The following is a 181,948-nucleotide window of genomic DNA, read 5'->3' as shown; positions in this document are numbered from 1 at the left end:
TTCGGGCTGTCCCAGCAGCAGGCCTCGGCCGACATCAACACCTATCTCGATGGTCGCAAGAGCAACCTGGTCTACGACCGCAAGGCCAAGTGCTATCGGCGGGGCAAGAATTTCCGCCCGCGCTTCTACCGGCCCGACGCGGGCGGGTTCCTGAACCAGCTACAGGCGGTGGAGACGGGGCTGCTGCCCCCGGCCGAGAGCTGGATCGCGCCCTTGCCCGCGGTGGCCGGCGCGCCCTTGCCGGCGCGCGGCGTCGTTCCGGAAATCCTGCGCGAGGTCTACGGGGCGATCACGGGTGGGCTGGCGCTGGAGGTCGTCTACCAATCGATGTCGCGTCCGGAGCCGGGGGCGCGGATCATCGAGCCCCATGCTCTGGCCTTCGACGGGTTCCGCTGGCATGCGCGGGCCTTCTGCTGGCGCGACGGGGTGTTCAAGGATTTCCTGCTTTCGCGGATCCTCGAGGCCCGGGAGTGCGGCCCTGCGGAAAGCACCCCCACCGAGGACCGGGCCTGGCAGGAGGAGATCGAGCTGGTGATCGCGCCGCATCCCGGCCTTTCCGAGGCGCAGACCCGGGTTTTCGAGATGGATTACGCGATGGAGGCGGGCGTGGCGCGGATTCCGGTGCGCCGGGCGCTGCTCTATTACGCGCTGAAGCGGCTTGGGCTGGACACGGATCCGGACGCGCGGGCGCCGCGGGACCAGCAGATCGTGTTGGTCAATCGCGACGAGGTGATGGCGGCGCTTGGGGCGTGAAGCCTTTCCTGAAGGAACGGACTGTCGTTGCCTTTTGGCACATCAAGACTATATTAATGCCAAAGGAGACCGGCCATGCAGTTCGCCACAATCCATCCGATCGCCGCGCGCCCCGACCTTCCCGTCATCACCGACGAGGAGGCGGCAGCGCTGGCACGCACCACCCTCAACCTGTTCCGCGCCTGGGGCCTTGCGGATAGCGAGGCGCGCGTGCTCTTGGGGGGCATGGCCCAGCGTACCTGGGCGCGCTGGAAGGCCGGCGATATCGGTCGCATCGATCGTGACCTCCGTGCGCGCATGGCGATCCTGATGGGCATTCACAAGGCCCTGCGGTACCTTTTCATCGACCCCGCACGCGGCTATGCGTGGATCCGCAAGCCCAACGAGGCCTTCGGCGGGCAGAGCGCGCTCGACATCATGATGCGCGGCGAGATCACCGACCTGATCGACCTGCGGGCCTATCTGGATGCCGAGCGGGGTGACTGGTGAATATCCCCGTCCGCCGCGTGACATGGCCCCGCACTGTCCGCATCATCCGCTCGATCCACCCGTCCATCGACCTGTTCGAAGACATTGCCGACCCCGCCGATTGGGAGGCGCTGGCCTCGGCCGAGGCCAAGTTCAATCCGCGCATCCGCGAGAGCATCGGTGATCTCTCCAAGGTGCCTGTCGCCCGCCGCGTGACCGGCCCCGGTGCGAGTTGGGTCATGGCGCCCTTCGTCCATTGCTCGCCCCTGCGGCCGGGGCGGTTCTCGGACGGCAGTTTCGGCCTCTACTACGCCGGCGATCGCACCGAGGTCGCCATTGCCGAAACCATCCACCACCACGCCCGCTTCATGCGCGCCACGAACGAGGCGCCTGGCTGGACGTCGCAGTTCCGCGAACTGATCGGGGCCGTCGATGCCGATCTGGATGACGTCGCCGGCCGCGCCGACCTGTTTGATCCGGACGATTACCGCGCCTCCCAGGTCTTCGGGGCCGAGCGGCGCGCGGCCGGGTCGAACGGCATCACCTGGCCCAGCATCCGCTATCCCGATGGCCGGTGCATCGCCGCCTTCTGGCCCGACGTGATCCCGATCCCGACCCAGGGGGCGCATTTCGCCTATCACTGGAACGGCGAGGCGGTGGATTACGTCAAGCAGTTGGACAGCGGGGAGGTCTGGCGCGTCTCATGACCCTGGAAGACGGATCGAGCATCGGAAATGGGGCCGTGACCGCACGGCTGCGGCATCTCTATCCACAGGTTTTTCGTGGAGGGGGATTCTTTCGTTCCCTTTCAACTACTAGGTTATCGAAAGCTGCCGGCAACAGGCATTACATTCAGGGAGACCGGCCTTGAGCCAGGAGACCATCAACACCAACGCCACCTTCATCTGGTCGATTGCGGAATTGCTGCGCGGAGATTTCAAGCAGTCCGAATACGGCAAGATCGTGCTGCCCTTCACGATCCTGCGCCGTCTCGATTGCCTGCTTGAGCCCACGAAGGAGGCGGTGCTGGCCACGGCGGAATCCCTGCCCGAGGAAACCGACGAGGCGGCCCGGATGATGATCCTTGGCGCGGCGGCCAATGCCGGCGGGCAGATCTACAACGAAAGCCGGTTCACCTTCGAGACGCTTCGCCAGCAGGATGCCGGCGAATTGCGGACCAACCTCGTCGATTACCTCGCGGGCTTCAGCCCGAATGTCCGGGACATCTTCCTCGAGAAGTTCGAGATGACCGAGGTCCTGAAGAAGCTCGACAACGCGGGGTCGCTCTGGATGGTCTTCGACCGGTTCTGCCAGATCGACCTGCACCCCGAACGGGTCTCCAACCTGGAAATGGGCTACCTGTTCGAGGAGCTGATCCGGCGCTTTTCGGAAATCTCTAACGAGACCGCGGGGGAGCATTTCACGCCGCGCGAGGTGGTCCGGCTCATGGTCGACCTGCTGCTGGCCAATGACGAGGATGCGCTTTCCGGGAAAGGGGTCATTCGGCGCGTCTATGACCCGGCCTGCGGAACGGGCGGCATGCTGTCGGTCGCGGAAGAGGCCATGAAGGCGCTGAACCCGGACCTCAATGTCGATCTCTTCGGGCAGGAGCTCAACGGCGAGTCCTTCGCGATCTGCAAGTCCGACATGATGATCAAGGGCCACGATGCCTCGCGCATCGCCTATGGCAACACGCTGACCGAGGACGCCCACCGGGGCGAGACCTTCCACTACATGCTCTCCAATCCGCCCTACGGGGTGGACTGGAAGAAATACGCCGCGCCCATCAAGGAAGAGGCGGAGGAGATGGGCTACGAGGGCCGGTTCGGCGCGGGGCTGCCACGGATCTCCGATGGCCAGCTGCTCTTCGTGCAGCACATGATCTCGAAGATGCGGGAGGACGGGAACGGCTCGCGCATCGGCATCGTGATGAATGGCTCGCCGCTTTTCACCGGCGGGGCCGGTTCCGGTGAGAGCGAGATCCGGCGCTGGATGATGGAAAACGACCTCGTCGAGGCGATCGTGGCCTTGCCCACGGACATCTTCTACAACACCGGCATCCAGACTTATATCTGGATCCTGTCGAACCGGAAGCCGGAAAAGCGCCGGGGCAAGGTCCAGTTGATCGATGCTTCGGGCGAGGCGTTCTGGACTTCGATGCGCAAGTCCCTGGGCTCGAAGCGGCGCTTCATCCCCGACGAGGCCCGGGCCGAGATCGTGCGGATCTACGGCGAGTTCCTGAACGGGGAGAGCGGCTATTCGGAGGTGTCGAAGATCTTCGACACGGCGGATTTCGGCTACCGGGAAATCCGGGTGGAGCGGCCGTTGAAGCTCGCCTTCGCCGCCACGCCCGAGGCGCTGGAGGCGTTGCGCGAAGCGAAACCGTTCCAGAAACTTGCCCCGGAGGACCAGGCCCGCGTGCTGGAGGCGGTGCAGGATGGCTTGCCCGCTGGTCAGCGATGGATGAACCGCGAGGATTTCGACAAGGCGCTCTCCGCAGCCCTCCGCGGCAAGGGCATCAAGATCGGCGCGCCGGTCAAGAAGGCGATCCTGTCTGCCCTGTCCGAACGCGACGAGGATGCCGAGGTCTGCACCGACAAGAACGGCAACCCCGAACCCGACACCGATCTGCGCGATCACGAACTGGTTCCGCTGAACGAGGACTGGCGCGCCTATGTGCAGCGCGAGGTTCTGTCCTTCGTCCCCGAGGCTTTCGTGGATGAGAGTTACACCGACGCCCAAGATGGCGGCGTCGGGCGGGTCGGGTACGAGATCAACTTCAACCGCTACTTCTACAAATACGTGCCGCCGAGACCGCTCGAAGAGATCGACGCCGAGTTGAAGGCGCTGGAAGCAGAAATTGCAGGTCTGCTGCAGGAGGTGGTTGAGTGACAGTTGCTTGGTTTCACTCATTGCCGCACGGTTGGGTATCAAGGCGCATCAAGACCATTTCGCCTGTCATGCGGGGCGCGAGTCCCAGACCAATCGACGATCCGATCTATTTCGACGATAATGGCGAATATGCATGGGTTCGGATCAGCGACGTCACCGCTTCCGATGGTCTTCTCACCTCTACAACGCAAAGACTGTCCACGCTTGGATCTTCCAAGAGCGTAAAACTTGACCGTGGCAAACTATTCCTGTCGATTGCTGGGTCGGTCGGCAAACCTTGCATTAACGACATAAAAGCATGCATTCACGATGGGTTTGTCTACTTCCCTTATCTACCCTTGGAATCGCAGAAGTTCCTTTATTGGATATTTGAGGCGCGGGAATGCTTCTCTGGTTTGGGCAAGTTGGGAACACAACTAAATCTGAACACAGAGACTGTCGGTAATATCGCCATCCCGTTCCCCGACCTCGCGACCCAACGCCAGATCGCCGACTTTCTGGACCGTGAGACCGCAAGAATAGACCTGCTGATCGAGAAAAAGCAGCGGTTGGTGGAGGTGCTGGAGGAGAAACGCGCCGCAAAGCAACAATCTACCATTGACGATCTACTCAACTTTTTTGGAGCAAGTCGTCTGAAAAACTTCACGCTCTCGATCACAACAGGACCTTTTGGATCTGCCATCAAACAGGACGAATATGTCGAAGGTGGGATACCAATCCTGAACCCCGCACATATCGGCAAGGGAAGGATAACCCCTGATGCGAGCGTAACACTATCGGACGAAAAGTTTCGAGAACTGCAATATTGGCGCCTCAAACCCGGCGATGTTCTGATGGGAAGGCGCGGCGATCTCGGTAGGTGCGCAGTTGTAGATGATGAACTCGGCGATAGCATTTGTGGAACTGGGTGCCTACGACTTCGTGTCCATCCAAGGCATAACCCATCCTATATTTACTTGATCGTTTCTAGTCGCAGGTCACGGGAATGGTTGGATCTGAACGCAGTTGGAACGACCATGAAGAACCTAAATGAAGCGATCGTTGGTAGATTACCTGTTCCCGCTGTAAGGCGCGAAGAACAGGACAAGTTCGTCTCCGACATTCAGAACGCGCATCAGAGGAATGCAAAGGTCAGCGCCAATATCATGGCATCCATCGACCGCCTCAAAGAATACCGCTCCGCCCTGATCACCGCCGCCGTCACCGGCCAGATCGACGTGGCCACCTACGGCAAGGCCGGCACAACCTCGGCCACACTCGACCGGATCGAAGAGGAGATGTCCAGTTGACCCAGTTTCCCTGCTTGAACTTCGACGTCGTCTCATCTTCGACGGGCGAGATTTATCATGTGCAGATCGCCAGGACGGAGAACAATCTGACCTGCACCTGCTCTTGTCCTGCCGGGCAGAACAACACAGCCTGCAAGCACCGCCTCGGGCTGCTTCTCGGCAAGCCTGAAGGTGTGGTTGGTGGCGATCTGGATCGCATCGAAACTATCCCGTCCATGCTCGAGGGGACTGACGTCGATGAAGCACTCGGCGAACTAGCCGCCCTGGAAGGTGAAAAGGCACGCATCGCGAAGTCGATCACCGCAGCAAAGAAGAAACTCGCCCGCGTCTTGAGCAACTGATCGACGCGGCATTTCTGCGAAAGGTATTATTCATGACCTTCCCCGCCCTGTCCCGCGACAAGCTCCACACCGAAGAAGCCGTCGAGGCGCATTTCGCAGGTCAGCTCGTGGCGCTCCAGGGCTGGCGGGAACGCCCGCACACGGCCTTCGACCGCAAGACCGCCCTCGACCCCGAGATGATCGAGGAATTCGTGCGCACCACCCAGCCCGACGCCTGGAAGAAGCTGGGGGAGCAATACCCGGGCAAGACCCGCGAGACCCTGGCGCGGCAGGTGGAGGCCCGCCTGAAGGCCGTGGGCACGCTGGAGGTGTTGCGCAAGGGGATCACCATCGTTCCGGGCATCAAGATCGCGCTCTGCGCCTTCAAACCCTCCTCGGGGCTGAACGCGAAGCTGGTGAAGGCCTACGAGGGCAATGTCCTGACGGTGATGCGCCAGGTGCGTTACTCGATGCGCAGCGAGAACGCGCTCGACACGGTGCTCTTCGTCAACGGCATTCCCATCGTGACGATGGAGTTCAAGAACACCCTGACCGGGTCGACCTACCAGACGGCCGAGACCCAGTATCGCCGGGACCGCGCGCCCAACGGGGAGCCGCTCCTGAGCTTCAAGCGCGGTGCCCTGGTCCATTTCGCCCTGGACCAGGACAACGTGTCGATGACGACGCATCTGAACAACGGCCAGACCCGGTTCCTGCCCTTCAACCGCGGCCGCGAAGGCGGCGCCGGCAACCCCGATGTCGAGGGCGAATTCCGCATCGCCTATCTCTACCGGGACCTCCCGCCCCGCAAGGCGGTCTTCTCCCGGGAGGTGCTCCTGGGGATCCTGCAGCGTTTCGTCCTGGTCGACGAGGTGGAGCAGCCCGATGGCCGGGTGAAGCGCATGACGATCTGGCCGCGCTATCACCAGCTCGATGCCGTGAGCGCCCTGGTTGCCGATGCCAGGCTCCAAGGCGCGGGGCAGAACTACCTGTTCCAGCATTCCGCCGGTTCCGGCAAGTCCAACACGATTGCCTGGGCGGCGCATCACCTCGCGACGCTGCATGACGAGGAGGATCGCCCGGTTTTCGACACGGTGATCATCGTGACAGATCGCGTGGTCCTGGACCGCCAGCTCCAGGCAACCGTGAAGAGCTTCAGCCAGACCGCCGGTTACGTGCGCGCCATCGACGGCACCTCGCGCCAGCTGCGCGAGGCGATCCAGGATGGTGCGAAGATCATCATCTCGACCATCCACAAGTTCTCGACCGACCAGCTGTCGATCATCCGCAACGAGGAAGGCAAGCGCTTCGCCATCATCATCGACGAGGCGCACAGCTCCCAGTCCGGCAAGCACGCCGACAGCATGGCGCGGGTCCTGGCCGAGGGCGGGCTTACGGAAGAGGAACAGGAAATCGACGAGACCGAGCGCGCGCTCCTGGAGATGCAGCGCCTGCGGGGTCCGAAGGCCAACCTCTCCTACCTTGCCTTCACGGCAACGCCGAAGAACGTGACGATGGAGCGCTTCGGCCGGCCGGGCCCGGACGGCCCTGCGCCATTCCATCTCTACGCCATGCGCCAGGCGATCGAGGAAGGCTTTATCCTGGACGTGCTGCGCAACTACCAGACCTACAAGTCCTATGCCCGGCTCGAGAGGGCGATCGAAGAGGACCCGCGGCTTCTGGAGCGGAAATCGGCCCGCAAGGTTGCGCGCTTCATCGATTTCCACGAGACCGCGATGGACCAGAAGGCCGCCGTCATCGTGGAGCATTTCCGCCGGCACGTCCTGCCGGAACTGAATGGCCAGGCCAAGGCGATGGTGGTGACCTCGAGCCGGGAACATGCGATCCGGACCCACCGGGCCATAGCCCGCTACATCGAGCAGCATGGATATGGCGACATGCGCGCGCTCGTGGCGTTTTCCGGAGAGGTCACTGTCGACGGGCAGGACTATACCGAGGTCGGGATCAACGGCATCGGCGAGAAGGAGCTGCCCCGGCATTTCGACGGCGACGTCTACAACGTCCTGGTGGTTGCCGAGAAATATCAGACCGGCTTCGACCAGCCCAAGCTGGTGGCGATGTATATCGACCGCAAGCTGAGCGGGGTCCAGGCGGTTCAGACCCTGGCCCGGCTCAACCGGACTTTTCCGGGAAAGGAGCGCACTTTCATCCTCGATTTCCGGAACGAGATTTCCGACATCCAGGAGGCGTTCAAGCCCTATTACAACGTCACCCATCTCGAGGACGTGTCGGATCCGAACCAGGTCTACAACCTGCACGCCCGGCTGATGGCCTTCGGCATTCTGCAGGAGGACGAGATCGACCGCTTCGTCGAGCGTTTCCTGCACGCCCGCCAGCGCGCCGACGAGCGCCCGGTCCTGGAAGGGATCGTCCGGCAGGCCGTGGAACGGTTCAACGACCTGCTGGGCGAGGATGATCAGGAAGAGTTCCGGCAGACCCTGAACTCCTTCCTGCGGTTCTACTCGTTCATCTGCCAGGTCGTGAACCTGCAGGACACCGAGCTCGAGAAGCTCCATGTCTACGGCTCCTGGCTGAAGCGCATCCTGCCCACACGCCAGGCGCCCCAGGGCGAGGACGTGACCGACGACATGCTGGCCTTGGCCGCCTTTCGGCTCGAGCGGCAAGGCGAGGCCCGGGATGCGTCCCTTCCGGCCGATGCGGATGCCGCGCTCGGGCCCATCGACCGGTTCGGCGCCAACCCCTACACGGAAGAGGAGCAGGCAACACTCTCGGAGATCATCGAGGCCTTCAACCAGCGGCACGGCACGAATTTCACCGAGGATGACTATGTCCGGTTCGAGGCGGTGAACACGGCAATCGTGGATGACGAGACCTGGGCGGAAATGCTGCGCAACAACCCGCCGAACGATGTCCGGCCCCGTTTCGATGCCGAATTCATGCGGCGCGCGATCCAGGCCTTCCAGCGCGACAACGCGATGCGCAACGCCTTCATGCAGGACCAGGAGGCGCGGGACATGCTGATGACCCTGATGTTCCAGCGCGCGGTTCGGGCGGCTGGGGAGGCCGCCTGAGCAAGATGTTGATGGTGGTAAACAATGGGGAATATTCAGGGGCCAGTTCGACGAGACCGGAACGATCCATGCGCGTCACCTCGTGACGGATACAGGCTGGAAGATCCTGCTTGACCGGGGGGGGGACGTGTTCCAGCGTGTCAATCTGAAGAACGGCTTCTCGCCGGTCAGCCGTCACCAGGAGGTGCGCCCCGTTCGGGCCTTCGAGGTGACCTATCTGAGAGCATGAGTTTGCCGCAGGCGACGCGATCCCTGCAGCCTACATAGAGGACCAGAAGGTGCGGGAAATGGTAATGACCCTGATGTTCCAGTGCGTGGTTCGGACGGCTGGCGACGCTCGCAATAACCTGCACCTTGCGCCCCATTGGGTTTGGCCGTGATCTTTCCTATGCCTTGAGCGTTGCCGCAAGGCGCCGACCGCCTGACGTTTTCGCGTAGATATTTGAAAGGAGAGCGACGATGGGGGATTTCAGCAACGATCGATACCGGCCAACGCCGCGGGGACTGCGCCCAGGCGCGGACCTGTCGGAATGGATCTGGTTCGTACCCGCCGGCGCCCTGGTCCTGGCGATCCTTCCACTGCCTTATGTCTATTACATGGGGCTGCGCTGGCTGGTTGCGGGTACATCGATCTTCCTGGCCTGGAAGGAGTACGACCTGCACGGTCGGAGCGCGAACTCGTATTGCTGGATCTTTGGGGCCATCACAGTATTGTTCAACCCGATCCTTCCGGTCTTTCTGCCCAAGCTGGCCTGGGTGGTGATCGACCTTGTGGTGGCCGCGACCTTCATCGGCCATTACAGGCTGCGCATCGCAAACAGCTGATTGAACGGATATTAACCGCCATGAATCAGAGACCGGTCTGCAAGCCGACTCCCGGGGGCTTCAGGCCGCCAAACCAGCCCTGATGAGCGGAAAACAGGGAAAAATCGAGGTGCGCATTGGCGGAGCTGCGGACCACCGCCGAGACGGCGGGGGATGAGGTTGAAATCGGAGAGAACCGGATCCGCCTGTCCCATAAAACGCTGAGCGCTCTCTCCTCGGAAACGGCGGATGCACTTGGCCTCCCCCCCTTGGTGGATCTCACCCTGCGCACGGACGTCGTGGGCCAGATCGGAAGCCCCGATTTCCGCCTCACCCATGACTGGGTACGGGCGGGCCGCAAGGAGATCGCGCACCGGACCGGCGCGATCCTCGAGACCTCGGGCGACGGGTCCGATGGGCTTCGGCGCCTCCCCCGATGGATGCTGGACGCGCTGGAGGTGGCGGACCGGTTCCAGGCCGGCACGGACCTGGACGCGCATTGGGAGGCGCTTGCCCGGTTCCGCCGCGCCCTCGAGCCAGGGGTCCGGATGGATCGGGCCGACGCGGAGGCGCGCCTTGGGAAGGCGCCGCCATTCTGAAACGTGGTTCGCCCGAAGCTCATACTTTGCGGCAACGGCATTCACCGCGGCCCCCGGCCGCAGCGTCTCCGCCACAACCCGCGCCTTCACCTCATCCGGCCAGCGCCGCCGACCGTCCTCGTAGATCACCACGCCAAGTGACCTGAGAAACTCCGTCATAGTCTCCATGGAGAAACTCCTCCCCTGTCTTCCAACGGGAACGGACTCGCAGAACCGGAAAATCACAGGAAGGTGGGGGATGAACACCGTTTACTTTACGACGCAGGATCGGGAGGCGCGGGACATGCTGATGACCCTGATGCTCCAACCGCCCGAGCCGGGCAAGCGTCTCCCGGCAGAAGGCGGCCAGCGCGTCAATCTGGGGTCGGAATTTCATCGTGAAGGACCGGCATAAGCCCTCCGAGGGTGGGGGCGATCCGTCTTGATAGGGCCGCCTCAGACCCAAGGTCCGGCTTGGTCGGAGTCCCATCCGGGCACAGGAACAGATGGCCGGCGCTTTCCGGAGGAAGAACCTCGAGAAGAGCTTCCGCTTCCCTGACCGCCTCCCGGAACCGCTTCGCGATATCAACCGGGTCCACGCCACCCTCGACGTTCAACACGGAAAGATCGCCCGGGGAGATTCGTGCATTCCGCCTGATCTCCTCCAGGATCAACCCGGGCGGCAAGCCGGCATTCTTTCCACTGGCCGCCCAGATCAGAATACCGAGGGGGAGGCGGGTTTCATGCCACTGAAGGACGTCGAAAACATCCCGCGACTCCCTGCGAGACGCGAAAGCGAGGATCTTGTTGGTCGCAGCGTCGGCCCAGTGAAGGCGGAATCCGAACTCCGGATCCATGACGGGAGCGAAAAAATGCCAGGCCGCCTCATGCGCCCAGTCAACCTTGACGGCATCTGTGCCCCGCGAAACCACAGCGCGTACAAAACCGGGCGTCTCCGTTATCGGCGTCACCACATACCCGTTCTCGGACAGGATAATGCAATCGATCTCATAGGTTTTCACGGTGATGGCGGCGCTGTCGTGAAAATAATCGATATCATCCGAAAAACGTCGTCCCTCCAAAGAGGAGATGGACCCCCCCGCCAGGTAAGCGGATCGGGTCTTGCTGGAAGCCAGCAGGCGCATGAGCTCGTACTGAAATGCGGTGAGAGGCATCGCCTTTACCTGGCCGGTGATGACAGGAACGGCCTCAATCGAGCCGCGTAATCCATCGCACCTCGCGGACCGGACAGAAGCTCCTTGTAGACAAGGTGGATGTTGCCCGGATCCGTCGCGGCACGCTTGTCGGCCCACCACAGGATGGCAGGATGAAATCGTTCCCAGATCTCGATCAGCAGCGGACGAAGAAGGTCCTTTTCCGGTTTGCTCGACATCACCCCATCCTCGGTCTGCGCTCTCTTTTCGAATATAGGGGAAAACCCGTCGGAAAGATAGTTTGCCCTCAGTCCAGAGACGGGCGTTGCCGAAGTCGGTGACGGCATCGCCACGCCGGGTAACGATGCGCACGAGGACCGGCACGCCGCCATCGGCGATGTAGACCGCGTCTCGGCCGATGTTCGGATCAGCGAAGAGCGCCGTAAGCGCGGCGGAGAGGGCATCCGGCATGTTTCCTCTTTCCTCAGAAAGGAAGTGATACTATGCTTTCCTCAGATAGGAGAAAGCCATGACCCTTTCCCATCAGATCGCCCGGAGTCCCGAGGCTGGTGCCGTGCTGACCAAGGCCACGCTGCGAGCGGCAGACCGACTTGGCCTTTCTGGCCGACAACTGGCCGACATCGTCGGCGTCTCCGAGGCAACCGTGTCGCGCTGGAAACGGGGCGAAAGCCTGCTTGAGCCGGGCTCGAAGCCCTTCGAGCTTGCGGCCCTGCTTGTGCGGACCTTCCGCTCGCTCGACGCGATCACCGGGGGGGACGAGGCGGTGGCTCGACGCTGGCTGGCCGCTCCCAACACGGCGCTCGCGGCACGGCCCGTGGAGCGGATGGCGCAGGTGCAGGGGCTTGTCGATGTCACGACCTATCTGGACGCAAGACGCGCTCCGCTCTGAGACGCGGCCCTACGCGGGCCCGGCATGGCGGTTCGTCGAGGCCCAGCACCGGGTCTCGACCTTGAAGCTTGTCGACAGCCTCGCCGAACAGGCGGCCCTCGAGGAGATCCTCGAGGCCACGAAGCCGCCCCTGCCGGAGGAATGCCGCGCGCTCGATTACCTGCTGGCCACGCCTTTCCGTTATCGCCCCTATCCGGCAGGATCGCGGTTTCGCCGGGCGGGACTGACGCCCGGCGTCTGGTACGGGGCCGAGGCGCCCGAGACGGCGGCAGCCGAAATGGTCTTCTACCGCTTTCTGTTCTACGCCGAGAGCCCGGAGACGCCCTTTCCCGACGATGCGGCCGAATACACCGCCTTCTCGGCGGCGGTCGCAACGATTGTGGCGGTCGACCTGACGGCCGGGGAACTGGCCACCGATCATGTTGTCTGGACCCACCTCACCGACTTCGCAGCCTGCCAGGATCTGGCCGAGGACGCCCGCGAGATCGGTGCCGAGGTGATCCGCTACGCCTCTGTCCGCGATCCTGCCCGGGGCGCGAACCTTGCCGTGCTGACCTGCCGTGCCTTTGCCGCACCGCAGCCGGTCGAACGACAGGCCTGGCGCATCCGGATCGGCCCTACCGGCGCGCAGGCGCTGCGCGAGCATCCGCGCCTCGGGCTCGAGTTCCCGAAGGACAGCTTCGCCCCGGACCCACGCCTTGCCGGCATGCTCTGGGACCGCCCCCGCGCCCGGTAGGCCTTCCAGCGCGACAACGCGATGCGCAACGCCTTCATGCAGGACCAGGAGGCGCGGGACATGCTGATGATCCTGATGTTCCAGCGCGCGGTTCGGGCGGCTGGGGACGCCGCCTGAGCAAGATGTTGATGGTGGCAAACAATGGGGAATATTCAGGGGCCAGTTCGACGGGACCGGAGCGATCCACGCGCGTCACCTCGTGACGGATACAGGCTGGAAAATCCTGCTTGACCGAGGCCTGGACGTGATCCAGCGCGTCGATCTGATGAACGGCTTCTCGCCGGCCAGCCGTCACCAGGAGGTGCGCCCCGTTCGGGCCTTCGAGGTGACCTATCTCAGGGAAGGGGCGAAAGCGGTCGATCAAGGGCCGCGCCCAGATCTTCATCAGAAATTCTGAAGGACGACATATGGCAGACCGTTCCCCCTCCTCGACAAGCGCGGCCCAGCTCCCGTCCGTCGAGATCCAGGCTGCGGCGGCCCGCGTCGTCGCGGAGAGCGGAAAGACGTCGCGCGAGGACGGCCCGGCTCCCGTGTTTCGCTTGGGTCGGCACGGATGTGCGCGGGGTAATCGATGCGGCGCTATCGTAAGCGACGACCAAGCGTCGCGCGCACGTTCGCCATCGGAATGAAGACGCGCTGCGGGTTCTCGGGGTCGCCGAGCGACCGGAAGCCAAGCTCTTCGTAGAAGTTCCAGCGACGGTCGAAGTGATCGTCCTTGAGCACATCGAGGACGATGGCCGCAGCGCCCATCTGATCGGCGATCCCGAGGCAGCGCCGCATGGCGTCCACGACGAGGGCGGTTCCGAGCCCTTTGCCCTGCATGTCTTCACGCGCCGCAACCGCTCGAATGTAGATGACAGGGATGTCTGGAATGCCAGCGCGTTGCCACTTCTTGGGGCCGAGATCCGCCCGGACGGCCATTGCGCCGAGAGTGTAAAAGTCCAGCACGGCAGGATCGTCGCCGGCTGTGGCAATCCACGCAGCGACCATTCCGGTCTTGATCTGCTCCGAGAGCGACGACTTCAGAAAGTTGTCGATGGGTCCAAAACCGCAAGAGAAGGCGTTGCGATCATGCAGCGCCTTGTCGAATTTTGCGATTGTCAGAGCGGGCGCGTCCGCCGCGGTCTCAGCCGGCATCCTTCAGGAGGCCCTTCGACGCTTCCGCGGCACGAGCCAACCCGGGCACGACCTGACCGGGCGCCTCGACGGCTGCCTTGAATGCATCGAATGCCTGAGCGGGCAAGACAGAGAGGGACACACGTTGCTCGACCTCCTGTGCGCGCAGAAGGGCCGCTTGGCGAATGAAGTCGGCTTCCTGCAGGCCGGTTGCAGCAGCAGCGGCCTTGATGCGCTCTTCATCCGCGCGGTGCATGCGCAATTCCTTGCGCGCTTCCATCTTGCCCGGGGTCGGGCTCACAGTCTCGATGGCGAACATGGCCAGCCTCCTTAGAGTTTTTTCATGTACGGCAAAACGCCGTACATGTCAACGATCATTATTGGTCGGGGCCATCGTCATCGTTCGAGCCTTTAACAACCACCGCCCCTTATCAAAGCATGTGGCGCCAAGCTTGAATAGCTTTCCATCGCTATTCCGCAAGGACGACCTGGCCTGATCGGGCAGGTCTCCGGAATGGCGCCGGAGCCCGGACCGAAGGGCAGATCAGGCCGCGGGTTCCTGCCCGGCGCAAAGCCTGATACCCGGGCGGCCATTCGCATTCAGCTCCTCGTTCATTTTCCGGACCATCGGCGCGACCGGATGCACGAAGCGATCAGAAGCCGGAAAACACCATATCGAGGGCGCCGCGGATCTCGTAATCGAACTCGGAAAGGTCTGCGAGTGGCTCCCCCTGGAGCAGCGCCGATGGAATTGCGGCCATCTCGGCCGTGTGCAGGACGTATGCCGAACCATCGATCTTGAAGGCCGGCTCAAGGCGCCCGATGGCCGTCGGGCCGGTCTCCGACGGCACGAGCGGTGCAACGACCCGTGTGCCGGTCTCGATCAGATCCGTCTGGAGATCGAGCACAAGCCTGCCGCCGGCAATGCGAAAAACCTGGAACTGCGCCATCAGTCGATCTTCAATACCTGAAGCTCAGCCAGGGGCGTCCCATTCGCCTCTATCCAGGCGCGCCGCTCTGCGATTGCGCCGGCATTTTCCTCGGCCCAGGCGTCTGCTTTCGCCTTGCGAACGGCCGCGGCAAGCGCGGCATCGCTGATGGCCGAGACATTCAGGCCCAATTCTCGCGCGGCAGCCAAGGTGGCCGCGGTGAGAGTGACGTTCGTGCGCTGCTTTTCAGACGTGGCTTGCGGCATGGAATCCTCGTGGAACACACGAATAATACACATCCGAAATGTTCACATCAAGAGACACTCGTCAAGGAATACTTGACAACTGCCGCCGGCGGGAAATCCTGCAGAACCCTGCGCGACAACCTCGACGCCACCCTGGCCGTGGGCTTCCGCGCCCCCGTCTTTGGGGCCCGGCATTCTGCAATCACGACGCTTCCTGTCGACCCAAAATATGGCAAGCCTTGCCAGGGATTTTGACATTCCTTGTCAGCGTATGATACGATTTTCGGTTGAAGGAGGATGACCCATGGCAACGATGAATGTGTCTCTGCCCGATCCGATGAAGGCCTGGGTTGAAGCGCGGCTGAAGGACGGCAGCTTCAGCAATACGAGCGATTATGTGCGCCACCTCATTCGTCGTGACCAGGAGCGCGCACAGGCGATCGAGGCTTTGCAGGGCGCGATTGACGAGGGTGTGAAGAGCGGCGCGCCCGAGCCCTTCGATTTCAAGGCGTTCAAGGCGCGGATGCGGGAGCAGCATGCCCGCAAGTAGTCTGACCGCCTACCGGCTGACACCGGCCGCCCGGAACGACCTGGAAGACATCTGGCTTTACACGGCGAAGCGGTGGTCGATGGTGCAGGCCGACCGCTATACCGACATTCTGGAAGATACCTTCGACCGGTTGCTCTTCATGCCGGAGATGGCACGCGAACGTCCGGAGTTCGATCCGCCTGTCCGCATCCATCCAAGCGCTGAGCATCTGATCATCTACCGGATCGAGGAAGGTCGCCTCGTCATCTTGCGTATCCTTGGTGCAGGGCAGGACTGGCAAGCGATCCTGAGGGCGGTGGACCAATGAAGATCCCCGCGCGGAAGGCTTGGCATCAGGGCTCCGGCAGGCCGTCCTCGGACGGGCTTTCTTCGCAATCGCTTGCATGCAGGATTCCGTAGGTCTGGTCCGGCGCCACCCGGGCGCGCACCCAGGCATCGATCGCCTCATGCCCCTCCGAGGAGGCCGCGGCCGCGATGATCATGTCGGCAATCTCCATGTCGCTGGCTTCCAGGCGGTAGCCATTGCCGGCCAGGGTCATCACCAGGGAGCCGTAGGCGGTTCGCTTATTGCCGTCGATGAAGGCATGGTTCTTGAGGATCGCATGGCACAGCATGGCGCCGGCCTCGATCGGGTCCATCTCCGTGTAACCGATCGCCGTCTGCGTGCGCCCGATCGCGCTGTCGAGCAGCCCCTCGTCGCGCAGGCCCGGCGCGCCGCCGAAGCGGCGGATCTGGGCATCGTGCAAGACGAGCAGCGTGGCCTTGTCGGGCAGGTTCATTCGGCCAGCTTTCGGTAAGTGTCGGGCCGCGCGTCCATGTCGGCCATGGCGGCCGCAAGCATGCGCGCCTGGGCCGAACTGGCCGCGGAAACCAGGATCCCATCCTGGACGGGCGTCAGGATGACCTCGTCGCCCTCTCCGAGGTTGGCCTTGGCCAGGGCCTCACGCGACATCGTCACGCCAAGCGAATTGCCGACTTTACGGATCTGGGGCATGGGGGTTCCTCCGAGTTGCGGTCATGGAGATGTATTACACTATGTATCACGCCCCGCAGCGCGCGCAAGGCCGGATGCGAATAACTGCCCCCTCTCTCAAGGTATTCCCGGCCCACCGGGCGACTGGTCGGACCGGGGCGGCGTCTCGGCCTTCCTGAAGCGGCCCTCCACGATCTTCTCCAGGACCTCCATCTCGGGGTTGAGGAAGGCGGGCTCATAAAGCCGTGCCTGGGCGCCGCTCACCTTTTGCTCTTCCAGTCTTCCGCGCCAGTTGTCCCGGATCACGGCGCCGATCCGTCCGGCAATGCGAATGCCATCGGCTTCGCCGAGATCGAAGAAGGACGCTGCCTCGATCAGGGCCTCGATGGAGGCGTCGTGGCCGCTCAGCTCGGAAATCGGCGTCTCCAGGCTGCGCTGGCGATCGGGCTGCGGGTTGATGTCGAAGGCGGGCGTAAGCCCCCAGCGGTTGTCCCCGAGGTAGAGGAAGCCGTGGTTTTTCAGGTGATCGTCCGTATTGGCCACCAGGATGGTGAACGCGATCCGGCCGAAAAGCTCCTCGAGGTCGGCACGCGGGTCTTTCGAGATCCGGCGGATGACCTCGGCCATCTCGTCGTAGGTCCCGCTTTCGACGCCGCCCAGGGCGGTCCGGGCCGACATGTAGGGAATCCGGCGATCGCCGCGGCGATCGAAGCGGCGGATCAGGGCCACCGGATGCCGGGTATTGCCGAGCGCCAGCTGCGCCGCCGACGCGCGCAGGCCGGCATCTCGCGCCAGGTTGAGGGTGGCGACCTCGACCTGCTCGATCGGCTTGCCGTCCCGTTCCGACGTGAATTTCGCAATGAAGAGGCCGTCCTCGGCAATCACGTTGGCCTTCGGTCGCGCGCCGCCCAGGGAGCCGACCGCCCCCGTCAGCTCCGCCGCCTCCGCTTCCGCCCGGGCCGGATCGCGATCATAGGCCAGCGCGAGCGCGCGCAGCCGCTCCAGGGGCAATGTCCTGCGGGCAAGCGGCCTGTCCGGATCCGCCATCTGGCGGCCGTCCTCGTCGAGGTAGCGCAAGGCGCCCTGACGGGTACGGTCATCGGACAGGGTCAGGTAGTCGAATTCCGTGAGACCATTGCCAAGCGCGGAGCGCATCAGACTGCGCCCCCAGCTGTCCGGAGTGGCATCAGAGATCACGCCGGGCAAGGCGGCGCGCGGGTTGTCGCGCGTTCCGGAGGAGAAGAAGGGGCCCGGCTGCCGCGGCAAGGATGGCGAGATATCGAAACCACCCTCGAACGACAGCCAGGCGGAGTCATACTCGAAGGCGCTCGATTGGCGCCGGCCGTCGGACTCGAAGCGAAGCGTGCCGACATTCATGTTCCGGGCGCCGATCGTCACGTTCACGATCCTGGATGTCTTGGCCATGGCTCAGAACCCCATCCCGTAACCGTCGTCGTCTTCCGGAATATCCTCGACCTGCTGTTCCTGCGTGATCGGATCGCGCCGGGATCTCACGCGGGAAGGAAGCCGTTCCTGATCGAGCAGCAGACCCGTTTCGTCCTTGCCGGGATCCAGGAGATCTGCCAGTCGCTTTTCTTCCCCCAGGATCAGCAGGACCCGCCCCAGAGCGCCGATCGAGACGCCTTCATCCCCCTTCTCGAGACGCATGAGGGTTTTCCGGTTCATGCCTGCGCGCTGCGCCAGGTCATCGACCGATATGCGCCGCCGGATCCGGGCCGTGCGCAGGTCCGATCCCAGGGAGTGGAGCGCTTTCTCTACGTTTAGGCTCTTCATAAGTCCCTCTTGATGGACTGAAAATACCTTTCGGTCCTCTATATCGGACTTTAGAGAAAATCACAATCCGCGGGGATCATCCCCGGCGAAGCGCCTCGAGCTTGCGGTAGATGTCCGGAAAATGGCCGCGCGTCGCGCGCATCATCTCGGGCAGATGTGGATCATCGGGCGCCAGCGCCTCGACCCAACCGGCCAGGGCCGCCTCGACCTCCGTGCGGGCGCGCCGGCCGGGATTTCCATGAAGCACACGCAGGCTCGCGATGAGCGAAGGCGGAATGGGCTGGCGGGAGGCGGCCCGGAACGCCTCGCCCGCCGTCCTGGCAAAGCGCACCTGGCGCACCCAGCCGTCAAGCGCGGCCTGGTGGCGCGCCAGCGCCTGGCGGATCATCAGGTTGGTCCCGGCCTGGTCCATGGGATCCTCCTTCGAAAACCTTCAATGGGATTTTCTGCCGAAAACGGGCCCTGGCAAGCTGTGCGCCCGTTTTCCGGACCGGGTGTCGCATGCCCGCATCACGGACAACGGCAACACAAGACAGGCACGCCGCGACGCGCGAGGCATCTCGGCATCACCTTTCAGGCCCTGATCTTCTCGATCAGGGTGACGCCGGGCAGCCCCTCGAAATGCGCGTCACAGGTTAGAAGCATCGCGGCCTGTGCGCGGGCGGTTGCGAAGATGATGGCGTCCGCGGTGGCAAGCTTGTGCGCGCGGCAGGCTTCTGCCGCCGCCAGCGCTATCTCGGTGTCGAGCGGCAGCACATGGCAGACCTGGGTAAAGGCAATCACCTGGTCCGCCTTTTCCTCGCCGACCTCGCGCGTCAGCCACTTGGAAAGCTCAAGCTGGACCATGGTCGGCACGAGCCACTCGGCTTGTTCCGGCAGATGCTCGGCAACCTTGGCTCCAGTTCTGGAGTCGATCAGCCATTCGACCCAGGCCGAGGTGTCGACAAGGATCATCAGGCGCGATTCGACCGATCCCGGAAATCTTCGGGGCTGGCGCCTTTCGCGAGCCCCCTGAGGCTCTGCTTCTCCGGGATCGGGACCAGCAACACGCCTGTGCCCTTCGGGATGAACGCGAAGGTGAGTCCGGCCTCCCAGTGATGGGCAGCCCGGATCGCCTTGGGAATCGAGATCTGGAAGTTTGAGGACAGGGTCGCGGTCTCAGCCATGATCATACTTTCCTCTTATCGATACCCCAAACGTAAGACGCCCGCCTGGCGGACGCAATGAGCCTGAGATATGGCGAAAAATCGGATGAACCTCGCCCACCAATCCAGTCGATTGGAGGGGGGGCAGGCGGCAGCCTGATCCCCGACCGTCCCGGCCGGAGTTGTCATTTCAACCACGTGCTGTTGCAATCGGCGCTCTTGCTCAAGCCCCCATTGCAACAGCATGCGCGCCGCGGCCAGGTCTCTTCCCAGGCTGCAGCCGCAATCACACTCATGGCGACGCTCCGACAGTTTTTTTCCGCAGCCGCCCGCAGGCCGGGCAGCGCTGCGACGGCTTCAACTATCGTCTCGGCGCCTTGAGGAACTCTGCACCAGCCACCACCGCTTTATACCGATCATGTTCAGGAATGCGGTCGGGGCCGCATCAAGGATCGATCGGTTCAGACCGGCCTTGGCGGCGACGTTCCGGCCCGGAGCATCGGCCGTGCCGCGCGCCGAGCCGGTCATGGCCCGTCCCTTCCGCTGGTCTGTGAGTTCCCTGAGCTCCGAATGCGGGGCTCACAGTTGCCAATAGGTGGATTCACTCTTTCACCATCTGTTCATGCTATGTCTGTATGAATGGATTGGAATAAGGTATTGTTTTTCAATATCCCCCAGCGGATTCAAAATCCGCCGGTAGCAATACCGTGCGAGTTCGAGTCTCGCCTCGGGCACCAGCTTGAAAAGACAAGGGGACTAGCCGCCAAGCCGGGCGCGCGCGGAATGCCGGTTTTGGGCTGTTCCCACACTGCGTTCCCAGATTCACCGTTCACCCCCTGTTCGTTCCCGATCCTGTAGGCGGCTTATCTTTTGCACAGGGTGAAATGAGGTGAGCGGCGTCGTCGGAGTTGACAGGTAACCGGAAAACGCCGGCGATGTCGGCGGGGCTGCCGCAAGGCCGTGCACAAAACGGCGGGTCAACAGGCCGAACCGCCTAGCGCAGCACTTCGACCAGCCACAGCGAAAGGGACGGGACGGCGGCGATGACGACAAGCCCCAGAACGCTTGCCGCCAGGAAGGGCAGGGCGCCGCGCGCGATGCGTTCGATGGACAGGCGGGTGACGTTGGCCGCCACGTACAGGTTGATGCCCACCGGCGGCGTGAACAGCCCGATGGCAAGGTTCACCATCACCACCACGCCGAACCAGACCGGATCCCAGCCCATTTCGCGCATTACCGGCAGGAAGATCGGCAGCGAGATGAACATGACCGTGATCGCATCCATGAACATGCCCGCGACCAGCAGCACCAGCATGATGACCAGCAGGATCACCCATTCACTATCGCTGAGCCCCAGAAGGGTTTCGGAATAGGTGCCCACCAGATCCTCGACCGTGACGACCCAGCCGAACAGCCCGGCATAGGCCACGACCAGCATCACCACAGCGGATGACGCCGCCGCATCGGCCAGCGCCTCGTAAAGCCCGCGCAGCGTCAGTGTGCGATAGGCGAACGCCCCCACGCCCAGGGCATAGACGGTGGCGACAAGGGCGGCCTCGGTCGGGGTGAAGATGCCCGAGTAGATCCCGCCGAGGATCACCAGCGGCGTGACAAGGCCCCAGAACGCCTGACGAAAGGCCAGCCATAGCCGCTGGCCGTAGGGCAGTGCAGCATGGGGCGTGGGGCTCAGCGCCTCCAGCGTGGGACTGCCGTGCGCCGCGCCATCGCGGCGTGCAAAGGGCAGCGTCGCCAGCATGGTCAGGCCCATGAACAGGCCCGGCAGGATCGCCGCGATGAACAGTTGCGAGATCGAGGTTTCGGCAATCACCCCATAGATCACCAGACCGATGGAGGGCGGAATGACGATGGACAGGGCCGCGCCCGTACAGACCAGCCCCGCGGCATAGGCGCGGGCGTAGCCGTCCTCCTCCATCCCCTTGACGATCATCGGGCCGATCGCCGCGACCGAGGCCGGGCCGGACCCGCTGACCGCGCCCCAGAACAGGCAGACCACCGTGCCGACAACCCCCATGCCGCCCGGCAGCGTCCCGATCAGAACGCGGAAGAACCGGATCATCCGTTCCGCGATCCCCAGCGTGCCCATCAGCGTGCCCGCAAGGATGAAAAAGGGGATGGCCATCAGCGAAAACTTGGTCACGCCCGCGGCGATCAGGTCACCGGCCAGATCAATGCCGAACCCCATCTGCCACATCGCATAGACCGCCGACAGGCCCAGCGAAAAGGCCACCGGAACACGGCAGGCCATCAGCAGGAAGAACAGGATCACCATTTCGGTGCCTGCGCCGAGGTTGGGAATGAGATCAGGCATCGGACATACCGCCGGACGCTTTGCCCGGGTCGCGCAGCGTGACCCAGGCGTGTTGCAGATAACGGATCAGGACCAGCGCAAACCCGAAGGGCACCGCCGCCTGATAGTACCAGGCTGGCACCCCCAACGCATAAGAGCGGATGCCGCTGGACAACTGGTTGGTCAGCGTGACCCAGGAAAACCACGCCGATAGCGCCAGGATCAGGGCCGACAGCGCCGCCGACAGCACGAACAGCGGCTTGCGCAGGGGGCGCGGCAGCAGGTCATGCACCAGCGTCACGGCCAGATGTTCGCCCCGCCGGGCGGCGATGGCCGCGCCGAACACGGTCAACAGAAGAAACCCGTTGGTCAGCAACTCCTCGGTTGCGGCCAGCGAATAGTTGGTGCCGTAGCGCACCACCACATTGGCAAAGCCGATCGCCGTCATGCCCAGGAACAGCACGGCGCAGATGATCTTTTCGGCCTCGTCCAGAAGGAAACGCATCGGCTTGCCTCGTTGTGGCGCGTGGGGGGACAGGCCCGCGCGGGGCGGGCCTGTCCTGTGGTTGGGGTCAGTCAGCCGCCGCGATGGCGGATTGGAACGCCGACACGATCTCGGGGCCGACCTTGGCCGCCCACTCGTCAAAGGCGGGCTTGGTCGCGTCGCGGAACGCCTGCAGTTCCTCGGGGCCAGGCTGGTAGATTTCCATGCCCTTTTCCGTCAGGAACGCGATGCCGTTCGCGGTGCCCTCACGCGTGATCTGGCGCTGATAGGCCATGGCCTCTTGCGCGGCGGTGCGCAGCTTTTCCTGCATCTCGGCGTCGTAGCTGTCCCACTTGGCCTTGGAGATCCCCAGGAAGATCGGGTCATAGGAATAGTGCCAGGTCGTCAGGTATTTCTGCATCTCGTAGACCTGCTGCGGGATGATCACCGCGCCGATCGGGTTTTCCTGCCCGTCGACCACGCCCTGTTGCAGCGCGGTCAGCGTTTCCGACCACTGCATCTGCTGCGGGTTGGCCCCAAGCGCGTTCATCACGTCGATATACATCGGCCCGGCGACGCGCATGTTCAGGCCCTTCATGTCCTCGGGCGCGGTGATCGGGCGAACGTTGTTGGTGACCTCGCGAAAGCCGTTTTCGCCCCAGGCCAGAACGACGATGCCCTTTTCCAGCAGGATGTCGGCCATCATCTGGCCCGGCGCGCCCTGGGTGGTGGCATCCACCTGGTCATAGGACGCGTAGAGATAGGGCAGCGAGAATACCGCCATTTCGGGCACCAGCGGCGTGACGTTGATCGCCGAGGTCAGCACCAAGTCCAGCGCGCCGCGGCCGATCATCTCGGCCTGTTTCATCTGGTCGCCGCCGGCCAGCTGGGCGTTGGGGAAGACGCGCACGCCGATTTCGCCGTCGGTGGCTTCGGCGATCAGTTCGTTGAACTTCTCGGCGCCCTGGTGCCAGGTGGTGGTGTCGCCGACATTGTGCGACAGCCGCAGCGTTTCCGCAGCCGCGGACCCGACCATCACCGCACCTGCGATCATTGCGGCGAGAGCGTTGCGCCCGAGTTTCGCTGTTTTCATCAGAATCCTCCGTTGTGTCGCCCGCGTTCGGGGCTGCTGCGTCGGCTGTCTGTGCCGAACCGCATGAGGCAGCAGAAACCACACGCGAGATTTGCTCACAAGACGCGATCCGCGCGCAACCTTTGCAACATGCTGTGGCAAACCGCGCAGCATTTGTTCCGGGCGGGGTGAAAAGCCGCTTTCTTCTGCGTCTGTCGATGACGGCTGACGCTGCCATTTCCCCCTGCGGTGCGGGCGCGCGCAGGCGCCCCGCACCGCAGGCGCCCCTCTCAGGCCGGTTCTATGGTGACGGACACATCCGCAGGCTTGGCGTAATATGGGGCCGAGGTAACCAGCACGTTCGCGCCGGTCTGGGCGTAGGCGGCGGCGTTGGTGGCGTTGATGCCGCCGGCCGCGGCCAGGCAGCCCGGCCAGTCGGTCAGCGCGGCGGCGGTGTCGGCAACGGCCTCCGGCGCAAACTTCTCCAACTGAATCACATCGGCCCCGGCCTGGGCGGCGCGGCGGGCCTCGTCCAGGGTTTCGACCTCGACCACGACGCGGCGTTCGGGGCAGCGGTCCCGCAACAGGGCGATCTGGGCATGCAGGGCGTCGGGGCCGCCAAAGGCGCGGTGCTCGGCAAACAGCAGCACGGTGTCGGACAGGCCCGTGCGGTGAACCTGCGCGCCCCCCGCCACAACCGCCCTGAGCGACAGCGCCCGCGTGGCCGGCGCGGGTTTGCGCGTGCAGGCCACGGCGATTGCAGGGGCAACCGCGCGGGCCGCATCGACGATCGCCGTGGCAGAGGTGGCGATGCCAGAGGCCCATTCGGTCAGGGTCTGCGCCACCTTCCAGCCGCTGTGCAGCGCCTCGGCCCGCCCCTCGACACGGGCCAGCGGGGCGCCGGCAGCAACCCTTGCGCCGGTCGGTGCCAAAACCTCGGCCTTTGCCCCCAGCAGGGCAAAGATGCGCGCGGCCTCTTCGCTGCCGCAGACGGTCATCGGGCCCCGTGCGCGCATGGTCAGCAGGCCCGGCATGGCCCCGATGCCCAAGCTGCGGGTGGTCAGGTCGCCATAGGGGATATCCTCTTTCAGCAGGCGAAGCAGGGTGTCGTCATCAAGGGGGAGCATGTCGTGTCGGTCCTTTCGGTCAGGATGCCACCGGCGATGCGGACCGAACGATCGGCAAGCGCGGCGGCCTCGGCAGGGTCATGGGTCACGATCAGCGCGGTCATGCCCAGGTCTCGGCGCAGGCTGTCGACCTCACGCCATAGGGTGGCCCGGGTGGCGTGGTCGAGATTGGCAAAGGGTTCATCCAGCAACAGCAGTCGTGGTCGGGCGACAAGCGCCCGAGCCAGTGCCGCGCGCTGGCGTTCGCCGCCCGACAGGCTGGCGGGGCGGCGGTCGGCGCGGTGGGCGATGGAGCACAGGCGCAGGGTTTCGGCCACCCGGGCGGTGCGGGCCGTGCGTGTGCCCCGGTGGAACAACAGCGGCAGGTGCAGGTTCTGTGCCACGGTAAGATGGGGAAACAGGTGCAGGTCCTGGCTCATGTAGCCGATCCCGCGGCGGTGGGGCGGCGTCCCGGTCAGGTCTTGCCCGCCAAGGACAACCCGGCCCCGGTGCGGCAACAGCCCCGCGATGATTTTGAGCAGCGTGCTTTTCCCCGCGCCCGAGGGGCCAAGGATCGCCACAGCCTCTCCGGCCCGCACGCGCAGCGCCAGCGGGGCCAGTACCGCGTTCGCCACGCCCTCAAGCTGCAAGCCGGGCATCGGCATCCCCCCGCAGGCTGTTGTCGCGCTCGGCCGTCAGCAGCCGGATCGCCAGAAGCAGGGCAAAGGCGAGGGCCAAGAGCGTCAGCGCGCAGGCGATGGCGATATCGGTCCGGCCGCTGGCGATGTTGAGGTAGACCGCCAACGGCAGGGTTTCGGTATGCATCCGTGTCGCACCGGCCACCATCAGTGTCGCCCCGAACTCGCCCAGGGCGCGGGCCCAGCCCAGCACCGCCGCAGCCAGCAGCGCCCGGCCTGCCATCGGCACCTCGACCAGCAGGAACGACCACAGGGGCGGCACCCCCAGCGTTGCGGCACTGGTGGCGAAACCGGGATCAACCGCGCCAAAGGCGGCGCGCGCGCTGCGCACGATGACCGAGGTTGCGATATAGGTCTGGGCCAGGACAACACCGGCAGGCGAAAACAGCAGGCCGAGCCCCAGCGTTTGTGCCGCCCCGCCCACGGGCGTCTGGTGGCCCAGCAGAAACATCAGGCCGATCCCCGCGACCAGCGGCGGGGTGACCATGGGCAGATCCAGGGTCGTCTCGATTACCGCCTTTCCGGCGAACCGGCGGCGGGCCAGCAGCCAGGCGGCCGGCAGGCCAAGGGCCAGCGCCAGTCCAAGCGCCAGCAGCGAGGTGCGCAATGACATGGCCACGGCAAAGCGCGTCTCTGGCGAGGATACGGCCTCTGCCAGGGCAGGCAGCGGCAGGTGGCTGACCAGCGCCCCGACCGCGCCCAGGATCGTGGTGACGATCAGCACGAGCGGCAGCCAGACAAGGGCCGAGAGCATCCGCACGCGCCCTATTCCCCTGCCGGGCCGAAGCCCACGGCGGCAAAGGCCGCGCGTCCCTCCTCCGAGGCGAGGAAGGCCACGAAATCGGCCGCGATGCCGGGGTGCCGGGCGGTAGAGAGCACACCGCCGGTGATCTGCTCGGCAGCATAGCAATCGGCCGGGATCGCCACGATTTCGATCTTGCCGCTATGGGGCAAGGCGGCCGAAACCGACAGGATCGCGGCATCAACATTGCCCTCGGCCACGTACAGGGCCAATTGTTGCAGGGTGGTGGCGCGGACCAGCGTGTTGGCGCGGATCGCCTGCGGATCGCCGCAAGTCTGCATGATCTCGTCGGCGGTACGGCCAAGCGCCATCGCCTGTGGATCGCCCAGGGCCAGCCGCAGACCGGGCCGGGCCAGATCGCCCACGCCGCGGATCGTGCCGACCTGCGCCCGGGACACCCCGATCGCGGCGCCGTGGGCGCCCAGAGCCGTAACGCCCTCGATCTGGTGCGCGGCCTCCAGCTTGTCGGAGAAGAAGCGGGTTCCGGCAAGGAACACATCGCCCCGCCCGGTGGTCTGGAACCGGGCCAGGATCTGGCCGGTGCCGCCATATTCCAGGACGACCTCGTGGCCGGTTGCGGCCTCGAACCGTTCGGCCAGGGGCTGGACGGCTGGCCGCAGCCCGGCACCGGAATAGACGAACAGCGTTTCGGCAAAGGCGGCGCCGGAAATGGCCGCTGCAAGGGAAAGGGCAAGACAGAAACGGGCGAGCATCGTTGACTCCTTCGCGGGCTTGGTTTTCCCCGTCACCGGACGGGTTCGGGCCAGGGCGGGGGCTGCCAGGTGGCCGGGGAAATGATCGTGGGCTGCCCCGAACAGCGGCCCGCTAACGTGGCTATTCGCCGGTGCCGTAGCCGTATCCGGCAATGATGGCGCGGGCCTCGGGGCCGTTTAGGAATTCGACAAAGGCGGCAGCAGCCTCGTTTCCGGCCCCTTTTTGCAGCAGGACCGCGTCCTGCCGGATCGGCGCGTACAGGTCTTGCGGGATCACCCAGCGGGAACCGCCCGCATCGGCCGCGACCTGGCTGAGGGCGACAAAACCCAGATCGGCATTGCCTGTCGCGGTGAACTGGTAGGTCTGGCTGATGCTTTTGCCCTGCACGATCTTGGGGGCGAGATCGTCGTAGACGCCCAGTGCGGTCATCACCTCGACCGCGGCCGCGCCATAGGGGGCGGTCTGGGGGTTGGCGATGGCAAGATGGGTAAAGTCGTCGCCCCTCAGCGCCGCGTCGGTCCCGTCGATCAGGTCGGTATCCGCACTCCACAAGACCAGCTGGCCCACCGCGTAGGTGAACCGCGATCCGGGCACCGCGTATCCTTCGGCCTCGGCCCGTTCGGGGCGGGCCTGGTCGGCGGCGAGGAACACCTCGAACGGGGCGTCCTGGGTGATCTGAGCATAAAGCTGGCCGGTCGGGCCAAAGCTATAGGTGACCTGATGCCCGGTTGCCTGGGTGAAGGCGGCGCCGATTTCCTTGGCGGCTTCGGTGAAATTGGCGGCCACCGCGGCGATGGTTTCCGCCGATTGTGCCGGGCCGGACAGGGCGCAGACGGCCAGCAGGGCCGCAGCGCCCCGGCGCAGGGTGTGTATTGCGTTGGTCATGACGGGTTCCTTTCCTTTGGAGGGTCGTGCGCGCCCTCAGGGCAGCGCGATGATGATGTGAGAGGCCTTGAACAGCGCGGTCGCTGTCGCCCCGACCTTCAGCCCCAGGCTGTCTGCGCTGCCGCGTGTGACGATCGCCGTGATGGCGTTGCCGTCGCCCAGATTCAGGGTGATCTCGCTGTTCACCGGGCCGTCCTTGCGGGCGGAAACCGTGCCGGGAAACTGGTTGCAGGCCGACACCCGGCCTGGCGCATCCCCAACCATCAGCATGACGAACGTGGCCTTGATCAGGGCAAAGACCTCGTTGCCTTCCTTCAGGCCCATATCCTCTGCACTGCGTTCGGTGATGACGGCGGCCAGCCGCCGGCCGTCGGAAAGCGCAAGGTCGATTTCCGCGTTCACCGCGCCCTGGGTGATCTTGCTGACCGTGCAGCGGAATGTGTTTCGGGTGCTTGTTTCCATCATTTTCGTCCTGGTCTTGTCGTTTCTTCGGTTTCACTGCCCGCAGTGTCGGCGTGATGGCGGGCGCTTGCCCCGATCCGCTTGCAGCGTGGAAGGGCTATATAGGTGAGCTGCATAACGGTCGGCAAAAACAGCCTGCAAGCCTTTCGTTATTCAGGTCAGCTTAATAACGCTTTTTTTCCCATCGAGCCGCGGCAAACAGCGGTGAAACGCCACACATGGCGGGTTTGGCTCGGTGCTAAACTGGGCGGTCCGCGAGAGGTCGCACAATGTGCGGGCAGAACGAAAACATGCTCATGCAGCCCACCCGGCCCAAGGGGGCGATTCACCGACCGCCGCTATGGTCCATTTGGCGAACCGACATCGGGCAATTGCCGCTCTGACGACCCCGGTCTGCGCTGCGGTGCTTTTGTTGCCAGTCAACTCATCCCGGTGCGCCCGGTTTTCGAGGGCGAAGCCCCAGGCTGGGCGTGCGGCATCCACGATTCGGGGAGGTGGCACTGACGATCCCGGTATATCTGCGGGCACCGGCGGCAGCGCGCAGGGCGAATCGGTCACGTCAGGGAAAGGGGCCTTGTTGCCGCATCGGCGATGATTCTGCCTCCTCAGGTGCATTGACCTATCTCTTGAAACGCTCACCGCATTTTGTGCATTGGTCAGATCTCTTCCTTTAATCGCCTGAAATTCGCCCCAAACGAGGGGTTAAATGGAAACGATCCGAGGTGTAGGGGCGGCGACCCCGCTTTGATTGTTGAGGTTTGGAAGGCCAATGACTCCTGTCAAAGGGTTTCTCCCGACAAGGGAAACAATAAGCTGGTCCAGGCCGAAACAATGTGGTGTTGCCCCGCTGCGGGTGCGGATCCCGCGAATGCCCGATTTGCCCGGGAGGGGCGCAATCTGGTCGTAATCTTGCCAGATTTCGCTTTGTGGGCAGCAGGCGCGGCGGTAACAATAGATGTGTCCTGCTGGGGGGCGCTCTCTGCTGGCCATGGGGGTGGCCGCACAAGTCTTGGGCTCGGTCTTTGTTCAGAGGACCGTCCAATGGCTGGGTGTAAGTGGAAGCTGTGCCTTCCGTCTGCTCATCCGTGTGCGCCCGCCACAGCCGGTTTTTGACGTCAGGGGCTGGAGAGATGAGCGTTAACCCGGACTTGGCCGGGCGGCTGTTCTGTGCGGATTTGCATGGGCGGCGGAGTTGATGGAGGTGCGACATGACCACTAGCGGCGACGGGTCCTCGACCGGTGCGGATTTCGATGCGACCTCCCTGCCGGGGCGGCTGATCGGACTTTGGGAATTTGACGATGGCGCATCCAAGGTGGCTGCCGATACGGGCCTTGACGACGGCGTTGCCCAGAACGGCAGCTACGACGAAGGTGCCAGCAATTACGGCGGCTGGCTGGTGCTGGACGGCTATAACGACCACGTGGATATCGATGGCGAAGACACGCCGTTCGATCTGACCGCGGGCACGATCGAAACCCGCTTCATCGCCGATGCAGAACATTGCGGGTCGGAATTGGAAGGGGGCACCCTTGTCAGCCGTGGCGAATATGACGACCGGGACGACGAAGGTTATTTCGGCCTGGCGACGACCGATAACGGTGCGGTCAAGGTGGTCCATTACACCGGCAGCGTTTCGACCAAGCTGACCACGTCCGACGGTTTCTTCTCGGCCGGGGACGTGGTGACGGTGCGCTACAGCTGGGATGCGATGACAGGGGCCGTGCTGACGGTCGAGAACGAGACCACCGGCCAGTCCGAAACCCTGACCGACGATACGGTCACCGGACTGACCATGGATATCGGCGACAACGACGACGAGAATTTCACCATCGGCGCGCGCGAAGAAGACGATGGTGACTATGACGACCCGTTCGATGGCAAGATTGCCTATGTCGCTGTCAGTGACGCGTCGGTGACAACCGGCGACGGCCTGGTCGAGGGGACCACGGGCGACGACGTGATCGACGCGGCCTATACTGGCGATCCCGAGGGCGACATGATCGATTCGGGCGATGCGATCCTGCCCGGCGAGGCGCCCGACGACGATATCGTTCTGGCTGGCGACGGCGCCGACACGGTGGAGTCCGGTGCGGGCGACGACGAGGTCTATGCCGGTGCGGGTAATGATGACGTGGACGCCGGAACCGGGGACGATCTTGTCTACGGCGGGGGCGGCGACGACACGGTCGAGGGCGGGACCGGCGACGACACGATCTATGGCGACGGCGGCAATGAACCGACGATTGCCACGATCACCTTTGAGGGCGAAGAGGCCGGGTATCTCAATACCATGGGGGTCTACACGATCGACCCCGACACCGGCGAGATCACGAATGTCGAGATCGCCTTTGAAAATACGTCCGAGCCGGGGTCTGGCGGCGATCTGGAGCCGGGCAGCAGCTATACCTATGTGACCGAACCCGGGGCGCAGGTCGGTGTCTTCCTGATCTCGCAAGGGGCCTCGCTGAACGATTACGATGCCCTGGGCGAGGGGACTTACGTCTTTCAGGATGCCAGCGGCAATCCCGCGACGGTGGATACGGTCAATCCGGTGCTTGTCTTCGTGGCCGAGGATGGCACCGAAACCGTTCTGGATGGCGATGTCTTCCACACCGCCGCCCACAGCGGGAACGAGGCGCTGAACCCCGATGGGTTGGTGCACACGGCCGGTTTCAGTGAAAACGCCGACGGCTCTGTCACGCTGGGCTTTGAGGATGTCGACGGGCTGGGCGATCAGGACTATGACGATCCGGTCTTTACCGTGGCGGTTGAGGGCGCCGGGGCGAGCTTTGACAATGCCCATTACACCGTTGAAAACGCGTCCGAAACAGTGGTCGAGGGCAACGATACCCTGACCGGCGGCGAAGGCGACGACACCATCTTTGGCGGCGGCGGCGATGACGTGATCGACGGCGGTGCCGGCACCGACAATGTGGATGGCGGCACGGGCGACGACACCATCTACGGCGGTGGTGACGACGATGTGCTGAGCGGCGGCGCCGATCAGGACACGTTCTACATCAACTCCACCGGCGAAGCGGGCGGGTCGGCTGACAGCACCGTCGACGGCGGCTCTGAAGGGGTGGATTGGGACACGCTGGACCTGCGGCCGCTGACCGATAACGGCTGGACCGTCGACAACCTGGCGAAAACCACCGACAGCGATGGCAATGGCTTTGACGGGCAGGTGACCCTGGTCAATTCGACCACCGGGGAAAGCTCGAACATCAACTTCACCAATATCGAGGAGATCATTCCCTGCTTTACCCCCGGCACGCTGATTGCGACGCCGAGGGGCGAACGCCCGGTGGAAGAGCTGCGCGAAGGCGACAAGGTCATCACCCGCGACAACGGCATCCAGGAAATCCGCTGGATCGGGTCGACGCCGGTGCCGACGGACCGTCTGGCCCGGGATACCCACCTGGCGCCGGTGCTGATCCGCGCGGGCGCGCTTGGCAACGGCCTGCCGGAACGCGACATGCTGGTCAGCCCGCAACACCGGGTGTTGATCGCCAGCGACCGTGCGGCGCTGTATTTCGAAGAGCGTGAAGTCCTGGTCGCGGCCAAGCACCTGACCGATGACGGTGGCATCCGCGTGGTCCGTCCCGAGGGTCTGACCTACCTTCACTTCATGTTCGACCAGCACGAGGTCGTGCTGTCCAACGGCGCCTGGACCGAAAGCTTCCAGCCCGGCGATTACACGCTGGGCGGGATGGGCGATGCACAGCGCAGCGAGATCTATGAACTGTTCCCCGAGCTGCGCACCGACGTTGGCCGCCGGGACTATGTCGCCGCGCGCAAGACCCTGAAAAAGCACGAGGCTTTGCTTCTCAACCAGAACTGATCGTGGTGCAGCCGGGCCGGGGGCCGCCCCCCCGACCCGCGTTGGCGGGGCCGCTGGGGGATGCGCGGCCCCGCCCAAAACGTCGCACCGGCTGGACAGCCGCGAAGCGAGCGGGCAAGTTGATCCCGTTCCCACTTTGGCGCGCGAAGGAATCGGCCATGTCCGACGATACCGAAACCTGGCATCTGATGCCGGTGGCGATCCTCGCCATCCTCTGGCACCTGGCTGGGGCGGTGGATTATCTGCTGACGCAATACAGCATCGCCCCCTATCTGGTGCTGTTCACGCAACCGCAGTCCAGCTTTTTCACCGCGCTGCCGCCGTTGGCTGATGGCGCCTGGGCCACGGCGGTCTGGGGCGGGTTGCTGGGGGCGGTGCTGTTGTTCCTGCGCTCTGGTATCGCACCGTGGGTGCTGGGGGTCGCGGCGCTGGCGATGATCGTTTTGGGGGTGTGGTTGATGGGCTTTGCCACGCCGCCGCTGGCCGACCTTGCCGGACCGGGGGGCGTTGCCCTGCTGGTGACGGCGACGGTGATTTCGATCAGCTTTTACCTTTATGCCCGGCGGATGCGGGTGGCCGGGGCTTTGGGCGAAGACGCCTAACCCTGCTGCTGCCGGGATTGCCACGCGGCCCAGTCTGCCGGTGTATCCAGGTCCGTGATCGCGGCGCGACCGGCCAGGGGGATCAGGCGGACGTTTTCCCGTTGCAACAGGGCGCGCGCCCCGGCGTCGCCCCTCAGCCCTGCGAGCGCGGGGAAAAGCCGCGCGGGCAGGATCGCCGGATGGCCTGGGATGCCTGCCATGTCGGTTGCGCGCAGGGGGCGTTCGGGCACCTCGGCAAAGGCCCGGGCGAGCCTGGCGACGTGCGATGCGCCAATCTCCGGCATGTCGGGCAGCATGACCATCAGGCCGGCCGCATGTGCCGCCTGCGCGGCCTTGGCCCCCGCGCGCAGCGAGGCGGCCATACCCTCTTCCGCGTCGATCTCGGCAATGGTGAGTGGCCCGGCCAGCCCGGCAAGCGCGGCCGCGCGCGCTGTCGCCCGGCCACGGGGCAATGTTGCCAGAACGCGCTGGCCGGTGGCCAGCGCCGCGCGGACCTGGCGGCGCAACAACGGTTCCCCGTCCACGGGCATCAGCAGCTTGTCCTGCCCGCCCATGCGGGCCGAGCGGCCAGCCGCAGGCAGGAGGATCAGCAGATCAACCATGTCGTTCCCTTCCGGCACAACACATCCTACATCCCGGCGAAATCCGCTGCGAAGGGGAAAGTGGAAAAACCACCGACGCTCCGTTAACCTTGGTTAACGTTCGGGGGTGTTTGCCATGTCAATTCGGGCTTTTCTGCTTGCGGTCACGGTTACATTTGCGGCGGGCGGCGCGGGGGCGCAAGCCGCCGCCACGGCGGGGACCGATCAGGCGACCGCGCTGCGCAGCCTCTACGGCAGCCATCTGATCAAGGCGGCCTGTTGCAAGGTCTGCAGGAAGGGCAAGGCCTGCGGCGATACATGCATCAGCCGCAGCTATACCTGCCGCAAACCCCCGGGCTGCGCCTGCGACGGCTGATCCCTACCGCTCGGGGATCAGACCGCGCGGGAAGAAGCGCAGAACCACCAACAGCACCACGCCCATGGTCAACAGCCGCATATGGGCCACGCTGTCCATCAGGTGTTCTTTCAGCGCGGATCCCTCGGCCATGCCGGACGTGACGAAGGTCATGAAGGCCGTGCCCGCCGGTTCCACCTGGACCCACAGGAACCAGATCAGGAACCCGCCCAGAACCGCGCCGAAATTGTTGCCCGACCCGCCAACGATCACCATCACCCAGATCAGGAAGGTAAAGCGCAGCGGCTGATAGGCCGAGGGCACAAGCTGGCTGTCATAGGTAACCATCATGGCCCCGGCCAGACCGCAGATCGCGCTGCCCAGGATAAAGACCTGCAAATGCCGCGCCTTCACGTCCTTGCCCATCGCTTCGGCCGCGATCTCGTTGTCGCGGATGGCGCGCATCATGCGTCCCCAGGGCGAGTTCAGCGCCGCCTGCGTCAGCCAGATCAGCAGCACCAGAACCACCGCGAACAGCCCCGCATAGGCCAGCTTGACCGCGATGGTCGAGGCGGTCACGACCTCCATTCCCATCCGGTCGGCCAGCGCGATGAAATCGGGGTTTTGTTGCAGGTCCACCTCATACGGCACGGGGCGCGGAACGCCGATCACGTTCTTGACGCCGCGGCTCAGCCAGTCCTCGTTCTTGAGGATGGCGATGGTGATTTCGGCAATGCCCAGCGTGGCAATCGCCAGGTAGTCGGACCGCAGCCCAAGCGCGGTCTTGCCGATGATCCAGGCCGCGCCGGCCGCCAGCAGGGCACCCACCGGCCAGCCGAGCAACACCGGCAGGCCCATCCCTCCCAGATAGCCCGTGGCGGCCGGATTGACGGATTCGATTGCATCGACCGCCGGGTCGAAAACCGCGCGATAGACAAAGAAACCGGCGATCAGCCAGCCGACCAGTGCCAGACCCCGAAGCCGTCCGCGCGGCAGCTTGCGCCACAGCCAGATCGCGCCCGCGATCACGCCCAGCCCGATGGCCAGCCCGCCGAGTACGCCCAAGCCGCCCGCGGCCCAGGCCTCGCGCACCGGGGGCATGGCGACCAGGATGGCCCCCAGCCCGCCCAATGCGGTAAAGCCCATGACACCTACGTTGAAGAGGCCCGCATAGCCCCATTGCATGTTCACCCCCAACGCCATGATCGCCGAGATCAGGCCGTAGTTCAGGATGAACAGGGCAGAGTTCCAGCTTTGCATCACACCGGTGCCCGCGATCAGCGCGGCCACGGCGAGGAAAAGAAGCGCGTCGCGTCCGGTCATACCGATTTCCCCCGGAAAAGACCCGTCGGGCGGAACAGCAGCACGATCACCAGGATCACGAAGCTGACCGCGAATTTGTAGTCTGTGGAGAGAAGCTGGACCAGGCCGCCCGGCTCCAGCCCCTCGGGCAGGGTGTAGCCCAGCACCTTTTTCCAGGCATAGGTGATCGTCACCTCGGAATAGGCCACGACGAAGCCGCCCGCGATCGCCCCCAGCGGGCTGCCCAGACCGCCGACGATCGCAGCGGCAAAGATCGGCAGCAGAAGCTGGAAATAGGTGAAGGGCTTGAAGCTCTTGTCCAGCCCGTAAAGCACGCCCGCGATGGTGGCCAGCGCGGCCACGATGATCCATGTGATCGCCACGACCCGGTCGGGATTGATGCCCGACAACAGCGCCAGATCCTCGTTATCGGAAAAGGCGCGCATCGACTTGCCCGTGCGGGTGCGGTTCAGAAACCAGAACAGCAGCGCGACCACGATCACCGCGGTAACGACGGTCAGGCCTTGGGTGGTGCGGATTGCCAGCCCCTCGTCCAGGCCGGTCATGGTCTTGAACTCGCGCGCGGTGATGATGAACCGCTCGCCATCTGCGAAACGCTGGTCGTCGGGGCCGATGATGAACCGGACCAACCCGTTGAGGATGAACATCACCCCCATCGACACGATCACCAGGATCACCGGCTTGACCCGCTGCTTGCGGTAGAAACGGTAGACGACACGATCGGTGCCCAGCAACAGCGCCGCCGTGACCGCGATCCCAAGGGGCAGGGCCAGCAGTGCCGTCGGCAGCGGACCCAGTCCGATGCCCAGATTTTGCAATCCCCATGTGCCCAGAACGGTTACCATCGTGCCAAAGGCCATAGTGTCGCCATGGGCAAAGTTGGAAAACCGCAGGATGCCATAGATCAGCGTGACCCCCAAGGCGCCCAGGGCCAGCTGCGCGCCATAGGCCGTGGCCGGGATCAGCACGAAATTGGCAAAGACAACCAAAGCGTTGAGCAATTCCATCAGCGGGTCTCCTCGCAGGTGCCGTGGATGGTCACGGCAATGGTCTGCACCTCGTCGTCCCCCAGGGCCACTTGATTATGACGCGTAACCACGAAATCGAGCGTGTCGAACACGCTCAGCGCGCCCGCGCCCTGGTCATCCTCCAGCGCGCCACCCGTGGCCTGCACGCGCAGGCCCTCGCGATCCTCCAGCCGGGTGAACTCATAGAACTTGTCCCCGTCATCGGTGGTGACGATCACCTTGCTACCTGCCTTGCGGCCGATGCTTAGGCGATGGGCGATCTCGGTCTCCTGGCACGCGGCCTTTCCTGCGTCCAGGTTGCTGACGCAGGCCAGCCGGGCCACGCAGTCCAGCTCCAGCGCCGCGGCGGGTGCGGCCCAAAGCAGGATCAAGAGGATCGGGACGGCTTTCATGTTCAACTCTCCTCGCAATGGCCCGTGTAGCGCGTGCCACGGTTGCCCAGATACAGGAACTGTCCGTCCTCCATCACGTCCAGGCGCAGGCCCACCGTTCAGCCCCCCAGGAAGGTGCGGCGCACCTCTGGATCGGCCAGCAGCGCCTTGCCGGTGTCGGTATAGGCGTTGCGCCCCTGCACCAGGACATAGCCCTTGTCGGCGATTTCCAGCGCCTGGCGCGCGTTCTGCTCGACCATCAGGATGGAAATGCCGGTGCGCGCCACCTCGATGATGCGGTCGAACAACTCATCCATCACGATGGGGCTGACGCCGGCGGTGGGTTCGTCCAGCATCAGGACGCTGGGCCGGGTCATCAGCGCGCGGCCCACGGCCACCTGCTGACGCTGCCCGCCGGACAGCTCGCCCGCGGCCTGGCGTCGTTTTTCGCGCAGGATGGGGAACAGGTGATAGACCTCTTCGATCGTGGCCGCGATGTCGTCGCGGCGCAGAAAGGCGCCCATCTCCAGGTTTTCCTCCACGGTCATGGAGGCAAAGATGTTGTTGGTCTGGGGAACGAAGGCCATGCCTTTGGCCACTCGCGCCTGCGGTGTCAACGCGGTGATGTCCTCGCCGTTCAGGCGCACCCCGCCGCCGCGCAGCGCCAGCATGCCGAACACGGCCTTCATCGCGGTGGACTTGCCCGCACCGTTGGGGCCGACGATCACGGCGATCTCGCCCTTTTCCACGGCCACGGTGCAGCCATGCAGGATGTCGGCCGCCCCATAGCCGCCGGTCATCTCGTCGCCGATCAGGAACGGGTCAGCCATGGTTGCGCATCCCCTGCTTCTTCTTGGTGGAAATACCCCCGCCGGAGGCGAAAAATTCTTCACAAAGAATTTTCCGAACCAAGAGTTTAGGGGAAAACGCTTCCCCGCGCCCGGTCCCCGTCATCCCTGCGCCCCTTCCTTGATCTTGTTCTTCAGCCCGGTGCCCAGATAGGCCTCGATCACCGCTTCGTTCTGCATGATCTCGTCGGCCTTGCCCTGGGCCAGAACCTTGCCCTCGGCCATCACGATCACCGGGTCGCAGAGCCGCGCGATGAAATCCATGTCGTGTTCAATCAGGCAGAAGGTGTAGCCGCGTTCCTTGTTCAGCCGCACGATCGCGTCGCCGATGGTGTTCAGCAGGGTCCGGTTCACCCCGGCGCCGACCTCGTCCAGGAACACGATCTTGGCGTCCACCATCATGGTGCGGCCCAGTTCCAGCAGCTTTTTCTGCCCGCCCGACAGGTTCCCGGCCTTTTCATCCGACAGGTGGTCGATGGTCAGGAAGTCCAGCACCTCGTCGGCCTTCTGGGCCAGGGCGCGTTCTTCGACAGCGACGCGGCCGCGTTTGAACCAGGCGTTCCACAGGGTTTCGCCCGATTGGCTGGCGGGGACCATCATCAGGTTCTCGCGCACCGTCATGGAGGAGAATTCATGCGCGATCTGGAAGGTGCGCAGCAGCCCCTTGTGGAACAGTTCGTGCGGGGGCAGGCCGGTGATGTCCTCGCCATCCATCGTCACACGGCCCGAGGTCGGCGGCAGCACGCCCGCGATGACGTTGAACAGGGTGGATTTGCCTGCGCCGTTCGGGCCGATCAACCCGGTGATCGAGCCGGTCTCGATACGGATCGAGGCCCCGTCCACCGCACGGAACCCGCCGAAATGCTTGTGAAGGCTGTCTACCTGGATCACGCTCGTGCCCCCTGAATCATGGCGCGGGTGCTTAACGTAAAGAAACGGCCCGGAAAACCCCCGGGCCGCCTGTTTTTTCGGTCACGCGACGGGGCGTCAGCGATAGCCGACCACCTTCAGTTCACCATCTTCGATGGTGATTTCGCGATAGGAGCCCGCGCTTTCACCGGGGCCGATCAGCTCGATCGAGGCGGCGCCGACGTAATCGACATCGCCGCCATTGGCCAGGATTTCCAGCGCCTTGGCCAGTTCGCCGGGCAGGATCGGCTCACCGGGGGCGTTGGCGACCTCCATCATCTTTTCCTTGTAGACCTGCGGATCGGTCGAACCGGCGGCCTGCATCGCCAGCACCATCAGGGCGCCCGCGTCATAGGCCTCGGCGGAGAAGGCGGAGGTGCCGTCGAACCCGGCTTCTTCGGCCATCGCGGTGAACAGGTCGCGACCCTCGCCGGCGCTGGCGGGGTTCTGCCCGAACGAGCCGTCGATATCCGAGCCGAAGCGTTCCGTCAGCGCGTCGCTGACCATGCCGTCGGGGAAGACGAAGGTGTCGAAGGCGCCGGTGTCCAGCGCCGCCTGCACGATGCCCGCGCCGCCCTGATCGACATAGCCGACCACCGCCAGCGCGTCGCCGCCCGCCGATGCCAGCGCGCCCACCTCGGCCGAGTAGTCGGCCTTGCCGTCCTCATGCGCTGCGACCAGCGTTACGGTGCCGCCCTTGGCCTCATAGGCCGAAACGAAAGAATCGCTCAGACCCTTGCCATAGTCGTTGTTGGTGTAGGTGACGGCGATTTCCTCGATCCCCTTTTCAAGGACGATATCGGCCATCACGTCGCCCTGGCGGGCATCCGAGGGCGCGGTGCGGAAGAACAGGCCGTTATCCTCGATCGACGACAGCGCCGGCGAGGTGGCCGAGGCCGAGATGGCGACCACGCCGTTGGGAACGGCGACATTGCTGACCACGGCGCCCGTCGCGCCCGAGCACATCGGCCCCAGAACGCCCGACACGCGGTCCGAGGTGACAAGCCGTTCCACCGCAGCGGTGGCGGCGGCGGCGTCCACGCAGGTCGAGTCCGCGCGCACCGGCAAGATCGTGCTGCCGCCCATGAACAGGCCGGACTCGCTGGCCTCTTTCAGGGCCAGTTCGTGACCGTCGGCAATCGGCGGGGACAGGGATTCGAGCGGGCCGGTAAAGGCCGCGACGACCCCGATCTTGACCTCTTCGGCAGTGGCGGCGCCTGCGAACAGGGCCAGCGCGGCAGTGGCCGTCAGAAGCTTTTTCATTGTTCAACTCCCGTGTTGGAATGCAATCCGCCGCGAAGACTAAGCGGGGTGATGGGAAAAGGAAAGGCCGCCGCGCATCCGGCGTGCTGGCAAAGCGGGTCTGGAACGCTAGCTCCCCCCGCATGAAGTTCCTTTCGTCTGCCGCCTTGCTGCTGATTCTCATCTCTGTTTCGGTTTTGCCCCGTCCCGTGGCCGGGCAAAGCCTTGCCAGCAGCGCCGGACCTCTGCGCGTCGAAACCGTCGCCGATGGGTTGGCAGAGCCGTGGTCCATCGGCTTCTTGCCCGGGGGTGGCGTGCTGGTCAGCGAACGCGCTGGCCGGGTGTGGCACATCGCCGATGGCATCAAGCGCGCCCTGCCGGGGCTGCCCGCGGTCGCCGCGGTGGGCCAGGGCGGGTTGCTGGACGTGCTGGTGCCGCGCGACTTCGCCAAGACCCGCGAGATCCTGTTCAGCTATGCGCGGACCCAAGCGGGCGGACAGGGCACCGCCATCGGCGTGGCGCGCCTGTCCGATGACGCCACGCGGCTGCAGGGGTTTCGCGAGCTTTTCGTCATGGCGCCGGGCAGCAGCGGTGGGCGGCATTTCGGCGGGCGTCTGGTCGAGGGGCTCGATGGCCACATCTTTCTGACCGTTGGCGATCGCGGCGACCGCCCAGCCGCGCAGGATCTGTCCCGGCACGAGGGCAGCGTCTTGCGCCTAAACCGCGATGGCAGCGTGCCCGCGGACAATCCGTTCGTGGGCAGGCCCGGTGTACGCCCTGAAATCTGGTCCTATGGGCACCGCAATCCGCAGGGGGCCACGCTGGACCTGTCTGGGGCGCTGTGGGTGAACGAACATGGCGCCCGCGGCGGGGACGAGGTGAACCGCGTGGCGCCCGGCGCTAATTACGGCTGGCCGGTGATTTCCTACGGGCGGCATTATTCCGGCCTGCCCATCGGCGAGGGCACGGCGAAACCCGGTATGCGGCAGCCAGCCCATTACTGGGATCCGTCCATCGCGCCATCGGGTCTTATGATCTACTCCGGCAGGCTGTGGCCGGAATGGCGGGGCGATGTCTTTTCGGGCAGCTTGAAATTCGGCCTGATCTCGCGTTTGGACCCTGATGGCGACTGGGCCGAGGAACGCATTCAGGGCCCGCAGACCGCACGGGTGCGCGACATCCGCGAAGGGCCGCAGGGCGCGATCTGGGTCCTGTCCGTGGGGCAGGGGGCGCTTTACCGGCTGACGCCGTGACTATCCTTGCGGCTTGCGGCCCTGGCTGCCGCGCTCGCGGTAGGGAGTGGTGTTGTAATGCGCCCGGTAGCACTTGGAAAAATGGCTGGGCGAGGAAAAGCCGCAGGCCAGGGCGACATTGATAACGCTCATGTCCGTCTGCATCAGCAGGTTGCGCGCCTTGGCCAGGCGCAGTTCCATGTAATAGCGTTTCGGGCTGCGGTTGACGTAGCGCCGGAACAGGCGTTCCAGCTGCCGCGTGGACAGGCCCACGTCGCGGGCCAGGATGGAGGGGCTGACCGGCTCTTCCAGGTTGTCCTCCATGACCTTGATGACCTGGCTCAGCTTGGGGTGGCGCACACCGATGCGCGTGGGGATCGACAGGCGCTGGGTGTCCTGGTCGGTCCGGATCGAGGAATAGATCAGCTGGTCTGCGACCTCGTTGGCCAGATCCTGGCCGTGGGTGTCGGCGATCAGGGTCAGGGCCAGATCGACCGAGGCGGTGCCCCCGGCCGCGGTCAGCCGGTTGCCATCGGCGACAAAAACCGACTTGGTCAGGTCGAGATCGGGAAATTCTTCGGCAAATCCGTCGTGATTTTCCCAGTGGATGGTGCAGCGCCGCCCGTCCAGCAGGCCGGCGCGGGCCAGCGCGTGGGCCGCGGTGCACAGCCCGCCGATGATCAGGCCCTTGCGGGCCTCGCGCCGCAGCCAGTTGATCAGCGGTTGCGTGGTCGCGGCCTGAACGCCGGTGCCGCCGCAGACCAGCACGATATCGTCGCGCTCCAGCGGCTCCAGCCCGCTGTCCAGCCGCAATTCCGTCCCGTTCGAACACACCGCATGGGTGCCGCTCTCTCCGGCCAGGTGCCAGCGGTACAGCTTGCGCCCTGACACCCGGTTGGCGATACGGAACGGTTCGATCGCGCCAGCAAAGCTGAGCAGGGTGAAATTTTCCAGAAGGACGAACACAACGGTTTGCGGCCGGTCCGGGGTGGCGGCCGTGTTCGGTATCGGTCGATCGGGCAGGCGCTGTGCCATGCTCCCCTCCGCGCGCGTATCGGGCTAGCGGATACAGGTTTGCCCGCCGGGATCAAGGCCCTTGAGCGTTGCGCGGGGGATTCATCGCTGGCACATGCCGCCGCCTATGCCTATAACGCGCGCCAACAACCGTCTTGCGGGAGTGACGACGATGAGCGAGTGGCAGAAAACCGACTGGCGCGAAAAGCCCCGGGTGCAGATGCCCGACTATACCGACCCGGCTGCGCTGGCGGCCGCCGAGGCCCAGCTTGCCCAGTATCCGCCGCTGGTCTTCGCCGGTGAGGCGCGCAACCTGACGGCCAAGCTGGGCCAGGCCGCCCGCGGCGAGGCGTTCCTGCTGCAAGGCGGCGATTGCGCCGAAAGCTTTTCCGAGTTTTCCGCCGACACGATCCGCGACACCTTCAAGGTGCTGCTGCAAATGGCCATCGTGCTGACCTATGGCGCCAAGCTGCCGGTTATCAAGGTGGGCCGGATGGCCGGCCAGTTCGCCAAGCCGCGCTCGGCCCCGACCGAGACCGTGAACGGCGTGGAGTTGCCCAGCTATCGCGGCGACATCATCAACGGGTTCGACTTTACCCCCGAGGCGCGCATTCCCGATCCGGCCCGGATGCTGCAGGCCTATACCCAGGCGGCGGCCTCGTTGAACCTGCTGCGGGCGTTTTCCAAGGGCGGGTTCGCCGATATCCACCGGGTGCACAGCTGGACGCTGGGCTTTACCGATCGCGACGAGGCCGAGAAATACCGCGACATGGCCAACCGGATCAGCGACACGCTGGGTTTCATGACTGCTGCGGGCGTCAATGGCGCCACGATGAACAGCCTGTCCATGGTCGATTTCTTCACCTCGCACGAGGCGTTGCTGCTGGAATACGAAGAGGCGCTGACGCGGGTGGATTCCACCTCTGGCGGTTGGGTCGCGGGGTCCGGGCACATGCTGTGGATCGGCGACCGCACCCGGCAGGTGGACGGGGCGCATGTCGCCTTCTGCCGGGGGGTGATGAATCCGATCGGCCTGAAATGCGGCCCGACCATTACCGATGACGATCTCAAGATCCTGATCGAGAAGCTGAACCCCGACAATATCCCCGGTCGCCTGACCCTGATCGCGCGCTTCGGGGCGGGCACGGTGGGCGATCACCTGCCGCGGTTGATCCGCGTCGTGCGCGAAATGGGGGCAGAGGTCGTCTGGTCCTGCGATCCGATGCACGGCAACACGATCAAGTCGGCCAGCGGTTTCAAGACGCGGCCCTTCGACAGCGTTCTGCGCGAGGTGCAAGAGTTCTTTGCCGTGCACCAGGCCGAGGGGTCGATCCCCGGCGGTGTGCATTTCGAGATGACCGGCAAGGACGTGACCGAGTGTACCGGCGGCGTGCGGGCCGTGACGGACGAGGATCTGTCCTCGCGCTATCACACGGCCTGCGACCCGCGCCTGAATGCCAGCCAGGCGCTGGAACTGGCCTTCCTCGTGGCCGAGGAATTGTCGAATCGGTGCAGCGAACAGCCGGCCACGGCCAGCATGCGCTGATCCGGCCCGGCCGGCGCCGTCAGGTGCCGGCCTTGCCCCCCTGAACGATCCGCAGCAGCGGTTGCGCCGGGCCGGGTGGTCCCTTTTCCATATCAATACGGAACCGGCAGGCCCGCCGCGATGGCGGCTGCGCTGCGCTGAGCGCGCCCAGAACCCGACGGCACGGCCCGTTTCCCAGCGGCAACAGCACCAGCCCGGCCCGCAGGCCGGGGCGAAACGGCCCCTGTGACGCGATCAGCCCCAGCCGCGCCGGTGTGCCTGCCAGCGTTCGGCGCACGGCCCGGGCCAGCGTCGGACGGGCCTCTGGCAGGAACAGCACCGACAGGGGCAGCCCGCGCAAGGGTGTGCCTGCGAGCGCCTCTAACCGCTGCCCGGCGATGCAGATCCTGATCTCGCTGGCCGTGATCGCCTCGGCGATGAAACTGTCGGACAGCGCCCCCGAAAACCCGCGCGGGTCAAGGCGGACATCGCCTGTCGGGGCGTGGGGTGTGGCGCGCAGGCCTTGCCAATACCGTTCGACCGCGGCCAGCGGGTCGGGGTCGTGCGGCGCCCCCTGTCCCGTCAGGGGAATGACGGATGCGGTATCGGCCTGTCCCATCCTCAGCTCCTTGCATGGCCCGGCCGTCGCGGTGGGCTTGGCCACGGTGCGCGGCCTGTGATAGGCCGGACGGAGCGTCGGCCGTGCCTGGATCTTGCCACGATTGGCGCGGCACGGGGGGAGTTTCCTAACAAATGGTTAATGCGTCCGATGATTAACTCGATGACCGCTTTCGCCAGCCGTGACGGGCAGGGGCAGGGCTTTGTCTGGAGCTGGGATCTGCGCGGGGTCAACGGCAAGGGGCTGGACCTGCGTCTGCGGCTGCCGGATTGGATCGCCGGGCTGGAGCAGGCCGCGCGCGGCGCTGTGCAGGGGCGGCTGGGGCGCGGGAACCTGACGCTGAACCTGCGGATCGCACGCCAGCCCGAGGCTCAGGCAGCGGCGCATCTGGACATGGCGGCGCTGGATGCCACGCTGGACCTGGTCGCGCAGGTCGAAGAGCGCGCCCGCGCCCGTGGCGTTACCCTGCGCCCGCCCACGGCGCTGGAGATTCTGGCCAGCCGTGGTGCCGGCGATGCCCCCGCGCCCGAACCCGACCTTGCCGCGTTGCGGGCGACGTTGATGGCCGATCTGGACGCGCTGCTGGGGGCGTTCTGCGCCATGCGGGCCGAAGAAGGGGCGGCGCTGGACGCGATCTTGCGCGGCCAACTGGACCAGATCGTCACCCTGCTGGACCAGGCAGAGGCCGCCGCCGAGGATCGCCGCGCCCAGATGGCCGAGGCGCTGCGCGCCAACCTGGCCCGTGTCCTGGACAATGCAGATGGCGCTGATCCCGACCGCGTGGCTCAGGAGTTGGCGCTGATCGCGGTCAAATCGGACGTGCGCGAGGAACTGGACCGCCTGGCCGCCCATGTCGAGGCCGCCCGCACCCTGCTGCAGGCCGAAGACCCCGTCGGCCGCAAGTTCGATTTCCTGATGCAGGAATTCAACCGCGAGGCCAACACCCTGTGTTCCAAGGCGCAATCGGGACCGCTGACCCGGATCGGGCTTGACCTCAAATCCGTGATCGACCAGATGCGCGAGCAGGTTCAGAACGTGGAGTAGGGCATGGACGACCGCCGGGGCCTTTTGATTATCCTGTCCTCGCCCTCGGGCGCAGGCAAATCCACCTTGGCGCGTCGTCTGCGCGACTGGGATCGGGATATCCTGTTTTCGGTTTCGGCCACCACCCGCGCCCCGCGTCCCGGCGAGGTCGAGGGGCAGGATTACCATTTCCTCAGCGAGGCTGCGTTCAAGGCAGAGGTCACAAAGGGCGCGATGCTGGAGCATGCCCATGTGTTCGGCAATTTCTACGGCTCGCCCGAGGGGCCCGTGCGCGACGCCATCGAGGACGGGCGCGACGTGCTGTTCGATATCGACTGGCAAGGCGCGCAGCAGATCCGCAATTCGGCCCTTGGGCAGCACACGCTGTCGATCTTTCTTTTGCCGCCCTCCATTGCCGAACTGCGGCGCCGGTTGGAAAGCCGCGGACAGGACGACGCGGAAACCATCGCCCGTCGCATGCAGAAAAGCTGGGACGAGATCAGCCATTGGGACGGTTACGATTTCGTCCTGGTCAACGACGATCTGGACGCGACCGAGGAAAAGCTGAAAACCATCCTGACCGCAACCCGCCTGCGGCGCAGCCAGCAGCCTGGCCTGACGGATCATGTCCGCGCGTTGCAGGCCGAATTCGAGGGGATTTGACATGCCGATCTACACGCTGGACGGGGTCGCCCCGACCCTGCCCGAGGGCGACGATTTCTGGGTGGCGCCGGACGCCAACCTGATCGGCAAGGTGATCCTTGAACCCGGTGCCTCTGTCTGGTTCGGCTGCACCCTGCGCGGCGACAACGAACCGATCACCGTGGGCGCGGGCAGCAACGTGCAGGAAAACACGGTTTGTCATACGGATATGGGCTATCCGCTGGTGATCGGTCCGGGCTGCACCATCGGGCACAAGGCGATGCTGCATGGCTGTATCATCGGGGAAAACACCCTGATCGGCATGGGCGCAACCGTGTTGAACGGGGCAAGGATCGGCCGCAATTGCCTGATCGGGGCGGGTGCCTTGGTGACAGAGGGTAAGGAAATCCCCGATGGCAGCCTGGTGATGGGCGCACCGGGGCGCGTGGTGCGCGAACTGGATGACGCCGTGATCGAAGGGTTGCGCAAATCCGCGCTGCACTATCAGGACAACATGCGCCGCTACCGCGACGGGCTGCAAAGGGCCTGAACTTCGATGACCGACACACCCTACGTTCCCGCCCGCCGTCGCCCCTGGCCCGACAGCGCCTCGCGCCCGGTGGCCACGCCGCTGCAACCCTCTGTGGTTTATGCCACCTCCGACCCCGACGCGCTGGATGCGCAGTATGAGGGGCAGACCCGGGGCTATTCCTATGCGCGCGAGGGGCACCCGAACGCGGACGTGCTGGCGCAGATGCTGGACCGGATGGAGGGCGCCTCGGGCGGCATCGTGACGGGTTCGGGCATGGCGGCGGTGGGCGCCGCGGTGCTGGGTGTGCTGAAGGCTGGCGATCACGTTCTGGGGGCCGATCAGCTGTATGGCCGCAGCTTGCGGATGCTGGCCGAAGATCTGCCGCGCATGGGGATCGCCACCAGCCTGGTCGATCCCACGGATGCGGGGCGCGTTGCCGCGGCTCTGCGGCCCGAAACGCGGATGATCCTGCTGGAAACCGTGTCGAACCCCACGCTGCGGGTGGCCGACCTGGCAGGCATCGCCGCGCTGGCGCGGGATCGGGGCATTCTGCTGGCGGTGGACAACACCTTTACCACCCCCCGCGCGATCCGCCCGTTCGAACATGGCGCCGATATCGTGATCCATTCGGTGACCAAGCTGCTGGCCGGGCATGCGGATGCCACCCTGGGCTATACGGTGGCGCGCGATCCGGCGCTGAACGACGCGATGCGCGTGGCCGCGACAACCTGGGGCGTGACGCCCAGCCCCTTCGATTGCTGGCTGGCCGAGCGGGGGATGCTGTCCTTTGATCTGCGCTATGACCGGGCCGAGGAAACGGCGGCGCGGCTGGCCGATCACCTGGCGGGCCTGCCCGGCGTTGCGCGGGTGCTGTATCCGGGGCGTGCCGACCATCCCGACCATGCCCGCGCCTGTGCGCTGTTCGGGGCGCGGTTCGGCAACATGCTGAGTTTCGAGCTGGAGGGCGGCCGCGCGGCGGCCAACGCCTTTACCCGCGCCTGTCCGGGGATCGCCTTTGCCCCGACGCTGGGCGATGTCGCCACCACGCTGTCGCATCCGCCCTCGTCCTCGCATCGGGCGCTGAGCGCCGAGGCCCGCGCCGCCCTGGGCATTGGCGAAGGCTTCTTCCGTGTCTCTGTCGGGGTAGAGCCGTTCGAGGTTCTGGCCGAGGAAATGACCCGGGGCGTGATCGCGGCGCGCGTGGCCTGATCAGTGCCGCGCGCGGCGGATCAGTTCGACCTGCAACCCGGGGCAAAGCTGGGCAATTTCGGACCGGATGATTTCGGGGCGGGGCAGGGCGGGCGTGACCACCATATAGCGCCCGCGATACCCCCCCAGCGACAGTTGATAGGCCAGGTCCATCGTGTCGAAGCCCGGCCCCACCAGCGGCGAAACGACCAGATCGGTCCAGGGCGCGCTGGCCAGACCGGCATGGAGCAGGGCGAATGGCATCCGCTCGCACCGCGCAACCGAAAAGGGCATGCCCAGCTCGACACGATCCTCCTGGTCGAAACCGATAAGCAGCGCGATGGCATGCGTCGTCAGGGTAGACGACTGGCGATCCTCGGATATCCAATGTGAAAACATGGGGTGCCTCGCGCGAATCGGGACTTGGTAGATGTCGAGTTTTTTCAACCTATCTTTTCCGGCAGGCATTCCGAGGCGACGATATGCCAATCCAGACAGTTTTCGCAATCGCTTTGGCTGTCTGCCCTTGCTTTCGTGCCCGCCCGGTCACGATACACCAGTTGTCCCACAGCGACAGGAATGCGCCGATGATCCCCGATCTTGTCCATTCGATCCTTGCCGGTATGCCGATGCCGGTTCTCATCGTCGACCGCACAGGTCGCGTCGCGGCGATGAATGCACCGGCCCGCGCCATGTTCGGCCCCGCCGGGCCCGGGCGGCATTACATCGCGGTGTTGCGCCAGCCCGCGCTGCTGGACTGCGTGGAGGAGGCGCTGCGCCTGGGGCAGGTGCGTCGGGCGCGCTATCTGACGACCGACATCGCGCGCGAAGCAACCTATGAGGTTCTGGCCAGCCCCTTGGGCGAAGGGGGCGCAGACGGTGTCACCGTCGCCTTTTCCGATATCACCGAGCGTGAGCAGGTGGGCCAGATCCGGCGGGATTTCGTGGCCAATGTCAGCCACGAACTGAAAACGCCCCTGACCGCCCTTTTGGGGTTCATCGAAACGTTGAAGGGGCCTGCCCGCGACGATGCCGCCGCGCGGGACAGGTTCCTGGACATCATGCTGCGCGAGGCGACCCGGATGAGCCGCCTTATCAGCGATCTGCTGTCGCTGAGCCGGGTCGAGGCCGAGGAGCGGATGCGCCCGGAGGCACAGATCGACCTGGCCGCGACCCTGCGCGGCACCGTGCAGGCCCTGGGAACGCTGGCGCAAGCGGCCGATGTGGCCCTGATCCTGGAGGGGGCCGAGCAGCCGATCCTTGTGCAGGGGGACTCGGATCAACTGACCCAGGTGATGGAGAACCTGATAGAGAACGGGATCAAGTATGGCGGCACCGGCGGCGAGGTGCGGGTCGTGGTCACCCAAAGCGCGCGGGAGCTGGCCTTTCGCGGGCCGGGCGTGCGGGTGGACGTGATCGACAAGGGCGAGGGCTTTGACCCGGTGCATATCCCGCGTCTGACGGAACGCTTCTACCGGGTGGACAACCACCGCTCGCGCGAGATGGGGGGCACGGGGCTGGGGCTGGCCATCGTCAAGCATATCGTCAATCGCCACAGGGGCCGGTTTCGCATCGACAGCACCCCCGGCGAGGGCAGTACATTTTCGGTGATGCTGCCGCGGATCACGGTTTGATGGCGGCCACTCTATAAGGCAGGCTTATCGCTGGGATAAGAATATACGACTTATAATAATTTTAAACTCTGCTACAAAGGTTGTGTCTTAACACGGGCAGCGCGTCGGACCCGGCTGCCCGGCACAACCAACGAAGCGGAGGACATGATGGACGGAAACGATATCCCTGCCGGTAAATGCCCGGTGATGCATGGCGGGCAGACTGCGATGGGCACCTCTAACATGGAGTGGTGGCCCAACGCGCTGAACCTGGACATCCTGCACCAGCACGACAGCAAGACCAACCCGATGGGGGCGGAATTCAACTATCGCGAAGAGGTCAAGAAGCTGGACTTCGACGCGATCAAGGCCGATGTCCGCGCGCTGATGACCGATAGCCAGGACTGGTGGCCGGCTGATTGGGGCCACTATGGCGGCCTTATGATCCGCATGGCGTGGCACGCGGCGGGTTCGTACCGGATTGCCGACGGCCGTGGCGGTGGCGGCACCGGCAACCAGCGCTTTGCGCCGCTGAACTCCTGGCCCGACAACGTGAGCCTGGACAAGGCCCGCCGCCTGCTGTGGCCGGTCAAGAAGAAATACGGCAATCGCATCAGCTGGGCCGACCTGATCATCCTGGCCGGTAACGTCGCCTACGAGGACATGGGGCTGAAGACCTTTGGCTTTGCCTTCGGGCGCGCGGATATCTGGCACCCCGAGAAGGACACCTATTGGGGCGCGGAAAAGGAATGGCTGGCGCCGTCCGATGAACGCTACGGCGACGTGGACGATCCCTCGACCATGGAAAACCCGCTGGCGGCGGTGCAGATGGGTCTGATCTACGTCAACCCCGAGGGGGTGAACGGCCAGCCCGACCCGCTGAAGACCGCCGGGCAGGTGCGCGAAACCTTTGCCCGGATGGCGATGAACGACGAGGAAACCGCCGCGCTGACCGCGGGCGGCCACACCGTCGGCAAATGCCACGGCAATGGTGACGCGGCCGAACTGGGCCCCGACCCCGAGGCCGCCGGTCCGGAAAGCCAAGGCTTTGGTTGGGCCAACCCGAATATGCAGGGCAAGGCCGCGAATGCCGTGACCAGCGGGATCGAGGGCGCCTGGACCACCCATCCGACCAAGTTCGACATGGGCTATTTCAAGCTGCTTTTCGGTTATGAGTGGGAACTGAAGAAATCCCCCGCCGGGGCGTGGCAGTGGGAACCCATCGACATCGCGGAAGAGGACAAGCCGGTTGACGCGACCGATCCCACGATCCGCCACAACCCGATCATGACCGATGCGGACATGGCGATGAAGATGGACCCGGTCTATAACGAGATCTGCCAGAAATTCATGGCCGATCCGGCGTATTTCCAGGATTGCTTCGCCCGCGCCTGGTTCAAGCTGACCCACCGCGACATGGGCCCGAAAGAGCGTTACATCGGCCCCGAGGCGCCGACCGAGGATCTGATCTGGCAGGATCCGGTGCCCCACGGCCCCACCGACTATAACGTCGAGGCGGTGAAGGCCAAGATCGCCGAAAGCGGCCTGTCGATCGGCGAAATGGTTGCCACCGCCTGGGACAGCGCGCGCACTTTCCGCGGCTCGGACATGCGGGGCGGGGCCAATGGCGCCCGTATCCGCCTGGCGCCGCAGAAGGACTGGGAAGGCAACGAACCCGCGCGCCTGCAAAAGGTGCTGTCGGTGCTGGAACCCATCGCAGCCGAGACCGGGGCCAGTATCGCCGACGTGATCGTGCTGGCCGGTAATGTCGGGATTGAGCAGGCGGCCAAGGCCGCGGGCATGGACATCACTGTTCCCTTCGCGCCCGGCCGGGGGGATGCGACGGATGAGATGACCGACGCCGACTCCTTTGCGCCGCTGGAGCCGATCCACGACGGGTTCCGCAACTGGCTGAAGAAGGACTATGTCGTCAGCCCCGAGGAACTGCTGCTGGACCGTGCCCAGTTGATGGGCCTGACCGGCCCCGAGATGACCGTCCTGCTGGGCGGCCTGCGGGTGCTGGGCACCAATTACGGCGGCACGGCGCATGGCGTGTTCACGGAGCGCGCGGGTCAGCTGACCAACGACTTCTTCGTGAACCTGACGGACATGGCCTACAAATGGGTGCCGACCGGGGAAAACGTCTATGAGATCCGCGACCGCAAGACCGGCGCGGCGAAATGGACCGCCTCGCGCGTGGATCTGGTGTTCGGCTCGAACTCGATCCTGCGCGCCTATGCCGAGGTCTATGCCCAGGACGACAACCAGGCGAAATTCGTCAACGATTTCGTCGCCGCCTGGACCAAGGTGATGAACGCTGATCGCTTCGACCTGGATGCGTGACAATGGCCGCGCCCCTTGATGGGGCGCGACCGTAGCCCGAAAAACGCCCCGTCGGCCGCTTTCGTGCCGGCGGGGCATTTTCCTTGGCGGGACGGGCGATTGCCCCCTTGCAAATCCTCGCGCCGCAGGCTAATCCGCGCGGCACGGTCGGAGTGTAGCTCAGCCTGGTAGAGCACTGTCTTCGGGAGGCAGGGGCCGGAGGTTCGAATCCTCTCACTCCGACCATTTTCAAACAGCTTGTGATCCGGTTCTTGCCGGAAAGAACGCGTCGCCAAGGCGATGGTGGTGGCTTTTCGCGGGCTTTGGCCGTTGCCATGCCTTGTGACCTGCGGGCGTCTGTGTCCTAACTCGCCCCATGGTGGGACGGATCATCGAAACCGAGGACTGCGTTGCCGAAGGGGCGGACTACCTTGCGCGGGTCGAGCCGCGCTTTGCCCATGTTCTGACGCTGACCGGCCCGTTGCCGCTGCGCCGGCGGCCCGACGGGTTTGCCGCACTCTTGTCGGCCATTGTCAGCCAGCAGGTTTCCGTTGCCGCGGCCGAGGCAATCTGGGGCCGCATGCAGGCGGCCGGGCTGACCGAGCCCGCCGCGATCCTGGCCGCCGAGGACGAGGCGATGCGCGCCTGCGGTCTGTCGCGGCAGAAGATTCGCTATGCCCGGGCGTTGGCCGCGGCCGGGATCGATTTCCCCGCCTTGCGCACCACGCCGACCGATCAGGTCGTCACCCGCCTGGTCGAGGTGCCCGGCATCGGCCGCTGGACGGCAGAGATCTACGCCATGTTCTCGTTAGGGCGGGCGGATGTGTTTGCGCCCGCGGATCTTGCGCTGCAGGAATCCGCGCGGATGCTGTTCGATCTGCCCGAACGCCCGCGGGAACGCGCGCTACGGACGATGGCAGAGGATTGGGCGCCCTGGCGGGCCGTTGCGGCGCGCGCGCTTTGGGCCTACTACCGGGTGGCCAAGGACAGGGAGGGCATCCGGTGACACGAAGCTTGCAAGCGGGCCGCGCGGGCGCGGCAAAGGGAGAGGCCGAACGGCTGGTGATTTTCCTGCATGGCTACGGGGCGAATGGCGCAGACCTGCTGGGACTGGCCGATCCCCTGGCGCCGCATATGCCCGGCACCGCCTTTCTGGCGCCTGACGCGCCCGAATCCTGCGCCGGGGCACCCTTTGGCTATCAGTGGTTCCCCGTGCCCTGGATCGATGGTTCCACCGAGGAGGCCAGCGAGGTCGGGATGCTGCGCGCAGTGGACGACCTGAATGCCTGGCTGGACGAGGTCGCCGCGGAAGAGGGGGTCGGCCCGGATCACACCATCCTTTTCGGGTTTTCCCAGGGCACGATGATGGCCCTGCATGTGGGGCCGCGGCGCAGCCCGGCCTATGCGGGGCTTGTCGGTTTTTCCGGGCGTTTGCTGCGGCCCGAGTTGCTGGAGGACGACACGGTCGAAAAGCCGCCGGTCCTGCTGGTGCATGGCGATGCCGATGACGTTGTCCCGGTGCAGGCCCTGCCAGAGGCGGGCAATGCCCTGACTGCTGCGGGGTTCGATGTCTATGCCCATGTGATGAAGGGCACCGGCCACGGAATCGCGCCGGACGGGCTGAGCGTGGCGCTGGCCTTCATGCAGGAACAACTGGGGATCGCGCGGGCAGAGTGAGGGGCGCGCCGGGCGCCATCCGCAACCTGCCCGATAACCCGACCTTGCCACCCGTCACATGCCCGTTACGCATGCGCGCTACCTACCGGGCAGGCCTACCGCATCTGCGAGGCTTGTCAGGCGGTGAACGCCATATATAGTAACTCTCAGGTCAGGGGCGGGCGCGTCCCGCTTCGGGTCCAGGGACGGACAGACGGGGCGGAGGCGGAGTCTCTTGATGGATGGCGATTTCAGAACCTCATTCGTGCGTGAGCCGGCAGGCCTGAGGGACCATCCGGCCCTTGTGCTGAATGCAGATTACCGCCCGCTTTCCTACTACCCATTATCCCTGTGGCCCTGGCAAGAGGCGGTGAAGGCGGCCTTTCTGGACAGGGTGGATATCGTGGCGGAATACGACCATGTGGTGCGCAGCCCGTCGCGGGAAATCCGAATACCCTCGGTCGTGGTGCTGAAAGATTACGTCAAACCGCAGAAGCGCGTGGCCTTCACGCGCTTCAATCTTTTTCTGAGGGACGAATTTTCCTGCCAGTATTGTGGCGCGCGTGGGGATCTGACCTTTGATCATGTCATTCCCCGGGCCCGTGGCGGCGTCACCAGCTGGGAAAACGTTGTGGCCGCCTGTTCGCGCTGCAACCTCAAGAAGGGATCCAAGAGCCTTCGGCAGGCGGGCATGACCCTGCGCAAGATACCGCGTCAGCCCGGTGCCGAGGAATTGCGCAACACCGGGCGAAAATTCCCCCCCAACTACCTGCACGAAAGCTGGATCGACTTCCTTTACTGGGATGCCGAGCTGGAAGCCTGAGGCGCGGTTGCGCCGTGACCGGGACATGGTAGAGAATTGATAGCGCGCCCTCGGGCGACACGGGAAAGGGAGTCCCATGGTCTCACGCGTCATCCCGGTCGACACGTTTGACCTGGTGATCTTCGGCGCGACGGGCGATCTGGCCACGCGCAAGATCCTGCCCGCGCTTTACCGCCGCGATCTGGCGGGCCAACTGGCCGAGGGCGCGCGGATCATCGGCGCGGCGCGGACGGAGTTCACCGACGACACCTGGCGGGCAGAGGTGCGCAGCGTCCTGGACGAGACCCTGCCGGCCGATCTGCGCGACACGGTGGCGCTGGACCGGTTCCTTGGCCGTTTGGGCTATGTGCCGATCGATGTGCGGGGCGAGGCGGGGTGGCCCGAACTGGCGGCCCGCATGCGCGCGGACGTGGTCCAGGCCTATTACTTCTCGGTCGGGCCCAGCCTGTTCGGCGACCTGGCGCAACGGCTGCACGTCCATGGCATGAACACGGCGGAGTGCCGGATCGTGGTGGAAAAGCCTTTCGGCCACGATCTGGAAACCGCCCGCGCCCTGAATGCCACGCTGGCGGCCCATTTCGACGAGCATCAGATTTATCGGATCGACCATTACCTGGGCAAGGAAACGGTCCAGAACCTGATGGCCATCCGCTTCGGCAACATGCTGTTTGAGCCGCTTTGGAACGCGCAATACGTCGATCACATCCAGATCACCGTGGCCGAAACCGTGGGCGTCGCCGGGCGCGGCGGCTATTACGACAAGTCGGGCGCGATGCGCGACATGGTGCAGAACCACATGATGCAATTGCTGTGCCTGATCGCGATGGAACCGCCCTACGCGTTCGAGCCGGACGCCGTGCGCGACGAAAAGCTGAAGGTGATCCGCGCGCTGGACCCGGTGCAGCCGGCCGACATCGTGCGCGGGCAATACGCCGCCGGGAATGGCCATGCCAGTTACCTGGACGATGCCGAGAACCCCGCCAGCCGCACCGAAAGTTTCATCGCGCTCAAGGCGCATGTGTCATCCTGGCGGTGGAAGGGCACGCCCTTCTACCTGCGCACGGGCAAGCGGATGCGCGCGCGGACCTCGGAAATCGCGATCACCTTCAAGGATCCGCCGCACTCCATCTTCGGTGCCCAGGAGGGGCAGAAATCCAACGTGCTGGCGATCCGCCTGCAACCGAACGAGGGCATCAAGCTGAAGGTCACGATCAAGGAGCCGGGACCGGGCGGCATGCGCCTGGTCGAGGTGCCGCTGGACATGTCCTTTGCCGAGGCCCTGGGAACATCTGACCGCGACATCGCGGACGCTTATGAACGGCTCATCATGGATGTGATAAGGGGGAACCAGACGCTGTTCATGCGCGGCGACGAGGTCGAGGCAGCTTGGGCCTGGACCGACCCGATCATCGCCGCGTGGGAGTCGCGCGAAGAAGTGCCGCAATCCTATGACCCGGGCAGTTCGGGGCCAGAGGATGCGCTGATGCTGATGCATCGCGATGGGCGGCGCTGGCGGGAGGTGAAACCGTGAAGCTGATCGAATACGCCGATACTGAAATGATGATGATCGACCTGGCCAATACTCTGGCCGGAGAGATCAACGCCGCCCTGACCCATGAGGACCGCGTCAGCGTCGCGCTGCCCGGCGGGCGCACGCCGGGGCCGCTTTATGACGATCTGTGCGGCACCTCGCTGGATTGGGACCGCGTGCGCATCCTGCCTACGGACGAACGGCTGGTCGGGCCTGACCATCCCCGCTCGAACGAGGGGATGTTGCGCGCGCGGCTGTTGACCGGGGCCGCCGCGCAGGCGCGGTTCGTGGGGCTGCGGCCCGGTGCCGACGGCATGGCGGGGTTGGCCGACCGGGTGGCCCGTGCGCTGCCGCTGAACGTGCTGGTGCTGGGGATGGGCGAGGACATGCACACCGCCTCGCTGTTTCCGGGCGCGCCAGAGCTGGAGTCCGCGCTTGCCCCCGATGCGCCCCCGGTAATGCAGATCACGCCGCCGGATCAGCCCGAGCCGCGGATTACCCTGACCGCGCCGGTGCTGCGGGCAGCGCTTTCCACGCATATCCTGATTACCGGTGCGGCCAAGCGGGCCGCGCTGGAGCGGGCCGCGGCATTGGCCGATCCGCAGCGCGCGCCGATCGCGCTGGTGCTGAAGGGCGCGACGGTTCACTGGACGGAGGAGGAATGATGCAGGATCTTTGGGACGCGCTCGATGCGCAGGCGCAATCGGTCAAAGGCCGTCCTCTGGCGGCGCTGTTCGCGGATCCGGCGCGGGCGCCCGCGTTTTCTGTCCGCGCAGAGGGCATGCTGTTCGATTATTCAAAGACCAATATCGACGCGGACACCCGCGCCCTGCTGATCCGCCTGACTGAGGCCGCAGGGCTGGCCGAGTGCCGCGAGGCGATGTTCACCGGTGCCAGGATCAACGAAACCGAGGGGCGCGCCGTGCTGCATACCGCGCTGCGCAATCCCGGCGGATCGGTCACGGTGGACGGGGCCGACGTGATGCCGGGAGTGCGTGAAACGCTGGCCCGCATGCGCGCCTTTGCCGATGAGGTGCGCAGCGGTGCCTATCCGGGGCAGGGGGGGGCGATCACCGATGTCGTCAATATCGGGATCGGCGGCTCGGACCTGGGGCCGGCGATGGCGGTACTGGCGCTGGCGCCCTACCATGATGGGCCGCGTGTGCATTTCGTATCCAACGTGGACGGCGCACATATCGCGGACACGCTGAAGGGGCTGAACCCGGAAACCACGCTGGTCATCGTCGCCTCGAAAACCTTCACGACGATCGAGACCATGACCAACGCGGCAACCGCCCGCGCCTGGATGGCAGAGCGGGTGCAAGACCCGGGCGATCAGTTCGCGGCGTTATCCTCGGCGCTGGACAAGACGGCGGATTTTGGCATCGATCCCGGGCGCGTCTTCGGGTTCGAGGATTGGGTCGGCGGACGATACTCGATGTGGGGGCCGATCGGGCTGTCGCTGATGATTGCCATCGGGCCGGATCGGTTCGACGATTTCCTGGCCGGGGGGGCGGCCATGGACGCCCATTTCCGGGCCGCGCCGGCGGCGGAAAACATGCCCGTTCTGCTGGCGCTGGTGGGGATCTGGCACGCGCAGGTGCTGGGCCATGCGACCCGTGCGGTGCTGCCCTACGATCAGCGGCTGGCGCGGTTGCCCGCCTACCTGCAACAGCTTGAGATGGAGAGTAACGGCAAGGGCGTGACCATGGACGGCACGCCGCCCCTGCGCCCCACCGGCCCGGTCGTCTGGGGGGAGCCTGGAACCAACGGTCAGCACGCGTTCTATCAGTTGATCCACCAGGGGACGCAGGTGGTGCCCTGCGAATTCATGGTTGCCGCGCAGGGGCATGAACCCGATCTGGCGCATCATCACCGCCTTTTGCTGGCCAATGCGCTGGCGCAGTCCAAGGCGCTGATGCGCGGCCGGTCCCTGGACGAGGCGCGCGAGATCGCCGCCGACGCGGGATTCACCGGCGCGGAGCTGGAACGGCAGGCCCGCCATCGGGTCTTTCCGGGGAACCGGCCGTCCACCACGCTGATCTATCCGCAACTGACGCCGCGCATCTTGGGCCAGATCATCGCGCTGTACGAACATCGCGTGTTCGTCGAAGGCGTGATCCTGGGGATCAATTCCTACGATCAGTGGGGTGTGGAACTGGGCAAGGAACTGGCCAAATCGGTCGAACCCCTGCTGTCGGGCGATGGTGTGGCTGCGGATATCGACGGCTCTACCGCCCAGTTGCTGGGCTTCGTGCGCAGCGCGCAGGCAGGCTAGGGGGCCGTCGGCCCGTTCGCCCGGTCGCGGTAATGGCGCAGGACGTAAAGGCGGATCGCAGAGGCCAGACCGCTTTCCATCCCGCGTGCCGCATCGATTTCCGCGGCCAGCGCGTTCAGCGGTTTGCCCTCCTGTCGCGCGATCTCGCGGAAGGCGTCCCAGAACTCATCCTCAAGGGAAACGCTGGTGCGGTGCCCGCGCAGGGTCAGTGAATGCTTGACCGGCCGCCCGCTCATTCCGGGGTGCGCTCGTGGCCGTCCAGATGCGCGCGCGCGCGGGCGGCGTCTGCCTCTTCCCGCGCGCGCTGCTGTTTCGTGCGGCCGTGTTTGGCGGCGTTGGCGTCGGCCTCGGCGCGCTTGGCATCGCGCGCCCTGGCCTTGCGCGCCTGGCGCAGGTTGACCACGCCGCCGGACATCAGTCCTTGGGACCGATCATCTGTTCGGGGCGCACAACCCGCTCAAAGGTTTCCGCATCCACGAAGCCGAGCGCGATGGCCTCTTCCTTCAGCGTGGTGCCGTTCTTGTGCGCGGTCTTGGCGACCTTGGTGGCGTTGTCATAGCCGATTTCGGGGGCCAGCGCGGTTACCAGCATCAGGCTTTCGGTCATCAGCTTTTCGATGCGCGGGCCGTTGGCCTGGATGCCGTTCAGCATCCGCTGGGTAAAGCTGTCGGCCGCATCGCCCAGCAGCTGGATCGACTGCAACAGGTTATAGGCCATCATCGGGTTGTAGACGTTCAACTCGAAATGGCCCTGGCTGCCTGCGAACTTGATGGCGGCGTCGTTGCCCATCACATGGGCGGCAACTTGCGTCATCGCCTCGGCCTGGGTGGGGTTCACCTTGCCCGGCATGATCGAACTGCCCGGCTCGTTCTCCGGCAGGATCAACTCGCCCAGGCCCGAGCGGGGGCCGCTGCCCAGAAAGCGGATGTCGTTGGCGATCTTGTAGCACGACCCTGCCACCGTGGCCAAAGCGCCGGACATGAACACCATCGCGTCATGGGCGGCCAGCGCCTCGAACTTGTTGGGGGCGGTGACGAAGGGCAGGCCGGTGATGCGGGCCATGTTGGCGGCGACCGTTTCGCCCCAGCCTTTCTTGGTGTTCAGCCCGGTGCCGACGGCGGTGCCGCCCTGGGCTAGCTCGTAGATGCCGGGCAGGGCGGCGTTCACCCGTTCGATGCCCTGGCGGATCTGGTGGGCGTAGCCGGAGAATTCCTGCCCCAGGGTCAGCGGCGTTGCGTCCTGGGTGTGGGTGCGGCCGATCTTGATGATGTCCTTGAACTCTTCGGACTTGGCCTCGAGCCCGGCCAGCAGCGCCTCAAGCCCCGGCAGCAGGACATCGCGCACGCTCATCGCGGTGGCGATATGCATCGCGGTGGGGAAGGTGTCGTTCGAGGACTGCCCCATGTTGCAGTGATCGTTCGGGTGCACCGGGTCCTTGGAGCCGATCGTGCCGCCCAGGATTTCGATCGCGCGGTTGGCGATCACCTCGTTGGCGTTCATGTTGGACTGGGTGCCCGATCCGGTCTGCCAGACGACCAGCGGGAAGTTGTCGTCGAACTGGCCCGCCACGACCTCGGAGGCCGCTTGCACGATGGCCTTGCCGCGGGTTTCATCCAGGTTCCCAAGCGCCATGTTGGCCTCGGCGCAGGCCTGCTTGATGACGCCGAGCGCGCGCACGATGGCGACGGGCTGCTTTTCCCAGCCGATGGGAAAATTCATCAGGCTTCGCTGGGTCTGGGCGCCCCAATACTTGTCTGCGGGCACCTCCAGCGGGCCGAAGCTGTCGGTCTCGGTGCGGGTGGCGGTCATCGGTGTCCCTCTCTGCTGTCTTGGCGCGGGACAGCTATACTGGGGCGGTCGCGCGTTGACAATCGCGCCCGCCTTGGCGGCGCGTCGTGGTCTGCCGGGTTGTCCGGTTCTATTTGCGGAACTGGTCCAGGCTGACGACCTCGGCCTTGGCGGCGCCCGGCGCATCCTCGGCGGCGGTGTCGTTGGGGGCGTCGTCCCGCAGCAGATCGTCGGTTTCGTCCTCGTCTTCGGCTTCCTGCGTTTCGAAACGCAGGCCGAATTCGACAGAGGGGTCCACGAAGGTTCGGATCGCGTCATAGGGAATGTACAGCGGTTCCGGGCTGTCGCCGAAATTCAGCGTGACCGAAAAGCCGTCCTCGCCGACATCGAGATTCTCGAACCAGTGCTGGATGACGACAGTCATCTCATCGGGGTAGCGGTCGCGCAGCCAATCGGCGACGCCGACATCGGGATCGGTCGTGTCGAAGGTGATGAAGAAATGGTGCTCACCCGGCAGGCCGTTTTCGGCCACGTTCGAGAGCACCTTTCGAATCAGGCTGCGCATGGCAGCGTGCATCAACTTGCCGTAATCGATCTGGTGCGACATGCGGTGGGAACCCCATCATAGAGCTTGGGCACAGCATAGGGGATTCGGAGATCAGGGGAAGGGGGGGCAGCCAAATTCCCGCGCCGCCCGCCGATTGCCGAACGGGCCAACCGATCCGGGCGCGTGGGTCAGGCAATCTTCTGTCCCGTCATGCCGAGGGCGAGGGATTGCTCTGGCAGCAGGCCCATCTGCTCGAAAAAGGTGAGGAAATCGAAATTGTTGTAGGCCTCGGCGATCCGGCCATCCTGGAACCGGGCCATCAGCTGGCCGGTGACGCGGATCGGCTGGCCGGTATCGGCGCGGATCGCCTCGGTCTCGATCAACGCGGCCAGCCAGTCGCCGGCCTCCACCGTCTTGACGATCCGGAAGTGGGGGGCAGCGACCAGATGCATCAGCGCCATGACAAAGACGCGGATATCCTTGGGGCCGACCTGGGCGTCGGCCATCAGCCCCTGTGCCCGCGTGCTGTCGGTGAACAGCGTTTCGACGGCGTCCAGCTCCCCTTGCAGGTAGACCCGGCGATACCAGTCCTCCAGTTGTTGTGTACGGTTCATCCTGGACCCCAATCCTGTTTGCAGGATCGTTGTCACGGAAAACCGTTCACGTTCGGTAAAGGGGAAAGTGCAGGTTTCTGTTGCCAGGTACCTGCGAACCCCGCCTGCCCTTGCTAGAGGAACAGGACTTCAAGTTTTCGGTTTGGTTACCGCATTACGCAGCAACGGCCACCGGAGCACGGTTGTCATTGGCAACTATCATGCTTGCACCGATAACGGTGGTCGCTCACCGGGCGAAGGCTAACCCCTTTAGACGTCCGTCGATCCTGTTTCGGCCCCATGATCCCGCCAATGAGGGAGCTTGGTGGAGCCGCCGGGTACCGCCCCCGGGTCCGATCCGCTTATTACGGGCGCGTTTATCGCCATAGCCCCGAGGGGCATTCCAAAGGTAGGCATTGTCGCGCCGGGGTTCAAGCCCGATCAGGGCGCGTGGCGGCGGCGGTCAGCGGATGCTGGACCGATCACCGTCAAATCGGTATGATCTTGTCAGCAACGCGTCCGCAAGAGGCGCATCGAGCAGGTACATCATGGGTATTAGCACCTACAACATCAGTGAGGTCACTGGTGCAGTCGGCAGCGGCGTCGAGGATGTCGGGACGTGGACCTTCACGCTCGACCTGGCCGATCCGGGCGCGACGACGGTCAGCGGCGATTTCAACGTTGTCCGATACGACGATCCCAGCGACGACCGGGGCGAGGCTGCGGACGGCTACAGCTTTTCCGCGCTGAACCAGCCGGATTTCGGCACCTTGTCCTGGGATGCCGAGACCGGCGAATTCACCTTTACGGTCGACCGGGCGGCGGTCCTGGCGACGGGCAGCAACCAGACCGTCAGCTTCACCGTTGTCGGTTATGACGGCTACGATGACGATGACGATCAGGTTGTCATCAACATCCTTATTTGCGTTGCGCGCGGCACGCTGGTCGAGACCGAGGCGGGCCCCGTTCCGGTCGAGGCCCTGGAGTTGGGCGGCCGGGTGTGCACCCTGGACGGCCCCGCCGTACCGATCCGCTGGATCGGACGGCGCCGCCTTGGCCCGGCCGAGTTGCAAGAGGCCCCGGACCTGCGCCCTATCCGCATCGGGGCAGGGACGCTTGGCGATGGTCTGCCCCGGCGCGATCTGCTGGTCTCGCCGCAGCACCGGGTCTGGTTGCGCGACTGGCGGGCCGAATTGCTGTTCGGCGAGCCCGAGGTTCTGGTGCCGGCCAAGAGCCTGCTCAACGACCGCGATATCCTTGTGGAGACCACGGCAAGCGAGGTCGAGTATTTCCACCTTCTTTTCGACCGGCATGAGCTGATCTTTACCGAGGGTGCGCCGACCGAGAGTTTCCACCCCGGCCCCTACGCGATGCGGGAATTCGACTGTGCCACCCGTGATGAGCTGATCCGGCTGTTCCCTGAACTGGCCTTGGGAACGGCCGCCTTCGACGCGGTGCGCCCCAGCCTGAAACCCTGGGAAGGGCAGTTGCTGGACTGCAGCTTCTTCGCCGATCTGAACCGCGCGTCATGAGTGGGCTGACCGACAGCACCGGCACGCCGCTGCCCCGGCTCGAACAGCCGTCGCCCAACCTGTTGCGCGCCTATGGCGACATGCTGTTCCTGACGTTCCGCAGCAGCCGCCATGCGGCGTTGCCGGTGGCGGGCCTGCGGACCTTTCTGGAACCGCCCCTGACCCTGGGTCAGTTCCGCATCTTCCGCTTTGACGATGTGCCCAGGGGCATGATCACCTGGGCCTGGATGACGCCCGAGGCCGAGCGGCGCCTGATCACGGGCGAGGTTCTGCGCCCCGAGGACTGGCACGGGGGCGACAGGCTGTGGATCGTCGAAATGGTGGCCCCTTATCGCGGTCTTGCCGCCAGCATGGTGCGCTGGCTGATGGTGCCGGGCCATTTCACCGATCGGTCCTTCCTGTTTCGCCGGGTCGGCGATGACAACCGCACCCGGCGCATCGTTCACATCGATTTCCAGGCGGACCGCCTGTCGCGCGTCATGACCGAGGCCCAGTTCTTTGCCGCGGCAGACGACGATCTGCCCGCCGGGCGGCCGCCCGGCTGAGGGGACTCGCCATCGCTGATTGTCTCTGCCAAGACTCGGTCGGAGGAGAGCGGGCCGGAAAGGGCCCCCGACAGGGAGAGAGAGAATGTTCAAGGCGCTGGTGGTGGAGAAGGATGCAGAGGGCAAGACGGCGGCCGCAGTGCAGGATTTGCACGAGGATCGCCTGCCCGATGCCGAGGTCACGGTCGCGGTGGAGTATTCCACGCTGAATTACAAGGACGGTCTGTGCATCGGGCCGGGCGGCGGACTGGTGCGGGCCTATCCGCATGTGCCGGGGATCGATTTCGCCGGCACGGTTCAGGACAGCCGCGACGACCGCTACAAGCCGGGTGATCGCGTGGTGCTGACCGGCTGGCGCGTGGGAGAGGCCCACTGGGGCGGCTATTCGCAAAAGGCCCGCGTCAAGGGCGACTGGCTGGTGCCGCTGCCCGAGGGGCTGAGCACGCGGCAGGCCATGGCCGTGGGCACGGCAGGGTTGACCGCCATGCTGTCGGTGATGGCGCTGGAGGATCACTGGCTGGAACCGGGACACGGGCCGGTGCTGGTCACCGGTGCCGCGGGCGGTGTGGGGTCGGTCGCCACCGCGATCCTGGCGCATCTGGGCTATCAGGTTGCCGCGGTGACCGGGCGCCCGGAAACGGAGGATTACCTGCGTGATCTCGGCGCCACCGAGATCGTCCCGCGCGAAGAGCTGACCGAGGTGACCCGCAAGCCCCTGGAAAGCGAACGCTGGGCGGGCTGCGTGGATGCGGTGGCCGGGGCGATGTTGGGCCGTGTTCTAAAACAGATGAAATACGGCAGTTCGGTTGCGGCGGTGGGCCTGGCAGGCGGCGCCGCGATCGAGGGGGCGCTGATCACCCCCTTCATCCTGCGCGGCGTCAACCTGCTGGGCATCGACAGCGTGATGCGCCCCTATGCCGACCGCGTCCGCGCGTGGGACCGGATCGCCAGCGACCTGCCGATGGACAAGCTGGAGGCGATGGTCCAGCCCGCGCGCCTGTCCGACCTGCCGGGCCTGGGTGCGGACATCCTGAAGGGGCAGGTCAAGGGGCGGGTCGTGGTGGACGTCAACGCCTGACCGGGCAGGGGGTGTGGGCAAGCGCCCCTGGCCTACCCCTCGGCCCCGGCACAGGCCAAACAGGGCCGTGCCGGGGCGACGGTTGTTCCACTGCGCGTTCCCGGCTAGGCTGTTGCCGGGGAAACACGCGCGAAACTGAGATATTTCCCCACGAGCAACCACGCGCGCCCGGTCCCGGGCGGCTGCGGTCGCCCCTTTGGTCCGGGTGCCAGAACAGGGGAGTGCGACGTGTTCAACCATATCCTTGCCCCGGTCGATCTTGCCCATCTCGACCGGTTGAAGCGGGCGCTGGAGGTGACCGGCGATCTGGCGCGCCATTACGGGGTGCCCGTCACCTATGTCGGGGTCACGACCCCGCAGCCCGGCCCGGTGGCCCATAGCCCCGAGGAATTCACCGCCAAGCTGGCCGATTTCGCAAGCGGCGAGGCGGCGAAATACGGCCATGACGCGCGATCGAAGGCGATGATCAGCCACGATCCCGCGATCGACCTGGACCATGTCCTGCATGAGGCCCGGCAAGAGATCGGCGCCGATCTGGTGCTGATGGGCTCTCACATGCCTGCGCTGCGCGATTACCTGTGGCCGTCCCATGGCGGCAAGCTTGCGCTGCATGGCCACAGCTCTGTCTTTCTCGTGCGCGAGGACGACGGCTGATCCCGTGACAACACCGAAAACAACAACCCCGGCGCAAGCAGAGGGAAGAGTGCAACATGACCGATGAAACGACAAACCAGCAGGGTATCCCCGATCCAGAGGGGCCGGTGGAACTGATCGACACCGATTACGAAATCGGCCAGGACAACATCGAAGGCAGCGTTGGCCCCTTCGGCTTCGACATCCATAACCCGGTCTTTATGATTTCCGGGATGACGATCATGGCCTTCGTGTTCTACGCGCTGGCCCTGCCCGAACAGGCCGCGGCCATGTTCGGCTGGCTGCGGCCCTTCCTGACATCGACCTTCGACTGGTTCTTCCTGGGCGCGGCGAACATCTTCGTGGTGTTCTGCCTGATCCTGATCGTGCTGCCGCTGGGCAGCGTCCGGCTGGGCGGCGCGGACGCCACGCCCGATTACAGCTATGTCGGCTGGTTCGCGATGCTGTTTGCCGCGGGCATGGGGATCGGGCTGATGTTCTTCGGCGTGCTGGAGCCTGTCTATCACATGGCGATATCCGAGCCGCTGGGCGTGCCTTCGCCCATCGCCGAGGATGGCACGCTGATCCCCGAAAACATCGAGGCCGCGCGCCAGATGGGGCTGGCGGCCACGATCTTTCACTGGGGGCTGCACCCCTGGGCGATCTACGCGGTGGTGGCCCTGGCGCTGGCGTTGTTCACCTACAACAAGGGCCTGCCGCTGACGATCCGTTCGGCCTTCTACCCGATCTTCGGCGAGCGCATCTGGGGCTGGACGGGCCATGTCATCGACACGCTGGCGGTGTTTGCCACGCTCTTTGGGCTGGCGACCTCGCTGGGCTTTGGCGCGCAGCAGGCGAATGCCGGGCTGAACCACGTCTTTGGCGTGACCGAGTCGACCAGCGTCCAGATCATCCTGATCACGGCGATCACGGCGGTGGCGCTGGTGTCGGTTCTGCGCGGGCTGGATGGCGGCGTCAAGGTGCTGTCGGAAATCAACATGGCCGTGGCGGCGCTGCTGCTGCTCTTTGTGCTGCTGGCGGGGCCGACCCTGACCATCCTGGGCGATTTCGTCGCCGGGCTGACCACCTATGGCACGGAACTGGTCGCGCTCTCCAACCCCATCGGGCGCGAGGATACCGGCTACATGCAGGGCTGGACGGCCTTCTACTGGGCCTGGTGGATTTCCTGGTCGCCCTTTGTGGGCATGTTCATCGCGCGGGTCAGCCGCGGCCGGACGGTGCGTGAGTTCATCATCGCCGTGCTGCTGGTGCCCAGCCTGGTCTGTGTGCTGTGGATGGCCGTCTTTGGCGGGACCGCGATCGACCAGGTGCTCAGCGACCCGGCGGCCAGCGCGGTTAAGGCCGAGGTCATCGACAGCTACAACCCGCCGATGTCGCTGTTTGCGATGCTGGAGGGGCTGCCGCTGGCGGCGATCACCTCGGTCATCGGGATCGTGCTGGTGATCGTGTTCTTCGTGACTTCGTCCGACTCCGGCTCGCTGGTGATCGACACGATCACGGCCGGTGGCAAGATCGACGCGCCGGTGCCCCAGCGGGTGTTCTGGTGCACCTTTGAGGGTGCCGTGGCCATCGTGCTGCTGGTCGGCGGCGGACTGGGCGCGTTGCAGGCGGCGGTGATCTCTACCGGGTTGCCATTCACGCTGGTCCTGCTCTTGATGTGCTTTGCCATCGTGCGCGGCCTGATCAGCGAACGGCGCCTGTGACGCCTGCCGGGCCGCTAGCGCGATTGCATTGCATTTCAAGGCTTTGCATCGCCCCGGCGGCCCGGTTACGGGTTTGGATGATCGCTGTTCATTCCCGACCGGAGGTTTCATGGTTGCGTTCGATGCGGATTTTGTTCGCAACCATTTCCCCGGCTTCCGAGCCCCCGAGTTGCGCGACCGCGTCTTCTGCGAAAACGCCGGGGGCTCGCTTCCTTGCCGCTACACCGTCTGGCGGCTGAACCGCTTCTACAACCGGCACAAGGTTCAGCCCGGCGCGCCCTATCGCGCCGCGCAAGCGGCCAAGGCCGAGATGGACGAGGCGCGCAATCGTCTGTCCGCCCTGCTGGGCGTGGGCCGGGACGAGCTGCATTTCGGCCCCTCCACCACGGCCAACACCTATGTCCTGGCGCAGGCCTTTCGCGAGTGGCTGGCACCGGGGGCGGCCATCGTGGTGACGGATCAGGACCACGAGGCCAATTCAGGCCCCTGGCGCCGGCTGGCAGCCGCCGGGATAGAAATCCGCGAATGGCAGGTGGACCCCGGAACCGGACAGCTAGCCCCCGATGCGCTGGAACGGCTGTTGGACGGCCGGGTGCGGCTGGTCTGCTTTCCCCATGCCTCGAACATCCTGGGCGTGGTTAACGATGCCGCCGCGATCTGCGCGATGGTGCGCGGTGCAGGCGCGCTGAGCTGCGTGGACGGGGTGTCCTATGCGCCCCATGGCCTGCCGGACCTGCGCCGGATCGGGGCCGATATCTACCTGTTTTCCAGCTACAAGACCTTTGGCCCGCATCAGGGGCTGATGGTGGTGCGGCGCGAACTGGCGCATCGGCTGCCTAACCAGGGGCACTGCTTCAACGCGGATGATCCGCTAAAGCGGCTGGTGCCCGCCGGACCCGATCACGCCCAGATCGCCGCCTGTGCGGGGATCGCGGATTACTGGGATGCGTTTTACGATCAGCATTTCCGGGCCGGGCGCGATGCACGGGGCCGGGCCGGCAAGGTCGCCGAGATGATCCGCGCGCGGGAAACCCTTCTGGTGTCCCCGCTGCTGGATTACCTGCGCACTCGCCCCGATTTGCGTCTGTTGGGGCCGGATCGGCCCGGGCGGGGACGGTTGCCCACCGTGTCCATCGCGCTGGATGAACCCGGCGTTGCCGCCGCCGAACGGCTGGCGCACCATGGCATTCTGGCGGGGGGCGGGGATTTCTACGCGCCGCGACTGCTGTCCGCCATGGGGGTGGATCCGGGCCTGGGCGTCTTGCGGCTCAGCCTCTTGCACTACACCCTGCCGGGCGAGGTTGACCGCCTGATCGGCGCGCTAGATACCGAACTCTGAACCCGCCCGGTTTCGGGCCTCTTTGTAGGATGCGATGACAGATCATTCCCCGATCCTGTGGTGGGTCCGGCGCGACCTGCGCTTGTCGGACAACCCCGCGCTGAACGCCGCCTGCGCGTCGGGGCGGCCCGTGATCCCGGTCTGCATCCATGACGATCTGGTCGAGGGGCTGGGCGCTGCCCCGAAATGGCGGCTGGGGCTGGGGATCGAGGCGTTCGGTCAGGCATTGGCGCGCTCCGGCTCGCGGCTGATCCTGCGCCGGGGCGACGGGCTGAGCGTGCTGCGCGCGCTGGTTGCCGAAACAGGCGCGGGGGCGGTGATCTGGACGCGCGCCTACGACCCCGACAGCGTTGCGCGTGACAAGGCGGTCAAGGCGGCGCTGAAAGGCGACGGGATCGACGCGCGATCGGTGCCCGGTCACCTGTTGTTCGAGCCGTGGAGCGTCGAGACAGGGCAGGGCGGTTTCTACAAAGTCTACACGCCTTTCTGGAAAACGGTGTGCGGGCGCGAGGTGCCAGACCCCACCCCCGCCCCGGCCCGCATTTCCGCCCCTGAAACCTGGCCGGCGAGCGAGGGGCTGTCAGACTGGCGCATGGGCGCGGCGATGAACCGGGGTGCCGCGGTTGTCGCGCGCCATGTCTGCGTGGGCGAAGATGCGGCAAGGGGGCGGCTGGGCGGCTTTGTCGCCGAAAAGATCGCCGATTACGCGCAGGCCCGCGATGTTCCCTCTGCCGATGGCACCTCGCGCCTGTCGGAAAACCTGACCTATGGCGAGATTTCGCCGCGCAGTTGCTGGCATGCGGGCCGCCGCGCGATGGAAGAGGGCAAGCCGGGGGCCGAAACGTTTCTGAAGGAACTTGTCTGGCGCGAATTCGCCTATCATCTGGTCTGGCACACCCCGCACATCGTGACCGGCAACTGGCGGCAAGAGTGGGACAGTTTTCCCTGGAACACCGACGACAGCGCGCCCGAGGTTGTCGCCTGGAAACGGGGCCGCACGGGGATCGAGTTCGTCGATGCCGCCATGCGAGAGCTTTACGTCACCGGCACCATGCACAACCGGGGCCGCATGATCGTGGCCTCCTACCTGACCAAGCACCTGATGACCCATTGGCGGATCGGGCTGGACTGGTTCGCCGACACGCTGATCGACTGGGATCCGGCGGCCAATGCGATGGGGTGGCAGTGGTCGGCGGGGTCGGGGCCGGATGCCACGCCCTATTTCCGGGTGTTCAACCCGGTCACGCAACTGACGAAGTTCGATCCGAAACGGCACTATGTCGATGCCTGGATCGCTGAAGCGCGGCGCCATCCTTCGGAAACCGCGCTGTCCTATTTCGACGCGGTGCCGCGGTCCTGGGACATGTCGCCAAAGGCGGCCTATCCGGCGCCCATCGTCACGGCAGAAGAGGGGCGCAAGCGCGCGCTGGCAGCCTATGAGGCACGGACATTCTGACAGGGATTGCCGGAACCACCGGCTTTGGCAAGAATAAACGGGAAAACGAGGGAGCGGGGATGACAATCCTGACAACGACCAAGGGGCAGGCGGACCTGCCGCGCTATTTCGCGCAGGTATTCGACGTGGCCAATGGAATGGGCCACGGGCGGCTGGATTTCGTTCTGCCCGATGGCCGGCGCTTTCGCGCCGAGGGGCAGGGCCCCGGCCCCGTGGCGGAACTGGACATCCACGACGCAGAGGTGTTCGCCCGCCTGATCCGCGAGGGCGACCTGGGGTTCTGCGAGGCCTATCTGGACGGGGCATGGTCGACCCCGGACCTGATGGCCTTCATGGATCTGGTTCATGCCGACAATGACGAAATCTACGACGGTTTCCCCGGACAGGGGCTGGTGCGTGCCTACGAAAAGCTGCGCTTCTGGTTGCAGCGCAACACCAAGCGGCAGGCGAAAAAGAACATCGCCGCCCATTACGACCTGGGCAACGATTTCTACGGCCTGTGGCTGGATGACAGCATGACCTATTCCTCGGCGCTGTTCCGCACCGGGCAGGAATCGCTGGAAAAGGCGCAGGAACAGAAATACGCCTCGATGGTCGATGAAATGGGCGTAAAGCCCGGCGATCACGTCCTGGAAATCGGTTGTGGCTGGGGCGGCTTTGCCGAATATGCCGCCGGCCAGCGCGGGCTGAAGGTGACGGGCCTGACGATCAGCCGCGAACAGCATGATTACGCGGTGGACCGCATCGCCCGCGCCGGGCTGTCGGACCGGGTGGAAATCAAGCTGCAGGATTACCGGGATGAGCGCGGCCGCTACGACGGCATCGCCTCCATCGAGATGTTCGAGGCGGTGGGCGAGAAATACTGGCCCATCTATTTTGGCAAGCTGGCCGAATGCCTGAACCCGGGCGCCCATGCCACGCTGCAGATCATCACCGTGCAAGAGCGCCGCTTTGAAATTTACCGCAAGGGCGTCGATTTCATTCAGAAGTACATCTTCCCCGGCGGCATGCTGCCCAGCCCCACGGTGCTGCGCGACCAGGCCCGCTACGCCGGGCTAGAGGTGACCCGCTCTATCGAGTTTGGCGAAAGCTACAGCCAGACGCTGCGCCGCTGGCACGATACCTTCAACGCGAAATGGGACGACATCGCCGCCCTGGGGTTCGATGCGCGGTTCCGGCGCATGTGGAACATGTACCTGACCTCTTGCGCCGCCACCTTCCACAGCGGAAACTGCGACGTGACCCAGTTCACCGTGACACGGCCCACCTGACCCATGCCCACTGCCGCCAAACTTGTTGCAGCGATTGCCTTCGGGCTGGTGGCGTGGCTTGTGTCCTGGGCGCTGGTGCCCGTCTTTCCCGAGAAGGCCGACCTTGGCTACTTCTTCCACGTAAACACGGTCGCCGGTGTTCTGTGCGGCTGGCTGATCATGGGGCGGCTGGCGGGTGAGGGGCCGGTTATCGCGGTGACCTCGGGGATCCGGACGGCCGTAGTGATGGCGTTCTACGCGTTGCTGGCCCATGCCAGTTGGGAAATGCTTCAGCGCGCCCTGGACAAGCGCTATGATGGCGTGATGGAGGCGCTGGTCGGCGTCATTTCCCTGTTCGGCGAATTCGGTCTGATGCTGGTCACGGCGCCGCTGGCAATGCTGTTGCTGATCGGGGGCGGGGTTCTTTCCGCGCAGGTGACGGAACTTGCCGCGAGGCTGTGGCGCTGAGATGACGGCAGAGGCCATCTTCCTGTTCGGCACGCTGTGCCATGCGCCATTGCGCGCGCGCGTTCTGGGGCAAGAGGTGCCGTTTCAACCGGCGGAATGTGCCGATGCCAGTGCTTGCACTTGGCTCGGGGCGGCGCTGGCCATGCTGTCGCCCGGGCCTGGCGGGACGTTACAGGGGATATGCCTGCGCGACCTCCCGCCCGAGGCCGCGGCGCGGCTGGCGTATTACGCGGAAAGCCAGGGTTTGCGGGCCAGAACGCTTGAGATCTCTTGCGGGGCAGACAGGTTGCAGGCGCTGGCATTCGACGCGCCGACGGGCACAGCCCCCGGCGGGCCCTGGGACCATGCGGCCTGGACCGAACGCTGCGCCTCCCTTGCGGTGGCAGCCGTGGACGAGGTGATGCTTGGGCTGGGGATGCGCCCGGCGGCGGTCAATGCGCGTCGCCGCCGCCTGATCCTGGCGCGGGCGGCCGCGCGGCTGCGGGCGGCAGAACCGGCACCGACGACCCTGCGCCGCCCCACAACGCCCGACGATTTCGACGAGCGCCGCAGGCACCAGCCCTATGCCAACTTCTTTGCGGTCGAGGAATACGATTTCCGGCATCGCCGCTTTGACGGCAGCTGGAGCGAGGAGATGAACCGCGCGGCGTTCCTGTCGGGCGACGCGGCCACCGTGCTGCCCTATGATGCCGCACGCGACGCGGTTCTGTTGATCGAGCAGTTCCGCGTCGGCCCCTATGCCCGCGGCGACAGTGAATGCTGGTCGGTCGAGGCCATCGCCGGGCTGGTCGATCCGGGCGAAACGCCCGAACAGACCGCCCGCCGCGAGGCGGTAGAGGAGGCCGGTGTGACCCTGGGCCGGCTGCACCGGGTCTATGGCTACTATTCCTCGCCCGGGGCGAAGGCGGAGTTCCTTTATTCCTATGTGGGCGAGGCGGACCTGCACGCGGGGGCCGGTGGCTTGGGCGGGCTGGCGGCAGAGGGCGAGGATATCCGCGCCCATGTCGTGCCCTTTGATCGGGCGATGGCGCTGTTGGACAGCGGCGAGATCGCCAACGCCCCGCTGATCCTGACGTTGCTGTGGCTCGCACGGAACCGTGACCGCCTGCGTGCCGCGGCTTGAGTTCGCGCAGCCCCCGCTTTAGCACTGAAAGGGGCTAGGGAGGGCACATGCACAGGGCAGAACATCTTGCCGGCTTGATCGGGAATACGCCGCTGGTGCGGCTGAACGGCCCGTCGGACGCCACCGGCTGCGAAATCCTGGGCAAGGCCGAGTTCCTGAACCCGGGCCAGTCGATCAAGGATCGCGCGGCGCTGTGGATCATCCGCGACGCGGTGGCGCGCGGGGCGTTGCGGCCCGGCGGAACCATCGTCGAGGGCACGGCGGGCAATACCGGCATCGGCCTAGCGCTGGTGGGCGCGTCCATGGGGTTTCGTACGGTCATCGTGATCCCCGAAACCCAGAGCCGCGAGAAAAAGGACATGCTGCGCTTGGCCGGGGCCGAACTGGTAGAGTTGCCTGCAAAACCCTACCGCGACCCGAACAATTTCGTGCGCTATTCTGGACGGCTGGCCGCGCGCCTTGCCGAAACCGAACCGAACGGCGCGATCTGGGCCAACCAGTTCGACAACCTGGCCAATCGTCAGGCCCATATCGACAGCACCGGCCCTGAAATCTGGGAACAGACCGGCGGCAAGGTCGACGGGTTCATCTGCGCGGTGGGGTCGGGCGGCACGCTGGCGGGCGTGGCGCAGGCGCTGCAACCGCGCGGGGTGCGTATCGGGCTGGCCGATCCCGAGGGGGCGGCACTTTACAGCTATTACACCACGGGCGAATTGCATGCCGAGGGATCCTCGATTGCTGAGGGGATCGGGCAGGGGCGCATCACTGCCAATCTTGAGGGCTTCCGCCCGGATTTCTGCTGCCGCGTCCCAGATTCCGAGGCCCTGCCGGTGGTCTACGACCTGCTGGCGCAAGAGGGGCTGTGCCTAGGCGGATCGTCCGGCGTGAACGTGGCCGGCGCGATGCGCATGGCCTGCGACATGGGGCCTGGGCATACCATCGTCACCGTCTTGTGCGACTACGGCACCCGCTATCAGTCGCGCCTGTTCAATCCCGATTTCCTGCGCGACAAGGGGCTGCCCGTTCCGCCATGGCTTGACCGCCCCGCGCGCCGCGACCTTCCGGAGGTATTCCTGACATGACCCGCATGCTGTACGCGATCCTTCTTGGCCTGGGCCTTGTGCTGATCGGCGCGGGTCCGACCGTGACGCCCCTTTATGCGCAGCAGGCCACCACGGAAAAGGCCGCGATCGATTACGCCGAGTGGGAGGTGATCGCGACACGCGCCGAGGACGTGCTGGCCGCCGGGCGGGCCTCCAGCGGCGCGCTGGAGCAGTTGCGCAGCCAACTGACCGACTGGCGCGCCAGCTTCCTTGAGGCGCAGGGCACGAATGCCGCCCGCATCAAGACGATCCGGGACCAGATTTCAGCGCTTGGCCCCCCACCCGAGGAAGGCGCCACCGAACCTGAAGAGATCGCCGCCCGCCGTGTCGAGCTGCAAACCCAGCTGGCCGAGTTGCAGGCCCCCGGCGTGCGCGCCGTCGAGGCCCACAGCCGCGCAGATGGCCTGATCCGTGAGATCGACAATATCATCCGCGAACGTCAGGCCGACGCACTGCTGAACCTGGGGCCGTCGCCGTTGAACCCCGCCCACTGGCCCACGGGGCTGCGTTCGTTTCAAGAAACGTTCGGCGAAATCGGGCGCGAGGTTGGCGACAACCTGCGCAATCCCTCGGCCCGGGCGACGATCCGCGAGGATCTGCCCGCCACGTTGTTCTACCTCTTGGTGGCGCTGGTGCTGCTGGGCCGCGGTCGGCGCTGGATGCAGGCCCTGTCTGTGCGCGCCGCGACACGTGCCCCGGCCGGGGCCGGCAAGGTCTATGGCGCGCTGGTATCGCTGGGCCAGATCGTGCTGCCGCTTGCGGGCGTCTATGCCCTGGCCGCCGCGCTGCAAAGCTCTGGCCTGCTGGGGCTACGCGGCGATCGGATCGTGCAAATCCTGCCGCAGCTGGGCCTGACCGTTCTGGCCGCGATGTGGCTGGGCGGGCGCGTCTTTGCCGATACGGGGATAAGCCACACGATCCTGCAGCTGCCCACCGAACGCCAGCGCGAGGGGCGGATCAATTCCGGTGTCATCGGGCTGATCCTGGCGCTGGCGGTGCTGTTGCAAGAGCTGTCCGAGTTCGAGGGCTACAGTGATGCGACGCGGGCGGTGCTGGCCTTTCCGCTGTTGGTGACGGCAGGTCTGATGCTGTCGCGCATGGGCCAGTTGCTGGATGCCCATGTCAGGGGGAGCGACCCCTCCGACGCCGAAGAGCGCCCCTATCGGGTGCGGGTCATGCGCCTGCTGGGGCGTGTGGCCATGGCGGTCGGTCTCGGCGGCCCACTGCTGGCGGCGGTGGGCTATAACGAGGCGGCATCCTTCTTCGTCTACCCCTCGATCCTGACGCTTGCGCTGCTGGGTTTCTTCCTGGTGCTGCAACGTTTCATCACGGATGCCTACGCCTATGCGCTCGGCCGCGGAAAAACCACCGAGGACAACGCCGCCGATGCCCTGATCCCGGTCTTGTTGGGGCTGGTGCTGGCCGTGCTTGCCTTGCCCGTGCTGGCGTTGATCTGGGGCGCGCGCGTCGCCGACCTGACCGAGCTTTGGTCCAAGTTCACCGCTGGCTTTACACTGGGGGAAACGCAGATCTCGCCGGTCGATTTCCTGACCTTCGCTATCGTGTTTGCCATTGGCTACACCGTCACCCGGCTGATCCAGGGCACCCTGCGCACGACCGTCCTGCCCAAGACCCGGATCGATCCCGGCGGGCAGACGGCGCTGGTGTCCGGTGTGGGCTATGTCGGGATTTTCCTGGCGGCCGTGATCTCGGTCACGACTGCGGGCATCGACCTCAGTTCCCTGGCGATCGTTGCAGGCGCGCTTTCGGTCGGTATCGGCTTTGGCCTGCAAACCATCGTATCGAACTTCGTCTCGGGCATCATCCTGTTGATCGAACGGCCGGTCAGCCAGGGCGACTGGATCGAGGTCGGCGGCGTGATGGGGATCGTGCAGGACATCTCTGTCCGGTCGACGCGCATTCAGACCTTCGACAAGACCGATGTAATCGTGCCCAATGCGGACCTTGTGTCCGGCATGGTGACGAACTGGACCCGGCAGAACCTGACCGGGCGGCTGATCCTGACCGTGGGCGTTGCCTATGGCACCGATACAAGGCTGGTCGAAAAGATCCTGCAAGAGATCGGCGAAAGCCACCCGCTGGTGATGATCAACCCTGCGCCCATGGTGGTCTTTCAGGGCTTCGGGGCGGATTCGCTGGATTTCGAATTGCGGGTGATCCTGCGCGACATCAACTACGGGCTGGGCGTGCGCACGGAACTGAACCACCAGATCGCCGAACGCTTCGCCAAGGAGGGTATCGAGATCCCGTTTGCGCAGCGGGACATCTGGGTGCGCAACCCCGAGGCGCTGGCCGTGCCGCCCTCACCGCTGACCGAGGATAACAGCGACGGAAAGGCCCCCGCATGACGACACCGCTGTTTCGTGCGGACGCATACCTGCGCGCCGCGCCCGCCCGCGTCACCGGCCATACGGATCAGGGCGGCGTGGTTCTTGATGCCTCGATCTTCTACCCTACGGGGGGCGGGCAGCCCGGCGATTGCGGCCTGCTGGAATGGAACGGCGGCGAGATGGAGGTTACCACCACCGTCAAGGGCGAGGGCGACGAGATCGTCCTGGTTCCGCCCGCGGGCGCGCCGCTGCCCCCCGTCGGTTGCGAAGTCATGCAGCACCTGGACTGGGACCGCCGCCATGCGCACATGCGGATGCATACCGCGCTGCACCTGCTGTCCGTCGTCCTGCCGCTGCCCGTGACCGGCGGATCCATCGGGGCCGACAAGGGGCGCCTGGATTTCGACATGCCCGAGGCACCGGCGGACAAGGCTGGGCTGGAGGATGCGCTGAACGCCCTGATCGCCCGCGATCTGCCCGTGACCGACGACTGGATCACCGACGCGGCGCTGGCCGCGAATCCGGGTCTGGTCAAGACGATGTCGGTCAAGCCGCCGATGGGCTCGGGCCGGGTGCGGCTGGTGCGGATCGGGCAGGGGGCCGATCAGGTCGATCTGCAGCCCTGCGGCGGAACCCATGTCGCCCATACGGCAGAGATCGGTGCGGTGCGCCTGGGCAAGATCGAGAAGAAGGGAAAACAGAACCGGCGCGTCTATCTGCACCTCGCGGACAGCCGTTGAGGCGGCAGCCGGATGGCGCGTTTTCGTGCCATGATGTCCGGCCGCTGCCAAACCCTGATAGACCGCGCACATTCTGACGAAGTTGCCCTTGCAAAAGGTCGCGCGGTGCCGTTAAACCAACCGCCACGGAGAGGTGGCCGAGTGGTCGAAGGCGCACGCCTGGAACGCGTGTAGGCGGGAAACCGTCTCCAGGGTTCGAATCCCTGTCTCTCCGCCAATTGCCCTGTTTTCATTGATGAATCCGGCGAATCCTCTGCCTCAGGCAAAACTGATACATGACCGTCAGCGATTCCGGGGGCTGTCACTTAGGGACTATTGGATGTGAGCGGTTTCCGCCCGTGCTGGTATCAGCCTGCCTGGCAGCGAGGCGGATTGGCCAGTTGGTCTTGTGGGTTGAATGTGCAGATGGTGCCCCCAGAGAGACTCGAACTCCCGACCCTCTGATTACAAATCAGATGCTCTACCAGCTGAGCTATAGGGGCGCGGGTTCGATCTAGCTGCGCTAGGCGGTTCGTGCAAGGGCTGTCAGCGATTGGCCCGGGCCAGAAAGCCGACAGCGACCAGCCCGACCGCGCTGACCAGCAGGGCCGCGGGGGCCGCGTCGCCGAGGTTTTCAAGGCTGGCCTGTTCGTAGACCCGCGTTGAAAGCGTGTTGAAGTTGAACGGCCGCAGCAGCAGCGTTGCAGGCAGCTCCTTGACGCAATCGACAAAGACCAGCAGCAGCGCCGTCCCGACAGAGCCGCGGATCAGCGGCAGGTAGACCTCGGCCAGCGTGCCGCGCGCCGTGCGCCCCAGCGAGCGGGCGGCCATCGGCAGGCTGGGCGCGATCCGCCCCATTGCTGCGTCCGCCGCCCCCTGTGCGATGGCAAAGAACCGTACGCCATAGGCATAGATGATGGCGAAGGCAGAGCCGGTGAGGACCAGACCGATATCGATGCCCAGCAGCCGCTCTACCCCGTCGGCCAGGGCGTTGTCGGCGGCGGCCATCGGGATCAGGATGCCCACGCCTAGAACGGCGCCGGGCGCGGCGTAGCCAATCGTTGTCACCGGCAGCAGCAGGCGGGGCAGGGCGCGTCCGCTGAGCCGCACGCCATAGACCAGGAACAGCCCGGCCGTCACCGTGCCCAGGGCGGCCAGCCCGCCGACCGTCAGCGTGTTGCCAAGCGCGCTCAGCAGGCCGGGGGCGGCCCAGGCCTCGGGGTTGGCAAGGGCGTGATGCGCGATGACACCGACCGGCAGAACGAACCCCACCGCCACCGGCAGTGCGCAGGCGATCGTCGCGGCCCAGGCCGCCGCCCCGCTCAGGCGGGCGGGCACCAGCGGGCGGTGGTGGCGCCCGAGGTTATGAAAGCGAAGGTTGCGGCGGCTGGTCTTTTCCAATGTGACCAAGACCAGGATCAATGCCAGGATCAGCGTGGCGATCTGCGCCGCGCCCCCGGCATTGCCGCTTTCCAGCCAGACGCTGAAGATGCCAGTGGTCAGCGTCTGGACGGCGAAGTAATCGACAACGCCGAAATCGTTGACCGTTTCCATCATCACCAGTGCCGCGCCGGCGGCGATGGCGGGGCGGGCCAGCGGCAGGCCGACGCGGGCGAACAGGGCGAAGGGCCCGGCGCCCAGGGCGCGGGCCACCTCATAGGCGCCGCCGGATTGCTCGCGAAAGGCGGCGCGCGACAGCAGGTAGACATAGGGGTAAAGGGCCGCGGCCAGCACCACGACCGCCGCCCCGCGCGAGCGGATTTCGGGGAACCAGTAGTCGCGGGCGCTGTCCCAGCCGAAAAGCGCGCGCAGGCCGCTTTGGACGGGGCCGGCATATTCCAGGAAATCGACCAGCGCATACGCCCCCACATAGGCCGGGATGGCCAGGGGCATCAGCAACAGCCATTCCAGCCAGCGCGCGCCGGGAAACCTGTAGACAGAGACCAGCCAGGCCGCCCCGGTGCCCACCGCCGCGGCCAGCAGCGCGGTGCCAGCCATCAACACGCCGGTATTGCCCAGATAGCGGGGCAGGGTGGTGGCGATCAGGTGCGGCCAGATATTGTCTTCGGGCGTCAGGGCCATCCACAGGACCGACCCGATCGGCATCAGGACCAGCGCCGCGATCAGGACCGCCCCCAGGGACCAGGGATCGGGGCGCGACAGGCGCGGAAACCGTGCGGGGGCGCTTGCCTGAGTGATTTCATCAGCCATAAGAGTTCGCCTACAGGAAAGCGTTTTGCCTGTCCAGAATGGCTGCTATACCGGCCGCCAGATGTCCCTTTTGAACGTGTAAAGGAGTTGGCGACGATGGAGATGATCTATCACATCGGGGCGCATTGCACGGACGAGGGACGGCTGCTGAAATGCCTGCTCAAGAACCGCGGCACGCTTTCGCGGCAGGGGATTATCGTGCCCGCGCCGGGCCGTTATCGCCCCGTGCTGCGCGAGATGCTGATCTCGCTCCGGGGGCAGGCCGCCTCGGCCGAACAGCAGCAGATCATCCTGGACGCGGTCATGGATGAGGACACTGCCGACCGCCTGATCTTTTCCAACGAGTCCTTCCTTTGCATGGCGCAAAAGGTGCTGGATCAGCACATGCTGTATCCCATGGCCGGCGAGAAATCGAATTGGCTGTCCCAGTTGTTCCCGGATGCGCCGTGCACGTTTTTCCTGGCGCTGCGCAACCCGGCGACCTTTATTCCGGCGCTGTTCCAGCGCAGCAACGAAAAGGACTTTGCCACCTTCGTCGCCGGGGTCGATCCGATGCGGCTGGCCTGGTCGGACATGGTCCGGCGCATCCGCAACGCCAACCCTCAGGTGGAACTGGTGGTCTGGTGCAACGAGGATACCCCGCTGATCTGGGATGAGTTGCTGCAGGTGTTGTCCGGCCATGACGGTTCGGTCGAATTGCGCGGCAGCCTGGATTTCCTGTCCACCCTGATGAGCGAGGCCGGTTTCAAGCGGCTGTCCGCCTATCTGGAAACCAACCCGCCCACGGATCTGGTGCAGCGACGCAAGGTGATCGCCGCCTTTCTGGACAAGTATGCCATTCCCGAGGCCGTCGAAGAGGAACTGGACCTGCCCGGCTGGACGCCGGAACTGGTCGATGCGCTGACCGCCCGCTACGAAGAGGATCTTTTCGTGATCGAGGCGCTGGAGGACGTGCAGTTCCTGGCGCCGTGATGGCGTGCCTCAGTCCGGCTGGAACCCGGCAATCAGCCGCCGCAGACCAAGCGCCGCGCCCGCGACGATGGCCGCCAGCGTGACCGGCGCCGAATAGGCCAGCGTTGAAAAGGCGGTCGCCCCCTGGCCGACGGAACACCCCAGGGCCACCACGCCGCCGATCCCCATCAGGGCCGCACCGCCGACCTGTCGGCCCAGTTCGCGCGGGTCTTCGCAGGCTTCCCAGCGGAAGGTGCCCTTGCGCCATGATCCCAAGAACGCCCCCAGCAATACGCCCAGCACAGAGCCGACGGAAAAAGACAGCCCCCCCGCCGACGAGGTCATCACCCACATCAGCGTGCGCCCAAGCGGCGCGGTGAAGGTATGCCCCTCGACATCCACGGCGCCGAAACTGGCCGTGTTCAGCAGGCTCATGCCCCACAGCGCGCCCGAGATCGCCAGCCCCACGGCCATGGCCCAGCCGATGCGGCGCGGCGCAACGCGAAAGGGGCCGTGGGACAGGGACCACAGCGCAAATCCCGCCGCGATGACCAGTGCCACAACCAGCGGCGACACCCCCAGATAGGTCGCGCCAAGATGGGCAAACCCCTGCATGTGATCGGAGGGGATTTGCGGGAAGGCCCAGTCGCGCAGCGGCGACAGCGGGCCGGACAGTGTCACGAAGCCGAAGATCGAAATCACCACCACCACGACGAGCGACCGCAGATCGCCGCCGCCAAACCGCGCCAGCGCGCCGAACCCGCAATTGCCCGCCAGGGCCATGCCGTAGCCAAACAGCCCGCCGCCCAGGATGCTGGCCAGCGGGTTCCATTGCAGCCCGTGATAGGGCGTTTTCAGCAGGTCGATCTGGCCCATGGCGGCCAGCAGGTAGGTGGACGCGATGCCGGTGGCCAGCACGATGCCCCAACTGCGCAGACGGCGCTGGTCGCCGCCATACATGGCGCTTTCGATGGCCCCCAGCGCGCAGAAATCGCCCAGCCGCGCCGCCAGCCCCAACACGCAGCCCGTGATAAGGCCAATCAACGCCGCCCAGGCGCCAACCGGGATCACTTCCATCTTCCCTCCCAGGCAGAAGTGCGCCGCGGCGCCTCCTACTTCGTTTTTCCGGCCGCCGAGGGCGGCGGATTCTGCGCATTGCAGAACAAGTCGTACATCAGGTCAAGCATGCGCCGGGCGCGTTCATCCGCCAAGGCATAATAGATCGCCTTGCCCTCGCGCCGAAAGGTGACCAGCCCCTCCAGCCGCAGACGGGCCAGTTGCTGACTGACCGCGGCCTGACGCGAGGACAAAAGCGTTTCCAGTTCCGTCACGGTCTTTTCGCCCGTGGACAGATGGCACAGGATCATCAGCCGTCCCTCGTGGGACAGGGCCTTCAGGAAACTGGAGGCCGTTTCCGCGTGATCGACCATGTCCTCGGCGTGGAGGTGCTGTTCCATCGCGTCGGTGTCGGCGGGATCCTCTGGGTGGACTGCGTCTGATGCCATATGCGGTGTCCGGGCCTCAGAAGCCCATGTCGTCCTCGATCGCGGCGATGCCGGCGCGTGCGCACTCATCGTCGAGATCGGGACCGGGGGCGCCGGATACGCCGATGCCACCCACCAGCGCGCCGGCATGTTCGATCGGCACACCGCCGCCCAGGGCCAGCGGTTCGCTCAGGTCGCGGATGCCCGCAAAGATCGTGCCGGGCGCGGTCAATTCGCCCAGGGCCAGCGTATCGGTGCGGAAACTGGCCGAGGTCCAGGCCTTGCGCCGGGCGGTTTCCTCGACATGGGCGCCGGCATAGCGGTCGCGCACAAAGGCCTGAAGGGTGCCGAAACGGTCCACCACGGCCACGCCGACCTGATAGCCCTCGCCCCGGCAATAGGTCATTGCCGCCATCGCGGCCTTGGCTGCCAGTTCAGGCTTCAGCGCCTTGAATTCCACAAAGGCATCCTGTGCCTGCGCACCGCCAGCCGACAGCGCCAGCGCCGCGGCCAATCCCAGTTTCTTCATCATCCCTCTGGTCCTCCCTTTTGATCCAGATGTCTGGCCCATTCGGGCTGCTCTTGCAGCATCTTGCCGATCAATCCCCAGAAAAAGTCCTCCCCAGGGTAGCCTTCCAGCCGGCCCACCTCGACGCCGTCGCGCAGCAGCACGAAGGTCGGCGTGAATTGCGGCTTGCTGGTCAGCTCGACACTGGCGGGCAGCTTTTCGCGCAGTTGAAACTTGCGCAAGGGCGCCACCGCGCCTTCGGTCGTCTTGGGATAGATCGGCCCGATCTCGTTATCCCACATGATGCAATAGGCACAACCCGGCTGTTCGAACATCGCCAGCACCAGCTCGGCCCGCGCCGGACCTGCAAGCGCGCCAAGCGCCCAGATGGCGCAAAGAAATGCCGAAAATACTCGTTTCATTGAGGGGCGTCCCGTTACATAGAAAAATCGTAATTTGTTTTCGCATCTTCGGCAAGGGAGGGCCTCGATGCTGGAAATTTCCTATGGTGGGGCCGCCATCGCGGGCATTCTTTCGTTCCTGTCGCCCTGCATTCTGCCCATCGTTCCGTTCTATCTGTGCTACATGGCCGGCATCTCGATGCACGAGCTGCGCGGCGAGGACCAGATCGCGCCCGGCGCCGTGCGCAGGCTGGTGATTTCAGCCGTTTTCTTTGCCCTCGGGGTGACCTCGATCTTTGTGCTGCTGGGCATGGGGGCGACCGCGTTGGGGCAGGGGTTCCGCGAGTGGAAGGACGAACTGTCCTACGTGGCCGCGGCGCTGTTGTTCGTGTTCGGCCTGCACTTCCTTGGCGTGTTGCGAATCCCGTTCCTCTACCGAGAGGCGCGAATCGAATCGAAGGCAGAGCCCACGACGATTCTGGGCGCCTACCTGATGGGGCTGGCCTTCGGCTTTGGCTGGACGCCCTGTGTCGGGCCGGCGCTGGCGGCGATCCTGATGGTGGCCAGCGGCATGGGCGACGTCATGCGCGGCGCACTGCTGCTGCTGGTCTACGGGCTGGCAATGACGCTGCCCTTCGTGATCGCGGCAGCCTTTGCCAAACCGTTTCTGCGCTGGATGCAGCGCAACCGCAAATACCTGGGCCATGTCGAAAAGGCGATGGGCGTCATGCTGATCCTGTTCGCGGTGCTGATCGCGACCAACTCGATCAGCTATATCGCCCAGTTCATGATCGAGAACGTGCCCTGGTTCAGCAAGATCGGATGACTTCAGCAAGGGAGGAGAAAATGAAACTGACTTCGCTTCTGGCCGCCGGTTTCCTGGCGGTTGCCACCCCGGTTCTGGCTGCCGCGCCGATGGGGGACGACGGCCTGCACAAGCCCGAATGGCTGCGCGACACCTTCAAGGACATGTCCGAGGATCTGGCCGAGGCCACCGCCGAGGGCAAGCGCATGCTGGTGATCTGGGAACAGCGCGGCTGCATCTATTGCAGCAAGATGCACGAAGAGGTCTTTCCCGATCCGCGGATCAAGGCCCTGATCGAAGAGAACTACTTCGTCGTGCAGATGAACCTGTTCGGCGATGTCGAGGTGACCGATTTCGACGGCACCGCGCTGTCGGAAAAGGAAATGGCCCAGCGGTGGGGGGTGTTTTTCACGCCAACGCTGATGTTCATGCCCGAGGAGGTGCCAGAGGGCGGAACCGCCGCCGAGGCTGCCGTTGCAACCATGCCGGGCGCCTTTGGAAAGGGCACAACCCGGTCGTTGCTGCAATGGGTTCTGGAAAAGGGATACGAGGGCGACGAGCATTTCCAGAAATACGTCGCGCGGACTCTCGCCGAAGATCAAAACTGACATCCGGAACGCATATTTTTGCCGGGCAAGTAGCTGAAAAAACTGCACTCTTTTGTATGCAGAAAACTATATTTGTTGTTGCATACCGCGGTGCACCTCCGCTACGTTTTGTCTCAGGGAAAAGACACTGGGAGGAGTCTTGAGAATGAAAAAGGCCGCACTAGGAGCCCTGGTCCTGATGGCCACGACGGGCCTGGCCACTGCCGAAGTGGTCGCGCCGGGCGAGGTCGTGATGGACGAATACGGGTTCGTTCCCGCGCCGCTGACGGACCAGCCGGGCGATCCGGAGCGGGGCCGCAAGATCGTCGGGACCAAGAGCCTCGGCAACTGCGTCTCCTGCCACCAGATCACCGAGATGTCCCACGATGTGCCGTTCCACGGCGAGGTCGGGCCGATGCTGGACGGTCTGCCGCATCGTTACCCGGTGGCGATGATCCGCGGCATCCTGGTCAACTCGAAGAACGTCTTCGACGGCACTGTGATGCCCGCCTACTACAAGACCGACGGCTTTATCCGCCCCGGCAACGGCTACACCGGCAAGGCGGCCGAGGGCGCGATCGAGCCGCTTCTGTCGGCCCAGCAGATCGAAGACGTCATCGCCTACCTGTTGACGCTCGAAGACGAATGATCCCCCCGGGGACAGATCCGCAAAAGGAGAGAAAGATGGAATTCACCAGACGTGGAGCACTCGCCGTCGGCGCCGGTGTGGCTGCGACCCTGATGCTGCCGGTGCGCGGCGCGATGGCTGCCGCCGACGACATGATCGCCGAGTTCACCGGCGGTGCGTCGGTGGGCGACAGCGGTATCACCCTGACCACGCCGGAAATCGCCGAAAACGGCAACACCGTGCCGATCGAGGTGGACGCGCCGGGCGCCGTGTCGATCCTGGTGCTGGCCTCGGGCAACCCGACCCCGGATGTGGCCACCTTCAATTTCGGTCCGCTGGCCGGTGCGCAGCGCGCCTCCACCCGGATCCGCCTTGCGGGCACGCAGGACGTGGTCGCTGTCGCCAAGATGGCCGATGGCAGCTTCGTGCAGGCCCGCAACACCGTGAAAGTCACCATCGGCGGCTGCGGCGGCTAAAGATCTGAGGAGAAAAGACAAATGGCAAGTGGTGTCAAACCCCGCGTGAAGGCCCCCAAAAAGGCGTCCGCCGGCGAATCCGTGGTCATCAAGACCCTGATCAGCCACAAGATGGAAAGCGGTCAGCGCAAGGACAGCGATGGCAACGTCATTCCGCGCTCGATCATCAACCGCTTCACCTGCGACTATAACGGCCAGAACATCATCGACGTGGCGCTGGCCCCGGCGATCTCGACCAACCCGTATTTCGAGTTCGAGGCGACGATCCCCGAAGCCGGCGAGATGAAGTTCACCTGGTACGACGACGACGGCTCTGTCTACGAGACCGCCAAGACCGTCGAGATCGGCTGAACGGCGCTTGGCGCGGACGTTTCAAGGGAGGGAAACGCATGAAGAAAGCATCGTTCAAGGTAATGACCGCTTCGGTCGCGGCTCTGGCGCTTGGCGCCGGGGCTGCCGCCGCGGACCCGGAGGCCGACCTGGTGGTCAACGGTGAAATCCGCATGGTGACGAAGACGGACGCGCCTGCGCATCTGGAGGGGCACCTGGACACGATCCGCTCTGGCTGGACGTTCCGTACCTCGGAAACCCAGGCCCTGCAGATGGACGATTTCGACAATCCCGGCATGATCTTCGTCGATGGGGCGCAAGAGGCCTGGGATACCGCCGAAGGGACCGCGGGAAAGGCCTGTGCCGACTGTCATGGTGACGTGGCAGAGGGCATGATGGGGGTCCGCGCCGTCTATCCCAAGTGGAACGAGGCGGCCGGCGAGGTGCGCACCATCGAGCAGATGGTGAACGAATGCCGGACCGATCGCATGGGCGCCGATGCCTACAAGTATGATGGCGGCGACATGGCGGCCATGGTGGCGCTGATCTCGTCGGTGTCGCGCGGCATGCCCGTGGACGTTGCCATCGATGGCCCCGCGCAAGAGACCTGGGAAAAGGGACAGGAAATCTATTACACCCGTTACGGCCAGCTGGAGCTGTCCTGCGCGAACTGCCACGAAGAAAACTATGACTACTACATTCGGGCAGATCACCTCAGCCAGGGTCACATCAACGGGTTCCCGACCTATCGTCTGAAGAACGCCAAGCTGAACACGGTTCATGCGCGCTTCAAGGGCTGCGTGCGGGATACCCGCGCCGAGACCTTCAAGCCGGGCTCGCCGGAATTCGTGGCGCTTGAACTCTACGTCGCGTCGCGCGGCAATGGCCTGTCGGTCGAAGGACCGTCCGTCCGCAACTGATCCGAAAACCCCCGCGCCGGGCGACTGGCGCGGGGCTTCTTCGTCAAAATACATTCAGTTCCGCGCATGTGAGAATGTGTGGAGCCCCCGAAAAAGGAACGCTGAGACATGATTTCGCGCAGAGATTTCCTGCAGACGGCGGTGGCGGCCTCGGCCATCTACGGTGCGTCGGGGGTGGGCAACTGGGCCCGTCTGGCCGCGCAGCAGGCGTTGACCCAGGACCAGCTGCTGGAATTCGACACGTTCGGCAATGTGACCCTGATCCACGTCACCGACATCCATGGCCAGCTGAAACCGATCTGGTTCCGCGAACCCGAAATCAACCTTGGCGTCGGCGCGGTCACGGGCAAGCCGCCCCATGTGACCGGCGAGGATTTCCTCAAGATGTTCGACATCAAGCCGGGCACGCCCGAGGCCTATGCCCTGACCTATGTCGATTTCGTGTCCCTGGCCAAGGGCTATGGCAAGGTCGGCGGCCTGGACCGTGTGGCGACCGTCATCAACGCGATCCGCGGCGACCGCCCGGATGCGCTGCTGCTGGATGGCGGCGACACCTGGCACGGCTCTTATACCTGCCTGAAAACGCAGGCGCAGGACATGGTCAACGTCATGAACGCGCTGAAGCCGGACGCGATGACCAGCCATTGGGAATTCACCCTGGGCATCGACCGGGTGAACGAGATCGTGGACGACCTGCCGTTCCCGTTCCTGGGCGCCAACATCTTCGATGCCGAATGGGATGAACCCGCCTACGAACCCTACCAGATGTTCGAACGGGGCGGCGCGCAGATCGCCGTGATCGGCCAGGCCTTCCCCTACATGCCGATCGCCAACCCCGGCTGGATGTTCCCCGGCCTGTCCTTCGGCGTGCGCGAAGAGCGCATGAACGAGGTGGTGCAAGAGGTGCGCGATGCGGGCGCCGATCTGGTCGTGGTGCTGTCGCATAACGGCTTCGATGTGGACCGCAAGTTGGCCGCCCAGGTGCCCGGTATCGACGTGATCCTGACCGGCCACACCCATGATGCGCTGCCCGAACCCGTGCTGGTCGGTGACACGATGCTGATCGCCAGCGGGTCCAACGGCAAGTTCGTCACCCGCCTGGACCTGGACGTGCGCGATGGCCGGATGATGGGCTTCCGTCACAAGCTGATCCCGATCTTCTCGGACGTGATCGAACCCGATGCGGACATGTCCGCCCTGATCGAGGCCGAGCGCGCTCCCTACAAGGCCGAGATGGAGGAGGTGCTGGGCACCACCGACAGCCTGCTGTATCGCCGGGGCAACTTCAACGGCACCTGGGACGATCTGATCTGCAACGCGCTGATCGACGAGCGCGAGGCCGATATCGCGCTTTCGCCCGGTTTCCGCTGGGGGCCCAGCCTGCTGCCCGGTGCGCCCATCACCCGCGAGGACGTGTTCAACGCCACCTCGATGAGCTACCCGAACGCCTATCGTTCCGAGATGACCGGCGAAACGCTGAAGATCATCCTCGAAGATGTGGCCGACAACCTGTTCAACCCCGATCCCTATTACCAGCAGGGCGGGGACATGGTGCGCGTGGGCGGCATGGGCTACGACATCGACGTGTCCAAGGCCCAGGGCAGCCGGATCACCAACATGACCCTGCTGAAAACCGGCGAGGCCATCGACCCGGCCAAGACCTATGTCGTGTCCGGCTGGGCCAGCGTGAACGAGGGCACCGAGGGGCCGCCGATCTGGGATGTGGTGGAAAGCTACATCAAGCGGCAGGGCACCGTGCATGTCGATCCCAACAAGTCGGTCAAGGTCACGGGGGCGTAAGCTCCCGGCAGCCGGAACGCGAAACATCAAAGACGAAACAATCCGAGTTCGGAGGAGGAGGTTGCCGACATGACGGACAAGTCACAACCCTCGACCACGCGCCGCGGTTTCCTGAAGGCGGGAATTGCAACGGGCGGGGCGATTGCCACGGGCGGGGCGGCCCATGCCGCGCAGGAACCCGACCCGCTGATCACCGAGGTCCAACCCTGGGCGCAGGGTCTGGGCGATGGTGTGGACGCGGTGCCCTATGGCCTGCCCATCGAATACGAAGACGATGTGATCCGCCGCAACGTGGAATGGCTGACCGCCGATACGATCAGCTCGATCAACTTTACCCCGATTCACGCGCTGGATGGCACGATCACGCCCCAGGGCTGCGCGTTCGAGCGGCACCATTCCGGCGCGATCGAACTGCGCAAGGAAGATTACCGGCTGATGATCAACGGGCTGGTGGATCAGCCGCTGATCTTTACCTACGCGGACCTTGAACGCTTCCCCCGTGAAAACCGTGTCTATTTCTGCGAATGCGCGGCGAACTCGGGCATGGAATGGGCCGGTGCGCAGCTGAACGGCGCGCAGTTCACCCATGGCATGATCCACAACATGGAATATTCCGGCGTGCCGCTGCGCACCCTGCTGGAAGAGGCCGGGGTCAAGCCCGAGGGCAAATGGGTCTATGTCGAGGGTGCCGATGCCTCCTCCAACGGCCGGTCTATCCCGCTGGAAAAGGCGATGGACGATGTGCTGGTGGCCTTCAAGGCCAATGGCGAGGCGCTGCGCAAGGAACACGGCTATCCCGTGCGCCTGGTCGTCCCCGGCTGGGAAGGCAACATGTGGGTGAAATGGCTGCGCCGGATCGAGGTCACGACCCAGGCTATCGAAAGCCGCGAGGAAACCTCGAAATACACCGACACGCTGGAAGACGGTACATCGCGGAAATGGACCTGGGAGATGGACGCCAAGTCCGTCATCACCAGCCCCAGCCCGCAGTCGCCGATCAAGCACGGCCCCGGCCCGTTGGTCATCACCGGGCTTGCCTGGTCGGGCCGCGGTTCGATCACGCGGGTCGATGTCTCCACCGATGGCGGCAAGACGTGGGCCACCGCGCGCCTGGCCCAGGAAGGGCAGGACAAGGCGCTTAGCCGGTTCTACCTGGATATCACCTGGGACGGGTCCGAGATGTTCCTGCAATCCCGCGCGATGGACAGCACCGGCTATGTCCAGCCGACCAAGGATCAGCTGCGCGAGGTGCGCGGCCTGAACTCGATCTATCACAACAACGGCATCCAGACCTGGTGGGTCAACGCGAAAGGGGAGGCGGAGAATGTCGAGATTTCGTAATCTGGTGATCGGAACGGCGCTGGCCTCTACCCTGGCTGCGGCGCCCGCCTTCGCCGAGAAATTCGGCCTGGGACGCCCCGCGCTGCCCGAGGAAGTGGCCGCCTGGGATCTGGACGTTGCCCCCGATGGCACCGGCCTGCCGGCGGGTTCCGGCTCGGTCGAGGATGGCGAGATGCTGTTTTCGGAAAACTGCGCGGTCTGCCACGGCGAATTCGCCGAGGGCGTGGATAACTGGCCGAAACTGGCCGGCGGCGAGGATACCCTTGCCGACGAGGACCCGCTGAAGACCGTCGGTTCGTACTGGCCGTACCTTTCGACCGTGTGGGATTACGTGCACCGCTCGATGCCCTTCGGCGGCGCGCAATCGCTGAGCACGGACGAGGTGTACGCCATCACCGCCTACATCCTTTATTCGAACTATCTGGTCGATGACGACTTCGTCCTGACCAACGAGAATTTCCTGGATGTGGAAATGCCCAACGCGGACGGCTTCATCGTCGATGACCGCGAAGCGTCCGAGGCGCATTTCTGGAATGCCGAACCTTGCATGGAAAACTGCAAGGAGACGGTGGAAATCACGATGCGTGCCGCCGTTCTGGACGTGACCCCGGAAGAAGTATCCGAAGAAGTGGTCAAGGAGCAGGAAGAGATCAAGGCCGCGGCCGAGGCGCAGGCAACCGCGCCCATCGCGATGCCCGATCCGAAACTGGTGGCCGCTGGCGAACGCGTTTTCCGTCAGTGCAAATCCTGCCATCAGGTGGGCGAAGGCGCCCAGCACCGGGTCGGTCCGGCGCTGAACGGCGTGGTCGGGCGCAAGGTCGGCCAAGCCGATGGCTTCCGCTACTCGCCCGGTGTCGTCAAGGCCGCCGAAGAAGGCATGATCTGGGATCACGATACGCTGGACGCCTATCTGGAAAGCCCGCGCGCGGTCATTCCCAAGGGGCGCATGTCCTTCCAGGGCTTGCGCGCGGACGAGGATCGCGAGGCGGTCATCGCCTATCTGCGCACCTTCAACTAACGCCGGTTAACCTCCCGAACTGGCTGGCGGTCCCCGATCGGGGGCCGCCATTTTTCTTTGATCGTGGCCCAGCCGGAACAGCAGTGGGTCTTATTAGTATAATTCTGAAAACATTTGAGAATTTTTATTGCGCGCTACCGGAAAAACAGTTGATAGATTCGGTATCCCATTGCATGCTTCGCCCTATGAGGGAGAGTTTCATTCTGGCTCTTGTCCTGACCTTGGGAGGGGTCGGACAGGGCGTCGCCGAAGAAACGGCGCAGGCCATCGGGGATCCCGAGGCAGGCGCCGATGTGTGGATTCTGTGCAGCGGGTGCCATCAGATCGGCCCCGACGCCGAAATCGGGATCGGGCCGCCGCTCAGCGGAATTTTCGGTCGTCGCATGGCCTCGGTCGAGGGGTTCCCCTATTCCCGGTCGATGATGCGGATGGGGCGCGACGGGTTGATCTGGTCGCTGGAAACGCTGGACGCCTATATCGAAAATCCCCGCGTGCTGGTGTCCGGCACACGGATGGGCTTCGAAGGGCTGGAGGACCCGACCGAGCGGGCGGACCTTCTGGCCTTTTTGCGGGAATTCTCGGACAAGCCGTCGAACATCCCCGAGGCCGCGCCGACCGCGCTGGCCGCCTTGCCGACCCTTTCCGACGAAACGCTCGCCATCGTGGGTGACGCGGCCTATGGCGAATACCTTGCCAGCGAATGCACCACCTGCCACCAGCGCGACGGGTCGGACAGGGGGATTCCCTCGATCACCCTGTGGCCCGAGGAAAATTTCGTTCTGGCAATGCATGCCTACAAACAGAAACTGCGTCCCCACCCGGTGATGCAGATGATGGCCAGCCGCCTCTCGGATGAAGAGATCGCCGCGCTGGCCGCCTATTTCGCCACGCTCGGCCGGTAACGCCGGGCTTGGCCTCGCGCTTTGGGAAACGCGCATATCATGTCCAGGGAGGAACAGACATGACCTTGAACAGACGGAGTTTCTTGGGGACCGGCCTGGCGCTTGGCGCCGCGCTGTCGGCCCCCCGCGCCATCGGTCAGGCAAAGCCGCGCGTCGTGATCGTCGGCGGCGGGGCAGGGGGCGCGACAGCGGCGCGCTATATCGCCAAGGACAGCCAGGGGGCGATCGACGTCATTCTGATCGAACCCACACGCACCTATTACACCTGCTTCTTCTCCAACCTCTATATCGGCGGCTTCCGCGAGCTGAACTCCATCGCCCACAACTATGGCGGCCTGGCCTCCGAATACGGTGTCAACGTCGTGCATGACTGGGTGATCGGCGTGGACCGCGACGCGAAAACCGTCAGCACCGCCGCCGGCCACAGCCTTGCCTACGACCGGCTGATCGTTGCCCCGGGTATCGATTTCGTCGATGGCGCCGTCCCGGGCTGGAGCACCGCCGCCCAGAACAAGATGCCCCATTCGTGGAAGGCGGGCAGCCAGACGCAACTGCTGAAGGCCCAGATCGAGGCCATGCCCGAGGGGGGCACCTTCTGCATGGTCGCGCCGCCCAATCCCTATCGCTGCCCGCCGGGGCCGTATGAACGGATCTCGATGGTCGCCCATGTCCTGAAAGAGCGGAACCCGACCGCCAAGATCCTCGTCGCCGACCCCAAGCCGAAATTCTCCAAGATGGCGCTGTTCCAGGAGGGCTGGGAACGGCATTATACCGGCATGGTCGAATGGCTGGGCCCCGATTTCGGCGGCGGCAATGTCAGCGTCGATCCCGATGCGATGACCGTCGATATCGACGGCTCGGTGGAAAAGGTCGATGTCTGCAACGTCATCCCGGCGCAAAAGGCGGGTCATATCGCCCAGGTGGCGGGGCTGACCGATGCCAGCGGCTTCTGCCCAATCGTTCCGGCCACGATGCAAAGCCGGATGGACGAGAATATTCACGTCCTCGGCGACGCGACCATCGCGGGCGACATGCCCAAATCCGGCTTCTCGGCGAACAGCCAGGCCAAGGTGGCGGCGATGGCGGTGCGTGCGGCCCTGACCGGCAGCCGCGCCTTCCCGGCGAAATTCTCCAACACCTGCTGGTCGCTGATCGACACCGATGACGGGGTCAAAGTCGGCGCCTCCTACCAGGCGACCGAGGAAAAGATCGCCAAGGTGGATGGCTTCATCAGCCAGACCGGCGAGGATGCCGCCCTGCGCAAGGCCACCTATGAGGAAAGCCTTGGCTGGTATGCCGGGATCACCGCCGACATGTTCGGCTGATCCCCGGCACCTGAAATCGAATGGCCCCGCCCGCCCGGCGGGGCCTTTTTCGTGGCGGGGCTGCTGGGCGGGTTGGCGTATGCATGACCTGCCGCCCCTTCTTCTTGGCAAAATACCCCGGGGGGTGCGGGGGGCTGGCCCCCCGCGGGTCGGTCCGGTGCAAACCGGGCCGAAACCGGCGCGCCGTTACCCGGCCGGGCTGAAATCCCCGTAGGCCCCCCCGGCAAAGATCAGCGGCGGTCCTTCGCGGCGGGCCGCTTCCTCGACCCGGCCGATCACGATGGCATGGTCGCCCCCGTCATGGACGGCCACCCTTTGGCACAGCAGGCGTGCGATCCAGCCCTCGCCCAGCAGGGGCGGGCCGTTGGGGCACGGCTCCATCGCCACCCCGTCAAAGGCGCGCCCAGACCGGGCGAAGCGCAGGGCAAGGTCCATCTCGCCCGCGCCCAGCACATGGATGGCAAAGCGTTCGGCGCCGGTCATCGCCGCGAACCGGCTTGAATTGCGCGCGGGCGACCACAGAACCAGCGGCGGGTCCAGCGAAACAGAGGCAAAGCTGTTGGCGGTCATGCCCACCGGGCTCTCCGGGGACGCGACCGTTACCACCGTGACGCCAGTCGCATAGGCGCCCAGCGTGTCGCGGTACTGACGCTGGGTGTCCGGGCCGGGGATAAAGCGCTCCATGGGGTGTCTCCTGCGGGTGATCGGGCGTCTGGATCGGCGGCGGCGCGGGGCTGCCGCGGGTGCAGGATGGGTCAGAACGGCCCCACCGACAACCGCGAACGTCCGTCACAAAAGGTTCAAGAATGCGTAACAAACCCGTCGTGTGACGTCGATAGGCACCGCCTGTGCGAACATGGGGGAAGCATGCTGCTCAGTGTCGAGAACGTCACGAAGGTATTCGGCCGTAATACTGCGGTGGATAACGTCGCCTTTTCCGTCGACAAGCCGGCCTTTGTCGGCATCATTGGGCGCTCTGGCGCGGGCAAATCGACCTTTCTGCGAATGGTCAACCGCTTGACCGACGCGACCGCGGGCGCGATCCATTTCGATGGGCGCGATGTGCTGTCGCTGAAAGGCGCGGAAAAGCGCGCCTGGCAGTCCGATTGCGCGATGATCTTCCAGCAGTTCAACCTGGTGCCGCGCATGGACGTGGTGTCGAACGTGCTGCACGGCACGTTGAACCGGCACTCGGCGCTGGCCACCATGTTCAACCTCTACCCGACCTCCGACATTCATCGCGCCATCGACATCCTGGAACGCCTGGGCATCGCCGAGCAGGCCGCCAAACGGGCCGAGGCGCTGTCGGGCGGCCAGCAACAGCGCGTCGCCATCGCCCGCGCGCTGATGCAGGACCCCAAGATCATCCTGGCCGACGAACCCATCGCCAGCCTGGACCCGATGAACGCGCAGGTGGTCATGGATGCGCTGCGCCGCATCCATGAAGAGGACGGCCGCATGGTCGTCGCCAACCTGCACACGCTGGATACCGCGCGGCGCTATTGCGACCGGGTGATCGGCATGCGCGAAGGCCGGATCGTTTTCGACGGCACGCCCGAACAGCTGACCACCGGCGTGGCCCGCGACATCTACGGGGCCGATGCCTCTTTCTCCGAGGCATCGACCTCTACCTCCATCGACGCGTTGGACGCCAATGCCCGCGCGATGATGGAGGAAGTCGAAGTGCTCTGACGAGTGCCTGCTTTTCATCCGCTTCCCGGGCGTCCGGGAAGTGCCACCAACCTGGAGAGAGACCGATGAAAAAACTGCTTGCCGCCCTCGTGGCCACCACCGCCCTGGCCGCCCCGGCCATGGCCGAAGAGATCACCGAATTCCGCATCGGCATCCTCGGCGGCGAAAACGCCCAGGATCGCCTGAACTCGAACGAGTGCCTGCGCGCCCAGACCGAGGAACTGCTGGGTGTCGAAACCAAGCTGTTCGCCCCGGCCGACTATAACGGCGTGATCCAGGGCCTGCTGGGCGGCACCATCGACATGGCCTGGCTGGGTGCCTCGGGCTATGCCAAGACCTATCTCGAAGATCCCGAAGCGGTCGAGCCGGTGCTGGTCAAGGTCAACGTGGACGGCGGCTACGGCTACCACTCGATCGGTTTTGCCCGCAAGGATGCCGGTGTCGCCTCGCTTGAGGACATGCAGGGCAAGGTCTTCGGCTTCGGCGATCCGAACTCGACCTCCGGCTACCTGATCCCCTCGATCGAGATTCCGCAGACCACCGGCGCCACCATGGAGCCGGGCGACTATTTCGGTGACGTGGTGTTCACCGGCGGCCACGAGCAGACCATCGTTGCGGTCAACAACGGCGACATCGACGCCGGCGTGACCTGGGCCGACGGTCTGGGCGACTGGGAAGACGGCTTCAACTCGGGCGCCCTGCGCAAGGCGGTGGATGCCGGCCTGATCGACATGAACGACCTGGTCGAAATCTGGCGCTCCAAGCCGATCCCGGAAGGCCCGATCGTCCTGCGCAAGGCCCTGCCCGAGGACGTCAAGGTCAAGATGACCGCGCTGATGGCCTCGATGCCGGCGATGGATTACGACTGCTACTATCAGGTTGCGGCCGGTGAATCCAAAGGCTTCATGCCGATCAGCCACGACGCCTACGTTTCGATCGTCGAGGCCCGCAAAGCCAAGTCGAACTAAGGTTCCGACGTTCCGCACGGGCCCGGGGGATGATCCCCGGGCCCGTCGCCGTTTCCCGAAGGACATCCCAGATGGCAGATTTCGCGACCCAGGGCGCATCCGGCGTCTTTGACACGCGTGAACACTACATGGCGCTGACACGCCGCAGGCGGCTGTATTCCGGCGTCATGCTGATCGTGTTCGCCGCGCTGATGACCTCTGGCTTCATGGTGGCCAACGACCGCAACGCGGGCGGCTTCTGGGACGGGCTGCACAACATCTTCGACTTTCCGGCCATGGTGGTCGCCGAGGCGGGCGAGAAGCTGGCCCTGCTGCCCGGTCATCTGGTCCATTTCTTTCCCGCGCTGATCGAAACGATCAACATCGCCGCCGTGTCTACCCTGGTGGGGGGGCTGCTGGGTATCGTGTTGTCGCTGTTGTCGACCCGGGGGCTTGCCCGCTTTCCCCGGCTGATCCCGCTGTTCCGCCGGATCATGGACGTGATGCGCGCGATCCCGGAAATCGTGATCGCGCTGGTGCTGATCTTCGTGCTGGGCGGCGGCCCGGTGCCCGCGATGATCGCCATCGCCTTTCACACCGGCGGCGCCTTGGGCAAACTGTTTTCAGAGGTCAATGAAAACGCCGATATGAAGCCGCTGGAAGGGCTGGAATCGGTCGGCGCCACCTGGATGCAAAAGATGTACCTGGGCGTGCTGCCGCAGGTTGCGCCCAACTACCTCAGCTATGCTCTGCTGCGCTTTGAAATCAACATTCGCGCCTCGGCCATCTTGGGCTTCGTCGGTGCGGGCGGCATCGGCTACGAGCTGAAGAACGCCATGTCCTGGGGCCAGGGCAAGTTCGACGAGGCCGCGGCGATCTTCATCCTTCTTTTCGGCGCCATCGTCTTCTTCGACCAGATTTCTAGTCACTTCCGCAACCGCCTGACCCAGGGGAGGCCCGTGTCGTGAGCCAGACTGCAACGCTCAAAGCCGAGGCCGCCAGCCTGATCGGGCGCAAGCGCCTGCTGACCATCGCCATGCCTGTCGCGATCCTGGCCTATCTGGCCTATATCGCCGTCGCCTTCGATTTCGCCGGTGTGGCCGAGCGGGCGCGCGCGGACAATGCCCGCGCCTTGGTCGCCGACAGCTACAGCTACAAGACCCACGTCACCCGCGACAACCGTTCGGGCGAGGTCACAGTCGCCATCGAGGGCGAGCGCAAGGGCACCTACGCCCCCGACACGCCGCCTGCCTGGGTTGCGCAACAGGACGACCGCACGGTGATCGACTTGGGCGATGGCCATGTCGTGACCTTTATCGGGGATGACGGGTTCTCTTACGATATTCCCGGCTATGGCGTGATCGAGGGCACGATCAGCCGCGCCCGGGGCGTACAGAACAATCTGGGCGACGACGTGCCGGACTGGATCAGCGTATCCAAGAACCGGCTGGCCATTACCACCGATGCGGGCCGCGTCACCGTCACCCGCAACAAGACCGAGGTGTTCCGCTACTTCCTTGGGTGGGAATTGTTCTTCTTCACCCTGGACAGCCCCTATCACGGCCATGGCCTGGCTGAGATCCTGTTCGGCCCCCGCATCGATCCCGACCATTCCAACCTGTCCGGTGCCCTGTCGGATTTCTGGAACAACGCGATGTGGCGCCACGGCGAGGTGGCCTGGGCGCTGTTCGAAACCGTGCTGATGGCCTTCCTCGGGACCATGGGCGCGGCGATGGTGGCGCTGCCATTGGCCTTCCTCGCGGCCAAGAACTTCACCCCGGTCATGGCGGTGCGCTTCGGCGTGCGCCGCGTCTTTGACTTCGTGCGTGGGGTGGATGCGCTGATCTGGACCATCGTGCTGGCCCGCGCCTTTGGCCCTGGGCCGCTGACCGGGGCGTTGGCGATCCTGTTCACCGATACCGGCAGTTTCGGCAAGATGTTTTCGGAGGCGCTGGAAAACGTCGATGACAAGCAGATCGAAGGCGTGCAATCGACCGGCGCGCCGGTTCTGTCGCGCTACCGCTTTGGCGTCATCCCGCAGATTACGCCGGTGCTGCTGTCGCAGGTTCTGTACTATCTGGAATCCAATACCCGCAGCGCGACCATCATCGGTGCGATCACCGGTGGCGGGATCGGCCTGCTGCTGACCCAGGCGATCATCACCCAGAAGGACTGGGAAGAGGTCACCTATTACATCGTGCTGATCGTTCTGATGGTGGTGTTCATGGACTGGCTGTCGGGCATCCTGCGCCGTCGCCTGATCAAGGGGGATGCGGGCGGCGGGCACTGACCGCGCCGCGCCGTTCTCTCTGCTCCAGATCCCCCCGCCACAAGGAAAGCCATTGCCGTTGCCGCGTCTTACAGCTGAAACACCCTATCTGCACGCGGATGCCACGCTGACCGATTGCCAGCTTGGCCGCTTCGTCGAGATCGGGCAGGGGTCGCGCCTGCTGAATAGTGAGATCGGCGATTATTCCTATTGCGACCGCTACGCCGATATCGCCAACACGACGGTCGGCAAGTTCGCCAATATCGCCAGCTTCACCCGCATCGGCCCGACCGATCACCCGATGCACCGCGCCAGCCTGCATCACTTCCTGTATCGATCCGCCGATTACTGGGAGGATGCCCAGAACGACCCGGATTTCTTTGCTCATCGTGCCAGCCGCCGGGCGCAGATCGGGCACGATACCTGGATCGGGCACGGGGCGGTCATCCGGCCCGAAATCACGGTCGGCCACGGAGCTGTCGTGGCGGCCGGGGCCGTGGTTACCCGCGACGTGGCCCCCTACATGATCGTGGCCGGTGTCCCGGCCAAACCGCTGCGCGCGCGCTTTCCCGCCGCCATCGCAGACCGGCTGATCGCGTTGGCCTGGTGGGATTGGGATCACGCCCGCCTGCGCGACGCCTTGCAGGATTTCCGAGTGCTGGAAATCGAGGCTTTCCTTGAGAAATATGGCGGCTGAGGCAATTGGGGCGGCCCCTTGGACCGCCCCGTAGCAAGATGAAATTCTCTGAATAGGCTTTCGCCAGCCGGGCTGGATAACGCCCTCTCCTGATAGGCGGGGTTTCCAACAACGGCGTGACAGACGCGATTATTCTGCGGCCATGTTCAAGCTTTGGACGCGATGGGCGAACCGATGGGCCGCCTCGCCGGCCAGATAGGTCAGCCGCCCCCCGGAAATGGTCATTTCGATGGCGCGGGTCTGCGCATTCACCACGCACAGGTCCGCGCGCCGTCCGACATCCAGGCGCCCGCGATCGGGCAGGCGCAGGATCTCGGCGGGACGTTCCGAGATCATCGCCCAGGCCCGCGGCAGGCTGGCCAGGCCCAGATCGACCAGGCGCCAGGCCGCATGGGACAGGGCGGGGTAGTAGTAATCCGAAACCAGCGCATCGCACAGCCCCTGGGCAATCAGGTCCGCCGCGCAGGCATTGCCCGCCTGCGATCCGCCGCGCACCACGTTGGGCGCGCCCATCAGGACCGGATCGTTCATCGCCTTGGCCGCCGCCGCCGCCCGGCGCGAGGTTGGGAACTCGGCGATCCGCGCCCCGATCATGGAAAAGTGTTCGCGGGTCTCGCCGTCCGGATCGTCATGGCTGCCGTACAGCACGCCCATCTCGTCGAAGGCGTCGGCCAGGCGGCACAGATGGCGCGGCACCTCGTGGCTGCGGGCCTTGGCCTCGGCGATGCGGGCGCGATAGGCCTCGGGCGTGCAGCCGGCGGCGCGGGCCCAGTGATGCAGCAGGTCCGGGCGGATCTCGACCAGATCCAGCACTTCGTCCAGGTGATTGTTGAACACGACATAGTCGATCCGGTGCCGCTCGATCGCGTCCAGCAGGCGCGGGCCGGTATCGACCATGTGGGTTTCACAGCGGATCTGGAGGCGCAGATCGGTCAGCATATGCGGCCGGTAGGCGTCCAGCGCGGTCATCACCGCCTCTGCATGGTCGGGGCCGCGATGCCCGCCCTCCCAGGACCAGCTTTGCGCCAGCCACGCGGTCGTCACGCCATGGGCCGCCGCATCGCGGTCGGCGGCGGCCAGCCCGACCGACAGGTCGAAGGGCGCGCCGGGCCGGGGCGAGACATGGCGTTCGAAGGCATCGCCATGCAGGTCCACGATCCCCGGCAGGATCAGATAGCCGGACAGGTCGACCTCGGGCAGGGGGCCCTGGGTGATCCGTCCGTTCGCGATGGAAAGCGAGCGTTGCTGCATCTCTCCGTCGCGCAGGATCTTGGCGCCGGTGAAACGCAGGGGGTGAAGGGGCTGAGGCATTTAAAGACGTCGAAATGTTGGGAAATTTCTCTGTGGATAACCTGTTTCTGTATCGCGCGTATGACATCGCGCGATTGCTAGCTGCCCGGGGCGTCGGGCGTGACCACCAGGCTGACCCGGTCGCCTGCAAACCAGGTATGGCCGTATTCGACCGGGCGGCCGTCGGGGTCGATATTGATGCTGACGGTGCGCAGGATCGGCGCCCCTTCACGGCAGGACAGGTGCAACGCCTGGGTGGGTGTGGCCAGTTTCGCCGTCAGCCGGGTCGAGGCACGAGTATAGTCCGTCACGCCGAACCGGGCCAGCGCGGCAGTCACGGATCGGGTTTCGGTCAGCGCCGCGGGCAGGCCCGGGAAACGCTCTGCGGGAAAGACGCTGCGGAACAGGGCCAGGGCCGCGCCATCGGCCAGCGAGATACCCTCGTAGACATGAACGGCCGCGCCTTCGGGCAGGGCCAGCGCCTCGGCCTCGCGCGTGTCGGCCATGCGGGTTTCGGTGGATAAGATCGTCTTGTCGGGGCTTTGGCCGGCGGCCTTCAGATTTTGGTGGAACCGGACGCGGCGGCCCAGCGGGTAATCGGTCGGCCGGGCGGCGACGAAAACCCCGGCGCCGCGGCGGGCCTGCACCAACCCGGCCTCGGCCAGATCGGCCAGCGCGCGGCGCACCGTGTGCCTGTTCACGCCAAAGCGGCGGGACAGTTCGGCCTCGGTCGGCAGCTTGTCGCCGGGGCGATAATGTCCGGCGCCGATTTCGTCGCGCAGGGTGTTTGCGATCGCGGTCCAAAGGGAAGTGCGGGCCATGTCATCAAATCTTCATCTGGGTGGTCTTGCGCGACTCGGGGGCGGGGCGTAAGGAGTTGTCTAGTTGTATATCAATCTAGACAAGCGGGCAAGTTGTCCAATGACCGATCTCGATACGCGGCAAGGATGGATGGGGTTGCTGTCCCGGGCGCCGGCCGACCGGCTGGAGGCCCTGTGGAAAACTCTGGGGATAGACGATCCTGCCTTTCACTGGCTGCGCGCGCCTGAAACCGGCGGGGTGATGGTTCGCGGCCGCATGGGCGGTACCGGCGCGCCCTTCAACCTGGGGGAAATGACCGTGACGCGTTGCGCGCTACGGCTGAAGCAGGGCGCCGACGGCCACGCCTATGTGCAGGGGCGGGACAAGGCCAAGGCCCGCCGCGCCGCGCTGGTCGATGCGCTGATGCAGACGGATCGTGCCGACGATCTGCGCCGGGGCCTGCTGGCCCCGCTGGCGCAGGACATGGCCGATGCCGCCGCCAGCCGCGCGGCGCGGGCCGAGGCCACGAAAGTTGCGTTCTTCACCATGGTTCGCGGGGAGGACTGAGCGATGATGACACCCGATACCGCCGCCCTGACCGGCGGCTTTTCCGACGCCCCGTGCGACGCGGCCCGCGCCTTTCGCGCGATTCTGGAGGCGATGGCGCGCCCCGGCCGCATCTACCCGGTGACTGGCGCCACCCCGCCCGCGCCGCTGTCGGTGGCGGCGGGAACGGCGCTGCTGGTGCTGGCCGATGGAACGACGCCGGTGCACCTGGCCGGGCGGTTCGATACGCCGGAGATCCGGCAATGGCTGACCTTCCATACCGGCGCGCCACTCACCGCGCCGGCGGAGGCCGCCTTTGCGGTGGGCGACTGGGCGGGGCTCCTGCCGCTCGACGCCTACCGCATCGGTGTGCCGGAATACCCCGACCGCTCGGCAACGCTGATCGTGGAACTGGATGCGCTGAAGGACGAGGGCGCGCGCCTGACCGGCCCGGGGATCGAGCATGAACACCGTTTGAACCTGCCCGAACCCGCTGCCTTCCGCGCCAATGCCGCGCTGTTCCCGCTGGGGCTGGATTTCATCGTCACCGCAGGGGAACGCGTGGCCGCGCTGCCCCGCACGACAAAAGTGGAGGACGCCTGATGTATGTCGCCGTCAAGGGGGGCGAACGGGCCATCGACAACGCCCATGCCTGGCTGGCCGAGGAACGCCGCGGCGATCCCTCTGTCGCGGAACTGTCGGTGGCCCAGATCCGGGTACAACTGGCGCTGGCGGTGAACCGCGTGATGGCCGAGGGCTCGCTCTATGACCCCGACCTTGCCGCGCTGGCGATCAAGCAGGCGCGCGGGGATTTGATCGAGGCGATCTTCCTGATCCGGGCCTATCGCACCACGCTGCCCCGGCTGGGCGCCTCGCGGCCCGTCGATACCGGGGCGATGCGCTGCGACCGGCGCATCTCGGCCACGTTCAAGGATGCGCCGGGCGGGCAGGTGCTGGGGCCGACCTTTGACTACACCCACCGCCTGCTGGATTTCAAACTGGCCGCAGAGGGCGAGCTGCCCCAGGCCGAAACCGCGCAGGCGGACCCCGCGCCGATGCCGCGCATCACCGATTATCTGAACCGCGACGGGCTGATCCAGCCTGAACCGGCCGCCGAGGACACGCCGCCCGACCTGACGCGCGAGCCGCTGGAACTGCCCGCCAACCGGGCGCTGCGCCTGCAGGCGCTGGCCCGCGGCGACGAGGGGTTCGTGCTGAGCATGGCCTATTCCACGCAACGCGGATACGGGCGCAACCACCCCTTCGTGGGCGAATTGCGTGTCGGCGCTGTCACTGTCGAGATGGACATTCCCGAGTTGGGCTTCGCCGTCGAGATCGGCGAGGTCGAGCTGACCGAATGCGAAACGGTGAACCAGTTCGTCGGGTCGAAAACCGAGCCGCCGCAATTCACCCGCGGCTATGGCCTGACCTTCGGCCATACGGAACGCAAGGCGATTTCCATGGCGCTGGTGGATCGCGCCCTGCGTTGGCAAGAGCTGGGCGAGGATGACACCGGCGCGCCCGCGCAGGATGCCGAATTCGTGCTGTACCACGCCGACAACATCCAGGCCTCGGGCTTTCTGGAGCATATCAAGCTGCCCCATTACGTGGATTTCCAGTCCGAACTGGAACTTATCCGCAAGATCCGGGCAGAGGCCAGCGCCGCGCAGGCGGCAGCCGACCGGGAGGCTGCGGAATGAACCGGGTCTATTCGCTGCCGGTATTGACCAGCCAGCCGCCGGGGCCTGCGATGTGGTCCGGCAACAGCGCAACGGCCCCCGCGCGCAGCAGGGCCAGGGCGATCACGCTCAGCGCGATCTGGTCGAAGGTGACTGTGGTGATCCAGTCCATGGCGCGGTCCTTGCGTGGCTACCCGACACGATCCTGTCAGGCAAAGAGGGCGGAAAGATGAAGGAAATGGACCAATACAATTTCGCTTATCTTGACGAGCAGACAAAACGGATGATCCGCCGCGCCTTGTTGAAGGCGCTGGCGATCCCCGGCTACCAGGTGCCCTTTGCCAGCCGTGAAATGCCCATGCCCTATGGATGGGGCACCGGCGGGGTTCAGGTGTCGGCGGCGGTCCTGACGCCCGAGGATTGCTTCAAGGTGATCGACCAGGGCGCCGACGACACCACCAACGCGGTGTCGATCCGAAAGTTCTTTCAGCGTACGGCGGGCGTGGCCACGACCGAGCATACCGAGGATGCCAGCGTCATCCAGACCCGCCACCGCATCCCGGAGGAGCCGCTGAAAGAAGGTCAGATCCTTGTCTATCAGGTGCCGATCCCCGAGCCCCTGCGTTTTCTTGAGCCACGGGAAACCGAGACGCGCAAGATGCACGCGCTGGAGGAATACGGCCTGATGCACGTCAAGCTGTATGAGGATATCGCGCGCCACGGCGAGATCGCGACCGCCTATGCCTACCCGGTCAAGGTCGAGGGGCGCTATGTGATGGACCCCAGCCCGATCCCGAAATTCGACAACCCCAAGATGGAAATGGCCGCGCTCCAGTTGTTCGGGGCAGGGCGGGAACAACGCATCTATGCGGTGCCGCCCTACAGCCGCGTCGTCAGCCTGGATTTCGAGGATTACCCATTCGATCCCTCCAAGGCCGAGCATCCCTGCGCCCTGTGCGGGGCCGAGCATACCTATCTGGACGAGGTGATCGTGGACGACGACGGCGGGCGGATGTTCGTCTGTTCTGACACCGATTACTGCGCCGCGCGCCGGGCCGCAGGGCACCGGGGCGCGATGGCCGCCCCCTATGAGGAAGAGGAGACCGCGGGATGATCGATGCAAACGCCTGGCAGCAGGCCAACCCGCTGTTTTCCGTCCGTGGGCTGTCGAAATCATATGGCGGGCGGATCGGCTGCGCCGATGTCAGCTTTGACCTGTATCCGGGCGAGGTGATGGGCATCGTCGGCGAAAGCGGGTCGGGCAAATCGACCCTGCTGAACTGCATTTCGGGGCAGATGGCCCCGGACAGCGGCGAGGTGCTGTTCGACACCCGCACCGAGGGCCTGAAGGACACCCGCAAGATGCGCGAGTCCGAACGCCGCATGCTGGCGCGCACGGACTGGGCCTTCGTCCACCAGAACCCGCGCGACGGGCTGCGCATGGGGGTCAGCGCGGGGGGCAATGTGGGCGAACGGCTGATGGCCGTCGGCGCGCGCCATTACGGCGACATCCGCGACAGCGCGCTGGACTGGCTGGGCCGGGTCGAGATTGCCGCCGATCGCGTGGACGACCGGCCCTCGGCCTTTTCCGGGGGGATGCAGCAGCGGTTGCAAATCGCGCGCAACCTGGTGACCGGGCCGCGGCTGGTCTTCATGGATGAACCGACGGGTGGGCTGGACGTCAGCGTGCAGGCCCGCCTGCTGGATCTGCTGCGCGGGCTGGTGCGCGAAATGGGGCTGTCGGCCATCGTGGTGACCCATGACCTGGCGGTGGTGCGCCTGCTGGCCGACCGGCTGATGGTGATGAAATCGGGCCATGTGGTCGAGGCCGGGCTGACCGATCAGGTGCTGGACGATCCCCAGCATGCCTATACGCAACTGCTGGTCAGTTCGGTTCTGCAAGTCTAGGCGGCGCGCGCGTTGCGGCGGTGCGCCATGGGTATTTGGGCCAAGAAGAAGGACAGGCCGATGATCGAGATCGAGAACGTGGGCAAGAGCTTTACCCTGCATAACCAGGGCGGCGCGGTGATCCCGGTCATGGCGGGGGCGACGCTGCGGGTGGCGCCGGGCGAATGCGTGGCGCTGACCGGGGCCTCGGGCGCGGGGAAATCCACGCTGATGCGGATGATCTATGGTAACTATCGGGCCGCCGCGGGCCGGATCGCCGTGGGGGGCGTCGAGGTCACCGGGGCCGAGGCGCGCCAGATCATCGCGCTGCGCCGCCACACGCTGGGCTATGTCAGCCAATTCCTGCGCGTGGTGCCCCGGGTGCCGACGATCGAGGTGGTGGCCGAGCCGCTGTTGATGGTGGGCGAAAGCGCCGAGGCAGCGCGGGCGCGGGCGGCTGAATTGCTGACCCGGCTGAACATCCCCGAAACGCTTTGGGGGCTGAGCCCCACCACCTTTTCGGGGGGGGAGCAGCAGCGGGTGAACATCGCGCGCGGTTTTGCCCATGCCTATCCCGCGCTGCTGCTGGACGAGCCGACCGCCAGTCTGGACCCGGTGAACCGTGCCGTCGTGCTGGGTTTGATCGAGGCCGCCAAGGCGCGCGGTGCGGCGATCATCGGCATCTTTCACGACGCCGGGGCGCGTGCGCAGGTCTGCGAGCGCGAGGTGGACGTGTCGGCCTTTGCGGTGCGGGCGGCGTGATGGCGGGGCGGCTCTTTGCCATTGTGGGGCCCTCGGGGGTAGGCAAGGATACCCTGATGGGGCTGGCCAGGGCGCGCCGTCCCGATCTGCGGCTGGTCCGCCGGGTTATCACCCGCGATCCGCAGGCGGGCGGCGAGGATTTCGAGCCGGTCACGCAGGCGGACTTCGCCCGGCGCTTGCAGGCGGGCGCATTCGCCCTGCATTGGCAGGCGCATGGCTTGTCCTACGGTATTCCGTGCCAGATCGACGACTGGCTGGACGAGGGGCGGGACGTGCTGTTCAACGGCTCGCGCGCGGTGCTGGGGCGTGCGATGGCCCGGTATCCGGGGCTGCGGGTGCTGCACGTCACCGCGCGGCCCGAGACACTGGCCCGCCGCCTGGCGAGGCGCGGGCGGGAAAGCGCGCAGGACATCGCCGCGCGCCTGGCGCGGGCAGATTATGCCCTGCCGGCGGGGCTGGCAGTGACGCGGATCGACAATGACGGCCCGCTGGAGGCCGCCGTCGCGGCGATGATGGCCGCGCTTTACCCCGAGAGGGTGTAGCGATGCAGGTTGTGGAACTGACCGTCCTCGGCCTCGCCGAAGAGGCACAGGCTGGAGATGCGCAGCGGCCGGTCGATGAGCGGGGCCAGCACCGGGCCCAGGGCCGTGCGCGTCGCTTCGGCCTCTTCTTCGCGCAGGGGGCCGGTCAGGGTCAGGTGAAAGCGGAATTCTTCCATCACATAGGGATAGCCCCACCGTTCCAGCAGGCGTTTTTGCCGGCTGCTCAGCCGGTCGGGGTTGCGGCGCGCGACTTCGGCATCCGTCGGCGGCGCGCGAAAACCGTCCAGCGCCTCGACCACGCTGCCAGCCATGGCGGCCAATGCGCTGCTGTCACCACCGGGGGTCAGCGCCAGGAAACCGCCGATCCGCGAGAGGGTCAGCCGCTCCAGCAGGACGGGGCGCAATTGCCCGGCCAGCGCCGCAGTCGAGCGATGCAAAACCCCGATATCGCTGCCCTGGGCCAGCCGGAAGGGCGGCTTGATGGTCCCGTGAAAGCCATAGCGGCGCGGGGTCCGGGTCAAGTCCCCGACCGCGCGCGGCAGGCCGGGCAGGGCCAGGTGGGGGCGGGTTTTGCCGGTCTCGGCATCCCAGCCCAGCCAGGCGGCGCCGAAGTCCGCCAGCGGCCCCGGCTCGGGCGCGTAGTAGATCGCGTAACGCTTGTAACCTTCCATCGGATGCTCCAGAGCGGGACGAGCAGCCCCTGTTCCTCCCGTCCTGCCCCAATCCGGTCCCCGCATCAAGGAGTCCCGAATGTCTGATCTTGTGCTTGCCAATGCGACCCTCGTCCTGCCCGGTGAAACCGTGATGGGTTCGATCAGGGTGCAAGGGGGGCGAATCGCGGACATCGCGTTGGGCGCGGGCGTGCCCGCCGGTGCAATCGATTGCGGTGGCGACATGCTGTGTCCCGGCCTGATCGAGCTGCATACCGACAACCTGGAACGTCACATCCAGCCGCGCCCCGGTGTCGACTGGCCCCATGCCAGCGCGATCGTTGCCCATGACGCGGAACTGGCCAGCGTCGGCATCACCACCGTTTTCGATGCGATGCGGGTGGGGTCGATCCCCTCGGGGAAAAGCCGCTATGATCCCTATGCCCGCCAGTTGGCCAGCGAGTTGCTGGACCTGCGGGCACGGGCGGCGCTGCGGATCAGTCACTTCCTGCACCTGCGGGCCGAGGTCTGTTCCGAAACCCTGACCGAGGAAATGGCCGCCTTTGGCCCCGAGGATCGGGTGGGCATCGTCAGTCTGATGGACCACACGCCCGGGCAGCGGCAGTTCCGCGATGTGTCAAAGCTGAAGGCCTATGTCATGGGCAAGAACAACATGACCGAGGCCGAGTTCATCGAACATGTCGCCACCTTGCAGGAACTGCGCGCCCGCCATGGCGACGCCCATGAACGCGTGGCCGTGGCCGAGGCTGGGCGCTACGGCGCGATCCTGGCCAGCCATGACGACACAACGGCCGACCATGTTGCCACCTCGGCGGCCCATGGCATCCGCCTGGCCGAGTTCCCCACGACGCGCGAGGCTGCCCAGGCCTGCCACGATCACGGCATCGCGGTGATGATGGGGGCGCCGAACCTGATCCGGGGCGGGTCGCATTCGGGCAACGTGGCCGCACGCGACCTGGCCGAGGCCGATCTGCTGGACATCGTATCCTCGGATTACGTGCCGGCGGCGCTGTTGATGGCGGCGGTGATGCTGGGCGATCTGTGGGGCGACATGGCGCGTGGCATTGCCACGGTCACACGCGCCCCGGCCGATGCGGTTGGCCTGGCCGATCGCGGCCGTCTGGAGGTGGGTGCCCGCGCCGACCTGATCCGCGTGACGCGGCTGGAGGGGGCGCCCGTCGTCCGCGGCACCTGGGTCCAGGGCCTGCGCGTGGGGTAGGTGCGTGCCTCAGGCCTGGGGATCGGGGGGCAGGCTGCGGCCGGTTGCCGCCAGTTGCTGTTCCAGTTTCTCCAGGCGCCTGCGGAAGCGCGGCGAACTGCGTTCGCGCACCGCGTGCCGGCAAACCAGCGCCGCGCGCCAGATCTGGCCATCGGTCTGCAACTGGGCCAGCAGGCTGCGCAGGTAGGGCATGTGACGGCGGCGCGCGCGGAACAGCCGGTGAAAGACCAGGGCACTGAGCTGACCCTCGCCCGCGGCGTCGATCAGTTCGGGCAGTACGCCCATGTCCATCAGCTGTGTTTCGATAGCGTGTCCCGTTCGCGGCGCCCGTACCCGAGTGACATTCGCAGCGGAAAACAGCGCGGCATGCATGGCGTTTTCTGGCGCGGTTGGGTCGTGGATCACGAAAACCTGCGCGGCGGCCTCGGCCATCGCCGGGGCATAGCCGTAGCGGGTGGTGAAATCCCGGCGCCTGTCCGTGCGAAAGCGGTCGTCCCATCCCGCGATCTCGGGGGTCAGGGTGGCCTGCGGGTTCAGCACGATCACCGTCGCGCCGGGGGCCGCGACCGAAAAGGCCGCCGCCGCGTAACCGCACATGCCCGTGCCGTAGAACACCACCCGGTCGAATTCGTCGAAGAAACCCTCATCCACCAGCTGGTCGAAATAGGCATAGACGTCGGGGTCGCGGAACCATGTGCGTTCCCGGGCCACCAGCGTCAGGCGCGACCAGCCCGCGGCCTCGGTCAGGGTGGCGGCCAGCGGCGCCCCGTCGGCGCGCGCCCCGCCCAGTGTCGCGGCATCCTCAAATGTGACCAGCAGCACGGGCTCATCCCGGGCCAGAATCGCGGCGTGATCGGTGCCCAGCGGTTCCAGCACCGCCCCGGCATCGATGCCTGGCAGCAGATCCTGCCAGTGCGCCCGCACGAGTTCCATCCCGGCCTGGTCGTCCATCCGCTCTCCCCTCGACTCTGCACAGTCTAGCGGGTCGGGGTCGCGCCCGGAACCCGCCTGACCGTCTGTCCGGTGTGCCCCGGCATTGGGGCAGAATTTCGATACGCGCGGGGGGATTTCGGGATATTCGCGGGCCGTGCTCAACCGCGAGAGGTGGTTGCCGTCAGGGCCGCCATGCCCACCAGCGCGCCGCCGCCCGCCCGGCTCATCGCGCGCAGGACGGCCGGGCGGCGGATTTGCGTGCGCAGCCGGTCGGCCAACAGCGCATAGGCCAGCGCGTTGGCCGCGGCCAGCGTCACGAAACTGGCGATCAAAATGGCGAATTGCGGGCCAAGCGGCGCCTCGGGGCGCAGGAACTGCGGCACGAAGGCGATGAAGAAGGCGATGGATTTCGGATTCAGCGCCGTCACCGCCGCCGCATGGGCAAAGATGGTGCGCGCCGGGCGCGGCGCCGGATCGACCGTGTCGGCCAGCACCGGCGGCGTGCGCCACAGCTTGATGCCCAGATACAGCAGATAGGCGGCCCCCACCCATTTCAGGACCGTGAACAGCGTGGCCGAGGCCAGCACCAGCGCCCCCAGCCCGGCCAGAGAGGCGCTCATCGCGATCAGGTCGCCAAGGGCCACCCCCAGTGCCATGGCCACCGCAACCCGCCGCCCCTGGCTCAGCGCATAGGACAGAACCAGCAGGATCGTCGGCCCGGGAATGATCAGCAACACCATAGAGGCAGCAAGAAACGCGAACCACAGATCCAGGGGCATGGGCGAAACTCCTTTCCCGCCACTCAGCCACGCCTGGGCCGGCAAGGCAAGCGCCAAGGCTTGACCCAGGGTTTCGCCCGTGCAGTTCTTGGGGCAGGGAGGACGGGATATGGATGACAGGATCGGCTCGATCGATGCCGTTCAGGGAATGCTGGACGGACAGGATTACGTCTGCGGGCGCGCCTTGGGGACGGTTGTGTTCCTGGCATTGCGCCTGGGCCGGCCCCTGTTTCTGGAGGGGGAGCCGGGCACCGGCAAGACCGAAATCGCCAAGGCCATCGCCGCCGGGCTGGGGCGCCGCCTGATCCGCATGCAATGCTACGAGGGGCTGGACGCCGCCAGTGCCGTCTACGAATGGAACTTCGCCGAACAGATGATCGCCATCCGCACCGCCGAGGCCGTGGGCTTCGAAGGGCCGGGCGCCGACCGCGATGCCCTGAAGGACGAGCTGTTCACCGACCGCTACCTGATCGAACGCCCCCTCTTGCAGGCCATGCGGCCCCAGGCTGCGGGACCGCCCGTCCTGCTGATCGACGAACTCGACCGCACCGACGAACCCTTCGAGGCCTTCCTGCTGGAGGCGCTGTCCGACTTTCAGGTCACGATCCCCGAACTCGGCACCGTCCGCGCGCCCCATCCCCCCATCGTTATCCTCACATCCAACCGCACGCGCGAGGTGCACGACGCGCTGAAACGGCGCTGCCTTTACCACTGGGTGGATTATCCCGACTTCGCGCGCGAACTTGATATCCTGCACGCCCGCGCGCCCGAGGCGGCCGAAACCCTGAGCCGGGAAATCGTGGCCTTCGTGCAGAAACTGCGTACCGAGGATCTGTTCAAGAAACCCGGCGTGGCCGAAACCATCGACTGGGCGAAATGCCTGCTGGCGCTGGACGTGATCGACCTTTCCCCGCAGGTCATCGCCGACACGATCGGGGCGCTTTTGAAATATCAGGACGATATCCAGCGGATCGAGGGGTCCGAGGCCAAGCGCCTGCTCGACGAGGTCCGCGCCGAGCTCGCCCCCGGCTGAGCGGTCCCATGTCCTGCTTTGGAAAAATATCCTCGGGGTGGCTGGGGGGCAGACGGCCCCCCGGTCTCTCCATCCTGCGGGCGGTTTGCCATGGCTGACCTGTCCCGCCTCGACATCCCCGACGACGGCAAGCTGTCCCACAACATCCTTCACTTTGCGCGCGCCCTGCGCAAGGCGGGGCTGCCGGTGGGGCCGGGCCGGGCGATCGACGCGATCCGCGCGGTCGAGGCGGCGGGGTTTTCGGAACGCGGCGATTTCTACCACACGCTCGCCGCCTGTTTCCTGTCGCGCCCCGAACACCGGCAGGTGTTCGACCAGGTGTTCCGGCTTTACTGGCGCGATCCGCGGTTCCTGGAACACATGATGAGCATGATGCTGCCCGCGATGCGCGGCGTGGCCGAGGAACGCACCGCCCGCGCCGCCGAGAAGCGCGCCGCCGAGGCGTTGCTGGACGGGGTGGAACGCGACCTGCCGGACCTGCCCGACGCCGAGGCGGGCGAAGAGATCGAGATCAACGCCCAGCAGACCCAATCGGCGCGCGAACGGCTCAAGACCCTCGATTTCGAACAGATGAGCACCGCCGAGGTCGCCGAAGCCAAGCGCATGCTGGCCAAGCTGCGCCTGCCCGTTCCGCCGATCCGCACCCGGCGCACCCGTTCCGCCCCCCATGGCAAGCTGCCCGACTGGCGCGGCACAATGCGGTCCGCGTTGCGTCAGGGCGGCGAGATCCGCGATTTCGCGCAAAAGAACAGGCGCACCCGTTGGCCGAACCTTGTGGTGCTGTGCGACATCTCTGGGTCCATGTCGGCCTATTCCCGCATGGTGCTGCATTTCGTGCATGCGGTGGCCAATACCCAGGGCGCGGGCTGGGCCAGGGTGCATGCCTTTACCTTTGGCACGCGTCTGACCAACATCACCCGCACGCTGGCCACCCGCGATGTCGATGCGGCCCTGGCCGCGGCAGGCGCGCAGGCCCCGGACTGGGAGGGCGGCACGCGGATCGCGGGGGCGGTGCATGCCTTCAACCGCGACTGGTCGCGGCGGGTGCTGGGTACGGGCGCGGTGGTGTTACTGATTACCGACGGGCTGGACCGGGACGAGGGCGGCCGCCTGGCCCCCGAGATGGAACGCCTGCACCTGTCTGCCCGGCGGCTGGTATGGATCAACCCGCTGCTGCGTTGGGACGGCTTTGCCCCCAGGGCGCGCGGCATTCGCGCGATGCTGCCCCATGTGGATTGCTTTCGCGCGGGCCATTCGATCCAGGTGATCGAGGACCTGGCCGCAGCCCTGTCCAGCGCCCATGACAGCGGCGAGCGGGACCGTTTGATCCGGCAATTGCGACATTCCTGACCTATTTGATCTGGATCAAGGTGGTCGCACGCCTAAAGGTGCATTTGACATTCATCGTTTGCGGCGCTACAGGCTTTCCCAACCTGTAGAAAACACCCTGCAGGCGATCCCTGTGTCTTTTCCCAACACAGGTTTCCCAGGCGCCGAGGGCCCTCCCTCCCGACGCGCCAAGTATCAAAACGCCGTGGGCCCTCCCTCCCACGGCGTTTTTCTTTTCCGGCTCAGCGATTGCGGTGCGTTTCGACCAGCGACAGCGTCAGCGAGGCCAGGATGCAGCCGGTAAACAGGTATAGGCCCCAGGCCGTTTCCACCCGCGCCAGCCCCACGCCCTTGACCACCACGATATAGAGCGCGATCAGGAACACGTCCGCCATCGCCAGCTTGCCCAGCAGGTGGAGCGCCGGCAGCAACCGGGGCGAGGCCAGCCCGAACTGGATCAATGCCAGCCCCAGCGTTTTCAGATATGGCGCGAACAGGGCGAACAGCGTGACCAGAAGCGCCAGTGCCACATCCGTTTCCCACAGCGCCTGCAACCCCGAAATCACCGAGATTTCCGAAAGCCCGAACAGCGGCAACAGCCCCGCCCGCAAAAGCGGCGCGAACCACGCGACGGGGAAGAGGATCAGCAGGGCGAGGTTGGCGATACGCAGGGCGTAGGTCACTACCGCACCGCCTCGATCGGCCCTTCGGCGCGGCCATGGATGAACTGGTCCAGATAGGGGTCGCCGGACGCGTCCATCCGGCCGACCGGCCCGGTCCACTGGATCACCCCGTCATGCAGCATCGCCACGTCATCGGCGATGGCGCGGACCGAGGACATGTCATGGGTGATGGTCATTGCCGTGGCGCCCATTTCCACCACGATTTCGCGGATCAGCTCGTTGATGACGCCGGCCATGATCGGGTCCAGCCCGGTGGTGGGTTCGTCGAAAAAGATGATCTCGGGGTCCGCTGCGATGGCGCGGGCCAGGCCTACGCGTTTCTGCATGCCGCCCGACAATTCCGCCGGGTACAGGTCGGCGACCTCGGGTTTCAGGCCGACGCGGCGCAGTTTTTCGATGGCGATCTCCCGGGCCTCGGCCCGGGGGCGTTTCTGTGTCCCGCGCAGCAGGCGAAACGCCACGTTCTGCCAGACGCTGAGGCTGTCGAACAGTGCACCGCCCTGGAACAGCATGCCAAAACGGGCCAGGAACGCGTCGCGATCGGCCTTGGCCGTGTCTTTGCCCTGGATCAGGATCTGGCCCGCGTCGGGTTTGACCAGCCCCAGGATGCACTTCAGCAGAACCGATTTCCCGGTCCCCGACCCGCCGATGATGACCATGCTCTTGCCCTTGGGGACATGCAGGTTCACGCCCCGCAGGACCCGGTTGGCGCCAAAGGCCTTGTGCAGGTCGACAAGTTCAATCATGCGCTAAAGAACAGCTCTGTCAGCAGGTAGTTGGCCGCCAGGATCAGGACCGAGGCCGTGACCACCGCCGATTTCGTGGCCCGGCCCACGCCCTGCGCCCCGCGGCCAGAGTTCATTCCGAAATAGCAGCCGACCACCGCTACGATGAAGCCGAACACCGCCCCCTTGATCAGGCCCGAGGTCACGTCCCATGGCTCCAGATACTCGACGGTGTTTTCCAGATAGGCGGCGGCATTCAAATCCAGCCGCCCGGTGCCCACGACGTAACCGCCGAAAATCCCGATGGAATCGCCCATCGCCACCAGCACCGGCAGGCACAGGGTCGCGGCCAGAACGCGCGGCACGGTCAGATAGCGCATCGGGTCGGTGGACAGCGTCACCAGCGCGTCGATCTGTTCGGTCACCTTCATCGTGCCGATTTCCGCCGCGATGGAAGAGGCCACCCTGGCGGCCACCATCAGCGCGCCCAGCACCGGCCCCAGTTCGCGCGTCATGCCGATCGCCACGATAGAGGGCACGACCTGCCCCGCGTTGAACCGCGAGCCGCCCTCGTAGATCTGCAAGGCGAGCGCGCCGCCGGTGAAAAAAGCGGTCAGGCCCACCACCGGCAGGCTGTTATAGCCGATGGTCCACAGCGCATGGCCGAATTCGCGGATGTAGAAGGGTGGGCGTACCAGCGCGGCCAGCGTGGCGATGCAGAACAGCCCGATCCGCCCCAGCGCAGCCAGCCCCGACAGGGTCGAGCGGCCAAGCGCGGCGACGGGCGCCAGGATCATGCCCCCGGTCCCCCCGCGTAGCTGCGGGTATAGCGTTGCCCAAGGGAGGTCAGGATTTCATACCCGATCGTACCGGCCGCGTCGGCCACATCGTCCACGGTCTGATCGGCCCCCAGGATTTCCAGCGCCTCGGGGATCACCGACAGGTGGGAAATATCGACGGTAATTAGGTCCATCGACACGCGCCCGACGATGGGGCAGGGGACGCCTTCGTGGAACATGTGGCCGCGATTGCCCATCGCGCGGAACAGCCCGTCGGCGTATCCGGCGGCAACCGTGGCCAGGCGGCAGGTATCCCCGGCGGTCCAGGTGCAGCCGTAACCGGCGCTTTCGCCCGGCTCGACCTCGCGGGTCTGGATGACGGGCAGCGACAGGTAGGCCACCGGCGCGGCCTCGACGAAGGGATCGCCGCCATAGATGCCCACGCCGGGACGGGTGACCTCGAAATGATAGTTGCGGCCCAGCAGGATGCCGCCGGTCGCAGAGAGGGAGCGCGGCACGCCGCACCCCTCGGTCAACTCGCGAAAGACCTTGAGTTGCCGGGCGTTCATCGGATCGTCCGGCGTGTCGGCGCAGGCTAGGTGGCTCATGATCAGCTCCGGCCCGGCGGCCAGGGCGATCTCTGCCACCGCGGCCCATTCAGCGGGTTCCATCCCCAGACGGTTCATGCCCGTGTCCAGCTGGATGCCGAACGGATGGCCCGGCAGGGCCTCCATATGGCCGGTCAACTGTTCGACCGAGTTCAGCATCGGAACAAGGTTCAGGTCGCGGATCATGTCCGCATCGCCGGGCATATGGCCGGAAAACACGCAGATTTCGGGGCCAGGCCCCAGTGCCTGGCGCACCGCTGCGCCCTCTTCGGCGACGGCCACGAAAAAGCGCCGCGCCCCCGCCTGTGCCAGGGCCTGTGCCACGCGCCCCGCGCCCAGGCCATAGCCGTCGGCCTTGACCACGGCACCGCTTTCCACGTTCGGGCCGCTGGCCCGGTTCAGGGCCTGCCAATTGCGCATCAGCGCGTCGAGATCGATCGTCAGAGAACCAGTCGCCATGTTCCGCCTTTTGACAGGCACGCGGCCAAGGTCAAGCGCGTTTTAGCTGAAGCCCTCGGTCTCGCCCCCCTGCTGCCAGGGTTTGACAAGGTTGCCAAAGCGGGTGAACCGCCCTTCGAAGGACAGGTCGACCGTGCCGATGGGGCCGTGGCGCTGTTTGCCGATGATGACCTCGGCCCGGCCGTGAACCTTGTCCATCGCCTCTTGCCATTGGGCCATTGCCTCCAGGTCGTGATCGCCCGGTTTTTCCCGTTCCTTGTAGTATTCTTCACGGAACACGAACATCACCACGTCCGCGTCCTGTTCGATAGAACCGGATTCACGCAGATCCGACAGTTGCGGGCGCTTGTCGTCGCGCTGTTCCACCTGGCGCGACAACTGCGACAGCGCGACCACGGGGATATCCAGTTCCTTTGCGATGGCCTTTAGGCCCTGGGTGATCTCGCTGACCTCGTTCACGCGGCTGTCTTTGGCGCTGGCCGGGCGGACAAGCTGCAGGTAGTCCACGAACAGCACGTCCAGCCCATGGGTGCGTTTCAGACGCCGGGCACGGGCGGCCAGCTGGCTGATCGGCAGGGCCGGCGTGTCGTCGATGTACAGCGGGCAGGATTCCAGCGCCTTGGCGGCCTCGACAAAGCGGCGGAACTCGGCCTCGGTCATGTCGCCGCGGCGGATCTGTTCGCTGGGAACTTCGGATGCCTCGGACAGCACGCGGGCGGCCAATTGTTCGGCACTCATCTCCAGGCTGTAAAAGCCCACGACGCCCCCCTCGACCGCGCCCTCGCGCCCGTCGGGCAGGGTGCCGCGTTTATAGGCCTTGGCGATGTTGAACGCGACATTGGTCGCCAGCGAGGTCTTGCCCATGGACGGCCGCCCGGCCAGGATCAACAGGTCCGAACGGTGCAGACCGCCCAGTTTTTTGTCCATGTCGATCAGCCCGGTGGAAATCCCGGCCAGCCCGCCCTCGCGCTGATAGGCGACATTGGCCACGTTCACCGCATCGGTCACCGCCTTCAGGAAGGACTGAAACCCGGATTCGGCGTGGCCCTGTTCGCCCAGCTTGTAGAGCGCCTGTTCCGCCTCGACGATCTGCGCCTTGGGTTCAGAGGCGATATCGACCTTGCCCGCCTTGTCTGCGATGTCTTGGCCAAGGCGGATCAACTCGCGCCGGATCGCTAAGTCGTAGATCATCTGCGCGTAATCGCGCGCCGCGTAAGACGAAATCGCAGCCCCCGCCAGCCGTGCAAGGTAGGCCGGTCCGCCCAGTTCCTTCAGCCCCTCGTCATCCTCCAGAAACGCCTTCAGCGTAACCGGAGAGGCCAGCGCGTTCTTCTGGATGCGGTGGGCGGCGATCTCGTAGATGCGCTGGTGCACCGGCTCGTAGAAATGCTCGGGCTGAACGATCGCGGCGATGCGGTCGTAGATGTCGTTATTGGTCAGGATCGCACCCAGCAACTGCTGCTCGGCCTCGATGCTGTGGGGCAGGGCGCCGCCGCTCTCGCCCTCGCCGCCCCCGGGCTGGATCATGCTGATCTCGTTCATGGCTGTCCGTTTCCGCGTGAGACCCACCCTATAGGCGGGGGGCCGCCGCTGCCGCAATCTTGATAACCCTGTGGACAGTCTGTGGATATCCTTTGCCCCCTATCTTGCGGTGCAAGGTGGGCTCAGGTCAATATCCGGTATACTCTGTGTCCCAAAGGGCACTGCGCAAGGGCAAAGCGCTAGTCGCCGCGCCGGGCCTCTTGCCAGGCGCGCGGGGCGCTGAGGAACGACTCGACCTCTTTCAGCGTCGCCGCATCGAAGGCACCTTGCGCGCGCGCCTCTGCCAGCACGTCCCACCAGGTGCACAGGTGATGCAGCGCAACCCCGTGATCGCCCAGCGTCTGCTCGGTCTCGGGGAAGATGCCGTAGTAAAAGATCACAGCCGTATGCCCGCACTGCGCGCCGGTCTCGCGGATCGCGTCCACGAAGGACAGTTTCGAGCCGCCATCGGTCGTCAGATCCTCCACCAGCAGCACCCGGTCACCTTCGCCCATCACGCCCTCGATCCGGGCGTTGCGGCCGTAACCTTTCGGTTTCTTGCGGACATAGGTCATGGGCAGCGCCATGCGCTCGGCCACCAGCGCGGCAAAGGGAATACCGGCGGTTTCGCCCCCCGCGATGTTGTCGAACGCCTCGAACCCGGCCTCGCGCATAACGGTGACGGTCAGGAAATCCATCAGCGTGGCGCGGATGCGCGGGTAGGAGATGAGTTTCCGACAATCGATATAGGTCGGCGAGGGCAGGCCCGAGGCCAGCGTGAACGGCTGATCCGCGTTGAAATGCACCGCGCCAATTTCCAGCAGCATACGCGCGGACAGGCTGGCGATCTCGGCTTTCTCGGGGTAGGAGGTGGGAATCATGGCTGGTCCTGCTTTGGTCCAAATATCCTCGCCGAAGGCGTCATGCCCGATGCGGGGGACGGGTGGCTTCGTCGGGAAATGGGTATTTATACCAAGAAGAAGCGGGCATTACGGCCCCTCGACCCGCCAGTGCAGCGGGAAACCGGGATCGAAGAGGGTCACGGGGCCCGCCCCGGTTTCGATCTTTTCGGGGTAGACGACGGGGGCGCCCTTGGTCAGGGTGATCCGGTCCTCGTTCGGGGGCATGCGGTAGAAGGCCGGCCCGTTGAGCGAGGCGAACCCCTCTAGCTGATCCAGGGCGCCTTCGCGTTCGAACACCTCTGCCAGGCAGGACAGCGTGTTGGTGGCCGAGAAGATGCCGGCACAGCCGCAGGCGCATTCCTTGTTCGGGTCGGTATGCGGCGCGCTGTCGGTGCCAAGGAAGAACCGCGCATCGCCCGAGGTCGCCGCGGCCACCAGCGTATCGCGGTGGCGGGCGCGTTTGGCGACCGGCAGGCAGTAGTAATGCGGTTTGATGCCGCCAACCAGGATGTGGTTGCGGGTGATGATCAGGTGGTGTGTGGTGATCGTGGCGCCCAGGTCGGTCTCGTTCGCCTTGACGTACTCGACCCCGTCGGCGGTGGTCAGGTGTTCCATCACCACGCGCAGCCCCGGCGTGGCGCGGCGGATCGGGTCCAGCACGCGGTCGATGAACACAGCCTCGCGGTCAAAGATGTCGATTTCGGGGTCCACCACCTCGCCATGCACGCAAAGGGGGCAGCCGATCTCTGCCATCTTTTCCAGCACCGGGCGGACCTTGTCGAAATCGGTCACGCCACTGGCCGAATTGGTGGTGGCGCCTGCGGGATACAGTTTCACCGCCGCGATCAGCCCGCTGGAATGTGCCGCGGCCACATCGGCGGGATCGGTATCCTCGGTCAGGTAGAGGGTCATCAGGGGCGTGAAATCCGCCCCCTCGGGCAGGGCCGCCAGGATGCGGTCGCGATAGGCGGCGGCCTCGCGCGAGGTCACCACCGGCGGGATCAGGTTTGGCATGACGATGGCGCGGGCGAAGTGGCGCGCGCTTTCGGGCAGGACACCCTGCATCATCGCGCCATCGCGCAGGTGCAGGTGCCAGTCGTCGGGGCGGCGGATCGTGAGGGTCTGGGTCATGTCGGAGCAATACACCGATGCGCCGGGGCTTGCCAGCGGGATCAGCCCCGCACGGGCGGCAAATACACGATTCGCTCGCCCAAGCGTGATAGCTGCGATAAATCCGCGCAGCATGTCGGCGCGTATCCCTGCCTAAAGGGAGAAGCCATATGTCACCTGATGACCTGACCATGCAGATCGTGGCCTTTACCAGCCAGTGCGGCCACGGGGCGGACCCGGCCAAGGCTGCGCAAGCGCGGGGCTGGATCGACGAGGCGGGCCGCCCGACCAAGGACGGGCAGGCCCTGATTGCCGCGCTGCGCGAGCAATCCCGCTACGGCGCCTACCGGCTGGTGGGATGACCCGCCGCGGCGCGACGGGCGCCGATCACTTGAGGATGGAGCGGCCCGCGTAGACGGCGGTTTCGCCCAGCATTTCCTCGATACGGATCAGCTGGTTGTATTTCGCCAGCCGGTCCGAGCGCGACAGCGAGCCGGTCTTGATCTGCCCGCAATTGGTGGCCACGGCAAGATCGGCGATGGTGGCATCCTCGGTCTCGCCGGAACGGTGGGACATCACGTTGGTATACCGCGCGCGGTGGGCCATATCGACGGCTTGCAGGGTCTCGGTCAGGCTGCCGATCTGGTTGACCTTGACCAGCATCGAGTTTGCCACGCCCTGCGCGATGCCGTCGGCCAGGCGCGCGGGGTTGGTCACGAACAGGTCGTCGCCCACCAGTTGCACCTTGTCGCCCAGTTTCTCGGTCAGCAGTTTCCAGCCGTCCCAGTCATCTTCGGCGCAGCCATCCTCGATCGAGATGATGGGGTAGTCGGCGCAGAGTTTCTCCAGGTAGTCGACGTTTTCGGCGGCACTCAGCGACAGGCCCTCGCCCTTCATCTCGTACTTGCCGCCCTCGAAATACTCGGTCGAGGCGCAGTCGAGCGCCAGGTAGATATCATCGCCCGGTTTATAACCGGCCTTCTCGATGCTTTTCAGGATGAAATCCAGCGCCTCGCGGGTCGACGACAGGTTGGGGGCAAAGCCGCCCTCGTCGCCGATGCCGGTGTTGTGGCCCGCGGCCGAGAGTTCTTTCTTCAGCGTATGGAACACCTCGGACCCCATGCGCACGGCATCGCGGATATTGGCCGCGCTGACCGGCATGATCATGAATTCCTGGATGTCGATGGGGTTGTCGGCGTGCTCGCCCCCGTTGATGATGTTCATCATCGGCACGGGCAGGGTGCGCGCCGAGGTGCCGCCGACATAGCGGAACAGCGGCTGCATGCTGAAATCGGCCGCCGCCTTGGCGCAGGCCAGCGACACACCCAGGATTGCGTTGGCGCCCAGGCGGCCCTTGTTGGGGGTGCCGTCCAGATCGATCATCGCCTGGTCGATGGCGACCTGTTCGGTCACGTCCATGCCGGCCAGTTCCTCGGCAATCTCGCCGTTCACTGCGGCCACCGCCTGCAACACGCCCTTGCCCAGGTACCGGGCCTTGTCGCCGTCACGCTTTTCCACGGCCTCGTGCGCGCCGGTGGATGCGCCCGAGGGCACCGCGGCGCGGCCCATGGTGCCGTCTTCCAGGATCACGTCCACCTCGACGGTGGGGTTGCCCCGGCTATCCAGGATTTCGCGGCCGACGATGTCGATGATGGTGCTCATGGGGAGGCATCCCTTTTCTGCTGCACATGCACGGTTGGCGCCCTTCTAGCGCCGGGCGCGCGCAAGGGAAAGGGGCAGGGCGGGGCGGTCAGCGATTGTGCGCTTTGCGCGACAGACGTGCCTCGCGCCACAGGGTATACAGCCCCGAGGTGATCACGATGGCCGCGCCCACCAGCGTCAGCGCGTCGGGACGCTCGCCAAAGACCAGAACCCCGATGATCAGCGCAAAGATCAGACGGGTGTAGCGAAAGGGCGTGACCACCGCGACTTCGCCTACCCGCATTGCCTCGACGATGGCGTAATAGCCCGCCACGCCCATCACCAGCGCACCCCCCAGCCGCGCCCAGGTGACGGCGTCAATGGGGGCAGGGGCGGGGCCGAGTGCCAACAGGATAAGCCCCAGCGGCACCAGCATGGCAAAGGCATAGGTGGCCAGTTGCAGCGATCCGACGCTGCGCGGGGTGGCACGCGTGGCAAGGTCGCGCAGGGCCAGGCCGATCACCGCCATGACGGCGAACAGGGCGGCGGGATCGAACCCCGCCAGCCCCGGCCGTACGATCAGCAGCACCCCGAACAGGCCGATGGCAATCGCGCTCCACCTGCGCCAGCCGACCTGCGCGCCCAGAAACAGGGCTGCCCCCAGTGTCACGGCCAGCGGCGTGGCCTGCAGGATGGAAGAGGCGACCGACAGCGGCGTCAGCGCCAGCGCGGTGACGAATCCCAGGGTGCCGACAACCTCGCCCGTATTGCGCAGGATCACCGGGCGGGTCAGCAGCGCGCGCGACCACAGCCGCTGGCCGCGCGCCATCGCCATCGCGCCAAAGGCCAGCGCGCCGCCGGTCCCCAGGATCACCAGGATCTGACCCACGGGCAGCACCTCGGCCACGCGTTTGACGAACATGTCCTCCAGCGCGAATCCCGCCATTGCGGCGACCATCAGCGCGATGCCGCGCAGGTTTTCCATGGGCCTGTCCTTTCGGGTTGTTCAGCCCGATTAGCCCGGCCCGCGCGGCGGCGAAAGGGGGATCAGCGCTTTTTCAGCGGCACACCGTAGAGTTCCAGCCGGTGCCCCTTCAGCCGGTATCCCAGCTTTTCGGCGATCTTTTCCTGCAGGGCCTCGATTTCGGGGTCGCAGAACTCGATCACGGCGCCGGAATTGAGGTCGATCAGATGGTCGTGGTGGTCGCGTTCGGCGTCTTCATAACGGGCGCGGCCGTCGCCGAATTCGTGCTTTTCCAGGATGCCCGATTCCTCGAACAGCTTGACCGTGCGATAGACCGTGGCCAGCGAAATCCGCGGGTCCACGGCGCTGGCGCGGGTATACAATTCCTCGACATCGGGGTGGTCATCGCTGTCCTGCAATACGCGGGCGATCACCCGGCGCTGGTCAGTCATGCGCAGGCCTTTTGCCTCGCAGCGGGAAATGATGGTGTCCGGCATCCTGTCCCCCGGTTTCGGAAGGATGGTTTACAGGGCCGGCGGGGGCTTTTCCAGTCCCGTGCTGCGTCTCAGGTGCCGCAAAAGGTTTGCCGGACCTCTTCATGCACGGTGGGGGGGCGGCGCCAGTCGGCGTGTTCCGGCCGGTCGTCATAAGGTGTGGCCAGCACGTCCAGCATCGTTTCGAACGGGGCGAAATCGCCCACCAGCGCGGCGGCGATTGCCGCCTCTACCCGGTGGTTGCGGGGGATGACGGCGGGGTTGGCCGCGCGCATGCGGGCGGTCTGGGCCTCTGGCCCGTCAGCTTCGCGCGAAAGGCGATCCTGCCAGCGCGCGGCCCAGTCGGTGAACCCGGCAGCGTTCGTCAGGAGCGCTGTGCCCTCGGCCAGCGCGCGGAAGGTGTTGGTGAAATCGGCACCCTCGGCGGCCATCAGATCCAGCAACCCGTGGATCAGTTCGGCGTCGCCATCCTCGGCACGGGCCAGCCCGATCTTGGGGCGGAAGGTGTCTAGCCAGGCGGCCTTGAACAACTCGCCGAAGGATTCGATGGCCTCTGTCGCCTGCGTGACGGCGCGGTCCTGATCCGCGTCGATCAGGGGCAGCAGGCAGGTGGCGAACTGCGCCATGTTCCATACCGCCATATCCGCCTGCCGGGCATAGGCGTAGCGGCCCCCATGGTCGATGGAACTGAACACCGTGTCCGGGTGGTACTCATCCATGAAGGCGCAAGGCCCGTAGTCGATGGTTTCGCCCGACAGGGCGGCATTGTCGGTGTTCATCACCCCGTGGATGAACCCCACGCCCATCCAACGCGCCACCAGCCGGGCTTGCGCGGCAAGGACCGCGCGTAGCAGCCCCAACGCATCGTCGGCCTGCGGGTAGTGGCGCGCGATCACATGATCGGTCAGCAGGCGCAGCGCCGCGGTTTCGCCCCGCACGGCAAAGAACTGGAAGGTGCCCACGCGGATATGGCTGGACGCGACGCGCGTCAGCACCGCACCCGGCCTGCGCGTGTCGCGCCAGACATCCTCGCCCGTCATCACGGCGGCCAGGGCGCGTGTGGTGGGAATGCCAAGGGCGTGCATCGCCTCGGACACGATGTATTCGCGCAGCACCGGGCCAAGGGCGGCGCGCCCGTCGCCCGCGCGGGAAAACGGCGTGCGGCCCGCGCCCTTCAGCTGGATATCGCGGCGGTGGCCGTGGCGGTCCAGAACCTCGCCCAGCAGGATCGCGCGGCCATCGCCCAGTTGCGGCACGAAATGGCCGAACTGATGGCCCGCATAGGCCTGCGCCAGCGGCGCGGCGCCGTCCGGTACATGGTTGCCGGCCAGCATGGCGATCCCGTCCTCGGATGCCAATTGATCCGGGTACAGGCCCAATTCCCGGGCCAGGGCGGTGTTCAGGCGGATCAGCCGCGGGGCGCGGACGGGGTGCGGGGCCTGCCGCGCGTAGAAGGTTTCCGGCAGGCGGGCATAGCTGTTGTCGAAGGGGATATGCAGGGTCATGGGGCACAGATAGGGGCGCGGCCGCCGATTTCGATGGGGCAACGCGCATATCGCGGGGCAAGCGCGGCGACGCCTGCCCTGTGCCTACCGCGTCAGCACATCACCCAACGCCTGCAGCATGTCCAGGCATTGGCCCAACTGGTCGAAACTGATGAATTCATCCGCCTTGTGTGCCTGCGCGATGGATCCCGGCCCGCAGACGGCTGCCGCGCAGCCCAGTCCCTGAAACAGCCCTGCCTCGGTCGCGAAGGGGACGGTTTCGGCGCGGTCCTGGCCGGTCAGCTCCATCAGCAGCGCGCGCGCGGCGCTGTCCTCCATCGGTTCCAGCCCCGCAACCTCGCCGATCACCTCGGTCAGGATGTCGGCCTCGGGCATGACCTGGCGCATCGCGGGCAGCAGCGTATCGCGGACATGGGTCGCCATCGCGTCCTTGACGAAGGCGATGTCGGCGGCCAGCACGGGGCGCATTTCCCAATCCACCTCTGCGCGGCCGGGGATGACGTTATGGGCGTGCCCCCCGGCAATCCGGCCCAGGTTGACCGTGGTCCACGGGGGCGTAAAGGGGCTGTTTTCCGGCGCGCGTGCCTTAAGCACCTCGGCCAGGTCCATCAGGCGGGCGACATAGCGCACGGCGGCCTCGGCGGCGTTCACGCCTGCCGCGGGGTTCGATCCGTGCCCCTCTTGCCCATTGAACCGCACGGTATATTCGCAGCAGCCCTTGTGCGCCTCGACGATGCGCATTTCTGTCGGTTCGCCGATCAGCGCAATGTCTGGGCGGATGCCCCGTGCCGCCAGTTCGGCCACCAGCGCCTGACCGCCCAGGCAGCCGACCTCTTCGTCATGGGTAAAGGCGAAATGCAGGGGTTTCTTCAGATCCAGCGCGGCATAGGTCGGCGCCATGGCCAGTGTGGCCGCGATGAATCCCTTCATGTCGCAGGTGCCGCGCCCGTAAAGGCGTCCCTCGGCCTCGTGCAATTGAAACGGATCGGTGGCCCAGTCCTGATCGGTGACCGGCACAACGTCCGTATGCCCCGACAGAACGATCCCGCCGCCCGCCTCGCGCGGGCCGAGCGTTGCGAACAGGTTGGCCTTGTGCCCGCCGTCGTCGTGGAACAGATCCACATGCGCGCCCAGATCGCCCAGCATCGCGGCGATATGCACGATCATTTCCAGGTTGCTGTCCGATGACACGGTGGGAAAGGCCACCAGATCGGCCAGGATCGCGCGGGTCTGTTCCAGCGTGGGCATCAGGTCTTCACGTACAGCTTGCGGGGCCGGTCGCAGAAGCATTCGGCCGGGCCGTCCTCGCGGATCAGGATCGACTCGGTGATTTCCAGCCCCCAGTTTTCCATCCAAAGGCCGGGCATGAAGTGAAAGGTCATGCCCGGCTCCAGCACGGTTTCATCCTCGGGGCGCAGGGAAATCGTCCGCTCGCCCCAATCGGGCGGGTAGCTGATGCCGATGGGATAGCCGCAGCGCGCGCCCCGCTCGATGCCCGCGCGTTCCAGGGGGGCGGCCAGCGCATTGGCCACGTCGCAGGCGCGATTGCCCGCCTTGGCGGCCCACAGACCGGCCTCGATCCCCTCGATCAGCGCGGCTTCGGCGGCGCGCATGTAATCAGGCGGCTCACCCAGGAACACCGTCCGGCAGAACGGCGCATGATAGCGGCGATAACAGCCCGAGATTTCGAAGAACGTCGCCTCGCCGGTTGCAAAGGCGCGCCCGTCCCATGTCAGGTGCGAGGCCGCCGCATCCGCGCCCGAGGGCAGCAGCGGCACGATCGCCGGGTAATCGCCCCAATCGCCGTCCAGCCCGGTCAGGGCGTCGCGGTAGATATCGGCCACCAGCTCGTTCTTGGGCAGGCCCGGTTCGATCCGGTCTACCACGCCGTCGATGATCTTTTCGGAGATCTTCGCCGCGCGGCGCATGAAGTCTAGCTCTTCCTCGGATTTCACCGTGCGCTGCCAGTTCACCAGGGCGGTGGCGTCGACCAGATCCGCCTGCGGCAGGGACTCACGCAGCGTCATATAGGCCTTGGCGGAGAAGTAGTAATTGTCCATCTCCACCCCGATCCGTTTGGCACCATACCCCAGGTCGTGGATGATCCCGGCTAGTTGCTGCATCGGGTGGCGTTCGGTGGATTGCACGTAATTGTCGGCGTAATGGGTGATATGCACCCCCGCCATCCAGACCGTGCGGACCGCGCCGTTTGCGTCCTGCTGGCGGCCCCACCACATCGGGTCGGCGTCGTGAAAGATCAGCACCCCCTGATGGACGTAGAACGACCAGCCGTCATAGCCGGTCAGCCAGGCCATGTTCGACGGATCCTCGACGAACAGAAGGTCGATGCCGCGCTGTTCCATCGCGCGGCGGACAAGGCCCAGGCGGCGTTCATACTCGGCCAGGCTGAAGGGGGCGCGCCCCTCGGCGGCATAGCCGAACTGGACGATCTGCTCGGTCATGGTGTTCAAAGCTGCTCCTTCGGCCGCGCTTGACTTCGGGCTGGGCCGCGTGATGCTGTCCGGGGGTTGCCCGGGCGGGCCTGACGCGACCGGCCCATGTGACGGAACAGCAGGATCGGCGTCAAGGGCTGTCCAAGGGCGGCGGGAAATTGCGCTGAAACGACAAGGGGATGACGGTGGCGCGCCCGAAGCATGATGAAATCTTGGGCGGCGCTGCCCCCATCCGGGGCCATCCGGTGACCGGGTCGCCTGTCGCGGTCCCAGCCGCCCCGGATGTGCCGGGAAGGAACCGGCCCTGATGCTGCGCCTGGACGACCGCGATATCGCCATCCTGCGCATCCTCTCGGCAGAGGGGCGCATCACCAAGGCGGATCTTGCCCGCCGCATCAACCTGTCGGCCACGCCGGCCTGGGAACGGCTGAAACGGCTGGAACGGGCGGGCCTGATCGCGGGCTACCGGGCTGAGTTGTCGCTGCGGGCGCTTGGGCCCCATGTGACCGTTTTCGTTGCCGCCGAACTGGATGGCCACAAGGTCGAGGATTTCACCCGGTTCGAGGGCGCGCTGGACGAGTACCCCGAGATTACCGCCTGCTGGGCGCTTGGGGGCGGCTTCGATTACCTGATGCAGGTCGTCACCCGCGATATCGACAGTTACCAGCGGATGATCGACCGGATGCTGGCCGACCGGATCGGGCTGGCGCGCTACTACACTTACGTTGTCACCAAGCCGGTGAAAGGGCCAGAGGCCCCGCCGCTGGCCCTGCTGGCCGGTTTGCAGAAGGATTGACTGCCCCGCGCGAGGGTCGCAGTTGATCCTTCTGTGCGGGCCGGGTGATTTGGTCCCCTTCTCTGCGCGGGCCGGTGCATCCTTCCCCCATCCCGACAGCGGAAGGAGACGCGCCATGACCCTGCATCATTCCCTGCCCAAATCGGCCCTCGCCGATCTGAGCGACCCGCGCCTGGTGCGCAGTTTTGCCTATGTGGGGGGCAAGTGGACCGGCGGCAGCGCCGGGGGCACCTTTGCAGTCACCGATCCGGCCAGCGGTGAGTGGCTGGGCGAGGTCGCGGCCCTGACCGAAACCGACAGCGCCGCCGCGGTCGATGCGGCCCAAGCGGCCTTTGCCATCTGGTCCGGCATGCTGCCGCAGGAACGATCCGCCCTGCTGCGCCGCTGGTTCCGCCTGATGGAGGAAAACCGCGAAGATCTGGCGCGCCTGATGGTGCTGGAACAGGGCAAGCCCCTGTCCGAGGCGCGCGGCGAGATCGACTATGCCGCCTCCTTTCTGGAGTTCTACGCCGAAGAGGCCAAGCGCCCCAATATCGAGGGCGTGACCAGCCATCTGGCCGACGCCGAGATGGAGCTGTGGCGCGAACCCGTGGGCGTGGCCGCGCTGATCACGCCGTGGAACTTCCCCTCGGCCATGCTGACGCGCAAGGCGGGCGCGGCGCTGGCGGCGGGCTGCACGGTGGTTGCGCACCCCTCGCACGAAACGCCGTTTTCCGCATTGGCCCTGGCGGAACTGGCCGAACGCGCGGGGCTGCCCCCGGGCGTGTTCAACGTGGTCACCGGCGATGCGCCCACTGTTGTCGCACCCTGGACGCAGGATACCCGCGTGCGCGCGCTGTCCTTTACCGGGTCGACGCAGGTGGGGCGGCTGCTGTATCGCCAGTCGGCCGAAACGGTGAAACGTCTGGTGCTGGAACTGGGCGGGCACGCGCCCTTCATCGTCTTTGCCGATGCCGACCTGGACGAGGCGGTCGCCGAGGCGATCAAGGCGAAATTCGCGACCTCGGGGCAGGACTGCCTGGGCGCCAACCGCTTCTATGTCGAGGCGCCGGTCTATGACGATTTCTGCGCCCGCTTTGCCGAGGCAACGGCAAACTTGAGCGTGGGGCGGGGCCTTGACGACCCCGACATCGGCCCGCTGATGAACGCGGCCGCCATCGCCAAGCAGGAAGAGCACGTCGCCGACGCGCTGGATCAGGGTGCGCGGCTGCTGACCGGGGGCACCCTGCACGAGGCCGGGCCGCTGTTCTATCGCCCCACCGTACTGGCCGACGTGCCCGATGGGGCAAAAATCATGGCCGAAGAAACCTTTGGCCCGGTGGCGGCGATCACCCCCTTCGAGACCGAGGAAGAGGTGATCGCGCGGGCCAACGCAACCGAGTACGGATTGGTCGCCTATGTCCACACCCGCGCGCCGCGCCGCATCTACCGCGTGGCCCGCGCCCTGCAATTCGGGATGGTCGCGGTCAACCGGACCAAGGTCACCGGTGCGCCGATCCCCTTTGGCGGCATGAAGCAGTCGGGCCTGGGCCGCGAGGGCGCCAGGCTGGGGATGGAGGCCTTTACCGAAGTGAAGTATGTCTGCCGCGACTGGGCATGATGATGCCGCCGGGGATCGATGTTTCTGCGAAAATCGGGCCTCCGGCGGGGGTATTTGAACCAAGAAGAAGGAGGGGGCAGTGACCCCTTCCGAACGGAGAAGGACGCGAAATGCTGAAGAACGACATGCTGGAGCAATGGGACCGGGATAACTTCTTTCACCCCTCGACCCACCTGGCGCAATTCGCCCGTGGCGAGGCCCCGCAGCGGGTGGTCAAGGGCGGTCAGGGCTCCTTCATCGAGGATCGCGAGGGCAACCGCCTGCTGGACGCCTTTGCCGGGCTTTATTGCGTGAACGTGGGCTATGGCCGGACAGAGATCGCCGAGGCCATCGCCGAACAGGCGCGCGAATTGGCCTATTACCACGCCTATGTCGGCCACGGCACCGAGGCCAGCATCACGCTTGCCAAGATGGTGATGGACCGCGCCCCCGATCACATGTCCAAGGTCTATTTCGGCCTGTCCGGGTCGGACGCGAACGAGACCAACATCAAGCTGGTCTGGTATTACAACAACATCCTGGGCCGCCCCGAGAAGAAGAAGATCATCTCGCGCTGGCGGGGCTATCACGGGTCGGGGCTGATGACCGGGTCGCTGACCGGGCTGGGGCTGTTCCACAACAAGTTCGACCTGCCGCTGGACGCTGTGCTGCACACCGAGGCGCCCTATTATTTCCGCCGCCCCGATCTGGATATGTCCGAGGCCGATTTCGTCGCCCATTGCGCGTCCGAGCTGGAAGCGCTGATCGAGCGCGAGGGCCCGGAGACCATCGCCGCGTTCATCGGCGAGCCGGTGATGGGCACCGGGGGCATCGTGCCACCGCCCGCCGGGTATTGGGAGGCGATCCAGCCGATCCTGGAAAAGCACGACATCCTGCTGATTGCGGATGAGGTGGTCACCGGCTTCGGCCGGTTGGGCAGCATGTTCGGCTCGGACCATTACGGGCTGAAGCCGGACCTGATCACCATCGCAAAGGGCCTGACCTCGGCCTATGCGCCGCTGTCGGGGTCCATCGTGTCGGACCGCATGTGGAAGGTGCTGGAACAGGGCACCGACGAAAACGGCCCCATCGGCCATGGCTGGACCTACTCGGCCCACCCGATCGGGGCGGCAGCCGGGGTCGCCAACCTGAAACTGATCGACGAGATGAACCTGGTGCAGAACGCGGCCGAGGTCGGTGGCTATTTCACCGCAGCCATGACAGAGGCCCTGCTCGAACACCCCCACGTGGGCGAGGTGCGCGGCGAGGGGATGTTGTGCGCCGTGGAACTGGTCGCGGACAAGGGCGCGCGGACCTTTTACGACCCGGCGGGCAAGACGGCGGGGGCCGTGGTCGCCGAGATGGTCAAGGAGGGCGTGATTTCCCGCGCCATGCCGCAGGGTGACATCCTGGGCTTTGCCCCGCCGCTGAGCCTGAGCCGCGAAGAGGCCGACCAGATCGTCGCCACCACTGCCAAGGCCATTCGTACGGTTCTGGGCTGATCTTCGGCCCCCGGCGGCGGTGTCGCCGGGGGCTAGTCCTGCGCCACGGGCCGGAATGTCATCTGCGGCCCGGCCAGGTATTCCCGCCCCTTAAACATGCCCTGCCAGTAGATCGGCGGGAACAGCCGTTCCTTCAGCATCCACGCCAGGTGCGAGGGGCGCGTGCCGTCGATCAGCCAGGTCGGCAGGCTGGGCAGAGGCGCGCCGTCATAGCCGAATTCCGCCAGCACCACCTTGCCCCGTTCCACCGTCACCGGGCACGATCCGTAGCCGTCATAGCGTGCGGGCAGGGCGGTGCCATCCAGGGTGGCCAGCGCGTTGACCGCGGCGACGGGGGCCTGTTTGCGCACCGCGGCGGCAGTCTTGGCGTTGGGGGTGGAACAGCCGTCCCCCAGCCCGAAGATGTTGTCGAACCGCGTATGGCGCAGGGTGCCGGGGTCCACGTCCACCCAACCCTGCGCATCGGCAAGGGGCGATCCGGCCACCACGTCCAGGGGCGCCTGGGGCGGGCTGACATGCAGCATGTCGAAGGGGTGTTCGACCTGCGCGCCGTCGCCGGTCTGCAAGGTCGCGCGCCGGGCGGGGCCGTCCACGGCAACAAGGGTGTGACCGCATGCGATGTTCACGCCATAGCGCCTTGCATAACCGTCCAGCGCGGGGGCGAAGGCGGGTACGTGAAAGAAACGCTCGGCCGCCGTGCAGAAGGTGACGTCGATTTCGTCCAGAACACCCGCCCGGCGCCAGGTGTCGGCGGACATGAACAGCGCCTTGTGCGGTGCGGCGGGGCATTTGTAGGGCAGGGGCGGCGCGGTGAACAGCGCCCGGCCGGACCGCATTCCCCGCACGAGATCGCGGGTATAGGGGGCCAACTCGCCCCGGTAATTCGACGTGACGCCGTGTTCGCCCAGCGTTTCCCGCAGGCCCGGCACCGCGTCCCAGTCCAGTTTCAGGCCCGGCGCGACCAGCAGCACCCGATAGCCGAAGCGCGCGCCATCCTCCAGCGTCACCTCGGAGGTATCGGGGTCAAAACTGGCCACGGCGCCGCGGATCCACTTGGCGCCCTTGGGCAGGATGTCGGCTGTGCGGCGCACGGTATCGGCGCGGTCCAGCAGACCCGCGCCGACCAGCGTCCAGCCGGGCTGATAATCGTGGTGCTCGCTCGGCTCTACAATGGCCAGCTTCAGACCTTGCCGCCGTTTCAGGAGCGAGGCCGCGGCAGCGATCCCGCCCGCGCCGCCGCCGATCACCAGCACGTCATAGCGCACGGGTTCCGTGCTGCCGACCGGGGCGCCGAAGGCCTCGTCCAGCAGGGGTTTCAACCCCTCCAGATCGTATCCCGCCTGCGCGGTCGCAGCCAGGATAGCCTGTGGCGACAGCAACCGGGCCCGCGCCAGCGCCCAGACCGAGGACGAGCGGTTCCCGGTCCGGCAATACGCCAGGATCGGCCCCTTGCAGGTTTTCAGCACCTCGTCGAACCGGGCGACGGCCTCGGGCGTCATCCGGCCCGGACGGATCGGCAGGAAACGGTATTCCAGCCCGGCGGCGCGCGCCGCCTCGGCGATCTGGGCGGCGCGGGGCTGGTTGTCGGCCTCGCCGTCGGGGCGGTTGCAGACGATGGTCTTGTAGCCCGCTGCGGCGATGCCGGGCACATCCTCGGGGCCGATCTGCGGCGCGGCCGCGAAACTGGGCGAGATCGGCCTGATTTCCATGCGGCGGGTATCCTTCCTCTGATGGCGGCGGTGGGGGCCAATCCTATCGGCTGGCCCCCGCCCGGCAAGGGCCGGTCGACGCGATCAGTCGGAACAGAGCCGGGCCACCAGCATCAGCGGCCAGTTCTGGCGGGAAAGATCGGGGATGCGGTGGGCCGCGCCCATATGCTCTTCCTCGTCGGTATAAAGGCTGGGTGTGACCACCACAGGCAGCCCGGCCCCCATCGCGGAATGCAGGCCGATGCGGCTGTCCTCGAAGGCCATGCAATCCTTGGGCGGCAGGCCCAGCCGTTTCAGCGCAAGGTTGTAGATCTCTGGGTCGGGCTTCTTGTGCGCCACCTCGTCGCCCGAGGCGATCACGGGGAACACATCGGCGGCTGCCTTGCCCCAGCAGGCGCGGGTCAGCGCCTCGACATTGGGGCGCGAGGTGGTGGTGGCCAGCGCCAGTTTCAGACCGGCCTCGCGTGCCTTTTCGATCAGGTCGGCCACGCCGGGGCGCAGTTCCAGATGACCGTGGGCGATCAGCGCGCCATAGCGCGTGGTCTTGTCCTTGTGCAGGGCCTTGATCTCGTCCCCGGACAGACGGCGCGCACCCTCGGGCAGGGTGGCCTGAAAGGCTGCGATCCGTTCCTTCCCGCCGCCAGTCTTCAGCAGCACGCGGTAGTCGTCGCGGCTCCAGCTCCAGTCCAGCCCCCATTCGGCGAAGGTTTCGTTGAAGGCCTGCCGGTGGAGCTCTTCCGTCTCCGCCAGCGTGCCGTCCACGTCGAAGATCAACGCCTGCAAGGTCATCGGTTTTCTTCCGCCAGGCGGCCGGCGATGGCACTCAGCACATCGAAATCGTCAAAGCGGGCCTCGTGCGGGATTTCGTGCAGGCCCTTGTGGCGATACCCCTCGGTGAAAAGGGCGAATTTCATACCCGCGCGCTGTGCGCATTCACCGTCGATTTCGCTGTCGCCGATATAGACGGCCACGCGCGCCCCCAGCTTGTCCTTGACCGCCAGCAGCGGCGCGGGATCGGGCTTTTTCGTCCCGACCGTGTCGCCGCCGACCACGGCGCCGAAATACTTGTCCAGCCCAAAGGCCTGAAGGATCGCGCGCGACGGTCCCTCGGGTTTGTTCGTACACAGGCCCAGGGCGAACCCCTCGTCATGCAGGGATTCCACGCAGTCCTGAACGCCGGGAAACAGCGTTGTCAGCGTGGCGGGGTCGGCCTCGTAATGCTTCAGGAAGCTTTCCAGCATCGCCGGGTGGCGGTCGGCAGACAGGCCGCGCGCCGCGATCACCCGTTCGATCAGCACATGGACGCCGTTGCCGATGAAATCGCGCACTGTGTCCAGATCCAGTTCGCCGTCGCCGGTTTCGGCCAGCGTCTTATTCACGGCGGCATGGATGTCGGGCGCGCTGTCGATCAGCGTGCCGTCGAGGTCGAAGATGATGGCCTTCACGCGGCGTCCTTCCATTTGATCGAGCAGCCCATGGAGGGGATCTGCTCCTCTGGTCCGTGGCCGGTTTCGGCCACCTGTTTCATTGCCTCGAACAGATCGCGGCGCAGGTCGGGGGGACCGGCCTGCTTGCGCGAGGCATCCAGCCGACCGCGATACTGCAACCCCAGACCGGCATCGAAGCCGAAGAAATCGGGGGTGCAGACGGCATCATAGGCGCGCGCGACCGACTGATCCTCGTCATAGAGATAGGGGAAGGGTAGGTCCAGTTCCCTGGCCAGTTCCTTCATCTTGTCGAAGCTGTCCTCGGGGTAGGCGTCCGCGTCGTTGGAGCTGATGGCCACGACCCCGATCCCCAGTCCCTGCAACGCGCGCGCATCGCGGATGATCCGGTCGCGCACCGCGATCACGTAGGGGCAATGGTTGCAGATGAACATCACCAGCGTTCCCTTGGGGCCGCGCACGTCCTCCAACCGCCAGGTCTTGCCGTCGGTGCCGGGCAGGGCAAAATCGGGGGCCTGCCAGCCGAAATCGCAGATCGGGGTCGAAACGGCCATTATTCGAACTCCATTTCCGTGTAGACGACGCCGGCGTTCTTGGTTGCCAACTCTTCGTAGGTGTCCAGATGCGCGTAAGGACTCTGGTCCACATAGTAGGCGTCATTCAGGCTGCCACCGTTGTCCAGATGTTCGCCAATCTTGCCGCGCAGGTAGACCAGGTAATCATGGGTGTAGCGGCGCACCTGGGCCACGTTGGTCGGGTGGCCGTGGCCCGGAATGACGTAAAGCGCACCCAGGGGTTCGAATGCCTCGTTCCAGGTCTCGATCCAGCAGCTTGTGCAGGTTTCCGAGAAGATCGGCGGCATGCGTTCGTGGAAGGCCACGTCGCCCGCGATGATCAGCTTCTGTTCGGGCAGCCAGACGGAAATGTCGCCCTCCGAATGGGCAGGGCCAAGGTGCAGCACCTCGATTGTCATGTCGCCCATCTCGATGTCGTAGCGGTCCTCGAAGGTCAGGTTCGGGCCGACCGCCTCGGTGCCGTCGGAATTCTCGCGGGCGTAGCGCTGCATGCCGGACAGGATCTGAAAGGCGTTGTCCTCGAACACCGCCTTGGCATCGGCGTGGGCCAGGATATCCACCCCCTGCGCCGCCCAGTAGCTGTTGCCCAGCATGGCGTGGCCCTGGCCGTTTTCGTTGATGACCAGGCGCACGGGCTGATCGGTGACGGCCTTGATTTCCTGATGCAGCGCCTCGGCCAGTTTGGCGTTGGCGCCCGCGTTCACAACGATCACCCCGTCGCCGGTCACGATGAAGGACAGGTTGTTGTTATGGCCTGCGTTTTCATAGGTCGGCGGCGCGGTGGCTCCGATGGCCGAGTAGACATGCGGGATCACCTCGACCGGCTTTTCGTACAGAACCGATTGGGGGTACTGGTCTGCGATATCCTCGCTGGCGAACGCGGGCGCTGCCAGCAAGGCACAAGCAAGTGCTTTGCGGATCATGGTTGAATTCCTCCCTTATGCCACAAGCATAGACGCATTCATATGTGTGAGGCTAGGGGGAAGACGCGGCACCCGGCCCGTTGGGGCGGGGTGGGGGCACTGGGCGGCGGATTACATCGCCATGGGCCAGAGGGCGAAACGCCCCGCGTCCGGGTGTCGGGCGCGGAGCGTTGGATATGATGGATCAGGCGGCCTGTTGCGCGGCCTCGGCGGCCTCGCGGATGGCGCGGATATTGGCGCCGTAGACCTCGGGCGTATCGACCGAGCCGCCCTTGAACACGGCAGAGCCCGCGACCAGAACGTCGGCGCCCGCTGCCACGACCAGCGGCGCGGTTTCGGGCGTGATGCCGCCGTCGATCTGGATGTGGATCGGGCGGTCGCCGATCATCTTGCGGATCTTGCGGGTCTTTTCCACGCCGGAATGGATGAACTTCTGCCCGCCGAAACCGGGGTTCACCGTCATGATCAGGACCATGTCGCACAGGTCCAGCACGTCCTCGACCGCCTCGGCGGGGGTGCCGGGGTTCAGCACGACACCGGCCTTGACGCCCTGCGCCTTGATCGCCTGCAACGTGCGGTGGATATGCGGGCCCGCCTCGACATGGGCGGTAATCATGTCCGCGCCGGCCTCGGCATACGCTTCGATATAGGGGTCCACCGGCGCGATCATCAGATGCACGTCCATGAAGGTTTTGACATGCGGGCGGAACGCCTTCACCGCGGGGGGGCCGAAGGTGAGGTTCGGGACGAAATGCCCGTCCATCACGTCCACATGCACCCAATCGGCGCCCTGCGCCTCGATGGCCCGGATTTCCTGCCCGAAATTGGCGAAATCGGCCGACAGGATCGACGGCGCGATCTTGATGGAACGGTCAAACATCTCTTCGTTTCCTCCCGAAGGTTTGGGGTGCGCGGACCGGGAGGGAAGGGAAGACCCCCCGGCCCGCGCCGTTGGACTGGGCGCGCTTAGGCGGCAACGCCCAGTTTCTCGCGCCAGCCCGGGTAGAGCTTGTCAGCGTCGTTCTGGAAGCTTTCGAAGGCGCGGGCCAGTTCTTTGTGCTCCTTGGCGTAGTCCACCAGGTTCACGCCAGCCTTCCAGGCGTCATGCGCCTGACCCAGCGACTTGGCCCCGGCGGTGCCACCGTCCAGATGCCCAAAGGCGCCGCCGCCCGAGGTCTGGATGATGTTGGCGTGGCCCAGGTTGTCAAAGAAGCCCGGCAGGCGCAGCGCGTTCATCCCGCCCGAGATGATCGGGGTGGTCGGCTTCATGCCCTGCCATTCCTGGTGGTAGTAGGGGCCATCGGCGGCGTCCTGCTCCAGCATGAAGGCGATGGCCTTGTCTGCGGCGTCGCCTTCCATCTTGCCAAAGCCCATGGTGCCGGTGTGGATGCCCGAGGCCCCCGACAGGCGCGACATCTTGCAGTGCACGAAAGCGGTATAGCCGCGCTTGGACTGGGGCGAGGTCACGGCGCCGTGGCCCGCACGGTGGTAGTGCAGGAACTGCTTGGGGAAGTTGCGGCGGCAGGCGGTCACGGCAGTCGGGCCGGCAACGTAGCCATCCACCAGGAAGGCGACGTGATCGGCGTCGGGGCCAAAGGTTTCCAGGATGTATTCGCCGCGGGCGATCATCTCGGCCGGATCGTCGGCGGTGATGTTGGCCGAGAACAGCTTGGCCTGGCCGGTTTCGTCCTGGGCGCGCTTCATCGCGTCGGCGACCAGGGTGATCGTGTCCTTCAGCGGTGCGAAGACCTGGTTGCCCTGGGGTTCGTCGTTCTTGATGAAATCGCCGCCCAGCCAGAATTCATAGCAGGCATCGGCAAAGGGCTGCGGGCGCAGGCCGAGTTTCGGCTTGATGATGGTGCCCACGACCATGCCGCCGTTTTCGATCGGACGGCCCAGAACGCGCCACATGTCCTGAATGTTCATCGACGGGCCGTCGAACAGGCGCAGATAGGCGGGCGGCACGTAGAAGTCGTGCATCTTGGCGTATTCAACGTCGCCCATGCCCTGGTTGTTGCCGATGGTCAGCGTCAGGAAGGACGCCAGCATCGCGCGGCCGTCGATGATGTTCCGGTCGAACAGCTCGATCGGATAGGCGATCTTCATCAGCTCTTTCTCTGGGTCGATCTCATAGACCAGCGCGTCGACGCCCTTGGTGAAATCGTCGGTGGTGCAGACCTCGACATTCGTGCCGGTCGAGCTTTCGGCGGCGAAATGGGCGGCGACGGACAGGTAGTCGCCAAAGCCCTCTTTCGGCTTCATGATGTAGGCACACAGAACGTGGCGGCCGCCTTCGATAAGCGCTTTCTCATCGAGGTCAAGACGCGCGTAGCGGTTTGACTGGTCCATTCGGTTATTCCTCCCGAGGGGTTTCGGTTTCGCGCGTTTCCGGTTTTTCGCAGGCGCCCGGCCGTTTCCACGCAGCCGGGCACCCGGTGTCGTCAGGTCTTAGTTGACCTTGGGGTCCAGGCTGCCATCGGCGTAGCGGGCGGCCATGTCATCCATCGAGATCACGTCGATCTTGGAGGCGTTGCCCGCGGTGCCGAAACGTTCAAACCGGTCGAGGCACAGCTTGGTCATTTCTTCCATCGCGGGGATCATGAATTTCCGCGGGTCGAATTCGGTTTTCTTTTCCATCGCGACCTTGCGGAACTGGCCGGTCAGGGCCATGCGGTTGTCGGTGTCGATGTTGACCTTGCGCACGCCCGACTTGATGCCGCGCTCGATCTCTTCGACCGGCACGCCGTAGGTCTGGGGCATCTCGCCGCCGAACTCGTTGATCAGGTCTTGCAGGTATTGCGGCACGCTGGACGAGCCGTGCATCACCAGGTGCACGTCCGGGATCTTGGCGTGGATCTTCTCGATCTGGCTGATCGCCAGGGTTTCGCCGGTCGGTTTCTGGCTGAACTTGTAGGCGCCGTGGCTGGTGCCGCAGGCGATGGCCAGGGCGTCGACCTTGGTCAACTTGACGAAGTCGGCGGCCTCGTCGGGGTCGGTCAGCAGCTGGTCTTTCGACAGCTTGCCCTCTGCGCCCGATCCGTCCTCTTTCGCGGCCTCGCCGGTTTCCAGGTTGCCCAGAACGCCCAGCTCGCCCTCGACCGAGGCACCGACCCAGTGGGCCATGTCCGACACGGCCTTGGTGATGCGGACGTTGTAGTCCCAATCGGCGGGTGTCTTCATGTCTTCTTGCAGCGAGCCGTCCATCATGACCGAGGTAAAGCCGTGCTTGATGGCGCTCAGGCAGGTGGCCTCGTTGTTGCCGTGGTCCTGATGCATGCACAGCGGGATGTTCGGGAACATCTCGGCCAGGGCCTGGATCATGTGGCGCAGCATGATGTCGCCGGCGTATTTGCGGGCGCCGCGGCTGGCCTGCATGATGACGGGCGCGTCGCATTTTTGCGCCGCGTTCATGATCGCCAGACCCTGTTCCATGTTGTTGATGTTGAAGGCCGGGACGCCGTAGCCGTATTCGGCCGCGTGATCCAGCAGTTGCCGCATGGTAATAAGAGCCATCGTATCCTCCGTCAGGCTGCGTGTTCTTTGCGTTCCAAGGCTGCAAGGCCGGGCAGGGTGCGGCCCTCCAGCCAGTCCAGGAATGCCCCACCGGCGGTGGAGACATGGGTAAAGTCTTTCATCACGCCGGCCGCGTTCAGCGCCGCCATCGTGTCCGCGCCCCCCGCCACCGAGACGCACAGACCGGCGCGGCTGTGCTCGGCCACGGTCTTGGCCAGCGCGTTGGTGCCCGCGTTGAAGGGCGGGGTTTCATAGGTGCCAACCGGGCCGTTCCACAGGATCGTCCGCGCGCCGCGCAGGATGTCCTGATAATGGGCGACCGTTTCGGGGCCGATATCCAGGATGCGCCGGTTGGCGCGGATGCCCCCCAGCGGCACGGGATAGGATTTCACGTCGCTGCGCTGGTTGCTGGCGACGATGAAATCCTTTGGCGTCACGATCTCGCAGCCGGCGACCATCGCCAGGGCCGAGATTTCCAGAATGTCCTCGGCATATTCGCGTTCCACGAAGGACCGGCCGATGGAATAGCCGCGCGCGAACAGAAAGGCGTTTGCCAGCCCGCCGCCCAGCAGGATCGTGTCGATCTTGGGGGCCAGACGTTTCAGAACGCCCAGCCGGGGCGCGATGCTGCCCCCCCCGATGACCGCGACCGAGGGGTATTGCGGTTCGTCCAACGCGCTTTCAAGGGCGGTCATCTCTTTCATGAAGAGCGGCCCGGCGGCGACGGTTTCGGCGGCCAGCACCGCCGAGGTGGTCGAGGCATGCGCCCGGTGACAGCAGGAAAAGGCGTCGTTGACGTAGATATCGCCCAGCTTGGCCAGTTGGGCGCCCAGCATCGGGTCGTTCTGCTCTTCGCCGCGTTCGAAGCGCAGGTTCTCGCACAGCAAGACCTGGCCGGGTTCCAGCAACTCGCTGGCGCGTTCGACGATCGGCCCGGCGCAAGTGTCGTTAAAGATGACGGGACGTTGCAGTGCCGCCTCCAGCGCGGGTTTCAGCCGCTCTGTGGTCAGGTGCGGCGTCAACTCGCCCTCGGGCCGGCCCAGATGGGTCAGCACGACGATGCGCGCACCCTGGTCCAGCAGGGGTTTCATCCCTTCGGCGAAGCGGGCGATACGCGTGGTATCGCCCAGCCCCTCATGTATCAGCGGCACGTTCAGGTCTGCCCGCACCGCAAGGCGCGCGCCCGAAACATCCCAAGATGTCAGGGGCGTCAGCGTCATCAGAGCAGCGCCCCCATCGCGACAGCGGTGTCCGACATGCGCGAGGAGAAGCCCCACTCGTTGTCGTACCAGGTCAGAATGCGAACCATCGTGCCGTCCATCACCTTGGTCTGATCCATGTGGAAGACCGAGGAATGCGGGTTGTGGTTGAAGTCGGTGGAAACGTTCGGCTCGTCCGTGTAGCCCAGAACGCCCTTCATCGGGCCATCGGCGGCGGCGCGGATCGCGGCGTTCACTTCCTCGACAGTGGTCTCGCGCGAGGCTTCGAACACCAGGTCCACGACCGACACGTTCGGCGTGGGCACGCGGATCGCGACGCCGTCCAGCTTGCCGTTCAGTTCCGGCAGCACCAGACCCACGGCCTTGGCCGCACCGGTCGAGGTCGGGATCATCGACATCGCGGCGGCACGGGCGCGGTACAGGTCCTTGTGCATGGTGTCCAGCGTCGGCTGGTCGCCGGTGTAGCTGTGGATCGTGGTCATGAAGCCGCGGTTGATGCCGATGGCGTCGTTCAGCGCCTTGGCCACCGGCGACAGGCAGTTGGTGGTGCAGGAGGCGTTCGACACGACCATGTCGTCGGCGGTCAGCACGTCATGGTTCACACCGTAGACGATGGTCTTGTCCGCACCGGCGGCGGGCGCCGAGACCAGAACCCGCTTGGAGCCGTTTTCCAGGTGCATCGCGGCCTTTTCGCGGGCGGTGAAGATGCCGGTGCATTCCATCGCGATGTCCACACCGTCCCAGGGCAGTTCCTTGGGGTCGCGGATCGCGGTCACCTTGATCGGGCCACGGCCCACATCGATGGTGTCACCGTCGACCTTGACCTCGCCGGGGAAACGGCCGTGGACGCTGTCATAGCGCACCAGGTGGGCGTTGGTTTCCACCGGACCCAGGTCGTTGATGGCGACCACCTCGATATCGGTGCGGCCCGATTCCACGATGGCGCGCAGAACGTTGCGGCCGATCCGGCCGAAGCCGTTGATTGCAACTTTAACAGTCATCTTCCATCCCTTCTTACTTGATCAGTTCCTTGGCGGCCGCGGCCACCGCTTCGGCAGTGATGCCGAAATGTTTGTACAGTTCGCCCGCCGGCGCCGAGGCACCAAAGCCGGTCATGCCCACGAAGGCCGCGTTCTGGCCCAGGAGCGGTGCCCAGCCCTGTTCGACAGCGGCTTCCACGCCCACGCGGGGCGCGTCGCCCAGCACGGATGTCTTGTAGGCGTCATCCTGCGCGGCGAAAAGCTCGAAACAGGGGGCAGAGACAACGGCGGCCTTGATGCCCTCTTCGGCCAGCAGGTCGGCGGCCTTCATCGCGATCTCGACCTCGGAGCCGGTGCCGATCAGCGTGACGTCGCGTCCGCCCTCGGCCTCGCGCAGGACATAGGCGCCCTTGGCGACCATGTTTTCCGCCACATGCTCGGTGCGCAGGCAGGGCAGGCCCTGGCGCGACAGCGACAGCATCGAGGGCGTGTTTTCGAACTTCAGCGCGGCCTGCCAGGCCTCGGCGGTTTCCACCACGTCGGCGGGGCGGAAGACGTTGAGGTTGGGCATCGCACGGTACGAGGCCAGAACCTCGACCGGCTGGTGGGTCGGGCCATCCTCGCCCAGACCGATGGAGTCGTGGGTCAGCACGTAGATCACCCGCACGCCCATCAGTGCGGCCAGGCGGATCGCACCGCGCCCGTAATCGGCAAAGATCAGGAAAGTGCCGCCATAGGGGATGAACCCCCCGTGCAGCGCGATCCCGTTCATGATGGCGTTCATGCCGTGTTCGCGCACGCCGTAGCGGATGTAGTTGCCCGAGAAATCGCTGGCGGTGACGTCGGTCATGTCGCCCGTCATCGTCAGGTTGGACCCCGTCAGGTCGGCAGAGCCGCCCGCGGTGTTGGGCAGGGTGGCGTTGATGACCTCAAGCGCCATCTGGCTGGCCTTGCGGGTGGCCACCTTGGGCGCGTCCGCCGACAGTTTCGCCTTGTAGGCGTCAATGGCGGCATCCAGCGCGGCGGCGTCGGGGTTGGCCATCGAGGTCTGGAACGCGTCCTTGTGGGCGCTGGCGGTCAGGCGGGTTTCCCAGGCCTCGCGCGCGGCGCGGCCGCGGGCCGACACGGCGTGCCAGGCGTCGTACACCTCTTGCGGGACGGTGAAGGGGGCGTGGGGCCAATCCAGCGCCTCGCGCGCGGCGGCGATTTCCTCGTCGCCCAGGGGGGCGCCGTGCACGCTGTGGCTGCCCTGCTTGTTGGGCGCGCCAAAGCCGATGATGGTGCGGCAGGCGATCATCGAGGGCTTGTCGGTCACCTCGCGGGCGGCCTGGATCGCGGCGGCGACGGCCTCCTTGTCGTGGCCGTCAACGGCCTGTACGTGCCAGCCGGCGGCCTCGAACCGCATCTTTTGGTTCATCGAGGTGGACACGTCGGTGGACCCGTCGATGGTGATCTGGTTGTCATCCCACAGCACGATCAGACGGCCCAGACCGTGGTGGCCGGCAAAGTCGATGACCTCGTGGCTGACGCCTTCCATCAGGCAGCCGTCGCCGGCGATCACGTAGGTATAGTGATCGACCAGTTCGTCGCCAAAGCGGGCGTTGTGCATCCGCTCGGCCAGCGCCATGCCGACCGCCGAGGAAAAGCCCTGGCCCAGCGGGCCGGTCGTGACCTCGATGCCCTTGGCATGCCCGTATTCCGGGTGCCCGGCTGTGCGATAGCCCATCTGGCGGAAGTTGCGCAGCTGGTCCATATCCATGTCATCATAGCCCAGCAGGTGGTTGATCGCATAGACCAGCATGGAGCCGTGGCCCGCGCTCATGACGAAGCGGTCGCGGTCGGCCCATTTGTCGGCACTGGGGTCGATTTTCATGAAGCGGTTGAACAGCACCGCGGCGATGTCGGCGGTGCCCATCGGCGCGCCCGGGTGGCCGGAATTCGCAGCCTGGACCGCGTCCATGGACAGGGCCCGGATGGCGTTCGCCATCAGGTCTTCGGCAGAGGTGTCGATCTGGGTGGGGGCGTTCATTGTCGGTGCCTCCTCAGGCGCGCTTGGATTCAGAGACAAGACGCTCGATCATCGGCGTCAGGATCAGCTGCATCGCCAGGTCCAGCTTGCCGCCGGGAATGACGATCGAGTTGGCCCGGCTCATCCACGAACCGTGGATCATCGAGATCAGGTAGGAAAAGTCGATCCCGCGCGGGTTCTTGAAGCGGATGACCACCAGGCTTTCGTCCGGGGTGGGGATCCAGCGGGCGACCAGCGGGTTGGAGGTGTCGACCACCGGCACGCGCTGGAAGTTGATGTCGGTTTCGGTGAACTGCGGGATGATGCAGTGCACGTAGGAATGCATCCGGCGCAGGATCACGTCGGTCACCGCCTCGGTGGTGTAGCCGCGCTTGGCCTTGTCGCGGTGGATCTTCTGGATCCACTCCAGGTTGATGACCGGCACGACGCCGATCTTCAGGTCGGCATATTGCGGCAGGTTCACCTCGTCGTTGACGACCGCGCCGTGCAGGCCCTCATAGAACAGCAGGTCCGAACCGTCCTCGAACGGGGCCCATTCTGTGAAATTGCCCGGCGGGACACCGTATCTTTCGGATTCTTCGTCGTCATGGACATAGTGGCGGGTCTTGCCGGCGCCGGTTTCACCGTATTCGCGGAACACGCGTTCCAGCTCTTTCAGTTCGTTCGCCTCATAGCTGAAATGGCTGAAGCCGTGGTTGCCGGCGGCATATTGGCGGTCCAGCTCGGCTTTCATGTCCTTGCGGTTGAACTTGTGGAACGCGTCGCCCTCGATCGACACGGCCTTGACGCCTTCGCGGCGGAAGATCTGGTCGAAGGTGTGCTTGACGGTCGACGTGCCGGCCCCGGAGGAGCCCACGACGGAAATGATCGGGTGTTTCTTGCTCATGACTGTCCTCCCAGGAACTCTTAGACGCGGAACAGGCCGCGGTTGCCGAACAGCGCGTTGACTTCTTGCTCGGGCAGATCGTGATAGGCGGCAACACGGCTGACCTTGTCGGTCGAGCCGAAGACGAAGGGCGTGCGGGCGTGCAGCTTGTCGGCGGTTTTCGACAGGATCGGGTCTTGCGCATCGGTGGCCAGGCCGCCGGCCTGTTCGATGACAAATCCGATGGGGGCGCATTCGTAGATCATGCGCAGGCGGCCCTGCTCATACCCCTTGCGCGAGTCGCCGGGATACAGAAACACGCCGCCGCGGGTCAGGATGCGGTGGGTTTCAGCCACCAGCGAGGCCACCCAACGCATGTTGAAGTTGCTTTCGCGCGGCCCCTCTTCGCCGGCCAGGCAGTCGTCGATATAGGCACGGATCGGTTTCGGCCAGTGGCGGTAGTTGGACGCGTTGATCGCGAATTCGCGCGAGGTCTGCGGAACCTTCACCGCCTCGTCGACCAGCACGAACTGCTTGCTATCGGGGTCCAGCAGGTATTCCTGCGTACCCTTGCCGAAGGTGACGACCAGCATGGTCTGCGGCCCGTAGATGATATAGCCGCCGCCCAGCTGTTCGTTCGCCGGACGCAGGAAGGACGCGTCGCCGTCCGCCTTGGCATCGAAGATCGAGAAGATGGTGCCGATGGACACGTTCACGTCGATGTTGGACGAGCCGTCCAGCGGGTCGATCGCCAGGGCGTAGGTGCCGTTGGGGTCCAGTTCGACGACATCGTCCTGTTCCTCGGACGCATACCAGCGCACATCGGCGGTCTTGAGCTTTTCGGCGAAGGCGTCATCGGCCATCACGTCCAGCGCCTTTTGCGTGTCGCCGCCCAGGTTTTCGCCGACCGAGGCACCCAGGGCGCCACCCAGGGGGCCGCGCTGAATCGTATGGGCCAGCTCGGCACCGACCTCGCACAGCGCATTCATAAGGGGCTGAAGGGCTGCGGGGATATGCTGCAAATCCCGGATCGGATTCTCGTTCTGCATAATTTCCTCCCGAATCTGACGGCGATTTGCCGTTGCAGCTTGCTAGTTGAAAAGCCGGAATGTAGAGAATTTAAAAACCCCAAAGCTGGCGTAAAAAAAATTTAATTCAGGTGCACGATGCCCCGTCCCGAAGCGGTAACATTCAAGCAACTCAGGGCGTTGCAGGCGATCGCGGAACATGGCTCGATCACCGCCGCGGCTGAGGCAATCCGCCTCACCCCGCCGGCGGTGCATGCGCAGCTGCGCCAGCTGGAGTCCAGCTTCAACGCCCGTCTGGTAGAGCGGGGCGGGCAGGGCGTTGTCCGCCTGACCATGCAGGGCGAGGCCGTGCTGGTGGGCGCGCGCACCATTGATACCGCCCTGCAATCCTGTGCCGACCATGTCCGCGCCCTGAACGAGGGGATGGAGGGGATGGTGACCCTGGGCGTGGTGTCCACGGGCAAGTATTTCGCGCCCCGCCTGGTGGCCGAGTTGCAGCGTGCCTTTCCGACGGTCGATGTGCTGTTGCGTGTGGGAAACCGCGATACCATCGTAAACGCGCTGCAAAGCGCCTCGGTCGATCTGGCGATCATGGGGCGGCCACCCCGCGTGCCCGAGGTTCAGGCCACCGTGCTGGGGCCGCACCCCCATGTGCTGATCGCGCCGCCGGATCATCCACTGGCCGGGCAGGGGGCGTTGCCGCCCGAGGCGATCCTGGCGCAAACCTTTCTGGCGCGCGAGGAAGGGTCGGGCACGCGCATCCTGATGGACCGTTTCATAGAGCGGCTTGCCAGCGGCAGCCCGGCGCGGGTGATGGAGTTGGAGACCAACGAAACCATAAAGCAGGCGGTCATGGCCGGGCTTGGGATCGCCTTCATCTCGCGCCACACGGTGACCGATGAACTGCGGCTGGGGCGCCTGGTCGAGTTGCAGGCCGACACGCTGCCCTTGGTCCGGCAGTGGTTCCTTGTCCATCGCAGCGAAACACCGCTGAGTTCCGCGGCGCGGCGGGTGCATGCCCATATCGTGGATCAGCGCGGCGCGTTTCTGCCGCGCTGATCCTGCATGCCGCGGGGCGGCTCAGCCGTCGAAATCGACCTCTTCGACCAGCCGCAGCGCTGTACCGCGCAGGGCGGCCAGGTCCATCAGGTTCACGTCGTCAGGCGTGAACGTGCCCCAGCTTTGCACCAGGTCGGACGCCTCGGTCGTGGGGCTGACAGGGTATTCGTGGTTGACCTCGGCATACAGCGCCTGCGCCCGGGGCGAGGCCAGGAACTCCATCAGTTGCAGGGCGTCGTCGCGGTTCGGCGCGGCGCGGGTCATGGCGATGCCCGAGACGTTCACATGGGTGCCGCCGTTCTGGAATTCGGGGAACAGCACGTTCACCGCGTTGGCCCAGTCTTGCTGTTCCTCGTCCTCCAGCATCTTGCCCATGTAATAGGTGTTGCCCAGGCTGATGTCGCATTCCCCGGCCCAGATCGCCTTGACCTGTGCGCGGTCATTGCCCTGGGGTTTGCGGGCAAGGTTGGCCTTGACGCCCTCCAGCCACGTCTTCGCGGCCTCTTCGCCGTGGTGGTGGATCACCGCCGCGACCAGCGCCAGGTTATAGGGGTGCGTCCCCGAGCGGGTACAGATCCGCCCCTGCCATTTCGGATCGGTCAGATCCTCGTAGGTGGTCACCTCGGCCGGGTCCACGCGGTCCTTGCTGGCGTAGACGATGCGGGCGCGGGTCGTCAGGCCGAACCACTGGTCGCCCGGATCGCGAAAGGCGGCGGGGATGTTTTCCTCCAGCACCGCGCTGTCGACCGGCTGGGTCACGCCGGCGGCGACGGCTGCCGAAAGGCGCGAGATGTCGGTCGTCAGGATGATATCGGCGGGGCTGCGGTCGCCCTCGGCCTGCAGCCGCTCCACCAGCCCCTTGTTCAGGAAGGCGATATTGGTGCGGATGCCGGTTTCCTGGGTAAAGGCGTCCAGCATCGGCTGGATCAGTTCCGGCTGGCGGTAGGAATAGATGTTCACGTCGGCCTGTGCCGCGGGGGCCAGCAGCGCGGCAGCGGTGCTGGCCATCAGAAGGGTGCGGAACGTCATGGAATCTCCCTGTTCTTCGCGATTGCGTTTCCCAGGCGGATAAAAGCCGAGAGAATTTGTCGGGTCAATGGTCGATTGTTTCACTCAGGTTAAATTTCCGCGTTCCTCTGCCTTCACCTCGTCCCACAGGCTGTCCATCTCTGTCAGGTCCGACTCTTCTGGCCGCTTGCCACGCGCGGCCAGCTTTGCCTCTACCCCGCGAAAGCGGCGGTTGAACTTGGCATTGGCGGCGCGCAGCGCATCCTCCGGCTCGACCTTCAGGTGGCGGGCCAGGTTCGCCACGGCAAACAGCATGTCGCCGAATTCCTCTTCGACCTCGGCCTGGCTCATGGTGTCCCGGGCCTCGGCCAGTTCGCGGGCCTCTTCGGCGATCTTGTCCACGACCTGTCCAACCTCGGGCCAGTCAAACCCCACCCGGGCGGCCCGCTTTTGCAGTTTGACCGCACGGGTCAGCGCCGGCAGCGCCAGCGCCACGTCGTCCAGCACGCCATGGGCACGTTTGGCGGCCCGCTCCCGCGCCTTGATCGTTTCCCAGTCGCGGGTCTGCTGGTCGGCGGACTTGTCCCGGCTGTCCGCGCCAAAAACATGGGGATGGCGGGCGACCATCTTGTCGGCGATGGCATTGGCGACCGTGTCAAAGGTGAACAGCCCCGCTTCCTCGCCCATCTGCGTATGATAGACGGTCTGCAACAGCAGGTCGCCCAGCTCCCCCTCCAACTCGTCCCAGGCCTGGCGCTCGATGGCGTCGGCGACCTCATAGGCCTCTTCGATTGTGTAGGGCGCGATCGAGGTGAAATCCTGCTCGATGTCCCAGGGGCAGCCGGTTTCGGGGTCGCGCAGCCGGCGCATGATTTCCAGCAAACGCGGCAGGCCGCCCTTGGGATCGTGAACCAGGGCGTCGGACGGGGAACGGGTCATCGGGGCCTCCTTGCGCAGATGGGGCGACTTGGGCAAAAGCGCGGGCGGATGTAAAGTATGTCTGGCCCTCGCGCGCAAACCCGCTAGGCTAACGCCTTGGCAGAATGCCGCGCGAACGGGGGAAACCTGATGAAAATCCTGATTTTTCTGATTGCGGTAATCGCCGCCGCAGGGCTGGCGGGCGCCTTCTATTTCCGCATGGTTCCCGACGATCCCGACCGCTGGCATGTCGATCCCCTGACCGCGGTCAAGCCGCGCAGCCCCAACGCCGTGCTGATCCGGCCCGAGGGGGGGGACGACTCGGCCCCGGTCTACGACGTGCCGCCCAAGGCCCTGGCAATTGCCCTTGCCTCGGTGGCCCTTGCCGAACCGAATACCAAACGGATCGCCGGGGCGCCGGATGCGCTGTGGCAGACCTTTGTTCAGCGTTCCGCGCTGTGGGCCTTTCCCGACTACATCTCCATCAAGGTCGTGCCGGTAGAGGGCGGGGCGACCTACGCGGCCTTTTCCCGCGCGCGGTACGGCTATTCCGACCTGGGGGTGAACGCGGCGCGCATGGCCCGCTGGCAGGTCGCGCTAGAGCAACGGCTGGCCCCTTGACCGCGCCGCGCCTTCGGGCGAGGAAGCGTCATGGTCCCCCTAGATAAACTCGATCAGATCACCCAGCGGTTCGAATTCCTTGAGGCCCGGCTTGCCGAAGGGGCGTCGGGGGATTTCGCCCAGCTGGGGCGCGAATACGCGGAACTGAGGCCGGTTGTCGAACGCATCGCCGATTACCGCGGCCTGCTGGACGATATCGCCGAGGCCGAGGCGATGCTGGACGACCCGGAAATGCGCACCCTGGCCGAGGAAGAACTGCCCGCCCTGCGCGACCGTTTGCCAGAGCTGGAACAGGCCCTGCGCCTGGCCCTGCTGCCCCGCGATGCGGCCGATGCCCGCCCCGCCATCGTCGAGATCCGCCCCGGAACGGGCGGCGAAGAGGCCGCGCTGTTCGCCGGTGATCTGCTGCGCATGTACCAGCGCTATGCCGAGGCGCGCGGTTGGAGCTTTTCCATCCTGGAGGAGAACCAGACCGAACTGGGCGGCATCAAGGAGGTGATGGCCCGCATCCAGGGCGAGGGGGTCTTTGCCCGGCTGAAATACGAATCCGGCGTGCACCGCGTCCAGCGCGTGCCCGAAACCGAATCCGGCGGGCGCATCCATACCTCTGCCGCCACCGTCGCGGTCCTGCCAGAGGCCGAGGATGTGGATATCGACATCGCGCAAAACGACATTCGCATCGACACCATGCGCGCCAGCGGCGCGGGCGGCCAGCACGTGAACACCACCGATTCCGCCGTGCGCATCACCCACCTGCCCACCGGGATCGTCGTGACCAGTTCCGAGAAATCGCAGCACCAGAACCGTGCCGCCGCCATGTCGGTGCTGCGCGCGCGGCTGTTCGACCTGGAGCGGCGCAAGGCCGCCGAGGAACGCGCCGCGGCGCGCAAGTCACAGGTGGGGTCCGGCGATCGCTCGGAACGTATCCGCACCTACAATTTTCCCCAGGGCCGGATGACCGACCATCGCATCAACCTGACGCTTTACAAGCTGGATCAGGTCATGGCCGGCGACCTGGATGAGGTGATCGATGCCCTGATCGCGGACGACCAGGCCGCACAACTGGCCGAGATGGAGTCGTGACCGGAAGCCAGGCGCTGGCCGCGGCGGTGGCCCGGCTGCGGGATGCGCGCGTGCCCGATGCCCCCCGCGATGCAAGGCGGCTGCTGGCCCATGCTCTGGGGATTGCGCCCGGTCGTTTGACACTGGTCCTGCCCGAACCGCTGGCCCCGGCGGCAGCGGCGCGGCTGGACCAGGCGCTTGCCCGCCGTTGCGCCCGCGAACCCGTTTCGCACATCACCGGCACCCGCGCCTTTTATGGACGGGATTTCCGCGTCACGCCGGATGTTCTGGACCCGCGCCCCGAAACCGAAACGCTGATTGCCGCGGCACTGGCCGCGCCGTTCCAAACCGTGCTGGATCTTGGCACTGGGTCGGGGTGCATCCTGTTGTCGCTGCTGGCCGAACGGCCCGGCAGCGCGGGGCTGGGCGTGGACATCTCTGCCGATGCGTTGGCGGTTGCCCGTGACAATGCCGCCCGGCTGGGCATTGAAACGGCACGGTTCCTGCAATCGGACTGGTTTGCCGATGTCACGGGCCGGTTCGATCTGGTCGTGTCCAACCCGCCCTATATTGCCGCCGCCGAAATGCCCGCTCTTGCGCCGGAGCTCTCCCACGAACCGCAAGCTGCGCTGAGTGACGGCGCCGACGGGCTGACCGCCTATCGCGCCATTGCCGCCGGGGCAGGGCGTGTGCTGGCCCCCGGCGGCCGCCTTCTGGTCGAGATCGGCGCGACCCAGGCCGCCGATGTCCAGGCGATCCTGGCCGCTGTCGGGCTTGACATCGTGGCCATGCATCCCGACCTTGATAACAGGGATCGGGTGGTCGAGGCCCGCCTCACCGTCCGTGAAGCGTAACCGTTATGCGACAGGCCAGACGCATCTTTTGTCAAATGGCCGCACCGGATGTATTTTCCTCTTGTCTCGCCTTTGGGGGCGTGCTTAGTCGTTCCTGCGCTTGGAGGGGCCTTGTTGGCCCGCGGCGCAGGGCAAGCCTGACACATGTCGGCATGTAAACCGCCGGACGGGGCCGCGCGATCCGCCCCCCGCGGTGCGGCGCCCGCTCGATAACGCCAACTAGGCTGGAAACCAGTAAACGCATGAGATCATCCAAGTCACGTTCGCGCTCGAAGTCCAACCGCTCGCGGTCGATGGGCAACATCGTCAACCGCGTCTTTGACAGTTCGGGCCCCGAGGGCAAGGTGCGCGGCACGCCGCAGCAGATCATCGACAAGTACAATCAGCTTGCCCGTGATGCGCAGCTGGGCAACGATCGCATCGCGGCCGAAAACTTCCAGCAGCACGCCGAGCATTACGCCCGCCTGCTGGGCGAGGCGCAGCGCAGCCAGGAGGCCAAGCGCGACCGCGACCAGCAAGAGGCCCAGGCGCGCGAGCAACGCCGCCCGCGCGATGATTCCGGTGACGAGGATCAGGGCGCCCCGCGCAATCAGGACACCCAGCCGGACAAGCCGGCCGCTGACGCGTCGGGAACCGATGGCGGGGCCGATGTGATCGACCTGAACGAGGGTGGCGAGGACAGCGCGCTGGTCGAAACCCCCGAGGAAAAACCGGCCAGCCGCCCGCGCCGCGCCCCGCGCCCCCGGGGCAAGGCGAAGGCCGCGAAAGCCGATGAGGATGGCACTGGCGAAGACGACACGCCGTCCGCGTCCACCCCGGACGAGGCCCCGGCCGCGGAATAACGCCGCCCGCCGCACTGTGTTGCCTAGGGCGCCAGCGCCCGGGTCAGGGTACAGAACCCCTCTACCGGCACCTGTTCGGCGCGATCGGTGGGCGCGATTCCCGCATCTTGCAGAACGCTCTCGATATCGGGGGCCAGCCCCTTCAGGCTGGCCCGCAGCATCTTGCGCCGCTGGCCAAAGGCCGCTGCCACCACCCGTTCCAGAACCGCCGGATCGGCGGGATAGCGCGGCGCCGGCAGGGCGGTCAGGTGCACCACCGCCGAGGCAACCTTGGGCGGCGGGGTAAAGGCCTCGGGCGGCAGGCGCATCGCGATCCGCGCCTCGCAACGCCATTGCGCCAGAACCGCCAACCGGCCATAGGCCTTGGATCCCGGCGCGGCCACGATCCGCTCGGCAACCTCGCGCTGGAACATCAGCGTCAGGCTGTCCCAAAAGGGCGGCCATGCAGGCGGCGTCAGCCAGCGCACCAGCAATTCCGTGCCCACGTTATAGGGCAGGTTCGCCACAACTTTGATCGGCGGGGTCAGATGCGCCAGCGGGTCCAGCGCCAGCGCATCGGCGTTGATCACCTCCAAGCGCCCGGGATAGGTGGCCGATATCTCGTCCAGTGCGGGCAGGCATCGCGCGTCCTTCTCCACTGCCAGCACGCGGCGCGCGCCCTCGGACAACAGGCCCCGGGTCAGTCCGCCCGGACCCGGCCCGATCTCCAGTACGTCGGCGCCGCCCAGATCGCCCGCGGCCCGCGCGATCTTGGCGGTCAGGTTCAGGTCCAGCAAGAAGTTCTGCCCCAGCGATTTCTTCGCGCTCAGCTCGTGGGTTGCGATCACCTCGCGCAGGGGGGGCAGACCGTCGATGGCACTCACCGCGGCTCTCCTTCTTCTTGGCAAAAATACCCGCCGGGGGTCCGGGGGTGGCAAACGCCCGGCCGCGTGCCACAAGGCGCGCCGTTCATGCGCCGCGCGCCCGTGCCATGTCGCGCGCCATCTCCAGCGCGGCGATCAGGCTGGAGGGATCTGCCTGCCCGGTCCCCGCGATATCGAAGGCGGTTCCGTGATCGGGCGAGGTTCGGATAAAGGGCAGGCCCAGGGTCACGTTGACCCCATGGGCGAAATCCAGCGTCTTGATCGGGATCAGCGCCTGGTCGTGATACATGCAAACCGCCGCGTCATAGCCCGCCCGTGCCTCTGGGTGAAACATCGTGTCGGCGGGCAGGGGACCGGAAATTGCCAGCCCTTCGGCGCGCAGCCCCTCCAGCAGCGGGGCGATCATCTCGATTTCCTCGCGCCCCATCGCGCCGCCTTCGCCCGCATGGGGGTTCAGGCCGGCCACGGCCAGGCGGGGTGTCTCGATCCCGAAATCGCGGATCAGGGCGGCATGGGTGATGCGGATCGTGTCGGACAGCAGGTCGGTGGTCAGGGCGCCGGGCACGTCGCGCAGGGCGATATGAATCGTGACCGGCACCACTCGCAGCGCCTCGCAGGCCAGCATCATCACCACTCGATCCACGCCCGCCAGATGGGCCAGGTATTCGGTATGGCCGGGATGGGCGAAACCCGCGCCGTCCTGCAGCGCCTTTTTGTGGATGGGGGCGGTGCACAGGGCGCTGGCGCTTCCCCGTTGCACCAGATCCACGCCGCGCGCGATGGCCTCTATCACCCCGGCGGCGTTCTCGGGGGCGGGTCGGCCCGGCGTGGCCGGCGCCGCGAAGGGCAGGCGCAGAACCGGCAGCGCCGTTGCCGCGACGTGCAGCGCCTGTGCGGGATCGTGGATTTCCGCGTGCGGCGTGCCCTCGGGCAGGTGGCGCGGATCGCCGATCCAGGCAAAGGGCAGGCGCGCGCCCAGCACCTCCCAGGCCTTGGCGGCGATCTCGGGGCCGATGCCGGCCGGTTCGCCGCAGCTCATCACGATGGGGCGGTCGGTCATGGTTCGCGGATGATCGCGTCGGCGCGCAGTTCGGCCAGATAGCTGTCGGCATAGGATACCAGCCGCTGGTTCTGCAGTTGCTGGCGGATCTGGCCGCGGTCGACCTCGGCATCCCCGAGCGCGGGGGTGCGGCCGCAGACCATCAGCAGGACCGCAGCCTGCGGCGTGCTCAGCGCCAGGGTGCTTTCGCCGGCATCCAGTCGCCCGATCTGGCCGGCGATATCCGCAGGCAGATCGGCCACGGCCCGGGTTTCGCGGATCAGCCGGTCCTGCGGTGCATCCAGCGCCTCGCCGAACAGGTCGTCGCAGGTATCCACGCGCGCGCGCACCCTTTCGGCGTCGGCGCGGGTCTTGCCGGGCATGGTAAAGAGGGCGTATTCCACCGCAACGGTGCGCGGCCCGCCCTCTGCCGCCCGTGCGATGGCGCGGTCGATCTCGGCTTCGGTGATCTGCAGGCGCGGCCCGAAACGGCTGCGCACCACTTGCCGCCATGCGATGCCGGAGGCCACGAAATCGCGGAAGGTTTCGGGGGCGATGCCCTGCTGCCCAAGCGCGGTGACCAGCTGCTCGGGGGTCATGTTGGCGCGGGCGGCGAATTCCTCCATCCCGCTGCGCACGGCCTCTTCTTCGGGCATCACGCCCAGCCGCTTGGCGGCCTGCATCTGCAACCGTTCGTCGGTCAGGATCTGCAACACGTTGTTGCGCATTTCAGCAGGGGCGCCCAGGATGGTCAGGAACCGCAGGCGCTGGTCGATCTCGAAATTGGTGACCGCGCTTTCGTTGACGATCAGGCGCGGTGCAAAGGGGCCACCCTGTTGCGCTGCCGTCCCCGTTGCCCACAGTGCCATTCCGGCCGCGGCCAGCCAAACCGTCATTCGCATCATGCTCAACCTCCGTTTGCGCCCCGGTCTCATCGCATGCACCGCCGGGTATCCGTGGCGGCCCGGGTTTCGCTGCCGAAGCCGCCCAGCGAAAGCGTCAGGCCGAAATCTGTCGATGGCTTCACACTAGTGGATGAGGTGAAGCGGTGCGAGAGCGAAAGATCGACCGCGATGCACTCGTTGCGGTATTCCAGCCCCAGGCTGGCCGAGGCCGCCTCGCCCCCGACGAAGTCGTAGCGCCAATCGGCCTCTGCGGTCCAGTTGTCACGAAAGCGATAGGCCGCGTCCATCACCCATTCGGACCGATCCGTCAGGCTGTTTTCAGCGATATTGGCCTCGGCCCACAGCAGGCTGGAGCCTAGTTTGACCGTGTCGGAATGCCAGTCGATCCGCAGGTCCGATCGCGTCACCCCGTCATCGTCCAGCAGCGCGCGGTTGGCCAGCGTCAGGTTGCTGGGCAATTGCAGCTCCAGCGCGGTCAGCCAGTCAGAGCGCAGACCGTCCAGCCCGGACCCGGCCGCGAACTGGCCGTCATCGCGTTCGCGCCAGATGCGCCCGACCAGCATCGACAACGACCAGCCCGCAGGGTCGTAGCGCGTCCAGCCCAGCCCCGCGTTCAGTCGCAGCCCCGACTCGCGCACATCTTCGCCCGCGAACCGGGTAAGCGAGAAGAGGTTGCCCTCGTCAAACTCGACCAGCACGCTGTCGTCGTTGGGAATGCCGCTGGTGTCGCGCTCGGCCCAGGCCAGTTGCAAGACCGGCTCCAGCAGGTGGCCGACCCCGTTGGCGTCGTTGCGCACCAGGGGCCAGCGCAACTCTGCGGCGGCTGCGGGCGTTAGCCGCGTGTAATCGCCCGCCAGCGCGGCATCGTCGGCGACCGTGTAATGGTCCAGCGCCAGTTCCGCCATTCCGCCCAGCACCAGACCGCCGCCGACGACCTGCCGCCCCTGCCAGTCCAGCTTGGCACTCAGCCGTCCGACATCCATGCCCTGCCCATAGGGGTCGGGATCGCCGAACGGGGTGGCAAGCGGCAGGTCCAGGGGATCGTCCGATCGCCGCCAGGCCCCGTGCGCGGACAGCGTCAGCCCGAACATCCCACCGATGCCGCCGGGCGGGTCAAAGCGTTGGCGATAGCTGAGATCGCCCACGACCGAGGGGATCGTGTCATTGGTCTCGGTGTCGCGCAGCGACTTGAAATGTACCAGCTCGGCAAAGATCAATTCGTCCCGCCGGGCGCGGGTCAGGGTCAGGGCGCTGTCCAGGCGGTCCTTGTCGGAAAAGTCGTAATCCAGCAGGTAGGCCGGGTCCGAAGTGGTTTCGATGTCGAAGCTCAGCTTGAAATCCCGGGGCAGGGCGAATTCACCGTCGACGAAGGCGTAATAGCGGGTTTTCCCCGTTACCAGGTCATCGCGCGTCACCGCCCCCTCAAAGGCCAGGTCGCCGCGGGCAAACGCCTGGCGATAGCGCAGGCCCAGCGTTCGGGTGCCGCCGGTCGTGACATGGGGGGTCAGGGTCAGGTCGCGATGCGGTCCCAACGCGATGAAATAGGGCAGCTTGACCCCTGTCCCCTGCCGGTTGCTGGCGGTCAGTTCCGGCACCAGGAACCCGGTTGCCCGCTTCAGCGTGGGATCGGGCAGGCGCAGCCGCGGCAGATAGAAGATGGGCAAGCCCCCCAGTTCCAGCCGCGCATGGTCGAAATAGAGTTGGCGTTCCTCTTGGTCGTGCACGATGCGTTTCGCCCGGATCTGCCACAGCGGAACCTCGGACATCTCGCAAACCCGGCAAGAGGAGGCAACGGTGCGGTCCAAGACCGTATAGCGGTCCGACACGCGCCGGATGTCGGCGGCGGCCAGTTGGACCTGTTGCTGTAGCACCATGCGCGCGGAATGCAGGATGCCCTCGGTCAGGTCCGGCGACAGCGCGGCGCTGTCGGCCAGCAGGACCGTTTCGCCGCCGGTGGTCAGGGTCAGCGGGCCGGTGATTTCCAGTGTTTCGCCGCGGCGGTCATAGACGATGCGCCGCGCGGTAAGGCGGGCGCCGTCTTGGAAAACCTCGACATTGCCTTCCGCGACAAGGTTGGACATCTCACCGACCGAAATGCTGTCGGCAATCAGCGTCGCGGGGCCCGGCGCCTGTTGCGCCGCACCGGGCAGGGCCAGTGCGCAGAGCGCGACAAGGGAAAGCAACAGCCGCCGCATCACCCGTCCTCCAGGTGCAGCAGCAGGCCCAGCGACAGCAGGATGCCGGCGGCGGGGGGACTCCATGCGGCCAGGGCGACGGGGATTTCGCCGATTTCGCCCAGGACCTGGGCGAAATTGCGCAGAAAAACCAGGCCCAGCCCCGCGGCAAAGGCCAGCATGACCATTGTGCCGGTCCGTCCGAAACGGCTGTGACGCATGGTGAACCCCGCGCCCAGCAGCACCATCGCGGCCAGCAGAACCGGGCGGGCGAACTCGGTCTGTAGCCAGACCCGGTGCGCGCGGGCGGAAAACCCGGCCCGCTCCATCCCCTGAATGAAGGCGGGCAATTCCCATATCGGGATGGCAGAGGGGCTGGCGAAACTGTCCCGGATCCGTTCGCGCGTCAGGTCAGAGGGCAGGGCCAGCCGGTCGTGAAGGGTTGCGCTGGCCTCGGGGTTGGCGGTGTCGGGGCCAAGATCCCACCGCTTGGCGTTGCGGATATCCCACCCCGCCGGGGTCAGGATGGCATGGTCGGCCGCGATCCGCAGGCGCGGATCGCCGGTCAGATCGAACCCCAGAAACGTCACCTCGATAAATCGGGTCGCGTCCGCGTCGGTCCGCGCCGCATGGATCACCATCTGCCCCTCGGGCGTGCCCTGGCGCAGCCACAGCCCCTCGTCGCTGACCGAAAGGACAGAAATCTCATCCTGCGAATAGCGCGTGGCCACCGTTTCGTATTGCGTGGTCGTGGCCGCGACGATCGGGTTCAGAACGGCCACGGCCCCCGCGCCCAGGGCCACGGCCGTGGCCACCGGCGCGACCAGGCTGCGCAGCGCCGACCGGCCCGAGGCGCGGGTGACCACCAGTTCCGAGGTGCGCGCCAAGCCCAGGAACAGCGCTACCGTCGCCAGCAGAACGATCAGCGGCAGCAGGCCATACAGGTCGGCGGGCACCTTCAGTGCGGACAGGTGCAGCGCCTGCGCAGGTCCGATCACGCCGATGTCGAACCGGCGCAACTGTTCGACCATGTCGATCAGCAGGAAAAGTGCTGTGAACAGCGCCGTCACGGTCAGCAGACTGATGGCGAACTTGCGCGCGAAGTAGAGGTGCAGGGTCACGTCATCGCCCCCCGCAACCGCCGTCGCCGCCCCGACATCGCGATCAGTACTGTTCCCATCGCCATGCCCGCCAAGGGCGCCAGGTAGGTCACCGGCCACAGCGCCGCGTCGCGCCGGGCGATATCGCTGGCCGAGTTGTTCAACAGGTGGATCGCGATCAGCAGCACCACGCCCAGCACCATCTGCCGCCCCGCCCCGAAACGCGAGAAACCGCCCAGCAGCAGCGCTCCGTACCCCACCAGCGCCCCGGCCACCGCCAGCAGCGGCCCGGCAAAGCGTTCGTGCCCCTCTTGCAGGGCCTCGGCCCGGGTGGCGCGGGCCGCCTCCAGCCGGGCGGGCGAGGGCGATAGCAGCGCCAGGGTGGGCAGCGTGGTCAGTCGTGTGCGCCCGGTGGTCCCGCTGTCGACCAGCGCGCCGATGTCATAGGTGAAATCGGCAAAGCGCGCGGTCGAAAGGCGGCCGTTCTCGTCCGAGAGGGATTGCGCCATGCCGTCGAACATCACCAGCTTGGGGCCGGTTGCACTGTCGACCAGCAGCGCCCGCTTGGCGGTGTAGGTGACCTGCCGCCCCTCTTCGCGCGCATCGGACAGGAAAATGTCCTGCAACTCGCTGGCCGGCGTGATCTCGCGGATATAGACGGTGACGCCGGGCGCGGGGTGCAGGAAGCGCCCCTCCGACAACACCTGTGAAGTCACGTCGCGGGCGATCTCGGCGCGGCGCTCTGCCAGTTGCGCCTGGCTGGCGGGCACCAGCCCATGGCTGAGCACAGAGGCCAGCACCGCCACGCCCAGCCCGAAGACCAGCACCGGGCGGGCCATGCGCCAGGGGCTCAGCCCGGTGGCCTGCATCACGACCAGTTCGCTTTCGTTGCTCATGCGGTTCATCACCTGCACGGTGCCGGCAAAGGCGGCCAGCGGCAGCACACGTCCTATGATGTCGGGCAGGGTAAGTGCCGTGAACTCAAGAAAAACCTGCGCCGATTGCCCGTCTCCGATCAGGCGCTCGAACAGCTTTACGGCCTGGTTCAGCCAGTAAAGCGACACGAGGACGAGCCCGAAGAAGCCGAACAGTATCGTCAGTTGCGACAGCATGTATCTGTCGAATCTCGGCACCTATCCCCCCCAGGACAGCCAGTTTCCCAGCGACACTAGACCAATCGGTACGGGGCGAAAACTGCTATCTGGTCAAGGGCGGGGCGGGGGACTAGGTAGGATGAGACACCCCAGATCACGGAGACCGCCATGACCACCCCTATCGGGATCACCTTCGCCGAGACCGACCTAGATGCGATCGAGGAGGCAGCCGGCCGCGTCGCCGTCTTTGTCGATGCCGAGGGCAAGCTGGACCCCGCCGGCCGGCGCGTGAACCGCCTGATGCGCGGTGCGCTGGCCCGTTTCATCGAAAGCGACACGTTTTCCAAGCTGAAGCCGGGCGAGGCCGCGACGCTGGCCTTTCCCGCCCACATGGCGGCCCAGGCGGTTGACGTGGTTCGGCTGGATCGCCGCCCCACGGTCGAGGAGGCCCGCAAGGCCGGGGCCGCGCTGGCGCGGCTGTTGGACACGGCGGGCATGCTGGTGCTGGCCGGGTCCAATCCGCGGGCCAGCGACGTGGCGTTCGGCCTTGCCCTGCGCGCCTACGGGTTCGACGCCCACAAGACCGCCGAACCGACGGTGCCCGGTGCGGTCAAGGTGATGGCGACCAAACCCGAGGAGGTCGCCGCCAAGGCCGGGCCGATGGCCGCGCTGGCCGAGGGGGTGTTCTTTACCCGGGATCTGGTCAACGAACCGGCCAACATCCTGACGACCGACGATTTCGCCGCACGCCTGGCCGCGATGCAGGAACTGGGGCTGGAGGTCGAGATCCTGGAAGAGGCCGATCTGGAAAAGCTGGGCATGCGCGCGCTGCTGGCGGTGGGGCAGGGGTCCGAAAGCCCCTCCAAGGTGGTGGTGATGCAGTGGCGCGGCGGTGACGCCGACCAGGCCCCGCTGGCGCTGGTCGGCAAGGGCGTGGTGTTCGACACCGGCGGCATCTCGATCAAGCCGGCGGCCGGCATGGAAGAGATGACCATGGATATGGGCGGTGCGGGTGTCGTGGCGGGCGTGATGCGCACGCTGGCCCTGCGCAAGGCCAAGGCCAATGTCGTGGGCCTGGTCGGGCTGGTGGAAAACATGCCCGACGGGCGCGCCCAACGACCCGGCGATGTCGTGCGCACGATGAAGGGCGACACGGTCGAGGTCATCAACACCGATGCCGAGGGCCGCTTGGTCCTGTGCGATGTGCTGTGGTACGCGCAAGATCGGTTCCAGCCTGCGGGCGTGATCGACCTGGCGACCCTGACCGGGGCGATCATCATCGGGCTGGGGCATCACCATGCGGGCGTGTTTTCCAACGACGACGCGCTGTGCGATGCCTTCCTCAAGGCCGCCGGGGCCGAGGCCGAGGGCGCCTGGCGCATGCCCTTGGGCGAGGCCTACGACCGGCAGCTGAAATCGCAATATGCCGACATGAAGAACGTGGGCGGGCGTGCTGCGGGCTCGATCACCGCGGCGCAGTTCCTGCAACGCTTCGTCAAGGACGGCTGCCCCTGGATCCACCTGGATATCGCGGGCGTGGCGCGGGTTGGCGAGGATACGATGCTGGCGCCCAAGGGTGCGACCGGCTGGGGTGTGCTGGCGCTGAACCGGCTGGTGGCGGATCGGTTCGAGGGGTAGGCGGCGCGCGAAGGGCCGCGCCCTGCCTGCGAAGGGCAGGCGTGGCCCTTGTCGCGTGTTACTTGATTGCGCAACAGCCCCCTGTGTTACAACACCCTGGCCGATACCCCACAGACAGAGAGTCGAATGGGCAACGCGCTGTTCTATCACCTGACCCGCCGCCCGCTGGAGGCGACATTGCCGATGCTGCTGGAAAAATCCCTGGCGGCGGGCTGGCGCGTGGCGGTGCGCGGCACCGATGCCGGGCGGCTGGACTGGCTGGATGAACGCCTGTGGATGGGCGACGGGTTCTTGCCCCACGGTCGGGCCGGGGGCGGGTTCGACGCGGATCAGCCGGTCCTGCTGACAACCGCGCCGGAAATGCCGAACCGTGCCGCCTGCCTGATGGCCGTGGACGGGGCCGAGGTTGCCGCGGCAGAGGCCGAGGCGCTGGAACGGGTCTGCATCCTGTTCGATGGCAACGACCCGGCGGCGGTGGACCATGCCCGCGGCCAGTGGCGCGCGCTGACCGGGGCCGGGGTACCCGCGCAATACTGGTCCGAGGAGTCGGGCCGCTGGGAGAAGAAGGCCGAAAGCGCCGCGCCGCAGGGCTAGCGCAGGCCGGTTTCCTTTAGCAGGCCCAGGCGCTTGGCCTCGTAGTAATAGCCGCGCGCATACCACATGACCGCCGCGTCCTCGTCCCCGTCGGAAACGATCCAGGCCCCGCGCAGGTATTTCCCCGCATATTCCAGGTTGGTTTCCGCATCCAGCAGACCTGCGGGTTCGCCGCGATAGCCCATGGTCCGTGCGGTCTGTGGCAGGATCTGCATCAGCCCGTAATAGGGCCCATTGCGCGCCGCCGGGTTATAGTCGCTTTCGCGTTGGATGACCTTGTGCAGCAGGCTTTCGGGGATACCGTGGCGCTTGGCGTATTTGCGCACCAGCCGCCGCATTTCCGGCGTTTCACCCGGGTAGAGCGTTGCAGGTACCTTGGCCGATTTGCGTTTTCGGCCAGATCCGCAGGCGGCCAGCGGGGCGGCGGCGATCAGGGCCAGGGCGGCACGGCGGGGCAGGGTGGGCATGGCGACGGATCCTTTCGGCTGATCCCCATCGCATACGCCACCCGGGCCCACTTGCCAAACGGCCCGGCGGGGCACCGCCGATGCGACAGCAGCACAAATGCAAACCCCGCGGACCTTGCGGCCCGCGGGGTCTCCTCCTCCCTGGAGGTGCAGACGGATACTTAGTCCATCTGCTTGAAGTGGAACTCGCCGCCCTCTTTCAGGCCCGAGGGCCAGCGCGAGGTCACTGTCTTGGTCCGCGTGTAAAAGCGAAAGGCATCGGGGCCATGCTGGTTTAGATCGCCAAAGCCCGATTTCTTCCACCCGCCGAAGGTGTGATAGGCCAGCGGAACCGGGATCGGCACGTTGATGCCCACCATGCCCACGTTGATGCGCGCGGCGAAATCGCGGGCGGTGTCGCCGTCGCGAGTAAAGATCGCGGTGCCGTTGCCGTATTCGTGGTCCATGGCATAGCCGATGGCCTCTTCGTAGGTCTGGGCGCGCACGGTGGACAGGACCGGGCCGAAGATCTCTTGTTTGTAGATCTCCATGTCGGGGGTCACCTTGTCGAACAGGGACGGCCCGATGAAATAGCCCGACTCATAGCCTTGCAGGGCAAAGTTGCGGCCATCCACGACCAGATCGGCCCCCTGTTCGACGCCCGTGTCTATCAGGCCCAGCACCCGCTCTTTCGCCTGGGCGGTCACCAGCGGCCCGTAATCCACGTCCGCACCGGCAGTATAGGGGCCGACCTTCAGCTTTTCGATGCGGGGCACCAGCTTTTCGATCAGGCGGTCGGCGGTTTCATCCCCCACGGGCACGGCCACCGAAATTGCCATGCAGCGTTCGCCCGCCGCGCCATACCCCGCGCCCACAAGCGCGTCGGCGGCCTGGTCCATGTCGGCATCGGGCATGACGATCATGTGGTTCTTGGCGCCGCCGAAACACTGCACCCGCTTGCCGTTGGAACAGCCGCGCCCGTAGATGTATTCCGCGATGGGGGTGGAGCCGACGAAGCCGATCGCCTGGATGGTCGGGTTGTCCAGGATGGCGTCCACCGACTCCTTGTCGCCGTTGACGACCTGCAGCACGCCATCGGGCAGCCCGGCCTCTGTCATCAACTCGGCCAGCATCAGGGGGACGGAGGGGTCGCGTTCACTGGGTTTCAGGATAAAGGCGTTTCCGCAGGCCAGCGCCGGGCCCATCTTCCACAGCGGGATCATGGCGGGAAAGTTGAAGGGCGTGATGCCCGCCACCACGCCCAGGGGCTGGCGCATGGAATACATGTCGATGCCGGGGCCGGCGCTGTCGGTGAACTCGCCCTTCAGCAGATGCGGCGCGCCGATGCAGAATTCGATCACCTCCAGCCCGCGCTGCACATCGCCCTTGGCGTCGGGCAGGGTCTTGCCATGTTCCGAGGACAGCGCCTCTGCCAGTTTGTCCATGTCGCGATGCAGAAGCCGCACGAATTCCATCATAACGCGGGCGCGGCGCTGCGGGTTGGTGGCCCCCCACGCGGGTTGTGCTTGGGCGGCGGCCGCAACGGCGGCGTCCAGCTCTGCCTTGGAGGCCAGGGCCACCTTTGCCTGCACCTCGCCAAGCGCGGGGTTCATCACATCGGCAAAGCGGCCCGACTGGCCGGCCACCTGCTGCCCGTTGATGAAATGGCCCAGTTCCTTCATCGCGTCCTCCCGCTCTTTTTCGCCATATGGCTGTTGGACGTGAGGATAGGCTTGCAAAATTCAACGCGAAAGCGGCAGTTTTCCAAAAACGTTTTGCAATAATGCAAGGATGCGCTGGAATGAACTGGGACGATATCCGCCTGTTCCTGGCCGTGGCACGGGCCGAAAGCCTGACCGGCGCGGGCAAGGCGCTGCGGCTAGACCCGGCCACCCTGGGCCGCCGCATCGCCCGGCTTGAGGAAACCCTGGGCACGGCGCTGTTCGTCCGCTCGCCCCGTGGATATGGGCTGAGCGAGGCGGGCGAGCGTCTGATGGCCCGTGCGATCCATGCCGAGCAGGCCCTGCAGGAAGGGGCCGAGGAATTGCGCGAACAAGAGGGGCAATTGACCGGCTCTGTCCGCGTGGGGGCACCGGACGGGGTGGCCAATTTCCTGCTGCCGCAGGTCACGGCCGCGCTATGCGATGCCAATCCGGGGCTGGAGGTTCAGATCGTCGCGCAACCGCGCGTCTTCAACCTGTCCCGGCGCGAGGCCGACATGGCCATCGCCGTCAGTCCCCCCAAGACCGGGCGCCTGACCGTGCAGAAGATCACCGATTACCACCTGCACCTGGCCGCGACCCGCAGCTACCTGCAACAGCACCCGCCGATCCGCGAACTGGCGGATGTCGCGGGGCACCGCATCGTGGGCTATATCCCCGACCTGATCTTCGACAGCGAGTTGGACTATCTCTCCGAGGTCGGCGCCGCGCGGGTGACGCTGGCCTCGAACTCTGTGGTGGTGCAACTGAACTGGCTGCGCACGGGGGCCGGGCTGGGGATCGTCCACGATTTCGCGATGCCCTTTGCGCCGGGCCTGGTCAAGGTGTTGCCGGACCGGCTGGCGTTACGGCGCAGCTTTTATCTGGTGCGCCATGGCGACGACCGGCGCAATGCCCGGCTGTCCCGTTTTGCCGGGTTGCTGGCCGAGGGCGTGCGCGCCGAACTGGCCCGGCTAGAGGCGCTCTGAGCGGGCGCGGGGAAATGCTGCACTTGCAAAACCGCGCGCAATATAGTTGCGTGCGTGAAAACCACCGCAGGAGGGGCCCATGCGCATCGGTCTTTACCCCGGCACGTTCGACCCGGTGACACTGGGCCATATAGATATCATCACGCGGGCCTGCGCGCTGGTGGATCGCCTGGTCATCGGCGTGGCCATCAACCGGGACAAGGGCCCGCTCTTTGATCTGGAAGAGCGTGTCGAGATGATCGAGACCGAATGTGCCGCCCTCAGCGCGCGCACCGGGACAGAGATCATCGCCCATCCGTTCGAGAATCTGTTGATCGACTGCGCGCGAGATGTGGGGGCCACGATGATCGTGCGGGGCCTGCGCGCGGTGGCGGATTTCGAGTACGAATTCCAGATGGTCGGCATGAACCGGGCGCTGGATTCCAGCGTGGAAACGGTGTTCCTGATGGCCGATGCGCGGCGCCAGGCGATCGCGTCCAAGCTGGTCAAGGAAATCGCCCGGCTGGGCGGTGATGTGTCCAGCTTTGTGACACCGCCGGTGCGCGACCGCCTGCTTGCGAAATTCGGCCGCCCGACCGGCTAACGCCAGAAGGCCAGGTAATCGATCAGATCGGTCAGCTTGCGTGCCAGGAACAGCACGCCGTCATGGTCGTTCAGGGTGATGTCCCCCAGAACCGCCAGAACGATCAGGCCGAACAGCGCGGCGGAAATCGTGTTGGTCATCGTTATCCCCTTGAGGACCGGCCAGGGCGGGATAGCAGCTTGATGCCCTGACGGAAAGCCGCCGGGTAAGCCATTGACGGCAAAGGGGGGCGCATTCGGTGGGGGCTTGCGATAAACTTGGGCGAACGCCCCGCCGGCCCGATTCGTGTCACGGGTGGGACGGGGCGCGGGACAAGCAGGCCGGGGAACAGGCAGCGATGAGCGACATCACCGAACTGGAGCGGCGGATTGCCGCCGCGCTGGAACGCATCGGCACAGGGCTGGACGGGTTGGAACGGATCAATCCCGACCGTCCGGACGCGGACGAACATGCCGCCCTGCGCGAGGCGCTGGAGGCCGAGCGCACCGCCAATGCGCAGCTCAACGAACGGGTCAAGGCGATCCGCGAACGGCAAGAGGTTCAGGTTGCGCGGCTGGAAGAACGCGCAGAGGAGGCCCGGCTGCGCCTGGCCGAGGCCGAGAACCAGATTGCCCGGCTGCGCGCCGTCAACGCCCGCCTTCGGGAAACGTCTGCCGCCCTGCGCGCGGCCAACGCCGAGGGCCTGGCCGATGCCGGCGCCATCGATACCGCAATGAAGGCCGAGCTGGAGGCGCTGGCCACCCTGCGCGCGGGTGACCGGGCCGAGCTGGAGGCGATCATCGCCGATCTGGCGCCCATGGCCGCAAAGGAGGACGGCAATGCCTAATGTCGAGATCGAGATCGGCGGGCGCAGCTTTGAGGTGGCCTGCAAGGAGGGCGAAGAGGCCTATCTGCAGGCCGCCGCGCGCGCGCTGGATGCAGAGGCCTCCTCGCTGGTGTCGCAGATCGGACGACTGCCCGAGGCGCGCATGCTGCTGATGGCCGGTCTGATGCTGGCCGATCGCACCGCCTCTATGGAAGAGCGGCTGGCCGCGGCAGAGGCCAAGCTGGCCGAGACCGAGGCCGAACTGGCTGAAATGGCGGCCGCCCCGCCGCCCCCGCCCGAGCGGGTGGAAATTCCCGTGATCCCGCAATCGGTCAGCGACAGCCTGGCCGAACTGGCCGCCCGCAGCGAGGCGCTGGCCGCCCGGGTCGACGACAAGCTGGGCGAAACCGGCGCCTGAGCGCTGTCCGCAAAGGGGACCATAAGAATGGCGTGGTTTGGCGGCCCCTGAACGGGGTCAGCCCAGCAGCGCCAACCCCGCGCCGCCCGCTGCGCCCAGGGCGACGACGGCCAGTGCCGGGGCCTTCCACAGGGTCAGGGCCAGGAAACAGGCCAGCGCCAGCGCGAAATCCCGCATGTCCCCAATGGCCGTTGTAAAGACCGGGTCGTAAAGCGCGGCACCCAGGATGCCGACGACCGCCGCATTCGCCCCGCGCATCAGGGCCTGCGCCCGGCCCATCGCCCGGAACCTGTCCCAGAACGGCAGAACGCCCACCAAAACCAGAAAGCCGGGCAGGAACACCGCCCCCAGTGCCAGCGCCGCGCCCGTGATGCCGCTGGGGGCCGGGTCCAGCATCGCGCCCAGGTAGGCGGCGAAAGTGAACAGCGGGCCGGGTACCGCCTGTGCCGCGCCGTAGCCGGTCAGGAAATCGGCCTCGGACACCCAGCCGGGCGCGACAACCCCGGCCTGCAACAGCGGCAGCACCACATGCCCGCCACCAAAGACCAGCGCCCCCGCGCGGTAGAACCCGTCGATCACGGCCAATCCCTGCGCCCAGCCCGCCACCAGCGGCAGCAGGATCAGCAGCCCGAAAAAGGCCGCAAGCGCCAGCCCGGCCTGTCGCCGGGTCACGCCGGGGGCCACCGGGCCGCCGAGGGACCGGCCCTCGCCGCCCAGCACCAGCCCTGCCAGCGCGCCCAGAACGATGGCCCCGATCATGCCGGCGGCCCCCGGCACAAAGGCCAGAACCGCCACCGCGCCCAGGGCGATGGCCGCGCGCGGGCGGTCCGGGCACAGGCTGCGCGACATGCCCAGAACCGCCTGCGCGACGATGGCCACGGCCACGATCTTCAGCCCCGCCAGCGCGCCGGTGCCCAGCGGGCCGTCGATCGCATCCGCCCCCAGAGCAAAGGCCAGTAACAACAGGGCAGAGGGCAGGGTGAACCCGGCAAAGGCCGCCAGCGCCCCGCGCCATCCCGCGCGCATCAACCCCAGGGCAAACCCCACCTGGCTGGACGCCGGGCCGGGCAGGAATTGGCACAACGCGACCAGATCCGCATAGGCCGCGTCCGACAGCCAGCGCCGCCGGGTCACGAATTCGTCCCGGAAATAGCCCAGATGCGCGATGGGCCCGCCGAAAGAGGTCAGCCCCAGCCGCAGAAAGACGGCAAACACCTCTGCCGGCCTGTGTTCGGTGTCGTTGCTCATTGCATCCGCCCGTCGCCTTGACGCCCGCGAACAGGGTAGCGCATCGCCGGGCGGTGCCCAGCCCCGAAATTCGGGGCCGTGCGCCCTCAGGCCGCCGCCGAGGGGGCGGGCGACGTGCCGGGCAGCAGGGCGCGCATCTGGTCCTCTGCCCAGAAGCGGATATCGTGGCGGTGCACGATGTCATGCAGCGCCGCCATGCGGTCGCGGCGTTCGTCCTCGGCCATCTCCAGCGCTTGTGAAATCGCGCTGTCCATGGAACGGTGCGAAAACGGGTTGGTCAGCAGGGCCGACCCCATTTCCACGGCGGCGCCCGCGAATTCCGACAACACCAGCATCCCGTCGCCATCGACGCGGGCAGCGCAGAATTCCTTGGCCACCAGGTTCATCCCGTCGGCCAGTGGCGTGATCCAGGCGACATCCGCCGCGCGGTAATAGGCCACCAGTTCGGTGAACGGGATCGCGCGGGAAATCAGCGCGATAGGCTGCCAGTCCAGCGTACCGAAACGGCCGTTGATGCGCCCGGCCATCTGCTCAAGGTCGCTCTGGATATTCTCGTAGACGGTCATGTTGCGGTTGGCGGGCACGGACACATGCATCAGCCGCACCTTGCCCCGCAGATCGGGGCGGGTTTCCAGCAGGCGTTCGAAACTCAGCAACTGTTCGATCCCGCCCTTGGTATAGTCGGTGCGCCCGACCGACAGGATCAGCTTGCCCCCGCCCAGATCGGCGCGAATATCGGTCAGCCGATCCTCGGTTTCGGGCAGGCGGGCGACGCGGTCGATATACTCGGCATCCACCCCCACCGGCGAGGCCTGCACCGCCACGACGCGCCCGTCATGCACCAGTTCGGTCGGCACGCTGCGTTCGGACAGCGCCGTGACCTCGGCCGCGAATTCGGGGTCTACCTTTTCGCGGCGGGTGACATCGACATCGCACAGGCTGCGCGCAACGGACACGAAGTTTGCCGCATAGCGCGGGATGTGAAAGCCGACCACGTCGCAGGCCAGCAGGCTTTCGACGATTTCCTTGCGCCAGGGCAGCACATTGAACATGTCGGCCGACGGAAACGGCGTGTGGTGGAAAAAGCTGATCTTCAGGTCGGGGCGCATGGTGCGCAGATAGCCCGGCACCAGCCACAGGTTGTAGTCATGCACCCAGACCACGGCGCCCTCTGCCGCCTCGGCGGCGGCGGCCTCGGCAAAGGCCCAGTTCACCTCGCGGAAGGTGGGCCAATCGACCGGGTCGTAGTTATAGCGTTCCTTGAAGGAATGCAGGATTGGCCAGAACGCCTCTTTCGAGGTAACGTGGTAGAAGCTTTTGACCTGTTCGGCGGTCAGCGGCAGGCGCGACACGGTGTATTTGCCATAGGCGTCCTCGATCTCGACCACCCGGTCGAAATCGGGGTTAGAGGTATCCTCGGCCTGTTTCCAGGCGACCCAGGCGCCGCTTTCGAACCGCCCGAAGAAGCTTTTCAGCGTGGGCACGATGCCGTTGGGGCTCTTGTTCTCGCGAAAGACGGTTTTCCCATCGACTTCCACCTCCTCATAGGGTTGGCGGTGATAGACGATGACCAGGTTCGAGGGCATTTCAGGCTCCTTGCGGGGTGTCGTGAAGGGCGAAGGCGGCGATGGCCTCCAGGATACCGCCGGCGCCGTGGGCGCGGGCGGTGTGCAGATGGTCCAGTTCGCGCACGCGATCCAGCAGCGCGGGTTCGGAATTGCCGACGGCCACCGCATTCAACCCGCATTCCAGCATGGACAGGTCGTTCAGCGTGTCGCCAGCAGCCAGCACGCGATGTTCGGGGATGCCCAGATGCTCTACCAGCCGCCGCAGCGACGGCCCCTTGGAGACACCCTTGGGCAACACGTCGAAAAACCGGTTGTCCGAAATCAGCCAGTCCAGGCCCAGGCCTGCGATCTTGTCCTCGGCACTGGGGCAATAGGCAGCCGGGTCCAGATCGAAGCTGACCCGGTGGCGGAACGCGGTGGGTTGCAGGGTCAGGCCGGGGTGCCCGTCCAGCGTTTCGCGCACCTCCGCGCCCTTGTCGCCCCATCGGTTGGCGATGTCAGCCTCCAGCGCGGGGATGGGGTTGATCGCGCGGCGCGGCACCACCTCGGCGATGGTGGTCCCCACGTCGCCCACGACGTAATCGGGCCAGGGCAGCCCGCGCTCTGCGCACATTTCCATGATGAACGCAGGGTCGCGGCCGGTGACGAAGATCAGCCCGACGCTGACGCGGTTGGCCTCGATCCAGTCATAAAGCGTGCGCCGGTCGGATTCCGATCCGCCCAAGAAGGTGCCGTCCAGATCGGTGGCCAGCACGAAGCGGCGGGCCGACAGCGGCGGGGTCAGGGTTTGTGCAATGGTCATGCGGGTTCTCCGAAGGGCAGGGGATCGGTCGGCGAGGGATGGTCCAGCATCAGGTCCAGCGCGCGCGGCTCGGCCTCGATCGGGCGCGTCCACAGGTCGGAAAAGCTGCGCTCCAGGTCGGCGCCCTCGTGCAGGATGGCGTGCACGGTTTCACAGATCGGCATGGCAACGCCGATCCGGCGCGCCAGGTCGATGACCGAGGCGGCGTTTACCTCGCCCTCCACCACCACGGGGCTGCCATCGAAACAGACCGCGCGCGGCAGACCCTGGCCCAGCTGCATGCCCAGCGACATGTTGCGCGAGGTTGCCGAAGAACAGGTCAGCGTCAGGTCGCCTGCGCCGGACAGGCCGGTGACGGTTTCGCGTTTGCCGCCCAATGCCTCGGCCAGGGCCTTCATCTCGTCCATGCCGCGGGCGATCAGGGCGGCACGGGTGTTTTCGGCAAAGCCCGCGCCAGACATCATCCCGCACGCAATGGCAATCACGTTCTTGATCGCGCCGCCGACCTCTACCCCGACCAGATCGTCCGAGACATAAGGGCGGAACCCGCCGCCGCCCAGCGACATGGCCAGCCGTGCGGCCGGGCTGGCCAGGGGTGCCAGCCGGTCGGCATAGGCAAAGGGGAAGGCCACAGTCGCGGCGGTGGGATGCCCCAAAGCGGTTTCGCGCGCGAAGGTCGGCCCCGAGATCGCGCCGACCGGGTGGCCCGGCAACTCTTGCGCGACGACCTCGGACAGCAGCAGGCCGCTGCCCCGCTCGATCCCCTTGGCGCACAGCGCAATGGGGATGCCGTCGGGCAGGTGCGGCGCCGCGTTGCGGCACATCTGGCGTAGCGTGGCAGAGGGGGTGACCATCAACACCGCCTCTGCCCCACTCAGCGCGCGGGCCAGGTTGGCGGTTGCGGTGATACCGTCGGGCAGGGCGATGCCGGGCAGGTAATCGGGGTTCTGGCCGGTCGTGTTGATCTGTTCGGCAAGTTCGGGCCGCCGTGCCCACAGGGCGACGGATTGGCCGTTACGGGCAAGGACCGCGGCCAGCGCGGTTCCCCAGGATCCCGCGCCAAGCACCGCGATGCGGCGGTAGGGGGCTGATGACGGGTCTGATGCGATGTTGTCTCTCATCCGGTTAGGGTCTGCCGATCTAGAGCTTTCGACCGCCTTGGGGCGATGCGGTCGCCCAGGGCACATACGGGCGCGCCCCGGTCTTTCGCCGCGCAACCGATCCCTGGTCGTTTCGCCCGGATCCAAGGGTGCGCGGCCTTACATGTTACAAGCTACGCGGCCGGGCCTTCGTTTCAAGGCGCTGCCGCCGTGCAGCATTGTGGTGGTGCCGTTTTCGAGCCTTTTTCCTTCAGTAAGCGTAGGAAATATACCGACTGCTTAATTCTTGGGCAAGCCCGTGGGTGAGGCTGTCGCCACCTTTCTGAGCAATCGGCCTGTGTGGCCTGGGGCTTTGTACTGTCATTTGGGTGGCGGGCCGTGGGTGGGGATCTTGTAAAATAAATGTATATCAAGTGGATATGGTTGTGAGCTGTGGAGGGCCATCAGGTTCACCCCAAATCCTGGAAGGCTTTAAAACGTGCCGGTGCCCGTGCGTTGGCCGCTTGGCGTGGCGCTTGACCGCTTCGCTGCATGGCAGCAATTATTTAGGGAAACAAAGCGTATTTATTTAGGGAAACAAAGCGTATTGCGGTGCTGCCGCCGCAAAGCCAACCCCGAGGAGACCAAGATGACGACCGACACAGTGCGCACTGCGATCTTTCCCGTGGCCGGGTTGGGAACCCGTTTCCTGCCCGCGACCAAGGCCACCCCGAAAGAGCTGTTGCCGGTCATCGACACCCCGCTGATCCAGTTCGCCATAGACGAGGCGCGCGACGCCGGGGTCGAGCGTATGGTCTTCGTCAGCCACCCGTCGAAATCCGCGATCGAACGCCATGTGCGCGCAGATCACGACCTGATCGCGACCCTGCATGCCCGCGGAAAAAGCGAGATTGCCCAGAACCTGCACGCCGCCGCGCTGGACGAGGACGAACACGAGGTGGAATTCGTCATGCAGCATGAACCGCTGGGGCTGGGCCATGCGGTGCTGCGCGCGCGGTCCCATGTGCTGCCCGGCCCGGTGGCGGTGATCCTGCCCGACGACCTGATCCTGTCCGAACCCGGCTGCCTGAGCGAGATGATTGACGCCTACGCGGCCAGTTCCGCGGGCCACATGGTCGCCACGATGGAGGTCACGCCGGAAACCGTGTCGCGCTATGGCGTCCTTGATCCGATTTCGCAGACGGGGCCCCTGATCCACGCGCGCGGTATGGTCGAAAAACCTGCGCCCGAAGATGCGCCCTCGATGAACGCGGTGGTCGGACGCTATGTTCTGGATGGGGCAATCTTCGACACGCTGGCCAGCCAGACGCCGGGCGCGGGCGGTGAAATCCAGTTGACCGACGCCATCGCACGCGATGCAGCGCGGCTGGGGCTGGCCGGGTTCAACTTCTCTGGGCGGCGGTTCGACTGTGGGTCCAAGCAGGGCATGCTGGAGGCGACGCTGGCGATGGCCAGCCGGCACCCGGACCTGTCGGATGTGATCGCGTCCCATCGGGCGGGCATCGCCCTGCAGGTCGCGGCGGAATGATCGGCCCGGCGCCGGTCTGAAAGGTCACGGCTGGCTTGGCGGGTTCGGGGGCATCGGCTATCAAGGCGCTCCCACATCGCCGAGGAGTTGCCCGTGACCACTGCCGAACCCCGTATCGCCCGGACAATCGCCACCGATATCGGCGCCCGCCCCCAACAGGTCACAGCGGCGGTGGAATTGCTGGACGGGGGCGCGACCGTGCCCTTCGTCGCCCGCTACCGCAAGGAGGTGACAGGCGGGCTGGACGACACCCAGTTGCGCCTGCTGGCCGACCGCCTGGCCTATCTGCGCGAGATGGAGGCGCGGCGCGCCGCGATCCTAAAGTCCATCGATGAGCAGGGCAAGCTGACCGACGATTTGGCCCGCGCGATTTCCGGGGCCGAGACCAAGGCCGCGCTGGAAGATATCTACCTGCCCTTCAAGCCCAAGCGCCGCACCAAGGCGATGATCGCCTGCGAAAACGGGCTGGACCCCTTGCTGCGCGCAATCATGGACGACCGTGCAGCCAACCCCGAAACACTGGCCGCAGCCTATCTGTCAGAGGCGGTGCCGGATGTGAAAACGGCCCTGATCGGCGCCCGCGACATCCTGGCCGAGGAACTGGCCGAAAGCGCCGATCTGTTGGGTCGTCTGCGCGATTTCATGCGGGCCGAGGCCTTCGTTTCCGCCCGTGTCGTGCCCGGCAAGGAAGAGGCGGGCGCCAAGTTTTCAGATTACTTCGATCACCGCGAAAAATGGGCCGACATGCCCGCCCACCGGGCGCTGGCGATCCTGCGGGCCTCGAAGGAAGAGGTCGTGACAATCGAAATCGCGCCCGACTCGGAAACCGGCGCCCCGCGCGCGGTGAACATGATCGCCGCGCAGATCGGGATCGCGGGCGACGCGCCGGGCGATACCTGGCTGCGCGAGGCCGCCGCCTGGACCTGGCGTATCAAGCTCAGCCTGGCGATGTACATGGACCTGCTGGGGGAATTGCGCCGCCGCGCCCATGAAGAGGCGATTGCCGTCTTTGCCCGCAACCTGCGCGACCTGCTGCTGGCCGCCCCGGCCGGCGCGCGCCCGACCCTGGGGCTGGACCCTGGCATTCGCACCGGGGTCAAGGCGGCTGTGGTGGATGGCACCGGCAAGCTGCTGGAAACGGCGACGCTTTATCCCTTTCAGCCCAGGAACGATCTGCGCGGGACAGAGGTCAAGGTGATCGAGATGATCCGCCGCCACGGTGTGGACCTGATCGCCATCGGCAACGGCACCGCCAGCCGCGAAACCGAGCGGCTGGTGGGGGACATCCTGCGCCTGCTGCCCGGCGACATGCCTAAACCGACCAAGGTCGTGGTGTCCGAGGCCGGGGCCTCGGTCTATTCGGCGTCCGAACTGGCTGCGCGGGAATTTCCCGATCTGGACGTGTCCCTGCGGGGCGCGGTGTCCATCGCGCGGCGGTTGCAGGACCCGCTGGCCGAACTGGTCAAGATCGAGCCGAAATCCATCGGTGTTGGCCAGTATCAGCACGACGTTGACCAGCGCCGTCTGGCCAGGACGCTGGAGGCGGTTGTCGAGGATGCGGTGAACGCGGTCGGTGTGGATCTGAACACCGCCTCGGCGCCGCTGCTGTCCCATGTTGCGGGGCTGGGGCCGCGCCTGGCCCAGGCGGTCGTGGATTACCGCGATGCGAATGGGGCCTTCCCCTCGCGCAAGACGCTGCTGAAGGTGCCCGGCCTTGGCCCCAAGGCCTTCGAACAGGCGGCCGGTTTCCTGCGCATTCGCGACGGCGCCGAGCCGCTGGACGCCTCTGCCGTCCACCCCGAGGCCTATGGCCTGGCGCGCAAGATCGTGGCTGCCTGCGGGCGCGACCTGCGGGCGATCATGGGCGACGGCACCGCGCTGAAGGGGCTGCGCGCCGAGGATTTCGTCGATGACAGTTTCGGCCTGCCGACTGTGCGCGACATCCTGGCGGAACTGGAAAAACCCGGCCGCGATCCGCGCCCGGAATTCCGCACCGCCAGCTTTGCCGAGGGGGTAGAGGACATCAAGGATCTGAAGCCCGGCATGATGCTGGAGGGCACGGTAACCAATGTCGCGGCCTTCGGGGCCTTCGTCGATATCGGGGTGCATCAGGACGGGCTGGTGCATGTCAGCCAGCTGGCCGACCGTTTCGTGAAAGACCCGCATGAGGTGGTCAAGGCCGGCGATGTCGTAAAGGTGCGGGTGGTCGAGGTCGACATTCCCCGCAAGCGCATCGGCCTGTCCATGCGCAAGCAGGGCGGCGGTGGCCCACGGCCCCCAAGCAGTGGTCCCAAGGGCGGGCGCGGCAAGGGCAAACCGGCGCCGAAAGCCGGCCCCCAGGGCAATGGCGCGATTGGTGCCGCGTTGCAGGCCGCGATGAAGGGTAAGCGTTAGGGGCTTACGCCGCGGGCAGGCTGTCGACCAAATCGGCCCACTGGGCGGCGTTTTCCGCGCCGCCCCCACGCAGGCCGAAGAATTGCGCGATCAGCTCGCCCCCGGCGTCGAAGGCCTCGACCGACAGGGCGGGGCCGTGCTGGCCGGGCTTGGTCACCGCCCACAGTTCCGCCACCCGATCGGCGCGCAGGTGCAGGTTGAAGGCGGGGTCCAGGATGTTCTGCCACGGACCGGTGGGCTTGATCGTTTCGGCGGGGCCTGTGTGGATTTCGGTGCAGCCCGGATTGCCGACCAGCAGGGTAAAGGGCAGGGCGCGGTCGGCCAGCCCGTCCAGCAGCGTCCCGATACAATCGGTGGACAGTGGGCGCGCATGGGGCGCCCCCGCCGCGCGATAGGCGGCAAGGCGGCTCATGCCCAGGTCCTGCAGCATGCCCTGGAACGTGCTGCGCCCCCCCAGCCTGTCCCACGCGGCGCGCAGCGCCTCGCGCTGGTCGGGGTCGGCGTGGGGCGGCGCGACGGGGTGGCGTGGGGTCAGCGGCAGGACGCGGCCCTGATCCTCGGTCCGCAGGCTGTCCACCAGCCCGGCCCAGTCTGCGTCGGTCGCGTCCTCGCCGATATAGATCTTGTGCACCGCGTCCCCCGCCGCGTCATAGACCTGGATCGAACGGCGCAGATGCTTGCCCTTCTGCTCTTCCACGGCGAACCCGTGGATCCAGTGGCGCGGCGTCAGGCGCAACTCGAACCCTTGGCCCTGCACGGTCGCGGTGTCGGGGGTATAGCCGGTGACGGGGCCGGTCTTTTCGATCACCGCGTTTTCGTTGCGGGTCAGGGCCATGACCTCGCCCATCGCGGGGATCAGCGGCATCAGCGCGTCCGGGGTGGCGTCGATCTGGGTGACGCCGTGGCCGATTTCGGCGGCGACCACCATGGCCTCTGCAATACCCAGGGAGTCCGCCAGGTCGCGGCTGCGCATCGTGGATTTCTGCTGGCGGATTTCGCGGATCCGGTCGGGCGTCAGGGCGCTGGCGTCTTGCATTGCAACTCCTTTCGGGCCTGTGGGCTGGGACGGACGGCGGCGGCAGCATCTATCGGGCGGCGGCCCGAATGCAAGCCCGCCCGGCGCCGCATGCTTGACCCCGGCGCCGCGGGCTGGTTTGCTGGCGCCATGTCAGGGGAGTCTCGCCAAGGGGACTGAGAGGCTGACGGCATGGCGACATGCGGTGAAGCGACCCTTCGAACCTGACCCAGTTGATGCTGGCGTAGGAAGACCATGGGCGCAAACACCGCCCGCTGGCACGCGTGCCGCCTTTCCTGCCTCATGCCGCAACGGGTCTTTTTGAGTGCAAGCTTGAGGAGAACCCAATGACGGACCACCCCAAAGCGCTGACCACCGGTGCGCTGCCCGCCTCTGCCAAGGTCTACATTCCTGGCACGCTTTTCCCCGATATCCGCGTGCCGATGCGCCAGATCGACCTGGACCCCAGTGCCAAGGAACCGCCGTTGATCGTCTACGATGCCTCGGGGCCCTATACCGACCCCGATGTGGCGATCGACATTTCCTGCGGCCTGCCCGATATCCGCGGGGCGTGGATCGCAGCGCGGGACGATACCGACGCATACGAGGGTCGGCCGACCGCGCCCGCCGATAACGGTTTTGTCGAGGGGGCGGCGCTGGTGCCAGAGTTTCCCGGTCGCTGCCAGCCCCGCCGCGCAACCGGGGCCGCGGTCACGCAGATGGCCTATGCACGGCGGGGGATCGTGACGGCAGAGATGGAGTTCGCCGCGATCCGCGAAAACCAGGGCCGCGATGCAGTTGGCATCCGCGATGGTCAGGATTTCGGCGCGGCGATCCCCGACCGGGTGACGCCTGAATTCGTCCGCGACGAAATCGCCGCCGGTCGCGCCATCCTGCCCGCCAACATCAACCACCCCGAGCTTGAGCCGATGGTGATCGGCCGCAACTTCCTGACCAAGATCAATGCCAATATGGGCACCTCGGCTGTGACCTCGTCCATGCAGGAAGAGGTGGACAAACTGGTCTGGGCCATCCGCTGGGGCGCGGACACGGTGATGGACCTGTCCACCGGGCGCAACATCCACAACACCCGCGAATGGATCCTGCGCAACGCGCCGGTGCCGGTGGGCACGGTGCCGCTGTATCAGGCGCTGGAAAAGGTCGGCGGCGTGCCCGAGGATCTGACATGGGATCTGTTCCGCGACACCCTGATCGAACAGGCCGAACAGGGGGTGGACTATTTCACCATCCATGCCGGGCTGCGCCTGCATCATGTGCCCCTGACGGCGGATCGCGTTACGGGTATCGTCAGCCGGGGCGGCTCGATCATGGCCAAGTGGTGCCTGGCGCATCACCGGGAAAGCTTTCTTTACACGCATTTTGCCGAGATCTGCGAAATCTGCGCGGCCTATGACATCAGCCTGTCGCTGGGCGACGGGCTGCGCCCCGGGTCCATCGCCGATGCCAACGACGCGGCGCAGTTTGCCGAGTTGGAAACCCTGGGCGAACTGACGCAAATCGCCTGGACCCATGACGTGCAGGTGATGATCGAGGGGCCGGGCCATGTGCCGATGCACAAGATCAAGGAAAACGTGGACAAGCAGTTGGCCCTGTGTGGCGAGGCGCCTTTCTATACCCTCGGTCCGCTGACCACGGACATCGCGCCGGGGTACGACCACATCACCAGCGCCATCGGGGCAGCGATGATCGGGTGGTTCGGCACGGCGATGCTGTGCTATGTCACGCCCAAGGAACATCTGGGCCTGCCCGACCGGGACGATGTGAAAACAGGCGTCATCACCTACAAGATTGCCGCCCACGCCGCCGACCTGGCCAAGGGGCATCCCGGTGCCCGCGCCCGCGATGACGCGCTCAGCCGCGCCCGGTTCGAGTTCCGCTGGGAGGATCAGTTCAACCTGTCGCTGGACCCCGATACGGCGCGGACCTTTCACGATGAAACCCTGCCGAAACAGGCCCATAAGGTGGCCCATTTCTGTTCCATGTGCGGACCGAAATTCTGTTCGATGAAGATCAGTCAGGACATCCGCGATGCCGCGCTGGACCAGGGCATGGCCGAGATGGCCGGCAGGTTCCGCGAGGCCGGCGCGCTTTACCTGCCGGTGGAGGAGAGCAGCACCGAGGGCTGAGTCGCGCGGGCTGGCGGAAAGGTGCCCGCCGCCCTGGGGCCGGACTGGTCCCGGGGCGGTTTTTCCGGTATTGTTCCGCAATTGCGCAAGACACGGGGGGTGATCCTTGAAACGCTGGAGCGCAGCCTTGGCCCTTGCCGCCCTCGCCGCGGGACCGGCCCTTGCCGATACCTCGGTTTCGTCGAAATCGCGTGCCGCGTTGTTTGCCAGCCAGCTTCGGGTGCTGGATAGCCGTGCCGCGCAGCAATATTCGAACTCGGTCCGCCTGCAACCGGCGCCGGTCATCACGCCCGGCCGCGTGCTACCCTATGCGGGCAAGTATCGGGGCGAATACCTGGCCGTCGCCCGCGCCGCCGCGCGGCGCCACAACGTGCCCGAGGATTTGTTCCTGCGGCTGGTCCAGCAGGAATCGGGCTGGAACCCCAAGGCGGTATCGCACAAGGGGGCGATCGGTCTGGCGCAGTTGATGCCTGACACCGCGCGCCGCCTGGGCGTCGATCCCGAGGATCCCCGACAGAATCTGGATGGGGGGGCGCGGTACCTGCGTCGGCAGTACGAACGTTTTCGGTCCTGGCGGCTGGCGCTGGCCGCCTATAACGCGGGGCCAGAGGCCGTGGCCCGCCACGACGGCGTGCCGCCCTACAAGGAAACCCGCAATTACGTAACCGCGATCCTGGGCAGCTAGGCCAGTCCGCCCCGCGCGCGGTTACAGGATGGCGCGGGTCTTGCGGGCGCCGGCGGAAATGTCCTCGCCCAGCCCCTCGACCGTGGCGCAGCCTGCCAGCGTCAGCACAAGGGTCAACAGCACGATCCGGGCCATCGCCTACTCCTTTTCGGACCACCAGATATCCGGCAGGAATCCCATCCAGTCCCCATAGGCGGGGATGGTGTCCGGGTAGCGCAGCCACGCCCGGTGGGCAAGCCGCGAGGCAGGCGCGTACCAGATCGGGATGACATAGCGCCCGGTGGTCAACACCCGGTCCAGAGCCCGTGTGGCGGCGACGAAATCCTCGTGGCTGTCCGCGGTCAGCATGGCGTCGATCATCGCCTCGGCGGCGGGGCTGTCCATGCCCATCCAGTTGCGCGTGCCCGGCGTGCTTACGCCCTCGCGGCCCCAATACAGGCGTTGTTCGTTGCCCGGCGACAGCGACAGTGCGCGGGAATAGAAGGTCATATCGAAATCGTAGGCATCCGTGCGTTCGGTATATTGCGCGCTGTCCACGGCGGTGATGCGCACGCCGATGCCCAGCCGTTTCAGATGCTCGGCGAAGATGTCCACGATCTGTTGGGTTTCGGTCGCCCCCTGACGTAGCAGGATTTCGAATGTGAAGGGGGTGCCCTGGGCGTCGCGCAGCACCCCGTCATCGGCCACGGTCCATCCAGCGGCCTGAAGCTGCGCAAAGGCCCTGCGCAGGTTGCGCCGGTTCGATGACCGCCCGTCCGAGGATGGCAGGGCGTATCCTTCCAGCGCGCCGGGCAGCAGGCTGTCCGCGAAAGGCGCCAGCAGGTCGCGCACGCGCCCCTCGGCGGGGCCGGGGCGCATCCCCAGAACCGAGTTGGAGAAGTAGGAGGCGATGCGCGGCTGGCTGGCGCCGTTCAGCGTGGCGTTGATGAACTCGAAGTTGAAGGCGTGCAGCATCGCATCGCGCACGCGCCAATCGGCAAAGATCGGGCGGCGGGTGTTCATCACCAGGCCCGAAATCCCCGATGGGCGCTGGTGCGGGATCTCTGCCTTGACGATCTGTCCGTCACGCACGGCGGGGAAATCATAGGTGGTTTCCCATTTCGCGGCGTTGCCCTCGCGGTAGACATCGATCGCGCCCCCGCGGAAGGCCTCGAACACCACATCGCCATCGCCGAAATACTCGTACCGGATTTCATTGAAATTGTGCTGCCCGCGGTTCAGCGGCAGGTGCCAGCCCCAGTAATCGGGATCGCGGCGCAGCGACAGCAGGCGGCCCGGCACGGCCTCGGCGATGACATAGGGGCCGGTGCCGATGGGCGCCTCCATCCCGCTTTCGTCAAAGGCGCGACCGTCCCATTGCGCCTTTTTCAGAACCGGGCGCAGGCCCAGGATCAGGGGCAATTCCCGGTCCGGCGTGTTGAAGGTAAACCGCACGCTGCGCGGGCCTGTGGCCTTTGCGGTGGCGATCTTGGCCCAGGCGTTGCGATAGCGCGGGTGGCCCTGGGTGCCCAGTATCTCGAACGACCACAGAACGTCCTGCACGGTGACGGGGCTGCCGTCCCAGAACCGGGCCTCTTCGCGCAGGGTGAATTCGACCCAGTCGCGGTCGGGTCCGGTTTCCACCGATTCGGCCAAAAGGCCATACAGGGTGAAGGGTTCGTCCCAGGATCGGCCCATCAAGCTTTCATAGGCGTGCAGGCGCAGGCCCCAGGGCGCGCTGCCTTTCAGGATGAAGGGGTTCAGGCTGTCATAGCCCCCGGCCTCGCCCAGAACGATGCGGCCGCCCTTGGGCGCGTCCGGGTTCACATATGGGAGGGCCACGAAATCTTGTGGCAGGGCCGGGGCCCCATACATGGCAATCCCGTGTTGCGGCGATGCGGCGGCGAATCCCGGCACCAAGAGCAACGCAATCAGCACCGCCCAAGCGCGGAGCGGTTTGAAAAAATCCGGCATCATTTCGGCAACAATCCTGCTGGCCCCTTGTTTTCTTGGGTGAGAGCCTAGGGGCAGCGTCTTGCTTTTTCAAACTTTTAGCTTGGATCGCCCGGCCGGATTGCGTATAACTAAGGCACTGCTCGATAGGTTTCTTGCCTGTATGAAACCTGCCTCAATGACTTAACGCCCGCCTTGTGCGGGCGTTTTTTTTTGACATCTTCCGCAGTTGCAAATCGCATGCCGTGCAGGATCGCTGGCGCGCAGATGGGCACCCGTGCCGAGGGCTGCGTGCGCTCAAGCGTAGCCGAACGCCTCGTAGTCGCGGGCAAAGATTTCGCGCACGCGGCGTTGCTGGGCGGGGGTCAGGGGCGCGCGGGGGGCCTCGGACCGATTGAACCGCTGTTCCAGCAGATCCTCGGGCGGGAAACCATCGGCGCCCGCGCGGGCAAAGATCGTGCGCAAATCGGCGGAGAGTGTCTCGACCTTGCCGATATAGTCGTAATCGATATCGCCATAGGCGATGTTATAGACCTGCGGGCGGAAATGCGCGCTGGTCTGCAACGGGTCGATTTCCAGCGTGTGGGCGACGTAGTCCAGGAACACGTCGAAATTATAGCTGTCGCCCCTGGCCGGATCGTAGCCATGATCGCGCATCGGGCGGGTGTGGTTGTGCCGGGCGATGTTCTTGTCATCGACGAAGAAGTTGGTAAAGCCTGACCAGGCGCGCGCCTCGGGATCGCGGGTCAGCGTGAACAGAAAGCCGGAATGCGCGGTATAGACCGGCTCGATCTTTTCCCAATGATAACGCGCCAGATAAACGCCCCGCGTCGCCCGGTGGATGGAGCGTTGGTAAAACGCGCCCTCGGAATAGTAATACAGCAGTTGCGAGACCGAGGTGCAGGCGCATTTCAGGTTGCGCAGGAACAGGATCTTGCTGTCCGTACTCATCACGATGTTGCGCAAGGGGCCGCGCAGGTGTTCGGGATAGGCCTCCAGCTGCAACAGCGACCGATAGCGGGGAAAGAACGGGGCCAACGCCCGGTTCAGGGGCGTGCGGGCGCTGAGCGGATTGAGATAAACGCGTTTCTCGCCCATGGCGCCGATCCTTCGGAAATGGGGGAAGTTGGAGCGGGTGAAGGGAATCGAACCCTCGTCTTAAGCTTGGGAAGCTCCTGCTCTACCATTGAGCTACACCCGCCCGGGTCGGTGTGAGTTAGACAAAGACCGCGGCGTCGTCAAGCCCGGAACCCCGGTCCTGCCACCAGCGCGGGCGCGGTCAGCGCCGCCGTCGGCGGGGGCTGCCGCCGGTGTTGAAATCGACCTGCGGCAGCGGTGCGATCTTGGCCAGTTCCGGGAATGGATCGCTGGCATGGGGCAGGGCGTTGGCGGCGACGAAATGATCCTGGAACCGGGGTTCGACGGCGGTTTCCACCTTCTCGATCCGGCGCACGTTACCCTCGATCAGCCGCCGCGCCGCACGCGAACACAGCGCGATGCGTGCGCCCGTCCCCGCCGCGTTCCCGGCCGAGCGGACCCGGTCCACCGGCACGTCGGGGATCATCCCCAGCACCATGGCGTGCAGCGGGCTGATATGCGCGCCAAAGGCACCGGCCAGCACGACCCGATCCACCCGGTCCACGCCCCTGCGGTCCATCAGCAGGCGCGCCCCGGCATAAAGCGCCGACTTGGCCAGCTGGATCGCCCGAATGTCCCCCTGGGTGACGGTGACCAACGGCCCGCCATCGTCCGTGCCGTCGTGCAGCACATAGCTATGGGTCCGGCCCTCGGGCGTGCAGCGCGACGTGCCCGTCTGTGCCGCTGATCCGATCAGCCCCCCCGCATCGACCAGCCCGGCCATGCGCATTTCGGCCACGGCCTCGATGATGCCCGACCCGCAGATGCCGGTGACGCCGGTTGTGCCCACGGCCTGCTCAAAGCCATCCTCGTCCGACCACAGGTCGCAGCCGATCACCCTGAAGCGCGGCTCCTTGGTTTCGGGATCGATGCGCACCCGCTCGATCGCGCCGGGGGCGGCGCGCTGGCCGGAACTGATCTGCGCCCCCTCAAAGGCCGGGCCAGTGGGCGAGGAACAGGCCAGCACCCGGCTGCGGTCGCCCAGGATGATTTCCGCGTTGGTGCCCACATCCACGATCAGCACCAGATCGTCCGATTTTTCCGGCGCCTCGCTCAATGCTACTGCTGCTGCGTCCGCGCCGACATGGCCCGCGATCAGGGGCAGAACATAGACCTTGGCCGCCGGGTTCAGCGCGCCCAGCCCCAGATCCGCTGCCGACAGGTTCACCGCGTCCGAGGTGGCCAGGGCAAAGGGTGCCTGGCCCAGTTCCACCGGATCGATGCCAAGGGCCAGGTGATGCATCACCGGGTTGCAGACCAGCGTGGCCTCCAGGATCGCGGCGGCGTCTATGCCGCCCTCCTGGGCGATGGCGCGGGCCAGATCGTCCAGCGCGCCGCGCACCGCGACGGTCATCTCTTCGGCGCCGTCGGGGTTCATCATGGCGTGGGAAACCCGGCTCATCAGATCCTCGCCGAAGCGGATCTGCGGGTTCATCACGCCGGCCGAGGCAACCACGGCCCCGGTGGCCAGATCTGTCAGATGCGCCGCGATGGTGGTCGATCCCAGGTCGATCGCCATCCCATAGATCGGCCCGTCGAAGAAGCCGGGCCAGATGTCCAGGATCTGGGCCGGGCCGTCGGCATGCCCCTGATGCAGCGCGACGGTCACCTGCCACTGACCCGCGCGCAGTGCTTTTTGCAGGCGTGCCAGAACGGGCAGGGGGGCGTGCGCCGGGGGCAAGTCCCATTGGGCGGCCAGCGCCGCGTTCAGCCGCTCCAGATCGCCGGTCGGGGCATGCATGTCGGGCTCGGCCACCTCGACGAAGTAAAGCCGCGTGGCGGGGTCCATATCAACCGTGCGGGCCTCGGCCGCCTTGCGAACCACCTGGCGGTGGAGCTGGCTTTCGGGCGGCACATCCAGCACCACGTCCGAAAGGATCTGTGCCTGGCACCCCAGCCGGCGGCCCGGTTTCAGGCCGCGTTTTTCGTCATAGCGTTGTTCCACCGCGTTGAACGGCGAAAGCGCGTCGGCAGAGACCGTCACCCCGTGTTTCGGGAACTGGCCGGTGCCGGGAGTGACTTGGCATTTCGAGCAGATCCCGCGCCCGCCGCAGACGCTGTCCAGGTCCACGCCCAGTTTGCGCGCAGCCTCCAGCACCGTGGTCCCATGGGGGACGCGGCCGCGCTTGCCCGAGGGCGTGAAGATCACCAGAGGATCGGTCATGTCAGGCAGGTAGGGCGCATTTGTTGATATCGCGAGGGGGAAGAAGATTTTTCTAGCAGATCACCCGTATTTCTTTGCGGGCGCAGACGATCACGAACGGGGTGGCGCATTCGATCAGATGACAGCCACGCCTGCGGACCTCCAGCTCCAACCGCCGCCGTCCGACCTTGCGCTCGACATCCGCAACCCTGCGGCGCACCACGCCGCCGGTTCCCACGGATTTCGCCGCAAAGATCTGTGCGAGCCATTGCGGGATGGAGTGAAGGGGCGGGGCATATGTCACGCCCCAACCGTGCCGCAGCCATGGTTTCCATTCGCTTAACCGCGGCGACGACGCCGCCCGCCGCGCCCGGACCCGGCCGCGCTTGCGGCCTTCGATGCCTCCGGGAAGGGGGTGCCTTCGCCGACCGCGTCCAGAACCCGGGCGAACTTGATCCATTCGGTGCCGTTGTCGTCATGGTTCATCAACAGGTTCGCGGCGCGCACGGCCTCCATCTCGACCGGGCGGACGGGGTTCATGATGGCGCTGGTCATGCCCGCCCCGATCGCCATGGGCAGAAAGGCGGCGTTGATCCCGTGGCGATGCGGCAGGCCAAAGGAAATGTTCGATGCCCCGCAGGTGGTGTTCACCCCCAATTCATCGCGCAGCTTGCGCACCAGGGCAAAGACCTGCTGGCCGGCGCTGGCCATGGCGCCGATGGGCATCACCAGCGGGTCCACGACGATGTCATGGGCGGGGATGCCGAAATCTGCCGCGCGCTCGACAATCTTCTTTGCCACCGCAAAACGCACGTCCGGGTCTTCGGAAATGCCGCTGTCGTCGTTAGAAATCGCCACGACCGGCACGTTGTATTTCTTGACCAGCGGCAGCACGCGTTCCAGCCGCTCTTCCTCGCCGGTAACCGAGTTGACCAAAGGCCGCCCCTCGGCCACCTCCAGCCCGGCCTCCAGCGCGCCGGGGACAGAACTGTCGATGCACAGCGGTACGTCGACCAGACCCTGCACAAGCTCGATCATCTTGCGCATCAGGGGCGGTTCGGTCTCATTCGGGTTGGGGTTGGAGTTGTAGACGACCCCCGCATTCACATCCAGGACCATCGCCCCGCAGGCGACCTGCTCCAGCGCATCCTTTTCGACGGTGGAAAAATCGCCCG

Annotated in this window: 189 protein-coding genes, 4 tRNA genes, 1 other RNA gene and 1 pseudogene (1 of these 195 running past the window's edge); 93 read left to right on the top strand and 102 right to left on the bottom strand. The window is 65.8% G+C overall.

Features of this window, described 5'->3' with window-relative positions:
- From EV656_RS08910 to EV656_RS16785, 10 genes are all read left to right on the top strand, one after another.
- Positions 1 to 753 (top strand): BrxR family transcriptional regulator (locus EV656_RS08910; RefSeq protein WP_132602472.1); only part of this gene is annotated, 753 nt, incomplete at its 5' end.
- Positions 754 to 828: 75 nt separating this feature from the next.
- The gene (locus EV656_RS08905) at positions 829 to 1,242 is read left to right on the top strand and encodes an MbcA/ParS/Xre antitoxin family protein (RefSeq protein WP_132602469.1); all 414 of its coding nucleotides are present in this window, start codon (positions 829 to 831) and stop codon (positions 1,240 to 1,242) included.
- Positions 1,239 to 1,928 carry an RES family NAD+ phosphorylase gene (locus EV656_RS08900; protein ID WP_425057173.1) on the top strand — a complete coding sequence of 230 codons (690 nt, stop codon included), beginning with the start codon at positions 1,239 to 1,241 and terminating at the stop codon, positions 1,926 to 1,928. Before EV656_RS08905 ends, EV656_RS08900 begins: the two co-directional genes overlap by 4 nt.
- 160 nt (positions 1,929 to 2,088) lie before the next feature.
- Positions 2,089 to 4,113, top strand: coding sequence for a type I restriction-modification system subunit M (locus EV656_RS08895; RefSeq protein ID WP_132602463.1), 2,025 nt, complete (start codon positions 2,089 to 2,091; stop codon positions 4,111 to 4,113).
- Positions 4,110 to 5,402, top strand: coding sequence for a restriction endonuclease subunit S (locus EV656_RS08890; protein WP_132602460.1), 1,293 nt, complete (start codon positions 4,110 to 4,112; stop codon positions 5,400 to 5,402). The genes EV656_RS08895 and EV656_RS08890 overlap by 4 nt, the downstream gene beginning before the upstream one ends.
- The gene (locus tag EV656_RS16540) at positions 5,399 to 5,743 is read left to right on the top strand and encodes an SWIM zinc finger family protein (RefSeq protein WP_165918972.1); all 345 of its coding nucleotides are present in this window, start codon (positions 5,399 to 5,401) and stop codon (positions 5,741 to 5,743) included. The genes EV656_RS08890 and EV656_RS16540 overlap by 4 nt, the downstream gene beginning before the upstream one ends.
- A 32-nt stretch (positions 5,744 to 5,775) precedes the next feature.
- The gene (locus EV656_RS08880) at positions 5,776 to 8,775 is read left to right on the top strand and encodes a type I restriction endonuclease subunit R (RefSeq protein ID WP_132602454.1); all 3,000 of its coding nucleotides are present in this window, start codon (positions 5,776 to 5,778) and stop codon (positions 8,773 to 8,775) included.
- Positions 8,759 to 9,004 carry an MIT C-terminal domain-containing protein gene (locus EV656_RS16790; protein ID WP_132602526.1) on the top strand — a complete coding sequence of 82 codons (246 nt, stop codon included), beginning with the start codon at positions 8,759 to 8,761 and terminating at the stop codon, positions 9,002 to 9,004. Before EV656_RS08880 ends, EV656_RS16790 begins: the two co-directional genes overlap by 17 nt.
- A gap of 230 nt (positions 9,005 to 9,234) precedes the next feature.
- Positions 9,235 to 9,600: a DUF6804 family protein gene (locus EV656_RS08870; RefSeq protein ID WP_132602451.1), complete on the top strand. Its 366-nt coding sequence runs from the start codon at positions 9,235 to 9,237 to the stop codon at positions 9,598 to 9,600.
- A gap of 116 nt (positions 9,601 to 9,716) precedes the next feature.
- A complete protein-coding gene (locus EV656_RS16785) occupies positions 9,717 to 10,178 on the top strand; it encodes a hypothetical protein (RefSeq protein ID WP_242468978.1) in 462 nt (153 codons plus the stop codon).
- Between the two features lie 15 nt (positions 10,179 to 10,193).
- Here the strand turns inward: EV656_RS16785 and EV656_RS16780 are convergent.
- Positions 10,194 to 10,337, bottom strand: a pseudogene (locus tag EV656_RS16780) (transposase); the annotation flags it as partial.
- A gap of 194 nt (positions 10,338 to 10,531) precedes the next feature.
- Positions 10,532 to 11,782 (bottom strand): head-tail joining protein, encoded by a 1,251-nt coding sequence (locus tag EV656_RS08860; protein WP_132602445.1) that lies wholly within the window; start codon positions 11,780 to 11,782, stop codon positions 10,532 to 10,534.
- 58 nt (positions 11,783 to 11,840) lie between these two features.
- On the opposite strand from EV656_RS08860, the gene EV656_RS08855 reads away from it, so the two are divergent.
- From EV656_RS08855 to EV656_RS08845, 3 genes are all read left to right on the top strand, one after another.
- Positions 11,841 to 12,221 carry an antitoxin Xre/MbcA/ParS toxin-binding domain-containing protein gene (locus tag EV656_RS08855; protein WP_132602442.1) on the top strand — a complete coding sequence of 127 codons (381 nt, stop codon included), beginning with the start codon at positions 11,841 to 11,843 and terminating at the stop codon, positions 12,219 to 12,221.
- Positions 12,181 to 12,957: an RES family NAD+ phosphorylase gene (locus tag EV656_RS08850; RefSeq protein WP_132602438.1), complete on the top strand. Its 777-nt coding sequence runs from the start codon at positions 12,181 to 12,183 to the stop codon at positions 12,955 to 12,957. Before EV656_RS08855 ends, EV656_RS08850 begins: the two co-directional genes overlap by 41 nt.
- A 100-nt stretch (positions 12,958 to 13,057) precedes the next feature.
- Positions 13,058 to 13,354 carry an MIT C-terminal domain-containing protein gene (locus EV656_RS08845; protein WP_274610531.1) on the top strand — a complete coding sequence of 99 codons (297 nt, stop codon included), beginning with the start codon at positions 13,058 to 13,060 and terminating at the stop codon, positions 13,352 to 13,354.
- 182 nt (positions 13,355 to 13,536) lie between these two features.
- Here EV656_RS08845 and EV656_RS08840 read toward each other — a convergent pair whose 3' ends face one another.
- From EV656_RS08840 to EV656_RS08825, 4 genes are all read right to left on the bottom strand, one after another.
- Positions 13,537 to 14,094 (bottom strand): GNAT family N-acetyltransferase, encoded by a 558-nt coding sequence (locus EV656_RS08840; RefSeq protein WP_132602435.1) that lies wholly within the window; start codon positions 14,092 to 14,094, stop codon positions 13,537 to 13,539.
- The gene (locus EV656_RS08835) at positions 14,084 to 14,392 is read right to left on the bottom strand and encodes a type II toxin -antitoxin system TacA 1-like antitoxin (RefSeq protein WP_132602432.1); all 309 of its coding nucleotides are present in this window, start codon (positions 14,390 to 14,392) and stop codon (positions 14,084 to 14,086) included. The genes EV656_RS08840 and EV656_RS08835 overlap by 11 nt, the downstream gene beginning before the upstream one ends.
- Before the next feature lie 334 nt (positions 14,393 to 14,726).
- The gene (locus EV656_RS08830) at positions 14,727 to 15,023 is read right to left on the bottom strand and encodes a CcdB family protein (RefSeq protein WP_132602429.1); all 297 of its coding nucleotides are present in this window, start codon (positions 15,021 to 15,023) and stop codon (positions 14,727 to 14,729) included.
- Complete coding sequence (locus EV656_RS08825; protein ID WP_242468959.1) at positions 15,023 to 15,301, bottom strand: type II toxin-antitoxin system CcdA family antitoxin; 279 nt, start codon at positions 15,299 to 15,301, stop codon at positions 15,023 to 15,025. Before EV656_RS08825 ends, EV656_RS08830 begins: the two co-directional genes overlap by 1 nt.
- Positions 15,302 to 15,551: 250 nt before the next feature.
- On the opposite strand from EV656_RS08825, the gene EV656_RS08820 reads away from it, so the two are divergent.
- The gene (locus tag EV656_RS08820; protein ID WP_074218292.1) at positions 15,552 to 15,797 is read left to right on the top strand and encodes a type II toxin-antitoxin system ParD family antitoxin; all 246 of its coding nucleotides are present in this window, start codon (positions 15,552 to 15,554) and stop codon (positions 15,795 to 15,797) included.
- Positions 15,784 to 16,104, top strand: a complete 321-nt coding sequence (locus EV656_RS08815; protein ID WP_074218293.1) for a type II toxin-antitoxin system RelE/ParE family toxin — start codon at positions 15,784 to 15,786, stop codon at positions 16,102 to 16,104. Before EV656_RS08820 ends, EV656_RS08815 begins: the two co-directional genes overlap by 14 nt.
- 25 nt (positions 16,105 to 16,129) lie before the next feature.
- On the opposite strand, the gene EV656_RS08810 is transcribed toward EV656_RS08815, so the two are convergent.
- The 17 genes from EV656_RS08810 to EV656_RS08735 form a co-directional block, all read right to left on the bottom strand.
- The gene (locus tag EV656_RS08810) at positions 16,130 to 16,576 is read right to left on the bottom strand and encodes a type II toxin-antitoxin system death-on-curing family toxin (protein WP_132602423.1); all 447 of its coding nucleotides are present in this window, start codon (positions 16,574 to 16,576) and stop codon (positions 16,130 to 16,132) included.
- Positions 16,573 to 16,791, bottom strand: a complete 219-nt coding sequence (locus tag EV656_RS08805) for an AbrB/MazE/SpoVT family DNA-binding domain-containing protein (protein WP_132602420.1) — start codon at positions 16,789 to 16,791, stop codon at positions 16,573 to 16,575. The genes EV656_RS08810 and EV656_RS08805 overlap by 4 nt, the downstream gene beginning before the upstream one ends.
- A gap of 96 nt (positions 16,792 to 16,887) precedes the next feature.
- Positions 16,888 to 18,195 (bottom strand): type II toxin-antitoxin system HipA family toxin, encoded by a 1,308-nt coding sequence (locus EV656_RS08800; protein WP_243695691.1) that lies wholly within the window; start codon positions 18,193 to 18,195, stop codon positions 16,888 to 16,890.
- A gap of 3 nt (positions 18,196 to 18,198) precedes the next feature.
- Positions 18,199 to 18,564 carry a helix-turn-helix domain-containing protein gene (locus tag EV656_RS08795; protein WP_132602417.1) on the bottom strand — a complete coding sequence of 122 codons (366 nt, stop codon included), beginning with the start codon at positions 18,562 to 18,564 and terminating at the stop codon, positions 18,199 to 18,201.
- A gap of 76 nt (positions 18,565 to 18,640) precedes the next feature.
- A complete protein-coding gene (locus tag EV656_RS08790) occupies positions 18,641 to 18,976 on the bottom strand; it encodes a hypothetical protein (protein ID WP_132602414.1) in 336 nt (111 codons plus the stop codon).
- Positions 18,977 to 19,137: 161 nt separating this feature from the next.
- Complete coding sequence (locus tag EV656_RS08785; RefSeq protein ID WP_132602411.1) at positions 19,138 to 19,518, bottom strand: type II toxin-antitoxin system VapC family toxin; 381 nt, start codon at positions 19,516 to 19,518, stop codon at positions 19,138 to 19,140.
- Positions 19,518 to 19,730: an AbrB/MazE/SpoVT family DNA-binding domain-containing protein gene (locus EV656_RS08780; protein ID WP_132602408.1), complete on the bottom strand. Its 213-nt coding sequence runs from the start codon at positions 19,728 to 19,730 to the stop codon at positions 19,518 to 19,520. Before EV656_RS08780 ends, EV656_RS08785 begins: the two co-directional genes overlap by 1 nt.
- A 336-nt stretch (positions 19,731 to 20,066) precedes the next feature.
- Positions 20,067 to 20,237: a hypothetical protein gene (locus tag EV656_RS16720; RefSeq protein ID WP_200276461.1), complete on the bottom strand. Its 171-nt coding sequence runs from the start codon at positions 20,235 to 20,237 to the stop codon at positions 20,067 to 20,069.
- Positions 20,238 to 20,703: 466 nt separating this feature from the next.
- Positions 20,704 to 22,038 (bottom strand): TRAP transporter large permease, encoded by a 1,335-nt coding sequence (locus tag EV656_RS08775; protein WP_132602405.1) that lies wholly within the window; start codon positions 22,036 to 22,038, stop codon positions 20,704 to 20,706.
- Positions 22,031 to 22,522 (bottom strand): TRAP transporter small permease, encoded by a 492-nt coding sequence (locus EV656_RS08770; RefSeq protein ID WP_132602401.1) that lies wholly within the window; start codon positions 22,520 to 22,522, stop codon positions 22,031 to 22,033. Before EV656_RS08770 ends, EV656_RS08775 begins: the two co-directional genes overlap by 8 nt.
- Before the next feature lie 67 nt (positions 22,523 to 22,589).
- On the bottom strand, positions 22,590 to 23,594 hold the full coding sequence (locus EV656_RS08765; protein WP_132602398.1) for a DctP family TRAP transporter solute-binding subunit: 1,005 nt from the start codon (positions 23,592 to 23,594) through the stop codon (positions 22,590 to 22,592).
- 269 nt (positions 23,595 to 23,863) lie between these two features.
- The gene (modD, locus tag EV656_RS08760) at positions 23,864 to 24,700 is read right to left on the bottom strand and encodes a ModD protein (RefSeq protein ID WP_132602395.1); all 837 of its coding nucleotides are present in this window, start codon (positions 24,698 to 24,700) and stop codon (positions 23,864 to 23,866) included.
- Complete coding sequence (locus EV656_RS08755) at positions 24,661 to 25,338, bottom strand: ABC transporter ATP-binding protein (RefSeq protein ID WP_200276478.1); 678 nt, start codon at positions 25,336 to 25,338, stop codon at positions 24,661 to 24,663. Before EV656_RS08755 ends, modD begins: the two co-directional genes overlap by 40 nt.
- A complete protein-coding gene (locus tag EV656_RS08750) occupies positions 25,319 to 26,131 on the bottom strand; it encodes an ABC transporter permease (protein ID WP_132602389.1) in 813 nt (270 codons plus the stop codon). Before EV656_RS08750 ends, EV656_RS08755 begins: the two co-directional genes overlap by 20 nt.
- A gap of 11 nt (positions 26,132 to 26,142) precedes the next feature.
- Positions 26,143 to 26,892 carry a molybdate ABC transporter substrate-binding protein gene (gene modA / locus EV656_RS08745; RefSeq protein WP_132602386.1) on the bottom strand — a complete coding sequence of 250 codons (750 nt, stop codon included), beginning with the start codon at positions 26,890 to 26,892 and terminating at the stop codon, positions 26,143 to 26,145.
- Between the two features lie 121 nt (positions 26,893 to 27,013).
- The gene (gene modA, locus EV656_RS08740) at positions 27,014 to 27,778 is read right to left on the bottom strand and encodes a molybdate ABC transporter substrate-binding protein (RefSeq protein WP_132602383.1); all 765 of its coding nucleotides are present in this window, start codon (positions 27,776 to 27,778) and stop codon (positions 27,014 to 27,016) included.
- Between the two features lie 36 nt (positions 27,779 to 27,814).
- On the bottom strand, positions 27,815 to 28,243 hold the full coding sequence (locus EV656_RS08735) for a TOBE domain-containing protein (RefSeq protein ID WP_132602380.1): 429 nt from the start codon (positions 28,241 to 28,243) through the stop codon (positions 27,815 to 27,817).
- A gap of 1,205 nt (positions 28,244 to 29,448) precedes the next feature.
- On the opposite strand from EV656_RS08735, the gene EV656_RS08730 reads away from it, so the two are divergent.
- Together EV656_RS08730 and EV656_RS08725 are read left to right on the top strand one after the other, a co-directional pair.
- Positions 29,449 to 32,085, top strand: a complete 2,637-nt coding sequence (locus EV656_RS08730) for a Hint domain-containing protein (protein WP_242468961.1) — start codon at positions 29,449 to 29,451, stop codon at positions 32,083 to 32,085.
- A gap of 158 nt (positions 32,086 to 32,243) precedes the next feature.
- Positions 32,244 to 32,687, top strand: coding sequence for a hypothetical protein (locus tag EV656_RS08725; RefSeq protein ID WP_132602377.1), 444 nt, complete (start codon positions 32,244 to 32,246; stop codon positions 32,685 to 32,687).
- On the opposite strand, the gene EV656_RS08720 is transcribed toward EV656_RS08725, so the two are convergent.
- Positions 32,684 to 33,289, bottom strand: coding sequence for a nucleotidyltransferase family protein (locus EV656_RS08720; protein WP_132602374.1), 606 nt, complete (start codon positions 33,287 to 33,289; stop codon positions 32,684 to 32,686). The two genes, EV656_RS08725 and EV656_RS08720, sit on opposite strands and share 4 nt — an antisense overlap.
- A 115-nt stretch (positions 33,290 to 33,404) precedes the next feature.
- Here EV656_RS08720 and EV656_RS08715 point away from each other — a divergent pair, with 115 nt between their 5' ends.
- Entirely contained in the window at positions 33,405 to 33,644 is a 240-nt protein-coding gene (locus EV656_RS08715; protein WP_132602371.1) for a hypothetical protein, read from the top strand.
- A 3-nt stretch (positions 33,645 to 33,647) separates the two neighbouring features.
- On the opposite strand, the gene EV656_RS08710 is transcribed toward EV656_RS08715, so the two are convergent.
- The 6 genes from EV656_RS08710 to EV656_RS08685 all read right to left on the bottom strand — a co-directional run bounded on the left by EV656_RS08710 (position 33,648) and on the right by EV656_RS08685 (position 39,365).
- Complete coding sequence (locus EV656_RS08710) at positions 33,648 to 34,946, bottom strand: branched-chain amino acid ABC transporter permease (protein ID WP_132602368.1); 1,299 nt, start codon at positions 34,944 to 34,946, stop codon at positions 33,648 to 33,650.
- The gene (locus EV656_RS08705; protein WP_132602365.1) at positions 34,943 to 35,953 is read right to left on the bottom strand and encodes a branched-chain amino acid ABC transporter permease; all 1,011 of its coding nucleotides are present in this window, start codon (positions 35,951 to 35,953) and stop codon (positions 34,943 to 34,945) included. Before EV656_RS08705 ends, EV656_RS08710 begins: the two co-directional genes overlap by 4 nt.
- Positions 35,953 to 36,366 (bottom strand): hypothetical protein, encoded by a 414-nt coding sequence (locus EV656_RS08700; protein ID WP_132602362.1) that lies wholly within the window; start codon positions 36,364 to 36,366, stop codon positions 35,953 to 35,955. Before EV656_RS08700 ends, EV656_RS08705 begins: the two co-directional genes overlap by 1 nt.
- 98 nt (positions 36,367 to 36,464) lie before the next feature.
- Complete coding sequence (locus EV656_RS08695) at positions 36,465 to 37,175, bottom strand: ABC transporter ATP-binding protein (RefSeq protein ID WP_132602359.1); 711 nt, start codon at positions 37,173 to 37,175, stop codon at positions 36,465 to 36,467.
- Positions 37,176 to 37,295: 120 nt separating this feature from the next.
- Complete coding sequence (locus tag EV656_RS08690; RefSeq protein WP_132602356.1) at positions 37,296 to 38,084, bottom strand: ABC transporter ATP-binding protein; 789 nt, start codon at positions 38,082 to 38,084, stop codon at positions 37,296 to 37,298.
- A 96-nt stretch (positions 38,085 to 38,180) separates the two neighbouring features.
- A complete protein-coding gene (locus EV656_RS08685) occupies positions 38,181 to 39,365 on the bottom strand; it encodes an ABC transporter substrate-binding protein (protein WP_132602353.1) in 1,185 nt (394 codons plus the stop codon).
- A gap of 122 nt (positions 39,366 to 39,487) precedes the next feature.
- Here EV656_RS08685 and EV656_RS08680 point away from each other — a divergent pair, with 122 nt between their 5' ends.
- Positions 39,488 to 40,597, top strand: coding sequence for a PQQ-dependent sugar dehydrogenase (locus tag EV656_RS08680; RefSeq protein ID WP_132602350.1), 1,110 nt, complete (start codon positions 39,488 to 39,490; stop codon positions 40,595 to 40,597).
- On the opposite strand, the gene EV656_RS08675 is transcribed toward EV656_RS08680, so the two are convergent.
- A complete protein-coding gene (locus tag EV656_RS08675) occupies positions 40,598 to 41,611 on the bottom strand; it encodes a GlxA family transcriptional regulator (RefSeq protein WP_132602347.1) in 1,014 nt (337 codons plus the stop codon).
- Positions 41,612 to 41,762: 151 nt separating this feature from the next.
- Here EV656_RS08675 and EV656_RS08670 point away from each other — a divergent pair, with 151 nt between their 5' ends.
- Positions 41,763 to 43,136: a class II 3-deoxy-7-phosphoheptulonate synthase gene (locus EV656_RS08670; protein ID WP_132602344.1), complete on the top strand. Its 1,374-nt coding sequence runs from the start codon at positions 41,763 to 41,765 to the stop codon at positions 43,134 to 43,136.
- A gap of 19 nt (positions 43,137 to 43,155) precedes the next feature.
- Here EV656_RS08670 and EV656_RS08665 read toward each other — a convergent pair whose 3' ends face one another.
- Positions 43,156 to 43,734: a PAS domain-containing protein gene (locus EV656_RS08665; protein WP_132602341.1), complete on the bottom strand. Its 579-nt coding sequence runs from the start codon at positions 43,732 to 43,734 to the stop codon at positions 43,156 to 43,158.
- Positions 43,735 to 43,896: 162 nt separating this feature from the next.
- On the opposite strand from EV656_RS08665, the gene EV656_RS08660 reads away from it, so the two are divergent.
- The 4 genes from EV656_RS08660 to EV656_RS08645 are packed head-to-tail and all read left to right on the top strand — an operon-like array spanning position 43,897 to position 47,140.
- A complete protein-coding gene (locus EV656_RS08660; RefSeq protein ID WP_243695690.1) occupies positions 43,897 to 44,778 on the top strand; it encodes a YicC/YloC family endoribonuclease in 882 nt (293 codons plus the stop codon).
- Positions 44,779 to 44,781: 3 nt separating this feature from the next.
- The gene (gene gmk / locus EV656_RS08655) at positions 44,782 to 45,420 is read left to right on the top strand and encodes a guanylate kinase (protein ID WP_132602338.1); all 639 of its coding nucleotides are present in this window, start codon (positions 44,782 to 44,784) and stop codon (positions 45,418 to 45,420) included.
- Between the two features lies 1 nt (position 45,421).
- Positions 45,422 to 45,949 (top strand): gamma carbonic anhydrase family protein, encoded by a 528-nt coding sequence (locus EV656_RS08650; protein WP_132602335.1) that lies wholly within the window; start codon positions 45,422 to 45,424, stop codon positions 45,947 to 45,949.
- A gap of 6 nt (positions 45,950 to 45,955) precedes the next feature.
- Positions 45,956 to 47,140 (top strand): trans-sulfuration enzyme family protein, encoded by a 1,185-nt coding sequence (locus EV656_RS08645; RefSeq protein WP_132602332.1) that lies wholly within the window; start codon positions 45,956 to 45,958, stop codon positions 47,138 to 47,140.
- Here the strand turns inward: EV656_RS08645 and EV656_RS08640 are convergent, their stop codons facing one another.
- Entirely contained in the window at positions 47,141 to 47,518 is a 378-nt protein-coding gene (locus EV656_RS08640) for a hypothetical protein (protein ID WP_132602329.1), read from the bottom strand.
- 44 nt (positions 47,519 to 47,562) lie between these two features.
- Positions 47,563 to 47,727: a hypothetical protein gene (locus tag EV656_RS16535; RefSeq protein ID WP_165918971.1), complete on the bottom strand. Its 165-nt coding sequence runs from the start codon at positions 47,725 to 47,727 to the stop codon at positions 47,563 to 47,565.
- On the opposite strand from EV656_RS16535, the gene EV656_RS08635 reads away from it, so the two are divergent.
- The 9 genes from EV656_RS08635 to pgi all read left to right on the top strand — a co-directional run bounded on the left by EV656_RS08635 (position 47,707) and on the right by pgi (position 57,342).
- The gene (locus EV656_RS08635; protein ID WP_132602326.1) at positions 47,707 to 48,753 is read left to right on the top strand and encodes an ATP-binding protein; all 1,047 of its coding nucleotides are present in this window, start codon (positions 47,707 to 47,709) and stop codon (positions 48,751 to 48,753) included. The genes EV656_RS16535 and EV656_RS08635 overlap by 21 nt on opposite strands.
- 147 nt (positions 48,754 to 48,900) lie before the next feature.
- Entirely contained in the window at positions 48,901 to 51,075 is a 2,175-nt protein-coding gene (gene katG, locus EV656_RS08630; protein ID WP_132602514.1) for a catalase/peroxidase HPI, read from the top strand.
- A gap of 148 nt (positions 51,076 to 51,223) precedes the next feature.
- Positions 51,224 to 51,300: transfer RNA gene (locus tag EV656_RS08625), tRNA-Pro, on the top strand.
- Between the two features lie 130 nt (positions 51,301 to 51,430).
- A complete protein-coding gene (locus tag EV656_RS08620; RefSeq protein WP_132602323.1) occupies positions 51,431 to 52,060 on the top strand; it encodes a DNA-3-methyladenine glycosylase family protein in 630 nt (209 codons plus the stop codon).
- Entirely contained in the window at positions 52,057 to 52,731 is a 675-nt protein-coding gene (locus tag EV656_RS08615; RefSeq protein WP_132602320.1) for an alpha/beta hydrolase, read from the top strand. The genes EV656_RS08620 and EV656_RS08615 overlap by 4 nt, the downstream gene beginning before the upstream one ends.
- Before the next feature lie 217 nt (positions 52,732 to 52,948).
- Entirely contained in the window at positions 52,949 to 53,533 is a 585-nt protein-coding gene (locus EV656_RS08610) for an HNH endonuclease (protein ID WP_132602317.1), read from the top strand.
- A gap of 76 nt (positions 53,534 to 53,609) precedes the next feature.
- A complete protein-coding gene (zwf, locus tag EV656_RS08605) occupies positions 53,610 to 55,064 on the top strand; it encodes a glucose-6-phosphate dehydrogenase (RefSeq protein WP_132602314.1) in 1,455 nt (484 codons plus the stop codon).
- Positions 55,061 to 55,729 carry a 6-phosphogluconolactonase gene (gene pgl, locus EV656_RS08600; RefSeq protein ID WP_132602311.1) on the top strand — a complete coding sequence of 223 codons (669 nt, stop codon included), beginning with the start codon at positions 55,061 to 55,063 and terminating at the stop codon, positions 55,727 to 55,729. Before zwf ends, pgl begins: the two co-directional genes overlap by 4 nt.
- Positions 55,729 to 57,342 (top strand): glucose-6-phosphate isomerase, encoded by a 1,614-nt coding sequence (gene pgi, locus EV656_RS08595; RefSeq protein WP_132602511.1) that lies wholly within the window; start codon positions 55,729 to 55,731, stop codon positions 57,340 to 57,342. The genes pgl and pgi overlap by 1 nt, the downstream gene beginning before the upstream one ends.
- Here pgi and EV656_RS08590 read toward each other — a convergent pair.
- The 6 genes from EV656_RS08590 to ssrA form a co-directional block, all read right to left on the bottom strand.
- On the bottom strand, positions 57,339 to 57,578 hold the full coding sequence (locus EV656_RS08590) for a ribbon-helix-helix domain-containing protein (RefSeq protein ID WP_132602308.1): 240 nt from the start codon (positions 57,576 to 57,578) through the stop codon (positions 57,339 to 57,341). The two genes, pgi and EV656_RS08590, sit on opposite strands and share 4 nt — an antisense overlap.
- Positions 57,575 to 57,757: a DUF4169 family protein gene (locus EV656_RS08585; protein WP_132602305.1), complete on the bottom strand. Its 183-nt coding sequence runs from the start codon at positions 57,755 to 57,757 to the stop codon at positions 57,575 to 57,577. Before EV656_RS08585 ends, EV656_RS08590 begins: the two co-directional genes overlap by 4 nt.
- A complete protein-coding gene (gene fumC / locus EV656_RS08580) occupies positions 57,757 to 59,151 on the bottom strand; it encodes a class II fumarate hydratase (RefSeq protein WP_132602302.1) in 1,395 nt (464 codons plus the stop codon). The genes EV656_RS08585 and fumC overlap by 1 nt, the downstream gene beginning before the upstream one ends.
- 109 nt (positions 59,152 to 59,260) lie before the next feature.
- The gene (locus EV656_RS08575) at positions 59,261 to 59,737 is read right to left on the bottom strand and encodes an SspB family protein (protein ID WP_132602299.1); all 477 of its coding nucleotides are present in this window, start codon (positions 59,735 to 59,737) and stop codon (positions 59,261 to 59,263) included.
- Positions 59,738 to 59,865: 128 nt separating this feature from the next.
- Positions 59,866 to 60,291, bottom strand: a complete 426-nt coding sequence (locus EV656_RS08570) for an ester cyclase (RefSeq protein ID WP_132602296.1) — start codon at positions 60,289 to 60,291, stop codon at positions 59,866 to 59,868.
- A 66-nt stretch (positions 60,292 to 60,357) separates the two neighbouring features.
- Positions 60,358 to 60,709, bottom strand: a transfer-messenger RNA (tmRNA) gene (gene ssrA / locus EV656_RS08565).
- Positions 60,710 to 60,818: 109 nt separating this feature from the next.
- Here ssrA and EV656_RS08560 point away from each other — a divergent pair.
- The 14 genes from EV656_RS08560 to EV656_RS08495 all read left to right on the top strand — a co-directional run bounded on the left by EV656_RS08560 (position 60,819) and on the right by EV656_RS08495 (position 75,829).
- Positions 60,819 to 61,802, top strand: a complete 984-nt coding sequence (locus EV656_RS08560) for a Hint domain-containing protein (protein ID WP_165918970.1) — start codon at positions 60,819 to 60,821, stop codon at positions 61,800 to 61,802.
- The gene (locus tag EV656_RS08555) at positions 61,799 to 62,347 is read left to right on the top strand and encodes a toxin-activating lysine-acyltransferase (protein WP_132602290.1); all 549 of its coding nucleotides are present in this window, start codon (positions 61,799 to 61,801) and stop codon (positions 62,345 to 62,347) included. The genes EV656_RS08560 and EV656_RS08555 overlap by 4 nt, the downstream gene beginning before the upstream one ends.
- Before the next feature lie 85 nt (positions 62,348 to 62,432).
- Positions 62,433 to 63,425: an acryloyl-CoA reductase gene (acuI, locus tag EV656_RS08550; RefSeq protein ID WP_132602287.1), complete on the top strand. Its 993-nt coding sequence runs from the start codon at positions 62,433 to 62,435 to the stop codon at positions 63,423 to 63,425.
- A 228-nt stretch (positions 63,426 to 63,653) separates the two neighbouring features.
- Positions 63,654 to 64,079, top strand: coding sequence for a universal stress protein (locus EV656_RS08545; RefSeq protein ID WP_132602284.1), 426 nt, complete (start codon positions 63,654 to 63,656; stop codon positions 64,077 to 64,079).
- A 56-nt stretch (positions 64,080 to 64,135) separates the two neighbouring features.
- Positions 64,136 to 65,782: a BCCT family transporter gene (locus tag EV656_RS08540; protein ID WP_132602281.1), complete on the top strand. Its 1,647-nt coding sequence runs from the start codon at positions 64,136 to 64,138 to the stop codon at positions 65,780 to 65,782.
- A gap of 109 nt (positions 65,783 to 65,891) precedes the next feature.
- Positions 65,892 to 67,121 (top strand): aminotransferase class V-fold PLP-dependent enzyme, encoded by a 1,230-nt coding sequence (locus EV656_RS08535; RefSeq protein WP_132602278.1) that lies wholly within the window; start codon positions 65,892 to 65,894, stop codon positions 67,119 to 67,121.
- 34 nt (positions 67,122 to 67,155) lie between these two features.
- Positions 67,156 to 68,577, top strand: coding sequence for a cryptochrome/photolyase family protein (locus tag EV656_RS08530; RefSeq protein ID WP_132602275.1), 1,422 nt, complete (start codon positions 67,156 to 67,158; stop codon positions 68,575 to 68,577).
- Between the two features lie 59 nt (positions 68,578 to 68,636).
- Positions 68,637 to 69,848, top strand: a complete 1,212-nt coding sequence (locus EV656_RS08525) for an SAM-dependent methyltransferase (RefSeq protein WP_132602272.1) — start codon at positions 68,637 to 68,639, stop codon at positions 69,846 to 69,848.
- Positions 69,849 to 69,851: 3 nt separating this feature from the next.
- Positions 69,852 to 70,295: a TrgA family protein gene (locus EV656_RS08520; protein ID WP_132602269.1), complete on the top strand. Its 444-nt coding sequence runs from the start codon at positions 69,852 to 69,854 to the stop codon at positions 70,293 to 70,295.
- 1 nt (position 70,296) lies between these two features.
- On the top strand, positions 70,297 to 71,418 hold the full coding sequence (locus EV656_RS08515; protein ID WP_132602266.1) for an NUDIX domain-containing protein: 1,122 nt from the start codon (positions 70,297 to 70,299) through the stop codon (positions 71,416 to 71,418).
- 47 nt (positions 71,419 to 71,465) lie between these two features.
- Positions 71,466 to 72,500 (top strand): cysteine synthase A, encoded by a 1,035-nt coding sequence (locus EV656_RS08510; protein WP_132602263.1) that lies wholly within the window; start codon positions 71,466 to 71,468, stop codon positions 72,498 to 72,500.
- A complete protein-coding gene (locus EV656_RS08505) occupies positions 72,497 to 74,890 on the top strand; it encodes a DUF3772 domain-containing protein (protein ID WP_132602260.1) in 2,394 nt (797 codons plus the stop codon). Before EV656_RS08510 ends, EV656_RS08505 begins: the two co-directional genes overlap by 4 nt.
- Positions 74,887 to 75,612: an alanyl-tRNA editing protein gene (locus EV656_RS08500; protein WP_132602258.1), complete on the top strand. Its 726-nt coding sequence runs from the start codon at positions 74,887 to 74,889 to the stop codon at positions 75,610 to 75,612. Before EV656_RS08505 ends, EV656_RS08500 begins: the two co-directional genes overlap by 4 nt.
- Before the next feature lie 127 nt (positions 75,613 to 75,739).
- Positions 75,740 to 75,829, top strand: a tRNA-Ser gene (locus tag EV656_RS08495).
- A gap of 189 nt (positions 75,830 to 76,018) precedes the next feature.
- Here the strand turns inward: EV656_RS08495 and EV656_RS08490 are convergent.
- Positions 76,019 to 76,094, bottom strand: a tRNA-Thr gene (locus EV656_RS08490).
- A 43-nt stretch (positions 76,095 to 76,137) separates the two neighbouring features.
- Positions 76,138 to 77,802, bottom strand: coding sequence for an ABC transporter permease (locus EV656_RS08485; RefSeq protein ID WP_132602255.1), 1,665 nt, complete (start codon positions 77,800 to 77,802; stop codon positions 76,138 to 76,140).
- A gap of 96 nt (positions 77,803 to 77,898) precedes the next feature.
- Here EV656_RS08485 and EV656_RS08480 point away from each other — a divergent pair, with 96 nt between their 5' ends.
- Positions 77,899 to 78,774, top strand: a complete 876-nt coding sequence (locus tag EV656_RS08480) for a hypothetical protein (RefSeq protein WP_132602252.1) — start codon at positions 77,899 to 77,901, stop codon at positions 78,772 to 78,774.
- Between the two features lie 9 nt (positions 78,775 to 78,783).
- Here EV656_RS08480 and EV656_RS08475 read toward each other — a convergent pair whose 3' ends face one another.
- From EV656_RS08475 to EV656_RS08460, 4 genes are all read right to left on the bottom strand, one after another.
- Complete coding sequence (locus EV656_RS08475) at positions 78,784 to 79,830, bottom strand: YeeE/YedE family protein (protein ID WP_132602249.1); 1,047 nt, start codon at positions 79,828 to 79,830, stop codon at positions 78,784 to 78,786.
- A 35-nt stretch (positions 79,831 to 79,865) separates the two neighbouring features.
- Positions 79,866 to 80,210 carry an ArsR/SmtB family transcription factor gene (locus EV656_RS08470; RefSeq protein WP_132602508.1) on the bottom strand — a complete coding sequence of 115 codons (345 nt, stop codon included), beginning with the start codon at positions 80,208 to 80,210 and terminating at the stop codon, positions 79,866 to 79,868.
- 64 nt (positions 80,211 to 80,274) lie between these two features.
- A complete protein-coding gene (locus EV656_RS08465) occupies positions 80,275 to 80,769 on the bottom strand; it encodes a GlcG/HbpS family heme-binding protein (RefSeq protein ID WP_132602246.1) in 495 nt (164 codons plus the stop codon).
- The gene (locus EV656_RS08460; protein ID WP_165918969.1) at positions 80,766 to 81,167 is read right to left on the bottom strand and encodes a thioredoxin domain-containing protein; all 402 of its coding nucleotides are present in this window, start codon (positions 81,165 to 81,167) and stop codon (positions 80,766 to 80,768) included. The genes EV656_RS08465 and EV656_RS08460 overlap by 4 nt, the downstream gene beginning before the upstream one ends.
- A gap of 67 nt (positions 81,168 to 81,234) precedes the next feature.
- On the opposite strand from EV656_RS08460, the gene EV656_RS08455 reads away from it, so the two are divergent.
- From EV656_RS08455 to EV656_RS08405, 11 genes are all read left to right on the top strand, one after another.
- Positions 81,235 to 81,972, top strand: a complete 738-nt coding sequence (locus EV656_RS08455; protein ID WP_132602243.1) for a cytochrome c biogenesis CcdA family protein — start codon at positions 81,235 to 81,237, stop codon at positions 81,970 to 81,972.
- 20 nt (positions 81,973 to 81,992) lie between these two features.
- The gene (locus EV656_RS08450; RefSeq protein WP_132602240.1) at positions 81,993 to 82,559 is read left to right on the top strand and encodes a thioredoxin family protein; all 567 of its coding nucleotides are present in this window, start codon (positions 81,993 to 81,995) and stop codon (positions 82,557 to 82,559) included.
- Positions 82,560 to 82,704: 145 nt separating this feature from the next.
- Positions 82,705 to 83,187 (top strand): sulfur oxidation c-type cytochrome SoxX, encoded by a 483-nt coding sequence (gene soxX / locus EV656_RS08445; protein ID WP_132602237.1) that lies wholly within the window; start codon positions 82,705 to 82,707, stop codon positions 83,185 to 83,187.
- Between the two features lie 35 nt (positions 83,188 to 83,222).
- On the top strand, positions 83,223 to 83,642 hold the full coding sequence (soxY, locus tag EV656_RS08440; protein WP_132602234.1) for a thiosulfate oxidation carrier protein SoxY: 420 nt from the start codon (positions 83,223 to 83,225) through the stop codon (positions 83,640 to 83,642).
- 21 nt (positions 83,643 to 83,663) lie between these two features.
- Complete coding sequence (gene soxZ / locus EV656_RS08435) at positions 83,664 to 83,993, top strand: thiosulfate oxidation carrier complex protein SoxZ (protein WP_132602231.1); 330 nt, start codon at positions 83,664 to 83,666, stop codon at positions 83,991 to 83,993.
- 38 nt (positions 83,994 to 84,031) lie between these two features.
- A complete protein-coding gene (soxA, locus tag EV656_RS08430) occupies positions 84,032 to 84,892 on the top strand; it encodes a sulfur oxidation c-type cytochrome SoxA (RefSeq protein WP_132602228.1) in 861 nt (286 codons plus the stop codon).
- Positions 84,893 to 85,000: 108 nt separating this feature from the next.
- Positions 85,001 to 86,692, top strand: coding sequence for a thiosulfohydrolase SoxB (gene soxB, locus EV656_RS08425; RefSeq protein WP_132602225.1), 1,692 nt, complete (start codon positions 85,001 to 85,003; stop codon positions 86,690 to 86,692).
- 69 nt (positions 86,693 to 86,761) lie between these two features.
- Positions 86,762 to 88,033, top strand: coding sequence for a sulfite dehydrogenase (gene soxC, locus EV656_RS08420; RefSeq protein ID WP_132602222.1), 1,272 nt, complete (start codon positions 86,762 to 86,764; stop codon positions 88,031 to 88,033).
- Positions 88,017 to 89,051 (top strand): c-type cytochrome, encoded by a 1,035-nt coding sequence (locus EV656_RS08415; RefSeq protein WP_132602219.1) that lies wholly within the window; start codon positions 88,017 to 88,019, stop codon positions 89,049 to 89,051. The genes soxC and EV656_RS08415 overlap by 17 nt, the downstream gene beginning before the upstream one ends.
- 185 nt (positions 89,052 to 89,236) lie before the next feature.
- Positions 89,237 to 89,953 (top strand): c-type cytochrome, encoded by a 717-nt coding sequence (locus tag EV656_RS08410; RefSeq protein WP_132602216.1) that lies wholly within the window; start codon positions 89,237 to 89,239, stop codon positions 89,951 to 89,953.
- 59 nt (positions 89,954 to 90,012) lie between these two features.
- Positions 90,013 to 91,278: an NAD(P)/FAD-dependent oxidoreductase gene (locus tag EV656_RS08405; RefSeq protein ID WP_132602213.1), complete on the top strand. Its 1,266-nt coding sequence runs from the start codon at positions 90,013 to 90,015 to the stop codon at positions 91,276 to 91,278.
- Positions 91,279 to 91,464: 186 nt separating this feature from the next.
- Here EV656_RS08405 and EV656_RS08400 read toward each other — a convergent pair whose 3' ends face one another.
- Positions 91,465 to 91,962, bottom strand: coding sequence for a flavin reductase family protein (locus EV656_RS08400; RefSeq protein WP_132602210.1), 498 nt, complete (start codon positions 91,960 to 91,962; stop codon positions 91,465 to 91,467).
- A 183-nt stretch (positions 91,963 to 92,145) separates the two neighbouring features.
- Between EV656_RS08400 and phnC the strand changes: the two genes are divergently transcribed.
- The 5 genes from phnC (at position 92,146) to EV656_RS08375 (ending at position 96,883) form a co-directional block, all read left to right on the top strand.
- On the top strand, positions 92,146 to 92,970 hold the full coding sequence (gene phnC, locus EV656_RS08395) for a phosphonate ABC transporter ATP-binding protein (RefSeq protein WP_425057172.1): 825 nt from the start codon (positions 92,146 to 92,148) through the stop codon (positions 92,968 to 92,970).
- A gap of 65 nt (positions 92,971 to 93,035) precedes the next feature.
- A complete protein-coding gene (gene phnD / locus EV656_RS08390; RefSeq protein ID WP_132602207.1) occupies positions 93,036 to 93,938 on the top strand; it encodes a phosphonate ABC transporter substrate-binding protein in 903 nt (300 codons plus the stop codon).
- A 71-nt stretch (positions 93,939 to 94,009) separates the two neighbouring features.
- A complete protein-coding gene (phnE, locus tag EV656_RS08385; protein ID WP_132602204.1) occupies positions 94,010 to 94,885 on the top strand; it encodes a phosphonate ABC transporter, permease protein PhnE in 876 nt (291 codons plus the stop codon).
- Entirely contained in the window at positions 94,882 to 96,207 is a 1,326-nt protein-coding gene (gene phnE, locus EV656_RS08380) for a phosphonate ABC transporter, permease protein PhnE (RefSeq protein ID WP_243695689.1), read from the top strand. The genes phnE (EV656_RS08385) and phnE (EV656_RS08380) overlap by 4 nt, the downstream gene beginning before the upstream one ends.
- A 58-nt stretch (positions 96,208 to 96,265) precedes the next feature.
- A complete protein-coding gene (locus EV656_RS08375; RefSeq protein ID WP_200276482.1) occupies positions 96,266 to 96,883 on the top strand; it encodes an LbetaH domain-containing protein in 618 nt (205 codons plus the stop codon).
- A gap of 129 nt (positions 96,884 to 97,012) precedes the next feature.
- On the opposite strand, the gene EV656_RS08370 is transcribed toward EV656_RS08375, so the two are convergent.
- Together EV656_RS08370 and phnF are read right to left on the bottom strand one after the other, a co-directional pair.
- On the bottom strand, positions 97,013 to 98,194 hold the full coding sequence (locus EV656_RS08370; RefSeq protein ID WP_132602198.1) for an alpha-D-ribose 1-methylphosphonate 5-triphosphate diphosphatase: 1,182 nt from the start codon (positions 98,192 to 98,194) through the stop codon (positions 97,013 to 97,015).
- Between the two features lie 77 nt (positions 98,195 to 98,271).
- Positions 98,272 to 98,994 (bottom strand): phosphonate metabolism transcriptional regulator PhnF, encoded by a 723-nt coding sequence (gene phnF, locus EV656_RS08365; protein WP_132602195.1) that lies wholly within the window; start codon positions 98,992 to 98,994, stop codon positions 98,272 to 98,274.
- Between the two features lie 100 nt (positions 98,995 to 99,094).
- On the opposite strand from phnF, the gene phnG reads away from it, so the two are divergent.
- Genes phnG through EV656_RS08350 form a run of 3 tightly spaced genes read left to right on the top strand, consistent with a single transcriptional unit; the run spans position 99,095 to position 101,220 of the window.
- The gene (gene phnG / locus EV656_RS08360; RefSeq protein ID WP_132602192.1) at positions 99,095 to 99,541 is read left to right on the top strand and encodes a phosphonate C-P lyase system protein PhnG; all 447 of its coding nucleotides are present in this window, start codon (positions 99,095 to 99,097) and stop codon (positions 99,539 to 99,541) included.
- 6 nt (positions 99,542 to 99,547) lie between these two features.
- Positions 99,548 to 100,123 (top strand): phosphonate C-P lyase system protein PhnH, encoded by a 576-nt coding sequence (gene phnH, locus EV656_RS08355; protein ID WP_132602496.1) that lies wholly within the window; start codon positions 99,548 to 99,550, stop codon positions 100,121 to 100,123.
- Entirely contained in the window at positions 100,123 to 101,220 is a 1,098-nt protein-coding gene (locus tag EV656_RS08350) for a carbon-phosphorus lyase complex subunit (RefSeq protein ID WP_132602189.1), read from the top strand. Before phnH ends, EV656_RS08350 begins: the two co-directional genes overlap by 1 nt.
- A 7-nt stretch (positions 101,221 to 101,227) precedes the next feature.
- On the opposite strand, the gene EV656_RS16530 is transcribed toward EV656_RS08350, so the two are convergent.
- A complete protein-coding gene (locus EV656_RS16530) occupies positions 101,228 to 101,371 on the bottom strand; it encodes a hypothetical protein (RefSeq protein ID WP_165918968.1) in 144 nt (47 codons plus the stop codon).
- A gap of 66 nt (positions 101,372 to 101,437) precedes the next feature.
- Between EV656_RS16530 and EV656_RS08345 the strand changes: the two genes are divergently transcribed.
- The 4 genes from EV656_RS08345 to phnN are packed head-to-tail and all read left to right on the top strand — an operon-like array spanning position 101,438 to position 104,390.
- Positions 101,438 to 102,313: an alpha-D-ribose 1-methylphosphonate 5-phosphate C-P-lyase PhnJ gene (locus EV656_RS08345; RefSeq protein WP_132602493.1), complete on the top strand. Its 876-nt coding sequence runs from the start codon at positions 101,438 to 101,440 to the stop codon at positions 102,311 to 102,313.
- Positions 102,310 to 103,107 (top strand): phosphonate C-P lyase system protein PhnK, encoded by a 798-nt coding sequence (gene phnK / locus EV656_RS08340; RefSeq protein WP_132602186.1) that lies wholly within the window; start codon positions 102,310 to 102,312, stop codon positions 103,105 to 103,107. The genes EV656_RS08345 and phnK overlap by 4 nt, the downstream gene beginning before the upstream one ends.
- A 60-nt stretch (positions 103,108 to 103,167) precedes the next feature.
- Positions 103,168 to 103,848 (top strand): phosphonate C-P lyase system protein PhnL, encoded by a 681-nt coding sequence (gene phnL / locus EV656_RS08335; RefSeq protein WP_132602183.1) that lies wholly within the window; start codon positions 103,168 to 103,170, stop codon positions 103,846 to 103,848.
- On the top strand, positions 103,848 to 104,390 hold the full coding sequence (gene phnN / locus EV656_RS08330; protein WP_132602180.1) for a phosphonate metabolism protein/1,5-bisphosphokinase (PRPP-forming) PhnN: 543 nt from the start codon (positions 103,848 to 103,850) through the stop codon (positions 104,388 to 104,390). The genes phnL and phnN overlap by 1 nt, the downstream gene beginning before the upstream one ends.
- Here phnN and EV656_RS08325 read toward each other — a convergent pair.
- Positions 104,372 to 105,061: a DUF1045 domain-containing protein gene (locus EV656_RS08325; RefSeq protein WP_132602176.1), complete on the bottom strand. Its 690-nt coding sequence runs from the start codon at positions 105,059 to 105,061 to the stop codon at positions 104,372 to 104,374. The genes phnN and EV656_RS08325 overlap by 19 nt on opposite strands.
- A gap of 79 nt (positions 105,062 to 105,140) precedes the next feature.
- On the opposite strand from EV656_RS08325, the gene EV656_RS08320 reads away from it, so the two are divergent.
- Positions 105,141 to 106,280, top strand: a complete 1,140-nt coding sequence (locus tag EV656_RS08320; RefSeq protein ID WP_132602173.1) for an alpha-D-ribose 1-methylphosphonate 5-triphosphate diphosphatase — start codon at positions 105,141 to 105,143, stop codon at positions 106,278 to 106,280.
- Positions 106,281 to 106,289: 9 nt separating this feature from the next.
- Here the strand turns inward: EV656_RS08320 and EV656_RS08315 are convergent, their stop codons facing one another.
- Both EV656_RS08315 and EV656_RS08310 read right to left on the bottom strand, forming a co-directional pair.
- Entirely contained in the window at positions 106,290 to 107,231 is a 942-nt protein-coding gene (locus EV656_RS08315) for a phosphoadenosine phosphosulfate reductase (protein ID WP_132602170.1), read from the bottom strand.
- 140 nt (positions 107,232 to 107,371) lie between these two features.
- The gene (locus tag EV656_RS08310) at positions 107,372 to 107,992 is read right to left on the bottom strand and encodes a LysE family translocator (protein WP_132602167.1); all 621 of its coding nucleotides are present in this window, start codon (positions 107,990 to 107,992) and stop codon (positions 107,372 to 107,374) included.
- 109 nt (positions 107,993 to 108,101) lie between these two features.
- Between EV656_RS08310 and EV656_RS08305 the strand changes: the two genes are divergently transcribed.
- The gene (locus EV656_RS08305; protein WP_132602165.1) at positions 108,102 to 109,025 is read left to right on the top strand and encodes an AAA family ATPase; all 924 of its coding nucleotides are present in this window, start codon (positions 108,102 to 108,104) and stop codon (positions 109,023 to 109,025) included.
- A 90-nt stretch (positions 109,026 to 109,115) separates the two neighbouring features.
- A complete protein-coding gene (locus EV656_RS08300) occupies positions 109,116 to 110,375 on the top strand; it encodes a vWA domain-containing protein (RefSeq protein WP_132602162.1) in 1,260 nt (419 codons plus the stop codon).
- A gap of 221 nt (positions 110,376 to 110,596) precedes the next feature.
- Here EV656_RS08300 and EV656_RS08295 read toward each other — a convergent pair whose 3' ends face one another.
- The 7 genes from EV656_RS08295 to pyrC all read right to left on the bottom strand — a co-directional run bounded on the left by EV656_RS08295 (position 110,597) and on the right by pyrC (position 117,162).
- On the bottom strand, positions 110,597 to 111,037 hold the full coding sequence (locus EV656_RS08295) for a paraquat-inducible protein A (RefSeq protein ID WP_165918967.1): 441 nt from the start codon (positions 111,035 to 111,037) through the stop codon (positions 110,597 to 110,599).
- On the bottom strand, positions 111,037 to 111,783 hold the full coding sequence (locus EV656_RS08290) for an ABC transporter ATP-binding protein (protein ID WP_132602159.1): 747 nt from the start codon (positions 111,781 to 111,783) through the stop codon (positions 111,037 to 111,039). Before EV656_RS08290 ends, EV656_RS08295 begins: the two co-directional genes overlap by 1 nt.
- Positions 111,780 to 112,559, bottom strand: coding sequence for an MlaE family ABC transporter permease (locus tag EV656_RS08285; protein WP_132602156.1), 780 nt, complete (start codon positions 112,557 to 112,559; stop codon positions 111,780 to 111,782). The genes EV656_RS08290 and EV656_RS08285 overlap by 4 nt, the downstream gene beginning before the upstream one ends.
- Positions 112,556 to 113,608 (bottom strand): alanine racemase, encoded by a 1,053-nt coding sequence (gene alr, locus EV656_RS08280; protein ID WP_132602153.1) that lies wholly within the window; start codon positions 113,606 to 113,608, stop codon positions 112,556 to 112,558. The genes EV656_RS08285 and alr overlap by 4 nt, the downstream gene beginning before the upstream one ends.
- Positions 113,609 to 113,650: 42 nt before the next feature.
- Complete coding sequence (locus EV656_RS08275) at positions 113,651 to 115,150, bottom strand: replicative DNA helicase (RefSeq protein ID WP_132602150.1); 1,500 nt, start codon at positions 115,148 to 115,150, stop codon at positions 113,651 to 113,653.
- A 179-nt stretch (positions 115,151 to 115,329) separates the two neighbouring features.
- On the bottom strand, positions 115,330 to 116,010 hold the full coding sequence (locus EV656_RS08270; protein WP_132602147.1) for an orotate phosphoribosyltransferase: 681 nt from the start codon (positions 116,008 to 116,010) through the stop codon (positions 115,330 to 115,332).
- A gap of 108 nt (positions 116,011 to 116,118) precedes the next feature.
- A complete protein-coding gene (gene pyrC, locus EV656_RS08265; RefSeq protein ID WP_132602144.1) occupies positions 116,119 to 117,162 on the bottom strand; it encodes a dihydroorotase in 1,044 nt (347 codons plus the stop codon).
- A gap of 149 nt (positions 117,163 to 117,311) precedes the next feature.
- On the opposite strand from pyrC, the gene EV656_RS08260 reads away from it, so the two are divergent.
- The gene (locus EV656_RS08260) at positions 117,312 to 117,503 is read left to right on the top strand and encodes a hypothetical protein (RefSeq protein WP_132602141.1); all 192 of its coding nucleotides are present in this window, start codon (positions 117,312 to 117,314) and stop codon (positions 117,501 to 117,503) included.
- Between the two features lie 25 nt (positions 117,504 to 117,528).
- Here EV656_RS08260 and eno read toward each other — a convergent pair whose 3' ends face one another.
- From eno to EV656_RS08230, 6 genes are all read right to left on the bottom strand, one after another.
- Positions 117,529 to 118,803 carry a phosphopyruvate hydratase gene (eno, locus tag EV656_RS08255; RefSeq protein ID WP_132602138.1) on the bottom strand — a complete coding sequence of 425 codons (1,275 nt, stop codon included), beginning with the start codon at positions 118,801 to 118,803 and terminating at the stop codon, positions 117,529 to 117,531.
- An 88-nt stretch (positions 118,804 to 118,891) separates the two neighbouring features.
- Positions 118,892 to 119,767 carry a DMT family transporter gene (locus EV656_RS08250; protein WP_132602135.1) on the bottom strand — a complete coding sequence of 292 codons (876 nt, stop codon included), beginning with the start codon at positions 119,765 to 119,767 and terminating at the stop codon, positions 118,892 to 118,894.
- Between the two features lie 62 nt (positions 119,768 to 119,829).
- Positions 119,830 to 120,243 carry a Fur family transcriptional regulator gene (locus EV656_RS08245; protein WP_132602132.1) on the bottom strand — a complete coding sequence of 138 codons (414 nt, stop codon included), beginning with the start codon at positions 120,241 to 120,243 and terminating at the stop codon, positions 119,830 to 119,832.
- A 68-nt stretch (positions 120,244 to 120,311) separates the two neighbouring features.
- On the bottom strand, positions 120,312 to 121,745 hold the full coding sequence (locus EV656_RS08240; protein WP_132602129.1) for a protein adenylyltransferase SelO: 1,434 nt from the start codon (positions 121,743 to 121,745) through the stop codon (positions 120,312 to 120,314).
- Positions 121,746 to 121,829: 84 nt separating this feature from the next.
- Positions 121,830 to 122,993 carry an acetylornithine deacetylase gene (gene argE, locus EV656_RS08235; protein ID WP_132602126.1) on the bottom strand — a complete coding sequence of 388 codons (1,164 nt, stop codon included), beginning with the start codon at positions 122,991 to 122,993 and terminating at the stop codon, positions 121,830 to 121,832.
- On the bottom strand, positions 122,993 to 124,207 hold the full coding sequence (locus EV656_RS08230; protein ID WP_132602123.1) for a M24 family metallopeptidase: 1,215 nt from the start codon (positions 124,205 to 124,207) through the stop codon (positions 122,993 to 122,995). The genes argE and EV656_RS08230 overlap by 1 nt, the downstream gene beginning before the upstream one ends.
- A gap of 301 nt (positions 124,208 to 124,508) precedes the next feature.
- Here EV656_RS08230 and EV656_RS08225 point away from each other — a divergent pair, with 301 nt between their 5' ends.
- The 3 genes from EV656_RS08225 to EV656_RS08215 all read left to right on the top strand — a co-directional run bounded on the left by EV656_RS08225 (position 124,509) and on the right by EV656_RS08215 (position 128,075).
- Positions 124,509 to 124,994: an Lrp/AsnC family transcriptional regulator gene (locus EV656_RS08225; RefSeq protein WP_132602487.1), complete on the top strand. Its 486-nt coding sequence runs from the start codon at positions 124,509 to 124,511 to the stop codon at positions 124,992 to 124,994.
- A gap of 115 nt (positions 124,995 to 125,109) precedes the next feature.
- Positions 125,110 to 126,594: an NAD-dependent succinate-semialdehyde dehydrogenase gene (locus EV656_RS08220; RefSeq protein WP_132602121.1), complete on the top strand. Its 1,485-nt coding sequence runs from the start codon at positions 125,110 to 125,112 to the stop codon at positions 126,592 to 126,594.
- Positions 126,595 to 126,704: 110 nt separating this feature from the next.
- Positions 126,705 to 128,075, top strand: coding sequence for an aspartate aminotransferase family protein (locus EV656_RS08215; protein WP_132602118.1), 1,371 nt, complete (start codon positions 126,705 to 126,707; stop codon positions 128,073 to 128,075).
- Between the two features lie 32 nt (positions 128,076 to 128,107).
- Here EV656_RS08215 and EV656_RS08210 read toward each other — a convergent pair whose 3' ends face one another.
- From EV656_RS08210 to EV656_RS08150, 13 genes are all read right to left on the bottom strand, one after another.
- Positions 128,108 to 129,784: a bifunctional protein tyrosine phosphatase family protein/NAD(P)/FAD-dependent oxidoreductase gene (locus EV656_RS08210; protein ID WP_132602115.1), complete on the bottom strand. Its 1,677-nt coding sequence runs from the start codon at positions 129,782 to 129,784 to the stop codon at positions 128,108 to 128,110.
- An 84-nt stretch (positions 129,785 to 129,868) separates the two neighbouring features.
- Positions 129,869 to 130,573, bottom strand: coding sequence for an HAD family hydrolase (locus EV656_RS08205; RefSeq protein ID WP_132602112.1), 705 nt, complete (start codon positions 130,571 to 130,573; stop codon positions 129,869 to 129,871).
- The gene (gph, locus tag EV656_RS08200; RefSeq protein ID WP_132602109.1) at positions 130,570 to 131,229 is read right to left on the bottom strand and encodes a phosphoglycolate phosphatase; all 660 of its coding nucleotides are present in this window, start codon (positions 131,227 to 131,229) and stop codon (positions 130,570 to 130,572) included. The genes EV656_RS08205 and gph overlap by 4 nt, the downstream gene beginning before the upstream one ends.
- On the bottom strand, positions 131,226 to 131,783 hold the full coding sequence (locus tag EV656_RS08195; RefSeq protein WP_132602106.1) for a thioredoxin family protein: 558 nt from the start codon (positions 131,781 to 131,783) through the stop codon (positions 131,226 to 131,228). The genes gph and EV656_RS08195 overlap by 4 nt, the downstream gene beginning before the upstream one ends.
- Positions 131,783 to 132,727, bottom strand: a complete 945-nt coding sequence (locus EV656_RS08190; RefSeq protein ID WP_132602103.1) for an MBL fold metallo-hydrolase — start codon at positions 132,725 to 132,727, stop codon at positions 131,783 to 131,785. Before EV656_RS08190 ends, EV656_RS08195 begins: the two co-directional genes overlap by 1 nt.
- 184 nt (positions 132,728 to 132,911) lie before the next feature.
- Positions 132,912 to 133,607 (bottom strand): ribulose-phosphate 3-epimerase, encoded by a 696-nt coding sequence (gene rpe / locus EV656_RS08185; protein WP_132602100.1) that lies wholly within the window; start codon positions 133,605 to 133,607, stop codon positions 132,912 to 132,914.
- Positions 133,608 to 133,693: 86 nt separating this feature from the next.
- Positions 133,694 to 135,076 (bottom strand): ribulose-bisphosphate carboxylase, encoded by a 1,383-nt coding sequence (locus tag EV656_RS08180; RefSeq protein WP_132602097.1) that lies wholly within the window; start codon positions 135,074 to 135,076, stop codon positions 133,694 to 133,696.
- Between the two features lie 99 nt (positions 135,077 to 135,175).
- Complete coding sequence (fba, locus tag EV656_RS08175) at positions 135,176 to 136,240, bottom strand: class II fructose-bisphosphate aldolase (RefSeq protein WP_132602094.1); 1,065 nt, start codon at positions 136,238 to 136,240, stop codon at positions 135,176 to 135,178.
- An 11-nt stretch (positions 136,241 to 136,251) separates the two neighbouring features.
- Positions 136,252 to 137,460 carry a phosphoglycerate kinase gene (locus EV656_RS08170; protein WP_132602091.1) on the bottom strand — a complete coding sequence of 403 codons (1,209 nt, stop codon included), beginning with the start codon at positions 137,458 to 137,460 and terminating at the stop codon, positions 136,252 to 136,254.
- Positions 137,460 to 138,461 (bottom strand): type I glyceraldehyde-3-phosphate dehydrogenase, encoded by a 1,002-nt coding sequence (gap, locus tag EV656_RS08165; RefSeq protein WP_132602088.1) that lies wholly within the window; start codon positions 138,459 to 138,461, stop codon positions 137,460 to 137,462. The genes EV656_RS08170 and gap overlap by 1 nt, the downstream gene beginning before the upstream one ends.
- Before the next feature lie 13 nt (positions 138,462 to 138,474).
- Complete coding sequence (gene tkt / locus EV656_RS08160) at positions 138,475 to 140,469, bottom strand: transketolase (protein ID WP_132602085.1); 1,995 nt, start codon at positions 140,467 to 140,469, stop codon at positions 138,475 to 138,477.
- A 13-nt stretch (positions 140,470 to 140,482) separates the two neighbouring features.
- Positions 140,483 to 141,355, bottom strand: a complete 873-nt coding sequence (locus EV656_RS08155) for a phosphoribulokinase (protein ID WP_132602082.1) — start codon at positions 141,353 to 141,355, stop codon at positions 140,483 to 140,485.
- Positions 141,356 to 141,375: 20 nt separating this feature from the next.
- Positions 141,376 to 142,383, bottom strand: a complete 1,008-nt coding sequence (locus tag EV656_RS08150; RefSeq protein ID WP_132602079.1) for a class 1 fructose-bisphosphatase — start codon at positions 142,381 to 142,383, stop codon at positions 141,376 to 141,378.
- Positions 142,384 to 142,500: 117 nt separating this feature from the next.
- Between EV656_RS08150 and cbbR the strand changes: the two genes are divergently transcribed.
- Positions 142,501 to 143,421, top strand: a complete 921-nt coding sequence (cbbR, locus tag EV656_RS08145; RefSeq protein WP_132602076.1) for a LysR family regulator CbbR — start codon at positions 142,501 to 142,503, stop codon at positions 143,419 to 143,421.
- Between the two features lie 21 nt (positions 143,422 to 143,442).
- Here the strand turns inward: cbbR and EV656_RS08140 are convergent, their stop codons facing one another.
- Together EV656_RS08140 and mazG are read right to left on the bottom strand one after the other, a co-directional pair.
- A complete protein-coding gene (locus tag EV656_RS08140) occupies positions 143,443 to 144,450 on the bottom strand; it encodes a Fe(3+) ABC transporter substrate-binding protein (protein ID WP_132602073.1) in 1,008 nt (335 codons plus the stop codon).
- Positions 144,451 to 144,534: 84 nt separating this feature from the next.
- Entirely contained in the window at positions 144,535 to 145,368 is an 834-nt protein-coding gene (gene mazG / locus EV656_RS08135; RefSeq protein WP_132602070.1) for a nucleoside triphosphate pyrophosphohydrolase, read from the bottom strand.
- A 129-nt stretch (positions 145,369 to 145,497) separates the two neighbouring features.
- Here mazG and EV656_RS08130 point away from each other — a divergent pair, with 129 nt between their 5' ends.
- The 4 genes from EV656_RS08130 to EV656_RS08115 all read left to right on the top strand — a co-directional run bounded on the left by EV656_RS08130 (position 145,498) and on the right by EV656_RS08115 (position 148,726).
- Positions 145,498 to 145,968 (top strand): DUF1499 domain-containing protein, encoded by a 471-nt coding sequence (locus tag EV656_RS08130; RefSeq protein ID WP_132602067.1) that lies wholly within the window; start codon positions 145,498 to 145,500, stop codon positions 145,966 to 145,968.
- 30 nt (positions 145,969 to 145,998) lie between these two features.
- Positions 145,999 to 147,051: a peptide chain release factor 1 gene (gene prfA / locus EV656_RS08125; protein WP_132602065.1), complete on the top strand. Its 1,053-nt coding sequence runs from the start codon at positions 145,999 to 146,001 to the stop codon at positions 147,049 to 147,051.
- Positions 147,048 to 147,884 carry a peptide chain release factor N(5)-glutamine methyltransferase gene (gene prmC, locus EV656_RS08120; RefSeq protein ID WP_132602063.1) on the top strand — a complete coding sequence of 279 codons (837 nt, stop codon included), beginning with the start codon at positions 147,048 to 147,050 and terminating at the stop codon, positions 147,882 to 147,884. The genes prfA and prmC overlap by 4 nt, the downstream gene beginning before the upstream one ends.
- A gap of 242 nt (positions 147,885 to 148,126) precedes the next feature.
- Entirely contained in the window at positions 148,127 to 148,726 is a 600-nt protein-coding gene (locus tag EV656_RS08115) for a DUF4167 domain-containing protein (RefSeq protein ID WP_132602060.1), read from the top strand.
- A 23-nt stretch (positions 148,727 to 148,749) separates the two neighbouring features.
- Here the strand turns inward: EV656_RS08115 and rsmA are convergent, their stop codons facing one another.
- The 6 genes from rsmA to lptF all read right to left on the bottom strand — a co-directional run bounded on the left by rsmA (position 148,750) and on the right by lptF (position 155,919).
- The gene (gene rsmA / locus EV656_RS08110) at positions 148,750 to 149,589 is read right to left on the bottom strand and encodes a 16S rRNA (adenine(1518)-N(6)/adenine(1519)-N(6))-dimethyltransferase RsmA (RefSeq protein ID WP_132602057.1); all 840 of its coding nucleotides are present in this window, start codon (positions 149,587 to 149,589) and stop codon (positions 148,750 to 148,752) included.
- An 85-nt stretch (positions 149,590 to 149,674) separates the two neighbouring features.
- Entirely contained in the window at positions 149,675 to 150,649 is a 975-nt protein-coding gene (gene pdxA / locus EV656_RS08105; RefSeq protein WP_132602054.1) for a 4-hydroxythreonine-4-phosphate dehydrogenase PdxA, read from the bottom strand.
- Positions 150,646 to 151,533 (bottom strand): SurA N-terminal domain-containing protein, encoded by an 888-nt coding sequence (locus tag EV656_RS08100; RefSeq protein ID WP_165918966.1) that lies wholly within the window; start codon positions 151,531 to 151,533, stop codon positions 150,646 to 150,648. Before EV656_RS08100 ends, pdxA begins: the two co-directional genes overlap by 4 nt.
- A 26-nt stretch (positions 151,534 to 151,559) precedes the next feature.
- Positions 151,560 to 153,728 (bottom strand): LPS-assembly protein LptD, encoded by a 2,169-nt coding sequence (locus tag EV656_RS08095; protein ID WP_132602048.1) that lies wholly within the window; start codon positions 153,726 to 153,728, stop codon positions 151,560 to 151,562.
- Positions 153,728 to 154,828 (bottom strand): LPS export ABC transporter permease LptG, encoded by a 1,101-nt coding sequence (gene lptG / locus EV656_RS08090; protein ID WP_132602045.1) that lies wholly within the window; start codon positions 154,826 to 154,828, stop codon positions 153,728 to 153,730. Before lptG ends, EV656_RS08095 begins: the two co-directional genes overlap by 1 nt.
- Entirely contained in the window at positions 154,825 to 155,919 is a 1,095-nt protein-coding gene (gene lptF, locus EV656_RS08085; protein ID WP_207287035.1) for an LPS export ABC transporter permease LptF, read from the bottom strand. Before lptF ends, lptG begins: the two co-directional genes overlap by 4 nt.
- A 150-nt stretch (positions 155,920 to 156,069) precedes the next feature.
- Here lptF and EV656_RS08080 point away from each other — a divergent pair, with 150 nt between their 5' ends.
- A complete protein-coding gene (locus EV656_RS08080; protein ID WP_132602039.1) occupies positions 156,070 to 157,539 on the top strand; it encodes a leucyl aminopeptidase in 1,470 nt (489 codons plus the stop codon).
- 126 nt (positions 157,540 to 157,665) lie between these two features.
- Positions 157,666 to 158,133 (top strand): DNA polymerase III subunit chi, encoded by a 468-nt coding sequence (locus EV656_RS08075; RefSeq protein ID WP_132602036.1) that lies wholly within the window; start codon positions 157,666 to 157,668, stop codon positions 158,131 to 158,133.
- Here the strand turns inward: EV656_RS08075 and EV656_RS08070 are convergent.
- Together EV656_RS08070 and EV656_RS08065 are read right to left on the bottom strand one after the other, a co-directional pair.
- Positions 158,130 to 158,600, bottom strand: a complete 471-nt coding sequence (locus tag EV656_RS08070) for a lytic transglycosylase domain-containing protein (protein WP_132602033.1) — start codon at positions 158,598 to 158,600, stop codon at positions 158,130 to 158,132. The two genes, EV656_RS08075 and EV656_RS08070, sit on opposite strands and share 4 nt — an antisense overlap.
- Positions 158,601 to 158,761: 161 nt before the next feature.
- Complete coding sequence (locus EV656_RS08065; protein ID WP_132602030.1) at positions 158,762 to 160,261, bottom strand: CoA-acylating methylmalonate-semialdehyde dehydrogenase; 1,500 nt, start codon at positions 160,259 to 160,261, stop codon at positions 158,762 to 158,764.
- Positions 160,262 to 160,380: 119 nt separating this feature from the next.
- Between EV656_RS08065 and EV656_RS08060 the strand changes: the two genes are divergently transcribed.
- Positions 160,381 to 161,268: a LysR family transcriptional regulator gene (locus EV656_RS08060; protein WP_132602027.1), complete on the top strand. Its 888-nt coding sequence runs from the start codon at positions 160,381 to 160,383 to the stop codon at positions 161,266 to 161,268.
- Between the two features lie 79 nt (positions 161,269 to 161,347).
- Positions 161,348 to 161,851 (top strand): pantetheine-phosphate adenylyltransferase, encoded by a 504-nt coding sequence (gene coaD, locus EV656_RS08055; protein ID WP_132602024.1) that lies wholly within the window; start codon positions 161,348 to 161,350, stop codon positions 161,849 to 161,851.
- On the opposite strand, the gene EV656_RS16525 is transcribed toward coaD, so the two are convergent.
- Positions 161,848 to 161,991, bottom strand: a complete 144-nt coding sequence (locus EV656_RS16525; RefSeq protein ID WP_165918965.1) for a hypothetical protein — start codon at positions 161,989 to 161,991, stop codon at positions 161,848 to 161,850. The genes coaD and EV656_RS16525 overlap by 4 nt on opposite strands.
- A 197-nt stretch (positions 161,992 to 162,188) precedes the next feature.
- Here EV656_RS16525 and EV656_RS08050 point away from each other — a divergent pair, with 197 nt between their 5' ends.
- Together EV656_RS08050 and EV656_RS08045 are read left to right on the top strand one after the other, a co-directional pair.
- Positions 162,189 to 162,677, top strand: coding sequence for a hypothetical protein (locus tag EV656_RS08050; RefSeq protein ID WP_132602021.1), 489 nt, complete (start codon positions 162,189 to 162,191; stop codon positions 162,675 to 162,677).
- Positions 162,670 to 163,074, top strand: coding sequence for a cell division protein ZapA (locus EV656_RS08045; protein ID WP_132602018.1), 405 nt, complete (start codon positions 162,670 to 162,672; stop codon positions 163,072 to 163,074). The genes EV656_RS08050 and EV656_RS08045 overlap by 8 nt, the downstream gene beginning before the upstream one ends.
- A gap of 57 nt (positions 163,075 to 163,131) precedes the next feature.
- Here the strand turns inward: EV656_RS08045 and chrA are convergent, their stop codons facing one another.
- From chrA to EV656_RS08025, 4 genes are all read right to left on the bottom strand, one after another.
- Positions 163,132 to 164,322: a chromate efflux transporter gene (chrA, locus tag EV656_RS08040; protein WP_132602015.1), complete on the bottom strand. Its 1,191-nt coding sequence runs from the start codon at positions 164,320 to 164,322 to the stop codon at positions 163,132 to 163,134.
- Positions 164,323 to 164,408: 86 nt separating this feature from the next.
- Complete coding sequence (gene ggpS / locus EV656_RS08035; RefSeq protein WP_132602012.1) at positions 164,409 to 165,908, bottom strand: glucosylglycerol-phosphate synthase; 1,500 nt, start codon at positions 165,906 to 165,908, stop codon at positions 164,409 to 164,411.
- Position 165,909: 1 nt separating this feature from the next.
- Positions 165,910 to 166,692: an HAD family hydrolase gene (locus EV656_RS08030; RefSeq protein ID WP_132602009.1), complete on the bottom strand. Its 783-nt coding sequence runs from the start codon at positions 166,690 to 166,692 to the stop codon at positions 165,910 to 165,912.
- Positions 166,689 to 167,813, bottom strand: a complete 1,125-nt coding sequence (locus EV656_RS08025; RefSeq protein WP_132602006.1) for an NAD(P)H-dependent glycerol-3-phosphate dehydrogenase — start codon at positions 167,811 to 167,813, stop codon at positions 166,689 to 166,691. Before EV656_RS08025 ends, EV656_RS08030 begins: the two co-directional genes overlap by 4 nt.
- A 607-nt stretch (positions 167,814 to 168,420) precedes the next feature.
- Here EV656_RS08025 and EV656_RS08020 point away from each other — a divergent pair.
- Together EV656_RS08020 and EV656_RS08015 are read left to right on the top strand one after the other, a co-directional pair.
- Positions 168,421 to 169,320 carry a UTP--glucose-1-phosphate uridylyltransferase gene (locus EV656_RS08020; protein WP_132602003.1) on the top strand — a complete coding sequence of 300 codons (900 nt, stop codon included), beginning with the start codon at positions 168,421 to 168,423 and terminating at the stop codon, positions 169,318 to 169,320.
- Positions 169,321 to 169,413: 93 nt separating this feature from the next.
- Positions 169,414 to 171,714 carry a Tex family protein gene (locus EV656_RS08015; RefSeq protein ID WP_132602000.1) on the top strand — a complete coding sequence of 767 codons (2,301 nt, stop codon included), beginning with the start codon at positions 169,414 to 169,416 and terminating at the stop codon, positions 171,712 to 171,714.
- Positions 171,715 to 171,718: 4 nt separating this feature from the next.
- On the opposite strand, the gene EV656_RS08010 is transcribed toward EV656_RS08015, so the two are convergent.
- A complete protein-coding gene (locus EV656_RS08010; protein ID WP_132601997.1) occupies positions 171,719 to 172,750 on the bottom strand; it encodes a hemin-degrading factor in 1,032 nt (343 codons plus the stop codon).
- Between the two features lie 326 nt (positions 172,751 to 173,076).
- Between EV656_RS08010 and thiC the strand changes: the two genes are divergently transcribed.
- Together thiC and EV656_RS08000 are read left to right on the top strand one after the other, a co-directional pair.
- Positions 173,077 to 174,876 (top strand): phosphomethylpyrimidine synthase ThiC, encoded by a 1,800-nt coding sequence (thiC, locus tag EV656_RS08005; RefSeq protein ID WP_132601994.1) that lies wholly within the window; start codon positions 173,077 to 173,079, stop codon positions 174,874 to 174,876.
- Positions 174,877 to 174,982: 106 nt separating this feature from the next.
- Entirely contained in the window at positions 174,983 to 175,561 is a 579-nt protein-coding gene (locus tag EV656_RS08000; RefSeq protein WP_132601991.1) for a lytic transglycosylase domain-containing protein, read from the top strand.
- A gap of 21 nt (positions 175,562 to 175,582) precedes the next feature.
- Here EV656_RS08000 and EV656_RS07995 read toward each other — a convergent pair whose 3' ends face one another.
- The 7 genes from EV656_RS07995 to EV656_RS07965 all read right to left on the bottom strand — a co-directional run.
- Positions 175,583 to 175,696 (bottom strand): entericidin EcnA/B family protein, encoded by a 114-nt coding sequence (locus EV656_RS07995; RefSeq protein ID WP_132601988.1) that lies wholly within the window; start codon positions 175,694 to 175,696, stop codon positions 175,583 to 175,585.
- Positions 175,697 to 175,699: 3 nt separating this feature from the next.
- Positions 175,700 to 177,517, bottom strand: coding sequence for an extracellular solute-binding protein (locus EV656_RS07990; protein WP_132601985.1), 1,818 nt, complete (start codon positions 177,515 to 177,517; stop codon positions 175,700 to 175,702).
- 273 nt (positions 177,518 to 177,790) lie between these two features.
- Positions 177,791 to 178,591, bottom strand: coding sequence for a sulfotransferase family 2 domain-containing protein (locus tag EV656_RS07985; protein ID WP_132601982.1), 801 nt, complete (start codon positions 178,589 to 178,591; stop codon positions 177,791 to 177,793).
- A 29-nt stretch (positions 178,592 to 178,620) separates the two neighbouring features.
- Positions 178,621 to 178,694 (bottom strand) — tRNA-Gly (locus EV656_RS07980).
- A 78-nt stretch (positions 178,695 to 178,772) separates the two neighbouring features.
- Complete coding sequence (locus EV656_RS07975) at positions 178,773 to 180,794, bottom strand: ASKHA domain-containing protein (protein ID WP_132601978.1); 2,022 nt, start codon at positions 180,792 to 180,794, stop codon at positions 178,773 to 178,775.
- Between the two features lie 52 nt (positions 180,795 to 180,846).
- Positions 180,847 to 181,077, bottom strand: a complete 231-nt coding sequence (locus EV656_RS07970) for an N-(5'-phosphoribosyl)anthranilate isomerase (RefSeq protein WP_132601975.1) — start codon at positions 181,075 to 181,077, stop codon at positions 180,847 to 180,849.
- A 35-nt stretch (positions 181,078 to 181,112) separates the two neighbouring features.
- Positions 181,113 to 181,948 carry the 3' portion of a methyltetrahydrofolate cobalamin methyltransferase gene (locus EV656_RS07965; protein ID WP_132601972.1) on the bottom strand. 124 nt of this gene lie beyond the right edge of the window, so 836 of the gene's 960 nt are visible here — the last part of the coding sequence; its start codon lies off the right edge, out of view; the stop codon is at positions 181,113 to 181,115.

Origin of the sequence: Rhodovulum adriaticum (genome assembly GCF_004345735.1) — a bacterium.
GTDB lineage: Bacteria > Pseudomonadota > Alphaproteobacteria > Rhodobacterales > Rhodobacteraceae > Rhodovulum > Rhodovulum adriaticum.
The sequence above is the reverse complement of the archived record's forward strand: the minus strand, read 5'-3'. Positions and strand labels throughout refer to the sequence as shown.

What these genes read in the sequence shown, in the direction of transcription:
- EV656_RS07990 (WP_132601985.1), bottom strand. Translation starts at nt 177,517, where the DNA reads ATGATGCCGGATTTTTTCAAACCGCTCCGCGCTTGGGCGGTGCTGATT.
- EV656_RS08030 (WP_132602009.1), bottom strand. Translation starts at nt 166,692, where the DNA reads ATGACCATTGCACAAACCCTGACCCCGCCGCTGTCGGCCCGCCGCTTC.
- EV656_RS08150 (WP_132602079.1), bottom strand. Translation starts at nt 142,383, where the DNA reads ATGCAGAACGAGAATCCGATCCGGGATTTGCAGCATATCCCCGCAGCC.
- EV656_RS08095 (WP_132602048.1), bottom strand. Translation starts at nt 153,728, where the DNA reads ATGCGGCGGCTGTTGCTTTCCCTTGTCGCGCTCTGCGCACTGGCCCTG.
- EV656_RS08805 (WP_132602420.1), bottom strand. Translation starts at nt 16,791, where the DNA reads ATGCCCCAGATCCGTAAAGTCGGCAATTCGCTTGGCGTGACGATGTCG.
- EV656_RS08465 (WP_132602246.1), bottom strand. Translation starts at nt 80,769, where the DNA reads ATGATGAAGAAACTGGGATTGGCCGCGGCGCTGGCGCTGTCGGCTGGC.
- EV656_RS08880 (WP_132602454.1), top strand. Translation starts at nt 5,776, where the DNA reads ATGACCTTCCCCGCCCTGTCCCGCGACAAGCTCCACACCGAAGAAGCC.
- EV656_RS08060 (WP_132602027.1), top strand. Translation starts at nt 160,381, where the DNA reads ATGAACTGGGACGATATCCGCCTGTTCCTGGCCGTGGCACGGGCCGAA.
- EV656_RS08810 (WP_132602423.1), bottom strand. Translation starts at nt 16,576, where the DNA reads ATGAACCTGCCCGACAAGGCCACGCTGCTCGTCTTGCACGATGCCCAG.
- EV656_RS08650 (WP_132602335.1), top strand. Translation starts at nt 45,422, where the DNA reads ATGCCGATCTACACGCTGGACGGGGTCGCCCCGACCCTGCCCGAGGGC.
- EV656_RS08700 (WP_132602362.1), bottom strand. Translation starts at nt 36,366, where the DNA reads ATGAAAGCCGTCCCGATCCTCTTGATCCTGCTTTGGGCCGCACCCGCC.
- chrA (WP_132602015.1), bottom strand. Translation starts at nt 164,322, where the DNA reads ATGAGCAACGACACCGAACACAGGCCGGCAGAGGTGTTTGCCGTCTTT.
- modA (WP_132602386.1), bottom strand. Translation starts at nt 26,892, where the DNA reads ATGCTCGCCCGTTTCTGTCTTGCCCTTTCCCTTGCAGCGGCCATTTCC.
- EV656_RS08190 (WP_132602103.1), bottom strand. Translation starts at nt 132,727, where the DNA reads ATGATCCGCAAAGCACTTGCTTGTGCCTTGCTGGCAGCGCCCGCGTTC.
- soxA (WP_132602228.1), top strand. Translation starts at nt 84,032, where the DNA reads ATGAAGAAAGCATCGTTCAAGGTAATGACCGCTTCGGTCGCGGCTCTG.
- EV656_RS08460 (WP_165918969.1), bottom strand. Translation starts at nt 81,167, where the DNA reads ATGAAACGAGTATTTTCGGCATTTCTTTGCGCCATCTGGGCGCTTGGC.
- EV656_RS08450 (WP_132602240.1), top strand. Translation starts at nt 81,993, where the DNA reads ATGAAACTGACTTCGCTTCTGGCCGCCGGTTTCCTGGCGGTTGCCACC.
- EV656_RS08800 (WP_243695691.1), bottom strand. Translation starts at nt 18,195, where the DNA reads ATGGCCAAGACATCCAGGATCGTGAACGTGACGATCGGCGCCCGGAAC.
- EV656_RS08530 (WP_132602275.1), top strand. Translation starts at nt 67,156, where the DNA reads ATGACAGATCATTCCCCGATCCTGTGGTGGGTCCGGCGCGACCTGCGC.
- EV656_RS08860 (WP_132602445.1), bottom strand. Translation starts at nt 11,782, where the DNA reads ATGCCGGATGCCCTCTCCGCCGCGCTTACGGCGCTCTTCGCTGATCCG.
- EV656_RS08080 (WP_132602039.1), top strand. Translation starts at nt 156,070, where the DNA reads ATGACCACCCCTATCGGGATCACCTTCGCCGAGACCGACCTAGATGCG.
- EV656_RS08660 (WP_243695690.1), top strand. Translation starts at nt 43,897, where the DNA reads ATGACCGCTTTCGCCAGCCGTGACGGGCAGGGGCAGGGCTTTGTCTGG.
- modD (WP_132602395.1), bottom strand. Translation starts at nt 24,700, where the DNA reads ATGCTCCCCCTTGATGACGACACCCTGCTTCGCCTGCTGAAAGAGGAT.
- EV656_RS08455 (WP_132602243.1), top strand. Translation starts at nt 81,235, where the DNA reads ATGCTGGAAATTTCCTATGGTGGGGCCGCCATCGCGGGCATTCTTTCG.
- EV656_RS08215 (WP_132602118.1), top strand. Translation starts at nt 126,705, where the DNA reads ATGCTGAAGAACGACATGCTGGAGCAATGGGACCGGGATAACTTCTTT.
- EV656_RS08415 (WP_132602219.1), top strand. Translation starts at nt 88,017, where the DNA reads ATGTCGAGATTTCGTAATCTGGTGATCGGAACGGCGCTGGCCTCTACC.
- EV656_RS08645 (WP_132602332.1), top strand. Translation starts at nt 45,956, where the DNA reads ATGACCGACACACCCTACGTTCCCGCCCGCCGTCGCCCCTGGCCCGAC.
- phnE (WP_132602204.1), top strand. Translation starts at nt 94,010, where the DNA reads ATGGCAGATTTCGCGACCCAGGGCGCATCCGGCGTCTTTGACACGCGT.
- EV656_RS08100 (WP_165918966.1), bottom strand. Translation starts at nt 151,533, where the DNA reads ATGATGCGAATGACGGTTTGGCTGGCCGCGGCCGGAATGGCACTGTGG.
- EV656_RS08695 (WP_132602359.1), bottom strand. Translation starts at nt 37,175, where the DNA reads ATGGCTGACCCGTTCCTGATCGGCGACGAGATGACCGGCGGCTATGGG.
- EV656_RS08270 (WP_132602147.1), bottom strand. Translation starts at nt 116,010, where the DNA reads ATGATTCCCACCTCCTACCCCGAGAAAGCCGAGATCGCCAGCCTGTCC.
- EV656_RS08485 (WP_132602255.1), bottom strand. Translation starts at nt 77,802, where the DNA reads ATGGCTGATGAAATCACTCAGGCAAGCGCCCCCGCACGGTTTCCGCGC.
- gmk (WP_132602338.1), top strand. Translation starts at nt 44,782, where the DNA reads ATGGACGACCGCCGGGGCCTTTTGATTATCCTGTCCTCGCCCTCGGGC.
- EV656_RS08525 (WP_132602272.1), top strand. Translation starts at nt 68,637, where the DNA reads ATGACAATCCTGACAACGACCAAGGGGCAGGCGGACCTGCCGCGCTAT.
- EV656_RS07985 (WP_132601982.1), bottom strand. Translation starts at nt 178,591, where the DNA reads ATGGGCGAGAAACGCGTTTATCTCAATCCGCTCAGCGCCCGCACGCCC.
- EV656_RS08010 (WP_132601997.1), bottom strand. Translation starts at nt 172,750, where the DNA reads ATGCAAGACGCCAGCGCCCTGACGCCCGACCGGATCCGCGAAATCCGC.
- EV656_RS08715 (WP_132602371.1), top strand. Translation starts at nt 33,405, where the DNA reads ATGTCAATTCGGGCTTTTCTGCTTGCGGTCACGGTTACATTTGCGGCG.
- pgi (WP_132602511.1), top strand. Translation starts at nt 55,729, where the DNA reads ATGCAGGATCTTTGGGACGCGCTCGATGCGCAGGCGCAATCGGTCAAA.
- EV656_RS08470 (WP_132602508.1), bottom strand. Translation starts at nt 80,210, where the DNA reads ATGGAACAGCACCTCCACGCCGAGGACATGGTCGATCACGCGGAAACG.
- EV656_RS08500 (WP_132602258.1), top strand. Translation starts at nt 74,887, where the DNA reads ATGACGACACCGCTGTTTCGTGCGGACGCATACCTGCGCGCCGCGCCC.
- EV656_RS08115 (WP_132602060.1), top strand. Translation starts at nt 148,127, where the DNA reads ATGAGATCATCCAAGTCACGTTCGCGCTCGAAGTCCAACCGCTCGCGG.
- fba (WP_132602094.1), bottom strand. Translation starts at nt 136,240, where the DNA reads ATGGCTCTTATTACCATGCGGCAACTGCTGGATCACGCGGCCGAATAC.
- EV656_RS08720 (WP_132602374.1), bottom strand. Translation starts at nt 33,289, where the DNA reads ATGGTTGATCTGCTGATCCTCCTGCCTGCGGCTGGCCGCTCGGCCCGC.
- EV656_RS08195 (WP_132602106.1), bottom strand. Translation starts at nt 131,783, where the DNA reads ATGGCCGTTTCGACCCCGATCTGCGATTTCGGCTGGCAGGCCCCCGAT.
- EV656_RS08170 (WP_132602091.1), bottom strand. Translation starts at nt 137,460, where the DNA reads ATGACGCTGACGCCCCTGACATCTTGGGATGTTTCGGGCGCGCGCCTT.
- EV656_RS08310 (WP_132602167.1), bottom strand. Translation starts at nt 107,992, where the DNA reads ATGCCCCTGGATCTGTGGTTCGCGTTTCTTGCTGCCTCTATGGTGTTG.
- EV656_RS08025 (WP_132602006.1), bottom strand. Translation starts at nt 167,813, where the DNA reads ATGAGAGACAACATCGCATCAGACCCGTCATCAGCCCCCTACCGCCGC.
- EV656_RS08870 (WP_132602451.1), top strand. Translation starts at nt 9,235, where the DNA reads ATGGGGGATTTCAGCAACGATCGATACCGGCCAACGCCGCGGGGACTG.
- EV656_RS08070 (WP_132602033.1), bottom strand. Translation starts at nt 158,600, where the DNA reads ATGCCCACCCTGCCCCGCCGTGCCGCCCTGGCCCTGATCGCCGCCGCC.
- EV656_RS08350 (WP_132602189.1), top strand. Translation starts at nt 100,123, where the DNA reads ATGTATGTCGCCGTCAAGGGGGGCGAACGGGCCATCGACAACGCCCAT.
- EV656_RS08305 (WP_132602165.1), top strand. Translation starts at nt 108,102, where the DNA reads ATGGATGACAGGATCGGCTCGATCGATGCCGTTCAGGGAATGCTGGAC.
- EV656_RS08610 (WP_132602317.1), top strand. Translation starts at nt 52,949, where the DNA reads ATGGATGGCGATTTCAGAACCTCATTCGTGCGTGAGCCGGCAGGCCTG.
- phnF (WP_132602195.1), bottom strand. Translation starts at nt 98,994, where the DNA reads ATGGCCCGCACTTCCCTTTGGACCGCGATCGCAAACACCCTGCGCGAC.
- EV656_RS08130 (WP_132602067.1), top strand. Translation starts at nt 145,498, where the DNA reads ATGAAAATCCTGATTTTTCTGATTGCGGTAATCGCCGCCGCAGGGCTG.
- prfA (WP_132602065.1), top strand. Translation starts at nt 145,999, where the DNA reads ATGGTCCCCCTAGATAAACTCGATCAGATCACCCAGCGGTTCGAATTC.
- EV656_RS08730 (WP_242468961.1), top strand. Translation starts at nt 29,449, where the DNA reads ATGACCACTAGCGGCGACGGGTCCTCGACCGGTGCGGATTTCGATGCG.
- EV656_RS08640 (WP_132602329.1), bottom strand. Translation starts at nt 47,518, where the DNA reads ATGTTTTCACATTGGATATCCGAGGATCGCCAGTCGTCTACCCTGACG.
- EV656_RS08480 (WP_132602252.1), top strand. Translation starts at nt 77,899, where the DNA reads ATGGAGATGATCTATCACATCGGGGCGCATTGCACGGACGAGGGACGG.
- EV656_RS08275 (WP_132602150.1), bottom strand. Translation starts at nt 115,150, where the DNA reads ATGAACGAGATCAGCATGATCCAGCCCGGGGGCGGCGAGGGCGAGAGC.
- EV656_RS08555 (WP_132602290.1), top strand. Translation starts at nt 61,799, where the DNA reads ATGAGTGGGCTGACCGACAGCACCGGCACGCCGCTGCCCCGGCTCGAA.
- EV656_RS08575 (WP_132602299.1), bottom strand. Translation starts at nt 59,737, where the DNA reads ATGTCGCACCAGATCGATTACGGCAAGTTGATGCACGCTGCCATGCGC.
- soxZ (WP_132602231.1), top strand. Translation starts at nt 83,664, where the DNA reads ATGGCAAGTGGTGTCAAACCCCGCGTGAAGGCCCCCAAAAAGGCGTCC.
- EV656_RS07975 (WP_132601978.1), bottom strand. Translation starts at nt 180,794, where the DNA reads ATGACCGATCCTCTGGTGATCTTCACGCCCTCGGGCAAGCGCGGCCGC.
- EV656_RS08345 (WP_132602493.1), top strand. Translation starts at nt 101,438, where the DNA reads ATGGACCAATACAATTTCGCTTATCTTGACGAGCAGACAAAACGGATG.
- EV656_RS08725 (WP_132602377.1), top strand. Translation starts at nt 32,244, where the DNA reads ATGTCCGACGATACCGAAACCTGGCATCTGATGCCGGTGGCGATCCTC.
- EV656_RS08300 (WP_132602162.1), top strand. Translation starts at nt 109,116, where the DNA reads ATGGCTGACCTGTCCCGCCTCGACATCCCCGACGACGGCAAGCTGTCC.
- EV656_RS08680 (WP_132602350.1), top strand. Translation starts at nt 39,488, where the DNA reads ATGAAGTTCCTTTCGTCTGCCGCCTTGCTGCTGATTCTCATCTCTGTT.
- EV656_RS08410 (WP_132602216.1), top strand. Translation starts at nt 89,237, where the DNA reads ATGAGGGAGAGTTTCATTCTGGCTCTTGTCCTGACCTTGGGAGGGGTC.
- EV656_RS08705 (WP_132602365.1), bottom strand. Translation starts at nt 35,953, where the DNA reads ATGGAATTGCTCAACGCTTTGGTTGTCTTTGCCAATTTCGTGCTGATC.
- EV656_RS16525 (WP_165918965.1), bottom strand. Translation starts at nt 161,991, where the DNA reads ATGACCAACACGATTTCCGCCGCGCTGTTCGGCCTGATCGTTCTGGCG.
- EV656_RS08205 (WP_132602112.1), bottom strand. Translation starts at nt 130,573, where the DNA reads ATGACCTTGCAGGCGTTGATCTTCGACGTGGACGGCACGCTGGCGGAG.
- modA (WP_132602383.1), bottom strand. Translation starts at nt 27,778, where the DNA reads ATGACCAACGCAATACACACCCTGCGCCGGGGCGCTGCGGCCCTGCTG.
- EV656_RS08260 (WP_132602141.1), top strand. Translation starts at nt 117,312, where the DNA reads ATGTCACCTGATGACCTGACCATGCAGATCGTGGCCTTTACCAGCCAG.
- phnN (WP_132602180.1), top strand. Translation starts at nt 103,848, where the DNA reads ATGGCGGGGCGGCTCTTTGCCATTGTGGGGCCCTCGGGGGTAGGCAAG.
- EV656_RS08540 (WP_132602281.1), top strand. Translation starts at nt 64,136, where the DNA reads ATGACCGATGAAACGACAAACCAGCAGGGTATCCCCGATCCAGAGGGG.
- EV656_RS08505 (WP_132602260.1), top strand. Translation starts at nt 72,497, where the DNA reads ATGACCCGCATGCTGTACGCGATCCTTCTTGGCCTGGGCCTTGTGCTG.
- EV656_RS08785 (WP_132602411.1), bottom strand. Translation starts at nt 19,518, where the DNA reads ATGATCCTTGTCGACACCTCGGCCTGGGTCGAATGGCTGATCGACTCC.
- EV656_RS08065 (WP_132602030.1), bottom strand. Translation starts at nt 160,261, where the DNA reads ATGAAGGAACTGGGCCATTTCATCAACGGGCAGCAGGTGGCCGGCCAG.
- EV656_RS16720 (WP_200276461.1), bottom strand. Translation starts at nt 20,237, where the DNA reads ATGACCGGCTCGGCGCGCGGCACGGCCGATGCTCCGGGCCGGAACGTC.
- EV656_RS08230 (WP_132602123.1), bottom strand. Translation starts at nt 124,207, where the DNA reads ATGACCGAGCAGATCGTCCAGTTCGGCTATGCCGCCGAGGGGCGCGCC.
- zwf (WP_132602314.1), top strand. Translation starts at nt 53,610, where the DNA reads ATGGTCTCACGCGTCATCCCGGTCGACACGTTTGACCTGGTGATCTTC.
- EV656_RS08075 (WP_132602036.1), top strand. Translation starts at nt 157,666, where the DNA reads ATGGGCAACGCGCTGTTCTATCACCTGACCCGCCGCCCGCTGGAGGCG.
- EV656_RS08830 (WP_132602429.1), bottom strand. Translation starts at nt 15,023, where the DNA reads ATGGCGCAGTTCCAGGTTTTTCGCATTGCCGGCGGCAGGCTTGTGCTC.
- EV656_RS08250 (WP_132602135.1), bottom strand. Translation starts at nt 119,767, where the DNA reads ATGGAAAACCTGCGCGGCATCGCGCTGATGGTCGCCGCAATGGCGGGA.
- EV656_RS08510 (WP_132602263.1), top strand. Translation starts at nt 71,466, where the DNA reads ATGCACAGGGCAGAACATCTTGCCGGCTTGATCGGGAATACGCCGCTG.
- EV656_RS08560 (WP_165918970.1), top strand. Translation starts at nt 60,819, where the DNA reads ATGGGTATTAGCACCTACAACATCAGTGAGGTCACTGGTGCAGTCGGC.
- EV656_RS08585 (WP_132602305.1), bottom strand. Translation starts at nt 57,757, where the DNA reads ATGTCCGGCGGCGTGGTCAACCTGCGCCAGGCGCGCAAGGCCAGGGCG.
- EV656_RS08325 (WP_132602176.1), bottom strand. Translation starts at nt 105,061, where the DNA reads ATGGAAGGTTACAAGCGTTACGCGATCTACTACGCGCCCGAGCCGGGG.
- EV656_RS08665 (WP_132602341.1), bottom strand. Translation starts at nt 43,734, where the DNA reads ATGGGACAGGCCGATACCGCATCCGTCATTCCCCTGACGGGACAGGGG.
- EV656_RS08240 (WP_132602129.1), bottom strand. Translation starts at nt 121,745, where the DNA reads ATGACCCTGCATATCCCCTTCGACAACAGCTATGCCCGCCTGCCGGAA.
- eno (WP_132602138.1), bottom strand. Translation starts at nt 118,803, where the DNA reads ATGAGCACCATCATCGACATCGTCGGCCGCGAAATCCTGGATAGCCGG.
- EV656_RS08905 (WP_132602469.1), top strand. Translation starts at nt 829, where the DNA reads ATGCAGTTCGCCACAATCCATCCGATCGCCGCGCGCCCCGACCTTCCC.
- EV656_RS08475 (WP_132602249.1), bottom strand. Translation starts at nt 79,830, where the DNA reads ATGGAAGTGATCCCGGTTGGCGCCTGGGCGGCGTTGATTGGCCTTATC.
- gap (WP_132602088.1), bottom strand. Translation starts at nt 138,461, where the DNA reads ATGACTGTTAAAGTTGCAATCAACGGCTTCGGCCGGATCGGCCGCAAC.
- EV656_RS08710 (WP_132602368.1), bottom strand. Translation starts at nt 34,946, where the DNA reads ATGACCGGACGCGACGCGCTTCTTTTCCTCGCCGTGGCCGCGCTGATC.
- rpe (WP_132602100.1), bottom strand. Translation starts at nt 133,607, where the DNA reads ATGTTTGACCGTTCCATCAAGATCGCGCCGTCGATCCTGTCGGCCGAT.
- EV656_RS08370 (WP_132602198.1), bottom strand. Translation starts at nt 98,194, where the DNA reads ATGCCTCAGCCCCTTCACCCCCTGCGTTTCACCGGCGCCAAGATCCTG.
- EV656_RS08815 (WP_074218293.1), top strand. Translation starts at nt 15,784, where the DNA reads ATGCCCGCAAGTAGTCTGACCGCCTACCGGCTGACACCGGCCGCCCGG.
- EV656_RS08685 (WP_132602353.1), bottom strand. Translation starts at nt 39,365, where the DNA reads ATGAAAAAGCTTCTGACGGCCACTGCCGCGCTGGCCCTGTTCGCAGGC.
- soxX (WP_132602237.1), top strand. Translation starts at nt 82,705, where the DNA reads ATGAAAAAGGCCGCACTAGGAGCCCTGGTCCTGATGGCCACGACGGGC.
- EV656_RS07995 (WP_132601988.1), bottom strand. Translation starts at nt 175,696, where the DNA reads ATGGCCCGGATCGTGCTGTTGACCCTTGTGCTGACGCTGGCAGGCTGC.
- katG (WP_132602514.1), top strand. Translation starts at nt 48,901, where the DNA reads ATGGACGGAAACGATATCCCTGCCGGTAAATGCCCGGTGATGCATGGC.
- EV656_RS08285 (WP_132602156.1), bottom strand. Translation starts at nt 112,559, where the DNA reads ATGATCCTGGCGCCCGTCGCCGCGCTTGGCCGCTCGACCCTGTCGGGG.
- EV656_RS08050 (WP_132602021.1), top strand. Translation starts at nt 162,189, where the DNA reads ATGAGCGACATCACCGAACTGGAGCGGCGGATTGCCGCCGCGCTGGAA.
- EV656_RS08825 (WP_242468959.1), bottom strand. Translation starts at nt 15,301, where the DNA reads ATGTGTATTATTCGTGTGTTCCACGAGGATTCCATGCCGCAAGCCACG.
- cbbR (WP_132602076.1), top strand. Translation starts at nt 142,501, where the DNA reads ATGCCCCGTCCCGAAGCGGTAACATTCAAGCAACTCAGGGCGTTGCAG.
- pyrC (WP_132602144.1), bottom strand. Translation starts at nt 117,162, where the DNA reads ATGACCCAGACCCTCACGATCCGCCGCCCCGACGACTGGCACCTGCAC.
- EV656_RS08520 (WP_132602269.1), top strand. Translation starts at nt 69,852, where the DNA reads ATGCCCACTGCCGCCAAACTTGTTGCAGCGATTGCCTTCGGGCTGGTG.
- lptF (WP_207287035.1), bottom strand. Translation starts at nt 155,919, where the DNA reads ATGCTGTCGCAACTGACGATACTGTTCGGCTTCTTCGGGCTCGTCCTC.
- EV656_RS08675 (WP_132602347.1), bottom strand. Translation starts at nt 41,611, where the DNA reads ATGGCACAGCGCCTGCCCGATCGACCGATACCGAACACGGCCGCCACC.
- phnG (WP_132602192.1), top strand. Translation starts at nt 99,095, where the DNA reads ATGACCGATCTCGATACGCGGCAAGGATGGATGGGGTTGCTGTCCCGG.
- EV656_RS08775 (WP_132602405.1), bottom strand. Translation starts at nt 22,038, where the DNA reads ATGCCTGATCTCATTCCCAACCTCGGCGCAGGCACCGAAATGGTGATC.
- EV656_RS08220 (WP_132602121.1), top strand. Translation starts at nt 125,110, where the DNA reads ATGACCCTGCATCATTCCCTGCCCAAATCGGCCCTCGCCGATCTGAGC.
- soxY (WP_132602234.1), top strand. Translation starts at nt 83,223, where the DNA reads ATGGAATTCACCAGACGTGGAGCACTCGCCGTCGGCGCCGGTGTGGCT.
- EV656_RS08750 (WP_132602389.1), bottom strand. Translation starts at nt 26,131, where the DNA reads ATGCTCTCGGCCCTTGTCTGGCTGCCGCTCGTGCTGATCGTCACCACG.
- fumC (WP_132602302.1), bottom strand. Translation starts at nt 59,151, where the DNA reads ATGACCGCCACCCGCACCGAGACCGACAGCTTCGGCCCGCTGGAGGTG.
- EV656_RS08405 (WP_132602213.1), top strand. Translation starts at nt 90,013, where the DNA reads ATGACCTTGAACAGACGGAGTTTCTTGGGGACCGGCCTGGCGCTTGGC.
- EV656_RS08790 (WP_132602414.1), bottom strand. Translation starts at nt 18,976, where the DNA reads ATGGACCAGGCCGGGACCAACCTGATGATCCGCCAGGCGCTGGCGCGC.
- EV656_RS08590 (WP_132602308.1), bottom strand. Translation starts at nt 57,578, where the DNA reads ATGAGCGGGCGGCCGGTCAAGCATTCACTGACCCTGCGCGGGCACCGC.
- EV656_RS08780 (WP_132602408.1), bottom strand. Translation starts at nt 19,730, where the DNA reads ATGGCTGAGACCGCGACCCTGTCCTCAAACTTCCAGATCTCGATTCCC.
- tkt (WP_132602085.1), bottom strand. Translation starts at nt 140,469, where the DNA reads ATGAACGCCCCCACCCAGATCGACACCTCTGCCGAAGACCTGATGGCG.
- phnK (WP_132602186.1), top strand. Translation starts at nt 102,310, where the DNA reads ATGATCGATGCAAACGCCTGGCAGCAGGCCAACCCGCTGTTTTCCGTC.
- EV656_RS08180 (WP_132602097.1), bottom strand. Translation starts at nt 135,076, where the DNA reads ATGGACCAGTCAAACCGCTACGCGCGTCTTGACCTCGATGAGAAAGCG.
- EV656_RS08290 (WP_132602159.1), bottom strand. Translation starts at nt 111,783, where the DNA reads ATGATTGAACTTGTCGACCTGCACAAGGCCTTTGGCGCCAACCGGGTC.
- EV656_RS08315 (WP_132602170.1), bottom strand. Translation starts at nt 107,231, where the DNA reads ATGGACGACCAGGCCGGGATGGAACTCGTGCGGGCGCACTGGCAGGAT.
- EV656_RS08045 (WP_132602018.1), top strand. Translation starts at nt 162,670, where the DNA reads ATGCCTAATGTCGAGATCGAGATCGGCGGGCGCAGCTTTGAGGTGGCC.
- EV656_RS08535 (WP_132602278.1), top strand. Translation starts at nt 65,892, where the DNA reads ATGGTTGCGTTCGATGCGGATTTTGTTCGCAACCATTTCCCCGGCTTC.
- EV656_RS16535 (WP_165918971.1), bottom strand. Translation starts at nt 47,727, where the DNA reads ATGGACAAGATCGGGGATCATCGGCGCATTCCTGTCGCTGTGGGACAA.
- ggpS (WP_132602012.1), bottom strand. Translation starts at nt 165,908, where the DNA reads ATGCCCTCGAACCTGGTCATCGTCTATCACCGCCAACCCTATGAGGAG.
- thiC (WP_132601994.1), top strand. Translation starts at nt 173,077, where the DNA reads ATGACGGACCACCCCAAAGCGCTGACCACCGGTGCGCTGCCCGCCTCT.
- EV656_RS08855 (WP_132602442.1), top strand. Translation starts at nt 11,841, where the DNA reads ATGACCCTTTCCCATCAGATCGCCCGGAGTCCCGAGGCTGGTGCCGTG.
- EV656_RS08515 (WP_132602266.1), top strand. Translation starts at nt 70,297, where the DNA reads ATGACGGCAGAGGCCATCTTCCTGTTCGGCACGCTGTGCCATGCGCCA.
- EV656_RS08765 (WP_132602398.1), bottom strand. Translation starts at nt 23,594, where the DNA reads ATGAAAACAGCGAAACTCGGGCGCAACGCTCTCGCCGCAATGATCGCA.
- EV656_RS08795 (WP_132602417.1), bottom strand. Translation starts at nt 18,564, where the DNA reads ATGAAGAGCCTAAACGTAGAGAAAGCGCTCCACTCCCTGGGATCGGAC.
- EV656_RS08755 (WP_200276478.1), bottom strand. Translation starts at nt 25,338, where the DNA reads ATGCCCGGCTTGCAGCTTGAGGGCGTGGCGAACGCGGTACTGGCCCCG.
- EV656_RS08735 (WP_132602380.1), bottom strand. Translation starts at nt 28,243, where the DNA reads ATGATGGAAACAAGCACCCGAAACACATTCCGCTGCACGGTCAGCAAG.
- EV656_RS08245 (WP_132602132.1), bottom strand. Translation starts at nt 120,243, where the DNA reads ATGCCGGACACCATCATTTCCCGCTGCGAGGCAAAAGGCCTGCGCATG.
- EV656_RS08140 (WP_132602073.1), bottom strand. Translation starts at nt 144,450, where the DNA reads ATGACGTTCCGCACCCTTCTGATGGCCAGCACCGCTGCCGCGCTGCTG.
- soxB (WP_132602225.1), top strand. Translation starts at nt 85,001, where the DNA reads ATGATTTCGCGCAGAGATTTCCTGCAGACGGCGGTGGCGGCCTCGGCC.
- EV656_RS08670 (WP_132602344.1), top strand. Translation starts at nt 41,763, where the DNA reads ATGAGCGAGTGGCAGAAAACCGACTGGCGCGAAAAGCCCCGGGTGCAG.
- EV656_RS08570 (WP_132602296.1), bottom strand. Translation starts at nt 60,291, where the DNA reads ATGAACCGTACACAACAACTGGAGGACTGGTATCGCCGGGTCTACCTG.
- EV656_RS08820 (WP_074218292.1), top strand. Translation starts at nt 15,552, where the DNA reads ATGGCAACGATGAATGTGTCTCTGCCCGATCCGATGAAGGCCTGGGTT.
- phnH (WP_132602496.1), top strand. Translation starts at nt 99,548, where the DNA reads ATGACACCCGATACCGCCGCCCTGACCGGCGGCTTTTCCGACGCCCCG.
- EV656_RS16530 (WP_165918968.1), bottom strand. Translation starts at nt 101,371, where the DNA reads ATGGACTGGATCACCACAGTCACCTTCGACCAGATCGCGCTGAGCGTG.
- phnC (WP_425057172.1), top strand. Translation starts at nt 92,146, where the DNA reads ATGCTGCTCAGTGTCGAGAACGTCACGAAGGTATTCGGCCGTAATACT.
- EV656_RS08210 (WP_132602115.1), bottom strand. Translation starts at nt 129,784, where the DNA reads ATGGAAATCAGGCCGATCTCGCCCAGTTTCGCGGCCGCGCCGCAGATC.
- EV656_RS08635 (WP_132602326.1), top strand. Translation starts at nt 47,707, where the DNA reads ATGATCCCCGATCTTGTCCATTCGATCCTTGCCGGTATGCCGATGCCG.
- EV656_RS08620 (WP_132602323.1), top strand. Translation starts at nt 51,431, where the DNA reads ATGGTGGGACGGATCATCGAAACCGAGGACTGCGTTGCCGAAGGGGCG.
- argE (WP_132602126.1), bottom strand. Translation starts at nt 122,993, where the DNA reads ATGCCCACGCTGGAACAGACCCGCGCGATCCTGGCCGATCTGGTGGCC.
- phnD (WP_132602207.1), top strand. Translation starts at nt 93,036, where the DNA reads ATGAAAAAACTGCTTGCCGCCCTCGTGGCCACCACCGCCCTGGCCGCC.
- EV656_RS08840 (WP_132602435.1), bottom strand. Translation starts at nt 14,094, where the DNA reads ATGCCGGCTGAGACCGCGGCGGACGCGCCCGCTCTGACAATCGCAAAA.
- EV656_RS08020 (WP_132602003.1), top strand. Translation starts at nt 168,421, where the DNA reads ATGACGACCGACACAGTGCGCACTGCGATCTTTCCCGTGGCCGGGTTG.
- EV656_RS08320 (WP_132602173.1), top strand. Translation starts at nt 105,141, where the DNA reads ATGTCTGATCTTGTGCTTGCCAATGCGACCCTCGTCCTGCCCGGTGAA.
- EV656_RS08770 (WP_132602401.1), bottom strand. Translation starts at nt 22,522, where the DNA reads ATGCGTTTCCTTCTGGACGAGGCCGAAAAGATCATCTGCGCCGTGCTG.
- soxC (WP_132602222.1), top strand. Translation starts at nt 86,762, where the DNA reads ATGACGGACAAGTCACAACCCTCGACCACGCGCCGCGGTTTCCTGAAG.
- phnL (WP_132602183.1), top strand. Translation starts at nt 103,168, where the DNA reads ATGATCGAGATCGAGAACGTGGGCAAGAGCTTTACCCTGCATAACCAG.
- EV656_RS08155 (WP_132602082.1), bottom strand. Translation starts at nt 141,355, where the DNA reads ATGAGCAAGAAACACCCGATCATTTCCGTCGTGGGCTCCTCCGGGGCC.
- EV656_RS08835 (WP_132602432.1), bottom strand. Translation starts at nt 14,392, where the DNA reads ATGTTCGCCATCGAGACTGTGAGCCCGACCCCGGGCAAGATGGAAGCG.
- acuI (WP_132602287.1), top strand. Translation starts at nt 62,433, where the DNA reads ATGTTCAAGGCGCTGGTGGTGGAGAAGGATGCAGAGGGCAAGACGGCG.
- EV656_RS08850 (WP_132602438.1), top strand. Translation starts at nt 12,181, where the DNA reads ATGTCACGACCTATCTGGACGCAAGACGCGCTCCGCTCTGAGACGCGG.
- EV656_RS08400 (WP_132602210.1), bottom strand. Translation starts at nt 91,962, where the DNA reads ATGGAGCGCTTTATCCCCGGCCCGGACACCCAGCGTCAGTACCGCGAC.
- alr (WP_132602153.1), bottom strand. Translation starts at nt 113,608, where the DNA reads ATGGCGACTGGTTCTCTGACGATCGATCTCGACGCGCTGATGCGCAAT.
- mazG (WP_132602070.1), bottom strand. Translation starts at nt 145,368, where the DNA reads ATGACCCGTTCCCCGTCCGACGCCCTGGTTCACGATCCCAAGGGCGGC.
- pdxA (WP_132602054.1), bottom strand. Translation starts at nt 150,649, where the DNA reads ATGACCGACCGCCCCATCGTGATGAGCTGCGGCGAACCGGCCGGCATC.
- coaD (WP_132602024.1), top strand. Translation starts at nt 161,348, where the DNA reads ATGCGCATCGGTCTTTACCCCGGCACGTTCGACCCGGTGACACTGGGC.